Source organism: Mesorhizobium sp. L103C105A0 (assembly GCF_000502215.1).
Taxonomy (GTDB): Bacteria; Pseudomonadota; Alphaproteobacteria; order Rhizobiales; family Rhizobiaceae; genus Mesorhizobium.
In genome coordinates, this window is the sequence record NZ_AYXF01000002.1 from 397861 (window position 1) to 625232 (window position 227372).

The 227372-nt window shown below is 63.3% G+C and carries 217 protein-coding genes, 2 tRNA genes, 1 other RNA gene, 6 pseudogenes and 2 riboswitches (1 of these 228 running past the window's edge); of the genes and pseudogenes, 97 read left to right on the plus strand and 129 right to left on the minus strand.

Going from position 1 to position 227372, the window contains the following annotated elements; genetic code table 11:
• Positions 1-817 carry the 5' portion of a trimethylamine methyltransferase family protein gene (locus tag X727_RS157800; RefSeq protein ID WP_023670403.1) on the minus strand. 758 nt of this gene lie to the left of the window's left edge, so the window shows 817 of its 1575 coding nt (coding positions 1-817); it begins with the start codon at positions 815-817; its stop codon lies beyond the left edge, outside the window.
• Positions 818-1076: 259 nt separating this feature from the next.
• Between X727_RS157800 and X727_RS157795 the strand changes: the two genes are divergently transcribed.
• On the plus strand, positions 1077-1775 hold the full coding sequence (locus X727_RS157795; protein ID WP_023688118.1) for a B12-binding domain-containing protein: 699 nt from the start codon (positions 1077-1079) through the stop codon (positions 1773-1775).
• A gap of 88 nt (positions 1776-1863) precedes the next feature.
• Here X727_RS157795 and X727_RS22720 read toward each other — a convergent pair whose 3' ends face one another.
• Positions 1864-2004 (minus strand): entericidin A/B family lipoprotein, encoded by a 141-nt coding sequence (locus X727_RS22720; RefSeq protein ID WP_023688117.1) that lies wholly within the window; start codon positions 2002-2004, stop codon positions 1864-1866.
• 65 nt (positions 2005-2069) lie between these two features.
• On the opposite strand from X727_RS22720, the gene X727_RS157790 reads away from it, so the two are divergent.
• Positions 2070-2711 carry a DUF1638 domain-containing protein gene (locus X727_RS157790; protein WP_023688116.1) on the plus strand — a complete coding sequence of 214 codons (642 nt, stop codon included), beginning with the start codon at positions 2070-2072 and terminating at the stop codon, positions 2709-2711.
• Between the two features lie 16 nt (positions 2712-2727).
• On the opposite strand, the gene X727_RS157785 is transcribed toward X727_RS157790, so the two are convergent.
• Positions 2728-3258 carry a hypothetical protein gene (locus X727_RS157785; RefSeq protein ID WP_155923533.1) on the minus strand — a complete coding sequence of 177 codons (531 nt, stop codon included), beginning with the start codon at positions 3256-3258 and terminating at the stop codon, positions 2728-2730.
• A gap of 120 nt (positions 3259-3378) precedes the next feature.
• On the opposite strand from X727_RS157785, the gene X727_RS157780 reads away from it, so the two are divergent.
• The 10 genes from X727_RS157780 (at position 3379) to X727_RS157740 (ending at position 12124) form a co-directional block, all read left to right on the plus strand.
• Complete coding sequence (locus X727_RS157780) at positions 3379-3954, plus strand: DUF4893 domain-containing protein (RefSeq protein ID WP_023833837.1); 576 nt, start codon at positions 3379-3381, stop codon at positions 3952-3954.
• Between the two features lie 110 nt (positions 3955-4064).
• Positions 4065-4847 (plus strand): formyl transferase, encoded by a 783-nt coding sequence (locus X727_RS157775; RefSeq protein ID WP_023833838.1) that lies wholly within the window; start codon positions 4065-4067, stop codon positions 4845-4847.
• Between the two features lie 188 nt (positions 4848-5035).
• Positions 5036-5338 carry a virulence factor gene (locus X727_RS157770; protein WP_023670397.1) on the plus strand — a complete coding sequence of 101 codons (303 nt, stop codon included), beginning with the start codon at positions 5036-5038 and terminating at the stop codon, positions 5336-5338.
• Entirely contained in the window at positions 5331-5954 is a 624-nt protein-coding gene (locus tag X727_RS157765) for a methylenetetrahydrofolate reductase C-terminal domain-containing protein (protein ID WP_023823076.1), read from the plus strand. The genes X727_RS157770 and X727_RS157765 overlap by 8 nt, the downstream gene beginning before the upstream one ends.
• Positions 5951-7042: a methylenetetrahydrofolate reductase gene (locus tag X727_RS157760; RefSeq protein WP_023670395.1), complete on the plus strand. Its 1092-nt coding sequence runs from the start codon at positions 5951-5953 to the stop codon at positions 7040-7042. Before X727_RS157765 ends, X727_RS157760 begins: the two co-directional genes overlap by 4 nt.
• 80 nt (positions 7043-7122) lie before the next feature.
• Positions 7123-8103: a methyltetrahydrofolate cobalamin methyltransferase gene (locus X727_RS157755; RefSeq protein WP_023688111.1), complete on the plus strand. Its 981-nt coding sequence runs from the start codon at positions 7123-7125 to the stop codon at positions 8101-8103.
• Between the two features lie 22 nt (positions 8104-8125).
• Positions 8126-8476 (plus strand): hypothetical protein, encoded by a 351-nt coding sequence (locus tag X727_RS157750; protein WP_155923534.1) that lies wholly within the window; start codon positions 8126-8128, stop codon positions 8474-8476.
• 7 nt (positions 8477-8483) lie between these two features.
• Positions 8484-10553 carry an ASKHA domain-containing protein gene (locus tag X727_RS157745; RefSeq protein ID WP_023681782.1) on the plus strand — a complete coding sequence of 690 codons (2070 nt, stop codon included), beginning with the start codon at positions 8484-8486 and terminating at the stop codon, positions 10551-10553.
• Between the two features lie 186 nt (positions 10554-10739).
• Entirely contained in the window at positions 10740-10907 is a 168-nt protein-coding gene (locus X727_RS1000000168455; protein ID WP_196813564.1) for a hypothetical protein, read from the plus strand.
• Between the two features lie 251 nt (positions 10908-11158).
• Positions 11159-12124, plus strand: a complete 966-nt coding sequence (locus tag X727_RS157740; RefSeq protein ID WP_023688109.1) for an alpha/beta hydrolase — start codon at positions 11159-11161, stop codon at positions 12122-12124.
• Between the two features lie 124 nt (positions 12125-12248).
• Here X727_RS157740 and X727_RS157735 read toward each other — a convergent pair whose 3' ends face one another.
• Complete coding sequence (locus X727_RS157735; RefSeq protein WP_023670389.1) at positions 12249-13148, minus strand: LysR substrate-binding domain-containing protein; 900 nt, start codon at positions 13146-13148, stop codon at positions 12249-12251.
• A 202-nt stretch (positions 13149-13350) separates the two neighbouring features.
• On the opposite strand from X727_RS157735, the gene X727_RS157730 reads away from it, so the two are divergent.
• From X727_RS157730 to X727_RS157725, 3 genes are all read left to right on the plus strand, one after another.
• Positions 13351-13536 (plus strand): hypothetical protein, encoded by a 186-nt coding sequence (locus X727_RS157730; RefSeq protein WP_023670388.1) that lies wholly within the window; start codon positions 13351-13353, stop codon positions 13534-13536.
• A gap of 364 nt (positions 13537-13900) precedes the next feature.
• Positions 13901-14035, plus strand: coding sequence for a hypothetical protein (locus tag X727_RS1000000169550; RefSeq protein WP_023681787.1), 135 nt, complete (start codon positions 13901-13903; stop codon positions 14033-14035).
• A gap of 349 nt (positions 14036-14384) precedes the next feature.
• Positions 14385-15323 (plus strand): GlxA family transcriptional regulator, encoded by a 939-nt coding sequence (locus tag X727_RS157725; protein ID WP_348524244.1) that lies wholly within the window; start codon positions 14385-14387, stop codon positions 15321-15323.
• Positions 15324-15336: 13 nt separating this feature from the next.
• On the opposite strand, the gene X727_RS157720 is transcribed toward X727_RS157725, so the two are convergent.
• The 14 genes from X727_RS157720 to X727_RS157655 form a co-directional block, all read right to left on the minus strand.
• Complete coding sequence (locus X727_RS157720) at positions 15337-16134, minus strand: ABC transporter ATP-binding protein (RefSeq protein WP_023696446.1); 798 nt, start codon at positions 16132-16134, stop codon at positions 15337-15339.
• On the minus strand, positions 16131-16904 hold the full coding sequence (locus tag X727_RS157715) for an ABC transporter permease (RefSeq protein WP_023688107.1): 774 nt from the start codon (positions 16902-16904) through the stop codon (positions 16131-16133). Before X727_RS157715 ends, X727_RS157720 begins: the two co-directional genes overlap by 4 nt.
• 91 nt (positions 16905-16995) lie before the next feature.
• A complete protein-coding gene (locus X727_RS157710; protein ID WP_023833840.1) occupies positions 16996-17946 on the minus strand; it encodes an ABC transporter substrate-binding protein in 951 nt (316 codons plus the stop codon).
• A gap of 99 nt (positions 17947-18045) precedes the next feature.
• Complete coding sequence (locus tag X727_RS157705; RefSeq protein ID WP_023725594.1) at positions 18046-18891, minus strand: DUF1194 domain-containing protein; 846 nt, start codon at positions 18889-18891, stop codon at positions 18046-18048.
• 91 nt (positions 18892-18982) lie between these two features.
• A complete protein-coding gene (locus X727_RS157700) occupies positions 18983-21544 on the minus strand; it encodes an FAD-dependent oxidoreductase (RefSeq protein ID WP_023833841.1) in 2562 nt (853 codons plus the stop codon).
• Positions 21545-21699: 155 nt separating this feature from the next.
• Positions 21700-22455: an FkbM family methyltransferase gene (locus tag X727_RS157695; RefSeq protein ID WP_023691006.1), complete on the minus strand. Its 756-nt coding sequence runs from the start codon at positions 22453-22455 to the stop codon at positions 21700-21702.
• On the minus strand, positions 22452-23678 hold the full coding sequence (locus X727_RS157690; RefSeq protein WP_023833842.1) for a glycosyltransferase 87 family protein: 1227 nt from the start codon (positions 23676-23678) through the stop codon (positions 22452-22454). The genes X727_RS157695 and X727_RS157690 overlap by 4 nt, the downstream gene beginning before the upstream one ends.
• Before the next feature lie 33 nt (positions 23679-23711).
• Positions 23712-25142 (minus strand): aspartate aminotransferase family protein, encoded by a 1431-nt coding sequence (locus X727_RS157685; RefSeq protein WP_245274147.1) that lies wholly within the window; start codon positions 25140-25142, stop codon positions 23712-23714.
• Positions 25143-25209: 67 nt separating this feature from the next.
• Positions 25210-26217: an NAD(P)-dependent oxidoreductase gene (locus X727_RS157680; RefSeq protein ID WP_023681794.1), complete on the minus strand. Its 1008-nt coding sequence runs from the start codon at positions 26215-26217 to the stop codon at positions 25210-25212.
• Entirely contained in the window at positions 26214-26663 is a 450-nt protein-coding gene (locus X727_RS157675; RefSeq protein ID WP_023670373.1) for an EamA family transporter, read from the minus strand. The genes X727_RS157680 and X727_RS157675 overlap by 4 nt, the downstream gene beginning before the upstream one ends.
• A 124-nt stretch (positions 26664-26787) precedes the next feature.
• Positions 26788-28140, minus strand: a complete 1353-nt coding sequence (locus X727_RS157670; protein ID WP_023833844.1) for an FAD-binding oxidoreductase — start codon at positions 28138-28140, stop codon at positions 26788-26790.
• Positions 28141-28143: 3 nt separating this feature from the next.
• Positions 28144-29577: a UbiA family prenyltransferase gene (locus X727_RS157665; RefSeq protein WP_023833845.1), complete on the minus strand. Its 1434-nt coding sequence runs from the start codon at positions 29575-29577 to the stop codon at positions 28144-28146.
• Between the two features lie 206 nt (positions 29578-29783).
• Positions 29784-30047: a hypothetical protein gene (locus X727_RS157660; RefSeq protein WP_023670370.1), complete on the minus strand. Its 264-nt coding sequence runs from the start codon at positions 30045-30047 to the stop codon at positions 29784-29786.
• A 145-nt stretch (positions 30048-30192) separates the two neighbouring features.
• Positions 30193-32682, minus strand: coding sequence for a mechanosensitive ion channel family protein (locus tag X727_RS157655; protein WP_023670369.1), 2490 nt, complete (start codon positions 32680-32682; stop codon positions 30193-30195).
• A gap of 319 nt (positions 32683-33001) precedes the next feature.
• Between X727_RS157655 and X727_RS157650 the strand changes: the two genes are divergently transcribed.
• The 5 genes from X727_RS157650 (at position 33002) to X727_RS157635 (ending at position 39783) form a co-directional block, all read left to right on the plus strand.
• Positions 33002-34261, plus strand: coding sequence for a sarcosine oxidase subunit beta family protein (locus X727_RS157650; protein ID WP_023670368.1), 1260 nt, complete (start codon positions 33002-33004; stop codon positions 34259-34261).
• A gap of 11 nt (positions 34262-34272) precedes the next feature.
• Positions 34273-34569: a sarcosine oxidase subunit delta gene (locus tag X727_RS157645; RefSeq protein ID WP_023670367.1), complete on the plus strand. Its 297-nt coding sequence runs from the start codon at positions 34273-34275 to the stop codon at positions 34567-34569.
• On the plus strand, positions 34566-37577 hold the full coding sequence (locus tag X727_RS157640) for a sarcosine oxidase subunit alpha (RefSeq protein ID WP_023833846.1): 3012 nt from the start codon (positions 34566-34568) through the stop codon (positions 37575-37577). Before X727_RS157645 ends, X727_RS157640 begins: the two co-directional genes overlap by 4 nt.
• Positions 37570-38187 carry a sarcosine oxidase subunit gamma gene (locus tag X727_RS0133470; RefSeq protein ID WP_050591273.1) on the plus strand — a complete coding sequence of 206 codons (618 nt, stop codon included), beginning with the start codon at positions 37570-37572 and terminating at the stop codon, positions 38185-38187. The genes X727_RS157640 and X727_RS0133470 overlap by 8 nt, the downstream gene beginning before the upstream one ends.
• Positions 38188-38340: 153 nt before the next feature.
• The gene (locus X727_RS157635; protein ID WP_023833847.1) at positions 38341-39783 is read left to right on the plus strand and encodes an MFS transporter; all 1443 of its coding nucleotides are present in this window, start codon (positions 38341-38343) and stop codon (positions 39781-39783) included.
• 18 nt (positions 39784-39801) lie between these two features.
• Here X727_RS157635 and X727_RS157630 read toward each other — a convergent pair whose 3' ends face one another.
• On the minus strand, positions 39802-40506 hold the full coding sequence (locus X727_RS157630) for a nitroreductase (protein ID WP_023725586.1): 705 nt from the start codon (positions 40504-40506) through the stop codon (positions 39802-39804).
• Between the two features lie 282 nt (positions 40507-40788).
• On the opposite strand from X727_RS157630, the gene X727_RS157625 reads away from it, so the two are divergent.
• From X727_RS157625 to X727_RS157605, 5 genes are all read left to right on the plus strand, one after another.
• Positions 40789-41331 carry an XRE family transcriptional regulator gene (locus X727_RS157625; protein ID WP_023739108.1) on the plus strand — a complete coding sequence of 181 codons (543 nt, stop codon included), beginning with the start codon at positions 40789-40791 and terminating at the stop codon, positions 41329-41331.
• A 94-nt stretch (positions 41332-41425) separates the two neighbouring features.
• Positions 41426-43879, plus strand: a complete 2454-nt coding sequence (locus tag X727_RS157620; RefSeq protein WP_023833848.1) for an FAD-dependent oxidoreductase — start codon at positions 41426-41428, stop codon at positions 43877-43879.
• A complete protein-coding gene (locus tag X727_RS157615) occupies positions 43876-44775 on the plus strand; it encodes a homocysteine S-methyltransferase family protein (RefSeq protein ID WP_023833849.1) in 900 nt (299 codons plus the stop codon). Before X727_RS157620 ends, X727_RS157615 begins: the two co-directional genes overlap by 4 nt.
• Positions 44775-45956, plus strand: a complete 1182-nt coding sequence (locus X727_RS157610; RefSeq protein WP_023833850.1) for a pyridoxal phosphate-dependent aminotransferase — start codon at positions 44775-44777, stop codon at positions 45954-45956. Before X727_RS157615 ends, X727_RS157610 begins: the two co-directional genes overlap by 1 nt.
• The gene (locus X727_RS157605) at positions 45953-48400 is read left to right on the plus strand and encodes an FAD-dependent oxidoreductase (protein WP_023833851.1); all 2448 of its coding nucleotides are present in this window, start codon (positions 45953-45955) and stop codon (positions 48398-48400) included. The genes X727_RS157610 and X727_RS157605 overlap by 4 nt, the downstream gene beginning before the upstream one ends.
• Before the next feature lie 172 nt (positions 48401-48572).
• Here X727_RS157605 and X727_RS157600 read toward each other — a convergent pair whose 3' ends face one another.
• The 7 genes from X727_RS157600 to X727_RS157570 all read right to left on the minus strand — a co-directional run bounded on the left by X727_RS157600 (position 48573) and on the right by X727_RS157570 (position 55594).
• Positions 48573-49154: an NAD(P)H-dependent oxidoreductase gene (locus X727_RS157600; protein WP_023818027.1), complete on the minus strand. Its 582-nt coding sequence runs from the start codon at positions 49152-49154 to the stop codon at positions 48573-48575.
• Positions 49154-49735: an NAD(P)H-dependent oxidoreductase gene (locus X727_RS157595; RefSeq protein ID WP_023833852.1), complete on the minus strand. Its 582-nt coding sequence runs from the start codon at positions 49733-49735 to the stop codon at positions 49154-49156. The genes X727_RS157600 and X727_RS157595 overlap by 1 nt, the downstream gene beginning before the upstream one ends.
• A 286-nt stretch (positions 49736-50021) precedes the next feature.
• A complete protein-coding gene (locus X727_RS157590) occupies positions 50022-51425 on the minus strand; it encodes an FAD-binding oxidoreductase (RefSeq protein WP_031204021.1) in 1404 nt (467 codons plus the stop codon).
• Positions 51425-52726, minus strand: coding sequence for a cytosine deaminase (locus X727_RS157585; protein WP_023833854.1), 1302 nt, complete (start codon positions 52724-52726; stop codon positions 51425-51427). The genes X727_RS157590 and X727_RS157585 overlap by 1 nt, the downstream gene beginning before the upstream one ends.
• A 198-nt stretch (positions 52727-52924) precedes the next feature.
• A complete protein-coding gene (locus tag X727_RS157580) occupies positions 52925-53776 on the minus strand; it encodes an ABC transporter permease (protein WP_023753453.1) in 852 nt (283 codons plus the stop codon).
• Complete coding sequence (locus tag X727_RS157575) at positions 53763-54587, minus strand: ABC transporter ATP-binding protein (RefSeq protein ID WP_023685233.1); 825 nt, start codon at positions 54585-54587, stop codon at positions 53763-53765. The genes X727_RS157580 and X727_RS157575 overlap by 14 nt, the downstream gene beginning before the upstream one ends.
• 2 nt (positions 54588-54589) lie before the next feature.
• The gene (locus X727_RS157570) at positions 54590-55594 is read right to left on the minus strand and encodes an ABC transporter substrate-binding protein (protein ID WP_023670774.1); all 1005 of its coding nucleotides are present in this window, start codon (positions 55592-55594) and stop codon (positions 54590-54592) included.
• Positions 55595-55849: 255 nt separating this feature from the next.
• Between X727_RS157570 and X727_RS157565 the strand changes: the two genes are divergently transcribed.
• Together X727_RS157565 and X727_RS157560 are read left to right on the plus strand one after the other, a co-directional pair.
• The gene (locus X727_RS157565) at positions 55850-56233 is read left to right on the plus strand and encodes a RidA family protein (protein ID WP_023670775.1); all 384 of its coding nucleotides are present in this window, start codon (positions 55850-55852) and stop codon (positions 56231-56233) included.
• A gap of 53 nt (positions 56234-56286) precedes the next feature.
• Positions 56287-57090 (plus strand): creatininase family protein, encoded by an 804-nt coding sequence (locus tag X727_RS157560; protein WP_023744686.1) that lies wholly within the window; start codon positions 56287-56289, stop codon positions 57088-57090.
• Positions 57091-57207: 117 nt separating this feature from the next.
• Here the strand turns inward: X727_RS157560 and X727_RS157555 are convergent, their stop codons facing one another.
• The 3 genes from X727_RS157555 to cobD all read right to left on the minus strand — a co-directional run bounded on the left by X727_RS157555 (position 57208) and on the right by cobD (position 60235).
• The gene (locus X727_RS157555; protein WP_155923536.1) at positions 57208-58269 is read right to left on the minus strand and encodes a hypothetical protein; all 1062 of its coding nucleotides are present in this window, start codon (positions 58267-58269) and stop codon (positions 57208-57210) included.
• Between the two features lie 404 nt (positions 58270-58673).
• Positions 58674-59183, minus strand: a complete 510-nt coding sequence (locus tag X727_RS157550) for a tyrosine phosphatase family protein (protein WP_023744684.1) — start codon at positions 59181-59183, stop codon at positions 58674-58676.
• Complete coding sequence (gene cobD, locus X727_RS157545; protein ID WP_023744683.1) at positions 59180-60235, minus strand: threonine-phosphate decarboxylase CobD; 1056 nt, start codon at positions 60233-60235, stop codon at positions 59180-59182. The genes X727_RS157550 and cobD overlap by 4 nt, the downstream gene beginning before the upstream one ends.
• On the opposite strand from cobD, the gene cbiB reads away from it, so the two are divergent.
• The gene (gene cbiB / locus X727_RS157540; RefSeq protein ID WP_023741615.1) at positions 60234-61211 is read left to right on the plus strand and encodes an adenosylcobinamide-phosphate synthase CbiB; all 978 of its coding nucleotides are present in this window, start codon (positions 60234-60236) and stop codon (positions 61209-61211) included. The genes cobD and cbiB overlap by 2 nt on opposite strands.
• Before the next feature lie 148 nt (positions 61212-61359).
• Here the strand turns inward: cbiB and cobO are convergent, their stop codons facing one another.
• From cobO to X727_RS157515, 5 genes are all read right to left on the minus strand, one after another.
• Positions 61360-61974, minus strand: coding sequence for a cob(I)yrinic acid a,c-diamide adenosyltransferase (cobO, locus tag X727_RS157535; RefSeq protein ID WP_023744682.1), 615 nt, complete (start codon positions 61972-61974; stop codon positions 61360-61362).
• 1 nt (position 61975) lies between these two features.
• Positions 61976-62488: a bifunctional adenosylcobinamide kinase/adenosylcobinamide-phosphate guanylyltransferase gene (gene cobU / locus X727_RS157530; RefSeq protein ID WP_023731213.1), complete on the minus strand. Its 513-nt coding sequence runs from the start codon at positions 62486-62488 to the stop codon at positions 61976-61978.
• Complete coding sequence (locus tag X727_RS157525) at positions 62481-63284, minus strand: CbtA family protein (protein ID WP_023744681.1); 804 nt, start codon at positions 63282-63284, stop codon at positions 62481-62483. The genes cobU and X727_RS157525 overlap by 8 nt, the downstream gene beginning before the upstream one ends.
• Positions 63285-63299: 15 nt before the next feature.
• Positions 63300-63479: a CbtB domain-containing protein gene (locus tag X727_RS157520; protein WP_023670784.1), complete on the minus strand. Its 180-nt coding sequence runs from the start codon at positions 63477-63479 to the stop codon at positions 63300-63302.
• 35 nt (positions 63480-63514) lie between these two features.
• Positions 63515-63711: riboswitch (cobalamin riboswitch) on the minus strand.
• 67 nt (positions 63712-63778) lie between these two features.
• A complete protein-coding gene (locus X727_RS157515) occupies positions 63779-64471 on the minus strand; it encodes a gamma-glutamylcyclotransferase (protein WP_031196360.1) in 693 nt (230 codons plus the stop codon).
• 135 nt (positions 64472-64606) lie between these two features.
• On the opposite strand from X727_RS157515, the gene X727_RS157510 reads away from it, so the two are divergent.
• Entirely contained in the window at positions 64607-65782 is a 1176-nt protein-coding gene (locus tag X727_RS157510) for an aromatic ring-hydroxylating dioxygenase subunit alpha (protein ID WP_023744680.1), read from the plus strand.
• A gap of 7 nt (positions 65783-65789) precedes the next feature.
• Here the strand turns inward: X727_RS157510 and X727_RS157505 are convergent, their stop codons facing one another.
• Positions 65790-66989 (minus strand): MFS transporter, encoded by a 1200-nt coding sequence (locus tag X727_RS157505; protein ID WP_023744679.1) that lies wholly within the window; start codon positions 66987-66989, stop codon positions 65790-65792.
• Positions 66990-67222: 233 nt separating this feature from the next.
• On the opposite strand from X727_RS157505, the gene X727_RS157500 reads away from it, so the two are divergent.
• Both X727_RS157500 and X727_RS157495 read left to right on the plus strand, forming a co-directional pair.
• Entirely contained in the window at positions 67223-68233 is a 1011-nt protein-coding gene (locus X727_RS157500) for a DUF1624 domain-containing protein (protein ID WP_023744678.1), read from the plus strand.
• A gap of 120 nt (positions 68234-68353) precedes the next feature.
• Complete coding sequence (locus tag X727_RS157495) at positions 68354-68812, plus strand: isoprenylcysteine carboxylmethyltransferase family protein (protein WP_050591274.1); 459 nt, start codon at positions 68354-68356, stop codon at positions 68810-68812.
• A gap of 308 nt (positions 68813-69120) precedes the next feature.
• On the opposite strand, the gene X727_RS157490 is transcribed toward X727_RS157495, so the two are convergent.
• Both X727_RS157490 and mgtE read right to left on the minus strand, forming a co-directional pair.
• On the minus strand, positions 69121-69507 hold the full coding sequence (locus X727_RS157490) for a MerR family DNA-binding transcriptional regulator (RefSeq protein ID WP_023685221.1): 387 nt from the start codon (positions 69505-69507) through the stop codon (positions 69121-69123).
• Between the two features lie 158 nt (positions 69508-69665).
• A complete protein-coding gene (mgtE, locus tag X727_RS157485) occupies positions 69666-71084 on the minus strand; it encodes a magnesium transporter (protein ID WP_023741622.1) in 1419 nt (472 codons plus the stop codon).
• A gap of 267 nt (positions 71085-71351) precedes the next feature.
• Here mgtE and X727_RS157480 point away from each other — a divergent pair, with 267 nt between their 5' ends.
• From X727_RS157480 to sucD, 5 genes are all read left to right on the plus strand, one after another.
• The gene (locus X727_RS157480) at positions 71352-72017 is read left to right on the plus strand and encodes a response regulator transcription factor (protein WP_023741623.1); all 666 of its coding nucleotides are present in this window, start codon (positions 71352-71354) and stop codon (positions 72015-72017) included.
• Between the two features lie 145 nt (positions 72018-72162).
• Positions 72163-73353: an aminotransferase class V-fold PLP-dependent enzyme gene (locus X727_RS157475; protein WP_023833857.1), complete on the plus strand. Its 1191-nt coding sequence runs from the start codon at positions 72163-72165 to the stop codon at positions 73351-73353.
• Positions 73354-73363: 10 nt separating this feature from the next.
• Positions 73364-74338 (plus strand): CoA ester lyase, encoded by a 975-nt coding sequence (locus X727_RS157470; protein ID WP_023690973.1) that lies wholly within the window; start codon positions 73364-73366, stop codon positions 74336-74338.
• 18 nt (positions 74339-74356) lie between these two features.
• Positions 74357-75541, plus strand: coding sequence for a malate--CoA ligase subunit beta (locus X727_RS157465; RefSeq protein ID WP_023833858.1), 1185 nt, complete (start codon positions 74357-74359; stop codon positions 75539-75541).
• 128 nt (positions 75542-75669) lie between these two features.
• Complete coding sequence (sucD, locus tag X727_RS157460; RefSeq protein WP_023712719.1) at positions 75670-76569, plus strand: succinate--CoA ligase subunit alpha; 900 nt, start codon at positions 75670-75672, stop codon at positions 76567-76569.
• 27 nt (positions 76570-76596) lie between these two features.
• Here sucD and X727_RS157455 read toward each other — a convergent pair whose 3' ends face one another.
• The gene (locus tag X727_RS157455) at positions 76597-77529 is read right to left on the minus strand and encodes a TauD/TfdA family dioxygenase (RefSeq protein ID WP_023833859.1); all 933 of its coding nucleotides are present in this window, start codon (positions 77527-77529) and stop codon (positions 76597-76599) included.
• A gap of 400 nt (positions 77530-77929) precedes the next feature.
• On the opposite strand from X727_RS157455, the gene X727_RS157450 reads away from it, so the two are divergent.
• Entirely contained in the window at positions 77930-79009 is a 1080-nt protein-coding gene (locus X727_RS157450) for a histidine kinase dimerization/phosphoacceptor domain -containing protein (RefSeq protein WP_023685214.1), read from the plus strand.
• Positions 79010-79678: 669 nt separating this feature from the next.
• On the opposite strand, the gene X727_RS157445 is transcribed toward X727_RS157450, so the two are convergent.
• Positions 79679-79763, minus strand: a tRNA-Leu gene (locus X727_RS157445).
• A 338-nt stretch (positions 79764-80101) separates the two neighbouring features.
• On the opposite strand from X727_RS157445, the gene lipB reads away from it, so the two are divergent.
• Positions 80102-80845 (plus strand): lipoyl(octanoyl) transferase LipB, encoded by a 744-nt coding sequence (gene lipB, locus X727_RS157440; RefSeq protein WP_023670798.1) that lies wholly within the window; start codon positions 80102-80104, stop codon positions 80843-80845.
• A gap of 19 nt (positions 80846-80864) precedes the next feature.
• Here the strand turns inward: lipB and X727_RS157435 are convergent, their stop codons facing one another.
• The 27 genes from X727_RS157435 to X727_RS157305 all read right to left on the minus strand — a co-directional run bounded on the left by X727_RS157435 (position 80865) and on the right by X727_RS157305 (position 107213).
• Positions 80865-82115 (minus strand): peptidase M50, encoded by a 1251-nt coding sequence (locus tag X727_RS157435; protein ID WP_023700369.1) that lies wholly within the window; start codon positions 82113-82115, stop codon positions 80865-80867.
• 461 nt (positions 82116-82576) lie between these two features.
• Positions 82577-83260 (minus strand): ABC transporter ATP-binding protein, encoded by a 684-nt coding sequence (locus X727_RS157430; RefSeq protein WP_023690966.1) that lies wholly within the window; start codon positions 83258-83260, stop codon positions 82577-82579.
• The gene (locus X727_RS157425) at positions 83257-84603 is read right to left on the minus strand and encodes a lipoprotein-releasing ABC transporter permease subunit (protein WP_023670801.1); all 1347 of its coding nucleotides are present in this window, start codon (positions 84601-84603) and stop codon (positions 83257-83259) included. Before X727_RS157425 ends, X727_RS157430 begins: the two co-directional genes overlap by 4 nt.
• On the minus strand, positions 84600-85928 hold the full coding sequence (proS, locus tag X727_RS157420) for a proline--tRNA ligase (RefSeq protein ID WP_023833860.1): 1329 nt from the start codon (positions 85926-85928) through the stop codon (positions 84600-84602). The genes X727_RS157425 and proS overlap by 4 nt, the downstream gene beginning before the upstream one ends.
• 728 nt (positions 85929-86656) lie before the next feature.
• Positions 86657-86941 carry a DUF1467 family protein gene (locus X727_RS157410; protein ID WP_023833861.1) on the minus strand — a complete coding sequence of 95 codons (285 nt, stop codon included), beginning with the start codon at positions 86939-86941 and terminating at the stop codon, positions 86657-86659.
• Positions 86938-87342 carry a methylmalonyl-CoA epimerase gene (gene mce / locus X727_RS157405; protein ID WP_023744673.1) on the minus strand — a complete coding sequence of 135 codons (405 nt, stop codon included), beginning with the start codon at positions 87340-87342 and terminating at the stop codon, positions 86938-86940. Before mce ends, X727_RS157410 begins: the two co-directional genes overlap by 4 nt.
• 97 nt (positions 87343-87439) lie before the next feature.
• Complete coding sequence (locus X727_RS157400) at positions 87440-89113, minus strand: ribonuclease J (protein WP_023744672.1); 1674 nt, start codon at positions 89111-89113, stop codon at positions 87440-87442.
• Between the two features lie 32 nt (positions 89114-89145).
• Entirely contained in the window at positions 89146-89967 is an 822-nt protein-coding gene (locus X727_RS157395) for a biotin--[acetyl-CoA-carboxylase] ligase (protein WP_023670806.1), read from the minus strand.
• A 4-nt stretch (positions 89968-89971) separates the two neighbouring features.
• Positions 89972-91408 carry an NADH-quinone oxidoreductase subunit NuoN gene (gene nuoN / locus X727_RS157390; protein WP_023706136.1) on the minus strand — a complete coding sequence of 479 codons (1437 nt, stop codon included), beginning with the start codon at positions 91406-91408 and terminating at the stop codon, positions 89972-89974.
• Between the two features lie 18 nt (positions 91409-91426).
• The gene (locus tag X727_RS157385) at positions 91427-92932 is read right to left on the minus strand and encodes an NADH-quinone oxidoreductase subunit M (RefSeq protein ID WP_023690959.1); all 1506 of its coding nucleotides are present in this window, start codon (positions 92930-92932) and stop codon (positions 91427-91429) included.
• On the minus strand, positions 92932-94905 hold the full coding sequence (gene nuoL / locus X727_RS157380; RefSeq protein ID WP_023833862.1) for an NADH-quinone oxidoreductase subunit L: 1974 nt from the start codon (positions 94903-94905) through the stop codon (positions 92932-92934). Before nuoL ends, X727_RS157385 begins: the two co-directional genes overlap by 1 nt.
• Before the next feature lie 10 nt (positions 94906-94915).
• Positions 94916-95224 (minus strand): NADH-quinone oxidoreductase subunit NuoK, encoded by a 309-nt coding sequence (gene nuoK / locus X727_RS157375; protein ID WP_023670810.1) that lies wholly within the window; start codon positions 95222-95224, stop codon positions 94916-94918.
• A gap of 1 nt (position 95225) precedes the next feature.
• Positions 95226-95846, minus strand: a complete 621-nt coding sequence (locus tag X727_RS157370; RefSeq protein WP_023690957.1) for an NADH-quinone oxidoreductase subunit J — start codon at positions 95844-95846, stop codon at positions 95226-95228.
• A gap of 123 nt (positions 95847-95969) precedes the next feature.
• Positions 95970-96461 (minus strand): NADH-quinone oxidoreductase subunit NuoI, encoded by a 492-nt coding sequence (gene nuoI / locus X727_RS157365; RefSeq protein ID WP_023685203.1) that lies wholly within the window; start codon positions 96459-96461, stop codon positions 95970-95972.
• On the minus strand, positions 96461-97504 hold the full coding sequence (gene nuoH, locus X727_RS157360) for an NADH-quinone oxidoreductase subunit NuoH (RefSeq protein WP_023735918.1): 1044 nt from the start codon (positions 97502-97504) through the stop codon (positions 96461-96463). The genes nuoI and nuoH overlap by 1 nt, the downstream gene beginning before the upstream one ends.
• A gap of 2 nt (positions 97505-97506) precedes the next feature.
• Positions 97507-99588: an NADH-quinone oxidoreductase subunit NuoG gene (nuoG, locus tag X727_RS157355; protein WP_023735919.1), complete on the minus strand. Its 2082-nt coding sequence runs from the start codon at positions 99586-99588 to the stop codon at positions 97507-97509.
• Positions 99588-99869 carry a pentapeptide repeat-containing protein gene (locus X727_RS157350; RefSeq protein ID WP_023690954.1) on the minus strand — a complete coding sequence of 94 codons (282 nt, stop codon included), beginning with the start codon at positions 99867-99869 and terminating at the stop codon, positions 99588-99590. The genes nuoG and X727_RS157350 overlap by 1 nt, the downstream gene beginning before the upstream one ends.
• 11 nt (positions 99870-99880) lie before the next feature.
• On the minus strand, positions 99881-100573 hold the full coding sequence (locus tag X727_RS157345) for an NADH-ubiquinone dehydrogenase subunit (protein ID WP_023690305.1): 693 nt from the start codon (positions 100571-100573) through the stop codon (positions 99881-99883).
• A gap of 72 nt (positions 100574-100645) precedes the next feature.
• Complete coding sequence (gene nuoF, locus X727_RS157340) at positions 100646-101950, minus strand: NADH-quinone oxidoreductase subunit NuoF (RefSeq protein ID WP_023670819.1); 1305 nt, start codon at positions 101948-101950, stop codon at positions 100646-100648.
• A 3-nt stretch (positions 101951-101953) separates the two neighbouring features.
• Complete coding sequence (locus X727_RS157335) at positions 101954-102157, minus strand: hypothetical protein (protein ID WP_023712707.1); 204 nt, start codon at positions 102155-102157, stop codon at positions 101954-101956.
• Entirely contained in the window at positions 102157-103488 is a 1332-nt protein-coding gene (locus tag X727_RS157330; protein ID WP_023833863.1) for an NADH-quinone oxidoreductase subunit E, read from the minus strand. Before X727_RS157330 ends, X727_RS157335 begins: the two co-directional genes overlap by 1 nt.
• Positions 103489-104001 (minus strand): hypothetical protein, encoded by a 513-nt coding sequence (locus X727_RS1000000165505; protein WP_196814975.1) that lies wholly within the window; start codon positions 103999-104001, stop codon positions 103489-103491.
• Positions 104001-105191 (minus strand): NADH-quinone oxidoreductase subunit D, encoded by a 1191-nt coding sequence (locus tag X727_RS157325; RefSeq protein WP_023833865.1) that lies wholly within the window; start codon positions 105189-105191, stop codon positions 104001-104003. The genes X727_RS1000000165505 and X727_RS157325 overlap by 1 nt, the downstream gene beginning before the upstream one ends.
• A 66-nt stretch (positions 105192-105257) precedes the next feature.
• The gene (locus X727_RS157320; protein WP_031193090.1) at positions 105258-105635 is read right to left on the minus strand and encodes a four helix bundle protein; all 378 of its coding nucleotides are present in this window, start codon (positions 105633-105635) and stop codon (positions 105258-105260) included.
• 33 nt (positions 105636-105668) lie between these two features.
• Positions 105669-106271 carry an NADH-quinone oxidoreductase subunit C gene (locus X727_RS157315; RefSeq protein WP_023670823.1) on the minus strand — a complete coding sequence of 201 codons (603 nt, stop codon included), beginning with the start codon at positions 106269-106271 and terminating at the stop codon, positions 105669-105671.
• Between the two features lie 4 nt (positions 106272-106275).
• On the minus strand, positions 106276-106857 hold the full coding sequence (locus X727_RS157310) for an NADH-quinone oxidoreductase subunit B (protein WP_023670824.1): 582 nt from the start codon (positions 106855-106857) through the stop codon (positions 106276-106278).
• Positions 106848-107213 carry an NADH-quinone oxidoreductase subunit A gene (locus X727_RS157305; protein WP_023670825.1) on the minus strand — a complete coding sequence of 122 codons (366 nt, stop codon included), beginning with the start codon at positions 107211-107213 and terminating at the stop codon, positions 106848-106850. Before X727_RS157305 ends, X727_RS157310 begins: the two co-directional genes overlap by 10 nt.
• Before the next feature lie 327 nt (positions 107214-107540).
• Between X727_RS157305 and X727_RS01000000164455 the strand changes: the two are divergent.
• The 8 genes and pseudogenes from X727_RS01000000164455 (at position 107541) to X727_RS157275 (ending at position 117904) form a co-directional block, all read left to right on the plus strand.
• Positions 107541-108741, plus strand: a pseudogene (locus X727_RS01000000164455) (winged helix-turn-helix domain-containing protein).
• A gap of 29 nt (positions 108742-108770) precedes the next feature.
• A riboswitch (cobalamin riboswitch) is annotated at positions 108771-108978 on the plus strand.
• 37 nt (positions 108979-109015) lie between these two features.
• Positions 109016-109444, plus strand: coding sequence for a DUF1636 family protein (locus X727_RS157300; protein ID WP_023833866.1), 429 nt, complete (start codon positions 109016-109018; stop codon positions 109442-109444).
• A 2-nt stretch (positions 109445-109446) separates the two neighbouring features.
• Positions 109447-110499: a cobalamin biosynthesis protein CobW gene (cobW, locus tag X727_RS157295; protein WP_023833867.1), complete on the plus strand. Its 1053-nt coding sequence runs from the start codon at positions 109447-109449 to the stop codon at positions 110497-110499.
• Positions 110500-110517: 18 nt separating this feature from the next.
• Positions 110518-114251 (plus strand): annotated as a pseudogene (gene cobN, locus X727_RS1000000168890) (cobaltochelatase subunit CobN).
• Entirely contained in the window at positions 114248-115738 is a 1491-nt protein-coding gene (gene cobG, locus X727_RS157290) for a precorrin-3B synthase (RefSeq protein ID WP_023833868.1), read from the plus strand. Before cobN ends, cobG begins: the two are co-directional and overlap by 4 nt.
• 2 nt (positions 115739-115740) lie before the next feature.
• A complete protein-coding gene (locus tag X727_RS157285; protein WP_023746866.1) occupies positions 115741-116373 on the plus strand; it encodes a precorrin-8X methylmutase in 633 nt (210 codons plus the stop codon).
• Complete coding sequence (locus X727_RS157280; protein ID WP_031197313.1) at positions 116370-117143, plus strand: precorrin-2 C(20)-methyltransferase; 774 nt, start codon at positions 116370-116372, stop codon at positions 117141-117143. The genes X727_RS157285 and X727_RS157280 overlap by 4 nt, the downstream gene beginning before the upstream one ends.
• A complete protein-coding gene (locus tag X727_RS157275) occupies positions 117140-117904 on the plus strand; it encodes a precorrin-3B C(17)-methyltransferase (protein ID WP_023685186.1) in 765 nt (254 codons plus the stop codon). Before X727_RS157280 ends, X727_RS157275 begins: the two co-directional genes overlap by 4 nt.
• Here the strand turns inward: X727_RS157275 and X727_RS157270 are convergent.
• Complete coding sequence (locus X727_RS157270; RefSeq protein WP_032885524.1) at positions 117868-118626, minus strand: cobalt-precorrin-6A reductase; 759 nt, start codon at positions 118624-118626, stop codon at positions 117868-117870. The two genes, X727_RS157275 and X727_RS157270, sit on opposite strands and share 37 nt — an antisense overlap.
• A gap of 154 nt (positions 118627-118780) precedes the next feature.
• Between X727_RS157270 and X727_RS157265 the strand changes: the two genes are divergently transcribed.
• From X727_RS157265 to X727_RS1000000167805, 8 genes are all read left to right on the plus strand, one after another.
• Positions 118781-120007: a bifunctional cobalt-precorrin-7 (C(5))-methyltransferase/cobalt-precorrin-6B (C(15))-methyltransferase gene (locus tag X727_RS157265; protein ID WP_023833869.1), complete on the plus strand. Its 1227-nt coding sequence runs from the start codon at positions 118781-118783 to the stop codon at positions 120005-120007.
• The gene (locus X727_RS157260) at positions 120004-120390 is read left to right on the plus strand and encodes a cobalamin biosynthesis protein (RefSeq protein WP_023712695.1); all 387 of its coding nucleotides are present in this window, start codon (positions 120004-120006) and stop codon (positions 120388-120390) included. Before X727_RS157265 ends, X727_RS157260 begins: the two co-directional genes overlap by 4 nt.
• Positions 120387-121151 carry a precorrin-4 C(11)-methyltransferase gene (gene cobM, locus X727_RS157255; protein ID WP_023670837.1) on the plus strand — a complete coding sequence of 255 codons (765 nt, stop codon included), beginning with the start codon at positions 120387-120389 and terminating at the stop codon, positions 121149-121151. Before X727_RS157260 ends, cobM begins: the two co-directional genes overlap by 4 nt.
• Positions 121148-121954 (plus strand): uroporphyrinogen-III C-methyltransferase, encoded by an 807-nt coding sequence (gene cobA, locus X727_RS157250; protein ID WP_023670838.1) that lies wholly within the window; start codon positions 121148-121150, stop codon positions 121952-121954. The genes cobM and cobA overlap by 4 nt, the downstream gene beginning before the upstream one ends.
• A complete protein-coding gene (locus X727_RS157245; RefSeq protein ID WP_023739152.1) occupies positions 121951-123264 on the plus strand; it encodes a cobyrinate a,c-diamide synthase in 1314 nt (437 codons plus the stop codon). Before cobA ends, X727_RS157245 begins: the two co-directional genes overlap by 4 nt.
• Positions 123261-124028, plus strand: coding sequence for an adenosylcobinamide-GDP ribazoletransferase (gene cobS, locus X727_RS157240; RefSeq protein ID WP_031194701.1), 768 nt, complete (start codon positions 123261-123263; stop codon positions 124026-124028). Before X727_RS157245 ends, cobS begins: the two co-directional genes overlap by 4 nt.
• A 24-nt stretch (positions 124029-124052) precedes the next feature.
• Complete coding sequence (gene cobT / locus X727_RS157235) at positions 124053-125063, plus strand: nicotinate-nucleotide--dimethylbenzimidazole phosphoribosyltransferase (protein WP_023744658.1); 1011 nt, start codon at positions 124053-124055, stop codon at positions 125061-125063.
• A 250-nt stretch (positions 125064-125313) separates the two neighbouring features.
• The gene (locus tag X727_RS1000000167805) at positions 125314-125586 is read left to right on the plus strand and encodes a hypothetical protein (RefSeq protein ID WP_155923538.1); all 273 of its coding nucleotides are present in this window, start codon (positions 125314-125316) and stop codon (positions 125584-125586) included.
• Between the two features lie 169 nt (positions 125587-125755).
• Here the strand turns inward: X727_RS1000000167805 and X727_RS157230 are convergent.
• Positions 125756-125831: transfer RNA gene (locus tag X727_RS157230), tRNA-Lys, on the minus strand.
• 106 nt (positions 125832-125937) lie between these two features.
• Entirely contained in the window at positions 125938-126846 is a 909-nt protein-coding gene (locus X727_RS157225; protein WP_023833870.1) for a PhzF family phenazine biosynthesis protein, read from the minus strand.
• Positions 126847-126959: 113 nt separating this feature from the next.
• On the opposite strand from X727_RS157225, the gene X727_RS157220 reads away from it, so the two are divergent.
• From X727_RS157220 to X727_RS157205, 4 genes are all read left to right on the plus strand, one after another.
• Entirely contained in the window at positions 126960-128246 is a 1287-nt protein-coding gene (locus X727_RS157220) for an efflux RND transporter periplasmic adaptor subunit (RefSeq protein ID WP_023833871.1), read from the plus strand.
• Between the two features lie 4 nt (positions 128247-128250).
• Positions 128251-128955, plus strand: coding sequence for an ABC transporter ATP-binding protein (locus X727_RS157215; RefSeq protein WP_023685174.1), 705 nt, complete (start codon positions 128251-128253; stop codon positions 128953-128955).
• A complete protein-coding gene (locus tag X727_RS157210; RefSeq protein ID WP_023833872.1) occupies positions 128952-130169 on the plus strand; it encodes an ABC transporter permease in 1218 nt (405 codons plus the stop codon). Before X727_RS157215 ends, X727_RS157210 begins: the two co-directional genes overlap by 4 nt.
• Before the next feature lie 129 nt (positions 130170-130298).
• The gene (locus X727_RS157205; RefSeq protein WP_023833873.1) at positions 130299-130541 is read left to right on the plus strand and encodes a hypothetical protein; all 243 of its coding nucleotides are present in this window, start codon (positions 130299-130301) and stop codon (positions 130539-130541) included.
• On the opposite strand, the gene X727_RS157200 is transcribed toward X727_RS157205, so the two are convergent.
• Together X727_RS157200 and X727_RS157195 are read right to left on the minus strand one after the other, a co-directional pair.
• Entirely contained in the window at positions 130538-131257 is a 720-nt protein-coding gene (locus X727_RS157200; RefSeq protein WP_023698356.1) for a hypothetical protein, read from the minus strand. The two genes, X727_RS157205 and X727_RS157200, sit on opposite strands and share 4 nt — an antisense overlap.
• A gap of 5 nt (positions 131258-131262) precedes the next feature.
• Positions 131263-132375 (minus strand): endonuclease/exonuclease/phosphatase family protein, encoded by a 1113-nt coding sequence (locus X727_RS157195; protein WP_023833874.1) that lies wholly within the window; start codon positions 132373-132375, stop codon positions 131263-131265.
• A 157-nt stretch (positions 132376-132532) separates the two neighbouring features.
• Here X727_RS157195 and X727_RS157190 point away from each other — a divergent pair, with 157 nt between their 5' ends.
• Together X727_RS157190 and X727_RS157185 are read left to right on the plus strand one after the other, a co-directional pair.
• On the plus strand, positions 132533-133126 hold the full coding sequence (locus X727_RS157190) for a BA14K family protein (protein WP_023830149.1): 594 nt from the start codon (positions 132533-132535) through the stop codon (positions 133124-133126).
• A gap of 169 nt (positions 133127-133295) precedes the next feature.
• The gene (locus X727_RS157185; RefSeq protein ID WP_023685169.1) at positions 133296-133580 is read left to right on the plus strand and encodes a PilZ domain-containing protein; all 285 of its coding nucleotides are present in this window, start codon (positions 133296-133298) and stop codon (positions 133578-133580) included.
• A gap of 81 nt (positions 133581-133661) precedes the next feature.
• Here the strand turns inward: X727_RS157185 and ilvC are convergent, their stop codons facing one another.
• From ilvC to X727_RS157170, 3 genes are all read right to left on the minus strand, one after another.
• Entirely contained in the window at positions 133662-134681 is a 1020-nt protein-coding gene (gene ilvC / locus X727_RS157180) for a ketol-acid reductoisomerase (RefSeq protein WP_023830148.1), read from the minus strand.
• A gap of 23 nt (positions 134682-134704) precedes the next feature.
• A complete protein-coding gene (locus X727_RS157175; protein ID WP_245264573.1) occupies positions 134705-135370 on the minus strand; it encodes a TetR/AcrR family transcriptional regulator in 666 nt (221 codons plus the stop codon).
• Between the two features lie 143 nt (positions 135371-135513).
• Positions 135514-135972 (minus strand): MarR family transcriptional regulator, encoded by a 459-nt coding sequence (locus X727_RS157170; protein WP_023668376.1) that lies wholly within the window; start codon positions 135970-135972, stop codon positions 135514-135516.
• A gap of 122 nt (positions 135973-136094) precedes the next feature.
• Between X727_RS157170 and X727_RS157165 the strand changes: the two genes are divergently transcribed.
• Entirely contained in the window at positions 136095-136400 is a 306-nt protein-coding gene (locus X727_RS157165) for a Rieske (2Fe-2S) protein (RefSeq protein WP_023833875.1), read from the plus strand.
• Between the two features lies 1 nt (position 136401).
• Positions 136402-137160: a glutathione S-transferase family protein gene (locus X727_RS157160; protein WP_023833876.1), complete on the plus strand. Its 759-nt coding sequence runs from the start codon at positions 136402-136404 to the stop codon at positions 137158-137160.
• On the opposite strand, the pseudogene X727_RS157155 reads toward X727_RS157160, so the two are convergent.
• Positions 137126-138358 (minus strand): annotated as a pseudogene (locus tag X727_RS157155) (NAD(P)/FAD-dependent oxidoreductase); the annotation flags it as partial. The gene X727_RS157160 and the pseudogene X727_RS157155 overlap by 35 nt on opposite strands.
• A 75-nt stretch (positions 138359-138433) precedes the next feature.
• Positions 138434-138841: a helix-turn-helix domain-containing protein gene (locus X727_RS157150; RefSeq protein ID WP_023690335.1), complete on the minus strand. Its 408-nt coding sequence runs from the start codon at positions 138839-138841 to the stop codon at positions 138434-138436.
• Positions 138842-138979: 138 nt separating this feature from the next.
• Between X727_RS157150 and X727_RS157145 the strand changes: the two genes are divergently transcribed.
• Complete coding sequence (locus tag X727_RS157145; protein WP_023833878.1) at positions 138980-139870, plus strand: SDR family oxidoreductase; 891 nt, start codon at positions 138980-138982, stop codon at positions 139868-139870.
• Positions 139871-139920: 50 nt separating this feature from the next.
• Here X727_RS157145 and X727_RS157140 read toward each other — a convergent pair whose 3' ends face one another.
• The 3 genes from X727_RS157140 to X727_RS157130 form a co-directional block, all read right to left on the minus strand.
• Positions 139921-140961, minus strand: a complete 1041-nt coding sequence (locus X727_RS157140) for an aldehyde reductase (RefSeq protein ID WP_023833879.1) — start codon at positions 140959-140961, stop codon at positions 139921-139923.
• A 35-nt stretch (positions 140962-140996) separates the two neighbouring features.
• The gene (locus X727_RS157135) at positions 140997-142955 is read right to left on the minus strand and encodes a potassium transporter Kup (RefSeq protein WP_023833880.1); all 1959 of its coding nucleotides are present in this window, start codon (positions 142953-142955) and stop codon (positions 140997-140999) included.
• A 77-nt stretch (positions 142956-143032) separates the two neighbouring features.
• Positions 143033-143773, minus strand: a complete 741-nt coding sequence (locus X727_RS157130) for a pyridoxine 5'-phosphate synthase (RefSeq protein WP_023714735.1) — start codon at positions 143771-143773, stop codon at positions 143033-143035.
• A gap of 112 nt (positions 143774-143885) precedes the next feature.
• On the opposite strand from X727_RS157130, the gene X727_RS157125 reads away from it, so the two are divergent.
• Positions 143886-144305 (plus strand): STAS/SEC14 domain-containing protein, encoded by a 420-nt coding sequence (locus X727_RS157125; protein WP_023668362.1) that lies wholly within the window; start codon positions 143886-143888, stop codon positions 144303-144305.
• Between the two features lie 19 nt (positions 144306-144324).
• On the opposite strand, the gene X727_RS157120 is transcribed toward X727_RS157125, so the two are convergent.
• The gene (locus X727_RS157120) at positions 144325-145452 is read right to left on the minus strand and encodes an ATP-dependent RecD-like DNA helicase (protein WP_023833881.1); all 1128 of its coding nucleotides are present in this window, start codon (positions 145450-145452) and stop codon (positions 144325-144327) included.
• 174 nt (positions 145453-145626) lie between these two features.
• On the minus strand, positions 145627-146607 hold the full coding sequence (locus X727_RS157115; protein ID WP_023833882.1) for an IS481 family transposase: 981 nt from the start codon (positions 146605-146607) through the stop codon (positions 145627-145629).
• A gap of 133 nt (positions 146608-146740) precedes the next feature.
• Here X727_RS157115 and X727_RS157110 point away from each other — a divergent pair, with 133 nt between their 5' ends.
• Positions 146741-147043: a hypothetical protein gene (locus X727_RS157110; RefSeq protein WP_023829268.1), complete on the plus strand. Its 303-nt coding sequence runs from the start codon at positions 146741-146743 to the stop codon at positions 147041-147043.
• 41 nt (positions 147044-147084) lie between these two features.
• On the opposite strand, the gene X727_RS157105 is transcribed toward X727_RS157110, so the two are convergent.
• From X727_RS157105 to X727_RS157075, 7 genes are all read right to left on the minus strand, one after another.
• Positions 147085-147459, minus strand: a complete 375-nt coding sequence (locus X727_RS157105; RefSeq protein ID WP_023725319.1) for a nitrile hydratase accessory protein — start codon at positions 147457-147459, stop codon at positions 147085-147087.
• Complete coding sequence (gene nthB, locus X727_RS157100; protein WP_023833883.1) at positions 147446-148105, minus strand: nitrile hydratase subunit beta; 660 nt, start codon at positions 148103-148105, stop codon at positions 147446-147448. Before nthB ends, X727_RS157105 begins: the two co-directional genes overlap by 14 nt.
• Positions 148102-148725 carry a nitrile hydratase subunit alpha gene (gene nthA, locus X727_RS157095; RefSeq protein WP_023815545.1) on the minus strand — a complete coding sequence of 208 codons (624 nt, stop codon included), beginning with the start codon at positions 148723-148725 and terminating at the stop codon, positions 148102-148104. The genes nthB and nthA overlap by 4 nt, the downstream gene beginning before the upstream one ends.
• Positions 148726-148789: 64 nt before the next feature.
• A complete protein-coding gene (locus tag X727_RS157090; RefSeq protein WP_023833884.1) occupies positions 148790-151951 on the minus strand; it encodes an efflux RND transporter permease subunit in 3162 nt (1053 codons plus the stop codon).
• Positions 151948-153237 (minus strand): efflux RND transporter periplasmic adaptor subunit, encoded by a 1290-nt coding sequence (locus X727_RS157085; RefSeq protein ID WP_023805518.1) that lies wholly within the window; start codon positions 153235-153237, stop codon positions 151948-151950. Before X727_RS157085 ends, X727_RS157090 begins: the two co-directional genes overlap by 4 nt.
• A 225-nt stretch (positions 153238-153462) precedes the next feature.
• The gene (locus X727_RS157080; RefSeq protein ID WP_023688075.1) at positions 153463-154059 is read right to left on the minus strand and encodes a LysE family translocator; all 597 of its coding nucleotides are present in this window, start codon (positions 154057-154059) and stop codon (positions 153463-153465) included.
• Between the two features lie 123 nt (positions 154060-154182).
• A complete protein-coding gene (locus X727_RS157075; protein ID WP_023714739.1) occupies positions 154183-155139 on the minus strand; it encodes an acyl-CoA desaturase in 957 nt (318 codons plus the stop codon).
• A 156-nt stretch (positions 155140-155295) separates the two neighbouring features.
• Between X727_RS157075 and X727_RS0133500 the strand changes: the two genes are divergently transcribed.
• Complete coding sequence (locus tag X727_RS0133500) at positions 155296-155676, plus strand: metalloregulator ArsR/SmtB family transcription factor (RefSeq protein WP_023702997.1); 381 nt, start codon at positions 155296-155298, stop codon at positions 155674-155676.
• Between the two features lie 11 nt (positions 155677-155687).
• Here X727_RS0133500 and ilvN read toward each other — a convergent pair whose 3' ends face one another.
• The 3 genes from ilvN to X727_RS157060 all read right to left on the minus strand — a co-directional run bounded on the left by ilvN (position 155688) and on the right by X727_RS157060 (position 159432).
• The gene (ilvN, locus tag X727_RS157070) at positions 155688-156260 is read right to left on the minus strand and encodes an acetolactate synthase small subunit (RefSeq protein WP_023668352.1); all 573 of its coding nucleotides are present in this window, start codon (positions 156258-156260) and stop codon (positions 155688-155690) included.
• An 81-nt stretch (positions 156261-156341) separates the two neighbouring features.
• The gene (locus tag X727_RS157065; protein WP_023668351.1) at positions 156342-158138 is read right to left on the minus strand and encodes an acetolactate synthase 3 large subunit; all 1797 of its coding nucleotides are present in this window, start codon (positions 158136-158138) and stop codon (positions 156342-156344) included.
• 331 nt (positions 158139-158469) lie between these two features.
• On the minus strand, positions 158470-159432 hold the full coding sequence (locus X727_RS157060) for a DUF1236 domain-containing protein (RefSeq protein ID WP_023668350.1): 963 nt from the start codon (positions 159430-159432) through the stop codon (positions 158470-158472).
• 597 nt (positions 159433-160029) lie between these two features.
• On the opposite strand from X727_RS157060, the gene X727_RS157055 reads away from it, so the two are divergent.
• From X727_RS157055 to X727_RS157045, 3 genes are all read left to right on the plus strand, one after another.
• On the plus strand, positions 160030-160323 hold the full coding sequence (locus tag X727_RS157055; RefSeq protein ID WP_023668349.1) for a DUF1236 domain-containing protein: 294 nt from the start codon (positions 160030-160032) through the stop codon (positions 160321-160323).
• A gap of 163 nt (positions 160324-160486) precedes the next feature.
• Entirely contained in the window at positions 160487-161878 is a 1392-nt protein-coding gene (locus tag X727_RS157050; protein WP_023690914.1) for a sensor histidine kinase, read from the plus strand.
• Positions 161875-162522: a response regulator transcription factor gene (locus tag X727_RS157045; RefSeq protein ID WP_023668347.1), complete on the plus strand. Its 648-nt coding sequence runs from the start codon at positions 161875-161877 to the stop codon at positions 162520-162522. Before X727_RS157050 ends, X727_RS157045 begins: the two co-directional genes overlap by 4 nt.
• 49 nt (positions 162523-162571) lie before the next feature.
• On the opposite strand, the gene X727_RS157040 is transcribed toward X727_RS157045, so the two are convergent.
• The 3 genes from X727_RS157040 to X727_RS157030 all read right to left on the minus strand — a co-directional run bounded on the left by X727_RS157040 (position 162572) and on the right by X727_RS157030 (position 165128).
• On the minus strand, positions 162572-163000 hold the full coding sequence (locus X727_RS157040) for a hypothetical protein (RefSeq protein ID WP_023731683.1): 429 nt from the start codon (positions 162998-163000) through the stop codon (positions 162572-162574).
• Positions 163001-163395: 395 nt separating this feature from the next.
• Positions 163396-163980 (minus strand): HD domain-containing protein, encoded by a 585-nt coding sequence (locus X727_RS157035; protein ID WP_023707197.1) that lies wholly within the window; start codon positions 163978-163980, stop codon positions 163396-163398.
• Entirely contained in the window at positions 163977-165128 is a 1152-nt protein-coding gene (locus tag X727_RS157030) for a gamma-butyrobetaine dioxygenase (protein WP_023744638.1), read from the minus strand. Before X727_RS157030 ends, X727_RS157035 begins: the two co-directional genes overlap by 4 nt.
• 121 nt (positions 165129-165249) lie before the next feature.
• Between X727_RS157030 and X727_RS157025 the strand changes: the two genes are divergently transcribed.
• A complete protein-coding gene (locus X727_RS157025; protein ID WP_023744637.1) occupies positions 165250-166140 on the plus strand; it encodes a LysR family transcriptional regulator in 891 nt (296 codons plus the stop codon).
• A 138-nt stretch (positions 166141-166278) separates the two neighbouring features.
• Positions 166279-168081 carry an NAD(P)/FAD-dependent oxidoreductase gene (locus X727_RS157020; protein ID WP_023744636.1) on the plus strand — a complete coding sequence of 601 codons (1803 nt, stop codon included), beginning with the start codon at positions 166279-166281 and terminating at the stop codon, positions 168079-168081.
• On the opposite strand, the gene X727_RS157015 is transcribed toward X727_RS157020, so the two are convergent.
• From X727_RS157015 to X727_RS157005, 3 genes are read right to left on the minus strand one after another with little or no spacing between them, the layout of a single operon-like run.
• Positions 168078-168599, minus strand: coding sequence for a GNAT family N-acetyltransferase (locus X727_RS157015; RefSeq protein ID WP_023833885.1), 522 nt, complete (start codon positions 168597-168599; stop codon positions 168078-168080). The two genes, X727_RS157020 and X727_RS157015, sit on opposite strands and share 4 nt — an antisense overlap.
• Positions 168600-168616: 17 nt before the next feature.
• A complete protein-coding gene (locus X727_RS157010) occupies positions 168617-168925 on the minus strand; it encodes a hypothetical protein (protein ID WP_023682084.1) in 309 nt (102 codons plus the stop codon).
• A 4-nt stretch (positions 168926-168929) separates the two neighbouring features.
• Positions 168930-169496, minus strand: a complete 567-nt coding sequence (locus tag X727_RS157005) for an XRE family transcriptional regulator (protein ID WP_023705521.1) — start codon at positions 169494-169496, stop codon at positions 168930-168932.
• 152 nt (positions 169497-169648) lie between these two features.
• Here X727_RS157005 and X727_RS157000 point away from each other — a divergent pair, with 152 nt between their 5' ends.
• Positions 169649-171481 (plus strand): ATP-binding protein, encoded by a 1833-nt coding sequence (locus X727_RS157000; protein ID WP_023833886.1) that lies wholly within the window; start codon positions 169649-169651, stop codon positions 171479-171481.
• Between the two features lie 277 nt (positions 171482-171758).
• Here the strand turns inward: X727_RS157000 and X727_RS156995 are convergent, their stop codons facing one another.
• Together X727_RS156995 and miaA are read right to left on the minus strand one after the other, a co-directional pair.
• Entirely contained in the window at positions 171759-172550 is a 792-nt protein-coding gene (locus tag X727_RS156995) for a GGDEF domain-containing protein (protein WP_023744633.1), read from the minus strand.
• A gap of 131 nt (positions 172551-172681) precedes the next feature.
• Positions 172682-173665 carry a tRNA (adenosine(37)-N6)-dimethylallyltransferase MiaA gene (gene miaA, locus X727_RS156990; protein ID WP_023833887.1) on the minus strand — a complete coding sequence of 328 codons (984 nt, stop codon included), beginning with the start codon at positions 173663-173665 and terminating at the stop codon, positions 172682-172684.
• On the opposite strand from miaA, the gene serB reads away from it, so the two are divergent.
• Positions 173655-174542: a phosphoserine phosphatase SerB gene (gene serB, locus X727_RS156985; RefSeq protein WP_023725332.1), complete on the plus strand. Its 888-nt coding sequence runs from the start codon at positions 173655-173657 to the stop codon at positions 174540-174542. The genes miaA and serB overlap by 11 nt on opposite strands.
• Positions 174539-175111, plus strand: a complete 573-nt coding sequence (locus X727_RS156980) for a GNAT family N-acetyltransferase (RefSeq protein WP_023744631.1) — start codon at positions 174539-174541, stop codon at positions 175109-175111. Before serB ends, X727_RS156980 begins: the two co-directional genes overlap by 4 nt.
• A 43-nt stretch (positions 175112-175154) precedes the next feature.
• Here X727_RS156980 and X727_RS156975 read toward each other — a convergent pair whose 3' ends face one another.
• The 6 genes from X727_RS156975 to X727_RS156950 all read right to left on the minus strand — a co-directional run bounded on the left by X727_RS156975 (position 175155) and on the right by X727_RS156950 (position 180873).
• Positions 175155-176672, minus strand: a complete 1518-nt coding sequence (locus tag X727_RS156975; protein ID WP_023682088.1) for a DegQ family serine endoprotease — start codon at positions 176670-176672, stop codon at positions 175155-175157.
• A gap of 238 nt (positions 176673-176910) precedes the next feature.
• A complete protein-coding gene (locus X727_RS156970; RefSeq protein WP_023668333.1) occupies positions 176911-177096 on the minus strand; it encodes a DUF2065 family protein in 186 nt (61 codons plus the stop codon).
• Positions 177097-177100: 4 nt separating this feature from the next.
• Positions 177101-178078, minus strand: coding sequence for a protease modulator HflC (locus X727_RS156965; protein ID WP_023668332.1), 978 nt, complete (start codon positions 178076-178078; stop codon positions 177101-177103).
• Complete coding sequence (hflK, locus tag X727_RS156960; RefSeq protein ID WP_023833888.1) at positions 178078-179193, minus strand: FtsH protease activity modulator HflK; 1116 nt, start codon at positions 179191-179193, stop codon at positions 178078-178080. The genes X727_RS156965 and hflK overlap by 1 nt, the downstream gene beginning before the upstream one ends.
• 145 nt (positions 179194-179338) lie before the next feature.
• The gene (locus X727_RS156955; RefSeq protein WP_023667408.1) at positions 179339-179857 is read right to left on the minus strand and encodes a dihydrofolate reductase; all 519 of its coding nucleotides are present in this window, start codon (positions 179855-179857) and stop codon (positions 179339-179341) included.
• Positions 179857-180873 (minus strand): DUF4424 domain-containing protein, encoded by a 1017-nt coding sequence (locus tag X727_RS156950; protein WP_023833889.1) that lies wholly within the window; start codon positions 180871-180873, stop codon positions 179857-179859. Before X727_RS156950 ends, X727_RS156955 begins: the two co-directional genes overlap by 1 nt.
• A gap of 147 nt (positions 180874-181020) precedes the next feature.
• Here X727_RS156950 and cobF point away from each other — a divergent pair, with 147 nt between their 5' ends.
• Positions 181021-181794, plus strand: coding sequence for a precorrin-6A synthase (deacetylating) (cobF, locus tag X727_RS156945; protein ID WP_023682093.1), 774 nt, complete (start codon positions 181021-181023; stop codon positions 181792-181794).
• A 202-nt stretch (positions 181795-181996) separates the two neighbouring features.
• On the opposite strand, the gene X727_RS156940 is transcribed toward cobF, so the two are convergent.
• The 4 genes from X727_RS156940 to modA all read right to left on the minus strand — a co-directional run bounded on the left by X727_RS156940 (position 181997) and on the right by modA (position 185031).
• Positions 181997-182338 carry a winged helix-turn-helix domain-containing protein gene (locus X727_RS156940; protein ID WP_023667411.1) on the minus strand — a complete coding sequence of 114 codons (342 nt, stop codon included), beginning with the start codon at positions 182336-182338 and terminating at the stop codon, positions 181997-181999.
• A 69-nt stretch (positions 182339-182407) separates the two neighbouring features.
• A complete protein-coding gene (modC, locus tag X727_RS156935) occupies positions 182408-183520 on the minus strand; it encodes a molybdenum ABC transporter ATP-binding protein (RefSeq protein ID WP_023833890.1) in 1113 nt (370 codons plus the stop codon).
• The gene (gene modB / locus X727_RS156930; protein WP_023667413.1) at positions 183517-184221 is read right to left on the minus strand and encodes a molybdate ABC transporter permease subunit; all 705 of its coding nucleotides are present in this window, start codon (positions 184219-184221) and stop codon (positions 183517-183519) included. The genes modC and modB overlap by 4 nt, the downstream gene beginning before the upstream one ends.
• 15 nt (positions 184222-184236) lie before the next feature.
• Entirely contained in the window at positions 184237-185031 is a 795-nt protein-coding gene (gene modA / locus X727_RS156925) for a molybdate ABC transporter substrate-binding protein (RefSeq protein ID WP_155923552.1), read from the minus strand.
• A gap of 159 nt (positions 185032-185190) precedes the next feature.
• On the opposite strand from modA, the pseudogene X727_RS0133505 reads away from it, so the two are divergent.
• Positions 185191-185388: pseudogene (locus X727_RS0133505) on the plus strand (TOBE domain-containing protein).
• A gap of 28 nt (positions 185389-185416) precedes the next feature.
• Here the strand turns inward: X727_RS0133505 and X727_RS156920 are convergent.
• Both X727_RS156920 and X727_RS156915 read right to left on the minus strand, forming a co-directional pair.
• Positions 185417-186211 (minus strand): thymidylate synthase, encoded by a 795-nt coding sequence (locus X727_RS156920; protein ID WP_023714748.1) that lies wholly within the window; start codon positions 186209-186211, stop codon positions 185417-185419.
• 361 nt (positions 186212-186572) lie between these two features.
• Positions 186573-186884 carry a DUF2853 family protein gene (locus tag X727_RS156915; RefSeq protein ID WP_023668323.1) on the minus strand — a complete coding sequence of 104 codons (312 nt, stop codon included), beginning with the start codon at positions 186882-186884 and terminating at the stop codon, positions 186573-186575.
• Between the two features lie 168 nt (positions 186885-187052).
• On the opposite strand from X727_RS156915, the gene ssrA reads away from it, so the two are divergent.
• Positions 187053-187411, plus strand: a transfer-messenger RNA (tmRNA) gene (gene ssrA / locus X727_RS1000000166160).
• Between the two features lie 212 nt (positions 187412-187623).
• On the opposite strand, the gene X727_RS156910 is transcribed toward ssrA, so the two are convergent.
• Positions 187624-188829, minus strand: a complete 1206-nt coding sequence (locus X727_RS156910; protein WP_023667417.1) for a multidrug effflux MFS transporter — start codon at positions 188827-188829, stop codon at positions 187624-187626.
• A 187-nt stretch (positions 188830-189016) separates the two neighbouring features.
• Between X727_RS156910 and X727_RS156905 the strand changes: the two genes are divergently transcribed.
• The 4 genes from X727_RS156905 to X727_RS156890 all read left to right on the plus strand — a co-directional run bounded on the left by X727_RS156905 (position 189017) and on the right by X727_RS156890 (position 190824).
• Positions 189017-189700 (plus strand): TetR/AcrR family transcriptional regulator, encoded by a 684-nt coding sequence (locus tag X727_RS156905; RefSeq protein WP_023735951.1) that lies wholly within the window; start codon positions 189017-189019, stop codon positions 189698-189700.
• Between the two features lie 130 nt (positions 189701-189830).
• On the plus strand, positions 189831-190376 hold the full coding sequence (locus X727_RS156900; protein WP_023667419.1) for an SspB family protein: 546 nt from the start codon (positions 189831-189833) through the stop codon (positions 190374-190376).
• 18 nt (positions 190377-190394) lie between these two features.
• The gene (locus tag X727_RS156895) at positions 190395-190589 is read left to right on the plus strand and encodes a DUF4169 family protein (RefSeq protein ID WP_023667420.1); all 195 of its coding nucleotides are present in this window, start codon (positions 190395-190397) and stop codon (positions 190587-190589) included.
• 13 nt (positions 190590-190602) lie between these two features.
• Positions 190603-190824: a ribbon-helix-helix domain-containing protein gene (locus tag X727_RS156890; RefSeq protein ID WP_023668319.1), complete on the plus strand. Its 222-nt coding sequence runs from the start codon at positions 190603-190605 to the stop codon at positions 190822-190824.
• A gap of 7 nt (positions 190825-190831) precedes the next feature.
• Here the strand turns inward: X727_RS156890 and X727_RS156885 are convergent, their stop codons facing one another.
• The 3 genes from X727_RS156885 to X727_RS156880 form a co-directional block, all read right to left on the minus strand.
• Positions 190832-194770, minus strand: coding sequence for an AsmA family protein (locus X727_RS156885; protein WP_023833891.1), 3939 nt, complete (start codon positions 194768-194770; stop codon positions 190832-190834).
• A gap of 157 nt (positions 194771-194927) precedes the next feature.
• The gene (locus tag X727_RS21805; RefSeq protein ID WP_023833892.1) at positions 194928-195407 is read right to left on the minus strand and encodes a hypothetical protein; all 480 of its coding nucleotides are present in this window, start codon (positions 195405-195407) and stop codon (positions 194928-194930) included.
• A 20-nt stretch (positions 195408-195427) separates the two neighbouring features.
• On the minus strand, positions 195428-196837 hold the full coding sequence (locus X727_RS156880; protein WP_023729328.1) for an FAD-linked oxidase C-terminal domain-containing protein: 1410 nt from the start codon (positions 196835-196837) through the stop codon (positions 195428-195430).
• A 223-nt stretch (positions 196838-197060) separates the two neighbouring features.
• Here X727_RS156880 and X727_RS156875 point away from each other — a divergent pair, with 223 nt between their 5' ends.
• The 4 genes from X727_RS156875 (at position 197061) to X727_RS156860 (ending at position 199745) form a co-directional block, all read left to right on the plus strand.
• Positions 197061-197546 (plus strand): thioesterase family protein, encoded by a 486-nt coding sequence (locus X727_RS156875; protein WP_023712460.1) that lies wholly within the window; start codon positions 197061-197063, stop codon positions 197544-197546.
• A gap of 146 nt (positions 197547-197692) precedes the next feature.
• Positions 197693-197890 carry a hypothetical protein gene (locus X727_RS156870; protein WP_013531006.1) on the plus strand — a complete coding sequence of 66 codons (198 nt, stop codon included), beginning with the start codon at positions 197693-197695 and terminating at the stop codon, positions 197888-197890.
• Positions 197891-198150: 260 nt separating this feature from the next.
• The gene (locus X727_RS156865) at positions 198151-199299 is read left to right on the plus strand and encodes a histidine kinase dimerization/phosphoacceptor domain -containing protein (RefSeq protein WP_023668314.1); all 1149 of its coding nucleotides are present in this window, start codon (positions 198151-198153) and stop codon (positions 199297-199299) included.
• A complete protein-coding gene (locus X727_RS156860) occupies positions 199296-199745 on the plus strand; it encodes a response regulator (RefSeq protein WP_023668313.1) in 450 nt (149 codons plus the stop codon). Before X727_RS156865 ends, X727_RS156860 begins: the two co-directional genes overlap by 4 nt.
• 3 nt (positions 199746-199748) lie before the next feature.
• On the opposite strand, the gene X727_RS156855 is transcribed toward X727_RS156860, so the two are convergent.
• Positions 199749-200654, minus strand: coding sequence for a dienelactone hydrolase family protein (locus X727_RS156855; RefSeq protein ID WP_023833893.1), 906 nt, complete (start codon positions 200652-200654; stop codon positions 199749-199751).
• A 135-nt stretch (positions 200655-200789) separates the two neighbouring features.
• On the opposite strand from X727_RS156855, the gene X727_RS1000000167810 reads away from it, so the two are divergent.
• Positions 200790-201302, plus strand: coding sequence for a hypothetical protein (locus X727_RS1000000167810; protein WP_155922556.1), 513 nt, complete (start codon positions 200790-200792; stop codon positions 201300-201302).
• A 116-nt stretch (positions 201303-201418) separates the two neighbouring features.
• On the opposite strand, the gene X727_RS156850 is transcribed toward X727_RS1000000167810, so the two are convergent.
• The gene (locus tag X727_RS156850; protein WP_023833894.1) at positions 201419-203731 is read right to left on the minus strand and encodes a glucose/quinate/shikimate family membrane-bound PQQ-dependent dehydrogenase; all 2313 of its coding nucleotides are present in this window, start codon (positions 203729-203731) and stop codon (positions 201419-201421) included.
• A 272-nt stretch (positions 203732-204003) separates the two neighbouring features.
• Here X727_RS156850 and X727_RS156845 point away from each other — a divergent pair, with 272 nt between their 5' ends.
• The 3 genes and pseudogenes from X727_RS156845 to X727_RS1000000169775 all read left to right on the plus strand — a co-directional run.
• Positions 204004-204837 carry a DUF2059 domain-containing protein gene (locus X727_RS156845; protein WP_023833895.1) on the plus strand — a complete coding sequence of 278 codons (834 nt, stop codon included), beginning with the start codon at positions 204004-204006 and terminating at the stop codon, positions 204835-204837.
• Between the two features lie 80 nt (positions 204838-204917).
• Positions 204918-205751: pseudogene (locus X727_RS1000000169770) on the plus strand (UvrD-helicase domain-containing protein); the annotation flags it as partial.
• A 226-nt stretch (positions 205752-205977) separates the two neighbouring features.
• A pseudogene (locus tag X727_RS1000000169775) lies at positions 205978-207684 on the plus strand (3'-5' exonuclease); the annotation flags it as partial.
• Positions 207685-208002: 318 nt separating this feature from the next.
• Here the strand turns inward: X727_RS1000000169775 and X727_RS156840 are convergent.
• The 5 genes from X727_RS156840 to X727_RS156820 form a co-directional block, all read right to left on the minus strand.
• Positions 208003-209043 carry an ABC transporter permease gene (locus X727_RS156840; RefSeq protein ID WP_023833896.1) on the minus strand — a complete coding sequence of 347 codons (1041 nt, stop codon included), beginning with the start codon at positions 209041-209043 and terminating at the stop codon, positions 208003-208005.
• Entirely contained in the window at positions 209040-209837 is a 798-nt protein-coding gene (locus X727_RS156835) for an ATP-binding cassette domain-containing protein (RefSeq protein ID WP_023668308.1), read from the minus strand. Before X727_RS156835 ends, X727_RS156840 begins: the two co-directional genes overlap by 4 nt.
• Positions 209838-209923: 86 nt before the next feature.
• Positions 209924-210937: a substrate-binding domain-containing protein gene (locus X727_RS156830; RefSeq protein ID WP_023833897.1), complete on the minus strand. Its 1014-nt coding sequence runs from the start codon at positions 210935-210937 to the stop codon at positions 209924-209926.
• Positions 210938-211053: 116 nt separating this feature from the next.
• The gene (locus X727_RS156825; RefSeq protein WP_023832879.1) at positions 211054-211962 is read right to left on the minus strand and encodes a sugar phosphate isomerase/epimerase; all 909 of its coding nucleotides are present in this window, start codon (positions 211960-211962) and stop codon (positions 211054-211056) included.
• A complete protein-coding gene (locus X727_RS156820; protein WP_023833898.1) occupies positions 211959-212990 on the minus strand; it encodes a Gfo/Idh/MocA family oxidoreductase in 1032 nt (343 codons plus the stop codon). The genes X727_RS156825 and X727_RS156820 overlap by 4 nt, the downstream gene beginning before the upstream one ends.
• Before the next feature lie 193 nt (positions 212991-213183).
• On the opposite strand from X727_RS156820, the gene X727_RS156815 reads away from it, so the two are divergent.
• Positions 213184-214209, plus strand: coding sequence for a LacI family DNA-binding transcriptional regulator (locus X727_RS156815; protein WP_023705534.1), 1026 nt, complete (start codon positions 213184-213186; stop codon positions 214207-214209).
• 161 nt (positions 214210-214370) lie between these two features.
• The gene (locus tag X727_RS156810) at positions 214371-215846 is read left to right on the plus strand and encodes an esterase-like activity of phytase family protein (protein ID WP_023833899.1); all 1476 of its coding nucleotides are present in this window, start codon (positions 214371-214373) and stop codon (positions 215844-215846) included.
• Positions 215847-215924: 78 nt separating this feature from the next.
• Here the strand turns inward: X727_RS156810 and X727_RS156805 are convergent, their stop codons facing one another.
• On the minus strand, positions 215925-216713 hold the full coding sequence (locus tag X727_RS156805) for a L,D-transpeptidase (RefSeq protein WP_023668302.1): 789 nt from the start codon (positions 216711-216713) through the stop codon (positions 215925-215927).
• A gap of 198 nt (positions 216714-216911) precedes the next feature.
• On the opposite strand from X727_RS156805, the gene X727_RS156800 reads away from it, so the two are divergent.
• Positions 216912-218384, plus strand: coding sequence for an MATE family efflux transporter (locus X727_RS156800; RefSeq protein WP_023833900.1), 1473 nt, complete (start codon positions 216912-216914; stop codon positions 218382-218384).
• 3 nt (positions 218385-218387) lie between these two features.
• Here the strand turns inward: X727_RS156800 and X727_RS1000000168895 are convergent, their stop codons facing one another.
• Complete coding sequence (locus tag X727_RS1000000168895; protein WP_245274131.1) at positions 218388-219065, minus strand: hypothetical protein; 678 nt, start codon at positions 219063-219065, stop codon at positions 218388-218390.
• The gene (locus tag X727_RS1000000168900) at positions 219035-219592 is read right to left on the minus strand and encodes an MFS transporter (RefSeq protein ID WP_245274132.1); all 558 of its coding nucleotides are present in this window, start codon (positions 219590-219592) and stop codon (positions 219035-219037) included. The genes X727_RS1000000168895 and X727_RS1000000168900 overlap by 31 nt, the downstream gene beginning before the upstream one ends.
• A gap of 152 nt (positions 219593-219744) precedes the next feature.
• On the opposite strand from X727_RS1000000168900, the gene X727_RS156795 reads away from it, so the two are divergent.
• Positions 219745-220320, plus strand: a complete 576-nt coding sequence (locus tag X727_RS156795) for a TMEM175 family protein (protein ID WP_023682120.1) — start codon at positions 219745-219747, stop codon at positions 220318-220320.
• Between the two features lie 12 nt (positions 220321-220332).
• Here the strand turns inward: X727_RS156795 and X727_RS156790 are convergent, their stop codons facing one another.
• Entirely contained in the window at positions 220333-220614 is a 282-nt protein-coding gene (locus tag X727_RS156790) for a hypothetical protein (RefSeq protein WP_023705540.1), read from the minus strand.
• A gap of 131 nt (positions 220615-220745) precedes the next feature.
• Here X727_RS156790 and X727_RS156785 point away from each other — a divergent pair, with 131 nt between their 5' ends.
• Positions 220746-221612 (plus strand): SDR family NAD(P)-dependent oxidoreductase, encoded by an 867-nt coding sequence (locus tag X727_RS156785; protein WP_023744614.1) that lies wholly within the window; start codon positions 220746-220748, stop codon positions 221610-221612.
• Positions 221613-221638: 26 nt separating this feature from the next.
• Here X727_RS156785 and X727_RS156780 read toward each other — a convergent pair whose 3' ends face one another.
• The 3 genes from X727_RS156780 to X727_RS156775 all read right to left on the minus strand — a co-directional run bounded on the left by X727_RS156780 (position 221639) and on the right by X727_RS156775 (position 223671).
• On the minus strand, positions 221639-222070 hold the full coding sequence (locus X727_RS156780) for a low affinity iron permease family protein (protein WP_023750938.1): 432 nt from the start codon (positions 222068-222070) through the stop codon (positions 221639-221641).
• Between the two features lie 391 nt (positions 222071-222461).
• On the minus strand, positions 222462-223091 hold the full coding sequence (locus X727_RS0133535; RefSeq protein WP_031204046.1) for a DapH/DapD/GlmU-related protein: 630 nt from the start codon (positions 223089-223091) through the stop codon (positions 222462-222464).
• Between the two features lie 61 nt (positions 223092-223152).
• Positions 223153-223671 carry a CreA family protein gene (locus X727_RS156775; protein ID WP_031204048.1) on the minus strand — a complete coding sequence of 173 codons (519 nt, stop codon included), beginning with the start codon at positions 223669-223671 and terminating at the stop codon, positions 223153-223155.
• Between the two features lie 182 nt (positions 223672-223853).
• Between X727_RS156775 and X727_RS156770 the strand changes: the two genes are divergently transcribed.
• From X727_RS156770 to X727_RS156760, 3 genes are all read left to right on the plus strand, one after another.
• On the plus strand, positions 223854-224429 hold the full coding sequence (locus tag X727_RS156770) for an SCO family protein (protein ID WP_023712445.1): 576 nt from the start codon (positions 223854-223856) through the stop codon (positions 224427-224429).
• An 82-nt stretch (positions 224430-224511) separates the two neighbouring features.
• Positions 224512-225384 carry a 50S ribosomal protein L11 methyltransferase gene (locus X727_RS156765; protein ID WP_023744612.1) on the plus strand — a complete coding sequence of 291 codons (873 nt, stop codon included), beginning with the start codon at positions 224512-224514 and terminating at the stop codon, positions 225382-225384.
• 105 nt (positions 225385-225489) lie between these two features.
• Positions 225490-227334, plus strand: a complete 1845-nt coding sequence (locus X727_RS156760) for an aminopeptidase P family protein (RefSeq protein ID WP_023744611.1) — start codon at positions 225490-225492, stop codon at positions 227332-227334.
• Positions 227335-227372: the final 38 nt, after the last annotated feature.

Consider the following 227372-nt stretch of genomic DNA (forward strand, 5'->3'; position numbering starts at 1 on the left):
GCGTGACGATGCAAGCCTGGTTGTGACGCGAATAAACCTTCAGCGCGCCCAGCATGGTTTCGTCGAACACCATCGGCGAATTGGCGTTGATCAGGCTGGTCAGCACGGTGTTGTTTTCGACGAAATCGTCGCCGAACACGATCTTGGCCATGGCGACGGTGTCTTCGGCCCGCTCTGGCGCCGTCACCGAACCCATGAACGGTTTGTCCGAATATTTGATGTGGCTGTAGATCATGTCGAGATGGCGTTTGTTGACCGGCACGTCGACCGGCTCGCAAACCGTGCCGCCCGAATGGTGAATCGACGGCGCCATATAGGCGAGCTTCACGAAATTCCGGAAATCCTCGATCGTCGCGTAGCGCCTGACACCGTCGAGATCGCGCACGAAGGGCGGACCATAGACCGGCGCGAAGACCGTGGCGTTGCCGCCGATCTGCACCGAACGTTCGGCGTTGCGCGCATGCTGGGTGTAGATGGGCGGCGCGGTCTTCAGCAGCGAGCGGCAGAGGCCCTTGGGAAAATGCACGCGCTCGCCCTTGACGTCGGCGCCCGCCTCTTTCCAAAGCTGCAGCGCCTCGGCGTCGTCGCGAAAGATGATGCCGATCTCTTCCAGCACCGTATCGGTGTTGTTTTCGATAATCGCCAGGCCTTCCTCGTTGAGGACCTCATAGATGTTGATCTTGCGCTTGATATAGGTGAGCTGGGTGCCCGGTCCGCCGCCCGAGCGCGCCGCCCGCCTTGCAGCCGCGCCGCCGCTGGCAGCACGTCCACGTCGCGCATTGGACGCTTCCTGGTCGACTGACGCGTTTTCACTCATGATCGTTTTTCCCTAAAAACCGTTTGCGGCCGCGTAGGCGGCTTCTCGCCCGGATCGTAGCCATGCACCCTATTCGAAACGGCCCGCCAGCGCCAACGCCTGTCGCAAAATCGACAAGAATTCCAATAGATTTGCGGTCGCTTTCCTTTTGCGGGAAGTCGCAAATCAGCTATGGATACCTGCCCCCGCCGGGTTAGGTATTGACGCGATTATTTTAAGCCGCCGTGATCGCATCCGCGCGGCAAGGAGCCCGAGAAAAATGGCCGACGACGAGATCATCCTCTCCGAGCTTTCCGACGACGAGTTGGTGCAGCAGATGCACGACGATCTCTATGACGGACTGAAGGAAGAGATCGAGGAAGGCACCAACATCCTGCTCGAGCGCGGCTGGGTGCCCTACAAGGTGCTGACCGAAGCTCTGGTCGAAGGCATGCGCATCGTCGGCGAGGACTTTCGCGACGGCATCCTGTTCGTTCCCGAGGTGCTGCTGTCGGCCAACGCGATGAAAGCCGGCATGTTCATCCTGCGCCCGCTGCTGGCCGCCACCGGCGCGCCGAAGCAGGGCAAGATGGTGATCGGCACCGTCAAGGGCGACATCCACGACATCGGCAAGAACCTCGTCGGCATGATGATGGAAGGTGCCGGCTTCGACGTCATCGATCTCGGCATCAACAATGCGGTGGAAAAATACCTCGACGCCATCGAGCAGCACCAGCCCGACATTATCGGCATGTCGGCGCTTTTGACCACGACCATGCCTTACATGAAGGTCGTCATCGACACGATGAAGGAAAAGGGCATCCGCGACGACTATGTCGTCCTGGTCGGCGGCGCGCCGCTAAACGAGGAATTCGGCAAGGCCGTCGGCGCCGATGCCTATTGCCGCGACGCGGCTGTGGCAGTCGAGACCGCCAAGGACTTCATGAAGCGCAAGCATAACGTGCGCGCTTCAGCCTGATCTGTTACGCAAGGCGTCTGGGCCACAATCGAAAGCCGCGCCTTGCAGCGCGGCTTTTTTGTTCCAGCTATTGGAACGGATGGCTGCGTCAGGGTTTGGTGACGGTGTCGTCGACGGCTTTCGCAGTCGATTTGATATCCCGGCCGACACCACGGACGGTGTTGGCACAGGCCGTAAGCGCCAGGATGCAGGCAAGGATTGCAATCGGCGCAACGCGTAACAGTTTCATGGACGGTTTATCCCTCTCTCGATAGATTCGCCCCACAGCAACGAAGGCCGCTTCGACCGGGTTCCATGGCCAGAATGCAAAAAACGAAACCGAATCAGGACGACAGGCTGCTAGTCATCGCCTGCGGAATGATTGCGCGCGAAGTTTTGGCCGTCAAGGAGCAGCTCAAGCTCGACCATCTCGACCTGACCTGCCTGCCGGCGGAGTTCCATTTCTACCCCGACCGCATCGCACCGGCGATGGACAAGGCGATCGAAAAGGCCAAGGCGGAAGGCTATAGCAACATCTTCGTTGGCTATGCCGATTGCGGTACCGGCGGCATGCTCGACCGGGTCCTGGAGAAGCACGGCGTCGAGCGCATGGCCGGGCCGCACTGCTTTGCCTTCTACCAGGGCATGGACGCCTATGCGAAGGTCGCCGACGACGACATGATGTCGTTCTACATGACCGATTTCCTGTGCCGCCAGTTCGACGCCTTCTTCATGAAGCCGCTCGGCCTCGACAAGCACCCGGAGCTGATCAAGGACTATTTCGGCAACTACCAAAAGCTGATCTACATCGCCCAGACCGACGATCCGGAACTCGACAAGGTCGCCGAGAAGGCCGCGAAGATGCTTGGCCTCGCCTATGAGCGCCGCTCGACCGGCTATGGCGACCTGACGACTGAATTGGCGCGGGTGGCGGCACATCCAGAAGAAGTGCGTTAGGCGCCCGACTTTCGGATTATTTGCTCTCCGGTTGCGGATCCGACACGAAATCGACAACGCGGCCGTTGTCTAACCGGATCGGCCCTCTTGCAGTTGGATCCTTGCGCAAAGCCTCTGCAAGCAGAGCGTCGACTGTGTCGAGATTGACCTGCAGAATTGTGCGGTCGCCCAGTTCCCAGTACTCGCCTTCATCGAAGACGTCGAACTTGTCGAAAAAAGGAGCAACTTTGCGAAGCAACTCGATGATCTCGATATGCGCCTCCGACCCCGCAAACTGGGTCTTGCAATATTGCTGCATGAAGAGGTCCCTGTCGAACTCGAACCTTAGGCGATCCGACTTGGGATGCGGCAGGCATTCTATCCCCAAGACCGGGCCGATATAGTCAACGCTGCGTTCGTCGATGACCCGGTTGAGAACCATTTCGGCCTCGTCTATCGGCCGAAATCGCCAGTCTCGAGCGATGGCAAGCGCTTCAACTTCCTGCAACAGCGCAAGATATTGTTCCTCTCCGCGCAGTTGTCCCTCAAAATGGATTGTAACCCCCACGCGCACCTCCCGCGGAACATACCGCTGTTTAAGCACGGATGACAGGCCGCCGCGAATGGGTAAGTTGTGCGCTGGAAGATAGAATCGGCTGCTCCAGCCGCGCCAACATGGATACCACCGATGACCGCTCGCGTCCTGCTCGCCGCCGTTTGCCTGCTCTGTTTCGCCTTGCCCGCTCGCGCCGACGGCGAGGTGCAGAAGATCATCACGCCTGCCGACAAGGTTCGCCTCGACAAATATGGCGAGACCCGCAAGGCGGCGCTGGCCGAGGCAAAAGCGGGAGACCCGGCTGAGGTCAGCCAACTCGACGCGCTGCTGGCAAAGCCGATAGTGGCCTTTTCCGACAAGGACCTGAGCGGCAACTGGCAATGCCGAACCATCAAGGTGGGCCTGACCGGCCCGCTGGTCATCTATGGCTGGTTCAAGTGCAAGGTCACGGACGATGGCTCCGGCTGGCAGCTGGAAAAGGTCAGCGGCTCGCAACGCACCAAGGGCCGTTTCTTCGACGATAGCGAAAAACGCGCGATCTATCTCGGCTCCGGCTATGTCAATGACAACAAGCCAAAACCCTATGGCAGCGGCCCGGAAAGCGACCAGGTCGGCTATGCCTTCCGCACCAGCGCCAATGAATGGCGCATCGAATTCCCGGCGCCCTACTACGAATCGAAACTTGACATCATCGAGTTCAAGCGCTGATCCGTTGGTCTCTCGCTGGCCGGGCGGTCATCAAGATTTAACCTCGCCCGGCACAGAATTGAGCCGGGCAGCGCACGGCAAATGGTTGCGCGCCGGCAAGAAAGCGCGCCATGGCATCAGCGGTTGAAAAAAGTGCTGCGATCGTCATCGTCACCGAAGGCGGGCCGCACATCTGGGCCATCGTCAACGCCATCGCCGACCAGTTCGGTCCTGTCAGCGTCATCCTCGAAAGCCCTGAATCCAAAAAACAATTGCTGCTCGGCCGGGCGCGCCGCCAAGGCTTGTTTTCGGCCATCGGCCAGCTTGGCACGATGGTGCTGACCAGGCTCGGCAAACGCTTCTTCGCCGGGCACGCGGAGCGGCTGATCGCAGCGCAAAAACTGCAGACAGAGCCGAGGCCGGGACAAAAGATCATCCACGTCTCCTCCGCCGACGGGCCCGATTGCCTGCAGGCGATCGCCGACATCCGCCCGGGCGTGGTGCTGCTCGCCGGCTGCCGGCTCTTGACCCGGCAGACGCTGGCGCAAATGCCCTGCCCGGTGCTCAACTACCACGCCGGCATCGCGCCCAAATACCGCGGCATGAATGGCGGCTACTGGGCGCTGGCCTCCGGCGATCTCCAGAATTTCGGCACCACCGTGCATCTGGTCGACGCCGGCGTCGATACCGGCGGCGTGTTGAAACAGGCGCGCGGCAAGCCGGAGCCCGGCGACACTATTTCGAGCTATGCGTTGCGCCAGGCGGCGTTCTCGCGTGACATCTGCGTCGAGGCGGTCCGCGGTGCCTTGGACGGCAAGCTTGTCACGATCGACCCCGGCCTGCCGTCGAAACAATGGTACCATCCGACGATCTGGTTCTATCTCTGGACCGGCCTGACCAAGCGGGTTTGGTAGCCAGCCTTCCCTCGGAATCTCGCCTTTCTTTTTGCGACGTCCAATAGCGTCGCTTTTGAATGCGCGCGCGTCGTCCCATAACAAGCAGCCCCACTGCGCATCCGGCAATGCTCGCACCTGCTGGACAAAGTGGTGGAGCGTCGTTTCCCTCATGGACGCACGGCGCTCTACAGGGAGTGAGAGAATTCATGGCCGATCTGATCGTCGTCTATTGGCGCGACATCCCCGCCCAGGTCATCGTCAAGAAGGGCCGGCAGAACGCCAAGCGCGAACTGCCGCTGCGCTTCACCGAGGCGATCGATATGTGCGCCATGCGCACCGGCGCCGGCGGCACCGACGATTACCTCGCCGAATGGCGCAAGGCCGATCCGATCCCGGTCGGCGACGACCTCGAAGCCGAGGTCGAGAAGGCATTCAGCGACATCGACGCGAAATACGACCGCGAGCGGCTGGTCGCTCTGGTCAAGGCGGGCGGGAAAGAAAATGTCTGAAACCACTCCTGCCAAAGAGGGGCCAAGGGTTACCCAGGCGGTGACCCAGGCCACGCAGGTCAAGAAGGCAGCGCCGAAATCCGACTACAAGCCGGCCGACGTATCGCCGCAGCGGCGCGTGCAGCGCTCGTTTGCGATCAGGCTGTGGTCGATCCGCCATTCGCGATTGCTCGAATGGTTCTACTCCAGATTCGCAGACATGTTCCTGCTGCTCCATCCGCTGTGGAAAGGCCTTGGCTACGGCCGCGTCGAAGCGCCGATCAAGTTCGTTGAAAAACGCGTAAAAGGCTTCATGTTCGACTGCCGCATGTGCGGTCAGTGCATATTGTCCTCGACCGGCATGTCGTGCCCGATGAACTGCCCCAAGCAGCTGCGCAACGGCCCGTGTGGCGGCGTGCGCGCCAACGGCAATTGCGAGGTCGAGCCCGACATGCCTTGCGTCTGGGTCAAGGCCTGGGAAGGTTCGCGGAACATGGAGCATGGCGACAAGATCCTGACCGTTCAGAAGCCCGTAGACCAGTCGCTGCGCGAAACCTCGGCCTGGCTGCGGGTGACGGCCCAGTCGGCAGCGGCCCGTGAAGCAGCGGCCAAAGCCAACACTGGAGCGGCCGCGTGATCGGCCGCCAGCGCGATGAAAACCCGGCCGGCATCCATCTGCCGCTCGATCCGCTGCCCGGCCACTCCTCGCGTGGCCGGCTGGAGCGTGTGCTGCGGCGCGGCGAATTCGCGGTCACCACCGAGCTCAACCCGCCCGACAGCGCCGATCCCGAAGACGTCTATAACCGCGCGAAAATCTTCGACGGCTGGGTCGACGCCATCAATGCCGTCGATGCCTCCGGCGCCAACTGCCACATGTCGTCGGTCGGCATTTGCGCGCTGCTCACCCGCATGGGCTACGCGCCGATCATGCAGATCGCCTGCCGCGACAGGAACCGCATCGCCATCCAGGGCGACGTGCTGGGCGGTGCCGCCATGGGGGTCGCCAACATGCTGTGCCTCACCGGCGACGGCGTCCAGGCCGGCGACCAGCCCGGCGCCAAGCCTGTCTTCGACCTCGATTCCATGTCGTTGCTGGAAACCTGCCGCATCATGCGCGACAACGGCAAGTTCCTGTCCGGCCGCAAGTTGACGACGCCGCCGCAAATTTTCCTCGGCGCCGCCGTCAACCCCTTCGCGCCACCCTTCGATTTCCGCCCGATCCATCTCGGCAAAAAGATCGCCGCCGGCGCGCAGTTCGTGCAGACGCAATACTGCTTCGACGTGCCGATGTTCAGAACCTTCATGCAGAGGGCGCGGGACTTGGGGCATACGGAAAAAGTTTTCATCCTGTGCGGCGTCGGCCCGCTGGCTTCGGCCAAGACGGCCAAATGGATCCGCTCCAACGTGCCCGGCATCCATATTCCGGACGAGATCATCAAGCGGCTGGAAGGTGCGCAGGACCAGAAGAAGGAAGGCAAGCAGCTCTGCACCGACATCATCAACGAGGTGAAGGAAATTCCTGGTGTCTCCGGCATCCATGTGATGGCCTACCGCCAGGAGGAATATGTCGCCGAGATCGTCGATGAATCGGGCGTGCTGAAAGGCCGCCAGCCATGGAAACGCGAGATCCGCCACGACGATCAGATGGTCGCCGACCGGCTCGAGAGCATACTGCACGACGACATTACCGAAACGCAGGTGGATATGGTGAAGACCGCGCACTGACGGCGCGGACGGCCAGCCATTTGCTTGAATGAAACCAGACAACGATATAAAGAAATCTTTATATCAGGCGGAGAGACTTCATGACCCGGACCATCGTCGCCTCGGCGACACGAGAGATCATCATCGGCTTCGACCAGCCTTTCTGCGTCATCGGCGAGCGCATCAACCCGACCGGCCGCAAGAAGCTGGCCGCCGAGATGATCGCCGGCAATTTCGAGACCGTCATCAAGGATGCGCTGGAACAGGCCGCCTGCGGCGCCACCATGCTCGACGTCAATGCCGGCGTCACCTCCGTTAATCCGAACGAAACCGAACCCGGCCTGCTCGTGCAGACGCTGGAGATCGTCCAGGGCCTGGTCGACCTGCCGCTGTCGATCGACTCGTCGGTGACCGCCGCCATCGAGGCAGCGCTCAAGGTCGCCAAGGGCCGGCCGCTGGTCAACTCCGTGACCGGCGAAGAGGAAAAGCTCGAAGCCATCCTGCCGCTGGTCAAGAAGTACAACGTTCCAGTCGTCGCCATCTCCAACGACGAGACCGGCATTTCGATGGATCCGGATGTGCGCTTTGCCGTCGCCAAAAAGATCGTGCAGCGCTGCGCCGATTTCGGCATTCCCGCGCATGACGTCGTCGTCGACCCACTGGTGATGCCGATCGGCGCGCTGGGCGATGCCGGCCGCCAGGTCTTCGCGCTGTTGCGCCGCCTGCGTGAAGAGCTCAAGGTCAACACCACCTGCGGCCTGTCCAACATCTCGTTCGGCCTGCCGCACCGCCACGGCATCAACGCCGCCTTCATCCCGATGGTGATCGGCGCCGGCATGACCTCGGCGATCATGAACCCGGTGCGCCCGCAGGAAATGGAAGCCGTGCGCGGCGCCAATGTGCTCAACGGCACCGACGAGAACTGCACCAACTGGATCAGGACCTACAAGGACTACAAGCCGGCCGAAGGCGGTCAGGCGGTCGCAGCGCCCACCGCGGTTAACGCTCCGGGCGAAGGCGGCGGCAATGGCAATGGCGGTCGCCGTCGCGGCGGCCGTGAAGCCCGCATGGCCAGGGGATAGAGCGAGACAGGACACGGTTTTCTTGACAGATCAAGACCGCACAAGGCCTGAAATGCCGAACTGGCAGGTAATTCTGCGAGTGGCTTTTTGCAGCGTATTTATGCTTTTGGCCGGGTCCTATGCCTTCGGCTATCTGAGTCATGGATACCTCCGGTATTTTGTTCTGTGTATCTACGCCACTGCCTTGCTAATGTTTGTCCTGATCGCATTTCCACTTCTGCTCGGGGCAATTCCCGCAAGGACATTGGACCGGCAAAGACTGGACAATTTCTCCATGTTTTGGCTGCGATGGTATCCGCTGCCGCTCATCGCTTCCTATCTGGCAAGCCTCGCATATGTGAAATCTTTTCCCAGTGCCGGCTTAGTCGAGTAATGAAAATATGAACTCGCCTGCAAACATTACCGATCCGCTCGTGCTGTTCATGCCGTCAGGCAAGCGCGGGCGCTTTCCCGTCGGCACACCGGTGCTCGATGCCGCGCGTCAGCTCGGCGTCTATGTCGAGAGCGTCTGCGGTGGCCGCGCCACCTGCGGTCGCTGCCAGATCGAAGTGCAGGAAGGCAATTTCGCCAAGCACAAGATCGTCTCGTCCAACGACCACATCTCGCCCAAGGGCGCCAAGGAAGAGCGATATGAGCGCGTCCGCGGCCTGCCCGAGCGGCGGCGCCTGTCCTGCTCGGCGCAGATCCTCGGCGACCTCGTTATCGACGTGCCGCAGGACACGGTCATCAACGCCCAGACCATCCGCAAGGATGCCGACACGCGCGTCATCGCCCGCGATGCGGCAATCCGCATGTGCTATGTCGAGATCGAAGAGCCCGACATGCACAAGCCGCTGGGCGATCTCGACCGCCTCAAGATCGCCTTGATGAAGGATTGGGGCTTTAAAAACCTCGAATTCGACTTCTACCTGATGCCGCAGGTGCAAGGCATACTGCGCAAGGGTAACTGGACCGCGACCGCGGCCATCCACAAGGATGCCGAAAGCGACATCGCCCGCGTCATAGCACTCTGGCCCGGCCTCAAGAACGAGGCCTATGGACTGGCCTGCGACATCGGCTCGACCACCATCGCCATGCATCTGGTGTCGTTGCTGTCGGGCCGCGTCGCCGCTTCGTCGGGCACCTCCAACCCGCAGATCCGCTTCGGCGAGGATCTGATGAGCCGCGTCTCCTATGTGATGATGAACCCGGACGGCCGCGAAGGCATGACGGTCGCCGTACGCGAGGCGATCTCGGGCCTGGTCGACAAGGTCTGCGCGGAAGGCAATGTCCAGCGCAACGACATCCTGGATTCCGTCTTTGTCGGCAATCCGATCATGCACCATCTGTTCCTCGGCATCGATCCGACCGAACTCGGCGGCGCGCCCTTCGCACTCGCCGTCTCGGGCGCGGTGCGCATCAAGGCCTCCGATATCGGCCTGAAGCTCAACCAGGGCGCCCGCCTCTATATGCTGCCTTGCATTGCCGGCCATGTCGGCGCCGACGCCGCAGCCGTGACGCTGTCGGAAGGCCCGCATCGCCAGGACGAGATGATGCTGATCGTCGACGTCGGCACCAATGCCGAGATCGTGCTTGGCAACCGCAAGCGGGTGGTCGCAGCCTCCTCGCCCACCGGTCCCGCCTTCGAGGGCGCGGAAATCTCCGGCGGCCAGCGCGCTGCCCCCGGCGCAATCGAGCGCGTGCGCATCGACCCCGATACGCTGGAGCCGAAATACCGCGTCATCGGCTCTGAACTCTGGTCCGACGACCCCGGCTTCCTGGATAGCGTGCAGGCGACCGGCGTCACCGGCATTTGCGGCTCCGGCATCATCGAGATCGTGGCCGAAATGTACCTCGCCGGCATCATCTCCGAGGATGGCGTCATCGACGGGTCGCTGGCCGAGCGGTCGCCGCGCGTCACGGTCAACGGCCGCACCTTCTCTTATGTCTTGAAGGAAGGCGAACCCAAGATCACCATCACGCAGACCGACGTGCGCGCCATCCAGCTTGCCAAGGCGGCGCTCTATGCCGGCACCAAGCTTCTGATGGAAAAGCAGAACACCGAACACGTCGACCGCATCCATTTCGCCGGCGCCTTCGGCTCGTTCATCGATCCGAAATACGCCATGGTGCTCGGCCTGATCCCGGACTGCGACCTCGACAAGGTCTCGGCCGTCGGCAACGCCGCCGGCGCCGGTGCGCGGATGGCGCTGCTCAACCGCGGCTATCGCCGCGAGATCGAGGACACGGTCAGCCACATCGAGAAGATCGAGACCGCACTGGAGCCGAAATTCCAGGAGCATTTCGTCTACGCCATGGCGCTTCCCAACAAGGTCGATCCGTTCCCGAAACTGTCGGCGGCGGTGAAATTGCCGCCACGCAAGACCGTCAGCGAGGATGGCGTCGCCGGCGACGCCGCCCCGCGCCGGCGTTCGCGCGAAGGCCATGCCGCCAGGCGCAGCCGGGAATAAGCCGCCTTACGAAGGCCGCCAATTCGCCCAATTTCATTTGTATGCAAATGTTTCCAGATCGCACCGATCTGGAAACCGAAACGCTGTTTTGGCGCAATCCGTCCGATACAGACGTGAAGCATTTAACGGACATCGAATGGCGGACCGGACTATTCCGCCGCCACAACGCTCCAAAGGAGAATAGAGATGTTCGAGACCCTGGGCCGTTTTCGTGCGGCCATGAAGAATGCACAGGCCGTGCGCGCCATGAACAACCTGCCACCCGAAATCCAGAAGGACATCGGCTGGCCCGTGTCGCCGCGCATCGACGCCCAGACCAACCTGTCGCGTCTGATCCTGGGCTCGGGCCGCTGATGACCTTCGCCGACAAGTGCAAATTGCTGACCAAGCGCCGGGGCCGCCGCATGGTCCCGGCTGCGACCGACGTCAAGCTGCGCGCCGCGCTGCTGCCCCGGCGCTGAGCCGCGCTGCGCAAAACAGCGGACCTGGCTGATCAAACAACCGTGTTGGCTTGGGCCAGAATCTTGACATTTCGGCTGGAGGTACGATCTTCGAGACAGTGGGGGAATTCTCTTAGTCGGCTGCGGCCGAGCTTGTGTACGCGAATGCCCAGTTTCAAAAGCCACCTCGTTTCCTTCATCCTCCGGCACAGCCGCAAGAAGGCATTTGCCAGCCCGGAAAACCTGCAGCGCTGGATCGCCTATGCCCGCAAGACCGAGGATCATCATCCCCCGGCATTGCTGCGGGAGCAGCTCGATATCACCGAGCGCAGCGTCGATGGCTTCCCTGTCTATGAAATCGCGCCGAAGGCCGGCGAACGCAGGCGCATCCTCTACATGCATGGCGGCGCCTATGTCTTCCAGATCACATCCTATCATTGGGGGTTGATCGCCGAGGTGGCCGAGCGCTTGGGTTTCGGCATCACCGTGCCGATCTATCCCATCGCGCCGGAGCATGATTTCCACGCCATGTTCGGCATGGTCGGCGACGTCTACCGGCAGATGCTGGATGAGACCGACGCTGAAGACATCGTCTTCATGGGCGATTCCGCGGGCGGCAACATGGCCGTCGTGCTGACCATGATGGCGGCTGAGGAAGGCCTGCCCTTGCCGTCGCGCCACGTGCTGATTTCACCCGGCCTCGACATGTCGCTGTCCAACCCCGAAGTGTTCGAGGCGGAACGCAACGATCCGTGGCTCGGCATTTCCGGCGGGCTGGAAGCGATCCGCATGTACAGTGCCGGCATCGATCGCAGGGACTGGCATATCAGTCCGCTCTATGGCGACCTCTCGGTGCTGCCGCAGACCCTGCTTCTGACCGGCTCGCACGACCTGCTCAGCCCCGACAATCTGATCTTCGCCAAAAAGGCACGCGCTGCCGGCGTCGATATCGACGTCGTCTATGAGGAAGGCATGTTCCACGTCTGGCCGCTGATCGAGATGCCGGAGGCGCGTCGCGCCAGGGACAGCATCGTCGCCTTCCTTGAAGGTGAGCCCACCAAGCGGCGCGCAACTGCGCGGCGCACGGCGCGACCCGCTCTCGCGGCGCGCCCCGCCCAAGCAGCGGAATAGCAGAGCAATTCCAGGAAAAGTGTAAAACGGTTTTCCCGGGAAAGCGTGTAGCGCTTTCCCTTGGGAATTGAGTCAAAACAAGGAGTTAGAGCGGCTCGCCGTTTCCGTGAAACGGTGAACCGCTCTAGAACTTGCCGGTTTCGCGGAAAAGCTCGAACGTCGCACGGATATGGTCGGCGACGGCCTTGACCGGCGCGCTGGCGTCCGGCGACACCACCATCGCCAGATTGTAGGTGCCGATATCGGGCATGCCGTCCTTCGGGCAAAGCTCGACCATGTCGTTGCCCAGGAACGACTTCGGCAACGGTGCAACCGCGAGATCCGACATGATGGCGGCGCGCTGGCCTGCCGTGTGGGCGCTCATATAGGCGATGCGGTAATTGCGGCCTTCACGGCTCAGCGCATCGAGCGCGCCGGCCCGCCAGGCGCAGCCCTCTTCCCACAGCGACACCGGCAAAGGCTCGCGCAGATGCGCGCTGCCGCCCTTGGCGCCGGCCCAGACGATCGGCTCGGTGAGCAGCACCTCGGCGCCGAGTGCGCTGGTCTTGTAGGAATTGGTCAGCAGCGTGATGTCGAGCGCCCGGTCGTCCATGCGGCGGCGCAGATTGCTGCTCTGGTCGATGGTGACGTCGACGGCAATCGACGGATGCGACTGCGCGAAACGCTTCAGCACATGCGGCAACACGCGCTCGCCATAGTCGTCCGGCGAGCCGAGCCGCACCACGCCGACGATCTCAGGGATGATGAACTTCGACACCACCTCGCGGTTGATCGACAACAGCCGGCGGGCATAACCGAGCAGCATCTCGCCATCCGTGGTCAGCGTCACCGAGCGCGCATCCCGCGCGAAGACAGAGCGCCCGAGAATGTCCTCGAGCTTTTTGATCTGCATGGAGACCGCCGACGGGGTGCGGAACACCGCATTGGCCGCCGTGGTGAAACTGCCGGTCTCGGCAATGGCCACGAAGGTGCGCAAAACGTCGAGATCGAGCAGCGGCAGCGGATGATTGAGTGGGGCATTCATCGGGATCGACCTTCAATTTTTCTGATGTGAAGCATCATTCCATTTCGTTTGATTGAACATCAGATTGGGAGGATAGTCAACTCCATCGAAGGCAGGACGTGCCATGGCCCCAACGCTCCTGACACGGAATTGCACTCGATGCGGAATATCCAGGCGACGGAACGCGTTCATGCGGGACGTGCCACAACCAAAGGAGAATGAAATGTCTATCCTGTCATCCATCGGTCGGCTTGCGATCGAATTCAGCGCGGCCCGCGCTCGCTTCCAGACCGAACGTGCGATCCGCTCGCTGCCGATCGAACTGCAGAAGGATATCGGCTGGCCTGAAGCTGCCGACACCAAGACCGGTGCACGCCGCGGCGTCGGATCCTGGGCTGGAGCAAAGTAAACCATTGTGTACCATGCGCTGAAGGCCTGCCGCGCAGACCAGCCCGGCAGGCCTTCTCTATTTTGCCCCGCAGGCTTTCTCCAACTTATTTGCATTCAAATGATTTTCAGAGCCATGTCGCCGCTGCATGGCGTATATGCGTCACTTGCATGGCGCCTCAATGTCGCCGGTAACACGCTGTAAGTAATCGTAAATTTTGGGCACCATGCCCAATAATGTCGCAAACGATGTCGCATTTCCATTCAAGCGCTTCGCATTTGCGATTTAGTTTCTGCTCACGCAGGCCTATATCGACGCCAGCAAACGAGCTGCCCCACTCCATCAAGCGAAGGCGACCCGTCTGAGCAACCGATAGGAGATGATGATGAAGCTTTTTGCCCGCCTCTTTGCCCGCCGCGAAATGAACCTGACGACCGCTCTCGAGCGCCAGCGCCTTGCCAATACCATGCCCGGCCAGACCGGTGCCATGAATGCGGTGCGCCTCGGTTTCGTTGCCTGAGATAACGGCTAGCGCTCAGCGCTTCCCTGCCGCTGCCGATAGTCGATAACAGCGCCGCTTCGGCTTGACCGAAGCGGCGTTTCTCATTTTTGGCACCTATGCCGCCGCCACCATGCCCAATCCGTCGGCAGCCCGTGCCTGTCATCCCGGACGATTGCTCATTTGCGACCCATGTCGCAAATATAGTTTCCGCTTAGCCCCCTAGCCGATTGACAGGAATGGTTTTTCCTGATGTCGCTGTGCTGTTCGCGACATCCTGTTCGCGCCATGGCCGCGTGAGGTTCCCTTGAACGCCGTAAAGCATCCGATCAAGCGATCGTTTGTATTCTTCCTTGTCCCGGACTTCACCATGATCGCCTTTGCGACGGCGCTCGACCCGCTGCGCTCGGCCAACCGCATGCTCGGCTATGAGGCCTATCGCTGGCGCCTCGCCAGCATCGACGGCAAGCCGGTGCGCGCCTCCAACGGCGTCGAATGCGCCGTCAACACCTCGCTCGAGGAAGAGCGCAAGAAAATGGCCGGGCCGGATCGGCCGAACATGGCCATCGTCTGCAGCGGCATGAATGTCGAGCGCTACCAGAATAGGTCGGCCTTCGCCTGGCTGCGCGAGGAATACAACAGAGGCGTCGCCGTCGGCGGCCTGTGCACCGGCGCGCATATCCTTGCCGCCGCCGGCCTGCTCTCCAACAAGCGCTGCGCCATCCATTGGGAAAACCTGCCGGGCTTTTCCGAGGCCTTTCCCAAGGCCAACGTCTTTGCCGACCTCTTCGAGATCGACCAGAACATCTACACCTGCGCCGGCGGCACCGCCGCCCTCGACATGATGCTCAAGCTGATCGGCGACGATTTCGACGACAATCTGGTCAACCGCGTGTGCGAGCAGGTGCTGACCGACCGCGTGCGCAGCCCCACCGACCGCCAGCGCCTGCCGCTGCGCGCCCGCCTCGGCGTGCAGAATTCCAAGGTGCTGACCATCATCGAACTGATGGAAGGCAATCTCTCCGAACCGCTGTCGCTGATCGAGATCGCCGACCATGTCGACCTGTCGCGCCGCCAGATCGAGCGCCTGTTCCGCACCGAGATGGGCAGATCCCCTGCCCGCTACTACTTGGAAATCCGCCTCGACCGCGCCCGGCACCTGCTGATCCAGTCCTCGATGCCGGTGGTCGAGGTAGCGGTCGCCTGCGGCTTCGTCTCGGCGTCGCATTTCTCCAAATGCTACCGCGAACTCTATGCCCGCTCGCCGCAGCAGGAGCGCGTCGACCGCAAGCAATTGCTGGCGGCCTGATCCGAAAACGCACTCAGGCTTCGGCGGGCTGCGCCTGTACTGTGCGCATCGCCTCGACGCGGATATCCTCGGTCAGCCGCGCCTTGAGCGCCGAGAACTCCCGGCTGGTCTTCAGCGTATAGTGACGCGGATGCGGCAGGTCGATGGCGACATCCGACTTGATGCGGCCTGGCCGCGCGCTCATCACGATCACCCGCGAAGCCATGAAGATCGCCTCCTCGATGTCGTGGGTGACGAACAGCACTGTCTTCTTGCGCCGCTCCCAGATGCCGAGCAGCAGTTCCTGCATCAGTCCGCGCGTCTGGTTGTCGAGCGCACCGAACGGCTCGTCCAGCAACAGGATTTCGGGGTCGTTGGCCAGCGCCCGGGCGATCGCCGTGCGCTGCTGCATGCCGCCGGACAGCTGCTTTGGCCAATGGTTCTCGAAGCCCTTGAGCCCGACGAGGTCGACATAGGAAGCGACGATCCCGTCTCGCTCCTTTTCGGCCATGCCACGTTCGCGCAGGCCGAAGGCGATATTCTGCGCCACCGTTAGCCACGGAAACAGCGTGTAGGACTGGAACACCATGCCGCGATCCGGTCCCGGCCGCGTCACCGCCTTGCCGTCGAGCAGCACACGGCCTTCGCTCGGCGCTTCCAGGCCGGCAACGATCCTGAGCAGCGTCGACTTCCCGCAGCCGGACGGCCCCAGAATGGTGATGAAGTCGTTGGCCGCGACCGCAAGGTCGACCGGCATCAGCGCCTTGACCGGCTGCCCGCCGCGCACGCCGGCGAAGGTTCGCGAGACGCCTTCGATAAGCAACTTGCTCATGCCAGGCTCCAGGGAAAGAGCCAGCGATTGAACGCCTTGAAGGCGAAGTCGGACAACAGTCCGATCAGCCCGATGACGATGATGCCGAAGATGATCTGCCCTGTCGCCAGCCGCGACTGGCTGTTGATGATCATGTAGCCGATGCCTGAGGACGAACCGATCAGCTCGGCGACGATGACATAGGTCCAAGCCCAGCCGAGCACCAGCCGCAGCGTCTCGGCAATCTCGGGCGCATTGGCCGGCATGATGACCCGTTTGACGATACCGCTGTTGGTCGAGCCCAGCGTATAGGCCGCCTCGACCAGGTCGCGCCGCGTCGAGCCCACCTTGACCGCGACGATCAGGATGATCTGGAACACCGAGCCGACGAAGATGACCAGCAGCTTTTCCAGCTCGCCAATGCCGGCCCACAGGATGAGCAGCGGAATGAAGGCCGAAGCCGGGAGGTAGCGGGCGAAGGAGACGAACGGCTCCAGAAACGCCTCTATTGGTTTCCAGGCGCCCATGGCGATGCCGATCGGCACGGCGACGATCGACGCCAGCAGGAACCCGCCGAAGACCCGCCAGATGGTGATCAATATGTCGAGCCAGAAGCGGTCCTCGACCAGCAGCCGCCAACCATCCCGCAGCATCGACAGCGGGTCGGCGAGGAAGATGCGGTTGACGTGGCCGCCAAGCGTGATCCACGCCCAGAAGGCGACGAACAGCACGAAGAAGGAAATGCCAAGCACGGTTCGAATGCCCGGCGACACCGGATGCAAGGGGCGCATCTTCAGATCGTCCGCATCGTCAAATCATCACTTGTCCAGGAGAGAGCGGCGGCCCTAGGCGCCGCCGCACAATGGTCAAAGGCGAGGCCTGTCAGTTCGCCACCGCGCTGGTATCGGCAAGCGCTGCAACATCTGGCGCTTCCTTGATCAACCCCATCTGCAGCAGAAGCTCGCCGGCGGTCTTGGAAAAGTCCTGGAATTCCTTGGTGAAAAACTGCTTGTTCTCCGCCTTGTCGGCCCATTTCAGGTATTTCGCCGAATCCTCGAATTCTTTAGCAGACTGCTTCACGTCGGCGCCCATGATCTCGTAGGATCTCTGCGGATCGCTCTTGATCAGGTCGAGCGCTTCGAAATAGCTGTCGGCCAGCGCCTTGGCAGCGTCTGGATTGGCGGTGAGGAATTCAGGCGTGCAGCCGACCGTGTCGAGCACCATCGGATAGTCGAGCGTGGTCGCTAATATGTGGCCCTGATCGGACTTGTCGCGCACCGCCGAGATGAATGGCTCATAGGTGACCGCCGCATCGTTCTGGCCGGCGAGGAAGGCTTGCGCCGCCGCATCCGGTTCCAGGTTGACGACGGTCACATCCTTGGTCGACAGGCCGTTCTTGTTCAGCACCCAGGCCAGCATGAAATAAGGCGACGTGCCCGGCGCCGAGGACGCGACATTCTTGCCCTTGAGGTCGGCGACGGTCTTGATGTCGTTGCGCACGACAATGCCGTCGGCGCCATAGGATTTGTCGAGCTGGAAGATCTGCTTGGTGGTCACCCCTGAGGCGTTCCACACCAGCCAGGTCTCGACCGTGGTGGCGCCGCATTGCAGGTCGCCGCTGGCGATGGCGAGCGGCCGGCTGGCCTGCGGCACCTTCTTCAGGGTCACGTCGAGGCCATGCTTCTCGAAGATGCCGGCCTGCTTGGCGAGCGTCAGCGGCGCAAAGCCGGTCCATCCGCTGATGCCGATGGTGACCGATGTGGCAGCCTCGGCCGGCACGGATATTGCAGCCGCAAGCGCCAATGCCGCGGCAGCGACGATGGTCTTGTTCATGTCGGTTCCCCTTGTTTTTTCGGATGTCGAATTGTGTCACAGACGCCCATGGGCTTGTCAATGAAGCCGGCCCTTCACGGCAGCGTGATGATGCGCACGCTAACGCGCATCGAACATCCAGCTGCGGTCGCGCCACATCTTTTCGCCGACCTGGCAGTCGGTCGGCCGGTCCTGCGCCAGCACCACCAGCGGATGCCCGGCCTCCTCGCTCGCCCGTTGCGGCGAAGCGGCGCCGGCCAGCTCCAGCACCAGCTTGCGGCGGATCGCTTCGGGAAACTGCGTCCAGTCATTGACCGGGATCATGAAGGATCCGGGACCGCCGATGACGCAGTCGCTGTAGTAGCGGTCGAGATTGTTGACGTCATAGGCGCCGCCGAACCCGCCGCGCGTCATCAGCGGCAGGCCGTTGATGATGATGCCTTGCTTGACCACCGCGTCGCGGGTGATGTCGACGGGCGCGCCCTGGTTGTTGGGGCCGTCGCCGGAAATATCGATGACGCGCTTTGTCCCCTGAAAACCGCTTTCGGCGAACAGATCGCTGCCGAATTCCAGCGCGCCGGAAATCGAGGTGCGCCGGGCGCTGGCCGGCGGATGGGCGGAAAGCTGCGCGGCCACCCGCTCGGCATCGGCCCGGCTGGCGATCACCGTCCACGGCACGACGACCTGCTGCGTGGTCGCTCCCGCCCATTCGACATAGGTGACGGCGACCTTGCCGTAGGCGCCATCGGCGATGGCTTGCAGAACATTGTCGTGCGTCAGCGCAGCAGCATAGCCGTGACGCTGGATTTCAAGTTCGCCCGGCGACATCGACAGCGACACGTCGACGGCCAGCACCAGCTCGACGTCGACCGGCTCGGCGGCTTGAACCGGCGGCACAAGCCAGAGCACCAGCGCCAGTGCGGCGCTGCCTGAAAACAAATGTCGTGCGCAAGAAAATGCAGACATGCCCGAAGGTAAGCGAAAATCGGCTGCTGACAAAGCGAAAAGCCCGGCGAGGTGCCGGGCTCTTCGATGTGTTGGTTGGAACCTATGACGCTCAACTCCGCGGTTTCAAATTCTCCGGATCGTAGAGCGGCTTGTAGCCGACGGCAGCCACCTCGACCGGGTAGGTCTCGCCGAAATATTCGATGGCAAACTTGCGGCCCTCCTGGGCGTGGGCCCAGGGCAGATAGGCGAGGCCGATGTTCTTGCCGATGGTCGGGCCATAGGCCATCGACGTGGTGAAGGAGCGGCGGCCGAGTTCGTCGACAAGGGTTTCGCCGGTCTTCGGATCCATCACCGGCATGGTGCCGACGGGATAGCGGGCAACACCCTTCGAATCGACGTTTTCCGTCATCACCAGCGTGCACAGGATCGCCGGCTGGTGTTCGCGGGCGCGGTATTCGACATGTTTGGCCTTGCCGCAGAAGTCGTTCTCCTTGACCTTCGGTCGGGCAAGGTCGGCCTCGAGCAGATTATACTCGGTCAGAAGGTCGGCGTTCTGCAGGCGCAGGCTCTTTTCCATGCGCCGGGTGTTGGCATAGGTCTCGACGCCGAACGGCATCACGCCGGTCGAGCGCAGCGCGTCCCAAACGGCCAGGCCGTCCTCGTAGCGCATGTGCAGTTCCCAACCCTGCTCGCCGACATAAGAGATGCGGAAGGCGGTGACGTCCTTGCCGCCGATCCTGACCGGCTTGATCGCCGCGAACGGGAAGTTCTCGAGCGAGAGACCATCCGGATTTTCGACCACTTTCCGCAGTGTCGTGCGGGCGTTCGGTCCCCAGATGCCGATGGTGACATATTTTTCCGTCACGTCGGTGATGGTGACGTCAAAGCCTTTGTCCTGCGCGGTGCGCTGCATGTAGCGGAAGTCGCGCGGACCGGCGTCGGCGCCGTCGATCAGACGGCAGCGGTCGGCCATGCGGATGACGGTGAAGTCGGCGCGCACCATGCCTTCCTCGTCGAGGAAGTGGGTGTAGATACCCTTGCCGATATTGTTGTCGCCACCGATCTTGGCCGCGCACAGCCACTCCAGCAGCGCGACATGGTCCGGCCCTTCGATGTCGTACATCGAGAAATGCGAGAGGTTGACGATGCCGCAATCCTCGCTCATCGCCAGGTGCTCGGCATTGGACACCCGCCAGAAATGGCGGTTGTCCCATTCGTTCTCACGTACGGGAACCCGGTTGCCATACTTCTCCAGCAGATGCTCGTTGGCGGCATAGCCATGCGCGCGCTCCCAACCGCCCAGCTCCATGAAGTAACCGCCAAGCTCCTTCTCGCGCTCCCAGAACGGCGAGCGGCGGATGTTGCGACCTTTGGAGAACGGCTCGCGCGGATGCACCGCCGGATTGTAGACCTTCATCGCCGTCTCGGTGCAACGATCCCAGATGAACTGCTCTTTCGTCTGGTGCGGATAGAAGCGCGCATAGTCGATGGCGTGATGGTCGATTTCCGTGCGGCCGTCCGTCATCCAGTCGGCGATCAGCTTGCCCATGCCGGGGCCGTCCTTGACCCAGATGGCGACGGCGTACCAGAGGCCCCTCACCTTCTGGCTCTCGCCCATGGACGGGCCGCCATCGGGGGTCACCTGCAACAGGCCGTTGAAGGAATGGCTTTCATTGTAGCCGAGTTCGCCCAGAATCGGCGTCAGTTCCATGGCGCGCTCCAGCGGCGCCAGGATCTGCTCCATGTCGAGATCGCGCTGCGACGGCGACAGCCGCGCCTGATCCTTTTCCAGCAAATCGCGCGGATGGCAAAGACGCGGATTGGTCTCTTCGTAGTAACCCCATTCGATCTGGCCGCCTTCGGCGGTCCTGGGGTCGCCGGTGTCGCGCATATAGGCCGAATTACCCTGGTCGCGCAACAGCGGCCAGCCGATCTCCTTGCCGGTGCCGGCGAATTGATTGTAAGGCCCGAAGAAGGTCAGCGGATGGTCGATCGGCATGACCGGCAGGTCTTCGCCGACCATCTCGGCGATCAGCCGGCCCCAGATGCCGGCGCAGACGATGACATAATCGGCCATGATCGTGCCGCGGTCGGTGACGACGCCCTTGATGCGGCCTTCCTCGACGATGAGAGATTTGGCGGGCGTGTTCGCGAAGGATTTGAGTTTCCCCGTAGCTTCCGCCTGGTCGACCAGCTTGCCGGCGACGGTCTGCGAGCGCGGGATGACCAGGCCGGCGTCCGGATCCCACAGGCCGCCCTGCACCATGGACTCTTCGATCAGCGGGAATTTTTCCTTGATCTCGGCCGGTTCGATCAGCCGGGCGCGAGTGCCGAAGGATTTGGCCGAGGCGATCTTGCGCTTGATCTCGTCCATGCGGCTGTCGTCGCCGACGCGCGCCACTTCGAGACCGCCGATGCGGGCGTAATGGCCCATCTTTTCGTAGAAATCGATCGAGTAGAGCGTCGTCCAGCACGACAGGAAATCATGGCTCGTGGTGTAGCAGAAGTCCGAGGCATGCGCGGTCGAGCCGATATCGGTCGGGATGCCCGACTTGTCGATGCCGACAATGTCGGTCCAGCCGCGCTCGATCAGATGATGCGCGATCGACGCGCCGACAATGCCACCCAGGCCGACGATGACGACCTTCGCCTGTTTCGGAAACTCTGCCATTGCCCGCGACTCCAAGGGGATAAAGCGGGCGCGTCCGCGCCCGTTCGAATGGCGCACAATATGCAGAGGACGTGGATGCAGCTACCGCCTGTTTGCGACACGTCGCGGATGCGACGCGACCCGGCGCGCCGGCGTGCCGCCAGTGGCGATCTATCTCAGGCGAAGGCCCAGATGTCCTCGGCCTGGAAGCCGACCTGATAGCCTGATGTCTTCAGCTTGACCACGACCTGGCCGATTTCGGCGGCCGGCAGCGCGCCGACCTCGACCTTGATCATGCCGGGGCGGTAGCGCTTGAGGTCGAGCTGTTCGAAGACGATCCAGTCGGCGCCCTCGCAATCGACCAGGAAGGCGTCGATATGCGTGATGCCGTTGCGGTCGAGCAGCGTCTGCAGCGTTTCCGACGTCACCTCGATATCCCTCACGTGCGGCGCGAACTTGTTGAAATTGGCGTCGTCCTCGCCCCAGGCATTCTTGCCCGACATCAGATTGGTGTCGGTGACCGACGAGCAGCCGATGAACTCGATCGGCAGCGTGCCGGCCTCGAGTGCCGCGGCATCGAAAGTGTGGACGGTGATCGTGCCCTTGGTCTTCGTCACCGCGACCGGTTCGATGACGAAGCGTTCCGTGTCGGGATAGTTGGCGCGCAACCGCTTCTGATTGTACGGGATCGGCTCGACCAGCACGGCCCGCGCCCGCGGAATGCGGTGCAGCCACGGCGTGACGTCGTCGAACAGCGCGCCGTCGCAAGCGCCGACATTGACCATCTGGAAGGCTTGCCCACCGCCAAACCGCGCCTTCAGCGCCGCCTTGGCCAGGAATTTCGTGCCACGCAACGCCGGCCCGCGATCGAGCAGGCCGGCGGGCAGGCCGAGCGAAAGGGCGATGCGCGCCAGCCCGGAAATGGAACTCATGGCTTACCTCCAGGTATGGCGATGGGCCGCCTTCCATTCAGGCTTGCCGACGCCCACAGCGCCATGATCGGGCCGACAAGCAAAAGGTAGGGCGGCAGAAGGTTCGGGAAGTAGATGCGGGTGTCGTGGATCGGAAAGACGGTGAATTTCGCCAGCACGCCGAGCACCAGTGCTGCAAGCAGGATGCCGGCGCGGCGATCGAGCCGGAAGCCGGCGCGGCCGAGCGCAAACCACGCGGCCAGCGCCAGAACCGAGACCCCGACCCAGCTGTTGATGCTGATAGCGCGAATGAAGGATGCGGCAAACGCCTTGAGATAGGCGCCAACCGAGAACGGCGGCTCGAAGCCATCCATATTGTAGTGCTGCTCGATGCTGGAGAACCACAGATGCGGCCACCAGCCGGGATGCTGGGCCCAGTGCGAAATCGCGAAATAGGCGACGAAGGACGCGGCAAAGCCGGCCAGCGCGCCCCACGCCCGCTGCCGGAAGACCAGCAGCAGCACGGCGAAAACGGCCAGGAACACGATGTTGTCCGGCCGCGCCATGAAGGCCAGGAAAAGCAGGACAGCGGTCGCTGCCTCGCGGCCGCGCACATAGGCAAGCAGCCCGCCGAGGAACAGCGCCGAGCACAACAGATCCGGGGTCGAGGCGCGTGCCGCGTCGCCGAAATCGGCCATGATCAGCACCGCGCCGGCCACCGGCGCCAGCGCCAACGCGCCTTCGGTTCGCAACCAGAGCAGCGTGATCATCCCGAACAGCAGCACCGAGACCACCTGCAGCACCCGCATCGCCTCGACCGGCGACATCACCGAACTCATCGTCGACAGCATCTCGGCGTAGAGGAACTTGATCCGGTACATGCCAAGCAGCGAGTGAAAGTCGGCGGCATTTTGCGCCATATGGCTGCGGAAGCCGCCGCCATCGTCTGTCAGCGCCTTGTAGTCGGCGGCCGAAACGCCGGCCTGGACCGTCCTGTAGGCATAGTCATGCAATGCCTGCGCATCGGGGTAAGCGCCCTCCTCGGCGATTGCGAGATAAGGCAGCATGTCCCAATTGGCATCGGGCATCGTCCAGGCGGTAAACGCCGTAAGCAGGATATAGAGCGAAAACGCGATCGCGCCGATTGGCGCGGCCCATCGCGCATAAATCCCCTCGCCCCACGCCAGAGCGGCCGCGGTCAGCCGGTCGAGTGTGTTTTGCGGGGCGGGAGACTTGCTCAGCATTGTCGGACTCGGGACTTCGCTCAACGGACTTCTTTAACGGACCTGGCTTTTGACGAAATCCTTCACGATCCCCACGATGCCGCGCGACAGCAGGCTATCGAAGGCATCGACGAAATGGTCGACATGCTCGCGCTGGCAGATCAGCGGCGGCTCGAGACGGATGACGTTGCGGTTGTATTCGGTGAAGGCGACGAGCACGTCATAGTCGCGCAGCAACAGCGCGCCGACGAAGCCCGACAGCGAGCCCTTCAGCTTGTCGTCGAGGACGCTGACGATCGGACGCAGCACCATCGGCAAGGTCTGCGAGAAGTCGTGGAACTCGAGCCCGACCATAAAGCCTTTGCCGCGCACATCCTTCATGATCTTCGGGTACTTCTGCTTCAGCGCCTGCAGGCGCTGAAGCAGATAGTCGCCGGTAGTGGCGGCGTTGTCGATCAGCCCCTCATCATAGAGCACGTTGATGCCCTCGATCGCGGTGACGCAGGCCTCGCCCATGCCGCCAAAGGTGGCCATGGCATGGATCATCGCCGTCTTCGGCGTGCCATAGGCCTTCATATAGACCTCGCGCCGGGCGATCATCGCGCCGACCGCCGCCTTGCCGGCGCCGAGCGATTTCGCCAGCGCCGTCACATCGGGCACGACGCCATAATGCTCGAAGGCATAGAAGCGTCCCGAACGGCCATAGCCGCACTGCACTTCGTCCGCCACCCACAGCACGCCATACTGGTCGCAGAGCACGCGCAATTTCTGCCAGTATTGCGCCTCTGCCTGGATGATGCCGCCGCCGCCCTGGATTGTCTCAAGCACTATGACGCCGACCTCCGGGTCGGAGCGGAACAGCCGCTCGACCGCTTCGATATCGGCGAACGGAATGCGAACGGTGTTCTCAGCCATCTTGAAGTCCGCGCGGTAGAGCTGGCCATCGGTAATGCCGAGCACGCCCTTGGTCTTGCCGTGGAAGGAATTCTCGGCATAGACGATTTTTGGCCTCTTCGGCCCGGCGGCGCGCTCGGCGAGCTTCACCGCCGCTTCCATCGCTTCCGAACCCGACGAGCCCAGAAACACCATGTCGAGATCGCCGGGCGAGCATTTGGCGATGTTGTGCGCCAGCGCCGATGCATATTGCGACATGAAGGCGATGGCGATTTCCTGGCGCTTCTCCTCCTGGAATTTGCGCCGGGCCTCCAGGATGCGCGGATGGTTGTGGCCGAAGGCCAGCGAACCGAAGCCGCCGAAGAAGTCGAGAATCTTGCGGCCGTTCTGGTCGATGTAGAACATGCCTTCGGCACGCTCGATCTTGATCTTGTGGAAGCCGAGCAGCTTCATGAAATGCAGCTGGCCCGGATTGAGATGCGCCTTGAACAGGTCGGTCATGCGCGCGACATCCATCGCCTTCGCCTGCTCGACGCTGATCAGGTCGGGCTTGGCGATGGCGGTAGGCGACAACGCCGGCGCGCCGACCATGGTGCGCGCGTTCGTCTGCTCAGGCTTGGCCATGACGGTCATTTCGGAGTTCTCCTGGTCGTCCCACCTATTCGGCGGGGACATGATTTGCGGTGACGGCAAGCCCGTCTTTCTTGGCGCGGTATTCGCTGTAGGCGGCGATCAGCATGTCCTCGTCGCGATATTGCGGCACCCAGCCGAGCTGGCGCTCGGCCTTGGATACGTCGAGCACGCACTCCTCATCGGCGATCAGATATTGTTCGGGATCCATGATCGGCATGTTCATGAGATCGAGCAGGTCGAGGGTGCGCTTGACCGCCCAGCCCGGCGTCGGGATCAGCAGCGACTTCGAGCCGGCATGCTTGATCAGGTCGCCCAGCAATTTCTTCACCGGCGGCGGATTGAGGGAGCCCAGATTATAGGCCTGGTTGGGCACGCCTGCCTTCCAGGCCGCGCGGGCAGCTTCCGCGCAATCGAACACCGAGATGAACTGATAGGGGTTCTTGCCCGAGCCGATCATCGGCACAGGAAAATTCCAGTCGATCAGTTTGAACAGCTTTTCCAGGATCCCGAGCCGGCCGGGACCGATGATCAGACGCGGGCGAAACAGCGAGATCGACATGCCGCGCTTGCGCCATTGAGCGGCGAGCTCCTCGGTCTTCTGCTTCGACCAGCCATATTCGCCGAGCGGTGCGACCGGGTGCTCCTCGGTCATCGGCTGGGTGACCGTGTGGCCGTAGATCATGTCGGTGGTGTAGTGGACGAGCTTGGACGCGCCGGCCTTGTCCATCGCCTGCATGATGTGTTCGGTGCCATGGAAATTCACCGGAAAAAAGAAGTCGTGACGCTTGGCCCGCACCTGGATCGGCGACAGCATTTTGGCCGACAGGTTGTAGATCATGTCGTCGGCCTTCAATCCGATGTTAGCCACCGAGGCCGTATCCGTGACATCGCAGGTGACGAAGCGAACGTTGCGATAGTGCGTCAGGTCGCTCTTGACGATGTCGGCAACGACAACCTCTTCACCATCGGCCACAAGCTTCGGGGCAAGATGACGGCCGACGAAGCCGTCGCCGCCGAAAATAACATGTCTCATCGAACGATCTCGTTTGTCTGGATCTTGTCGGGGATGATGGAAGCGGTTTGGTCGTCATGCCCGCGCCCGCCCAAGTCTCGACCGCTTTGCGCGATCAGCACGGTGCCAACGCAGATGAAGGCGATGCCGGCAATGCGCCAGGCATTGAGGTCCTCGCGGAAGATGAAATAGGCGAAGATCGCAACCGCGACATAGGCAAGGCTGAGGAACGGATACGCAAAGCTGAGCTCGACCTTGGACAGCACGTAGAGATGCGAAGCCATCGAGATGACGAAGGTGCACAGGCCGAGAAACACCCATGGGCTGAAAACGACCTGCAACAGCCTCAACAGCGGATTGGTGCCTTCGAACGAAATGGGACCGAGCGACATCATGCCTTGCTTCAGCATCAGCTGCGCGGCGGCATTGGTCATGACCGTGAACAGAATGAAGACGATGTATTTCATATTTTGCACCCGCCACTCGCAACGGTCCTATTACTAACCTGCAAACATTTCGTGAAGTCACGACAATGCTTTGAGTAAACTACGGAACTTACGATCTATTCACCATGACTTATTCGGATTGTACCTATTCAGCTGCCTCGACACGCCTTGGCCGGACGTTGAGCATTTTCGCCGTCCGCAGCCAGAAACTGGACACGAAAGCCGGGTCGCGCAGCGCTTCAAGCCGCTGCCAATTCGGGAAGGAGGCCGCGAAAGTATCAGCGCCCATGCGCGCATCCTTGTACGGGTTGACCGCGCCGCCGGCCGCGACCGTGATGCGGTCGAGTTCGCTGAGCAGGGCCAGCGTCCTGTCGCCGCGATTGGGGAAATCCAGCGTCAACGTGAAGCCTGGCCGCGGAAAGGACAGCAGCCCCGGCGAGCGGATCGAGCCGAAGCGCTTCAACACGGTGAGGAAAGAGCCCTGCCCGGCCCGTCGCGCCGCCTCGAGCAGCGCCGGCACGGTCTGACGCGCGACATTTTCCGGCACCAAGCTCTGGTGCTGGTAGAGACCTTTCGGGCCATACAGCCGATTCCAGTCGCCGACACCATCAAGCGGAAAGAAAAAGCCCTGGTAGCCGGTTTGGCTCGGCCCCGGCGAGCGCCCCTTCTTCCACCGATAGGCGGCGTTGAAGGCGGTGAGGAACGGCCGGTTGAGCACATTGAACGGCGGCTGGAACGGCACTGAAAAACGGGAGCCGGCGCGAGACGCCGCATGCGAGCCATACTCGGCATGATTGCCTGTCAACAACAGGCCGCGCCCGCGGCCATGGCCGCCGGCAAGCTGGTCGATCCAGGCGACGGCATATTCATTGGCCTGGTCGGCGGCCTCGGCCAGTTCGAAGAATTCGCCGAGATCGGCAAACCGCGTTACCTTCTCGGCGATGTCGAGCGAATGCACCCGCATCAGCCGGATCGAGGCCGACAGGATCAGGCCGGTCAGCCCCATGCCGCCGATCGTCGCCGCAAACAGCCTTGCATTGTCGGTTGCCGAGCAGGTGTAGGTCCGCCCGTCCGAGCGCAGCAGCGTGAACGACTCGACATGGCAGCCAAAGGTGCCGCGCCGGTGATGGTTCTTGCCATGGACGTCATTGGCGATCGCGCCGCCAAGGGTGACGAACTGGGTGCCTGGGACGACAGTCGGAAAGAAACCGTAAGGTGCAGTGTGCGCAATGATATCGGAGAGGAACACGCCGGCCTCCGCCTCGAGCAGGCCGGTCTCGGCATTGAAGGCGCCGATGCGGTTCAGCGGCCGCATGTCCACGACCGCACCTGGCCCGTTCTGGCAGGAATCACCGTAGGAGCGGCCATTGCCATAGGCGAGCAGAGCGTTCTTTGTCGCCTTGCCGCTTCGCATCAGCGCGATGGCATCGTCGGCCGCGATGGCTCGCTTTGCGGCCGGCGTGGCGAGGCCAAAACTCCGGTACCGTTCGCCGGCCATCCCCTACCAGCCTCCCGCGACCAGAAGGGCGGCGCCGATCACCACGACGATCTGGCTTCGCCAGTCGCGAATGATGAAGATGACCGGATCGTCATTCATCTCGTTGCGGCGCGCCAGGATCCAGACCCGCATGGTCAAATACAGCACGATCGGCGCCAGCGGCCAGACCAGCCAGGGATGCGGATAGAGTTCGCGTACCGCGACGCTGTCCATGTACAGCGCCAGCACCAGCGCCGAGGAGAAGGCCGACGCCATTCCTGCCTGGGCGACGATCTCCTGGTCTTCGATGCGGTAGCCGCGGCCGGCAATGCGCTCGCCCACCGGAATGGCTGTGGTGCGCAGTTCGACATAGCGCTTCACCAGCGCCAGCGACAGGAAGAAGAAAATCGAGAAGGCGAGCAGCCAGAACGAGACTTCGACCCCGGTCGCCGCAGCACCTGCCAGCACACGCACAGTGTATAGCCCCGCCAGCGTCAGTACGTCGGCCAGGAGCATGCGCTTGAACGACAGCGAATAGGCTGTGGTCACCACCAGATAGCCGGCGAGCACGCCCAGGAACTCGATCGGCAACAGAAGCCCGGCGGCAATGCCGATCGCCAGCAGCACCGCCATCGCGCCGAGACCGAACGGGATCGACAAAGCGCCGCTGGCGAAAGGTCGGTTGCGTTTGGTCGGATGCTTGCGGTCGAGCGCAAGGTCGAAGAAATCGTTGAGAATGTAGATGGCGGAAGCCACGGCGCTGAAGGAGACGAACGCCAGCAGGCATTGCCAGATCATGTTGACGTTGAAGTATTCATGCGACAGCACCATCGGCACCGCGATCAGCGAATTCTTCAGCCACTGATGCACGCGCAGCATCTTGACGAATGTCTTCAATGTCCTTTTCGGCGCCGGCATCCTTTCGGCGCTATGCGCGGCCTGCCAGCGCTTCGCATGGCGGTCGGGCGCCACGACGATGGCCTTGCGTGCGGCTCCGAAAACCTTGACGTCGTGCCGGCTGTTGCCGGCATAGTCGAAACCGCCGTCGCCATAGGCGGCGATGAGCGCGTCGCGCTTGCGGCCCGAGGTCATGTTGTGGGGACCGTCGGTCGCCAGCACATAGTCGAAGACGCCCAGATGCGCCGCGATCGCCTCGGCGAACTTGCGTGGCGTACCGGTCGCCAGCACGATCTTGCGTCCGTCGCTATGGTCGGCGAGCAGCCGCTGCAGCAGCGCTTCGCGATAGGGCAGCGAGGCCGGATCGATATCGATGCGGTCGGCGATGGCTTGTTTCAGCCGCGCCGGGCCGGCGGCCAGCCAGTACGGGACCAGGAAAACATAGAGCGGATTCTTCTTGAGCAGGATGAACAGGCCTTCCCAAAGAAGATCGGTCGCAATCAGCGTGCCGTCGAGGTCGACCGCAAGCGGGATTGCGTTCTTGTCCGACCGCGCATCCATGTCCGTTCTGCCCTATTCATAACCGGTTGCGCCGTGTTTCGGCGTCTTCGCACCGGTATAGCGGCGGAACGGCGTATTGAACGTTAAAACGCACGGTTGCAGCCGGTAGGCGCCACGATATTTCCCGCGTCATTGTTAAGCAATCGCTACCGCGAACAATAAAAGGCCGGGCATTGCCCGGCCTTTACTACATCTGCTTGCCGACTTTACTTGATGCGGGCAACGCCACCTGAGATTTCGACCGTTTCCGAGCCGGTCAGGGCCTCGAGGTCACCATTGGGCAAGGTGACGAAACAGCCGTTCGGGCAGAATTCCACGGTTTCGCCGGCGGCCAGCGCCAGCTCCGTCTTGCCGCCGCCTTCCGTCACGATCAGCGTACGGGTCTCAGCATCCTTGTTGACCGCGCTGGCGGCAAAGGCCGAGCCACTCGCTGCGGTAAGAGCGATGGCGACGACGAGCGACTTCCACATTTTGCAATATCGGTGTTTCCACACCGCCTCTGTTGCATTTCGCAAGGCATTCTCGCCTTTGCATGTGAGCTTATAGGAGATGCAAGCTGAACCGCAACTGAATGCCGCATTCATGCCGCAATTGGTTTGGGAGGAGCTTGGGGCCTTAGCTGGGATCGGGTTTGCGGGCCTTGCGACCAGTTTTGGCCAGCCGCTTCGCCTCGGCGGCGGCTCTGGCCTCCGCCTGCTCCTTCTCGGCGAACTCGACCTCGATCTTGTCGTCGTCGATCGGCCATGCGTCGGTCTGCTTGACCTTGACCTCGGCGCGCGGCGTCGAGGGGATTTCTATGTGCTCGGCGTCAAAAGCATCGAGAACGGCAAAGCGGATATCGTTCTGAACGATGGCGCCGTTCAGCACATCGGCCAGGAACACGCGGATCTCGAACTCGAGTGCTGCCGGCCCGAAATTGGTGAACAGGACGAAGGGTTCCGGGTTCTTCAGCACCAGCGCATGGCCGCGCGCAATCTCAAGCAGGACCGCGTGTACCCGCTTGACGTCGCTGCCATATGCGACCCCGACCTTGATCTCCACACGTCCGAGCTTGTTGCGGTGCGTCCAGTTGCCGACGGCGTTGTTGATGAGGTTCGAATTGGGCAGGATCACCGATTGCCGCTGGAAGGTCTCGATTTCGGTGGCGCGCACGCTGATCTTCTTGACCGTGCCTGATGTGTCGCCGGCGACGATCCAGTCGCCGACCTTGAACGGCCGCTCGGCGAGCAGGATCAGGCCGGACACGAAGTTGGACACGACATTCTGCAGGCCAAAGCCGATACCCAGCGAAAGTGCGCCGGCAACAAGCGCCAGGTTGGAGAGATCGATGCCCGCCGCCGAGATGCCGACGAGCCCAGCGAGCGCGACGCCGGCATAGCCGACCGCCAGCCGGATCGAGTTGCGCACGCCGGTATCGACCTTGCCGCGCGCCATTACCGAGCCGTCGAGCCAGCCCTGGAACCAGCGGGTCAGGAAATAGCCGATGATGAAAACGACGATGCCGGTGAGGATGCCGGTGACCGAAATCGTCACCGAACCGACGGTGACGCCTGTCGCCAATTTATAGCCCCAGGCCTGGATATCGCCGGGCTGGAAGCCCCACATCAACAGGATCAGCGGCAGGAACACCAGCACGATCATCAGGTTGATGGCGACGCTGACGACGAGGCCGAGTTGGTCGAGCGCGGTGTCCTCATAGCTGGAATTGGTCTTCAGCCAGCGCCCGATGGACGTGCCGGCGAAACCACCCTCCTCGCCGATCTCGCGCGCCGACAGGAAGCCGATATAGGCGGTGAGCAGGATGGTGCCGGTGACCACGACCTGCAACGAGACGAAGATGGCAAGACCGATATAGCCGAACAGTGCCGCCGCAATCGTGAACAGGCCGAGCGCGACACAGGTGTAGCGCAGCCAGGCCGGCCAGGGGCGCCAGCGCCCGTCGGCGTCCTTGTAAGGCTTCAGCAGCGCCATAAGGATCAGGATGACGCCCACGATGACGGTGGCGACAAAACTCCTGGCCACCGTCAGCGACAGGGGCGAGCCCATCTTGTCGTTGACGATCGACAGGAAATTGTTGATGCCGATGACGACTGCCATGGCCGTCGTCAGCCGCACCAGCCAACGCGCCGGGCCGGTCTCGACCTGGATCAGGCGCCAGTTCGGCATGCTGGGCGACAGAGCCGCATTGGTCAGGCGGTTGACACAGAACACTATGGCGATGACGGCTGCCAGCGCGTTGAGGAAAACGCCTATGTCGCCGCGCAGCACATTGTAGTAGTTGTACAGGAACACCGTCGAGGCGAGGAAGGCGCTGACCGCCAGCGTCGGCAGCAAAGTCGACCAGAACGCCACCGACAGGCGACTGAGATATGTCGGATCTTCAACCGACGCGTCGGGCTCGAAGATGCGCCCAAACAGGCGGCGCCCACCGACCAGAAGCACCACCGCCAAAGCAAGCGCCATGAGGGTCGCCGCGAGCATCGCCTGGAACTTGAACTTGAAGGCAAAGCTCAGCCACGATGACACCGCCCTGTAGAAGTTGGCGTATTCGTCCCTTGCGTCGGAAAACACCTGGGGGCTCAGTGCATCGGACAGCACATAGCGCTTGGTTAGGCCGCTGCGAAACAGCTCGCTGCGCATATTACCGATCTTCTCGATCAGCGAATTGATGCGAATCGACAGGTTCTGCGCCCCGGCGATGACGGCGTTGATCTCCGCCTTTTCCGACGCCAGCGCCTGGCGCTCGCCGGTCACGATGTCCGGTTCAGGGGGCTGTCCGGCAGCCGGCGGGGCGCCAAGCTGCTCGAGCCTCGAATTGATCTCTCCCAGCCGCGAACGAAACGCCAGCGCGCTGTTCAGCGCAGCGCGCGACAGCTCTTCCAACTGCAGGCGGATCTCGACAAGGGTGGTGTCGTCGACGCCGTCCTCCTGGACCTTCTTCTCCAGAGCGTCGGTTTTCGTCGTCAAACCCTGCAGGATTTTCTGCTGGTCGGCGACCAGCCCGGCAGGCGCCTGGCCAAGCCCCTGCGCCATCGCGCCGAACGAATGCGGCGCCAAGGCAACGAGCGCGAGGACCAGGATCAGGCGAAAGAAGCGAAAAGACATAATGGTGGCGACTCAAAGGGCGGCAAAGGCCGCTTCTAAAGCGGTCCTTGATAGAGACGCTCATCCCGTGGGGCAAGTCGTGGCGAAGTCATGACAGTTGGGCGCCTTGCGGGAGTCGGCCAGTCGAAAAGCCATGGCGCAATCTTGGCTTTGCGCACGCCGCCTGCTCTATAGTCTGCCGCATCGCACCCGAGCCGGATGGCTTCAGGTCTGTTGGACATGAAATCATCCGGCTCTAAAAATCAAAGATATAGAGCATGATGTCGTCCGAAAACCGCTTCACACTTTTCGGCATCATGCTCTAGGGATGACATGAAGAATGGCGGAATATTCAGCCCTTTCGCTTCTCACGAACGCGCTCAAGGGAAACAAGGACTGGAAGCCGGCCTGGCGCAAGCCCGACCCCAAGGCTTCCTATGACGTCATCATCATCGGTGGCGGCGGCCACGGCCTGTCGACGGCCTACTATCTGGCCAAGGAGCACGGCATCACCAATGTCGCGGTGCTGGAAAAGGGCTGGCTGGGTTCCGGCAATGTCGGCCGTAACACCACGGCGGTGCGCTCCAACTACCTTTTGCCGTCCAACACCCGCTTCTACGAACATTCGATGAAGATGTGGGAGAACCTTTCGCACGACCTCAACTACAACGTCATGTTCTCGCAGCGCGGCTGCCTGAATCTGGCTCACACGCCGGGCCAGTTCGACGACCTGGCAAGGCGCGGCAACGCCATGCGCCATCTCGGCGTCGATGCCGAGCTGATGAGCACCGCCGAGATCGCGCGCCTGGTCCCGGCGCTGGACATGTCGGCCTCCGCGCGCTTTCCCATCGTCGGCGGCCTGATGCAGCCGCGCGCCGGCACCGCCCGTCACGATGCGGTTGCCTGGGGCTATGCCCGCGGCGCCGACCGACGCGGCGTCGACATCGTCGAGAATTGCGAGGTCACCGGCTTCCTGCGCGACGGCGACCGCATCACCGGCGTGCAGACGACGCGCGGAGAGATCCGCGGCAAGAAAGTCGCCGTGGCCGTTGCCGGCAGCACCGGACGGGTGATGCAGCTTGCCGGCATCGACAGGATGCCGATCGAGAGCCATGTGCTGCAGGCCTTCGTCACCGAATCGCTGAAACCTTTCGTCGACACGGTGCTGACCTTCGGCATGGGTCATTTCTACATGTCGCAGTCCGACAAGGGCGGCCTCGTCTACGGCGGTGACATCGACGGCTACAACAGCTACGCTCAGCGCGGCAACCTGCCCATCGTCGATGAGGTGATGAGCGAGATGCTGGCGCTGTTTCCCGGCCTTGCGCGTGTACGCATGCTGCGCTCCTGGGGCGGCGTCTGCGACATGTCAATGGACGGTTCGCCGATCATCACCACCGGCCCGCTGCCCGGCATGTATCTCAACTGCGGCTGGTGCTATGGCGGCTTCAAGGCGACGCCGGCCTCGGGCTGGTGCTTCGCATACACCATCGCCAAGGACGAACCGCACGCGTTCAACGCGCCGTTCACGCTCGACCGTTTTTATCGCGGCCTAGTGATTGACGACAAGGGCCAGGGCGCAACGCCCCGGCTGCATTAGGGTTCAAACAAATGCTTATCACTTGTCCCTATTGCGGCCCGCGCGACGTCATCGAGTTCACCTATCAGGGCGACGGCAACCGCGAGCGCCCGCAGCCCAACTCGCAGGACCTCGACGCCTGGAACGCCTATGTCTACGATCGGCTGAACCCGGCCGGCGACCACAATGAGATCTGGCAGCATTCGGGCGGCTGCCGCACCCATCTGAGGATGGTGCGCAACACGGTCACGCATGAGATTTCCAGCACCGGTTTCGCCCGCGGCGACCACAATGCCGCCGCCCGGCACAAAGCCGGAGGCAAGTCGTGAGCCCGCGCCGCACCGAGACTGGCGGCCGCGTCGACCGGCTGCGCACCATCCGCTTCACCTTCGACGGCACGCCCTACACCGGCCATGCCGGCGACACGCTGGCCTCGGCGCTGCTTGCTAACGGCGTCACGCTTTTCGGCCGCTCATTCAAATACCACCGCCCGCGCGGCCTGCTCTCGGCCGGCGTCGAGGAACCGAACGCGCTGGTGACGGTGCTGCGCGGCGAAGTGCGCGAGCCCAACATCGCCGCAACCATGGTCGAGATCTATGACGGGCTGGTGGCCGTCAGCCAGAACCGCTTTCCCTCGCTCGCCTGGGACGTCAACGCCATCAACCAGCTCGGCGGCAAGCTCCTGGCCGCCGGCTTCTACTACAAGACCTTCATGGGTCCGGTCTTCGGCCCGCTGAAGGGCACCAGATTCTGGATGTTCTGCGAGCATTTCATCCGCCGCGCCGCCGGCCTGGGCCGCGCCGGTATTGCCGCCGACACCTCGCGCTACGAGCGCATGAACGCGTTTTGCGACGTGCTGGTGGTCGGCTCCGGCCCGGCCGGCCTGTCAGCCGCCAAGGCCGCTGCCGACCAGGGCGCGCGCGTCATCCTGGCCGAACTCGAGCCGCGTTTCGGCGGCTCGGCCAACTGGTCCGGCGAGGCCATCGACGGCGCGCCGGCCGCCGACTGGGCGGCGCGCGCCGTCAGCCAGCTCGAAGGACATGACACGGTCCGCCTGCTGCCGCGCACCACGGTGTGGGGCTATTACGACGGCAACACGCTAGCCGCGCTCGAGCGCGTCACCGACCACAAGGAAACGCCCGGCAAGGGCGAGCCGCGCCATCGCTACTGGGCGATCCGCGCCAAGACGGTGGTGCTGGCCACCGGCTCTTTCGAGCGGCCGCTTGTGTTCCCCGGCAATGACCGGCCGGGCGTCATGCTGGCGCATGCCGCCGAGCGCTATGCTAACGATTATGGCGTGCTGCCCGGCGACAGGATCGCGCTGTTCACCAACAATGACAGCGCCTATCGCTCGGCGCTGGCGCTGAGGAAGGCCGGGGCGGCTATTGTCGCCATCGTCGATGTGCGCCCCGAGCTTTCGGCCGAAATGCGCAGCCTCGCCACCGAGGCCGAAGCCGAAATCCTCTCCGGCCATGCCGTGGTCGCCACCGAAGGCGGCAAGGCGCTCTCCGGCCTCAAGGTGCAGCGCTTCGACATGACCTCGGGCGCGCTCAGCGGTGACGCCCGCAGCATCCACGCCGATAGCCTGCTGATGTCGGGCGGCTGGTCGCCGACCATCCACCTCGCCAGCCAGGCTGGCGCGAGAGCCGAGTGGAATCCTGCGCGCCAGGCCTTCCTGCCGCCAAAGCAAACGCAACAGCGCTGGCCAAATCAGCAATGGATTGGTGCGGGTGCTTTCAACGGAAGCTTCTCGACCATCGAAGCAATCACTGAGGGCCGCGCAGCCGGCTTGTCCGCAGCGGGCGGAGCGGCTGCGCCGGCAGCCTTGCCGGATGTCGAAGCAGCCCCGGGAAACCCAGATCCGGCTCCGGTGTTCGAGATCAAGGTGAAAGGCAAAAGCTTCGTCGACTTCCAGCATGATGTCACCGCCGAAGACGTGCGGCTGGCGCATCGCGAAGGCTTCGTCTCGGTCGAGCACCTGAAGCGCTACACCACGCTCGGCATGGCGACCGACCAGGGCAAGAACTCCAACGTTCCGGGTCTCGCCATCATGGCCGAGGCGTTGGGCAAGCCGATCCCCGAAGTCGGCACGACCCGCTTCCGCCCGCCCTACTCCGCGGTGTCGATTGGCTCGCTCGCTGCCGAGCGTTTCGGCGATCTGAAGCCGGAGCGGCTGACGCCGATGCATGACTGGCACCTCGCCAATGGCGCGACGATGTATTCCGCTGGCCTCTGGTATCGACCAATGATCTACGGCCTTGCCGGGGAGACGGTCGAGCAGGCTTATGTCCGTGAAGCCAGGGCGACGCGCGAAAGCGCCGGCATCGTCGACGTCTCGACGCTGGGCAAGATCGCCGTTCAGGGGCCGGATGCGGGCGAATTCCTCGACCGCGTCTACACCAACATGTTTTCCACCCTCCCCGTCGGCAAGGCCCGCTACGGCCTGATGCTGCGTGAGGACGGGCTGGCCTTCGACGACGGCACCACCTGGCGGCTTGGCGAACAGGATTTCCTGATGACGACCACCACGGCCAACGCCAGCAAGGTGATGCAGCATCTGGAATATTTCCTCGACGTCATCTGGCCGGAACTCAAAGTGCATGTCACCTCGGTAACCGACGAATGGGCGGGCGCGGCCATCGGCGGGCCGAAGGCGCGGGCCATCCTCGCCGCCTGCGTCACCGGCACCGCCGTCGACAACACAGCCCTGCCCTTCATGGGCATCGTGCGCGGCGAGATATCAGGCGTGCCGGTGATGATTTGCCGGCTGTCCTTCTCCGGAGAAATGGCCTTCGAGGTCTATTGCGGCGCCGGCTACGGCACCCATGTCTGGGAAACGCTTGTCGAAGCCGGCAAGCCGTTCGGCCTGGTCACCTACGGGCTGGAGGCGTTGGGCACGATGCGCATCGAAAAGGGCCATGTCACCGGCGCGGAGATCGACGGGCGCACTACGGCGCGCGACCTGCATCTCGACTGGATGCTGTCGAAGAAGAAGCCGTTCATCGGCTCGGCGATGATGGACCGCGAAGGCCTGATCGCGCCCGAGCGGCTGCAGCTGGTCGGCCTAGTCTCGCTCGACAATCGGCCGTTCAATGGCGGAGCCCACCTCGTCGAGGAACTGGACGAAGCCAATCCGCACGACTCCATCGGCCATATCACCGCCTGCTGCTACTCGCCGGCGCTGGGCAAGCACATCGCGCTGGCTTTGGTCGAGGGCGGCAAGGCGCGCCATGGCACCCGGGCATTCGTCTCCGATCCGCTGCGCAAGCGGTTCGGGCCGGTCGAGATCGTCTCCAACCATTTCTACGACCCGGACGGGAGCCGCATGCATGGCTGAGCGCCAATCACCCGAACGCCAATCACCCGAGCGCCTCTCGCCGCTCGAGCCGGTGTCCCATCCGGGTTCGCACGGCAATTTCGAGCATGGCGTCGATGTCATCCTGACCGAGACCCGGCCGGGCTCGATCCTGCAGCTGGCCGCGTGGCCGGGCGCGGAAAAGCAACTGATCGACGTGATCGGCAAGGTCACCGGCCTCGATTTGCCCGATGGCGCCGGCGGCGGTCTCGCCAAGGACGGCAAGGCCGTGTTCGGTTTCGCGCCTGGAAAATTCACAGTCGTCGACGAGGCCGAGGGCCTGGCGGCGAGTTTTGCCGGGGACGTAACCCCGGCAATCGGCACGATCACCGACCTGTCGCATGGCCGCACCGCTATCCGCATCGCCGGCCCTAAGGCCGAATGGGTGCTGGCGAAATTCTTCGCCATCGACTTCGCCCTGCCCGCCTTCCCCATAGGCTCCGGCCGTTCGACCACCCATCACGACGTCTTTGCGCAGATCCAGCGCACCGGCGCCGACCAGTTCGACATCTATGTCTTCCGCTCCTTCGCCCGATCGTTCTGGAAGGCGCTCTGCCATGCCAGCGAGGAGGTCGGCTACGAGGTTCAGTAGGGCCAAAAGCCGTTCTGGCCTCAAGGCCAGCCGGTTCTGCCGCTAGAGAATGCTCCAATGGAAGCCCATGGTGGGGAACGTGGCCCAACCGGCCCAGGGGATTAAAAAGATCCCGTCTCAGAGTCGGCATCGTCGTTTGGTTCGAACATCCCCATGACCGCAGAACTATCCGCCGGCGCCACGGATTGCGCCGATGTGTCGGCCAGAGCCTTGCTCCTGCTGCCGCTCACGGTCGCCTGCGGCGTGTTCATGACCAGCCTCGACCAGAATGTCGTGGTCACCGCCCTGCCCGGCATCAGCGACAGCCTCGGCCGGCCGCCGAGCCAGCTCGGCCTGTTGATCACCGTCTATGTCGCCAGCCTGATCATCTCGATGCCGCTCGGCGGCTGGGCCGCCGACCGCTTCGGCCTGCGCAACGTTTACTGCTTCGCCTTGCTGGTGTTCGCCGCGTCATCGGCGCTGTGCGGATTGTCCAACGACATCTGGACGCTGGTCGGCGCCCGCGCGCTGCAAGGCTTCGGCGGCGCCTTGATGGGGACGCTCGGCCAGGTCGTCATCCTGTCGACCTTCCCGCGCAGCCGCACGCTGAAGATCAACATGTATATTTCGCTGGCCGGCCAGTCCGGACCGCTGGTCGGCCCGCTGGTCGGCGGCGCGCTGACGACTTATATCTCCTGGCGCTGGATCTTCTTCATCAACGTGCCGTTCGCGCTGGCGGCGGCCGTTCTTGCCGCCTCGCTGTTTCCGACTGTTACCAAACCGGTGCGCACGCCGTTCGATTTCCCGGGCTTCCTGCTGGTCGGCGGCGGCATGGTCCTGCTGGTCTTCGGCATGGATTCGCTTGCGGCGAAAGACGCCGCCGGCAGCATGATCGCGGCCGAGCTGGCGCTGGCGATCGTCATCCTGACGCTTGCTTCCTTCTACTGCCTGCGCGCCCGCAACCCCTTGCTGGACCTGAAACTCCTGCGCATCCGCACCTTTCGCATCTCCTTCCTCACCGGTGGTGGGCTGGACACGATCGGCCTGAGCTCGGTCGTTTTTCTTTTGCCGCTGATGTTCCAGCTCGGCTTCGGCATGAGCGCGGTGCAGGCGGGATCGCTGACTTTCGTTGCCGCAATCGGCTCGCTGATCATGCGTGTCTTCATGCCGCGCCTGCTCAACCGCTTCGGCTTTCGCCGCGTGCTGGTCGTCAACACGCCGATCGTTGCTGCCATGGTAGCGGGCTTCGCCTTGATAGAGGCAACAACGCCCGTCTGGATCGTGCTTGCCTATATCTTCGCCTTCGGTGTCCTGCGCTCGGCGCAATGGGCTTCGACCGGCAATCTCGCCTATTCCGACATCGCGCCCGACCAGCTCGCCCGCTTCAGCGCGCTCTACTACATACTGTGGCAGTTGGGGGTGGCGATCAGCGTCGGCCTGGCGGCGGCGCTGTTGTCGTTCCTGGCTGGCGGCAGGCCGGCGGTGACCAACGATTTCCGCATCCTGTTCGTGGTCGAGGGCGTCATCACTTTGTGCGCGCTGATCGCCTATCTCAGACTGACACCGCAGGACGGCGCCCATGTCAGCGGCCATGGCGCGCAGATGAACGTGGAATAAGGCCCCGGTAGCCGAGGCCTAGCCGCTGAACGTCACCCACTCTTCCAGCGGCACGCGGTCGGTGCGGAAGTCGTTTTCGGGTTTCGACGTATCCTCGAGGCCGAGCGCCATGCCGCAGACGACGATCTCCTCGTCGGGGATGTTGAGCACCGGCCGGATCTGCCGGTGATAGGGCGCGAAGGCGGCCTGCGGGCAGGTGTGCAGGCCCCTGCCTCGCGCCGCCACCATGATGTTCTGCAGGAACATTCCGTAGTCGATCCACGAGCCCTGGTTCAGCCGCCGGTCGATGGTGAAGATCATGCCGACCGGCGCGTCGAAGAAGACGAAGTTGCGGTCGTGCTGGGCGCGCATCTTGTCGACCTCGCGGCGGCCGATGCCGAGTGCCCCATAGAGCCCGAAACCGTTGGCGCGGCGGCGGGTGAGATACGGCTCGAAGAACTGGGTGGGGTAATAGCGATACTCGTCCCAATCGGCCTTTTCGGCGCGGATACCGGAATTCAGGATGGCATTGGTGATCTGCTGCTTGACCTCGCCCTTGACGACATAGACCCGCCAGGGCTGCATATTGGTGCCCGAAGGCGCGCGCGCGGCGACGCCAAGAATGGCTCGGATCGTCTCGTCATCGACCATGTCGGGCAGGAAGGCGCGCACTGAACGGCGCGAGATGATCGCCTCGTCGACAACAGCCGCGTTATGCGCTGCCAGGCCGTTTTTTTCCAGCATGGGCCGTCCCTTTGCGCACACTTCGAAAGCCGAACCGGCTATCGGAAAAGACCTTGCGCAGATTTCAATCCTTGGTCGCCGACCCGCATTCCCACACCCGCCGCTCGTGCCAGAGCCTTTGCATGAACCGCCAAAATCGCGCAAGCAAATCTTGTGTGTCCATGAAAATTCGCTTGATTTTTTCACGGACATGAGCTCTCATGAAATTCATTTCCAGTTTTTCATCAAGTGAGCGTTTTGGCCCCAGCTATCCCCAAAACATTGCAGGGACCTGACGAGCGCCTGCTGGCGAGCGACATCCGTGCGCTGCGCAAGGCGCGCGGGCTGACGCTGGCTGAGATCGCGCTGAAGCTTGGTCGCTCCGTCGGCTGGGTCAGCCAGGTCGAGCGCGGCCTGTCTATCCCTTCGCTTGGCGACCTCAGGGCTTTCGCAGACCTGTTCGGCGTGCCGCTCAGCCTGTTCTTCAGCCACGACGTGCCGATCGAAAAGGAGCGCGGCTTTGTCGTGCGCGCCGGCAGCCGGCGCACGCTTGGCACAAGCGAATCCGGCCTCGTGGAAGAGCTTCTGTCGCCCGATCTCGGCGGTAGTTTCGAGATGGTGCGTTCGATCTTTGCGCCGGGCGCCGAGATGAAGAGCGAGCAGCTGCGGCCGACCGAGGAAGCCGGCTACATCGCCTCTGGCATTTTCGAGATCGAGATAGCCGGCGTCTGGCACCGGCTCGGCGAAGGCGATTCCTTCCGCTTCGAGCGCAAGCCGTACCGCTGGCGCAATCCCGGCAGCGAGCCGGCCGTGGTCATCTGGGTGGTTTCGCCGCCTGTTTATTGAATGCATGTCGCCCAAAGTGTGCAGCGGTTTGGGAAACGACATGCATCAAGCAAAAAGATAGAAGCGCAGCGCGCTTCAGGTTTGGGAGAAGAATATGGCCGGTTTGCCGACCACGGCACGCGTGGTGATCATCGGAGGCGGTGTCGTCGGCACCTCCTCGCTCTACCATCTGTGCAAGGCGGGTTGGACCGATTGCGTGCTGCTTGAAAAGAACGAGCTGACATCGGGCTCGACCTGGCATGCCGCCGGAAACGTGCCGACCTTCTCGTCGTCCTGGTCGCTGATGAACATGCAGCGCTATTCGACCGAGCTTTATCGCGGCTTGGCTGATGCCGTCGACTATCCCATGAACTACCACATTACCGGCTCGCTGCGGCTCGCCCACACCAAGGAGCGCATGCAGGAGTTCCAGCGCGCCAAGGGCATGGGCCGCTACCAGGGCATGGACATCGACATTGTCGGCCCTGATGAGATCAAGCGCCGCTATCCCTTCATCGAGACGCATGAATTGAAAGGCGCGCTCTATGATCCAAACGACGGCGACATCGACCCCGCGCAGCTGACGCAGGCACTTGCCAAGGGTGCGCGCGACATGGGGGCAAAGATCATCCGCTTCTGCCCGACCACGGGCGTGCGCCGTGAGAACGACGAATGGGTGGTTGTCACCCCGCAAGGCGAAATCCGCTGCGAGATCGTCGTCAATGCCGCCGGCTACCGTGCCGCCGAAGTCGGCAAAATGTTCGGCCGCGACGTCCCGATGATGGTGATGAGCCATCAGTACATCTTGTTCGAGGAGATACCCGAACTGGTGGCGTGGTCGAAGGAGCAGGGCAAGAAGCTGCCGCTGCTGCGCGACGTCGACACCTCCTACTATCTGCGCCAGGAAAAGAACGGCATGAATCTCGGCCCCTATGAGCGCAATTGCCGCGCGCATTGGGCGACCCACAACGACCCGGTGCCGGAGGATTTTTCCTTCCAGCTCTTCCCCGACGATCTCGACCGTCTCGAGCACTACCTTGCCGATGCCGTAGCCCGCGTGCCGATTCTCGGCACTGCCGGCCTGTCCAAGGTGATCAACGGGCCGATCCCTTACGCGCCGGACGGCAATCCGCTGATCGGTCCGATGCCCGGCGTTCCCAACGCGTTCGAGGCCTGTGTCTTCACCTTCGGCATCGCCCAGGGTGGCGGCGCCGGCAAGGTGCTGGCCGAATGGGTTACGCAGGGCCAGACCGAATGGGACATGTGGTCTTGCGATCCGCGCCGTTTCACCAGCTTTGCGGCCGCCCCCGACTATAGCGTCGCCAAGGGCATGGAGATCTACGGCAACGAATACGCCATCCAGTTCCCGCGCCATGCCTGGCCGGCCGGGCGCGACCGCAAGCTGTCGCCGATCCACGATCGCATCAAGGCGCTCGGCGCCCAGTTCGACGCCTATAATGGCTGGGAGCGTGCCACCTGGTATGCGCAACCCGGTGACGACACGTCGGAAGAAGCAACACTCACCTTCCGCCGCGACGGGCCGTGGCAGCACCGCGTGCGCGAAGAATGCCTGGCGGTGCGCGACGCCGCCGGCATTCTGGACCTGCCCGGCTTCTCGCGCTTCAACCTCGAAGGTCCTGGCGCAGCCGAATGGCTGGCGCTGCAGGTCACCGGCCTGGTGCCCAAGCCCGGCCGCATCGGCCTCGCCTATTTCGCCGACGACAAGGGCCGCATCGTCACCGAGATGTCGGTGGTGCGCCATGGCGAAGAGCAGATGACGCTGATCACCGCGGCGGTAGCGCAGTGGCACGATTTCGAATGGCTGAAGTCGCGCCTGCCGAAGGACGCAGCTTTCACCCTCACTGACAGAACCGAAGACTATTCGACGCAAATCCTCGCCGGCCCCAGTTCGCGCAAGATCCTGGCCGAGGTCTGTGGCGCGGATCTCTCGCTGCCCTGGCTGACGCATCAGGAAACCACCATCGCCGGCCGCTGGGCGAAGCTGGTGCGGGTATCCTTCGCCGGCGAACTCGGCTGGGAAATCCACACCAAGGTGGGAGACACCGCCGCCATCTTCGACGCCGTCTGGACGGCGGGACAAAAACACGGTCTGAAACCGTTCGGCATGTACGCGCTGGATTCGCTGCGCCTCGAAAAGGGCTACCGGACCTGGAAGGGCGACCTGTCGACCGACTATACGGTCCTGCAGGGCGGGCTCGAGCGCTTCGTCAAATGGGACAAGCCCGACTTCCGCGGCAAGGCAGCCCTGCAGAACGAAAAGCAGCAAGGCGTGAAGAAGCGCTTCGTCACGCTGGTGGTCGAAAACCCAGGCGATTGCGACGCGCCGTCCGTGTCGACGCTCTGGCATGACGGCAAGATCGTCGGCGAGACGACGTCCGGCGGCTGGGGGCATCGCATCGACAAATCGATCGCGCTCGGCATGCTGCGCGCCGACCTGGCTGAACCCGATACCGCGATCGAGATTGAAATTTTTGGCGATCGTTTCAGGGCGGTCGTGCAGAAAGACGAGCCGCTGTGGGATCCGAAAAACGAAAGACTGAGAGCATGAAGAAAGTCATTCTCACCGATGGCGGCATGGGCCAGGAACTGGTCCGCCGCAGCAGCTCCGAGCCGACGCCGCTCTGGTCGGCCAGGGTGCTGATCGACGAGCCGGATCTGGTGCGTGACCTGCATGCCGAATTCATCCGGGCCGGCGCTCGCGTCATCACCATCAACACCTATTCGGCAACGCCGGAGCGGCTCGCGCGGGAAGGAGCAGAAGATCTCTTCAAGCCCTTGCAGAAGCGCGGCATCGAATTGGCAAGACAGGCACGCGACGAGGCAGGCGATGCAGCGATCGCCGGCTGCCTGTCACCGCTGTTCGGCAGCTATGCGCCGGCGCTGGCCATATCGTTCCAGGAGACGCTGGACATCTATCGCCGCATCGTCGCCGAGCAGGCCGATGGCGTCGACCTGTTCCTGTGCGAGACCATGGCCTCAGCCGAGGAAGGCCGTGCGGCCGTTACCGCTGCGTCGGAAAGCGGCAAACCTGTCTGGGTGTCTTGGACTCTCGCCGATCACGGCGCGCCGCGGCTGCGCAGCGGCGAAACAATAGCGGCAGCGGCGGACGCCCTCGACGGCCTGACGGTTGCAGCGCGCCTGGTGAATTGCTGCCGGCCAGAAGCTATCGCCGCGGCACTGCCCGAATTGATTGCTCTCGGCGGCCCGGTCGGCGCCTATGCCAATGGCTTCACCTCTGTCGAAGCGCTCAAGCATGGCGGAACGGTGGAAGTGCTGCACGCACGCCACGACCTTGATCCGGATGCCTATGCCGACCAGGCGCTAGGCTGGGTCGCCGCTGGCGCCACCATCGTCGGCGGCTGCTGCGAAGTCGGCCCTGCCCACATCGCCGCGTTGCGCGACCAGCTGGAACAGGCCGGCTACGAAATCTCGGGAGTATCCTGATGCCCAGACCGTCATCGCGCATTTCCGGCATCGTGCCTTCGGGCAAGGATGGCTGGGAGGTCCACACCGAGGCCTGGGCCCGCAACGAGGCCGGCCAGGACATCATCATGCTGTCGGTCGGCGACCATGATTTCGATACGCCGAGCCAGACGATCGAAGCCTGCGTGACGGCGGTTCGCGGCAGCAACCATCACTACACCCCGCTGTCCGGCGTTCCGCGCCTTCGCAGGGCGATGGCGGCGGCCTCGACCGCTTGCACCGGGGTCGAGACGGCACCTGACCAAGTCATCGCCACGCCCGGCGGCCAGGCTGCCCTTTACGCGGCCGTGCAGGCCGTTCTCGACCAGGGCGACCACGCCATCGTGGTGGCGCCCTACTACGCGACTTATCCCAACACGTTCAGCGCCGCCGGCGCCAGCTTCACCGTCGTCGAGACGCCGGCCGAAGACGGTTTCCAGCCGCACGCCGAGATGATCCGCGCGGCGCTCAAGCCCAACACGCGCGCCATTTTGATCAACACGCCGAACAACCCGACCGGCGCCGTCTATTCGCGCGAGCGGCTGGAAGAGCTGGCCGAGATCTGCCGCGAGCACGATCTCTGGCTGCTGTCCGACGAGGTCTATTGGACGCTCGGCGGCGGCGAGCACATCTCGCCGCGCGGCCTGCCCGGCATGGCCGAGCGCACGCTGGTCATCAATTCGATGTCCAAGAGCCATGGCATGACCGGCTGGCGCATGGGCTGGCTGACTGGCCCGGCGCAGATGATCACGCTGTTGACCAATCTCAATCTGGTGACGACCTACGGCCTGCCGGCCTTCATCTCGATCGCCTGCGCCGAGGCGCTGGAGAACCGCTATGGCGTGAAAGAGATCGCCGAACGCTATGCGGCGCGCCGCACCGTCCTGCTCGACGCCGTGCGCGGCATGAACAATATCAGCGTGCACGGCTCGGAGGGCGGCATGTATGTCATGCTCGACATCTCCGCCGTCGAGCCCGACGACGAGAAATTCGCCTGGGCCTTTCTCGACCAGGAGAGTGTCGGCGTCATGCCGGGTTCCAGCTTCGGCAAGGCCGCTGCCGGCCACATCCGCATCAGCCTCTGCCAACCGGAACCGGTGCTTCAGGAAGCCGCAAAACGCCTGCGCCGCTTCGCATCCGGCTATCGCCGCGAGGCCGCATGACCAGAAGCATTCCCACCAAGGCCCGCGCGGTTATTATCGGCGGCGGTGTCTCCGGCTGTTCGGTCGCCTACCACCTGGCCAAGCTCGGCTGGACCGACATCGTGCTGCTGGAACGCAAGCAGCTGACCTCGGGCACGACCTGGCACGCCGCCGGCCTGATCGGCCAGCTGCGCGGCTCGCAGAACATGACGCGGCTGGCGAAATATTCGGCCGACCTCTACGTCAAGCTGGAGGCCGAAACCGAAGTCGGCACCGGCATGCGCCAGGTCGGCTCGATCACCGTGGCGCTGACTGAGGAGCGCAAGCACGAGATTTACCGGCAGGCCTCGCTCGCCCGCGCCTTCGATGTCGATGTGCGCGAGATTTCGCCTGGTGAAGTCAAGGAGATGTACCCGCATCTCAACGTGTCCGATGTGGTCGGCGCCGTGCATCTGCCGCTCGACGGCCAGTGCGATCCCGCCAACATCGCCATGGCGCTGGCCAAGGGCGCCCGCCAGCGTGGCGCCGCCATCGTCGAGAATGTGAAGGTCACCAAGGTCCACACCAAGGCCGGTCGCGTCACCGGTGTGTCGTGGGCGCAAGGCGAGGATCAGGGAACGATCGAGGCCGACATCGTCGTCAACTGCGCCGGCATGTGGGCGCGCGAGCTCGGCGCCCAGAACGGCGTCACCATCCCGCTGCATGCCTGCGAACATTTTTATCTCGTCACCGAGCCGATCCCCGGGCTCGGTCGTCTACCGGTGCTGCGCGTTCCCGATGAATGCGCCTACTACAAGGAAGACGCCGGCAAGATGATGCTCGGCGCCTTCGAGCCGGTGGCCAAGCCCTGGGGCATGGACGGCATAAGCGAGGATTTCTGCTTCGACCAGTTGCCTGAGGACATGGAGCATTTCGAGCCGATCCTCGAAATGGGCGTCAACCGCATGCCGATGCTGGCAACCGCCGGCATTCACACCTTCTTCAACGGCCCCGAAAGCTTTACCCCCGACGACCGCTACTATCTCGGCGAGGCCCCGGAACTCCGTGGCTACTGGATGGCGACCGGCTACAATTCCATCGGCATCGTCTCGTCCGGCGGCGCCGGCATGGCACTGGCGCAATGGATCAACGATGGCGAAGCGCCCTTCGACCTCTGGGAAGTCGACATCCGCCGCGCCCAGCCGTTCCAGAAGAACCGCCGCTATCTCAAGGAGCGGGTCTCCGAGACGCTCGGCCTGCTCTATGCCGACCATTTCCCCTACCGGCAGATGGCAACGTCCAGGAATGTCAGGCGCTCGCCCCTGCACGAACAGCTGAAGGCGCGCGGCGCAGTGTTCGGCGAAGTCGCCGGCTGGGAGCGCGCCAACTGGTTCGCCCGCGAGGGACAGGAGCGCGAATATCGCTATTCCTGGAAGCGGCAGAACTGGTTCGACAACCAGCGCGAGGAACATCTGGCGGTCCGCAACAAGGTCGCCCTGTTCGACATGACCTCGTTCGGCAAGATCCGTGTCGAAGGCCGCGACGCCTGCGCCTTCCTGCAAAGGCTCTGCGCCAACGACATGGATGGGGCGCCCGGCAAGATCGTCTACACCCAGATGCTCAACCAGCGCGGCGGCATCGAGAGCGATCTGACGGTATCGCGGCTATCTGAGACCGCCTACTTCCTCGTCGTGCCGGGCGCGACGCTGCAACGCGACCTCGCCTGGCTGCGCCGGCATGTCGGCGATGAATTCGTAGTCATCACCGATGTCACGGCAGCTGAGGCCGTGCTCTGCCTGATGGGTCCGGATGCGCGAAAGCTGATCCAGAAAGTCAGCCCCAACGATTTCTCCAACGACAACAATCCATTCGGCACCTTCCAGGAGATCGAGATCGGCATGGGCCTCGCCCGTGCCCACCGCGTCACCTATGTCGGCGAACTCGGCTGGGAACTTTATGTCTCGACCGACCAGGCGGCCCATGTCTTCGAGGCGATCGATGAGGCGGGGGCGGACGTCGGCCTGCAACTTTGCGGCCTGCATACGCTCGATTCCTGTCGCATCGAAAAGGCGTTTCGGCATTTCGGCCACGACATCACCGACGAGGACAATGTGCTGGAGGCCGGCCTCGGCTTTGCGGTCAAAACCGCCAAGGGCGAGTTCATCGGCCGCGATGCCGTGCTGAAGAAAAAAGAAGCCGGCCTGTCACGCCGGCTGTTGCAGTTTCGGCTGAAGGACCCGCAGCCTCTGCTCTTCCACAACGAGGCGATCCTGCGCGACGGCAAGATCGTCGGCCCGATCACATCAGGGAATTACGGCCACCATCTCGGCGGCGCGATCGGACTGGGCTATGTGCCCTGCCAGGGCGAGAGCGAGGCGGATGTGCTGGCCTCGTCCTACGAGATCGAGATCGCCGGCGAGCGTTTTGCGGCGGAAGCATCGCTGAAGCCGATGTACGATTCCAAGGCGGAACGGACGAGGATGTAGCACCTTTTTACCCTCCCCTTGTGGGGAGGGTCGGCTCGCAGTCGGAGCGAAGCGGCGATTGCGAGACGGGGTGGGGGGGTGCGCCCTACGAGACCCCCCACCCCGCTTCGGAAAAGCCGCCTTGCGGCATTTGCTGCGCGACCCTCCCCACAAGGGGGGAGGGTGAAGAAGCTCAAAACCGCTCCAGCTTCGCCCGCACCTTCACCAGAAACGCCGCCCTCGTCCTTGGCGTGGAGGCGTCCATCAGGTAGTGCGCCAGGAAAAACGTCCGGCAGCGGCGGGCGCACAGCGCGCGCATACCGCGCAGCAAGGTCTTGCGGCCGGGCTGGCCGACGACGACGCTCCACCAGGTCGGCGCGCCGCAGGTGGTGATGACGCCGACCCTGGTGACATGTGTCATCAGCGACGTGATGCGCCCCTTGCCCAGCTTGAAGGCGACACCGGTCGCCCAGACCCGGTCGAGCCAGCCCTTCAGCATGGCCGGCAGCCCGTACCACCAGGTCGGATAGATGAACAGGATCGCCTCAGCCCAGGCGAGATGCTCGAAATGCGGTTTTAGGGCCGGATCCTCCGGCGCCCGCTCATTGTAGGCGCGCCGCTCCTCGCTACCCATCACCGGGTCGAATTTTTCGGCATAGAGGTCGAGCAGCCGTACCTCCCAACCCCGCGCCTTCAGCACGTCGACGGCGGTATCTCTGATCGCGGCGCAAAAACTTTCGGGCACCGGATGGCAATAGACCACCAGCACGCGCATCAGAATTCATCCATCCCGGCCGCGACCTTGGCGATGAAGGCTGCCCGCGTCTCGTCGGTCGACAGGTTCATCGAATAATGAGCGAGGTAGGACACCGAGGCGCCGGGCCTGATCGTCGCGCGCAGCATCCGCTTGACCAATCTGCGTGGCGGATCGCCCATCAGCATGGCGCGGAAGCGGCTGCCGCCATAGGTGGTGACGGCGGTCAGCTTGCGGATGTTGTGGAGCGACGGCTGCGCCTTGCCGTCGGCCAATTTGAACGACACGCCGGGCAGAAACACGCGATCGAAATAACCCTTCAGGATGGCCGGAAAACCGTAGTTCCAGACGGGATATGACAGCACCAGCGCCTCAGCCCGCAGCAAACGCTCGACATGGGGCGCGGCCGGGTCCGCAGGGCTGCGTTGGTTATGATAATCCAGCCTCTCCCCGCGCGTCAGCCTGGGGTCGAAATCCTCGGCATAGAGATCGCAATCGTCGACCTCATGGCCGGCGGTCGTCAGCCGCTCGACGATCGTGCGGTGCAGGCTGGCATTGAAGCTGGTCTCCACCGGGTGTGCGTAAAGGACGAGGACTTTCATGGGAAGGCATTGCCGGGGTCGGCGCGAGGCACCCCCCTCTGCCCTGCCGGGCATCTCCCCCTCAAGGGGGGAGATCGGACTGCCGCATCGCTTTCACTAATTGTCAGCGTGTCAGATTGGCTGCGGCGTTCAGGCTGCCAATCTCCCCCCTTGCGGGGGGTGAGAAGTGGTCGGCGAAGCCGATGGGAAGCCAATTGCTTGGCTTTCCAAACGACGAACGCCCGAAGCGGCAGCGTAGGGCCTGTGCCGGCAGGACAGAGGGGGGTGCTCAAGCTCAAACCTCTGCTCATTCTGCTTTCTGCAACCCCTTGAACAAAAAAGTCCGGCCTAAGCGATAGTCGTAATCCGGATTTTCCCAGGCGATCATCTTGCCGGGATTGAGCAGGCCTTGCGGATCGGTCTCGCGCTTGAAGGCGAGCTGGATTTCATCCGTCTGCTTCATGCCGCCCTCTTCCAGCGTGTAGCGGTGCGGGTTGAAGATCGGGCAGCCGTTCTCCTCATGCAGCCGGATGATTTCGTTGAGCCGCGCCTCGGTGGTGAATTTCACCAGCGGCAGGCCGAAGCAGGTGATGTTGCCGTCGAGGCGCACGAATTCGAGATGCGAAAAGACTTCGCCCGGAAACATCGCGTCCATCTTCTCCACCAGCGCCAGCTGGTTGGGAAACGGATAGAGCGATTGCAGATAGGTGATCGCGGGATCGACCCGCAGTGCCCTGAGCGTGGTGTGGTTCCACGCCAGTTCGAAGCCCGGCGGCAGGCCCTTTTTCTCTTCGTCCGTGGCCGTCGCGGCATTGAAGATGACCTCGCCGCCGGCGCGGCGGGTGAAGGCGAGGAACGCGTCTAGCCCATGCCGGGCAACCATGACGACGCAGATGCTTTGCCCGTCCCGGAAGAACTTCTGGTGGCGCTTGAAATAGAGCTGCGGCACGGGCGCGGCGATCGGCGTGATCAGCTTGGTCAGGATGCCGTCCTGGCGTGCCAGCGCGTTGCCGTAGCGGGCTGCCGGCATGAAAGCGTCGAAGCCGACGATCACGTCGATCCATTCATAGGCTGCAGTCAGCGGCATCTCGACCTCGGTGATGATGCCGTTGGTGCCATAGGCGTGGGTGACCTTGTGCAGGTCCTCGCCGGCGAGTTCGAGCGCCTTCGGCTCCGCCTCCATGGTGACGACGCGCAGGCGCAGCACATTGCCGAAATCACGCAGACCGCCGAAATTGATCGAACCGACGCCGCCCGAGCCGCCGGCGATGAAGCCGCCGATCGAGGCGGTGTTGTAGGTCGACGGCGACAGCCGCAGTTCCTGCCCGGAATGCGCGCGCGTCGCTCTGTCGATGTCGGCGAGGATCGCGCCCGGCCCGGTGACGACGCGGCCCGGCGCTATGGCCTTGATCTCGTTCATCTCGGCAAGGTTCAAAACCACGCCGCCCGACAGCGGCATCGCCTGGCCGTAATTGCCGGTGCCGCTGCCGCGCGGCGTCACCGGAACGCCATGACGGTGGCAAGCGGCAAGCACGCGGATCAGTTCGGCCTCGTTCCTGGGCGTCACGATCAGGTCGCCGGTGACGTGGTCGAGCTGCTGCTTCAGCACCGGGCTGTACCAGTAGAAGTCGCGGCTCTTCTGCTGGACGATGGCCGGATTGTCGTCGAGCTTTATCCCGTCGAGATCGCGTTTGAGCGCCGAAACATCCATCATTCCACCATCAGTTCGTCGAGCTCGGCATAGTCGGGCAATTGCCTGTCGATCGCTCGGCCGTTGCGCACGACGATGCGATCCGATTCGGGCCGCGACAGCAATTCCGTCCAGCTCCGCCCTTTGAAGACGATGAAATCGGCGCTGCCACCTGCTGCCAGTGTCCCGACACCGTCGAGCCGCATCACCTTGGCCGGCGTCGCCGCCACCGTCTGCGGCCAGTCGCCGACCGGATGATCGAAATGCAGGATGCGCGTCGCCATGCGGTAGACCTCCAGCATGTCGAGATCGCCATAGGCATAGAACGGATCGCGGGTGTTGTCGGAGGCGACCGCGACCGGGATGCCCCTCGCCTTCATCTCGTGCAGCAGCGTCACGCCGCGCCAGCGAGGCGTGGTCTGGTCGGCGCGCCGGTCCTGCAGATAGAGATTGCACATCGGCAGCGACACCACGGCAAGCTTGGCCTTGGCGACCTTGTCCAGCGTGTCGAGCACGTCGAGATCCGGCTGGCGCGCCAGCGAGCAGCAATGTCCCACCAGCATGTTGCCCTCAAAACCGTTCCACAGTGCCGCCTCGGCGATCTTCTTCAGCGATATCGCCGCGATGTCGTCGGTCTCGTCGGCGTGGAAATCGAGATCGAGCCCGTGCCTGTTCGCCTCGGCGAACACCTTGTCGAGAAGCTCTTCGAGATCCGGCACCACATAGGTGACGACGCCGAGCACGCCCTTGGCCGCAGCCACGCGCTTGGCCAGCCTCTCGAACCACTTTCTGTCGCGCACGCCTTCGATGCCGAGCAGGCAGGCTGCCTGCAATTCGATGCGGCCGCGCCATTTCTCCCGCATCGCCTCGAACACCGGCCAGGAGATTTCCTCCTGTGGCGGCACGCTGTCGAGATGCGTGCGCAGCGCCTTGGTGCCGTGCGCGTAGGCCGAGCGCAGCGAGAAATCCATGCGCCGCGCCACGTCCTCGGCGCTCCAGCGCGCTGCACGGTCGGCGCCGGTGGCATTGAGCGCGCCCATGAAACTGCCGTCGGGATTGGGTTTGCGCGGCCAGATATGGCCCTTGTCGATGTGGGTGTGGCAGTCGACGAAGCACGGCAGCACGATGCGGCCGGCAAGGTCGATGGCGGTGGCTGGCGCTTTTGATTTCTTGTGCGCGGCGATGGCTGAGGTCTTGCCATCGGCGACCGTTATGTCGGCCAGGGCGAAGCCGTCGCTGTCGTAAGTGGCGGCAAGACCTGATGTCAGCGACCGGTGAAGGCGGACGTTTGTGAGATGGTACGAGCCAGAGGTCGGTATCAAGGACCGCCCCCCTCTGCCCTGCCGGGCATCTCCCCCTCAAGGGGGGAGATTGGCAGCTTTTCCGACAGCACCCGTCTTCCAACGTCGATAATTGGCGAAATCCCGGATGACGTCCAATCTCCCCCCTTGAGGGGGAGATGGCCGGCAGGCCAGAGGGGGGTGTTTCGCGCCAGCATCTCAATCACGTCACCCAACCCCCTACCGCTCCTGCTTCAGCGCGCTCTCGTGCCAGCGGCGCAGGATGAGATGCGATATCAGCGACAGCACCAGGAAGATCAATATGCCGGTGAGCGAGATCAGGATCAGCGCCGCGAACAGCCTTGGCGCGTTGAGGCGGTAGCCGGCCTCGATGATGCGCGACGCCAGCCCCGACGACTGCCCCTGCGCGCCCGCGACGAACTCGGCCACCACGGCGCCGATCAGCGACAGGCCGCCGGCTATCTTCAAGCCTCCTAGAAAATACGGCATGGCCGCCGGCAGTCTGAGATAGCGCAATTGCTGCCAGCGCGTCGCGCCGTTGAGCTTGAACATGTCGCGCAGATTGCGGTCGACCGAATTGAGGCCGAGCGTGGTGTTGGACAGGATCGGGAAGAACGCGACGATCCAGGCGCAAAGCAAAAGCTTCACCGTCTGGTTGTCCACATAGATGTTGATGAGCGGGAAGACCGCCACGATCGGTGTTACCTGCAGCACGATGGCGAAGGGAAAGAACGACATCTCCACCCATTTCGATTGCGCAAACAGCACCGCCAGTCCGACGCCGCCGACGACCGCGAGCAGCAGGCTGAGAAAGGTTATGCGCAACGTGACCAGCAGCGCGGAGAACAGGAGCCCCGCATCGCTATAGAGCGTCCACAGCACCACGCCGGGGCGCGGCAGGATATATTGCGGGATCGCGTTCCACACGCAAATGCGGTCCCACAGCCAGATCGCCAGGATCATGATCGCCAAAGGCAAGACCCACCGGCCGATCCGCTCCAGCCGCTCCTGGCGTACGCGGCCCGCCTCTTCCGCGTCGAGCGTTGCGGCATTCTGGTCAATGGCCGTCATGGTGCGGTCCGGCTGATGTGTTGATGGCGTTGACCAGGATGTCCGAGGCCTGGCGGCAGAGCGCGGCATAGTCGGGCGAAGTGCGGAAAACCTCGTCTCGCGGATAGGAGGCGTCGATGGCAAGCTCGGCATGGACGCGGCCCGGCCGCGCCGCCATGACGACGACGCGGTTGGACAGGAACACGCTTTCGAAGACGCTGTGGGTGACGAAGACGACGGTGAAGCGCTCGTCCTGCCACAGCTCCAGAAGGTCGTTGTTGAGCTTGAAGCGGGTGATCTCGTCGAGTGCGGCGAACGGCTCGTCCATCAGCAGAATGCGCGGCTTCGTCACCATCGCGCGTGCGATCGAGACGCGCATCTTCATCCCGCCGGAAAGCTCGCGCGGCACGGCGTTCTCGAAGCCGGTCAGGTGCACCCGCTCCAGCATCTCCGTCACCGCCGGCGCCGCCTTGGCGCGCGACACGCCTTTCAGCCTGAGCGGCAGCCAGACATTGTCGAATACATTGGCCCAGGGCAGCAGCGTCGGTTCTTGGAAGACGAAGCCGATATTGGCGCGGTCGATCGAACCGCCCCAGTCGAGCTGACCGGATGTCGGCGTCGACAGGCCCGCGATCAGCCTCAACGCCGTTGACTTGCCGCAGCCGGACGGCCCGAGAAGGCTGACAAAATCGCCCTCGCGGATGGCGAGATCGACGTCGCTCAATGCAGTCACGCCATTGGAAAACACCTTGCCGACATGGCGCAGCGTCAGCAGCATCGGGCCTTCACCCGATGCCGTCATGGGCGCCTGCGCCATCTTTTCCAGCTTCACGACTACTTCTTCAGCTCGATCCCGACACCTTTGTTGATGAAGGCCAGCGTGTAGGCCTTCTTGATATCGATGCCCTCGGGCGTGACCTTGGCCTTGACCATCTTGTCATAGAAGCTCTTGATCCGGTCTTCGTTCATGGCGCCGATGCCGAGCTTTTCGGTGTCGCCGGAATCGGCCAGGCCGAACTTCTTCATCTGCTCGATCGAGAAGGCAATCTGCTCGTCGCTCATGTCGGGGTTGTCTTTCTTGATCATCTCGTTGGCGGCCTTGTTGTCGCCGTAGAGGTAGTTGTACCAGCCCTTGGCCGAGCCATCGACGAAGCACTGGACCACCTCCGGCCGCTTGTCGATCGTGTCCTGCATCACCTCGATCGTCGTCGAATAGGTGTCCCAGCCATAGTCGGCGAGCAGGAACTGGTTGGGCACGAAGCCGCCTTCCTTCTTGACCGCAAAAGGCTCCGAGGTGACGTAACCCTGCTGGATCGACTTCTTGTTGGCCAGGAATGGAGCGGTGTTGTAGGTGTAGGGCACGCGCTTGGCGGCATCGAAACCGAGTTCGATGACCATCCACTGGAAGAAGGTCTGGACGCCCTCGTCGCCGAGAATGTACTGGTCGGCGTTCTTCAAATCCTCCCACTTGTCCAGCCCCTGCCCCGGGTGGGACATGATGACTTGAGGGTCCTTCTGGAAATCGGCGGCGACGACGCGCATCGGGATGCCCTGCTGGACGGCGTCGAAGGCCGACAGCAGATTGCCGCCCATGTAGAAATCGAGCTTGCCGGCCAGCAGCAGCGGCCGCCCGCTGACCTGCGGACCTCCCTGCGAAATCGTCACGTCGAGGCCACATGCAGCGTAGGTGCCGTCGGCGACGGCCTGGTAGTAGCCGCCATGCTCGGGCTCGGCCAGCCAGTTGGTGCCGAAGGTGACCTTCTCGTTTGCTGCCGCGCCGAACGTGCCGGCTCCAAGCAGCGCGACCGCAAGCGCTGAAATCTTCTGTTTTCCGTACATCGACACCACCCTTTGTTGGCTCCGGAGCGTCACGCGCCGGGCTCGACACCATTGATCCAAGAAGCAAGACACATGCCACCGCCCGGGCCGCCTGCTTGCGCGGCAGTCACTGCCAACACCGGACGGGTCATGCTGTGCGGGAGGCATCGTGCCTATTTTTTGGACGCCTGTCCACAATCGCCCTTGTGCCATGCACCACATCTTGAACGTACTATCGGTCACGTCTTAGGCTGGTCTCGCAGACAGGAGATTGCCATGTTCAGATACCTCGCGCCGAAGTCGATCAAGCCGCCTTTCGCCCGCTATAGCCACGGCGTCGAGGTGCCTCCAGGCAAGCGGCTGGTTCTGTGCTCCGGTCAGGTCGCCATCACGGCGGACGACCAGATCCCCGAGGATGCCGGCGCGCAGGCCGAGCTCTGCTTTCAAAACATAGCGGCGATTCTGGCTGAAGCCGGGCTGGGGCTAGGCGACATCGTGCGCATAAACGCCTACGTCACCGACCGCGCCTTTCTGCGGCCCTATATGGACGTCCGCGACCGCTTGTTTGCCAGCCCCGCGCCCGCCTCGACGCTGATGATCGTGTCAGGCTTTGCGCGGCCGGAGTTCAAGGTCGAGGTCGAGGCGATTGCGGCTGGGTGATCGACAGGCGACGTTTGGCGCGCTAGGTCTCCCTCACAGTCAAGAGGCATCACATGACCGTTGCAAACAGACGCGTTTGGTGGGGCGACTACCGGACCACCGAATACGCCGCGATCGATCCGGAGGCGACGGTTGCCGTGCTGCCGGTGGCGGCGATCGAGCAGCACGGCCCGCATCTGCCTGTATCAACCGATACCTCGATCATGAACGGCATGCTGGAGACGGTCATCGCCCGCCTGCCCGGCGATCTCGACATCCGCATCCTGCCGGTCCAAACGGTCGGCAAGTCGAACGAGCATCTGCAGGCGCCGGGCACGCTCACCCTGCCGGCGGCCACCCTGGTCGATGCCTGGACCGAGCTTGGCCTGTCCGTTGCCCGCGCAGGCGTAAGGAAACTGATCGTCGTCAACTCGCATGGCGGCAATGAAGAGATCATGGGCATCGTCACGCGCGAGCTGCGCGTGCGTGAGAGGATGCTGGCGGTGAAGACCAGCTGGCAGCGCTTCGGCCGCCCCGCCGGCATGTACACCGAGCTGGAAGACCGCCATGGCATCCATGGCGGCGACGTCGAGACCTCGTTGATGCTGCATTTTCGCCCGGAGTTAGTCGACATGGCCAAGGCCGACAATTTCGCCTCCAAGGTCGCCCGCGCCGAAACCGAATTTGCGCTGCTGCGCCACACAGGCACGCACGCCTTCGCCTGGATCGCCAGCGACCTCAACCCCAATGGCGTCGTCGGCGATGCCTCGATTGCAACGGCCGAAAAAGGCCGGCTGACGGCAGAGCATCAGGCCGAAGGGTTCATCACCCTGCTGAGGGATGTGCGCAAGGCGAAATTGGCCGAGTGGCTGGCGTAGAGCAATTTCGGGAAAAGTGCGTGGCGGTTTTCCGTCTGAAATTGTGTCAAAACAAATAATGATTGCAAGAGTGCTTCTCCACCTCCTGAAGGCGGACGGAGAAGTCATCTAGGAAAGTCAATGCGCCAGACATGTCGCCATTTGATGCAATTTTTCGGGGGTAAATCCGGCTTTGGTGACCCATTCACGTAGCCGTTCTAGCGTCACCTCTTCGGTCACAGTTGTGCCTGACATAGGTGGCTTAATGGATGCCAAAATGATCGAGGTGACACCGCTGCCGATGCCTTGGTAGGCGCGAATGTCGGAGGAGGTCTTTGCCTTGTGTCCGGCTTTGCAAAGATCATTAGCTCCTCCGTCCGGTCTCGAGACGAAGGGCGGCTTGAGGCCGGTCTCCACCGACGAGCAGCGCAGGTCGATGGGTATAGGCCCAATGGGTTGGATCGATCCTACTTGCCCATTTCGCAATTGCTGATGAAGCGCCACTGAGCCTTCGCCAAAAGCAGGTCCGCTATCATTGACGATCGCGAAGACTTCATGATCCCCATAGCGCACCCACGCCAGTGCACCAACGAGATTGGACTGCGGGGTGACAAGGCCGGGTATGGCTGCAGAATCTATATAAGCAACTTGGCCATGCACTGTATGCGTCAAGTGAGTCATTGATAGATACGACGCCACCATATCTCCCGAGGCTGTCGGCACCTGCTCCCCGGCCTTCGGTCGCCCTTTCCCGTTGCCCACGAAGTACCGGCCTTTTCTTGGCAGCTCACACGCCGTTTTTGTGCCACCGGCAGGCGGTTCGACCTCCATCGCATACACACAAAACTCCGCCGTGCCCGGACCGAAGTTGCCTGCCTCTGCTTTGGTCCATTCGGTATGGCATAATGACTGGTTGCCCTGAGCGGAACAGCCCAGCTTCTTGCCGTGGATATGCAGATTTACGCCATTGTTGATGTAGGTGTAGCCGTGATCACCTGGAGTATAGGACGCAGCAGCCCCGTCAGGATTCACCTCAAGCCCAGTCTTCATCAAGATGGAGCCGTCGCCGAACGTCACACGTCCGTTGGCGTCTGGCGCAGGACATGCGGGCTGCTTCCCCGCTGCAGAGGTCGCCAGCATCGCCGATCCAGTAACAATACCCGCACAAGCTGCTAATCGCAATGTACTCGTCATGCTCATTTTCAATCCCCCCGAACAATCGAATTTCCGGCGGCTATCTAGTTTTGTTTTGATACCGCAAGCAATACGTATCATATTGCAGATTTAAATATATACGACGTAGTGGATTTTCCCTCGAATTTTTACAAGCCTACGTCGTCAGCAGCGGATACGAACTTATAACTATGCGCACAAAGGTTGGCGTGAACAGTAAGGCGTTTGTTGGGGGCTATCCGTAGTTTCACTGGTGCTCATTCCTTCTAAAAATGGCATGAGTTGATCCAACGGCACAAGATTTAAGACTGAACATTGAGTTTGGCGGCGCTGATTGCAAGGCCGATTCAAGCATTCACAGCCAGGCAGCTTGACCTAGTTTTGGGCGGGAAAGGCATCGGCCCAACCGATCTCGCCATTGGCCAAGCTAGTTAGCCGTCGATCTTCAAAACGAAAGGCGTGCCCTCAAAAGCATCGGCGCCGCGACCGATCGCCTCGATCGCTTCAATCATCCGGCCCTCGCGCCCCAGCAGCGCATCGGCGACGGCAATCAATCGTGGATTGGGCGTTGCCGACAGCGAAAGCTTTCGCAAAGTCCGAGCCAGTTCCGCCTCGTCGCGCTTGGGCGCCAGTGCCGCGGCTATGATGTAGGCCGACGCCGTCGAGCGGCTGATGCCGGCATAGCAATGCACGACCATCGGCTTCGCGCGGTCCCAGCGGCGCGCAAAATCGAGCAGATTGCGCACATGCTCCTCGCCCGGCATGGTCATGCCGTCCTGCGCCACCGCAATGTCGTGCATCACCAGGTGCAGATGGTTTTCCCTCGATATCGAGGCCGGGCGCGTCACCTCGGTGCCGGCGGCAAGCAGCGACAGCACGCGCTCGGCGCGGCTTCTGGCCACAGTCTCCTCGAGCTTTGCCAGCGAACAGACATGGATCATGGCGCAATCTCCCTGGCGCTATCGTCGCGCCGTGCGTGCCAGTCGGCAAGCGCCGATTCGAGCCGCTGCCATTCCTCCTGACTTCCAGGCAGCCCCGCGCGGAGCACCTGAGGACGCTCGGAAAAATGCCTGAGCAATATGCCGCGCTCACCGAGCGTCGAAAACAGCCCCGGTGCATCGGCAAGCCGGAGATAGCGAAACAGCGTCGTGCCGCCGGCGACAGCAACGCCAAAGCGCGAAAGCAGCGCATCGAGCCGCGCCGCATCCTGCGCCAGCCGCCGCCGCATGTCGGCCTGCCAGCCGCTGTCGGCAAGCGCGCGGATGCCGTATTCGAGCGCTGGGCCGGCGACCGCCCAAGGGCCGAATTGCGTTTCAAGCCTTTCGACCGTCGCTGCATCGGAAAGTGCGAAGCCGAGCCGCAGGCCGGCGAGACCGAAGAACTTGCCAAACGAGCGCAGCACGACGATGCCGCCCCGCCCGACATCGCCGGCCAGGCTTTCCGCGTGCGGGCCGACATCCATGAAGGCTTCGTCGACGACCAGCAGACCGCGTATGGCGCGCAATGTCTCGGCAAGCCGAAGCAGCCTTTCCCGCGACACGACTCGCCCGTCGGGATTGTTGGGATTGACGACGATGGCAATTTCGGCTCCGGCAAGCGCCTCGAAATCGTCGACCTCCGCCACCGCATGGCCGGCAATCGCGGCGGCCCTGGCATGCTCGGCATAGGTCGGCCCGAGCACGAGCGCCTTGCCGGGGCTGACCAGCGAGGCGACGCGCGGCAGCAGGATCTGCGTGCCCGGGGCGACCACCACATTCTCGGCCGAAGGCGCGCCATAGGCGCCGGCCGCGACTCTGGCCAGCTCACGCAGGCGCGCGGCCTCCGGCAATCGTGACAGGGCGGTGGCGGGCAGCTCGAAAAGCGGGTAGGAGTGCGGATTGATACCTGTCGAGAGATCGACGAAAGGTTGTGGCGCGTGAGGGAAGAGCGCCCTCGCCCGGCCAAGGGATCCACCGTGATCCACCACAGTAATCGCTCCATCAGAAAGCTTCATGTCGATCCTGATCGCTTTCCTGTCGCTGGCCATCGAACGCATCCTGGGTTACCCGGACTGGCTGTTCCGTGCCGTCGGCCATCCCGTCACCTGGTTCGGCAGGCTGATAGCCTTTCTCGACCTCAGGCTCAACCGCGACACTGATTCCGACGCGCTGCGTCGCCGCCGCGGCGCGCAGGCGCTGCTGGTGATCGTGCTGGTGCCGGCGGCAATCGCCTTCATCGTGCAAATCCTGCTCTGGCAGCTCTTTCCTGCCGGCATGATCATCACGGCAATCCTGGCCTCGTCGCTGCTGTCGCAAAAGAGCCTTACCGAACATGTCGAGGCGGTGGCCGATTCGCTGGATACCGGCGGGCTGGCGCTCGGCCGCATTGCGGTTGCGCGCATCGTCGGCCGCGATCCAGAGAAGCTCGACCATGCCGGCGTCAGCCGCGCCGCCATCGAAAGCCTGGCCGAGAATTTCTCCGACGGCATCGTTGCGCCCGCCTTCTGGACAGGTGTCTGCGGTCTGGCCGGCGGCGTCGCCTACAAGGCCGCCAACACCGCCGATTCGATGATCGGCCACCGCACCCCGCACCACGAGGCCTTCGGCCGCGCGGCGGCACTCTTCGACGACTGGATCAACCTGCCGGCGTCCCGGCTGACCGCGTTGCTGATCGTTGCCGCCGCCTTTCTCGTTGACGGCGCCGATCCCCGCAACGCTTGGCAAGCAATGCGGCGCGACGCCAAAAAGCACCGCTCACCCAATGCCGGTTGGCCGGAAGCAGCAATGGCCGGCGCACTCGGCCTGGCGCTCGCCGGCCCGCGCAGCTATGGCGGCGTCATCGTCGAGGACGCCTATATGGGCGAAGGCGGTAGGCGCGCGGCGGAAAGCCAGGACATCAGGCAGGCGCTGAAATTGTACCAGGTGGCGGACTATCTGCTGATTGGGCTGTTCGGGTTGCTGTCGGCGGTGCTTATCGCGGTGACGTTCTGAGAGCTTACCGTCGCCCTTCCTTTACCCTCCCCCTTGTGGGGAGGGTCGGCGCGAAGCGCCGGGGTGGGGGACTGCGACCCTACGAGAACCCCACCCCGATCCGCTTCGCGGATCGACCCTCCCCGCAAGGGGGAGGGTACGAAACCCCTCAAAACTCGATCCCCTGCTGCGCCTTCACGCCGGCCGAAAAATGATGCTTCGTCACGCCCATCTCCGTCACCAGATCCGCCGCCTCGACCAGCGCCGGCTTGGCGTTGCGGCCGGTGACGACGACATGCAGACCTTCGCGCCGCGCTTTCAGCGCCGCCACCACTCTGTAGAGATCGAGATAGTCGTAACGCAGCGCGATGTTCAGTTCGTCCAGCACGACGAGGCTGATCGAGGGATCGGCGATCAGCTCCAGCGCCTTGGCCCAGGCGGCTTCGGCCGCCTTAATGTCGCGCTTCAGATCCTGCGTCTCCCAGGTGAAACCCTCGCCCATCGTGTGCCAGACGACGCGGTCGCCAAACGCCGCGAAGGCATCCTTCTCGCCGGTGTGCCATTTGCCCTTGATGAACTGGACGATTCCGACGCGCTTGCCATAGCCGAGCATGCGTAGCGCCAGCCCGAAGGCAGCCGTGGTCTTGCCCTTGCCGGGTCCGGTGTTGACGATCAGCAGCCCCTTCTCGACCGTCTTTTCCGCGACCTCGGCGTCCTGCACCGCCTTGCGCTTGGCCATCTTGGCGCGATGGCGCTCTTCATCTTTTGCGTCAATATCGGTCATCTCATTTCACCTTGAGCGGCAGCCCCGCCACCATCAGAAGCACCATATCAGCTACCACCGCGATCTGCTGGTTGAGCCTGCCGGCGGCATCGCGGAACCGGCGTGCCAGCGCATTGTCGGGCACAATGCCTTGTCCGACTTCGTTGGAGACCACGAACCACGGCCCGCGCGGCCGCGAAAGCACATCGGCCAGCCGCCGGCACTCCCCCTCTAGATCATGATCGGCCAGCATATGATTGGTCAGCCAAAGCGTCAGGCAGTCGACAAGCACCGGCTGGTTGTCCGGCAATGCCTCGAGCGCACCTGCAAGATCAAGCGGGGCATCGATGGTCGCCCATCCCTCGCCGCGGCGCGAGCGGTGTTGCGCGATGCGCTCGCGCATTTCGCCGTCATAGGCTTGCGCGGTGGCGATATAGGCCCATGGCGGCGGCAACGCCGTCGCCAAAGTTTCGGCATGCGCGCTCTTGCCGGAGCGCGCACCGCCGATGATGAAGGTCAAACTGCGATCAGGCAAAGCTGTCGCGCAGGCTGGTCGCGGTGCCGGTGAAGCGCGAGTGCACTATGCCGACAACTGCGCCGAGCACCAGCCAGAACACCAGATTGGTCACCGTCACCGCCACCACGAACTGATGATGCAGGCTCTCCGGGATCGGCGTTACGAAACTGTCAGGCTGCGGCGCGCCGACAATATGCGGGGCGACGATCAGGACGACGGCGAGCACGGTCAGGGGCGCCGACGTGCGGAAGGTAATAAGGGCAAGGCCGATCGCGGTTGCCATCACCGTTGCCCACCACCAGATCTGGCGCTGTATGAGATCGGCCGCCGGCATTGCCGGCAGTTCCGGCGGCAGGCCGAGTCCCGGCGCCAGCGTGAACACGGCAAAGCCCGCCAGACCCCAGAACACGCCCTGGCGCCAGCTGCCGATGCCGCCGGCGAACTCGGAAACCGCCACCAGGACCAGCGCGAAGCCGATGCCGGTGACGATATTGGCGACGACACTGAAGGCGAAACGCTCGAAGCCGTCGGCCGGCGCCCAGCCTTCGTCCTCCGCCGGCGCGGCTGCTTCAGCCGGTGCTGCGCTGCTCACCGCATTTTCCGCCGGCGCGGCGGTGCTCATGGCATCGGTGTCCGCAGCGTTGGCGGCGGGCGCCGCGGCATGCTGATGCTCATGGCCGCCACCAGCCTTTTCGTAGACCTCCGCCTTGAGGATCAGCGGCACGGTGGCATAGGCCTGCATGCAGGCGAGAGCGACACCGGCCACGAGCCCTGCGATCGCCGCGATGAACACGACGTTGCGAAACAGGTTCATGATGTCAGATCCTCGTCAGTGGCAGGGAAACGCCATCGAATGGCGATAGTCGTGCGCCGCATTGTGGACCGCATCGATGTGCGAGAAACCGACAACGCCGACGACGAAAATGCCCAGAAACGCGCTAAGCACGAGCTGCATGAAGCGCGACTGCGAGGAGACGGAAGCGCCGAGGGAGACGGAAGCGGTATTCATATCTTGTCCTTTCGCCCTCCACCCGAGGGCATCGAAGTCAGTTCCCTGTCGCCGGCAGGTCTCCTGGCTCGCGGATCAGCGCCCTTCCCCACCTTCCCGAAGAAAAAATCCCCAGTGGCTTGGAGAGGACTACCGCACACAGTTGCGGGGGCAGCCACGGCATTGGGCAACAAGTCAGCCCTCACCGCATTCCCTCTTGGTCCCTAACGGAACCGACGACATGCATGACTATAGGCTGAAACGGTCGCATCCGGCAAACCAAATTCCGCCGGCCAACAGCGCGAATGCGCCATGCGGCGTTACGGGTTCAACGCGGTGATCCGCTCGGCAACCAGCCGCTGCAGCCGCCACAGATGGCGATCGTGAATGCCGCGCTCTTCAAGGTTTTTCACCGTGTTGTAGAGATAGTCGGCGCCCGACCCCCAGTGCCCGCAGGACGTTGCCAGCCTTTCGACGACCTTGCCCTCGTCGAGCGGTCCTGAATAGGTCAGGCCGTTGCGGTTGATGACGAAGGCCAATGCCCTGAGCGGTCCGGCCTCGCTTGCAAGCTTGAGCATGCGCGGCCGGTAGCTTGTCGGCTTCAGCGTGACTTCGCGCCGGAAAAGCCGGCCCAACTGCTCGCGCCGGTTATTGTCGGTCAGCCGAAAGGCGACGCCCTTGCATTGTCCGCCACGGTCCAGCGCCATCATCAGGCCGGGGCTGTCCTTGGTGCCGCGCCAGCGCGTCATGTTCATGCAAAAGGACCGATGCCAGCCGCGCGCCAGCGCAACGCGGTCCTCGACATAATCTATTTCCGGTTTCCAGATCAGCGATCCATAGCCGAACAGCCATAGCGGTTCGCTGTCCGGGAGTTCGACCTGCAATTCATCCAGCAGCGCGTCATAGTCGGCTTCATCGAGATGCATCGCGTCCGGATCCGGCCCGGGGTCCCTGATCTCGCGCCAGCAGCGCGCGACCAGCTCCGGCGTAAGCGACATCTGTCGTGCGGCCACTTCCGAATCCCCCCAATTTCCGAATGTCCCGTGTCCAGGACATGATTATGCGCCGCGCCTGCAACCGGCAATGCGGCACTCTGATTGACAAACGATTTGCCGGGGTGTCGGCTGACGCTTCATAGGAAGCCAGCCATGCATCCCAGCCCGAGCGAGCGCGACCCCTATAACGGCCTGAGCCGGGCCGAACCGACGCTACCGTCGTCGGCCTATTGGGATAGCGAGGCTTACCAGCGCGATCTCGACGCCATCTGGCACAAAAGCTGGCTGCTCGTCTGCCGCGAGGCCGACCTCGCCCAGCCGCTGGCGTTCAGGACATTCCGCGTCGGCACGCAGGAAATCGTCATTCTGCGGGACGAGACCGGCGAACTGCGCGCCTTCCACAACACTTGCCGGCATCGCGGCTCGCAGCTTTGCCAGGAAAGCGAGGGCCGGCTGAAAGCGCGGCTCATCACGTGCCCCTACCACGCCTGGTCCTACTCGCTGCGCGGCGATCTCGTGCGCGTTCCCTCGAAATCGCTGCCAGATGGTTTCGACAAGGCAGATCATCCGCTCTACCGGGTGGCGCTGTCGGTATGGCGCGGCTTTGTCTTTGTGAACCTTCAGCAGGCTGCGGCCGGCTCCGCCGGGACCTCCTTCGATCCCGCATCCGGCGACCTCGCCAACTGGCCGCTGGAAACTCTGGTATCAGGCCATGTCCTGCGCAAGGTGATGAACTGCAACTGGAAGATCTTCTGGGAGAACTTCAACGAGTGCCTGCATTGCCCAGGCGTCCACAAGGACCTGTCTCGGCTGGTGCCGATATACGGCCGCGGCCTGATGAGCCGGCACGACGACCCCGACTGGGTCCGCCATGCCGACAATGACGCACCGGAGTTTTCGGGTGGCCTGCGCGCCGGCGCCGAGACCTGGTCGCGCGACGGACATGCCCATGGCCCGGTCTTCCCGGGCCTGACGCCGGCCGAGCGTGCGGCCGGACAGACCTATGCCACCAGCCTGCCCTCGATGTTCATCGTCGGCCATGTCGATTATGTCAGGACGGTGCGACTGATGCCGCTCGGTCCCGAACAGACCGAACTCACCGCCGAGTGGCTGTTCGCGCCCGAGGCGCTGGCTGAGACGGACATCGACAATGTCGTCGCCTTCGGCACCCAGGTGCTGGAGGAGGATGCCGCGATCTGCGAGATCAATCAGAAAGGCCTGCGCTCGATGCGCCACCAGGCCGGCGTGCTAATGCCGGAGGAGTACGATCTGCACCGCTTCCACAACTGGGTGCGCGAGCGGCATGCAGCGCTTGAGGCAACCGCCTGATCGGCGACTAAAGCGACTTCGGCAGATAGCGCCAGGAGATAAAGCCGCAAACCGCGGCCAGAATGCCCAGCGTCACGAACACCGAGCCGAGGCCGAAAAACGCCAGCACCACCGAATAGACCAGCGGCGGCGTCAGCTCGGAAAAGTCGAGATAGGTGCGGTAGACCGCGGCCATCTGCGCCCGCTCATAGGACCGCACCGAGCGCATGAAGGCGGTCGAGCCCAGTGCCTCGAGCGCGATGGTGAAGAAGGCGCCGCAGAGCAGGAAAAAGCCCGTAAGCAGCGGCGCGGTAGTGCCGACCGCGCCCGCCGCAAGCAGCGTCGCCGACATCGCGAAATAGGCGAAGGTCATGGTGCGCCGGCCGCCGAAGCGTTTTCCCGCTTTGCCCCAGAAGATCGCCATGAACAACAGCGCATTGCCGGCCGAAACCAGCAGGCCGCCGGCAAGCTTGCCCTCGCCGGTAATCACCATGAACAGCGGCCCGTAGACGAAGAACGTCGTCCAGAAGCAGGAGCGGCCGAAGGCGATCAGCCAGGCCAGCCTGAGCCTGGGTTGTGCTACGAAGCGGCCGATATTGGCCAGCGGATTGGCCGGCCGTGTGTTGCCCGGCCGGATCGACCGGTTGTCGCCCAGCCTGTAGGTCCAGAACAGCGCCAGCAAGGCCAACGCAAACACCGCGACCGCGCCATGCGCGGCATAGATGCCGTAGCGTGTGTAGAGGAAGATGCCGAGTGTCGGCCCGCCGGTCCAGGCCAGCATCGACCACGCCATGCGCAGCGATTCGGCCTGCATGAAATCGGTCTTGCGGATGTGGTCCATGATGTAGAGGTTGAGCGTGATCGACAGGGCGCTCGCCCCCATGACGCGGCACAGCATGCCTGCCAGTTGCCCGGCAAGCGTGTGGGTGACGAAGAACAGCGAGCCTATCGCCAGCAGGCAGGCGCCGGCGGTATAGACCCAGCGCCGGGCAAACCTGCGGATCAAGATCGGCATGAACAAGGTCACCGACAGGCCGAGCAGCGCCACGATGGTGTAGAGGATCGAGACGATCTGCTCGTTGTGCAGAATCTCATAGGCCTGGATCGGGATGACGCTCGACACCGTGGCACGGGCGAAGGATTCGACCGCATAGAGCGAGGCAAAGGTGCGCGCATCCGCCGGACGCAGGGCCGGAAGCCAGATCGGATGGCGCACATGGGTGGACATTTGATCCCCAAATCAGACTCGCGGCGTCAAATCTGCGCTGGCGCTTCCTCCGCCGGTAACAGGAAACCGACCCCTTCCCGGCAAAAAGCGAATTCGGCCAAAGGCTTTCCGGCTCTGGCCTAAAGCGCCGCCCGATGCAGCCGCACGGCGCGACCCGGACCGTAGAGGGCGGCCTTCTTTTGTCCGGTGCAACCGTGATAGTCGTCTTTGGGGCTGAATCAGATCGCGAGACCATGAGCATCCATACCGCACCCCCTGGAGATCAACTGAAGCGAGATCAACCGAAGCGCATCGTCGCCATCGATCTCGTACGCGGCATCGCGCTGATCGCCATGGCGAGCTACCACTTCACCTGGGATCTCGAAAATTTCCACTACACCGACCCCGGCCTCACCGCCGTCGGCTGGTGGAAGATCTATGCGCGCTGCATCGCCTCGACCTTCCTGTTCCTGGTCGGCGTCAGCCTGTTTCTCGCTCATGGCAGGCAGATCCGCTGGACCGGCTTCTGGAAACGTTTTGCCATGGTCGCCGTCGCGGCCGCCGCTATATCGGCGGTCACGTACTTCATCACGCCGGACAGCTTCATCTTCTTCGGCATCCTGCATCAGATCGCGCTGGCCAGCCTGCTCGGCCTTTTGTTCTTGCGGCTGCCGTCCTTGCTGACGCTTGTCGTGGCGGCGGTGGTGATCGCCGGGCCGATCTATTTCCGATCCGAAGCCTTCGATCATCCGGCGCTGTGGTGGGTCGGCCTGTCGGCGATCAACCCGCGCTCCAACGATTACGTGCCGCTGTTTCCCTGGTTCGGCGCCGTGCTTCTCGGCATCGCCGCGGCAAAGTTTGCGTCCACCACCGGCCTGCTGGCGCGGCTGGCCACGCTGGGATCGGGAAGCTGGACCAGGCCGCTCACCTTCATCGGCCGCCACAGCCTGGCTTTCTACCTGATTCACCAGCCGCTGCTGTTCGGCTGCGTCTGGCTGTTCTCGCAGATCGCGCCGGCGCCGGTCGAGACACGGGAAGTGGTCTTCCTCAAGGAATGCCAGGTATCCTGCGAACAGCAGCGCGACACGGAGTTCTGCACCAGCTATTGTGTGTGCATGCTGGACACGCTGCAAAGCGAAGCGGCATTCGACCGGCTCTACAATGGTGACCAGACCCCGGAGTTCAAAGCGCATCTCGGTGAACTCGCCGGCATCTGCACCGCAAGGACGGAGGAGAGTCCGATGACGCAGGGAGGGCAACAATGACCGACAAGCTAGCAAAACCCGGGCTGGCAAAACCCGATCTACCGAGACCACGGCTGATCCCGTGGCCGCCGCTGATCTACATCGCCGCCATCGCCATCAGCATCGTGCTCGGCCTGTTCTATCCCCTGCCCTGGATCGGCGACCTCTTGGGCGACCTTTTGNGCCATCGCCATCAGCATCGTGCTCGGCCTGTTCTATCCCCTGCCCTGGATCGGCGACCTCTTGGGCGACCTTTTGTTTGCCGCCGGCTTTGTGGTGCTGTTTGCCGTCGCAGCCCTCTGGTTCACCGCTATCCGCACCATGATCCGGGCCAAAACGACGATGAACCCCAATGGCGTGCCGGAGCATCTGGTGACGTCTGGCCCGTTCGGCATCACGCGCAACCCGATGTATCTGGCCAACACGCTGCTTTTGATCGGCGTCGCCTTCGTCTCGGGGATCGTATGGTTCCTGCCGCTGGCCCTGATCGCGGCTTTTGCAACGCAGAAGGTCGCCATCGAGAGCGAGGAGAAGGTGCTGTTCGCCAAATTCGGCAAGAAGTACCGCGACTATGCGAAGCGGGTCAGGCGCTGGATCTGAGGCGGGTGTGATCGCTGGCAGGGTTCGCATGCCTTGGCGACTAGCCGAAACGCCCATCTCTTCGTCATCCACGGGCGAAGCAAGGAGCGTAGCGGCGCAGCGCAGACCCGAGGATCCATGCCGCGACGTACAGGCGTTGCCACGTCCAGAATTCTGCACCGCTGCACTCCACGGCCAATGTCACGGAATGGATTCTAGGGTCTCCGCGACGGAGCCTCGCTCCTGCTTCGCCCTAGAATGACGAAGTGTGGAAGGGCTCCGCTAATCGCGAACGTTTGCGACGGGCGCGCAAACGCTCGACGATCCGCTCAGGTATTTACCCCCAACTCCACCAGCCGCTCGACGCAAGACTCCTCCGCCTGGTCGAGCTCCGCCAGCGTCTCCTCGAGATCGCGGCGCTTCTGGCGCAAATCCTCGCGCTTTTCCTCGATGCGCTTGATCATCAGGTTGAGTTGACCGACCTCGCCGGGCGGTTCCTTGTACATCTGGATGATTTCGCGGATCTCGTTGATCGAGAAGCCGAGCCGTTTTCCGCGCATGATCTGACGGATCAGATGCCGGTCAGATGGGCGAAACAGCCTTGTGCGGCCCCGCCGGACCGGTTGCACCAGCCCCTCGTCCTCATAGAAGCGCAGCGTCCGCGTCGACACGTCGAATTCGCGGGTCAGTTCGGTGATCGAATAATATTCCCGCATCTTTGCTCCAAATGTCGGAACATCGGAAAACGCCCGGTCGCCCGGGATTTCCAACGCATTCCGATCAACCCCGTTCCAAGCCGGACTCGGCATGAAACCCCGCGCAAGCCTCGCACCACATTTACGTAAAAGTCAATTGAACCCGCAACGCCTCTTTCTCAAGGGATAGCGAACCACCAGGTGGCCAGCCCGAGGAAGGCAAAGAAGCCAACGACGTCGGTGACCGTAGTGACGAAAACCGCCGACGCCACCGCCGGGTCGATCTTGAACCGGTCGAGCAATAGCGGGATCAGGATACCGGCAAGGGCTGCCACGAACATATTGATGATCATCGCCGCCGCTATGATGCCGCCCAGATTGGGATCGCGGAACCAGACGGCCGCGACGATGCCGATCAGCACGGCGAAGATGATGCCGTTGATGGAACCCACGCCCATTTCGCGGCGGATGATGCGGCCGGCATTGTAGATGTCGAGATCCCTGGTCGCCAGCGCGCGTACCGTGACGGTCATGGTCTGCGAACCCGCATTGCCGCCCATGCCGGCCACGATCGGCATCAGCACGGCCAGTGCCACAATGTGCTCGATGGTGCGGTCGAACAGGCCGATCACCGATGCCGCCAGGAACGCCGTCAACAGGTTGACCAGCAGCCAGGGCACGCGCGAGCGCGAGGTCGAAAGAATGCTGTCGGACAACTCTTCGTCGCCGACGCCGCCCATGCGCAGCAGATCTTCCTCGGCCTCCTGCTGGATGACGTCGACGACGTCGTCGATGGTCAGCACGCCGACCAGCCGCTCGTTCTCGTCGACGACGGCGGCGGACAGAAGATCGTATTGCTCGAAGTCCCGCGCCGCCTCTTCCTGGTCCATGGTGGCCGGAATGGCGTGCCTCGTCTCGTGCATCACGTCTCCGACCTTGGTCGTGCGCTTGGTGCGCAGGATCTGGTCGAGGTCGATGGCGCCGAGCAACTTGAAGCTTGGATCGATGACGAAGATCTGGCTGAAGCGCTCGGGCAGGTTCTTGTCTTCGCGCATGTAGTCGATGGTCTGTCCTATGGTCCAGAACGGCGGCACGGCGACAAACTCGGTCTGCATGCGGCGACCGGCGGTCTCTTCCGGGTAGTCGAGCGAGCGGCGCAGCCTGATCCGCTCGGTGAACGGCAGCTGCGACAGGATCTCGTCCTGGTCTTCCTTTTCAAGGTCTTCGAGAATGTAGACCGCGTCGTCGGAATCGAGGTCCTGCATGCCCTGGGCAATTTGCTCATTGGGCATATTGTCGACGATATCGCGGCGGATCGCCTCGTCGACCTCGGTCAGCGACGAGAAGTCGAAGTCGGCGCCGAGCAGTTCGACTAGGGCGCGACGCTGTTCGGGGTGCAGGGCCTCGAGCAGATCGCCAAGTTCCGACTGGTGCAGGTCGTCGACTTCGCGCTTCAGCGTCAGCGTATCGCGATCGGCGATCGCCGCCCCGATCTGGGCCAGGAATGATGACAGGACGGCGCCGTCCTCGCCATAGATGTCGGCGTGGGCGTCGTCAGCGGCTTTGGCGCCGGTCGTCTGGTCGTCCTGGCGTTCCACCAGCGGCTCCCGCCATGGGAATTTCGGAAAAGGTGCCTGTCAGGTCTAGCGCGCAACGCACGGGAATATCAAACGAAATGCGCCCCGCCCTGCATATGGGCCGGGAGCGATTTCATCAGGATATGACGCCGCCCAGGATTCAGGCGGCGCGACAGCGCATGTCGCTGGGGAAAGAGCACCCCAGCACGGTTGGGGCAGAATTGTCATGATGCAGGTCCAGGCAAAGGCCGGACCCGCCCAGGCGACAACCAGAACAGCCGGAAGCCCTTGAAGATCAGGTCGCAGACGCAGAAGGCAATCGAGGAACGGCGCGTGCGCGTGGTCGTCGCCGAACGCAATCCGCTCGTGATATCGGCGCTGCGCGACATGCTGGACTGCGACGGGCGCTTCGAGCTCCTGGCCTGCGTGCAAAGCGGCAGGCATTTTCTTGAGTTGGCAGCGGAAGGCGAATTCGACGTCGCAATCATCGGGTGGAAGCTTGCCGACATGGACGGCGCCGATGTGCTGGCCGAGGTTCACAGCCGCAAGCTCGGCGTGCGCATCGCGGTGTTTTCCAACGACCACGACATCGGCATCCTGAAGCAGTGCGTGCGGCTCGGCGCCCAGGGCTACTGCTTCCAGTTCGACGATCCGGCGATCATCTTCGAGACCATCCTGGCCGTCGCGCATGGCCGCATATGCATCCCCTACATCGACATCAACAAGGTCAACGACACACCCTTGTCGCTGCTCACGGTGCGCGAGCGCGAACTGCTGGCCGTGCTGTCCGACGGCTGGACCAATTTGCAGATCGCGACGCGCACCGGGATTTCGGAGAACACGGTGAAATACCACCTCAAGAATCTCTACGACAAGCTCGACGTCCGCAACCGGGCGATGGCCGTCGCGCTCTATGCGCGCGAGCGGCGTACCCAGAACCAGCCGTTCGGGTAGGAAAGCGATGAGCCGCGGGTAGGTCACCCGGGTGGGCAACCCCCACCCGCGCGCGGCAAGATGTTACCCCTTGAGGTGTTGTTGCCATTAGCCGTCGAGACGAAACTCCCCTCACCGCTTTGCTGGATCAGGAGGAGTTCGCGACATGGCCGGTTTCATCCATCTTTTCATTCCCGGACCGACCAACATCCCCGAACAGGTCCGGCAGGCGATGAACCTGCCGATGGAGGACATGCGTGCAGCATCCTTCCCCGATCTCACGCTGCCGCTGTTCGAAGACATCAAGACGGTGTTCAAGAACGAGACCGGCCGCGTCTTCATCTATCCCTCCTCCGGCACCGGCGCCTGGGAAGCGGCGATGACCAATGTGCTCAGCCCCGGTGACCGCGTGCTGATGTCGCGCTTCGGCCAGTTCTCGCATCTGTGGGTCGACATGGCCGAACGGCTCGGCTTCGAGGTCGATGTCATCGACTGCGAATGGGGAACCGGCGTGCCGCTCGAGCTCTATGCGGAGCGGCTCAGGGCCGACAAGGCGCACCGCATCAAGGCAGTCTTCTGCACGCAGAACGAGACCGCGACCGGCGTGACCAGCCACGTCGCCGGCTGCCGCGCCGCGCTCGATGACGCCAACCACCCTGCTTTGCTCTTCGTCGACGGCGTCTCGTCGATCGGCTCGATCGACTTTCGCCAGGAGGAATGGGGCGTCGATTGCGCGGTCAGCGGCTCGCAGAAGGGTTTCATGCTGCCCGCCGGCCTCGGTTTCCTCTCCGTCAGCAAGAAGGCGCTGGTGGCCTCGCGGAGCGCCACCCACCGCCGCTGTTTCTTCTCCTTCGAAGATATGATCCGCGCCAACGACGCCGGCTATTTCCCCTATACGCCGGCTACGCAGCTGCTGCGCGGCCTGCGCGCCTCGCTCGACCTGATCGCCGAGGAAGGGCTGGAAAACATCTTCGCCCGCCACCATCGCCTCGCCGAAGGCGTGCGCAAGGCGGTCGACGCCTGGGGCCTGAAGCTCTGCGCCAAGGCGCCGAAATGGCACTCCGCCACCGTCAGCGCCATCCTGGTGCCGGACGGCGTCGACAGCGGCGATGTGGTCAAGCGCGCCTACCAGAAATACCAGACCGCGCTCGGCGGCGGCCTCAACAAGGTGATCGGCAAGGTCTTCCGCATCGGCCATCTCGGCTGGCTGAACGAGGTGATGGTGCTGGCCTCGCTCTCGGCCGCCGAAATGGCGCTGCTCGACTGCGGCGTACGGCTGGCGCCCGGCTCCGGCGTCGGCGCCGCCATCCAGCACTTCCGCGCCTCGGCCGCCGTGCCGGTCGCCGAAGCCGCCTGAGGAGCCGACAATGAGCCACACCATCAACCACCTCAAGAAATTACGGCTGCAGCGCAGCGAGCTGGCGGTTCCAGGCTCCAGCCCGGAAATGATCGACAAGGCGGCCAACAGCGCCGCCGACTTCATCTTCCTCGACATCGAGGATGCGGTCGCCCCGCCCGACAAGGAACGCGCCCGCAAGAACATCATCCAGGCGCTCAACGACATCGACTGGCGCGCCAAGGGCAAGACCGTCTCGGTGCGCATCAACGGCCTCGACACGCACTACATGTACCGCGACGTGGTTGACGTCATGGAGCAGGCCGGTGACCGGCTGGACACCATTTTGGTGCCGAAGGTCGGCGTGCCGGCCGACCTCTACATGGTCGAGGCCATGGTCAACCAGATCGAGATGGCAAAGGGTTTCAGGACCCGCGTCGGCCTCGAAGCGCTGATCGAGACCGCGCTCGGCATGGCCAATGTCGAGGCGATTGCCGCGACACCCGGCCGGCTGGAAGCAATGCATTTCGGCGTCGCCGACTATGCGGCAAGCTGCAAGGCGCGCACGGTCAACATTGGCGGCCTCAACCCCGACTATCCCGGCGATCAGTGGCATTTCGCTCTGTCGCGCATGACCGTCGCCTGCCGCGCCTATGGCTTGCGCGCCATTGACGGGCCGTTCGGCGACTTCTCCGATCCGGAGGGCTACATCGCTGGCGCCAGGCGCGCGGCGGCGCTGGGCATCGAAGGCAAGTGGGCGATCCACCCCTCGCAGATCGCGCTTGCCAACGACGTCTTCTCTCCACCGGAAAAAGAGGTCACCCGCGCCCGGCGCATCCTCGAAGTGCTGAAGGAGGCGGAGGCGCAGGGCAAGGGCGCGGCCGCCCTCGACGGCAAGATGATCGACGCCGCGTCGGAACGCATGGCGCGCAATGTTCTGGTGGTCAACGAGGCAATCGAACGCGCCGGTCAATTCTCTAGTGAGCCGCGCGTCGCCACGCATTGACCGTTCAGGGAGGACAAAATGGACATCCACGAATATCAGGCCAAGGAACTGCTGGCACGCCACGGCGTGCATGTGCCGCGCGGCGGGCTGGCCTACAGCCCCGAGCAGGCAACCTACAGGGCGCGCGAGATCGGCGGCAGCAAATGGGTGCTGAAGGCGCAGGTGCATTCCGGCGCCCGCGGCAAGGCCGGCGGCATCAAGCTATGCGCCAATGACGAGGAAATCTCCGACGCCGCCGAAGCCATGCTCGGCCGCAAGCTGGTGACACAGCAGACCGGCCCGCGCGGCAAGCTGATTTCGCGCCTCTATCTCGAGGAAGCCGTCGACATAGCGCAGGAGCTCTATGTCGGCTTCGTCCTCGACCGCAAGGAAGAGCGCGTCATGATCGTGGCTTCGGCTGCCGGCGGCATGGAGATCGAGGACATCGTCGAGAAGGCACCGAACTCCATCCTGCGCACATCGGTCGATCCCGGCGTCGGCATGCAGCGTTTCCAGGCGCGCGAGATCGCCTTCGGGCTCGGCCTCGACCACAATCTGATCGGCAAGGCGACCGAAACCATCTTCGCCTGCTATCAGGTGTTCCGCGACTACGACGCCTCGATGCTGGAGATCAATCCGCTGGTGGTGACCCGCGACGGCAATCTGATCGCGCTCGACGCCAAAATGTCGTTCGACGAGAACGCGTTGTTCCGCCGGCCGGAAATCTCCGAGCTGCGCGACAAAAGCCAGGAAGATCCGCGCGAAACTTTTGCCAGCGACCGTGGCCTCTCCTATGTCGGCCTCGACGGCAACATCGGCTGCATCATCAATGGCGCAGGGCTCGCCATGGCGACCATGGACATGATCAAGATCGCCGGCGGCGAACCGGCCAACTTCCTCGACATCGGTGGCGGCGCCTCGCCCGAGCGGGTGGCGAAATCCTTCCGCGCCGTGCTCGGCGACAAGAATGTCGAGACCATCCTGGTCAACATCTTCGCCGGCATCAACCGCTGCGACTGGGTCGCCGAAGGCATCATCAAGGCAATACGCGAGGTCGGCGTCAACGTGCCGCTGGTGGTCCGTCTCTCCGGCACCAGGGCCGAGGAAGGCCGCCGCATCCTGGCTGATTCCGGCGAGGCGGTGATCGTCGCCGACACGTTGGCCGAAGCCGCCGAAAAGGCCGTCGCCGCATGGCGCGCGGCCATCAAGAAAAAAGCAGCCTAGAGCCGGATGATTTCAGGTCGAATCGACCTGAAATCTGAATCCGTCTCTAAAATCAAACAGATGGAGCATGATGTCGTCCGAAAACCGCTTCACACTTTTCGGCATCATGCTCTAGGGAGGTCGAGAAAATGGCAATCCTGCTCAACCGCAGCACCCGCGTCATCGTCCAGGGGTTCACCGGCAAGATCGGCAGCTTCCATGCCGAGGACATGAAGCGCTACGGCACCAAGCTGGTCGGCGGCGTCACCCCCGGCAAAGGCGGCCAGAAGCATCTCGGCCTGCCTGTCTTCAACACGGTCAAGGGCGCGGTGCGCGAGACCCGCGCGGAGGCCAGCATCGTCTTCGTGCCGCCGCCATTTGCCGCCGATTCCATCATGGAAGCGGCCGACGCCGGCATAAAACTCTGCGTCTGCATCACCGACGGCATCCCGTCGCAGGACATGATGCAGGTCAAGCGCTACATGCTGCGCTACCGCTACGAGGACCGCATGCGGCTGATCGGCCCGAACTGCGCCGGCGTCATCACGCCCGGACAGGCGCTGATGGGCATCATGCCCGGCAGCATCTATCTGCCTGGCCGCGTCGGCATTGTCGGCCGCTCCGGAACGCTCGGCTACGAGGCGGCGTCGCAGATGAAGTCGCTCGGCATCGGCGTCTCGACCAGCGTCGGCATTGGCGGCGACCCGATCAACGGCTCGTCCTTCAAGGACATGCTGAAACTGTTCGAACAGGATGACGACACCGACGCGGTGGTGATGATCGGCGAGATCGGCGGACCGCAGGAAGCCGAAGCCGCGATCTGGGCGCGCGATAATATGCGCAAGCCCCTGATCGCCTACATCGCCGGCCTCTCCGCCCCCAAAGGCCGCCGCATGGGCCACGCCGGCGCCATCATCTCGGCCTTCGGCGAGTCGGCGCAGGAGAAGGTCGAGATTCTAAAGGACGCCGGGGTGATCATCGTGCCGACGCCGTCGTCGTTTGGCGAGGTGGTTGCAGAGACACTATCACGTATGAAGAAGGCCGCCTGAACAGCGGCCTTCGCGTTCGACCGCGCCTCATGCCGCCTTGTCGGCTGCCGGCTTCGCGACCTTGGTGCGGGTGGCGCTGCGGCGGCCGTCGACGCTGACCGGAATGTCGCCGTCGACCGTGGCGCGACGCACCACCCGGTGCTGGTCGCCGTAATCGTTGACGGCGTAGTGCTGCGTCGCGCGGTTATCCCAGATCGCCACATCGCCGGCCTTCCAGCGCCAGCGCACGGTGTTCTCCGGCGCCGTGACATAGGACTGGAACACCTCGTAGAGCTTCGCCGAATCGCTTTTGGAAAGACCGATCAGCCGTTGCACGAAATTGCCGAGCAGCAGCGAGCGCTCGCCTGTTTCGGGATGGACGCGGACGACGGGATGCTCGGTCTCGTAGATCGTCGAGGTGAAGATTTCCTCGAAGTGCTTCTTTTCCGCAGCACTCGCACGCGGCCGCACCGCGGCGTAATCGTAGGCGTTGCTGTGCACCGCCCAGAGATTGTCGGCCAGCAGCTTCAACGGCTCGGGCAGGTCCTGATAGGCGGCCGCGGTGTTCGACCAGATGGTGTCGCCGCCGGCCGGCGGTATGACGACGCCGCGAAGAACGGAGAATTTCGGATAGGCGTCGACGAAGGTGACATCGGTATGCCATTGGTCGGCGCGACCGCCGCCACGGCTGGAATCGAGTTCGAGAATGGACGCCGTTCCCTTGACGGGACCTTGGGTCGGATGCGGGACGAGGTCGCCGAGACGCTGGGCAAAGCGCTCCTGCCCGGCATCGTCGAGATGCGCCTGGTCGCGGAAGAACACCACCTTGTGCCGCAACAGGATCTGGTTGATCGCCGCGACCGTCTGCTGCGGCAGGTCGCCGGAGAGCCGAATGTTCCTGATCTCTGCGCCGACGCGTCCGGTAAGCGGGACAATATCGGCATCCGGGATGATCTGCTCTACGGGGGTAAGTCCGGTCATGGGAACCTCTTCCTCTAAAGCCGCGGGGCTGGTGGCAATGCTCCGCCGTCTGCCGGCCGCATAGCGATCGGCGGAGCAACTCCCTCATCGGGAGCCGACTTGCTTGGCAACGAGAGCACTGATCTCAACTCAGGAGGCGAAGGCCGCCAAGGCTTGCGAGCAGTACCGAGATCCCATTCAAAGCGTAATTCTACAAATTCCATAGACATTTCTTTTCAAAGTTCGGCGGCCCTGAGAAAAATGCCTTCTGTCCAATTCGTTCGTGAGCGGCAGGCGGTGGAGCGCTGCGCGACGCGGCCCGCACCAGTAGTGACGCTGTCGTATCCCCTTCGATATTGGAGATGGCGGGTGAATTGCATGCCTGATATTGATGGCTTCCACGCATCACGCAGGCGCCGAGATGACAGACTCCGATAAGGCTGACGCTGTCGAGCAATTGCTCGATACGCCTGACCTCGCCACCGCGCTGGAAAGCGACCAGTTCAAGAAATTTCTCGACCAGATGCCGATCGCGATCGCCGTCTCGGAATTGATCGCGAAGGAACGTGTCGTCTACGCCAATCCCGAATTCGAGAAGCTCTCGGACCTCAAGGCGCCGAAGCTTGCGCGGGAAAACTGGGCGGCCCTTTCCGGCAGGGGGCTTCATCGGCAGAAGGACAGGCCGCTCGCCGAGGCTGTCGTTGAAGACACCGATTTCGTCGGCACGTTTCGCCTCGAGCGCGGCGAGGACAAGCCGGCAATCGTCGACGTTTATTCCAACGTTATCGAGGACGACAACGGCAAGCTCTGCTTCCGGCTGGTGGCGCTTGTCGACGTCACGGCACACGGTGAGACCGAGGACGCGCGACCCGCGGAGGAGCTCATCCGGGAGAAGGACACCCTGTTGCGCGAACTGCAGCATCGGGTGAAAAACAATCTGCAGATGATCACCGCTTTGATCCGGATGGAAACCCGCAACGCCACCGAACCGGACCAGAAGCGTTTCGAAAGGCTTGCCGGCCGGGTAGACGCATTGGCAATCCTCTACCAGACCTTGTCGGCTGACCAGCAGAAGGATGAGGTGGATCTTGGCGTGTACCTTAGCCAGATCGCGTCCGCCGTCATGGCGTCGCACGCAGTCGAAGGTATCCGCCTCGACCTTAAGGTGGATACCTATCCGGTATCCATCAACGTTGCCATGCCGACAGGCCTGGTCGTCAATGAGTTGCTGACCAACGCTCTCAAACATGCATTCGTCGGGCGCGATGGCGGCACGATCACGCTGCACAGCGTCGTCAGCGGCGATGGTTGCCGGGTGACTGTCGCCGATGATGGGATCGGTCTGCCGACGGGTGAGACCTGGCCCAGGCCCGGCAAGCTCGGCTCCTTGATCGCGCGGTCGCTGACCGAAAATGCCAAGGCGCAATTCGACGTCAAGTCGAGTGCCGGCGAGGGAACCAGGGTCACCATCGTCTTCAAGCGATCGGCGGCGACGGACTGAGGCTATGCAACGGCGCGCCGGCAAATCCCGGCCGGACAGGTGCTTCGGGCGCTCGCGGGTGTGGCCTTAAGTCGCAAACGATTTGGCTGCAGAAGCGGGGCGCCGGGCTTCTTTGACGGTGCTATCAGCACCATATGTGGTCCACAGCCCTCCAAAACGAGAGAAGCTCGCTCCGACCGGTCGCATCGCGGCCGTCAGCCGGCAATGGCTATGAACCAGGAAACTGAAAACCATCATGCGTGAAAATATCAGACCAGCGTCGAGAGACGTCCCCCTCATTCAGCTAGGCCTGCACCAGTGCCGCTTCCCGGTGAGCGAAGACCGGTCGGTACCCGGTGGTTACCGGTTTTGTGCCGGGCCGACGTCGCCGGATCGCGTCTACTGCGATCACCACCACACCGTCGTGACGGCCGTTGACCCTCGTCGAGCCCGTCCGGGTCTCCATTTCCCGCAACGACGCGCCGCTTAGGTCAACCACATCCCCTGCCCCGCCACCGGCAAAGCCGGGGACTCAGGTGCAGGAGGCTGGCCGGTGCGAGCCAAGCGGCGTTCGCGTGCGGCTCTGCGACCTCTTGTTGCAACTCTGCTGCGGCCGGTTCAAGCGCCAAAGGCGATGATTTGGCGTCGACGGCCTGAGAAGCCGCAATGATTTCAATGGCCGAAAAATTATGGTGCGGTCGAGAAGACTCGAACTTCCACGGGTTGCCCCACAGCGACCTCAACGCTGCGCGTCTACCAATTCCGCCACGACCGCCCGTGGTAGGAGCCGGAACGAACCGGCTCGCGGCGTGTAGCAAATCGTTTCCTGCGAAACAAGGGCGCGGCGCGCAATAATCGCCGCGAATTGGCATATCGGCCTCTACAGCGCCGCGCGTCCTGTGGGACGCGCAAAGGACGCTGCAGCACTTTGATTTGGCGCATGATCCTTTCCGAAGATCGTTCCTATCTTCGGGGTCGTGCGCGAAGGCCGAAATGCGTGGCGAACTGGACGTTTCAGCCGGATACCGCCATATGAAGGGCAAATGCATTTGGCCCCAGAGCGCAAGCCGGTTTCGCCAAGCCGGCGTGCGTCACGCGAAAAACGAAAAAGCCATGACCGAACGCAGCCAGATCGCCACGTCGTTCCTGCCCTTGCCGGGTTCGGCGCCGGTCGAATGGCGCATCGAGCCCGGCCTGACCGGCTACACCGATGCGCTGGCCCTGATGGAAGCGCGCGCCGAGGCGATCCGCACGGGTGCGGCCGCCGAGATGGTCTGGCTGGTCGAGCATCCGCCGCTTTACACCGCCGGCACCAGCGCCCGCATCGAGGACTTGATCGACCCCGACCGTTTCCCGGTCTTTGCCGCGGGGCGAGGCGGCGAATACACCTATCACGGGCCGGGGCAGCGGGTTGCCTATGTCATGCTTGACCTGAAGCGCCGGCGCGAGGATGTGCGCGCCTTCGTCGCCGCGCTCGAGCAGTGGATCATCGGCACGCTTGCCGCCTTCAATGTGCGCGGCGAACGCCGCGAGGACCGCGTCGGAGTCTGGGTGGTGCGGCCCGAGCGCCCGTCCCTGCCCGACGGCTCGCCGGCTGAAGACAAGATCGCGGCCATCGGCATCCGGCTGCGGCGCTGGGTGAGCTTTCATGGCATTGCCGTCAATGTCGAGCCGGATCTCAGCCATTTCAGCGGCATCGTGCCATGCGGCGTGCCGGATCACGGCGTCACCAGCCTCGTCGACCTCGGCCTGCCCGTGACCATGGGCGATTTCGACCTGGCGCTGAAATCCGCCTTCGAGGATGTTTTCGGGGCAGCGGAGTCAACTTCTGCAGAACCGGCTCGCAAGGCCGGCTGAGTCTCGCCTTGACCAACGCTCAAAGCAACCGCGCCGAGGCCCACAACAGCCCGAAACCGTGAATGGCGAAGACGGCCAGCAGCGCGCCGGCCATGGCGAAACGGTCGAAGATGCGGATCGGCTTCAATTCGTGGCGCGGTTTTACCCCGCTACCCACTGTCATCAGGCTGAGGATGGCAAAGACGGCGCCCGCCACCAGCAGAAAGCTTTGGGAAAAGCCGGCCAGCCAGCCAAGCCATAGCAAGGCCGAGAGCAGGGAAAACGAGGCGAGCGCCAGGGCGACCGGCCCCGGGCAGATCTGGCGCAGCACCTGACCGCCGTCGAATTTCCACACCGGCACCAGATTGGCGATGTTGAACAGCGCGGCAAAGCCGGCAAGCGTCGCCAGAAGGGCCGCGGCGAGCCGATGTCCCTCGCCGGATGCGAGCCCGCTGGCGACGATCAGCAGCGGTACCAGGAACGCGGAAAAACCAGCGCCCATCAGCGCCACGAAGGCGACCTCGAAGCGGCTGTCATAAGGCCGGCCGCCAATGGCGATGCCGCCGAGCAGCGGGATAAAGATCATCCGCGCCTTGCGATGACCGGTTAGCCGAAAGGCCGCCATGTGGCCGAGCTCATGCAGGGCAACCACCGAGGTCAGGATCGCGGCCAGCGCCAGGCCGCCGAGATTGAGCCCGAAGAACGGCCAAAGGATGAAAGCCGACAGAACGGCGAAACCGACCTGGCTCAGCGGATGCTCGAACCAGCCGCCCTTGCGATACTGTCCGGTCCTCGCCCAGATCTCCAGCTTGCCGAGCTCGCGGCGCATGGCGAAGTAGCGGAACACCAGGAAGGCGACGCCGCGATAGCGATCGGTCTGACTGAGCGTCACCCGCGTGCCGGCACCTTCCGAGGTGAGTTCGGTGGTCTCATAAAAATCCTTCCAGAACGACGCGTCGAGCGCGGTATCCTCGATGACCCGCATCGAAAAACGACTGCCTTCGACGACGTCCTCGAAGCGCGACCTTCGCTCGATCGGCTGGCCGTCCCGGCCCTCCCAGGACAGCAGGATGCGGGCCGTGCCCTGCCCGTCCAGCGGCTGGGCCGAGAGTATCTCGCCGGACCAGCCGGCATCGCTGCCGAGCGGCCACAGCGCCTGCCAGAGGCGCTGCCGGTCCACCGCAACCACGCGGCTCAGCCGCACCGTGCGCAAACCGAGCGGCGCGGTCATCAGAAGGAAAATCAGTCCGAGATTACCGGCCACGAGAAGGGCCGTCACGATCGGCGACACCTGAGGTTTTTTGCTCCCTGTCTTGGCGGGGCAGCCTAGCGTCATGGCGGCAAGAAAGGCTTAACGGCACAGCGCCTTCCTGCCCGCCTAAAACAGTGCGGCGAACCGCAGTTGCATCACATGGCGCCGATCCAGACAGCCATGGAAACCAGAAACGCACTCATGCACACCAACGAAACGACGTCCTGAACAAGATCGCTCATAACTCTCTCCTGTTGTTGATATGTTCGTATTTTGTTCTAACTTTGTTCGAAAGTCAATGAGCGGAAAGCGGCATGCCGACGAATCCTGACAGCCGGTTTGGGCAGGGTTAAGGAAAGGTTGACGGGGTGACGGCAGTGCTGACGCAGGGCGCATCCCATGCCTTTGCGATCGGGACACGCACCAATCACTTCGTGATCCTAGGGCGGAGCAAGGAGCGCAGCGACGCGGCGCAGACCCTAGGATGAGGAAGTTGGGGCCTACAACGGAACGACCTTGCCATCCGCCAACGTCACCCGGCGGTCCATGCGCGAGGCGAGTTCGTGATTGTGGGTCGCGATCAGCGCGGCAAGGCCGGACTGCTTGACCAGCGCGCCAAGCGCCTCGAAGACATAGGACGCGGTGACCGGGTCGAGATTGCCGGTCGGCTCGTCGGCCAAAAGCAGCAAGGGCGCATTGGCGACGGCACGGGCGATGGCGACGCGCTGCTGTTCGCCGCCGGACAGCTCCGACGGACGGTGCGACGCGCGCTTGCCGATCTGCATATAGTCGAGCAGCTGTGCTGCGCGCTCCGACGACTCCTTGCGCGAAAGCCCTTTGATCAGCTGCGGCATCATGATGTTTTCGAGCGCCGAAAACTCCGGCAGCAGATGATGGAACTGATAGACGAAGCCGACATCGTTGCGGCGGATTGCCGTGCGTTCGTCGTCGGAGAGCCGTCCGCAGGCGCGGCCGGCCAGAATGACGTCGCCGGCGTCGGGGCGCTCGAGCAGGCCCGCCGTGTGCAGCAGCGTCGACTTGCCGGTGCCCGACGGCGCCACCAGCGCCACCATCTCGCCGCGTTTCAGCGAAAAGTCGGCGCCGTTCAAAATGGTGAGCTTGCGCGGCCCCTGGACATAGTGCCGCTCGACGCTCTTCAGCTCGATAATGATCTCGGACTTCATTCGTATCTCAAGGCCTCGACCGGATCGAGCCGTGCGGCGCGCCATGCCGGAAACACTGTTGCCAGGAAGGACAGGCCGAGCGCCATCAGGATGACATAGGTGGTCTCGCGCGGGTCCATCTTTGCCGGCAGCTGGCTGAGGAAATAGAGTTCCGGATTGAACAGCACCTTGCCGGTCATCCAGGAGAAGAACTGGCGGATGGATTCGATGTTGGTGCAGATGAGCACCCCGAGCAGCACGCCGGCCAGCGTGCCGGTGACGCCGATCGCAGCACCCGTCATCAGGAAGATGCGCAGGATGGCGCCGCGCGAGGCGCCCATTGTGCGCAGGATGGCGATATCGTGGCCCTTGTCCTTCACCAGCATGATCAGGCCGGAGATGATGTTGAGCGCCGCCACCAGCACGATCAGCGTCAGGATCATGAACATGACGTTGCGCTCGACCTGCAGTGCTGAAAAGAACGTCTCGTTGCGCTGGCGCCAGTCGACCATGTCGATCGGCCGTTGCGCCGCCGCATCCACCAGCGGTTTCAGCGCGTCGACATTATCGGGATTGTCGACATAGATCTCGATCGTCTGCGCCCTGCCGTCCATGTTGAAATAGAGCTGCGCTTCGGAAAACGGCATGTAGACGATGGAGCTGTCATACTCCGACATGCCGACCTCGAAGATCGCCGCCACCTTGTAGCCCTTCAGCCGCGGCGTCGTGCCCATCGGCGTCACATCGCCGTCCGGCGAGATCAGCGTGATGGTGTCGCCGAGCACAAGGCCGAGATTCTCCGCCATGCGCTTGCCGATGGCGACGCCATCGCCGGAGTCGAAGCCGTCAAGCGTGCCTTGCTTGACGTTTTGGGCGACGATGGCGATCTTGCCGAGGTCTTCGGCCCTGATACCGCGCACCAGCGCGCCCATGCCGCCGCCGACATTGCCTTGCGCCAGGACCTGGCCGTCGATCAGCGGTATCGCGTATTTGACGCCGGCCACGCCGTTGATGCGGGCTGCGACCTGCGCATAGTCCTCAAGCGGCGAATCCAGCGGCTGCACGATCAGATGGCCGTTGACGCCGAGGATGCGGGTCAGAAGTTCGGCTCGAAACCCGTTCATGACAGCCATGACGACGATCAGCGTGGCGACGCCTAGCATGATGCCGAGGAAGGAGATCGAGGCGATGACCGAGATCACCGTCTCCTTGCGGCGCGACCGCAAATAACGCCAGGCGACCATGCGTTCGAACATGGAGAACGGGCCGGCGACCGGAGACTTGGTGACCGGAGACTTGGCGACCGGAGACTTGCCAACCGGAGACTGGGCTACCGAAGACTTCGCTGCCGCGGCTTCGCTCATGCGGTTGCACCGAAGCGTTTCCTGGCCTCCGCGACCGGCAGCGTATCGCGCTCGCCGGTCCGGCGGTTCTTGATCTCGATCTCGCCGGCGGCCACGCCGCGCGGCCCGACGATCACCTGCCAGGGCAGGCCGATCAGGTCTGCGGTGGCGAACTTGCCGCCCGGCCGCTGGTCGGTGTCGTCGTAAAGCACATCCTTGCCGGCGCTGGTGAAGGCGGCGTAGAGCTCGCCGCAGACGCGGTCGCACTCGGCGTCGCCGGCCTTCATGTTTATCAGGCCGATGTCGAACGGCGTCACCGCTTCCGGCCAGATGATGCCGTTATCGTCATGGCTGGCCTCGATGATCGCTGCCACCAGCCGCGACGGACCGATACCGTAGGAGCCGCCGGAAACGAAATGATCCTTGCCGTCGGGCCCGGTCACCTTGGCGCCCATGGGCTTGGAATATTTGTGGCCGAAATGAAAGATGTGGCCGACCTCGATGCCGCGCGCCGAGACCCGGTCGGCCTCGCCAAGCTTGTCCCAGGCCGCCTCGTCATGCATCTCGTCGGTGGCGGCGTAAGGCATCGTCCACGTCTTGACGATGTCGGCGATCTCGCCGTCATTGCCGAAGTCGGTTTTCTCGCCGGGCACCTGCAGCGACAGATATTCGCGGTCGCAATAGACCTGGCTCTCGCCGGTGTCGGCCAGGATGATGAATTCATGGCTGAGATCGCCGCCGATCGGCCCGGTGTCGGCCCGCATCGGAATGGCCTGCAGCCCCATGCGCGTGAACGTTCGGAGATAGGATACGAACATGCGGTTATAGGCGGCCTTCGCGCCCTCGAAATCGAGGTCGAAGGAATAGGCATCCTTCATCAGGAATTCGCGCGAGCGCATGACGCCGAAGCGCGGCCGCACCTCGTCGCGGAACTTCCACTGGATGTGGTAGAGGTTGAGCGGCAAGTCCTTGTACGACTTGACGTAGGCGCGCACGATCTCGGTGACCACTTCCTCATTGGTCGGACCGTAGAGCATGTCGCGGTCCTGCCGGTCCTTGATGCGCAGCATCTCCTTGCCATAGTCGTCATAGCGGCCGCTTTCGCGCCACAGATCGGCCGACTGGATGGTCGGCATCAGGATTTCCAGCGCGCCGGCGCGGTTCTGCTCCTCGCGGATGATGCGGCAGACCTTGTCGAGCACCAGCTTGCCCAGCGGCAGCCAGGAAAAGCTGCCCTGCCCCTGCTGGCGGATCATGCCGGCACGCAGCATCAGCCGGTGCGAGACGATCTCGGCCTCGCGCGGATTTTCTTTCAGGATGGGCAGGAAAAACTGCGACAAACGCATGGACAGGTCCGTGAGAGAGGAGGCTGCGCCGGAATCGGCGCGGCTGGCTTGCTTGCCCCGGCTTCATAGCTATTTCGTGACGGAATGGAAACCCGACCGGCCGCATCGGTCCGAAATCGCAAAAATCGATTCTTCTTCCAAAGACCTTCGCACCGAAAACGATAATGCTTTTGATGCAAAATGATGACCCTGACTCCGAAGTGCTCACACACGCTTTGCGCGTCCGGGCGACGCGGCACACCTGACCAGATTAAGGCGGCAGCCCCGGTGTTGTTCGTTTCGCAAGCAAAGCCTGCCGCACTATTGTGCACTGCAGCACAGATTGCCCGATTGCGGGCAAAATTCTGCGTGACAATTTCATCAGGGTTAGGCTAGTGTGCCCCGATAACCGAGAGGGTGGAGAAAAATCTGCTCTCCTACGCGGTCAAAGTCTTGGGAGGATGCGATCTAGGCGCGGTTACCCGCTGCCGCCGGAAACCGGAAAACAGATCGGAACGCGTTTAAATTGCAAGGCCTTGTGCCTTGCATTTTTTTTGCCCGATCATCTGGTTAGATCAACCTGTTCCCAAATCACGTGAGCTTGCGTCAGCCTGATACCCAGCCGTGATTCTAATGCGGGTGGGCTATGCCTGGCCGCCGATTGCGCATCGCAAGCTGGTGAGCCAAAACCCGAGTTTGGCGCTCCGAAACAGGCACAAACCCACCCGATCCATCGGCAGAAACAGGTTTTAGTTAGCCGGCGCCTGGGTGGCTTCGGGGATGATGTGCGGGACTTCGTCGAGGCTGTAGCCCAGCCCGTGCGTCAGGCCGTAGAAAACCCCCATGACGACAGCCGTGACGATGGTGGTGCGGATCACGGCGCGCAGCATATGCGGTCCGCGCGGCGCGCTCGCAACCGTGCCCAGCGTCACGTCCTGGTCTTCATCCTGCGTCTTGACGCTGAACGGCAGCACGATGAACAACATCAGCCACCAGGTGATGAAGAACAGCGCGGCAAATGAAATCCAGCTCATGCCTGTTCCAGTTCGACCAACGTGCCGAAGAAATCCTTGGGATGCAGGAACAGCACCGGCTTGCCGTGAGCGCCGGTTTTGGGATTGCCGTCGCCCAGCACGCGGGCGCCGCTCGCTGTGAGGTGATCGCGCGCGGCAAGGATGTCGTCGACCTCGTAGCAGACATGATGCATGCCGCCCGAGGGGTTCTTGTCCAGAAAGGCCGCGATCGGCGACCCCTCGCCCAGCGGCTCCAGGAGTTCGATCTTGGTGTTGCCGACATCGACGAACACCACCGTCACGCCATGCTCGGGCAAAGCCCGCGGCGCGGTGACCTTCGCGCCAAGCGTATCGCGATAGGCCGCGATCGCCGCGGCCAGGTCCGGCACGGCAAGCGCTACATGGTTCAGGCGTCCCAGCATGAAGTGCTCCACAAGTTAAGGGAGTAGGGAATGGGCAGTAGGCAGTAGTGATACATCTGCATTTTTCTCCACTGCCTACTGCCTACTGCCTATTCCCTCACCTCGTCACAAACACCGTCACCAGCGGCTTCTTGCCCCAGGCTTCGTTGGCGGCGCCGCGCACGGCGCGGCGCACCGCTTCCTGCACCAGGTCGAGGTCCTTGCGGCGCTGGCGAGGGATCGAGTCCACCGCGCCGACGGCCGCGTCGAGCATCAGATCTTCCATGTTGTCGCCGCGGGCATCGGCCTCGGCGACGCCGATGGCGACCAGGTCTGGATCGCCGGCGAGCTCATATTTGTCGTCGAGCACGACATTGACCGCGACATGGCCGGCGAAGGATAACTTGCGCCGGTCGCGTATGCCCATCGCCTGGTCGGTGCCGATCAGCCTGCCGTCCTTGTAGATGCGGCCGAACGGCACCTGGTCGATGATCGTGGCCGGACCCGGCGCCAGCCGCAGCATGTCGCCGTCGCGCACTTGCGCCACCTGGCCGATGCCGGAGGTCGACATCAGCGACCCCTGCGCCACCAGATGCGCGGCTTCGCCATGCACGGGAACGCCGATCTGCGGCCGCACCCACTCATACATCCTGCGCAATTCGCTGCGGCGGGGATGGCCGGAGACATGCACCAGCGCGTCGCCATCCTCGATGATCTTGATGCCGAGGTCGATTAGGCGGTTCTTGATCTCGAGGATCGCCTTCTCGTTGCCGGGAATGGTGCGTGAGGAAAACACCACCGTGTCGCCCGCCGTCAGCGACACCGATTTCATCTCGTCGCGCGAAAGTTTTGCCAGCGCCGCCAGAGACTCGCCCTGGCTGCCGGTGCAGATGATGACCAGGTTCTCGCGCGGGATGAAGCCGAAATCCTCTTCGGCGATGAACTCCGGCAGCCCGTCCATGTAGCCGAGTTCGCCGGCGACATCGATGACCCGCTTCAGCGAGCGGCCGAGCACCAGGCACTGGCGGCCGGCATCGCGCGCCGCCTTGGCGATGGAGACGATGCGTCCGACATTGGAGGAGAAGGTGGTGACGGCGACACGGCCGACAGCGCTCTGAATGACGCCCCTGAGGCCTTCGCCGACCGCCACTTCCGACGGCGATTCGCCTTCCCTGAGCGCATTGGTCGAATCGCAGACCAGCGCCAGCACACCCTTGTCGCCATAGGCGCGAAACCGCGCCTCGTCGGTTTTCGGACCGATCGTCGGTTCCGGATCGATCTTCCAGTCGCCGGTATGGATGACGGTGCCGGCCGGCGAGGTGATCGCCAGCGACATCGGCTCGGGGATCGAGTGCGCCACCGGAATGGCCTCGATCGAGAACGGGCCGACAGTGAATGTTTCGCCTGCCCGGTAGATCGTCACCGGAATTTTCTTCGGCGCGCCCTGCTCGCCCTGGCGCTTGGCGTCCAGCAGGCCGGCGCTGAACGGTGTCATCCACACCGGCGCCTTCAGCTTCGGCCAGATGTCGAGCAGCGCCCCGTAATGGTCTTCATGCGCATGGGTGATGATGATGCCGCGCAGGCCGGCGAGGTTCTCCTCGATGAAGCGGGTATCGGGCAGGATCAGGTCGACGCCCGGGTGCGCTGCGTCGGGAAAGGTCACGCCGACATCGACGACGATCCACTCGCGCGCGCTAGGCGGCCCATAGCCGTAAAGGGCGAAGTTCATGCCGATCTCGCCGACGCCGCCGAGCGGCACGAAGACGAGTTCGGCGTTTTGCGCTTTCGCCATCAAATTTCCCTTCCCGGCCCTTGCGACCAGCCCTAAATCTTTGCCGACGCGACGGCGCCGAAATGCACGTCGCCGGCGGCTACCGTCACGACCGACCCCTCATCATCGCGGATCACGAAACGGCAGTCCGCGTCAATGGTCTCGAAGGTACCGCGCACCACATTCCCGTCAATCCTGACAGCAACCTCGCCGCCAAGCCCCGCCGCGCGCGCCAGCCAGCGACGCCGGATGGCGTCGAGCCCGCGTCCGTCGTCCCACAGCCGGGCATTGTCGGTCCAGGCATCGGACAGCGCCAAGAACAGCGTTTCGGCGTCGCATGTCGCGCCCAGTGCCTGAAGCGATGTCGCCGGATACGGCAAATCCGGCGGATGCGCCACCACATTGACGCCGATGCCCACCGCCACCGCGAAACGGCCGCCATCGAGAATGGCCGATTCCAGCAGGATGCCGGCCAGCTTGGCGCCGGAGGCCAGCACATCGTTCGGCCATTTCAGCTCGAAGCGGTTCTGCCCCTGGCTGGCGCCGTCGAGGCCGATGGCGATCCTGCCCTTCGGCACCACGGCGTCGAGCGCATCGGCCAGCGACAGGCCGGCGACGAAGCCCAGCGTCGCCGCCAGACGCAACTCACCGCCGGTGATGACCAGCAATGTCGCCGCCAGATTGCCCTCGGGCGATACCCAGGCCCTGCCGCGGCGGCCACGGCCGCTTTCCTGCTTCTTGGAAACGACCCACAATTTGCCGGGATCGCCTGCCCTTGCATGGTCCAGCGCCAGCGTGTTGGTGGAACCCACACTGTCATGCGCCTCGAGCCGGAACCCTTCCGTCTCAGAGGTTGGAGCCAGCCGAAATGCCATCCGGTCAGAAAAATGTCTTGGCGGCGGCTTCGGCGTAGGTCGCGATCGGACCGCCGATCAGCACATAGAACAGCACGAAAGCGCCGGAGACACCAAGCACGAGGCGCAGCTCAACCGCCATCGGCACGAAGCCGCCGGCCGGTTCGTCGAACCACATGATCTTGATGATGCGCAGATAGTAGAAAGCGCCCACCACAGAGGCCAGCACGCCGATGATCGCCAGCGCATAGAGGTTGGCGTTGATGGCGGCGAGGAACACGTACCATTTCCCCCAGAAACCGGCGAGCGGCGGGATGCCGGCCAGCGAGAACATCAGGATGGTCAGGATCGTCGCCATGATCGGGTTGGTCGACGACAGACCGGCGAGATCGCTGATCTGCTCGACATTGCCTTCCTTGCGCCGCATGGCGAGGATGAAGGCGAAGGTGCCGAGCGTCATGACCAGATAGATCAGCATGTAGATGGCGACGCCGCGCACGCCGGCCTGGCTGTTGGCGGCAAGGCCGACCAGCGCGTAGCCCATATGGCCGATCGAGGAGTACGCCATCAGCCGCTTGATGTTGGTCTGGCCGATGGCGGCAAAGGAGCCGAGCGCCATCGAGGCGATCGAGATGAAGACGATGATCTGCTGCCAGTCGGAAGCGATCGGCTTGAAGGCGCCCATGGTGACGCGCACGATCAGCGCCATCGCCGCCATTTTGGGGGCAGCCGCCAGGAAAGCGGTGACCGGCGTCGGTGCGCCCTCGTAGACATCGGGCGTCCACATATGGAACGGCACCGCCGAAATCTTGAAGGCGAGGCCGGCCAAAACGAAGACCAGGCCGACGACGAGGCCGAGCTGGCGCTCACCGCTGCCAAGCGCCGAGGCGATTTCCTGGAAGCCGACATTGCCGGTGTAGCCGTAAATGAGGCTGATGCCGTAAAGCAGCATGCCCGACGACAGCGCGCCCAGCACAAAATACTTCAAACCGGCCTCGGTCGAACGCAGATTGTCGCGGTTGATCGCGGCCAGCACGTAGATCGCCAGCGACTGCAGCTCGAGGCCGAGATAGAGCCCGATCATGCCGTTGGCCGAGATCATCAGCATCATACCGAGCGTGCAGAGCAGGATCAGCACCGGGTATTCGAACTTGTCGAAATGCTCCTGCCTGGCGAAGCGCATCGACATCACCAGCGTCACCGCCGAACCGATCAGCGACAGCACCTTCATGAAGCGGGAGAACGGATCCTGGATGAAGGCGTTGCCGTAGGCTGCGCCCTGTCCCGTGGGAAAGATCAGCCATAGGCCTGCGATCACCAGCACGGCGACGGCAAGGACAGTCACCAGAATGGCAGTGTTGGCGCGCGAATAGGCGCCCACCATCAACAGCGCCAGCGCGCCGATGGCGAGGATCAGCTCCGGCGTCGAGAGCGAAAGGCTGGAATAAAGGTCCGGCGTCATGGTTCGCAAAACCTCTGGTCAGTTCGCCGCCGCGGTCTGCGCGGCGCCGATGGATGCGGTGACATTGGTGACGAGCGCCTTGACCGACTGGGCCGTGGCATCGAAGACGGGAGCGGGATAGACGCCGAAGAAGATGACCAGCACGACCAGCGGGTAGATGATCGCCTTCTCGCGCGTCGACAGATCGAGCAGGCCCTTCAGGCTTTCCTTGGTCAGCGCGCCGAAGATCACCCGGCGGTAGAGCCAGAGCGCGTAGGCCGCCGACAGGATGACGCCGGTGGCGGCGAAGAAAGCCACCCAGGTGTTGACCCGGAACACGCCGAGCATGGTCAGGAACTCGCCGACGAAACCTGACGTGCCCGGCAAGCCGACATTGGCCATGGTGAAGATCAGGAACACCGTGGCGTATTTCGGCATGTTGTTGACCAAGCCGCCATAGGCGTCGATCTCGCGCGTGTGCATGCGGTCGTAAATGACGCCGACGCACAGGAACAGCGCGCCCGAGACGAGGCCGTGGCTCAGCATCTGGAAGATCGCGCCCTGCACGCCTTCCTGGTTCATGGCGAAGATGCCCATGGTGACGAAGCCCATATGGGCGACGGAGGAATAGGCGATCAGCTTCTTCATGTCCTCCTGCATCAGCGCCACCAGGGAGGTGTAGATGATGGCGACGACCGACAGCGTAAACACCAGCGGCGCGAACATTTCCGAGGCCAGCGGGAACATCGGCAGGGAAAAGCGCAGGAAGCCGTACCCGCCCATTTTCAACAGGATGCCGGCCAGGATCACCGAGCCCGCCGTCGGCGCTTCGACGTGGGCGTCGGGCAGCCAGGTGTGCACCGGCCACATCGGCATCTTCACCGCGAAGGAGGCGAAGAAGGCCAGAAATAGCCATGTCTGCATGTGGGCCGGGAAGTTGTGGGTCAGCAGCGTCGGGATGTCGGTGGTGCCCGCCTGGAAGAACATCGCCATGATGGCGAGCAGCATCAGCACCGAGCCGGCCAACGTGTAGAGGAAGAACTTGAACGAGGCATAGACGCGGCGCTTGCCGCCCCAGACGCCGATGATGATGAACATCGGGATCAGGCCGGCCTCGAAGAAGACGTAGAACAGCACGATGTCGAGCGCGCAGAACACGCCGATCATCAGCGTTTCCAAGAGCAGGAAGGCAATCATGTAGGCCTTGACGCGCTTGTCGATCGCTTCCCACGACGCCAGGATGCAGAGCGGCATCAGGAACGTCGTCAGGATGACGAACAGCATCGAAATGCCGTCGACGCCCATATGGTAGGAGATGCCGGAATCCAGCCAGGCAAACTTCTCGACGAACTGGAAGCCGGCCTGCGAATTGTCGAATCCGGTCCAGATGAACAGCGAGATGATGAAGGTGGCCGCCGTCGTCGTGAACGCGATGGCGCGGATGTTGCGACGCGCATTCGGGCTGTCATCCCTGATGAACAGGATCATCAGCACACCTACGAGCGGCAGGAAGGTGACCAGCGAGAGGATTGGCCAGGCGGTCATCAGAGCATCATCCAGGTGACGAGTGCGGCCACGCCGATCAGCATGGCGAAGGCATAGTGATAGAGATAGCCGGTCTGCAGCTTGACGACGCGGTCGGTGACGTCGACGACACGCGCCGAAATGCCGTCAGGGCCGAGCCCGTCGATGATGGTGCCGTCGCCGGTCTTCCACAAGAACCTGCCCAGCGCCTTTGCCGGCCGCACGAACAGGACGTCGTAGAGCTCGTCAAAGTACCATTTGTTGAGCAGGAAGGCATAGAGCAGCCGATGGTTGGCGGCGACGCTCCGGGGCAGTTCCGGCGAGCGGATGTAGAACTTCCAGGCGACGGCAAAGCCGATGATCATGGCGACGAACGGTGCCAGCTCGACCCACAGCGGCAATTCATGGATCTCGTGCAGGATGTGGTTGTCCGGCAGCGTGAACAGCGAGGCCTTCCAGAATTCGGCATAGGCTTCGCCGATGAAGGCACCATGGAAGATAACGCCGGCAAACAGCGCGCCCGCGGCCAGGATGAACAGCGGCACCAGCATCACCGGCGGCGATTCATGGACATGGTGCATGACGTCGTGGCTCGCCCGCGGCTCGCCGTGGAAGGTCATGAAGATCAGCCGCCAGGAGTAGAAGGAGGTGAAGCAGGCGGCGATGACCAGCAGGACAAAAGCGAGGCCGGCGACCGAATTGTGGCCGGCAAAGGCAGCCTCGATGATGGCATCCTTGGAGAAGAAGCCGGCGGTGCCGATGACGGTCACCGGAATGCCGACGCCGGTCAGCGCCAGCGTGCCGATCACCATCATCCAGTAGGTCTTCGGAATGAGCTTCCGCAGGCCGCCCATCTTGCGCATGTCCTGCTCGTCGGAGACGGCATGGATGACCGAGCCGGAGCCCAGGAACAGCAGCGCCTTGAAGAAGGCATGCGTGAACAAATGGAAGATCGCCGCGCCATAGGCGCCGACGCCGAGCGCGACGAACATGTAGCCGAGCTGCGAGCAGGTCGAATAGGCGATGACGCGCTTGATGTCGTTCTGAACCAGGCCGACGGTCGCCGCGAAGAAGGCGGTGAAGGCGCCGATGAAGGTCACCACCGTGAGCGCCGAATGCGACAGTTCGAAGAGCGGCGACAGCCGCGCCAGCATGAACACGCCGGCCGTCACCATGGTGGCGGCATGGATCAGCGCGGAAACCGGCGTCGGGCCTTCCATCGCGTCCGGCAGCCAGGTGTGCAGCGGCACCTGCGCCGACTTGCCCATGGCGCCCATGAACAGCAGCAGGCAGACGATGGTCATGGCCGCCTGCTTGTCCAGCGCATAGCCGAGGAAGGTCAGCACGGCGGCCCCTTGCGGCGCGCCTTCAGCCGGAATGAACGTCGCGGCATTGGCGAAGATGGTGCCGAGATTGACCGAGCCGAACAAAACGAAGACGCCGAAAATGCCGAGCGCGAAGCCGAAATCGCCGACGCGGTTGACGACGAAGGCCTTGATGGCAGCGGCATTGGCCGACGGCTTCTTGTACCAGAAGCCGATCAGCAAATAGGACGCGAGACCCACCCCTTCCCAGCCGAAGAACATCTGCACCAGATTGTCCGCCGTCACCAGCATCAGCATGGCGAAGGTGAACAGCGACAGATAGGCGAAGAAGCGCGGCCGGTTCGGATCGTGGTGCATGTAGCCGATCGAATAGATGTGGACCAGCGCCGACACCGTGTTGACCACCACCAGCATGACCACCGTCAGCGTATCGATCCTGAGCGCCCAGGACGCGTCCAAGCCGCCGGATTGGATCCAGCGCAGTACCGGCACGGTGAACACCTCGCCTTCGCCGAAGCCGACGGAGAAGAAGGCGACCCAGGACAGCACGGCCGAGATCACCAGGAAGCCCGAGGTGATATATTCCGATGCCTTGGCGCCGAGCGCATTGCCGAACAGGCCGACAATCAGGAAGCCGAGCAGCGGAAGGAAGACGATCGCTTGATACATGTTAGCCCCGTCAACCCTTCATCTGGTTCACGTCTTCGACCGCGATCGAGCCGCGGTTGCGGAAGAAGACGACGAGAATGGCAAGACCGATGGCCGCTTCGGCGGCCGCGACCGTCAGCACGAACAGGGCAAACACCTGGCCGACGAGATCGCCCAATGCCGCCGAGAAGGCGACGAAATTGATGTTGACCGCCAAAAGGATCAGCTCGATCGACATCAGGATGACGATGATGTTCCTGCGGTTCAGGAAGATGCCGAACACGCCGAGCGTGAACAGGATCGCCGATACGGTCAGGTAATGTGCGATGCCGACGACCATCTCAGAGCCCCTCGCCCGACTTGACCTTGCGGATTTCCATGCCTGTCGCCGGCGTGCGGCCGACCTGGGCGGCGATCGACTGCCGCTTGACCCCTTCCTTGTGGCGCAGCGTCAGGACGATGGCGCCGATCATGGCGACCAGCAGGATGAGGCCCGAAATCTGGAAGTAGTAGAGGTAGTCCGTATAGAGGATGTCGCCGAGTGCTGCGGTGTTTGTCCGCGCGGCAAGATCCGGGATGGGTTTGGAGACCGTCGAGGCCAGTTGCGGCGCGAAGGTGTAGCCGCCGAGCACCACGATCAGCTCGGCCGCCAGGATCAGCCCGACCAGCGCGCCGATCGGCGCATATTGCAGGGCGCCTTCCTTCATCTCGGCGAAGTCGACATCGAGCATCATGACGACGAACAGGAACAGCACCATGACCGCGCCGACATAGACGACAAGCAGGATCATCGCCAGGAACTCGGCGCCGGTCAGCATGAACAGGCCGGCGGCGTTGAAGAAGGTCAGGATCAGGAACAGCACGGAATGCACGGGGTTGCGCGACGAAATGACCATGAAGGCCGACGCCACCGCGACAAAGGCGAAGAGGTAGAAAAAGGCCGCCTCTAGTCCACTCAGCATTGGGGATCCCCCGGGTTCCTGTCCAAACAGGACATCCGTCCTGTTTGATTTCTGCGACCGCCTCCGGCCGGCAAGTTGCGTTGTCCTTAGACGAGGCCCCTCGCCCCGTCCATGCGTCAAATGTCAGCGGTAGGGCGAGTCCAGCGAGATGTTGCGCGCCAGTTCGCGCTCCCAGCGGTCGCCATTCGCCAGCAGCCTGTCCTTGTCGTAGTAAAGCTCTTCGCGCGTCTCCGTCGCGAACTCGAAATTCGGCCCCTCGACGATGGCGTCGACCGGGCAGGCTTCCTGGCAGAAGCCGCAATAGATGCACTTCACCATGTCGATGTCGTAGCGCACGGTGCGGCGAGTGCCGTCATTGCGGCGCGGGCCGGCCTCGATGGTGATCGCCTGCGCCGGACAGATCGCTTCGCACAATTTGCAGGCGATGCAGCGTTCCTCGCCATTGGGATAGCGGCGCAGCGCATGCTCGCCACGGAAGCGCGGGCTGGTCGGCCCTTTCTCGTGCGGATAGTTGATCGTTTCCTTCGGCGCGAAGAACTGGCGCATCGACAGGAAGAAGGCGCTGACGAAATCCTGCAGCAGCAGCGATTTTGCGGCCTGGCCAAAAGCGGACATCACGCAAACCCCGTGATTTTGAGGAAGGCCGCGGTGGCAACGACCATGAACAGGGAGATCGGCAGGAACACTTTCCAGCCCAGCCGCATCAGCTGGTCGTATCGGTAGCGCGGCACGAAGGCCTTCACCATGGAGAACATGAAGAACATCAGGCAGATCTTGAGCACGAACCAGATCACGCCGGGCACCCAGGTGAAGGGGGCGAAGTCGAAGGGCGGCAGCCAGCCGCCGAGGAACAGGATGGTGGCCAGCGCGCACATCATCACCACGGCGACATATTCGCCGAGGAAGAACAACAGGAACGGCGTCGAGGAGTATTCGACCATATGGCCGGCGACGAGTTCCGACTCGGCTTCCACCAGGTCGAAGGGCGGGCGGTTGGTCTCGGCCAGCGCCGAGATGAAGAAAATGACGAACATCGGGAACAGCGCCAGCCAGTGCCAGTCGAGGAAGCTGTTGGGCAGGCCAAGCTTGGTGCCCAGCCCATCCTGCTGCGACAGCACGATGTCCGACAGGTTGAGCGAGCCGACGCAGAGCAGCACGGTGACGATGACGAAGCCGATCGAGACTTCGTAGGACACCATCTGCGCCGCCGAGCGCAGCGCGCCGAGGAACGGGTATTTCGAGTTGGACGCCCAGCCGCCCATGATCACGCCGTAGACCTCGAGCGAGGAGATGGCGAAGACGTAGAGGATGCCGACATTGACGTTGGCGATCCCCCAGCCCGCATTGACGGGAATGACCGCCCAGGCCGAGATTGCCAGCACGGCCGACACCAGCGGCGCCAGCAGGAACACGCCCTTGTTGGCGCCGGACGGAATGACCGGTTCCTTGAAGACGAATTTCAGCAGATCGGCGAAAGCCTGCAGCGTGCCCCACGGGCCGACGACGTTCGGGCCGCGGCGCAATTGCACCGCCGCCCAGATCTTGCGGTCGGCGTAAAGCAGGTAGGCAACCCCGATCAGCAAAACGACGATCAGCACGACCGACTTTAAAAGGATGATCAGCGTCGGCACCACATAGAAGGAGAAGAAAGTGTCCATGTCTACTCTGCCGCCTGCCTGAAGCCGTTTTTCGCCAGCGCCGAGCATTCCGCCATGACGGCGGAGGCCCGCGCGATCGGGTTCGTCAGATAGAAATCCGTGACCGGCGAGGTGAAAGTGCCCTTGTTCAGCCGCCCGCCGAGCTTCGCCACCCTGGCGATGTCGTCGGGGTTGCCTGAGACAACATGATCGATGCGGGCGAGATGCGGGTATTCGCCATAGAGTTTGGCGCGCAACTGCTGCAGCGAATCGAAGGGTAGTTTCTTGCCCAGCACATCGGACAATGCCCTCAGGATCGCCCAGTCCTCGCGCGCATCGCCCGGCGCGAAGCCGGCGCGGTTGGTCTGCTGCACGCGTCCCTCGGTGTTGACATAGGTGCCGGACTTTTCGGTGTAGGCGGCTCCCGGCAGGATGACATTGGCGCGGTGCGCACCGGCGTCGCCATGCGTTCCGACATAGACAACGAAGGCGCCGCCGGTCTTGGACATGTCGATCTCGTCGGCGCCGAGCAGGAACAGAACCTCGCTCTCCCCCAGCATGCCGGCAACGTTCTTGCCGCCCTTGCCAGGCACGAAGCCGACATCGAGACCGCCGACGCGCGCGGCCGCAGTGTGCAGCACGGCAAAGCCGTTCCAGTCGGCGCGGGCAGCGTTCACGGCCGTGGCGAGTTTCGCCGCCTGGCCGAGCACCGCCGCGCCGTCGGCACGCGATAGTGCGCCCTGGCCGACGATGATCAGCGGATGCGTCGCCTTCTTCAGCACCTGGAAGAACTTGCCGTTGCCATCGGCCAAGTCTTTCAGCGACTCCGGACCGGCGCCGAGCTGTTCATAGTCGTAACGCGTGTCGCCGACCTCGCCGATGACGCCGACCGGCAGATTGCCGATCCGCCAGCGCTTGCGGATGCGGGCATTGAGCACCGAGGCCTCGAAGCGCGGATTGCCGCCGATGATCAGCACCGCGTCGGCCTGCTCGATGCCCTCGATGGTGGGGTTGAAGATGTAGCTGGCGCGGCCGAGCGCGGGATCGAGTGCGGCGCCGTCCTGGCGGCAATCGGTGTTCTTCGAGCCCAACGCAGCCATAAGCTGCTTAAGCGCGTAGATTTCCTCGACGGCGGCAAGATCGCCCGCAATCGCGCCGATTTTCTCGGGCGCCGCATTCGACACCGCATCCCTGATCGCAACGAACGCTTCGGCCCAGCTGGCCGGCGCCAGCTTTCCGTCCTTGCGGACATAGGGGCGGTCGAGGCGCTGCGTGCGCAATCCGTCCCAGATGAAGCGGGTCTTGTCGGAAATCCACTCCTCGTTCACCGCTTCATTGACGCGCGGCAGGATGCGCATCACCTCGCGGCCACGGCTGTCGACGCGGATTGCCGAGCCGACGGCGTCCATGACGTCGATGGATTCTGTCTTGGTCAGCTCCCACGGCCGCGCCTGGAAGGCGAACGGCTTCGACGTCAGCGCGCCGACCGGGCAGAGGTCGATGACATTGCCCTGCAGCTCCGAGGTCATGGCGCTTTCGAGATAGGTGGTGATCTCGGCATCCTCGCCGCGGCCGATCAGGCCAAGCTCGGAAATGCCCGCAACTTCCGTGGTGAAGCGAACGCAGCGCGTGCAGTGGATGCAGCGGTTCATAACCGTCTTGACCAGTGGGCCGATATACTTGTCTTCGACCGCGCGCTTGTTCTCGTGATAGCGCGAGGAATCGACGCCGAAGGCCATCGCCTGGTCTTGCAGGTCGCATTCGCCGCCCTGGTCGCAGATCGGGCAATCCAGCGGATGGTTGATCAAAAGGAATTCCATCACGCCTTCGCGGGCCTTCTTGACCATCGGCGTGTTGGTGAAGATTTCAGGCGCCTCGCCATTCGGACCCGGACGCAGGTCGCGCACATTCATGGCGCAGGAGGCCTGCGGCTTCGGCGGCCCGCCCTTCACCTCGATCAGGCACATGCGGCAATTGCCGGCGATCGACAGCCGCTCATGGAAGCAGAAGCGCGGCACTTCCGCGCCGGCGTCCTCGGCCGCCTGCAGCAGCGTGTAGTGGTCGGGTACAGTGATCTCTTTCCCGTCGACCTTGAGCTTTGCCATCAATTGCCCCCGGCGGTCTGCGCCGTCTCATATGCCTGAAACAGATCGCTCAGCCTGATGCCATTGATCATCATGCCGGCGACTTCAGCGTTTTCTATCTTCAAATTGCTCATATTCACATTGCTGAAAAACGCGTCCGAGAGGTTCGCGTCGTCCACAACGGCCGCCGACAGGTCGACGTTGTGAAACTGCGTGTTCGACAAGTTCACATCGTCAAATCTGGAGTTGCTGACGATGGCATTGCGCACATCGAGAACATCGCTCCTGTCGTGGATCTCCATGCCTGCCACCCCTACTTCTTCGCCTTGGCGGCCAGCGTCAGCGCCGCGGCCTGGCGGGTCCACTCGTCGCGGCCGATTCGGCCGGTGAGCGACAGGTAGTCCTCGACCCAGGCGATCTCTTCCGGCGTCCACGCCGCGATCTGGGCAAAGGTCCAGATGCCGAGGCCGTTCAGCACTTTTTCCAGCTTCGGTCCAACGCCGGTGATCGCCTTGAGATCCGACGGCTTGGCCGGACGAGCCACGGCCTTGGGCTGTCTGAAATCCTCCGGCATCAATCCGATCGTCGCGCCTTCGGCGACGGCATCGGTCTTCTCCGGCTCGGCATCGACGGTGCGAGCGGCAATATCGGTCACATCCTGGGCAAAACTCTGCGCCTCGGCGATCAGGGTTCTGGTCGCCGCGCGCGCCTTGGTGGCCGGCGCGGTCTCGGAGAACTCTTGGGTGCGCTGCTCGAAATCGTCGATGATCGGCTGGAAAATCCGCTGCGATGCCTCGGCAGCACCCGACAAGGCGCCTAGCCACACGCCAAAGGCATGGTTGGCAAGGCCGAAGCCCAGCGCCGACATGGCGGCGGCACCCGCGACAGGATGCGCGAGAAGGTTGACGGCGCTGGCCATCTCCTTCGGCATCATCCTTGTCAAATCCTGGTTCATCTTCTCAAGCTGGTCCAAATTGGGCATCAAAGGGTTCGAATAGGGCGCCATAGACATCTCCTGGTCGTTTCTTCGTCAGCCCCGCCCCTATATTTCCGTCCGGGGCTTGCGCCCGATTTCAATCTACTCAGCAGCCACCATCACCGGTTCGGCCCGGTGCGCGTTGCGCGAAAACTCGTCGATGCGCCGCTCCACCTCGCCGCGGAAATGCCGCATCAGGCCCTGGATCGGCCATGCCGCGGCATCGCCCAGCGCGCAGATCGTATGACCCTCCACCTGTTTGGTGACGTCGAGCAGCATGTCGATCTCGCGCTTCTGCGCCTCGCCGCGCACCAGCCGCTCCATCACCCGCCACATCCAGCCGGTGCCTTCGCGGCATGGCGTGCACTGGCCGCAGCTCTCATGCTTGTAGAAATAGGAAAGCCTGGCGATCGCCTTCACGATATCGGTCGATTTGTCCATGACGATGACAGCCGCCGTGCCAAGGCCGGATTTCAGGTCGCGCAAAGCATCGAAATCCATCGGCGCATCGATGATCTGCTCGGCCGGCACCAGCGGCACCGAAGCGCCGCCCGGAATGACCGCCAGGAGATTGTCCCAGCCGCCGCGAATGCCGCCGCAATGGGTTTCGATCAGCTCGCGGAACGGGATCGACATCGCCTCCTCGACGGTGCACGGATTGTTGACGTGGCCGGAGATGCAAAACAGCTTGGTGCCGACATTGTTGGGCCGGCCGAAGGACGAGAACCAGGCGGCGCCACGGCGCAAAATGGTCGGCGCGACCGCGATTGACTCGACATTGTTCACGGTAGTCGGACAACCGTACAAGCCGACATTGGCCGGGAATGGCGGCTTCAGCCGGGGCTGGCCCTTCTTGCCTTCGAGGCTTTCCAGAAGTGCTGTTTCCTCGCCGCATATATAGGCGCCGGCGCCGTGATGCATGTAGATGTCGAAATCGTATCCGGACGTGTTGTTCTTGCCGATCAGCCTGGCCTCGTAGGCCTCGTCGATGGCGCGCTGCAGCGCTTCGCGCTCGCGGATGAACTCGCCGCGCACATAGATGTAGGCGGCGACCGCGCCCATGGCGAAGCCGGCGATGAACGAGCCCTCGACCAGCGTGTGCGGATCGTTGCGCAGGATATCGCGGTCCTTGCACGTGCCGGGCTCGGATTCGTCGGCGTTGACAACGAGATAGCTCGGCCTTCCGTCGCTCTGCTTGGGCATGAACGACCATTTCAGCCCGGTCGGGAAGCCGGCGCCGCCGCGGCCGCGCAGGCCTGACGCCTTCATCTCGTTGACGATCCACTCGCGCCCCTTGGCGATGATGCCGGGCGTGTTGTCCCAGGCGCCGCGCGCCATCGCGCCGGCCAGCGACTTATCGAACAGGCCGTAGATGTTGTTGAAGATGCGGTCTTTGTCAGCCAGCATGACTTACCTCTTTCCCCGCAAGACGATCGAGAACCACACCAGCACGCCCATGCCGGTCGCGGCCATCGATTCCAGGGTATCCGAAAACGGCAATTCGACGAGGCGCCGAAGCCCCTCCAGAAGGATGTTGGCAGCAGCGATGCAGACAACGCCGATGACAATGCTGCGCAGCGACAGCAAAGATCCGGTGCTTTGCGCTTCAGCCATCAACGTGGCTCCTTGCCGAAGACGCGGATGTATTCGGCGACGCCGCCCTTGGCGAGCGCCTTGGCCTGCTTGCCCCAGTCGTCGCGCTCGATGCGACCCTGGAAAGCGAGATATCCATCCACCCAGTCGCGCTCGGCCTTATTCCAGGATGCGACCTGTGTGAAGGTGAAGATGCCAAGCGAATGAAGGATGCCCTCGATCTTCGGGCCGATGCCCGAGATCAGCTTGAGATCGTCGGCCGCAGCCGGCCTGTCGATTCCGGCTGGACGGTTCTTGTCCTCGAGCGACGGCTTTGCGGGCCTGGCTGCCGGCGCCTTGACGGCCGGGGCCACCGCGGCCTTGGCCGCTGGCGCCTTGAATTCCGGAGCGATGAAGGCAGCTGCCGGCGTGGCGGTGGTCTTCGGGCCATTACGCTGCTTGGCGACCTTCTCGACTTCAGGCGCCGCGGTGTTGGCGTTGGCGGCCGAATGCAGGGGCGCCGGGACGCTCGCCGCTTTTTCCGCCGCCGGTGCAACCTTGGCCCTGGAGGGCGACTTCAACGCCGAGCTGGTTTCCGGCGCATCGGTTTTCGGTTTGCCGGCGTTGGATGGCGCGACCGGGGCGGCCGCTGCAGGAGCGGCAGGAGCCGGAACAGGCGCCGCAATGATTGCGTCGGGCGCCGCGTGGGCAGCCTTGCTCGCCGCCCTGGCTTCCTTGTCGCGCGTCGCTTTGAGGATCGCCTTTTCGCTCTTCAGCGTCGTCAGGCCAGGCGCCGGCTCCGAGCCGGTTCTGCCATTTTGCGGTCCCGTGGGAACCGAGGCGCCCTTGCCTGCATCATAAAGATCGATGATTTCGGCCAGCCGCTCAGGCGTCAGATCCTCGAACGTGTCCTTGAAGACCATCACCATCGGCGCGTTGACGCAGGCGCCGAGGCATTCGACCTCCTCCCACGACAGCGTGCCCTTGTCGTTGGTGTGGAACTGGTCGTGATGGATTTTCGAGCGGCACACATCCATCAGCGCTTCCGAGCCGCGCAGCATGCACGGCGTGGTGCCGCAGACCTGGATATGCGCGCGCGTGCCGACCGGATTGAGCTGGTACTGCGTGTAGAAGGTCGCGACTTCGAGGCCGCGAATGCGCGGCATGCCGAGCATGTCCGAAATCGTCTCAATCGCCGACTTGGTGACCCAGCCTTCCTGCTCCTGCGCAATCATCAGCAAGGGAATGATCGCCGACTGCTCCCGGCCCTTCGGATATTTCTTGATCCATTGCTTCGCAACCGCCGCATTCGCCCGGTTGAAGGCGAAGGTGGCTGGCTGGACGCTTGCTTCTGCGAGACGGCGGACTGACATTTAGCGATCGGGCCCCTGCTCTGCTACGAGAGCTATTGCGGTTTCACATTCTTTCTGATGAGAAAACGGAATGCGTTCGGCAGATCGAGCAACACTCGCAAATCGCTCTGCGGGCAACATGTATTGCCACAGCCCCAGAACAGTTTGCCTTACTTGAGGCGAGATCCATGCCATGACCGCATCAGCGTCGATGTCATCGTCGAACAAGTGCTCGTAAAAAGCGACACCAGCCGCATTCCAAATCTGTTTGTTCGGGTGAACGGCAGCCCATTGGGCGAACCCATGCATTCTACCCAGCTTGTCGACGTCATTGTCGCGGTGGGCAAGGCGCGTCTTGGGTAGCAGGGTAAAAAAGAAGTCATAGATCGAACAGTGCTGAGTCGAGTTGTAAGAAGCCTCGGCGAGCTCGACCGGCAGCATGGCTTTTGCCAATTCGCGCCACCGCGGTAGGGCAGCGTCGGCATTCCCTCGAACACCGACCTGAGAGCGCACTGTAGGATTGGCTGCCGCCATCACCGATCAACCTCCCCGAAGACGATATCGAGGGAACCCAGGACGGCAGTGACGTCGGCCAGCATGTGGCCGCGGCAGAGGAAATCCATGGCTTGCAGATGCGCGAAGCCGGGCGCGCGCAGCTTGCAGCGGTAGGGCTTGTTGGTGCCGTCGGAGACGAGATAGACGCCGAACTCGCCTTTCGGCGCCTCGACCGCTGCATAGACCTCGCCGGCCGGCACGCGGTAACCCTCAGTATAGAGCTTGAAATGATGGATCAGCGCTTCCATCGAGCGCTTCATCGCCTGGCGCTTGGGCGGCACCACCTTGCCGTCGAGGTTCGACACCGGCCCGGTGCTCTCCTTGCCGAGCAGAAGGTCGACGCACTGACGCATGATCTTGGCCGACTGGCGCATTTCTTCCATGCGCACGAGATAACGGTCGTAGCAGTCGCCGTTCTTGCCGATCGGGATGTCGAAATCCATCTCGGGATAGCATTCATAGGGCTGCGACTTGCGCAAATCCCAGGCAGCACCCGAGCCGCGCACCATGACGCCCGAAAAACCCCAGGCCCAGGCGTCGGCAAGCGACACGATACCGATATCGACATTGCGTTGCTTGAAGATGCGGTTGCCGGTAAGCAGCCTGTCGAGGTCGTCAAGCGACTTCAGGAACGGGTCGATCCACTTGCCGATGTCCTCGACCAGCTTCGCCGGCAGATCCTGGTGCACGCCGCCGGGACGGAAATAGGCCGCATGCATGCGCGAACCGGAAGCGCGCTCATAAAACACCATCAGCTTTTCGCGTTCGACGAAACCCCACAGCGGCGGCGTCAGCGCGCCGATATCCAGCGCCTGCGTCGTCACATTGAGGATGTGCGACATGATGCGGCTGAGCTCGGAATAGAGCACGCGGATCAACTGGCCGCGCTTCGGCACTTCGATGCCGAGCAACCGCTCGGTGGCGAGCGCGAAGGCATGCTCCTGGTTCATCGGTGCGCAATAATCGAGCCGGTCGAGATAGGGCACCGCCTGCAGATAGGTCTTGTGCTCGATCAGCTTTTCAGTGCCGCGATGCAGCAAGCCGATATGCGGATCGACGCGGTCGACCACCTCGCCGTCAAGCTCCAGCACAAGACGCAAAACACCGTGTGCCGCAGGGTGCTGCGGTCCGAAGTTGATGTTGAAGTTGCGGACGGAGGTTTCAGCCATTCTGGCGCCTCTGGCGAAGAGTCAGTAGTGAGTAGTGAGTAGTGATCATCAATCTCAATGCCTGCTTCATTCCGCCTGCTTGGCCTGCACCGTTCGGATAAGAGATCTCATCATTTTTCCAATCTCTTCGCATCGCAGCAGCAGCTCAATCTCATTGTCTTTTCGCAGCAGGCCAACCCGACATGCCAGCAGTATGTGTGTCTCCAGTTCCTTCAACGAGCCTTGCGCCATGCGCAAAAATTGAACGAACGACCCTCTGTTCTCCCGACCGTATCCCTCCGCGACGTTCGCTGCGACCGAAACCGCCGATCGGCGCATCTGAGAGGTCATGCCGTAAATCTCATCCCTCGGAAACTCTTTGGTGAAACGGTAGCAATCCTCAGCAAGCGTCATCGCCGATTGCCACACCTTCAAGTCGCGATAAGATTCGATCCGTTGCTCCAAATCTTTTCCTACTGACTACTCACTACTTCCTACTCACTGTTTCGCCTTCTCATCGCCCGGCAGGACGTAGTCCGTCCCTTCCCATGGCGAGAGAAAATCGAAGTTCCTGAATTCCTGCTTCAATTCCACCGGCTCGTAGATCACGCGCTTGGCTTCGTCGTCGTAGCGCACCTCGACGAAACCTGTCAGCGGGAAGTCCTTGCGCAGGGGATGGCCCTCGAAGCCGTAATCCGTGAGGATGCGGCGCAGGTCCGGATGGCCGGAGAACAGCACGCCATAGAGATCGTAGGCTTCGCGCTCATACCAGTCGGCGCCGGGATAGACAGCGGTGAGCGACGGCACCAGCGTCTCTTCGTCGGCCTGCACCTTGATGCGGATGCGCAAATTCTGCTTCGGCGACAGCAGATGATAGACGACATCGAAACGCTTGACGCGCGACGGGTAGTCGGCACCGCAGATATCGATGATCGAAATGAACTGGCAGCCCGAATCGTCACGCAGGAAGCTTGTCACCTCGATCAGATTGTCTGTAGCAACCGAGATCGTCAGTTCGCCATAGGCAAGCACTGCATCGGTGACGCGGCCCGGCAGCTTTTCGCCGAGATAGGTCGACAGTTCGCTCAGGGATGCGGCCATGGGTCTACCGTTCGATCGTGCCGGTGCGGCGGATCTTCTTCTGCAGGAGAAGAATGCCGTAGAGCAGCGCTTCGGCGCTTGGCGGGCAGCCGGGCACATAGATGTCGACCGGCACGATGCGGTCGCAGCCGCGCACCACCGAATAGGAATAGTGATAATAGCCGCCGCCATTGGCGCAGGAGCCCATCGAGATGACGTAGCGCGGCTCCGGCATCTGGTCGTAGACCTTGCGCAAAGCCGGGGCCATCTTGTTGGTCAGCGTTCCCGCCACGATCATGATGTCGGACTGGCGCGGCGACGCGCGAGGAGCCACGCCAAACCTTTCAGAATCATAGCGCGGCATCGAGGTGTGGATCATCTCGACGGCACAGCAGGCGAGACCGAAGGTCATGAACATCAGCGAGCCGCTGCGTGCCCAGGTGATCAGCGCCTCGGTCGAGGTGACCAGAAAACCCTTGTCGGCCAGTTCATTGTTGATCTCGAGGAAGAACGGATCGTCGGAACCGACCGGACGTCCGGTATTGGGGTCGATCAGGCCTTTGGGCTTCGGCGCGACGAGCGTTCCGGAACTGTCGTTCAATCCCATTCCAGCGCTCCTTTTTTCCACTCATAGGCAAAGCCGATGGTCAGCACCGCCAAAAACACCATCATCGACCAGAAACCGAGCATGCCGATCTTCGAGAACGACACCGCCCACGGAAACAGGAAGGCCACTTCCAGATCGAAGATGATGAACAGGATCGACACTAGGTAGAAGCGGATGTCGAATTTCATCCGGGCATCGTCGAACGAGTTGAACCCGCACTCGTAGGCGGAAAGCTTCTCCGGATCGGGATTGCGATAAGCCACCAGAAACGGCGCGATGATAAGCGCCAGGCCTACAACCGCGGCCACGGCGATGAAGAGGACGATGGGCAGGTATGAACTGAGGAGTACGTTCATGCTCGGCTTTCCGTTGGCGGCCAATCCACTTTGATTACAGCAACCAACCCTAATGCGGAAGCGCGACAGTTTAACCGCTGAACCGTTTTAGGTGCCTTTGCTGCAACGCGGCGAGGGTTAGCGCAGGGCTTTCAGCGAAGCAAGTCAAACCTTGTTCAAAAGACAGTGCTGGACGGCAGGCCGGGAAAAACTGGTCCGATCTCCTCCTGTTTGATTTCCTTCATCTTTCACTCCACTTTTGTCTCCTGACACATCTCCCGCCATTTGCCTGCTAGCATGACCGGAATCGCCGGCTAAAGTCGGGAAAATGGTTCGAGGCAAGACACTTTGACGAAGGCCAAAATCTCACTCCCCGCGGCCAGGCGCATCGCGCTCGCCGCGCAAGGATTTCTCGATCCCCGCCCGGTCGGCACGCCCGATCGCCGCCACCTCGCCCGCGTGCTGTCGCGCACCGGCCTGCTGCAGATCGATTCCGTCAGCGCCGTGGTGCGCGCCCACTATATGCCGCTCTATTCGCGCCTCGGCCCCTACCCGCTGGCTTTGCTCGACAACGCCGCAGTCACCCGCAAGCGCACCGTGTTCGAGTACTGGGCGCATGAGGCCTCTTTCCTGCCGGTCGAGACATACCCGTTGATGCGCTGGCGCATGCAGCGCGCTGAAAGCGGCGACGAAATGTATCTGGGCCTCGCCAAATGGGGCCGCGAGCACGCCGCCTATATCGAAGAGATCTACCGCGCGGTCGCCGAGCGCGGCCCGATTGCCGCTTCGGCACTGGAGGGCCAGAAAGGTTCGGGCGGCTGGTGGGGCTGGAGCCACGCCAAGCACGCCTTCGAATGGCTGTTCTGGGCCGGACGCATCACCACGGCGCACCGCCGTGGCTTCGAGCGTTTCTACGACCTGCCCGAGCGCGTGCTGCCGCAGGCGATCCTCGACCTGCCGGTGCCGGCGGCCGAGGACGCGCACCGCGAATTGCTGCGCATTTCCGCCCGCGCCCACGGCATCGCGACGTCGGGTGACCTGCGCGATTATTTCCGCTTGTCGCCGGCCGACATGAAGGGCCGGTTGGAGGAACTGGTCGAGATGGGCGAGTTGCTGCCGGTAAACGTCGAAGGCTGGGACAAGCCGGCTTACCTCTATAGGGACGCCCGCCTGCCGCGAAAGATCGAGGCCCGCGCCTTGCTGGCCCCCTTCGATCCGGTGGTCTTCGAGCGCGCGCGCACCGAGCGTCTCTTCGNTCCGCTACCGCATCGAGATCTACACCCCGGCCGACAAGCGGCAATATGGCTATTACGTGCTGCCTTTCTTGCTCGGCGACCGCATCGTGGGGCGCGTCGACCTCAAGGCCGACCGCCCGGCCAGCGTGCTTCGCGTCCACGCCGCCTACGCCGAGCCCGGCGCACCGCCGGAGACAGCTGCCCAGCTGCTCGAGGAATTGAAGCAGATGCAGGGCTGGCTTGGCCTTGAGCGCATCGAAGTGACGCCGGCCGGCAATTTGGGGAAGCCTTTGGCCGACATTGCCATGTCGTAGCCGTGCGTTGACACCGCTGCCTGCAAAAGCCTAAATCCGCTCCAGACGGTCCCCTGCCCGCAACGGCAAGGGCCAAGAGGGAATGCGGTGCGGGACGAAAAAATCCCAAATCCGCGGCTGTCCCCGCAACTGTAAGCGAAGAGCCAAGGCCGAAAGCCACTGGGTAACACCGGGAAGGCGGCTAACCAAGGCGATGACCCGCGAGCCAGGAGACCTGCCGTCTGAGACAAAGTATCCGATCGCCTGGCGGGTTTCCGGGCAAGGAGCCCGGTTTTTGGACCAGAACAGCACTTTTTCGGCTGGCACAGCGGATGTTTCGTCCGCCGATAGCGACGCGTTGACTGGCGTGACCGTCATCGTGTGCGCTTCGTGCCGCGATGAAACCGGCTCCGACGCACATCCTCGCGCCGGCGAACTTCTGGCCGACGACACGCGCCTCGCCGCAGCGGATGACAACATCCGCGTCCGCACCGTCGAATGCCTCGGCAATTGCAAGCGCAGGCTCAGCGCCGCCATCCTGCGCGACGGCTGCTGGAGCTATGTCTTCGGCGATCTGACCGCAACCAGCGGCGCCGACCTCGTTACCGGCGCAAAGCTCTTCGCGACTTCGGCCGACGGCCTCATCCCGTGGCGCGGCCGGCCCGATAGCCTCAAGCGCGGCCTCGTTGCCCGCATCCCACCCCTCGACATGCTGAAGGACTGACGATGAACGCTTCAAACCCGGCCGCCAACCTCTCCCGTGTTCCCTGCACTGTCGTTACAGGCTTCCTCGGCGCCGGCAAGACGACGCTGGTCCGCCATCTCCTGGAAAATGCCGGCGGCAAGCGCATCGCCATCATCGTCAACGAGTTCGGCGACATCGGCATCGACGGGGAAATCCTGAAAGGCTGCGGCATCGACACCTGCCCCGAGGAAAACATCGTCGAACTGGCCAATGGCTGCATCTGCTGTACAGTCGCCGACGATTTCGTGCCCGCCCTCGACAAGATCCTCGCGCTGACACCGAGGGTCGACCACATCCTGATCGAGACCTCGGGCCTCGCTCTGCCCAAGCCGCTGGTCCAGGCGTTCCAGTGGCCAAGCGTGAAGAGCCGGGTGACCGTCGATGGCGTCATCGCCGTGGTCGACGGCCCGGCGCTGGCCGAAGGCCGCGTCGCCAACGACATGGACGCGTTGCAGGCACAGCGCGCTCAGGACGAAACGCTCGACCACGACGATCCGGTCGAAGAAGTCTTCGAGGACCAGATCGCCTGCGCCGATTTGATCATCCTGTCGAAAAGCGATTTGATGGATTCAGCCGGTTCGGCCCGCGCCAACGCCATCATCAATGAGCATTCCGCTCGCGCGGTAAAAATCGTGCCGACTGCGTATGGCAAGGTCGACCCGTCGGTGCTGCTTGGCCTCGGTCTCGCCGTCGAAGACGACATCGAGAACCGCAAGTCGCATCACGACGGCGCTTTCGATCATGAGCATGACGATTTCGACACCTTCATCGTCGACATCCCCTCGATCACCAATCCGGACGAACTGGCCAGGCGCGTCGCTACGGTGGCCGAGGAAGAGAATGTTCTGCGCGTGAAAGGCTTCGTCGATGTCGGCGGCAAGCCGATGCGGCTTTTGCTGCAGGCCGTCGGCCGACGCGTCAACCATTATTATGACCGCGCCTGGACGACCGAAGACGATCGCCGCTCGCGTCTCGTCGTCATTGGCCTGAAGGGGCTGAACCGCCCGGCGATCGAGCGTATACTCGCCGGCTGATCTCAGGCACGAGCCGCGATGCACATACTCACCACGACCTCCGCCTCGCTCGACGATCTCGCCGAGCCCGTCGATCTCGGGCAGACGCCGGCGGATATCGTGGCGCTGTCCTTCACCGACAGCGACCTCGCCGGCCTCGCGGCGGCCTGGAAGGCCGATGCCGTCCGCCTGCCGTCAATGCGGCTGGCGGCGCTGCGCGACCTGCGCCATCCCATGTCCGTGGACCTCTGGATCGACAGCGTCGCCCGCCACGCCAAGGTGATTTTGGTGCGCATCCTCGGCGGCTATGACTGGTGGCGCTACGGCTGCGACCAGCTTGCCGCGACTGCCCGCGCGCACGGCATCAAGCTGGGGCTGCTGCCGGGCGAGAGCCACGACGAGGATCTCAGGCTGATCGAAGCCTCGACGCTGCCCCGCGCGGAGCTGGACGGCCTGCTGGGCTATTTCCGCGAGGGCGGGCCGGAGAATATGACAGCGCTGATGCAAAGATTGGCGGGGCTGGCGGGACGGGATGCGGCTTCGGCTGACCCGGTTAGCGTGCCGAAAGCTGGTTACTACGAGCCAGGTGGCGGCGTGGTGGGCAAGTTGGATTTGGCCAATGTCGGCGTTCCTTCACACCCCCCTCTGTCCTGCCGGACATCTCCCCCGCAAGGGGGGAGATCAGCCGTCACCAAAGGCGGCTCCTCTCCTGCTCCTTTGGAGATCTCCGCAAGGTCTGCGATTGGCGAAAACATTTATGAGAGCACAATCCCCCCCCTTGCGGGGGAGATGTCCGGCAGGACAGAGGGGGGTGGGCGGGAACTCGGCGCAGACAACATCAACTCTCCCATCATCCCCATCCTCTTCTACCGCTCGATGCTGCTGGCCGCCGATGTCGCGCCAATCGATGCCCTCTTTGATGCACTCCGCCAGCGCGGCATGAGACCGATCCCGATCTTCGTCTCCAGCCTCAAAGACCCGACCTCCCTGGCCTTCGTCGGAACCGCGCTGGCCACGCTCAAGCCCACCGCCATCATCACCGCAACCGCCTTCGCTTCCGGCGCCGAACCCGGCGTCGAAACGCTCTTCGACCGCGCCGGCGTGCCTGTCTTCCAGGTCATCGTCGCCACCACCCGCCGCGACGTCTGGGACAACAACCAGCGCGGCCTGGTGCCCGCCGACCTCGCAATGCATGTCGTGCTGCCCGAACTCGACGGCCGCATCCTCGCCGGCGCGATTTCCTTCAAGGGCGAGAGCGAGACCGACCCGGCGCTCGGCCACCGCGCCTTCGCCAACCGGCCGGAACCGGATCGCGCGGCGCAAGTGGCGGACAGGCTAGCGGCGTTCACACGGTTGCAGCAGACGCCCCGCGCGACGCGTAAGTTGGCGATCCTCATTCCGGACTATCCGAGCGCGCCCGGCCGCACCGGTTACGCCGTGGGTCTGGACGTGCCGTCCAGCGTGCTGGCCATGCTGCATGACCTGAAGGAGCAGGGCTATCGGGTTGAAGGGATTCCGCAAACGCCGCGTGAGTTGCTGGACGCGTTGGAGCGGAGAGGCGATGGGCTGGGGTTGGAGGAGTATCTGGACTTCTCAAAGGATTTGCCGGCTGACGCACTGGCTGCAGTCGAGGCGGCATGGGGCGCCCCTTCACCCTCCCCCTTGTGGGGAGGGTCGGTTCGCGACATTCGCGAAGCGGATGGCGCGAAACGGGGTGGGGGTAGCGGTGCACCACCCCCCCCCCCCCCCCNGGGGGGGGGGGGGGGGGGGGGGGGGGGGGTAGCGGTGCACCACCCCCACCCGGCCCTGCGGGCCACCCTCCCCACAAGGGGGAGGGTAAGAGCGGCTTCCCCTTCCGCGCCGCCACCTTCGGCAACATCACTGTCGCTCTCGCCCCCGACCGTGGCCGCTCGGCCGACCGGCGCGCCGATTACCACGACCCGACGCTGCCGCCGCGCCACGATCTGCTGGCCTTCGGCCTGTGGCTGCGCAAATCGCTCCGCATCCATGCTCTCATCCATGTCGGCGCCCATGGCACGCTGGAATGGCTGCCCGGCAAGACGGTAGCGCTCTCACAAAACTGCTTCCCCGAGATCGTCACCGGCTCGCTGCCCGTCATCTATCCCTTCATCGTCTCCAATCCCGGCGAGGCCGCGCAAGCCAAGCGGCGCATAGCGGCCGTGACGCTTGGCCATCTGCCGCCGCCGCTGACCGGTGCCGGCCTTGACGAAGGGCAGCACAAGCTCGAACGCCTCGTCGACGAATATGCCCAGGCCGACGGCCTCGACCGCCGTCGCCGCGACCGCCTGGCAAAACTGATCGTCGACACGGCGCAAAAGACCGGCTTCGCCTCCGAAGCCGGCGTCGCCGGAACCGATGCGCCCGACGAGGCGCTGCGCCGCATCGACGCCTGGCTCTGCGACCTCAAGGATTTCGCCATCAAGGACGGCCTGCACATTTACGGCCGCGCGCCCGACGACGAACCCGACGCCGTGCGCCGGCAAAGTGCCGAAGCCGAGAAGGCAGCACTTCTTGCCGCGCTCGACGGCCGTCACATCAAGGCGGGTCCGGCGGGCGCACCGGCGCGTGGCCGCTCCGACGTGCTGCCCACCGGCCGCAACCTGTTCACCTCCGACCCGCGCACCATGCCGACGCCGACCGCCTACGATCTGGGAAAGGCGGCGGCAGAAGAAGTCGTGCGCGGCTATATGCAGTCGCATGGCGACTGGCCGCGCTCGCTGGTCATCGACCTCTGGGGCTCGGCCTCGCTGCGCACCGGCGGCGAGGAGATCGCGCAAGGCCTGGCGCTGATGGGCTGCCGGCCGCAATGGGATTCGGCCACCGGCCGCATCACCGGCATCGAAGTGCTGCCGCCGGCCACGCTCGGTCGCCCGCGCGTCGATGTCACCTGGCGGATTTCGGGTCTGTTCCGCGACATGTTCCCGACCCAGATCGCGCTGATCGACGCCGCCGCCAACGCCGTTGCCGCGCGCGACGAGGACGATTCGGAAAACCCGCTCGCCGCCAGAACCCGTGCCGATGGCAAGATCGGCCCGCGCATCTTCGGCACCTCGCCCGGCACCTACGGCGCCGGCGTCGAGGACCTGCTGTCCAGCGGCGACTGGGTCGGGCGCGAAGAAATCGGCCGCGCCTATCTCGATGCGACATCGCATGCCTATGGCGGCGCCGAGGGCGAAGGCATTGCCTCCCCCGGCGCTTTCGAGACCCGCATCGCCGAGGCCGATCTGCTCGTCCACACCGGCGACGATCCCGGCCGCGACATTCTCGAGGGCTCCGCCGACGTCGCCTTCATCGGCGGCTTTTCGGCTGCACTTGCGACGCTCGGCCGAAATGCCGACGTCATCGTGCTCGACACCACCGACCCGCACAAGCCGAAGCCGCGCTCGGTCGGCGAGGCTGTGTCGCGGGTTGTGCGGGCGCGAGCCGTCAATGCGCGTTTCATCGCCGGCCAGATGCGGCACGGCCCGCGCGGCGCCTCCGAATTCGCCGAAACGGTCGACCGCCTCATCGGCTTCGCTGAAACCACGCACGCCATTTCAGGCGCGCTGATCGAGGCCGTGCATGATGCCTATGTCGGTGATCCCGATGTCCGCGCCTTCATCCTGCGCGAAAACCCGGCCGCAGCCAAAGTCATCGCCGAACGCTTCCTGTCGGCGCGCCGGCGCGGTCTCTGGCATCCCTTGCGCAACGCGATCGACGACGATCTCGCGGCGTTGATCGCCGAGGCCGAGGCGCTCGGGGTCGCGGCATGAACGCCTTCTCGCGCCGCGGCGCCTGTCCGGCTCTCTCGGCGCCGATGCAGACCGGCGATGGCCTGCTGGTGCGGCTTAATCCTGTAGCTGGAGGTCTTTCGCCCAAGCTTTTGATCCGACTCGCCGAATCCGCCCTGCGGCACGGCAACGGCATCATGGAAGTGACCGCACGAGGCAACCTGCAGATACGCGGCCTGACAGCGGAAAGTGCTGGGCTGCTGGCGGCGGAGGTGGATGCGCTGGGCATCGCCGTGCGCACCGGCGTGCCGGTCGAGACCGGGCCGCTGGCCGGCATCGATCCGCGGGAGATTGCCGATCCGCGAGCTTTGGCTGAGCGGGTCAGGGCTGCGGTCGAGGAAGCTGAGCTGACGCCAAGGCTAGGGCCGAAGGTTTCGGTGGTTGTCGATGGCGGCGGGCAGCTGACGATGGATGGGGTGACGGCCGATGTCAGGCTGAAGGCGGTGCGGGACGGCGCTAGCGTTCTGTGGACTGTATCTGTCGCTGTTGACGGCCAAAGCGCGAGACTGCTTGCGACGGTTGGGGACGATGCAGCGCGCGATATCACTGTCGCTGCTCTTCGAATGGTTGCAGAGAAGGGCCGCGACGCCCATGCAAAGGATTTGTCTGAGAGGCAATTGGCATCTCTTGCCGATTGGCTATGTTTGACAAGTTTGCGCGAGGCGCCCCCCTCTGTCCTGCCGGACATCTCCCCCTCAAGGGGGGAGATTACGCTTTCACCGATGATTTCACTAATCTCCGGTGTTGTTAAGGAAAAGCCGGCGTCGAAGCTGCCGATCTCCCCCCTTGAGGGGGAGATGTCCGGCAGGACGGAGGGGGGTGTGCAGGATCGCCGGCCTATCGGTCTTTTCCCCTTATCCAACGACACCACCGCTCTCGGCATAGCCCTCCCTTATGGCAGCATGCCGGCCGAAAAACTCATCGCCCTCGCCCAAAGCGCCCTGTCCCTCGGCGTCGCCGAAATCCGCCTCGCCCCCGGCCGCGCCTTGCTTTTCCTCGGCCAACCATCGTCCGCAAACCACCTCCTGCAAGCCACCGCCACCGCGCTCGGCTTCGTCACCACCGCCGCCGACCCGCGCACCCGCATCGCCGCCTGCCCCGGCACCCCTGCGTGTGCCTCCGGCCGCATCGCCACGCGCGACATCGCCGAGACAATCGCCGCCGAAAACGCTGATATCCTCGACTTCACACTGCACATTTCCGGCTGCGCCAAGGGCTGCGCTCACCCCGGCTCTGCCGCGCTAACAATCGTCGGCGGCGAAAACGGAGCCGGACTTGTCGTGAACGCGACGGCAAAGGCCCTTCCTGCGGGCTACAGGCCGGGCTATGACGCCGCGCGCGGCATCGGTCGCGTCGCAGCGATGGTCCGCAGCGCTCAATATCCAGGTGAAACCGCCGCCGCCTGCCTGACAAGGCTCGGGCCGGCGGCAATCGCCAAGGCTTACCGACAAATTGAACAACGGAAATGAGCATGGCCGCCTACGACTACATCCATGACGGCAACGCGATCTATGAACGTTCCTTCGCCATCATCCGCGCCGAGGCCGACCTGTCCCGGTTCTCCGAGGCGGAAGCCGACGTCGCCATCCGCATGATCCATGCCTGCGGCCAGGTCGAAGCATCAAGTCATTTTGTCTTCTCCAGCGATTTCGTCGCCGCCGCCCGCAGCGCTTTGGCGGCCGGCGCACCGATCTTCTGCGATGCCGAAATGGTCTCGCATGGCGTCACCCGCGCCAGGCTGCCGGCCGGCAATGAGGTGATCTGCACCTTGCGCGACCCGCGCACGCACGACATCGCCAAGCAGATCGGCAACACCCGCTCGGCCGCCGCGATCGACCTCTGGGGCGAACGCATGGCCGGTTCGGTCGTGGCCATCGGCAATGCGCCGACAGCGCTCTTCTATCTCCTGGAAAAGCTGCGCGATGGCGCGCCGAAACCGGCCGCCATCATCGGCATGCCGGTCGGCTTCGTCGGTGCCGCCGAATCCAAGGATGCGCTGGCTGAAAACTCCTACGGCGTGCCCTACGCCATCGTGCGCGGCAGGCTTGGCGGCAGCGCCATGACTGCAGCCGCGCTCAATTCGCTGGCGAGGCCCGGCCTGTGAACGCAGCTGTCAAAGAAGATCTGGCAAAAGGCCGCCTCGTCGGCGTCGGCACCGGTCCCGGCGATCCCGAACTCTTGACGCTGAAAGCCGCGCGCGTCCTGGCCGAGGCCGATGTCGTTGCCTATTTCGCCAAGCGCGGCAACAACAGCAACGCGCGCGCCATCGTCGAGGCGCGTTTCCGGCCGGATATGCTGGAACTGCCGCTTCTCTATCCCGTCACCACCGAGATCGACAAGGATCACGACGACTACCGTTCGCAGATCACCGATTTCTACGAGGAGTCGGCCGAGAAGGTCGCCGAACACCTCGAAGCCGGCCGCATGGTCGCCGTGCTCTCCGAAGGCGACCCGCTGTTCTACGGCTCCTACATGCACCTGCATGTCCGCCTCGCCCATCGCTTCCCGACCGAAGTCATCCCCGGCGTCACCGCCATGTCGGGCTGCTGGTCGCAGACCGGCGTGCCGATCGTCCAGGGCGACGATGTGCTGACGGTTTTGCCCGGCACGATGAGCGAATTCGAACTGACACGCCGTCTCGCCGACACCGATGCCGCCGTCATCATGAAGGTCGGCCGCAACCTGCCCAAGATCAGGCGGGCGCTGGAGGCCACCGGCAAGCTCGCCCGCGCCGTCTATGTCGAGCGCGGCACCATGGCCGGCAGCATCACGATGAGGCTTGCCGACAAGCCGGACGACAAGGCGCCCTATTTCGCCATCGTGCTGGTTGCCGGCTGGTCCGGCCGGCCTGGCGTCATGGGAGCCAAGCCATGAGCGGCCGCCTCACCGTCATCGGCCTTGGGCCCGGCAATGCCGATCAAGTGACGCCGCAAGCCAGCCGCGCCGTCGCCGAGGCAAAGTTCTTCTATGGCTACAAGCCTTATCTCGACCGGCTGGAGCTGCGCCCGGACCAGACCCGCGTCGCCTCGGATAATCGCGAGGAACTCGCCCGCTCCAAGGACGCGCTGGTCAAGGCCGCCGAGGGCCATGACGTCGCCGTCGTTTCCGGCGGCGATCCCGGCGTCTTTGCCATGGCCGCCGCGGTCTGTGAGGCGATCGAGGCCGGTCCGGCCGAGTGGCGCGCGGTCGATGTCGCCGTCGTGCCGGGCATCACTGCGATGCTGGCTGTCGCCGCCCGCATCGGCGCCCCGCTCGGCCATGATTTCTGCGCCATCTCGCTATCCGACAATCTCAAACCGTGGGAGCTGATCGAACTGCGCCTGCTCGCTGCCGCCGGCGCCGGCTTCGTCATCGCGCTCTACAATCCGATCAGCAAGGCGCGCCCTTGGCAGCTCGGCCGTGCCTTCGAATGCCTGCGCGCCATCCTGCCCGGCACCACGCCGGTCATCTTCGGCCGCGCCGCCGGCCGCCCGGACGAGCGCATCGAGGTTTTTCTGTTGGCCGATGTCGAGGCGGAAAGGGCCGACATGGCGACCTGCATCATCATCGGCTCGCCGGAGACAAGAATCATCAAGCGCGGTGACAAACCGGCGCTGGTCTACACACCGCGTTCCGCGACGGGGTCGAGACCATGATCGATCATCGCGGCCAATGCTTCGACAGTTTCGGCCGACGGCACCTCCGGCAGGATGGGCCTGCGCACCATCACCACCTCGATACCGAGCGCCCGCGCCGCCGCGATCTTGCCGTAGGTGGCCTCGCCGCCGCTGTTCTTGGATACGACGACATCGATGCGGTGCTCCTCGAGCAGCGCGCGTTCATCCGCCTCGCGAAACGGCCCACGCGCCAGCAGGTAGGTCGCATCAGGCACCGCCAGTTTCGGCTCGACCGGATCGACGCTGCGGACAAGGTAATGATGCTGCGGCGCCGCCTCGAAAGCCGCGACCTCCTGCCGGCCGAGCGCCAGGAAGGCACGGCGCGGCGGCGATCCAAGCGCGTGCACCGCATCGCCTGTCGTATCGACCTGCGTCCAGCGGTCGCCATCTATTGGCTCCCAGCCAGGGCGGCGCAAAGCAAGGATCGGCACGCCGGTCATTTGCGCGGCTTGCGCCGCATTGGCGGAAATTCGCGCGGCATAGGGATGCGTCGCGTCGATCAGCAGATCGGTTCGCGTCTCCTTGAGATAGGCCGCCAGCCCGTCGGCGCCGCCAAAGCCGCCGCTGCGCACCGGCACGCCTTGCGCGACCGGGCTTTCGGTACGGCCGGCCAGCGACAGAGTGACGAGGAAATCTTCCACCAGTTTTCCGGCCAATTGGCGCGCTTCTGTCGTGCCGCCAAGGATCAGAATCTTCTTCATGAGCACCATGTTGAACAGCGTCGGCGCTGCCCCTCACCCCTACCCTCTCCCCCTGAAGAACGGGGAGAGGGAGGCGTCAGCGCCGGAGCGTCTCCCTTCTCCCCGTCACTACACGGGGAGAAGGTGCCGGCAGGCGAATGAGGGGCGGCGCGACATGTCAAAAAAACAGCCCACGCCAAAATGGCTTACAATCGTCGGCATCGGCGAGGACGGTTTAGCGAGTCTCGGCGACGAGGCCAAGCGGCAGATCGCTGACGCCGAGACCGTCTTCGGCGGCAAGCGGCATCTGGCGCTGGTGGCTTCGCTCATCAAGGGTGAGCAGCGCCCATGGCCGGTGCCATTCGATGCCGGCATGGCAGACGTGCTGGCGCTGGCCGGCCGGCGCGTCTGCGTGCTCGCCTCCGGTGATCCATTCTTCCACGGGGTCGGCGCCACCCTTGCCCGCAAGGTCAAGCCTGAAGAGATGCATGTCATCCCCGCGCCATCGGCGATTTCGCTGGCTGCCGCCCGGCTCGGCTGGGCGTTGCAGGACATCGAGACGATCTCGCTGCATGGAAGGCCGCTCGACCTGATCCGGCCGCTGCTGCATCCCAGGGCGCGCATCCTGGCGCTGACATCGGACGGCGACGCACCAGCGACAATAGCGCGCCTGCTCGTAGAGCTCGACTTCGGCGGTTCGCGGCTGACCGTTCTGGAAGCGCTGGGCGGACCGAACGAGAAGCTTCGCTCGGCACGTGCCGACGCTTTCGATCTCAGAGACATCAATCCGCTCAACGTGCTGGCGCTTGAGCTTGAATCGACACAAGAGGCCCGCATCCTGCCGCTGACCGTTGGCCGCGCCGACCATCTGTTCGAGCACGACGGCCAGATCACCAAGCACGACATCCGCGCCATGACGCTTGCGGTGCTGGCGCCGAGGCGTGGCGAATCGCTGTGGGACATCGGCGCCGGTTCCGGCTCCATCGGCATCGAATGGATGCTCGCTCACCCCTCGATGCGCGCTATCGCCATCGAGGCCAACAGCGACCGCGCCGCCCGCATCATCCGCAACGCCGCGCATTGCGGCGTGCCCGGTCTTGTCGTGGTGGAAGGGTCGGCGCCCAAGGCACTGGCCGGGCTGGACACGCCGGATGCGATCTTCATCGGCGGGGGTGGCAGCGACGCCGGCGTACTGAACGCCGCCATCAAGGTGCTGCCATCCCGTGGCCGTCTCGTTGCTAATGCGGTGACGCTGGAGATGGAGGCGCTGCTTCTCGCGGAGCACATCAAGCGCGGCGGCGACCTTACCCGCATCACGATTTCCCGCGCTTCTCCTGTCGGTTCGATGCAGGCCTGGCGCCCGGCCATGCCGGTCACCCAGTGGAGCTGGGTGAAGCCATGATGGTGGCGGGCATCGGCAGCCGGAAGGGCGTGAGCGTCGAAGACGTGCTCGCGGCGATCGAAACCGCCCTCGAAGCGCACGGGCTGGCGATAACGGCGCTGTCGGCCTTGGCGACCGCGGCGCTCAAGAAAGACGAAGAAGCGATCTCTGCCGCTGGCCGCACGCTTCACCTTCCCGTCATCATCGTTGATGACGCAGCACTTCAGGCCGTCTCGTCGGAGGCACTCAGCAAATCCGATCTCTCGCAGGACCTCGCCGGCACACCCTCCGTCTCAGAAGCCTCCGCCCTTGCCGTTGCCGGCCCCGGTGCAAAGCTGCTTGGTCCACGCACCGTGCTCGGCCCGGTCACCTGCGCCATCGCCATCAGCGGAGACGCGCCATGACCGTGCATTTCATCGGCGCCGGTCCCGGTGCCGCCGACCTCATCACACTGCGCGGCGCCAAGCTGCTGGCAAGCTGCCCGGTCTGTCTGCATGCCGGCTCGATCGTCGCGCCGGAATTGCTGCAACACTGCGCACCGGGGACCAAACTGATCGATACGGCGCCGATGTCACTCGACGAAATCGAGGTCGAATATGTGACAGCCCACCAGGCCGGCCACGATGTCGCCCGCCTGCATTCCGGCGACCTCTCGGTGTGGAGCGCCGTGGCCGAGCAGATCCGCCGGCTGGAAAAACACGGCATTCCTTACACGCTGACGCCGGGCGTTCCCTCTTTCGCCGCCGCAGCCGCAGCCCTTCGCCGCGAACTGACCATTCCCGAGGTGGCGCAAAGCCTGGTGTTGACCCGCGTCTCCGGCCGCGCCTCGAAAATGCCGCCGGGCGAAACGCTGGCCGGCTTCGGCCGCACCGGCGCGACGCTGGCCATTCATCTCGCCATCCACGCCATCGACCGAGTCGTCGCCGAATTGTCGCCGCATTATGGCGGCGATTGCCCGGTGGCGATCGTCTTTCGCGCTTCATGGCCGGACGAGCGCGTGCTGACCGGCACGCTCGCCACGATCGAGGCACTGCTCGCCGCCGACCCGATGGAGCGCACGGCGATCATCTTCGTCGGCCGCTCGCTGGCAGCGGAAGGTTTTGACGAGAGTTCATTGTACGACGCCCACTATCAGCGGCGTTTCCGGGGACGGGACGGATTGTGAGCGGTAAAAGCGAAAACACCACGCTCGAACAGGCCCTTGCCCGGCTGAACTTCAAGCCGCGCCGGCTTGAGCCGGGCCATGTCTGGCTGGCCGGCGCCGGCCCCGGCGATCCCGGCTGCCTGACGCTGGAAGTGCTGGCGGCTTTAGCCGAGGCAGATGCGCTGGTCTACGACGCGCTGGTCTCGCCCGACGTCGTCGCTGTCGCGGAAAAGGCCGAACTGTTCTTTGCGGGAAAGCGCGGCGGCAAGCCGTCGATGAAGCAGGACGACATCACCGCTCTGCTGGTGCGGCTGGCGCGCGATGGCCGCCGCGTCATCAGGCTGAAGGGTGGCGATCCCTATATTTTCGGCCGTGGCGGCGAAGAGGCGCTGGCGCTGGCGCGCGAAAAAATCCCGTTCCGCGTCCTGCCCGGCCTGACATCGGGGCTGAGCGCGCTGGCCGCCACCGGCATTCCCGCAACCATGCGCGGCATCAACAAGGCGATCATCCTGGCGACAGGTCATGCCGCCGGCACAGATGACGATCTCGACTGGGGCGCGATCGCCCGCACCGGCCAGCCGGTGGTCATCTATATGGGCATGGCCAATCTGCCTGTTATCGCCGCGTCGCTGCTCGAAGGCGGGCTGGCGCCGTCGACGCCGGCGGCTGTCATCGTTTCGGCGACGACACCGCAGGAGCGGACCGTCGTCGCGACACTCGCCACCATTTCCGAAGCGGCCGCCGCGGCGGAATTGGCCTCGCCGGCCCTCATTGTCGTCGGCGGCATCGTCGCCATGCGCGCAGCACTGGCGGGTAACGCATGACCCGCGCCATCATCATCGGCGCGCCGCGTTCCGGCTCCGGCAAGACCAGCGTCACCATCGGCATTTTGCGCGCGCTCGCCCGGCGCGGCATCAAGGTGCGCGGCGCCAAGTCCGGCCCCGACTATATCGATCCGGGTTTTCATACCGCCGCCACTGGCCTGTCCGGCGTCAACCTGGACAGCTGGGCGATGTCGCCTGACCTGCTCAACGCGTTGGCCGGCAATGCCACCGAGGACGCCGATTTTATCTTCCTCGAAAGCGCCATGGGCCTGTTCGACGGCATCCCGGCCGGACAAGGCCGCACCGGCTCGGCCGCCGATCTGGCGCGGCTCTACCACCTGCCGGTGCTTTTGGTGCTCGACGTCTCGGGACAGTCGACGACGGCGGCCGCCGTCGCCAAGGGCTTTGCCACCTATGATCCCGATGTGCGCATGGCCGGAATCGTGCTCAACCGCCTCGGCAGCGAGCGCCACCGCAAGCTGTGCAGCGAGGCTATCGAAGCGCTCGGCCTGCCGGTCGTCGGCGCCATCCTGCGCGATCCCACGCTCAATTTGCCGGAGCGCCATCTCGGCCTCGTCCAAGCCGGCGAATATGCCGACCTGATGACGCATCTCGACCGCCTCGCCGACATGGTCGAGAAATCCCTCGACCTTGACGCCATCATGGCGCTGGCCGCGCCGTTTTCGCCGTCACCGGGCAGTTTCGAAAATGCCTTGCAGCCGCCCGGCCAGCGCATCGCACTCGCCGAAGATGCCGCTTTCACCTTCCTCTATCCGCACGTCGCCGCCCACTGGCGTCAGGCCGGCGCCGAGATCGTGCCGTTCTCGCCGCTCGCCGACGAAGCACCGGCGCAGGATTGCGATGTCTGCTGGCTGCCCGGCGGCTATCCCGAGCTTCACGCCGGCCGCCTCGCGGCGGCGACCAATTTCCGAGCTGGCATGGCAAGGTTTGCCGAGACCAAACCCATCCATGGCGAGTGCGGCGGCTTCATGGTGCTGGGCGAAGCGCTGGAGGACGCGGCCGGCGAGACGCACGCCATGCTTGGCCTGCTCGGCCATTCTACCAGCTTTGCCAAGCGCAAGATGAACCTCGGCTACCGCGAGGCACGCCTGCGCGCCGCCTGTCCGCTGGGGCCGCAAGGCGCGCTGATCCGTGGCCATGAATTCCACTATGCGCAGATGATCGCCACCGGCAATGACGAGCCGCTGGCCGACCTAGCCGATGGCCAGGGCAATCCGCTCGGCGCCTCCGGCTATCGCCGCGGCCTTGTCAGCGGCACCTTCTTCCACGCCATTGCGAGGAGTGCATGACCGCCGTGCCCTCACCCCGGCAAGCGCTCGACGACGTCGCGCTTTGCCTCGTCTTCTTCACCCGGCTGCCGCTGCCGGTCTTCGACTTTCGTGGCCGCAGCCTGGCCGATGCGATCTGGGCGGCGCCTGCCGCCGGCCTCGCGGTCGCTTTGGTCGGCGCCGTCGTCTACGCCATCGGGGTAAAGCTCGGTCTCGCCGCTGGGCCGGCGGCCGCACTTGCGCTTGCAGCAACCCTGCTCGCCACCGGCTGCCTGCATGAGGATGGGCTGTCGGATGTCGCAGATGGCTTTGGCGGCGGCAAGACGCGCGATAAAAAACTCGAGATCATGCGCGACAGCCGTATCGGCGCCTATGGCGCTTCGGCGCTTGGCCTGTCGATGCTCATTCGCTGGAGCGCGCTGTCGCAACTGGCCGATCCGACAAGCGTTCTCTTCGCGCTGATCGCCGCCCATGCCGCCTCGCGAGGCCTGCTCGGCGCGTTCATGCATCTGGCGCCGGCGGCGCGCAGTGACGGCCTGTCTGCCGGCGCCGGGACCGTCTCGACCCAGACAGCTGTTCTCGGCGCCGTGCTCGGGGCCATCCCGCTTCTGACTCTGGGGCTCGGCGGCGCCTTTGCCGCACTGATCCTGCTCGCTCTCGTGTTCAGCGCCTTGCGCGCGCTCTGCCTCAACCAGATTGGCGGCCACACCGGTGACACGATCGGCGCCCTGCAGCAGCTGGGCGAGATCACTGTCCTGCTCGTCGCTTCCGTTTCCCTGTCCTGATTCTTCCCCGGAGATTCCTTCCCCATGCCATTCAAATCATTCGACGAACTGCGCGCCGCCTGTCTCGATCTGCCTGCCGGCAGCGATACCGCCGCCAACGCCGTCGCCCGCCGCCAGGACACGCTGACCAAGCCTCAAGGCAGCCTGGGCCGGCTGGAAACTCTCGCCGCCTGGCTGGCGCGCTGGCAGGGTCGCGACATGCCGAAACTCGACCGCGTCAAAGTCTTCGTGTTCGCCGGCAACCACGGTGTGACGGCGCAAGGCGTTTCAGCCTTTCCCTCGGAAGTGACGGTGCAGATGGTGGCGAATTTCGCCGGCGGCGGCGCCGCCATCAACCAGCTTGCCCGCATCGCCGGCGCGGAACTCGACGTCATCCCGCTCGATCTCGATCATCCGACCGGCGACTTCACTGACGTGCCGGCAATGGACGAAAAAAACTTCCTCGCCGCCGTCTCGGCTGGCTATGACGCGGTGACGAAAGACCTCGACCTCGTCTGTTTCGGCGAGATGGGCATCGGCAACACCACGCCGGCGGCCGCCATCTCGACCGCCCTGTTCGGCGGCGGCGCTGAAAAATGGACCGGGCGCGGCACCGGCGTCGACGATGCCGGGCTGAAGCGCAAGGTCATCGCCATTGAATCCGGCCTCAAGCGCCATGCCGACGCGCTGTCCGACCCGCTGAAGATCGCCGCCGCCCTTGGCGGACGAGAACTCGCCGCCACCTTCGGCGCCACGCTCGCCGCCCGCCGCAACAATGTCCCGGTGCTGCTCGATGGCTTCGTCTGCACGGCCGCGGCAGCGCCCTTGGCGCGGCTGCACCCGTCTGGCCTCGCCCACACCATCGCCGCCCATGTCTCGGCCGAATCCGGCCACCGCCGCCTGCTCGAAGTGCTCGGCCTGCCGCCGCTGCTCGACCTCGGCATGCGGCTCGGCGAAGGCTCCGGCGCCTGCCTAGCCGTCAACATCGTCCGCTCGGCGCTGGAGTGCCACACGGGCATGGCGAGCTTTGCCGAGGCTGGTGTTTCGGAGAAGTAGCTAGAGCGATTTGACGGGAGGGCGCCGGCCCGAACCTTCACTGACCATCGTCGGGCCGATCACTGGCATTCCGGGCTGGTGGCTCGAACAGCACGGCCGCTGAAAGATTCCCCACCTGGGGGTTGGCCCGCTGCTTCTGTGGTGGGCTCTTTTTACTGGCACTATTCGCCGCCGTTGCCGACAAAATGTGATTGACGTAACGGTGACCAGGCGCAATCATTACGGATTGGGCAGGGTGAGGGCGTTTTCAATGAAACTCGTTGTCTTTGGCGTAGCAATAGTATTGGCCGCTACCGGAGCAGCTGCTGCGAAAGAGAAGAAAAAGGTGGCCACCGCTCAGGCTACAACCTCGTGTTCTACAGCTCATAAGAAGGCTGGCAGCAAGCCGACCGCGAAACCGGATTGCAAATCGACGGGCACCGTGGTTGCGCGACCGTCAAATAGGGCCGAAAACTTCCTGGATCATTATAATCCGCGCTTAGGGTATGACACCAGTCCGTGGTTTCAAACTGGCTTTAATTGATGGCGGCTTCGGCTTCCGGGCTTTTCTTAATCCAGCGCGGCCTTCACTCCTTCGCCAAATAGCGCACCGGCTTACCGGCCGCCGAGTTTAAGGCAAACCTGCCCCAGCATGTCGAGGCGCGTCAACGCGTCCGGCATTCCAAGGTCTTCCACCAACTCTTCTAGAAATTTGGTGGGTGCGCACAGGATTGAACTGTGGACCCGCTGATTAAGAGTCAGCTGCTCTACCAACTGAGCTACGCACCCACTCGACCGGTAAAACCGGCGTTGGCGGGCATATAGCCGCCGATACCGGTCCTGTCCAGCCCTGCCGGAATCATTTCCCGACAAATCGCTGAACTGCCGCAGGCGGTCACACGAACAGCCTGCCTTCCGCCACCTTGATGGCATGGCCGCCGATGCGCGCGGAGGCCAGTTTTCCGCCTTCGACAGTGAGTTCCAAGCGGATACGTGACGGGCGGCCCATCTCCAGCCCCTGCTCGATCCACAGCTGCGAAATGCCGTCGGTGGGCGCATCGAAATGCATGATGGCGCCGGCAAAGGCCGCCGCCGCCGACCCGGTCGCCGGGTCTTCATAGGACGGCGTGCCCGGCACGATCATGCGGACATGGAAGGCGCTGTCATGGTTCACCGTCTGGCGGCAATAGACATACGGGCTGGCGAAGGCCCATTCGCTCTTGCGCGGCGCCAGTTCCGACCAGACCTGGTTGTCGAGCTTGATCCGGCCGGCAGCCTCCAGATTGGCAACCGGAATGGTGACGTAAGGCACGCCTGCCGACCAGAACGACACCAGGTGATTCTCGAAGCCGATCTCGTGCGGCGCCAGCCCGAGGGCGGCGCCGATCGCCTCCGGGTCGGCATCGAGCTTCAGCGGCTCCGGCAGCTTCGCCAGGTCGAACTCGGCAAAGGTGGCGCCATCGTGCCGGCTGACGGCGCAGCGCACCGGGCCGATATTCTCCTCCAGCACGAAGATGCCGGCTTCGCCCTCGCCTGTCAATTCGGCCAGCGCGATCGCGGCGCCGACGGTCGGGTGGCCGGCAAACGGCATTTCATAGTCGGGCGTGAAGATGCGGATGCGGTTGCGATGTTTTGGATTGTCCGCTGGCAGCACGAAGACCGATTCGGACAGGTTAAACTCGCGCGCAATGGCCTGCATGGCGGCTGTGTCCAGCCCCTGGCTGTCGAGCACGACGGCCAGCGGATTGCCGGCCAGCCGCTCCGTCGTAAACACATCGTAGAGCAAGTAATTGCGGGTCTGCATCTTGAAAAACCTTCCGCCTCAATCCGAACATGGCCGAAATTTAATTTGATATTCGAACCACCAAGCCTGATCTGTGCACATATAGGGACATTACGCTTTCATAGGGGTCCGGCGTGGACCAGCTTGTCAATCTGCCAAAGACGGAATCGGATTCCGCCATCGAGGCGGCGCTTGGACTTGACCAGAGTGGTGTGCGCAAGACGCGCCGTCGTGGCTGGCTTTACGCGCTGCTGGCGCTGATCGCCCTTGCCGGCGGCCTCGCCGGCTACCAATGGTATGCCGGCTCCCCGGCCAAGATCGACTACACCACAACGCCGGCCACCATTGCCGACCTCACCGTGGCGGTATCGGCGACCGGCACGCTGCAGCCCCTCACCCAGGTCGACATTTCAAGCGAGCTGTCCGGCATCATCCGCTCGGTCTCGGCCGAAGAGAACCAGCAGGTCAAGAAGGGCGACGTGCTGGCGACGCTCGACACGGTGAAACTCGAGGTCCAGATCGAACGCGCCGAAGCCTCGGCCAAGGCCGCTGCCGCCAATGTCGAGGACGCCACGGTAACCCTCAAGGAGAACGAAAGCGCCCTCACCCGCGCGGCCGAACTGACCAGGCGTGGCATGGCGACCGACCAGTCGCTCGAGGCGGCGACTGCCACGCGCGACCGCTCCAAGGCGGCGCTCGATAGTGCGCAGGCCAATCTCGCCATCGCCCAGGCTGATCTCAAGGCGCAGCAGACCGACCTTGCCAAGAGCACCATCTATGCGCCGATTGACGGCATCGTCTTGACGCGTTCCGTCGACCCCGGCCAGACGGTCGCCTCCTCGCTGCAGGCGCCGGTTCTGTTCATCATCGCCGCCGATTTGAGGAACATGGAATTGGTGGCGGCGGTCGACGAGGCCGATATCGGCGCGGTCAAACCAGGCCAGCATGCACGCTTCACCGTCGATGCCTTTCCGGAGCGGCCGTTCGACGCCGAGATCCGCGACATCTCCTACGCCTCGGTCACCACTGACGGCGTCGTCACCTACAATGCGCGGTTGGAAGTCGACAATAACGAGCTTTTGCTGCGGCCCGGCATGACCGCCACGGTTTCGGTCGTCACCAGGCAGGCCAAGAGCGTGCTCACCGTGCCTTCAACAGCGTTTCGCTATCGGCCATCGGCACCTGCTGCCCGCGCGTGGAGCCTCAGCGATCTGTTCACCGGCCGCATGGGCCGTGGCGGCAACCGCCGCCAGCCGGTGAAGGCGCCCACCGACGGCTCACGCACGCTCCATGTGCTGGAGAACGGCCGGCCGCACCCGGTCAACGTGAAGATCGGCTCCACCGACGGCGAACTGACCGAGATCACCTCCGGGCTGGATGAAGGTGCAGAGGTTATCACGACCTCGCAGCTGCGGAGCTGACGCCATGGCCGCGGGCCTCATCGGTTTCGACACGGTCTGGAAGAGCTATGGCCAGGGCGAAGCCAAGGTCCATGCGCTGGCCGGCGTCGACCTCGCCATCCAGCGTGGCGAATTCGTCGCCATCATGGGCCCGTCCGGTTCGGGCAAATCGACCGCGATGAACATCATCGGTTGCCTCGACACGCCGACGGCCGGAACCTACTCCTTCATGGGCATCGACGCCGGGCGGCTCGACCGCAACCGCCGGGCGCTGCTGCGCAATCTCTATATCGGCTTCGTCTTCCAGGGCTACAATCTGTTGCCGCGCACCACGGCGGCGGAAAATGTCGAGCTGCCGCTGATCTATCGCGGCGCGCCGGCCCGCGAGCGCCGCGATCTTGCCATGCAGGCGCTGGCGGAGGTCGGCCTGGTCGGGCGCGAACACCACACGCCGGCCGAACTCTCCGGCGGCCAGCAGCAGCGCGTGGCGATCGCGCGCGCCATCGTCACCAGGCCGACGCTGCTCGTCGCCGACGAGCCGACCGGCAATCTCGACACCGCCCGCACGCATGAGATCATGGAGCTGTTGACGCGGCTGAACCGGGAGCTCGGACTGACCATCGCGATGGTCACCCACGAGGCCGATGTCGCCGATTATGCCGAGCGCACCATCCGCTTCCTCGACGGCCACGTCGCGTCCGACACGGCCAAGTCGGAGTTGGCGTCATGATCTGGGAAACCGTCCGCCTCTCTCTGCGCTCCATCCGCCGCAATGTGCTGCGCTCGTTCCTGACGCTGCTCGGCATCGTCATCGGTGTCGCCGCCGTCATCGCCATGCTGACCATCGGCTCCGGCACCACAGCCAAGGTCAAGTCGGACATCGCCAAGCTCGGCTCGAACCTGCTCGTCGTCCGTTCCGGCCGCCCGGCAGGCACCGGCGGACCAGGCGGGCTCGACCAGGCGGTACGGCCTCTGGCCGACAAGGATGTAGCCGCCCTCGTCGCCCATCTGACCGGCGCGCGCGCCATTGCGCCGGCGTCGCAGAAACAAGTCCGCGTCATCTTCGGCACCGAGAGCCTGACCTCGGGTGTCACCGGCACCGACAGCGCCTATCTCGACGCCCGCGACTGGAAGCTGGTGTCGGGCCGCCCATTCAGCGACTCGGAGACACGCTCGGGCACCGGCGTCTGCCTGATCGGCGAGACGGTGCGCCAGCAATTCTTCGGCGCCGGCGAACCCGAGGGCGAGATCATCCGCGTCAACCGCACCTCGTGCAAGATCATCGGCCTGCTCGAACCCAAGGGCTATACCGGCTTCGGCCAGGATCAGGACAATGTCGTCTTGATGCCGCTTGCCGCCTATCAGCGCCGCATCGCTGGCAACCGCGACATCGACAACATCTACGTCGCCGCCGACGACCGCACCGCGACCACCGAATTGCAGCCGCGAGTCGAGGACATTTTGCGCGACACCCGCCGCATCACGCCGGACCGCGAAGACGATTTCTCGATCCGCGACATGACCCAGATCGCCGACGCCATGGCCAGCGCCACGAACACCATGACCGGCATGCTAGGCGCCGTCGCGGGCGTCAGCCTGCTGGTCGGCGGCATCGGCATCATGAACATCATGCTGGTCTCGGTCACTGAGCGCACCCGCGAGATCGGCATCAGGCTCGCCATCGGCGCGCATGAAAAGCACATCCTCATCCAGTTCCTGGTCGAGGCGACTGTGCTGTCGCTGCTCGGCGGCATTATCGGCATCCTGATCGGCCTGGCGCTGGCCGGCCTCGCCTCGGCAACGCTGGCCATACCGTTTGCGCCGAGCCCGGCGGTCATCCTGCTCGCCGTCGGTTTTTCGGCGCTGATCGGCATGGTGTTCGGCTTCTTCCCGGCGCTGCGCGGCGCCAGGCTCGACCCGATCGACGCGCTGCGCCACGAATAAGCGCCAGATCAGCTCCACCGCAACCAACCGCTATCCACAAGCATGGGTGCTTGTCGACGTCGGCAATACTTGTTGTCGTCCGGTCTGCGATGCTAATTTTAGAGCAAAGCATCTGGTCAAGGAGTGGCAATGAGCAAGAAGGCGCGGCTGATTCTGACGATGGTGATCATCGAAGGCGCCCTTGCGGGACTTTGGTGGTATCTCGCCCGCTACGGCATGACCAATCCCGATCGTGTCACCGCCGATTTTCAGGCAGTCGTCGGCCAGACGATGGGCATGGTCATGGGTGGATTGCTGGGCATCGGCGTCATCCTGTTCCTCGTCGCCGCCCGCAACGACCGCAAGGCTGCGCAGAACAATCCGCGCCGTTAGCCCCCGCCACCGCCAAAATGCCACTCGACCAGCGGCTTCATATGCGGCGCCAGCCCTTCCGGCAGGTCGGCGGCGTGGCGGATGATCACCGGCCCCTCGATCTCCGGCTCGGTCTCGGTCGCGATGAAGGCGCTGATGCGCCGCGCAATCTCGTCGGCCGGCACGTCGACGTGGTAGCGGCGGAAGAGGACCGTGCCGGTCGAAGTCGACAGCGCATGGTAGCGCTTGCCGCGCGCAGCGCCTGTCAGGTCAAGCCCGGTCTCCTCGCGCACTTCACGGATCATGTTGAAATCGACATCGACGCGGCCATCGCGAAAATCGATCGGCTCGAACGAGCCGGCAGCGAAGTAGACACTACCGGCCGGGACCGTGTGCGCGCCCATGCGGATCGCCACCAGGGCGTTGTCGCCGGCGACCAGCATGGCGTGACCATAGGCATGCTCGGCGCCCGTCCCCTGCCGGTTCTTTCGCCACAGCAGGAAGGTCGAGTACTTCACAGCGTGACAACGCCCGACGATCCGGTTGTCGCGCCAGGCGAGCGCCGAGAGCAGCACCACCGTGCCGTCGAACAGCGCCGGATTGGCCGTAACCTCACGCCGCCAGTTGTCAGTTATCGCCTGCGCGTTGTCGCGCTCGAACGGATGCGGGCCGGGGTCGAGCCGGACGTCGATTTCGTCGACGGGCAGGATGACGTTGCGCGGCAGGTCGAAGCTCACCGCGCTCAAGCCATGTCCAGGCTAATTGCGACGGGACAATGGTCCGACGCCTTCGGCCGGTCCCAGCCGGCGCGCGGAAAGCGCTCCACCGCCTGTCCGGCCGGAAAGATGGTGCGCCAGGGCTGGCCGTTGCGGATGATGTCGGGAACCGCCGTCGCATTCTTCGCCGCCAGCCCTTTCGACAGCAGGATGTAGTCGAGCTGGCACAGATGCCGCTCCTTCGGCCCGCGCGTGTGGTAGAAACTCCAGCGGTCTATCTCCGGCCGCCGCTCGACGACATTCTCGCAAAACCCGCCGGCGGTGAGCACATCGATACAGGACTGGCTCTCGTCGATCACCTGGAAGCGGTAGCCGTCGATAGCGTCGCCCTCGATCTTCACCCGCTGGCGGTAGTCGTTCATGTCGCCGCAGATCGCCCAGTTTTTGTCGGCTGCGTGCTCTTTGCCGAAGCGCTCCTCGATGATGCGGCGCACGGCTTGCGCCTCGGCGATGCGCACCGGCATCGTCGCCTCGCGGCCGTCGAGCCCATTGCGCGGCGAGCCCATCGATTTGAAATGGACGAGGTAAAGCGTCAGCGGCACGCCGCCGACCTTGATGTCGACCTCCAGGCAATCGCGCCGGAAGATGCGTTCATTGGCCAGGTTGCCGAGCGCCTCGAGTTCAGGCGTGTGCAATCCGAACTGCTCGAACGTGACATAGGCATGGCTGGTCATGCGCACGAATTCGATCGGCTGACCTTGCGCTGTCTCGTTGCGCATCATCAGGGCAACGTCGATGCCGCGCGAATCATTGCCGGCGGTGGTGTATTTCTGCCGGTAACCCTCGCCCACCATCTTGAAGAGATAGCCATACTCGAACGCCTTCAGCGCCTCGATGTTGTCAACCTCCTGCATGCAGATGATGTCGGCGCGGGTGGCGGCGATGGCGAGCGCGGTCAACTGGCGCGTATCGTCGGACTGTGCGATGGCGCGCGCCTGCTCCAGCATCCGGTATTCGGCTTCGCTCTGGATGTCGAAAAGCGCCAGCGTGCGGTCTTCGTTGAGCTGGTTGCGAAAGCCCGAGAAATCGAACCTGTTCATCAGGTTTTCGACATTGAAAGTGGCGAGGCGCAGCGACATGGGCTGACCTTTGCCTGCAAGCGCCCATGAAAACAAGGGCTGCTCGTCATGGCTGATGGAACCTTTCCGTTCATCCTCCGTTCAGACGCCAAGGTCCATCAATAGGCCACTTCCCTGGGGTATCCGGGCGTGGGGCCTGTATCACTTGGAGAGTGCAATGAGCTCGCTCTTTTCGTCCACAGTCAAATCCGGGCTGTTAGCGCTCGGTCTTTTCTCGGGTCTCACGGCGCCATCCGCCGCGGGCCCGATCCTGCAGCCGGACTTGTCGGTGCCGGCAAGCACCGCATTGTCTGACATCACACCGGTTCGCGACAGCTGGGCGGGCGGCAATGACCGCCGCTCCTTCAACGATTGGCAGTGGCGCCGCCACGACGGCCGTCGCTTTGCCCGGTCAGGCAACTGGAACAACGGCAACTGGAATGGCGGCAACTGGAACGGCGGCGACAACTGGCGCTGGCGCCATCACCGCCACCATCGCGGCCGTGATTTTGACACCGGCGCCGCAGCAGTTCTCGGCCTCGGCCTGGGTCTCGGCCTCGGCAGCATCTACAACAACGGCTACTACAACAACGGCTATTACAATGACGGCTATTACGTGCAGCCGGCGCCCCGCCGCTATTACCGCACGCAGCGTCTGTCCAGCGCCCATGTACAGTGGTGCTACGACCGCTATCGGTCCTACCGGGCCTGGGACAACACGTTCCAGCCCTATGATGGCCCGCGCCAGCAATGCTGGTCGCCCTACAGCTGAACTATAAACGACAATACACGACGGCGCCGCCCCATCGCGGCGCCGTTTTCATTTGGGAAAGACGGCTGGTCTCGGTCACCGCTAACCATATGTTTATCGGCTCAGCCTATCCGTGATATCGTGCCCCATCTGACGATCGCGCCGATCCGGTCGCGAAGGACGTGCCGTCATGGCCGACAACGAATTGCGAAACAAACACCGGCAGCGCGTGCTGAAAGGCGCGACGATTCTGACCGGCCTCACCAATTCCGAGGTCAAGTGCACGGTGCGCAACATGCATGCCGGCGGCGCCGAGCTGAAAGTGTCTATAGACGCGCGCGTGCCGGACGAGTTCCTGCTCTATGTGCCGGTCGACGGCATCGGCTACAAGGCCATCGTGCGCTGGCGCCGCGACGACCGCATCGGCGTCGAGTTCACCGGCACCGAGCCGAAGCCGCATTGGCACTATGGCTGAGCGTCCTGATCGATAAACCGGCATGAAAGAGCCGGCGGATCGCTCCGCCGGCTCTTTGCTCCCAATCCCGACGACTGCGGGTTAGTTCTTGGCCTTGTCGACCAGCTTGTTCTTGGAAATCCAGGGCATCATGGCGCGCAGCTTGGCGCCGATTTCCTCGATCTGGTGGCTGTCATTGTTGCGGCGGATGCCCTTGAAGCGCGACATGCCGGCGCGGTATTCCTGCATCCACTCCGAGGTGAATTTCCCGGTCTGGATGTCCTTCAGCACGCGCTTCATCTCGGCCTTGGTCTCGGCGGTGATAATGCGCGGGCCAGAGACATATTCGCCCCATTCGGCCGTGTTCGAGATCGAGTAGTTCATGTTGGCGATGCCCCCTTCATAGATCAGGTCGACGATCAGCTTGACCTCGTGCAGGCACTCGAAATAGGCCATTTCGGGCGCATAGCCGGCTTCCACCAGCGTCTCGAAACCGGCGCGGATCAGTTCGACCAGGCCGCCGCAGAGCACGACCTGCTCGCCGAACAGATCGGTCTCGCATTCCTCGCGGAAATTGGTCTCGATGATGCCCGAACGGCCGCCGCCGACGCCGCAGGCGTAGGACAGAGCGAGATCGAGCGCGTTGCCGGAAGCATCCTGGTTGACGGCGACCAGGCAAGGCACGCCACCGCCCTTCTGGTATTCGCCGCGCACCGTGTGTCCGGGCCCTTTCGGCGCGATCATAACGACGTCGACGGTCGACTTCGGCTCGATCAGGCCGAAATGCACGTTGAGGCCATGCGCGAAGGCGATCGCGGCGCCGTCACGAATGTTCGGCGCGATTTCGTTTTTGTAGATGTCGGCCTGCAATTCGTCAGGCGTCGCCATCATCATCAAATCGGCCCATTTGGCAGCGTCCGCCACGCTCATCACCTTGAGCCCGTCGGCCTCGACCTTCTTGGCCGTCGCCGATCCCGCCTTGAGGCCGATGGCGATTTCCTTGGCGCCCGAATCCTTGAGGTTGAGCGCATGCGCCCGGCCTTGGCTGCCATAGCCGATGATGGCGACCTTCTTGCCCTTGATCAGATTGAGATCGGCGTCGCGATCGTAATAGACACGCATCTTTTGCTTCCTTCCCGTAGAGATTAGAGGCCTTGCGGCCCGGTTTTTGCTCCATAAAGAGCGAGAAACTGCTGCGTTGCCCGGACGGCATCGCCGCCGATCGCCGCTTCAGTCAATTCCAGCCTGTCGCCGAGCAGGAGACGGATCTGCACGTCGCGGGCGACCAGCCCGAAAAAGGTCCGGAACGCCATTTCGGCATCCGTAAAGTCGAGCAGCCCGGCCTGCTTGCCGGCAAGCAGCACCGGCTTCAGCCGTCTGGCCAGCGCGAAACGGCCATTCTCCAGCACGATGGCGCCGAGATCGTCCTTTCCGGATCCGGCATGGCCGACCGCGACGCGGTTCAGCGCGATCGAGGTATCGCTCGAAATCACCTTCAGCCAGTCCGAGGCGAAGCCTTCCAGGCTTGCCGTCAGCGAGGCAAGATCGAGCCGCTCACCGTCGACCGGCACCACGCGCACTTTCGATGCCTGCCACTGCACGGTCGCCGTCAGCAGTCCGTCGCGGTCGCCGAACCATTTGTAGAGCGTTTCCTTCGAGCAGCTGGCGCGGCGCGCCACCGCCGTCATGGTCAGATTGTCGCCCTCCTCGACCAGCAGCCGCAAAGCCGCGTCCAGGACGGCCTTTTGCCGCTCTGTGAGCACTTCGCTGGTATCGATCTCGGCCCTTGCCTGCAACAATTTCCTGCCCATTCGATGAGGTCGCCGGGTCGCCTCAAACGGCGTACCGTACGTTACGGTTCGGCATATTGCGCAATCCTGTGCTCGACGCAAGGGGTTCGGTAGAAAAATCGTCGACGTGAGAGCCGCCGAGCAAACCACGAGATTCTTACGGATCAATCATCGGCGGGCGGATGGCGCAGCTCTCCAAGCAGGCTCGCCAGTATCTTCAGCTCCTCGGCGGAGAGTTTTGCGCCGACCAATTCCGCAATAGACCGTCCATAGACAGCCCACATCCGTCGCCGCGTCTGACGGCCCTTGGCCGAGATGCGGATGGTCTGGCCGCGGCCGTCATCGGCAGCCCTGAGCTTCTCGACCAGTCCGTCTGCCTCGAGGCGCGCCAGAAGCCGCGAGATGTTATACTGCGCAAACAGTGTGCGCTCGGTCAGCTGGAATGGCCGCAACCCGCCCTCACCCGCCTCGGCGAGTTCATGCAGCACGTCATACCAGTCGAGCGGCGGCAAGCCGCTAGTCTTCAAAGCCTCTTCCGCCTTTTCGATGAGCTGGCGCGAAACCCGCATCAGGCGGGCCCAGGCCTTGACGGCTTCGGGCGAAGGCGTGGTTGTTTTGGTCATGACCCACCCTAGGCGGTAGATGCAGTTGCATCAAGCTTGACGATCGATGCACTAGCATCAAGCTTGACGATCGATGCACATGCATCTATATGCATGCAGCTGCATCGATCCGGGAAAGATCCATGAAACACGAAATCTGCAAAGTCGCCGACGTCCCGCAGACGGGCAGCCTGATCGCACCGTTCTTCGGCCGCGAGGTCCATATCTGGCGCAGCGGCGAGCGTGTCCGTGCCGCGGCCAATGTCTGCCTGCATTTCGGCGGGCCGCTCGACTGCAAGGACGGCAAGCTGGTCTGCCAATGGCACGGTGCCGCCTTCGATATGGAAAGCGGCGATCGGCTTGAAGGTCCGGCGCCAAAAGCGTCGCGACTGATGTTCCTGTCGACGCGCGTGGAGGACGGCGCGTTGAACTATGTCTGGGGAGAGTGACATGCCTGAGAAGAATGAAATGCCTGAGAAGAATGAAATGACTGGCAAGCTCATTCTCGTCAGCCATCATCTATGCCCCTATGTGCAGCGCGCGGCGATCTCGCTGGCCGAGAAAGGCGTGCCGTTTGAGCGTGTCACCATCGACCTCGCCAACAAGCCGGACTGGTTCAAGGCGATTTCGCCGCTGGGCAAGGTGCCGCTGCTGATCGTCCAGGCAAATGGCGAGGAGACGGTGATCTTCGAATCCGCCGTCATTCTCGAATTCCTCGAGGAGACGCAAGCCAATCCTCTGCATCCGGCCGACGCCTACGCCCGTGCCCGGCATCGCGCCTGGATCGAGTTCGGCTCGGCGACATTGAACGCCATCGGCCGGTTCTACACGGCTTCGACGGAGGCCGCCTTCCTGGCAGAGTCCACGGCACTTTCGGCCATGTTCGATCGTCTGGAGGACGAACTGGCCGACCAGGCCGGACCGTGGTTCAATGGCGAGCGCTTTTGCCTCGTCGATGCCGTCTACGGCCCGGTCTTCCGCTATCTCGACGCCTTCGACCGGATCGGCAATTTCGGCATTCTGGACGGCAAGCCATTGGTCCAGGCCTGGCGCAAGGCGTTGAGCGAACGCGCCTCGATCAAGGGTGCCGTGGCGCCGGGCTATCCGCAGCGGCTGCGTCTATTCCTGCGTGCGAGAAATTCGTTTCTCTCGACCCTGATCCCGCCGGATGATCTGGCCAGTGCACCTCCTCTAGCCCGATCCGCCTGAACGGATCGATCAGCGTGCCGGCCACCATCGAGGCAAGCACGCTTGGCACTGGCGGGATTTTGGCGATGGTTGCCACCAGCCTGTCGCGGAAGAAGGGCAGCATCGTGCCGTCCGACTGGTAGAACGGCGTCAGCGCCAGCGACAGCAGCTGGAAGATCCGGACATGCCATCGCCGCGCCCGGGCGTAGCTTTCCAGCGCTGCCTCGACGTTGCCCGTCTGTGCCAAGGCATGGCTGAGCGCTGCCGCGTCGAGCAGCGCCATGTTGGCGCCTTGCCCGAGCTGCGGGCTGGTCGAATGCGCGGCGTCGCCGATCACCGCCAGCCGGCGGCCGGTCGGCAGCTTCATCGTGTGATGGCCGTAGCGCGCCAGCGACAGCTGGTCGAAGCTGTCGATCTGGCTGGTGAACGCCTCGCACTGTGGCCACAGCGAGACCAGTCTCGCCTTCCAGGCGTCGAGCCCTGCCGCGCGCACGTTTTCGGCATCCGCCGGCTTCAGGCTCCAGAAGAACGCCGCCATCTTTTCCCCGCCCGGTTCCGGTCGGCCGATCGGCAGGACGCCGATCATCACGCTGGCCTTGTCGTAGCGCTGCAGCAGCGCATTTTCGTCGAAGCCTTGGCGCCAGCCGAGCGAGGCCCAGAACGCGCCGTAAGTGAGCTGCCGCGGCTGGGCCGGATCGTTGAGGCACCGGCGCAGCTTCGAACGCGAGCCGCTGGCGTCGACCACGAGGTCGAACGGCCCTGCCCTGCGGCCCCCCACCGTTCGGCTCTTGTCGAAGATCAGGATCGCCCGCTCACCGACGTCCAGCGTCTCGATCTCGACACCGGTTTCGATGGCGATGCCTTGGCGCTGCGCGGCGCGAAACAACATGTTGAACAACGCCGCCCGGTGCACCGCCAGCCCGAAACGGCCGCCAGGCTGCGCATCGTAGCGCACGGCGAGCACGGTGCGGCCGCTCGAGGCATCGGCGCCATGCAGACGCTCGATGCGGCTCCCCAGCGCCAGAATGTCGTCGAGCAGGCCGAGATCGGCGAGCACGCTCAGCCCGGTCGGCTGCAGGATCAGTCCGGAACCGACGGGCTTGGGTTCCTCGAAACGTTCGAAGATGGTGACGTTGTGGCCCGCGCGCTTGAGATAGAGCGCGGTGGCGAGCCCCGCCGGGCCGGCGCCCGCAATCGCGATGTCGAGAGATTTTTCCATTGCCCGCCCAACTACTGGCCGGACAATCCTTCAGCGCCATTGTCAAATCAAGCCTTTGCTGCATGGACCAAAATATCAGCCACCGGCGTCGAAGGCAGCGCGCGCCTTGCGCACCGCACCATGGTTGAGTTCGGCCCACAGGATCAGTTGATGCAAGGCGCCGAACATCGAACGGCCGAGATCGGTCAGGCTGTATTCGACGCTTGGCGGCTTGGTCGGGAACACTTCGCGATGAACAAAGCCGTCGCGCTGCAGATCGTGGAGCGTCTGGGTGAGCATGCGCTGCGAGATGTCGGGCACCAGGCGCCGCAACTCGCCGAAACGATAGGGCTGCTCTGCGAGCGCCGCCATCAGCAGCGAACTCCATTTGCCGTTCACGCCCTGCATCACGTCGCGAACCGGGCAATCGGCAATGTTTGCGCCATCGCTGGTGGCTTTGAATATATTGAGCTTGGTTCTCAGATTGACGACCTTGCCGTCCATGGCTGCTGGTTCCCTGGCGGTGCCTACCTCCCTAAAAACTGCCTTCTTTACGGTGGCCGGTCAATTCTTATTTTAGTGCTGGTCTCTTTTTGAGACTGTCAGAAGCACCCGCCACCCGGCGCAATTTCAGGATCCCCCATGACCGCAACCCTTCTCGTCACCGGCGCTTCCGGCCAGCTTGGCCGCGGCGTCATCAACCACCTGCTGGACACATTAAAGATCCCCGCAAACCGCATCATCGCCACCACCCGTACACCCGCCAACCTTGCCGATCTGGCGGCGCGCGGCGTCGTCGTCAGAGCCGCTGACTTCAACGACCCGCAATCGCTTGCCGAGGCCTTCGCGGGAGCCGACCGGGCACTCGTCATCTCGACCAACGAACTTGAGGTACAGGGGAAGCGGCGCGAGCAGCAGCTTGCGGCGGTGACGGCGGCCAAACAGGCTGGCGTCAGCCACCTGCTGTACACCTCGATGCCCAACCCCGAGCCTGGTTCGCCGGTTGTTTTCGCGCCCGACCACTACGACACCGAACAGGCGATCAAGGCGAGCGGGATCCCCTACACGATATTCCGCAATGGCTGGTATAACGAGAACCTGTTCATGGCGTTGCCGCAGGTTCTGGCGTCGGGTCAGTGGTACACCTCCGCCGGCGACGGCGCCATTTCCTACGGCACGCGTGACGATTTCGCGGCGGCGATCGCAGCGGGGCTCGCCTCGGACAGCAGCGAAAGCGCGACTTACACGCTCACCGGCCCCAGTGCGTATACGGCTGCCGAAGTGGCGGCGTTGGTCACCGAGGTCACCAGCAAGCCGATCAAGGTCATCCAGCTTTCCGACGAAGCCCTGACCGAGGGAATGAAGTCGGCCGGCCTGCCTGAACCCTTCGCCAAGGTGCTGGTGTCGTTCGACGCTGCCGCACGCGCAGGTGACCTCGGCATGGTGACAGACGCGGTCGAAAAACTCTCCGGCCGAAAGTCGGTGCCGCTGAAGCAGTTTCTGGAGACGAACAAGGCTGCACTGGCCGGCTGAAAGCTGCCGTTGCGGGACGCCGAGCCCTTAAGGTTCGGCCTCCCGCACAATTACTTACGTCGCTTGACCAGTCCCAGCCGGATCAGGCTTTCGCCCGTGGCAATCAAAGCATCTTCGCGCGAGCGTGGCGCCCAGCCGAGCACGCGCACCGCCTTGGCGTTGGTGGCGTTCTTGATCTTGCCCAGTTCCGTTGCGAGTTGGGCCGCTTCCGGATTGAACAGCCCGATGATGCGCACCAGCCAATCGGGAAACTCCCGCGTCGAGACGCGCGACGCCGCCGGCCCGAGCCGCGTCTTCAGGGTCTGCGCGATCTCGCGGACCATCATGAAATCGCCGGCGACAGCGAGGAACCGTTCGCCCTTGGCGGCGGGGTGGGTCATGGCGCGAACATGCAGATCCGCCACGTCGCGCGCGTCGACGACGCCGAAGGACAGGCGCGGCAGCCCAGGCACGGCGCCGTTCAGCATGCGCTGGACAAATTCGGTCGAGGTCGAATGGTCCGCGCCGAGCACCGGTCCAAAGATGCCAACGGGATTGACGACCGCAAGCTCCAGCGCGCCGCCCTGCTCGGCGATGAAATCCCAGGCCGCGCGCTCGGCGAGCGTCTTGGACTTCACATAGGCGCTGACCTTGCCTGCCGGATCGGTCCAGTTTTCCTCGTTGAAAGGCTGCCCATCCGCGCGCATCTTGCCATAGCCGACGGCCGCGAAGGATGAGGTGAGCACGACGCGCCTGACCCCGGTATCCCGCGCCGCCCGCAGCACGCGCAACGCGCCCTCGCGCGCCGGAAGGATCAGGTCATCCTCATGCGTGGGCACGCCGGGCGGAAAAGGCGATGCGACATGCAGCACGTAATCGCAGCCGGCCACCGCCGCCGGCCAGCCTGCGTCGGCCATCAGATCGGCATGGGCGAATGAAAGGGCGTCACCGGGCTCCGTGCCACCTGCCTTGAGCATGGCGAGCACATCGGCTTCGCGCCTGGCCGATCGCACGGAGGTGCGGACGCGGTAGCCGGCCTTCAACAGTTCGAGGATGCAGTGAGCGCCGAGGAAGCCGGACCCGCCGGTGACCAGCACCAATTCGCCGCTCATATTAGCCTCCTCGACGATTTATCCGTTCGAGACCCTCAGATCGCCACCTGCGTGCCGATCTCGACCACACGTCCGGTCGGGATCTGGAAATACTCCGTCGCATCGGCCGCCGAGCGGGCGAGCCCGATGAACAGCTTGTCCTGCCACACCGGCATGCCGGAATTGGGCGATGCNGTCGTCATGATGTCGAACTTCCAGCCCTGCTTGCGGCAGATCGCCAGCGCGCGCGGAATGTTGGGCTGCTCCATATAGCCGAAGGTCAGCGTCACCCGCATGAACAACTCGTTGACTGTCTCCATCTTGACCCGCTCGCTGTCGGGCACCAGCGGCTGCGGTGCGGTGACCACCGACAGAATGACGTTCTGCTCGTGCAGCACCTTGTAGTGCTTCAGGCTGTGCATCAGCGCTGTCGGCGCGCTTTGCGGATCGCTGGTCAGGAACACGGCGGTGCCGGACACCAGCTGCGGCTTCTTCTTCANCGCTGTCGGCGCGCTTTGCGGATCGCTGGTCAGGAACACGGCGGTGCCGGACACCAGCTGCGGCTTCTTCTTCAGCAGATTGCCGGCGAGGAAATCGAGCGGGATTTCGTTGCGCCGGGTCTTGTCGAAGAGATAGCGGCTGCCGCGTATCCAGGTGGTCATGATCAGCCCCATGAGGCAGGCAACGGATATTGACACCCATCCGCCTTCCACGATCTTGACGACATTCGCCAGGAAGAAACCCATGTCGATGGTGCCGAACAGCAGCGCCAATGCCAGGGCGAGCCCAAGCTGCCATTTCCACAAATTGCGCATGACAACGAACAGCAGAATGGTTGTCATCAGCATCTCGCCGGTCACCGAAATTCCGTAAGCGGAAGCCAGCGAACTCGAGCTGCCGAAGCCGACAACCAGCAGCATCACTCCCATGGCGATGAGCAGGTTGACGCGCGGCATATAAATCTGGCCGCTCTGCATTTCGGACGTGTGCTGCACCTCGATGCGGGGCAGCAGGTTGAGTTGCACTGCCTGACGTGCCAGCGAAAAAGCACCCGAGATCACCGCCTGACTGGCGATCACGGTGGCGGCCGTTGCCAAGCCGACCATTGGCATCAGCGCCCAATCCGGCAACATCTCGAAGAATGGATTGGTCGGCCTGCCGCCATTCGCCAATACAAAGGCGCCCTGGCCGAAGTAGTTGAGCAGCAGGCAAGGAAACACCACGGAAAACCACGCGAGCACGATCGGCTTGCGCCCGAAATGTCCAAGGTCGACATAAAGCGCCTCGGCCCCCGTTACCGCCAGGAACACTGCACCAACGGTCACGAAAGCGGCGGTCGGGGTGCCGGCTAAGTAGGCGATCGCATAATACGGGTTGATCGCCAACAGCACCGAAGGATCATCCATCAGGTGGTAGAGCCCGGAAACGCCGATGGCCAGGAACCATAGCGCCGTCACCGGCCCGAATACTGCCGCCACCTTCCCCGTGCCGAAGCGCTGCACGGAGAACAGAAATGCCAGGATGACCAAGGTGATCGGAACGACATAGGCCTCCAGCGTCGGTGTCACCACTTCCAGGCCCTCAACTGCCGACAGCACGGAAATGGCCGGAGTTATGATAGCGTCTCCGAAAAAAAGCGACGCCCCGCAAAGTCCGATGCCGAGGATAAGCTTGGCGCCTTTTGGATAGGCGCTGCGCGCCAGCGCCATCAGGGACAGCGTGCCGCCCTCGCCCTTGTTGTCGGCGCGAAGCACGAAAGCGACGTATTTTATGGTGACGATAATCGTCAGCGCCCAGACGATCAGCGACAGCACGCCCAGGACATCTATACGCGTGTCGGTACCAGGCGAAGCGTGAAGCGCCTCGCGGAAGGCATAGATCGGGCTGGTGCCGATATCGCCATAGACGACGCCAAGCGCGCCCAGCATCAGAACTTTGGTGCTGTGCTGTTCAGTGTGGGAGTGGTTCGGTTGTTCGACGGGTTCAGCCTCGCTACCGATGCTGGAAAGAGCCATCGACTACTCCCCGATCACCGCGCGGTGCGCCTTGCTTGCTGTCATGCGATATCACCTTCGACACGAGCCTTCCACCGCTACCAACCGCAAGCCTTCAGAAACCGCCCCACCGTGCCGGCCATGCCATACTCCAACGCATCGGCTGTCAACCCGTGTCCGATAGACACTTCGGCCAATGCCGGAATGCGCTTTGCCAATGCCGGAAGGTTGTTCACCACCAGATCGTGCCCGGCATTGACCTGGAGCCCGGCGGCGACTGCGGCATCCGCGGTTTTTCCCAATCTTTCCAGCTCCTTCCGCGCCTTGGCGGAATCGGAATGGTAGCTGCCGTAGGGCCCGGTATAGAGCTCGATGCGGTCGGCGCCGGTGTCGCGCGCGGCATTGACGCCGGTGGGATCCGGATCGGAAAACAGCGACACGCGGAAGCCCCCTTTTTTCAGACGCTTGACGATCGGGTTAAGGAACGCCGCCTCGGCGGCAAAGTTCCAGCCATGGTCCGATGTCGCCTGCGCCGGATCGTCGGGCACCAGCGTCACCTGCTCCGGCTGGTGCCTTTCCACAAGCGCCAGAAAATCCTCGGTCGGGTAGCCCTCGATGTTGAATTCCGCCTTGGGAAACTCGTCGTCGATAAGCGCCCGGATCTCCGGCAGGTCGGAATGCCTGGTGTGGCGCTCGTCGGGCCGCGGATGAACCGTCAGCCCGTGCGCGCCGGCCGCCAACGCCAGGCGGCCGAGCCCGGTGACGCTGGGCCATGGCAGGTTGCGGCGGTTGCGCAGCATGGCGATGGCGTTGAGATTGACCGAGAGTTTCGCGGGCATGGCGTGAGGTCCGGCTGTTTGTGCAGCGCATCTATACTGCCTTTGATGGGAACAGACAGGGGCTTTCGGGTGTTCCAGTGATGACATCTGCTCGCAAGGGGGAACCCAGCCAATGAATTTTCTCCAGTCCGTGCCCGCAATCCGCCGCCTCGAAACCGACCGTGAGGACCTTTTCGCCATCGACGTCGTCGGCCATGTCTCTGCCGCCGACGGCGAAAATCTGTTTGGATTGCTGGAGGCTGCCTACGCGCTGCACCCGAGGATTGACGTCTTGGTGCGGCTGGTCGATCATGAGGGCGTCGACTGGATCGATATGGACGACGAGACGCTGAAACAAGGTACGGTGCATGCGCTAGAGCATATCGCCCGGTGCGCGACGATCGGTGAGCCCGACTGGATAGCGGATGCGCGGAACTTCCTTCCGGCTTCGCCACCGATCGAGTTCAGGCATTTCAATGCCGAGGACGAAGCAGACGCCTGGGCATGGCTGGGCGCGACGCCACTCAGCCCTGCTGCGCCGGCTGCTACCTGACGACGCTATCTAACGCCAGCTATCTAACGATCGTCAGCCGCTCTGCCGCCCGCGTGATGGCGGTATAAAGCCAGCGCTGGCGGGTTTCCTTGAATGCCCAGCTCTCGTCGAACAGCACGACGTCGTTCCACTGCGAACCCTGCGCCTTGTGCACGGTCAGCGCGTAGCCATAGTCGAAATCGTCAAAGCGCTTCTTCTGCTGCCAGGGGATATCGGCGTCCGGATCCTCGAAAGCCGACTTGAGCAGCTTGATCTTGGCGACGCCGCGGTCGGGATCGTCCTCCTCGGGCGAGACCAGAAGGTTGATGCCCGGCTTCACCGTCTCGCGCGACGAGGTCATCACCTTCCACAGCGAACCGTTGAGCAGGCCCTTGGCGGGGTCGTTGCGCAGGCAGACCAGCTTGTCGCCGGCCTGCGGATAATCGGCATTGAAACCCTTCAGCTCGCGCAGGCGCTGATTGTAGCGGCGGCGTGTGCGGTTGGTGCCGACCAACACCTGGTCCGCCTTCAGCACCAGCTCCTGGGTGACGTCCTCCTTGCCGATGACCTGCGCGCTGCCGTAGTCGCCGCGCATGAACTCGCGGCCCTCGCGCACGTCGAGCGCCAGCTGGATGATCGGATTGTCGCGCGCCTGGCGGTGGATTTCGGTCAAGAGCACATCCGGCTCATGCTCGGTGAAAAAGCCGCCGCCCGAGATCGGCGGCAGCTGCGCCGGATCGCCAAGCACCAGGATCGGCGTGCCGAAACTCAGGAGGTCGCGGCCAAGCTGTTCGTCGACCATCGAGCATTCGTCGATGACGACCAGCTTGGCGCGCGAGATCGGGCTTTGCCGGTTGAGCGAGAAGGTCGGCGACATCGAGGTCTTGCCGGTCACCTCGTCGGCGACCGATTCCTCGCCCTTGGGCCGGTAGATCAGCGAATGGATAGTGCGTGCATTGACCGCGCCCTTGGAGCGCAGAACCTGCGCCGCCTTGCCGGTGAAGGCGGCGAACTGCACCTGCCCGTCGACATGTTCGGCAAAATAGCGCGCCAGCGTCGTCTTGCCGGTGCCGGCATAGCCGAACAGCCGGAAGATCTGCGGCCGGCCCTCCTTGAGCCAGCGCGCAACCGCTTTCAGAGCCTCATCCTGTTGGGGGGAGAATTCCATCGGTTCGACAGACCGGATTCGCAAGGGAAAGACAAGCTTGGTGCCAACCACCGCTTAAAACGATGGGATTGCCTCACCTTCAACGGGACAAACTAGCAGGCGCAAATGCGAACGTAAAGTGAACATGCAAGCGGATAACGAACGATTTGAATTCAGGCATTTGAACCTAGATGTTTAGTCCCAAGGTTTGATGGGTTGGAGCCTGAATCGTTCGGGCTCTTTTGTCCAGATTTTGCAGATGTATTCAAAGGGCGTGAGGCCCTTGAGGGTCTTCAGTCGACGGCCGAAATTATAGGCTAAGACGAAATCGGCGAGATGCTGGCGCAGTTGGTCATGGCTCTCGTAGTAGAAGCGTTTGACGGTCGCATCCTTGATCGTGCGGTTCATGCGTTCGACCTGGCCGTTGGTCCATGGGTGCCTTGGCTTTGTCGTTCGGTGGTCGATATCGGCCTTGGCGCAAGTATGTTCGAAGGCGTGCGCCCATATGATTTCTCCCGCCGCCATGGCTTCCTTGATCAGCGGAACGGCCGAGCCGCCGGCACCTGGGGTCGTGAACTGAATGCCGTTGTCGGTAAGCACTGTGTGGATCTTGTAAGGGACAGCATCAAGAAGATGGCGCAGGAAATCGGCGGAGACCGCTGTCGTTGCCTTCTCGTGCAGCTCGACGAAAGCGAACTTCGAGGTCCGATCTATGGCCACGAACATATGCAGCTTGCCCTGCTCGGTTCGGACCTCGGCGACGTCGATATGGAAGTAGCCGATTGGATAGGCCTTGAACTTCTTCCTTGCCGGCTTGTCGCCCTCGACATCCGGCAACCTGCCTATCCCGTGACGCTGCAGGCAGCGATGCAAGGATGACCGCGACAGATGCGGGATCGTCGGTTGGAGAGCATAGAGGCAATCGTCCAGTGGCAGCAGCGTATAACGCCGAAAGGCGACGATGACCGCCTCTTCCTCAGTCGATAGCACTGTCGACTTCGGATCTCTGGGGCCAGTCGGAAGATCGGCGGCCGACGTCCGGTTCCTCCACTTCCTAACCGTCTTCTGATTGATGCCGTAGCGCTTCGCCAGCGCCCTCAGGCTCTCTTGACTATGCTGTATCGCTCGACGGATCGCCTCTGTCGTCGTGGCGCTCCCATGAAGAACCTGGCCCATAGCGCATCCTTTGATTCGGACGAAAAGTATGCGCCATCAAAGCCTGGGATCAAACACCTAGATCGGGCAATGCCACTATCACGGACATGATCGAGATGCAGATCGGCGCAGACACCTATAAGCGAGGATATTGATGAGGTCGTTCGCAGACAGGCTGATCGGAAAGTCGATAAAGAAGATCGAAATCGGCGAACCTGGTTATGGCATCGTTGTCTCCTTGTCGGATGACGCAGGGTTCGCGATATATACCGAGGTCACGGCCTGTCTGGGTGACGAAAATGCCAGAACCATAGAACGTGTTACCATCAGCGACGAGCAAGTGATCCTCCACTTGGGTGACAACGACTTCGTCGCCATTTCCAAAAACCGTGGCCGCTTCGCCGTCGTTGAGGCGTTTGTCTATGGGGACGACGAAGGCATGGTCGTCGAAAATTAGTTGCATCGGCCGCCAGATTTCAAACACCAACCACAGGCGGACTATATGTTCGCGCCGCCGCCGCTACCTCTGGTCGGCCCGGGATCGTTCTCCAACAAAATCGGCTTGCCGTGCGGGGTTGCATGCGCGGCGCGTTCCCAGGCGGCGGCGAGCGTGTCGACGTCACTTTTTCCCGCGACGCCCTTGGCCGCCAGCAGCGTCTCCAGCGCAGCCAGCCAATGCTCGTAATAATCGTGGCCGTCGCTTGCGGCGCCCGGCTTCTTCACTTGCGCCGACAGCGCATCGGCCCATTCGCTCCACGAAAACAGGCCCTTGTCATGCAGCGCCACCGTCATGGCGAAGGCTTCGGCCTGCCAGGGTTCGGCGAATACCGGTTCGTCCAGACCCGCCGGCAATGCACCTTCAGGCCGGCTCAAGATAGCTCTCCCAGGCATCGATCGAGACGGTCAGCGTCGGGTCGGCGCCCTCGCCCCAGATTTCCGAGCCATCGAAGACCACGGTATAGACCCATTGCGGGTTTTCACCGTTGCCATGTGCGTTGCTGTCGGGGAACACAAAACCGTCACGCACGGCCTCGATAACTCCGTGCTTGCCGCGCGCATAACGCGGTAGCCTTGTGTGGCCGGTGGGATTGAAATTCTTTGTCCGCACCGGGTCGCCGGCCTTGAAGCGCGGCGCCGTCTCAACCGGCCGGTCGCAGGGACTGCCCTTGGCCAGTACCGCCGGCACGTTTTCGGCCTTCAACACCCTTTTGGGCGTCGCCGCCGGATCGACCGCCCGACCTTCCGTCAGATCGCGCTCGCTGACGAAGCCATGGCGCTTCAGCAGCACCTCGAGCGCTTTGATCCATATCTGGTAGTAGCTTGAGGAATAATAGACGGCCGGATGCAGCGATTCCCTGGCGTGCCGGCTCTCGTCGATGTTCCACGCGCCCATGGCGCCGGCAGTCAGCGTCACGCCGAGCGCCCGCCTCTCCCAATCCGCATGAAAATACGGTTCGTCCTTTTCGGGCGCGACCGGCCCGAAACCCATCTGCCCACCGAGATCCTGCGGCCCGTTCATGCCGGTACCTTCTTTGTCCCGGGTTCCTTGGCCACCGCCGTGCCGATCATCGCATCGCGGCTGACCAGTTCGGCGAGTTGGTCCTCACTCCAGCCTTCGGTACCGCCAGGCCGCATCGGCACCACGAGATAGCGCAGTTCGGCAGTCGAATCCCAGACGCGGATGTTTTTCTCCGCCGGCAAGGTCAGCCCGAACTCTTCGAGCACGCCGCGGGGATCGATCACCGCCCGCGAGCGATAGGGCGGCGCCTTGTACCAGACCGGCGGCAGCCCAAGCACCGACCACGGATAGCAGGAGCACAGCGTGCAGACGACGAGGTTGTGCGTCTCGTCCGTATTGAACACCGCCTGCATGTGCTCGCCCTGGCGGCCGCTATAGCTCAGCGACGCGATCGCTTCCGTCGCGTCGCGCTTCAGCCACTCGGCAAAGGCCGGATCGCTCCAGGCTTTCGCCACCACCCTGGCGCCGTTGCGCGGCCCGATCTTGGTCTCATAGGTGTCGACGATGACGTCGATTGCGGCCGGATCGATCAGGCCTTTTTCGGTGAGGATGGTCTCCAGCGCGCGCACGCGCGCCGCAAACGGGTCGAGCTCATTGTCGTGGTCATGATCATGGGACATGACCTCAGATTAGGATCGGCGGCACGCGGCCGCAAGCATGACAGCTTGGGCCACGGGCTATCGCCTATTCGGCGGCGGCCCTTTGCGGCTGGAGCCGATCCTCGGGACCGAACAGCGAGGCCTGCTCGCCGCTCTCGACCGCATGCAGCTCCGGCCTGTTCTTTTTCGAAGAGAAGAAGCTCACCAGCCAGCCGGAGAAATTCTCGAAATAGACATAGATGACAGGGGTGACGAACAGCGTCAGCGCCTGGGAAGCGAGCAGCCCGCCGACGACCGCGACACCGAGCGGCTGGCGCAGCTCAGCACTGGCGCCGGTGCCGAGCGCGATCGGGAACGTGCCCATCAGCGCCGCCAACGTCGTCATCATGATCGGCCTGAAACGCATCAGGCACGCCTTGTGTATGGACTCCTTGGCCGACATGCCTTCTCGTCGCAGCTCCAGCGCGACGTCGACCATCATGATGCCGTTCTTCTTGACGATGCCGATCAGCATCAGGATGCCGATCACCGCGATCACCGACAGGTCCATGCCGGCAAAGCGCAGCGCGACCACCGCGCCCAGCACCGCCGAAGGCAGGCCGGTCAGAATGGTCAGCGGATGGATAAAGCTCTCATAGAGGATGCCGAGTACGATATAGATGGTCAGAACGGCGCCGCCGATCAGCAGGCCCTGATTGGCCAGCGAATCCTGGAAGGTCTTGGCGGTGCCGGCAAAGCTGGTCGAAATCGCCGGCGGCATGCCGATCTGCTCCTTCAGCGCGGCGATGCGGGCCGTGCTGTCGCCCAGCGCCACGCCTTGCGGCAGGTTGTAGGAGATGGTCACCGCCGGCAGCTGGCCGAGCTGGTTGACCGTCAGCGCGCCGGCGGTGCGGTCGACGCGGGCAAAGGCGCCGAGCGGCACCAGGCTGCCGCTTGCCGTCCTGACCTGGATGGCCAGCATGCGCTCGGGCGACCATTCGATGTTGGGATCGAGCTCCATGATGACTTCGTAGCTGTCGGCCGAGCCGAAGATCGTCGAGACCTGCTCCGTGCCGAAGCCGCCATAGAGACTGGAGCGCAGCGTGTCGGTGTCGATGCCGAGCGAGGCCGCCTTGTCGCGATCGACCACCAGCGTCGCCTGCAATGAATTGTTCTGCAAATCGCTGGTGACGTCGGTGAAATTCGCATGATCGGCCGCCATCGCATCGTCGAGCTTTTGCGCCCATGTGTCGGTCAAGCCGGTATCGAGGCCCTGAACGACGAGCTGGTAGGCGCTGGCGGAAGAACGCGCGCCAAGCCGCAGGTTCTGCACCGGCTGCATATAGGCATCGATCCCCGGCACAGTGGCCAGTTGCCGCCGCAGATCCGACAGCACCTTGTCGATGTCGGGGCGCTGGCTCTTGTCCTTCAGCTGCACATAGAGCTGGCCCTGGTTCAGCGCATTGTTGCCGCCGCCGGCTGACCAGGCGACATGCGAGACATAGGGCGAATGCGAGAAGACACTTGCCGCCTGGTTCTGCAGCTTGACCATGGCGTCGTAGGAGATGTCCTGCCTGGCGATCGTCGTAACCGAGATCTGGCCGATATCCTCTTGCGGGAAAAAGCCTTTCGGCGAGACCTCGATCAGCCAGACCGACCCTGCCGCCGTGCCGGCGAAGACGAGGAACACCAGAAAAGTGTGGCGCAGGCAGAAGGTCAAAAGCCGGTCATAGCCGCGGGTGACGATATCCTGCTTGTGGCCGGGGGCATGCTTGTCGCGATCGGCCTTGGTCACCGACAGCAAGCGCGAACACAGCATTGGCGTCAGTGTCAGCGACACGAACATCGAAGCCAGGATGGCGACCGTCACCACGACGGCGAATTCGTTGAAGATGCGGCCGATGACGCCGCCCATTAGAAGCACGGGGATGAACACCGCCACCAGCGAGATCGAGATCGAGATGATGGTGAAGCCGATTTCGCGCGCGCCCTTCAGCGAGGCATCGAAGGCCGAGAGACCGTCCTCCTCCATGTGGCGAAAGATGTTTTCCAGCATGACGATGGCGTCGTCGACGACGAGGCCGACTGCGAGCGTCAGGCCCATCAGCGAGATGTTGTCGGTGGAGAAGCCGAACAGGAACATGGCGCCGAGCGTCGCGATCAACGAGATCGGCACCGCCACGGCCGGAATGATGGTTGCAGTCACCCGGCGCAGGAAGACGAAGATCACCATCACCACCAAAGCGATGGTCAGAAGCAGCGTGAACTGGACGTCGTCGACGGCCTGGCGGATCGAGGTCGAGCGGTCGTTGAGCAGCTTTATGTCGGCTGCGGCCGGCATCTGATCCCTGAACGACGGCAGCATCGCCTTGACCTTGTCGACGACGTCGACGGTGTTGGCGTCGGGCTGGCGCTGCACCGCCAGGATGATGGCGCGCGTGCCGTCATACCAGCTTGCAGTCGTCGTGGTCTCGACCGAGTCGATGACGCGGGTCACCTCGCCCAGCCGCACCGGATGGCCGTTCTTGGTGGCGATGATGAGGTTGGAGAACCCGGCGGCATCGGTGAGCTGCGTATTGGCCGTGATGGTCAGCTGCTGCTTGTCGTTCTGCAACACGCCAAGCGGCGTGTTTGAGTTGGCCGAGGCGATCGCCGTCTGCAGCTGATCGATCGAAATGCCGCGCGCGGCAAGTGCGGTCGGATCGATCTGCACGCGCACCGCATATTTCTGCTGGCCGAAGATCGACACCTGCGCCACGCCGTCGATGGTCGACAGCGAGGGCGAGATGACGTTTTCGGCGAAGGCGTCGAGGTCGGTGAGCGGAACCGTGTCGCTGACCAGCGACATCAAAAGGATCGGCGCGTCGGCCGGATTGACCTTGCGATAGCTCGGCGGCGCCGTCATCTCGGGCGGCAGCTGGCGCTGCGTGCGCGCGATCGCTGCCTGCACATCGGCGGCGGCAGCGTCGATATCCCTGTTGAGCACGAACTGGATGGCGATCGAGGTGCGTCCCAGCGAATTGCTGGTCGAGATCGAATCGATGCCGGCAATGGTGGCGAACTGCTTGATCAGCGGCGTCGCCACCGAAGTGGCCATGGTTTCGGGCGAAGCGCCGGCCAGGGTGGCCGAGACGTTGACGACCGGGAATTCGGCGCTCGGCAGCGCCGCCACCGGCAGGAACTTGTAGGCGAACAGCCCGCCCAGCACGAGGGCGAACGACATCAGCAGCGTGGCGACAGGCCTGCGTATGCAGAATTCGGAAATCATTGGGCAGCCGCCTTGCCGGCCTCGGCGACCTTGGGAGCAGCTTGATCACCGCCGGCCGCCTTGCCTTCGTGAATGGCGGCGCCGTCCTTCAGCCTGGTCTGGCCCTCGACCACCACCTTCTCGCCTGATTTGACGCCCTCGCTGATGGCGCTGTTTTCGCCTTCGGTCAGCGCCACCTGCACCGGTCGCATCTCGACCGTGTTGTCGGGCTTGACGACATAGACGAACGGTCCCTTTTGGCTGGGCTGCACGGCAACGGTCGGGATGGATGTCATCTGCGGCATGATGCCAGCGTCGAGCACGACATTCACATATTGGCCGGGCCACAGTGAAAGATCGGCGTTGGGAATGCTCGCCCGTGTCGCGATGGTGCCGGACGCGGTGTCGACGCTGGAATCGACGAAGTCGAGCGTGCCGTTGCCGATCGGCGTCGGATCGCCATCCTTGGTCAGCGTCACCGCGCCTTGCTGCGGGTTGGCCAGCGCCTTGTGCAGCAGCGCCAGGTTGCTCTCCGGCAGGTTGAAGTTGACTTGCAGCGGATCCATCTCGGTGATCGTCACCAGCGGCGTGGCCGTGCTCGAGTTGCCGTTGCTCAAGGTGACGAGGTCACCGACCGAAACGTTGACCGCGCCCAGCCGGCCGGCAATCGGCGCCTTGATGCTGGCAAAGCCGAGCTGGACATTGTCGGCGTCGATCGTCGCCTTGTCGGCATCGACCGTCGCCGCGGCAGCCTTTTGCGCCGCCACCGCCTGATCGTAAGTCTGCTGCGTGCCGGCCTGCTTGGCGACGAGATCCTTGGCGCGCTGAAGGTCGGAGCCCGAACTGGTTAGCAGCGCCTGGTCCTTGGCGAGCGTCGCCTGATCCTTGGCAAGCTGCGCCTTGAGCGCCCTGTCGTCGAGCGAGAACAGCAGGTCGCCGGCCTTCACCATCTGGCCGTCCCTGACGTCGATCGATACGATCTGGCTGGACACGCGGGCGTTGATGTTGACCACGGCCGGCGACGACACGAAGCCGATGGCGTAACGGCGGATCGGAAAATCGGCCGTTGTCGCGGTGGCCGAGACGATCGAGGCCGAACGGGCGGCATTGCCGCCGGCGCCGGATTTGCCCCCTGCCTTGTCGGCCGAAGCCTTGTCCGATCCAGCCGGCTTGTCCGCCGCTGCCGTCTGCCTGGCGCCCGGCAGCATCTGCTGCAGACTGCTCATCGCCGCCGGCGAAAAATAGACCCATGCCGCGGCGACACAGGCCGCTGCCACCACCACCGCCAGAACGACTTTACCGCGCATCGACTAAAAGCCCTATGATCCGACACGCCGAACCCGGTGGTCTCATTCTACGCAATCACGGCGCCTTGCCGCGATCTCGCCGAAGTAGATAGGACGCACATTTGTCGGAAAAGGGCCAAAACACGGCATTACGAAGATTTAATGTGCACTGCACAATGACTATGCAGCCGGCTCAGCAGTCGGAAAACCAGCCAGGATGCGGTTGAGATCTCAGGCGGGATGCGTCTATTTCAGCATCGGCCAGAGCGTCGCCGCCAAGAGCACGCCCATGGCGATGTTGAACCATTTCAGCCGCACCGGATCCGACAGGAACCCGCGCAGCGCTGTGCCGAAACCGGCCCACATCGAGACGCTCGGCAGGTTGACGACGGTGAAGGCGATCGCGATCAGCGCCACCGACAGGAACGGGTGGTCCGGATTGGAGTAGACGGCCATGGCGGTGATCGCCATCACCCAGGCTTTCGCATTGACCCACTGGAATGCGGCTGCCTCGATGAACCGCATCGGCCGTGCCTCCGTCTCACCCTTGCTGGACAGCGAGCGCGACATGGCGATCTTCCAGGCGAGATAGAGCAGATAGGCAGCGCCGGCGATCTTCAATCCGGTGTGCAAGGCCGGAAACGCCGTAAGCACCGCGCCCAGGCCAAAGCCGACAGCAAGCAACAGCACCAGGAAACCCATGCTGATGCCCAGCATATGCGGGATGGTTCTGACCAGGCCGAAATTCACGCCCGACGCCAAGAGCATGAGGTTGTTCGGCCCCGGCGTGATCGAGGTCACGAAGGCGTAGACCAAAAGGGCAAGGAAAGCGTCGAGGGTCATGACGGCTCACAAAGGTCAGCAATGCTGACTTAAATCGACAGAGCGCTGGACGCAACCTCATTCCATTGGTCCAAAGCGCTCCGCCGTGATCCGCCTATCCCGAGCCAGCCAGGCCGGCACAGTCTACCTGCCGTGGGCCCGCGCCGACAACAGGCTGGGAGCGGCGGCGGCCTCCTGACGGCCAGCCACACGCCGCAGGCCTTTGCGCCTCGGCGTGTTCCCGGGAAGCTTCACGCCATGCGCGAGGCCGAGGGCAGCCAGGATGCGGATGAAGAGCCAGCCGAGATCGATCTGCCCGCGTTCCAGGCCGAGCTTTGCGGATTCGGGAAACGCATGGTGATTGCCGTGGAAACTCTCGCCAAAGGTCACCAGGCCGAAACGCGGCAGGTTGTAGCCCTGCACGGCAACGCCATCGACGCGCCAGCCCTGCTGCCCGCTGCGATGTGCGAAATGCCCGACCAGCCAATGCCCGGTCAGCGACACGGAGATACGCACCGCAATGCCCCAGACCACCCAGCTCCACCCGCCGAGGAGCAAGAAAAGGATCGCCCACGGCAGTTGCTGCAGCATCCAGGTCCGCTCGACGAATTTGTAGAAGCGGTCGTTTCTGATCGACGGCTCGATGACGAAGTCAGGCGGATTGCGCAACGCTACGGCGCAATGCATTTGCCAGAAAGCGTCGGTGAAGAAAGGCCGGCGGTGGGCGTGCAGGTCGTGACAAGCCGTCTGGCGCTGCGCCCAGTCTCGTATGTCATGCGCATAGATCATGCCGAACGGACCGGCCATGCCGACGAGCGTGCCGAGATAGACCAGCGCGTGTTTGAGCCAGATGTGAACCTTGAACGAGCGATGGATGAGCAGGCGATGCATGCCGACCGAGTGTCCGGCGCAGATCGTCACCGCCGTCGTCGCTACGAACAGGGCGAAAGCGCTCCAGCTGAAGGTCAGCGGCCCGAACACCAACGCAATCAGCGTCATCGCACCGACCCAGATCGACTTGGCCGGCATCCAGACGACCTCGCCATCTTCGGCATCGCTCAAGGGCTGCGAGATCATTCTGCCTGTGGATATGGTCTTCATCGGTACCCCTCCTCTGCAGGAAACATTTCCGGACCAAAGAGCCTTGCCTTCCGGCGCGCCGGCGCTTATTTAGGCAATAAGCTAACTATCTACTATTCCGATTTAGGTATTTAGGCAATAGACTAAATACCGGAAGCGAAACGACAGAGGCAGGCGGTGATCGAAGACAATGCAGCGGATGGCGACACGGCTATCGGGGCAAGCAGCGCCATACAGCGCGTGTTCGAGGCGCTGTCATCGCAGCCGAGGCGCAAGATCCTCGCCTATCTCGCCCACTCCTCGCTGACCGCGGGCGAGATCGCGGCGCGCTTCGACATGTCGAAGCCGTCGATCTCGCAGCATCTGAGCATCCTGGAGACGGCCGGCCTCATCGCCAGGGAGCGGCAGGGACAATTCATCCGCTACTCGCTGGTCCAGAACAATCTGGTTAACACGCTGAACGGCTTCGTCCAGGACGTCTGTCCGGTATCGCGCCCGATCAAAAGGGAGAGTAAGAATCTGGCGAGCGGCAAGGTCGATCCCAAGCCGGTAAAATAGTTGGACTGAGACTACATCCCTTGCGGGCCGCGGTTCATCGCCGCCACGCCGGTGCGGCAGATCTCGACCAGGCCGAGCGGCTTCATGATGGCGATGAACTGGTCGAGCTTCGAACCCTTGCCGGTAATCTCGAAGATGAAGTGCTCGGTGTTGGCGTCGATGACCGAAGCGCGAAAAGCGTCCGCCAGACGCAGCGCCTCGACGCGGGCTTCGCCGGTGCCGGCGACCTTGACCAGCGCCAACTCGCGTTCCAGCGGCCGCTCCTGGCCGAACTCGTGCGAGCGCACGGTGAGATCGACGACGCGATGCACCGGTACGATGCGTTCGAGCTGGTGCTTGATCTGCTCCAGCACATGCGGCGTGCCGCGCGTCACGATGGTGATGCGCGACAGGTGCTTCTCGTGTTCGGTCTCGGAGACGGTGAGGCTCTCGATGTTATAACCGCGGCCGGAAAAGAGGCCGATGACCCGGGCAAGCACACCGGGCTCATTGTCGACCAGCACGGAGAGCGTGTGGTTCTCCGGCTTTTCCGTTTCCTTGGCGATGAAATAGGCGGAGCCGGTCGGTTGAAGCTGTGCGTTCATGACATGAATCTCGATTTCAGACTTTGAGCTAATTCTCTGTTTGCGCACGGCTTCTCGCGACAGCCCTGCCCCGGCTTGGACCTAGACCAGTTCCCTGCCCTTGGCGTCGATGGCGTTGGCCACGGCTTCGTCGGTCGCCTCGTCGGGCAGGAGCATTTCATTATGCGCCTTGCCCGACGGGATCATCGGGAAGCAGTTGGCGAGCGTCGCCACCCGGCAATCGAACAGCACCGGCTTCTTCACCGCGATCATCTCCTTGATCGCATCGTCCAGCTCGTCCGGCTTCTCGCAGCGAATGCCATGGCCGCCATATGCGTCGGCCAGCTTGACGAAGTCGGGCATCGCTTCGGTGTAGGAATGCGACAGACGGTTGCCGTGCAGCAGCTGCTGCCACTGGCGCACCATGCCCATATACTGGTTGTTGAGGATGAAGATCTTGATCGGCGCATTGTGCTGCACCGCCGCGCTCATCTCCTGCATCGTCATCTGCACCGAGGCATCGCCTGCGATGTCGATGACCAGCGCATCCGGGTGCGCGATCTGCACGCCGAGCGCAGCCGGCAGACCGTAGCCCATCGTGCCCAACCCGCCCGACGTCATCCAGCGGTTCGGCTTCTCGAAATGATAGTGCTGCGCCGCCCACATCTGGTGCTGGCCGACCTCGGTGGTGATGTAGGTGTCCATGTCCTTGGTCAGTTCGTAGAGCCGCTGGATGGCATATTGCGGCATGATCACATCGTGGTTCATCTTGAACGCGAGCGAGTCACGCGCGCGCCATTTGGCGATCTGCTCCCACCAGGGATGGAGCGCCTTCTTGTCGGCCTTGGCGCTCGCCCGCCACAGCCGCACCATGTCCTCCAGCACCCGGCCGACATCGCCGATGATGGGCACTTCCGTGTGCACGTTCTTGTTGATCGACGATGGATCGATGTCGATGTGGATCTTCTTCGAGTTGGGCGAGAAGGCGGTCAGCCGTCCGGTGATGCGGTCGTCGAAGCGCGCGCCGATGCAGATCATCACGTCGCAATCATGCATCGCCATATTGGCTTCATAAGTGCCGTGCATGCCCAGCATGCCCATCCAGTTCTTGCCCGATGCCGGATACGCGCCGAGGCCCATCAGCGTCGAGGTGATCGGGAAGCCGGTGAGGTCGACCAGTTCGCGCAGAAGATGGCTGGCCTCCGGACCGGAGTTGATGACGCCGCCGCCCGAATAGATGATCGGCTTCTTGGCGCTGGCCATCAGTTCGACGGCGGCCTTGATCTTTTCCAGGTCGCCCTGGACCTTCGGCTGGTAGCTGGTGCGCGGCGCCGCCTGCGGCGGCACATAGATGCCTTTGGCGAACTGCACATCCTTCGGAATGTCGACCACCACCGGGCCGGGGCGGCCGGTCGTCGCGACATGGAAGGCCTCATGGATGGTGGCGGCCAATTCGTTGACGTCCTTCACCAGCCAGTTGTGCTTGGTGCAGGGGCGCGTGATGCCGACCGTGTCGCACTCCTGGAACGCGTCGGAGCCGATCAGCGAAGTCGGCACCTGCCCGGTCAGGCAGACCAGCGGGATCGAATCCATCAGCGCATCCTGCAGCGGCGTCACCGCATTGGTGGCGCCCGGGCCGGAGGTCACCAGCATGACGCCGGCCTTGCCGGTCGAGCGGGCATAGCCTTCGGCCGCATGCCCTGCGCCTTGCTCGTGGCGGACGAGGATGTGCTCGACCTCGTCCTGCTGGAAGATTTCGTCATAGATCGGAAGCACCGCGCCGCCGGGATAGCCGAAGACATGCTTGACGCCATTGTCCTTCAGCGCCTGCACCACCATTTCGGCGCCAGTCATTTCCCTGTTTGGCATTTCGCGCCGTTCGTTCTGTCCGTTGCTCATCGGTCTGGTCCCGTACTTCTAGCCATGAGGCGATTGCTGGTCGTTTAGTCGTGTTTCGGGCAATAAAAAAGGCCCCCGATGGGAGCCTGTGTGTTGCGCATGGGAGGTTTTCGCCCGGCGGTTACACCGCCTTGCCCACGCGCTTTCCTACGAGAATGAGTGCCTTTTTCATCGTGGCGGACACTACGAGGGTGAAAGGCAAGGTGTCAACGGGAAAAACGCGCGATGCGAAAGACAAAGCAAGTGGCCCGCCGCCTCTGGTCGGCGGGCCACCGCGGCGCATACGATACCCCTCAATCGCACCGCGCCGGGAACAAGAGCCACTGCCGTGTCACGTCAGGATCAGCACGATCTTGTACGTATCCGGGTCGACGATGACGATGCGCCCGTCGGCCAGCACGAAGTACTCATAGGATTCGTAAGCCGGGACGATCTTGACAATGCGCGCCGGCAGACGGTGCAGGCGCACTTTGTGCCGCGGCACCTCGATGCCGACCGAAATGTCGAAGTCGACGTTCTTCACCGGCTCAACCCTGGTCTCGTGGATGATCTGCGTGACCTGCGTCTTCTGCTCGACTGTCACGTTGTTGATCGAGGCCGTATTGCCCTGGTCGGTCTGGACGTTTGTGTTGCCCTGAGCGTTCTGCTCGGTGGTGGTCCCGGCCTTGCCCTGGGCCTGCTGGTCCGTGCTGGTGCCGGTCTGGCCCTGAGCGTTCTGCTCGGTGCTGGTCCCGGCTTTGCCCTGAGCCTGCTTCTCGGTGCTGGTGCCGGTCTGGCCCTGAGCGTTCTGCTCGGTGCTGGTCCCGGCCTTGCCTTGGGCCTGTTCATCCGTCTTGAGCTTGGCCTTGCCCTGAGCCTGCTTCTCGGTGCTGGTGCCGGTCTGGCCCTGAGCATTCTGCTCGGTGCTGGTCCCGGCCTTGCCCTGGGCCTGTTCATCCGTCTTGAGCTTGGCCTTGCCCTGAGCCTGCTGATCGGTCGTGGCGCCGGCCTGACCCTGAGCATTCTGCTCGGTACTGGTCCCGGCCTTGCCCTGTGCCTGTTCATCCGTCTTGAGCTTGGCTTTGCCCTGAGCCTGCTGATCGGTCGTGGCGCCAGCCTGGCCCTGTGCATTCTGATCGGTCTGTGACTTCATCTTGCCTTGCGCCTGTTCGCCGGCCTTGCCGCCCTTCTGGCAATCGGCCGCGCCAGCGGCGCAGTTGTCGCCGCCGCTCGGCTGCACAGCCTGGGTCTGGGCGATCGCGGCGCCGCACCCGACGCCAAGCGCAATCATGCTCGTGATCAACACATGTTTCATCTGCTTTCTCCTTAAAGAGTCGGTCCCTCAGCCTAGCCAACTCTGTCAAAAATACTTTGTTCCGCATTTTGCGAATAAAATCGGGCTTCTAAGAAGACCAATAAATGTAGGCAGTAGTTTTGCCAACAATCAGCTACAAATTGCATCAAAAAATTAATGCAACGCAAGATTTTTGCTTTTTTCTGAGCTTGTGATCCCATAGCGATGACACCAGCCTCACAAGCTTAGAAGTACTCCCGTCGTCATGACCAGGATGGCTACCCCGAAAACAGGCAAGAGCAACCATCGTGCCTGATGGACGCTGTTGTCCATTAACGCCTCCNACGCCTCCCACAAGTGCTGATCTCAACGATGCCGAGAACCCTGTGTTCCGCCCTGAGGAGGCTCTAGGACCTCTACAGCCTGGCACCAGACTTTGGTCCCTCTCCCTATAGTCCATTGGCCCGATGACGCCCGGACCGAAGCCCCACGCGGGAACGCAGCCGCGAAAAGCCCGTTCGGCTTGCGGTGTGCATCAACCTCACCAACAACCACCGTATCGGAATCGAGCTCGCGCAAGATGCATGAGCGTTGATGAAGGAGAGAATCATGACGACCATGTACCAGTCGACCGCAATTGCCGGATTCTTGCTGCTCGCGAGCGCGGGCGTAGTTGCCGCTCAAGACGTCATCATCGCGCCGGAGCAGGAAACGGTTGTGCGCGAATACGTGAAAAAGCAGCCCCTTGCGTCGGTGAAGATTCCAGGTGTCGAATTGAACGTGGGGACCGCCATTCCCGACACGGTGGAACTGCATGAAGTGCCGAGCGTCAAGTATCGCTACGTTGTGGTCGACGGGCGAACCGTGCTGGTCGACCCCGGCACGCGGAAGATCGTCAAGATCATACAGTAACGCTGATCCCACCGCCGTTCCCCGCGGGTGGCGGTGGGATCATGCCCTGAAATTGCGGTTTCCCCGGCAATTCAACCTAGCGCTTGCTCGCACCATCGACCGTTCTAGATGTAGGATGGCTTAGGCATTTTGGCGCGGCCAAAGTCGCGGGGTCGGTCGAGACGTGCGCTACATTGATAGTCTCTATCAAAACTGGAACAGGCTATCGTTGGCTTGGCAGTTCATCATAGTCGGAAGCATTGGGCTGCTGTCGCTGATGCTGGTCGTCGGCCTATGGGTCACCTCGCAAATACGAGATGGAGTGATCCGCAACTCTGCAAGCACGACCGCGCTTTACGTCGACAGTGTCATCGCGCCAATCCTGCCGGATATGCGCAAAAGCCAGCAGCTCAGCGACACCGTTAAACGGGCGCTCGATGAAACCCTGGACCAGGGTGCTCTCGGCAAAAAACTGGCGTCGTTCGTGCTTTGGCGGCGTGATGGCAAGGTGCTGTACGCCAAAGACGCGGCTCTTATCGGCCAGACCTTCGAGCCAAATGCGAACTTGCTGCATGCGTTCGGTGGAAACGTGGTGGCGCAATTCAATGATCTGGACGAAAATGAAAGGAAGGAACGGAAGAGCCCCACCGCCTCGCTGCTCGAGATCTACAATCCGGTTCGAGAGCCGTGGTCGGGCGATGTTGTGGCCGTTTCCGAGTTCTACGAGATAGCCGACGATCTTCAGGGCACTTTAAACTCGGCACTATGGTCGAGCTGGCTGCTCGTGGCTGGCGCGACCGCGGTCGCCTTGGCGATGCTCTCGGGAATCGTGCTTCGCGGCAGCAGCACTATCGAAACGCAGCGTTCAGCGCTTGAGACACAAGTGGCCGAACTTCAGTTGCTTTTGGAGCAGAATTCCGCTTTGCGGGAGCGCGTCCAGCAGGCGTCGCGCCGCGCAACGGCAATCAACGAGCGTTACTTGCGTCGCATCGGGTCTGATTTGCATGACGGTCCAGCTCAGCTGGTCGCACTGGCTGCGCTGCGCATGGACAGCCCTCTGCTGCTCGATCCCGCCGCATCCCCAAGCCACCGGAAGACCGAGATCGCCGATATCCATCATACGTTGGACGAGGCGATGCGGGAGATCCGCGCCATCTGCACCGGCCTCGTGCTGCCACAGATCGAAGCTTCGACAGTCGCGGAGATATTGCGGCTTGCGGTTGCCGAACATGAACGCCGGACGGCCTCCTCCGTATCGCTTTCACTGCCATCTCGCCTGCCCGACCTGGGGACGTCCGAGAAAATAAGCATCTTTCGCTTCGCGCAGGAGGGGCTGAACAATGCCTGGCGACACGGTCTGGGCAAGGGGCAGGCTGTCAAGGCGAGAGTGACGCAGGGCAAGCTCCTCATTCAAGTGCTTGATCACGGCCCTGGATTCCAGTCGGGATCGTGTGAAGGACTTGGACTCGCCGGTATGAGGGAACGTATCGAAAGTATCGGAGGTCACTTCGAGACCTTTTCGAGCCCCAGGGGGACCCGGCTGACCATAACGCTCAACATCGAGGACCAGAAATGACCGCTCCCATAAGGATTGCCATTGTTGATGATCATCCGCTGTTTCGCGAGGGTGTGGCTCGCAGCCTCGCCGAAATCGGCGGCTTCGAAGTCGTTGGTGCGGGCGAAACCGCGACGGATGCCGAACAGCTTGCGGCCTTGGCAAATCCCGACATATTGCTGCTAGACATCAGTTTGCCGGGAGGGGGTCTGGCGGCAGCGGAAAATATTCTTGCAACTCAGCCTGACTGCAAGATCGTCATGCTCACCGTCTCGGAGGCGAACGCCGATTTGGCAACGGCGCTCAGGCTGGGCGTACGCGGATATGTGCTGAAAGGGATTGGGGCGGCATCGCTGGCCGAGGTGCTGACTTATATAGCCGCAGGAAAAAAATATGTTTCGCCGACCCTGTCAGCGCAGCTTTTGAATGAACTGATCCGGCCGGAAAAGCGCACTACCGATCTCGTTGCCAATCTCTCGGGACGCGAGCTTGGGATAATCTCCTTGGTAGGCGAAGGACTGAGCAATAAAGAAGTCGCCAAACGTCTCAACCTGCAGGAGAAAACGGTAAAACACCACATGACTCGGATATTTCAAAAGCTAAAGGTGCGAAACCGCACCGAAGCAGCCATTCTTATGCACGCGCCCAAAACGGGTCTTGTATAGGGAGATCGGGGCTTGTCTGAAGGTCGGATGCTGGTTGGCGAACCAACAGTTACAGCCCTTTCAGACGAGCAATGTCGGAGGCCCTTACGGCGCGTTCGACAATTGTCCTTCCAAGCGGATCCTTCATAGTGAAGCGGCCGGCCTCGATGCTTTCGCTGAATCCATCGCGATGCACGACCTGGATTTTGGCGCCCTGTACCGTCACCGTGTCGCCAGCGGCATTGACTTGGCTACTGGGAGCTTGGCTACCGGCGGCGTTGTCGCCGGCACCATTTTTTCCCTTTCCGTTGGCGTTGCCATTCCCGGCGTTGCCGCCTGAGCCATTACCGTTACCACTACCGTTGCCACCACCGTTACCATTGCCATTGTTTCCGCTCTTGGCGCTGGCAGCGGCGAATTCGATCTTGTAACCGTCGACATGGCTCAACCGCAGACCAAGCACCGGCATCGTCACCGCAACCGCCGCGAATACGCGCAAGCTAAAGTACGCCCGGCGACGCACGGATGAAAACAGGGGCTGCCTTTCTCCATTCATGCCACCATCACATCATGATGTGTCACGGTATTCAAGAATGAACAGCCCAAAATTGCGGCTCACAAACGCTGAGGAAACTCTCCTTTCGTGCTTGCAGCTCGATTCTCAGACCTTCGTCTGAGTCAAATATACACCGAAGTCTGACCTACTGATCTTGGGCCGCGCCGACGGATGTCGCAATAAAATCCGCGGTGACAAGGCTCGTCACCGGTAGGGATCGGCAGCGAGGCGCGAGCGCCTGCGCACGCAGACGCTCGCGGCAAGTCTGCGGCGGCATACGGTTTGCGCATGCTCGCCGTCGAAGCGGTAGCACATGCCGTTCCTTCCCCGGATTATGATCAGGCGCGATTGGCGAAGTCGCGGACAACCCGTTGCAGCAGCGGCATGTAGTCGCGAAATGCCCGGGTCTTCATGTTGGCGATCTTGCCGGCCTCGTCCCAGATGCGGACCCGAACCGCTTCCTCGTGGAACGGGTTCTTGCGGAACTCGGCCACCTCTTCGGCATTCATCGGCCCGCCTTGCAGCGACAGCGTGTGGACCGAGGCCTGCGACAGCCTGCCGAAATAGGTCGGGTCGGTAGCGCAGAGGTAGCGCTTGGCCGCGACATGCAGCCTGACGCATTCGACGATCACCGGTGGAAAGAACGGCGCCAGCACCTCGCCGCCGGCTTCGTCATGATGCTTGTCCTCGACATCGTCGGGCGAATAGGTGCCGAACTCGCTGGTGTAGTGGCCGATATCGTGCAGCAGTGCTGCCGCCACCAGCACATCGGGCGCGCCGTCCTTTTCGGCGAACCAGGCGCCCTGCAACATGTGCTCCGACATGGTGACGGGTTCGCCGAGATAGGATTCCGCCCCTCGGCGTTCGAAAATATCGGCGATGAATTCGACGATGTTGCCCGCGTTCAAATCCTGGCCGCTCATTCCGCAGCCTCCTTGAAGCTGTGTTCGATCGCCGACAGCGTCGACAAAAGGCCATCCTTGTCGGCGTAGCAGCCCTGCAGCCAGCGCTTGCCGGCGCCGGAGAATTGCTTGCGGGCATGCATGACGCGGGTGTTGTCGACGATGAAGGCCTGGCCTGCCTCGAGCCTGAAGGTGACTTCGAAGGAAGGATCCTCGATCAGTTCGGCAATCCGGCGATAGGCGGCGTAGTAGGCCTCCATCTCCGCGAACGGCACATCGACGGTCGGCGCCAGCGAGCGGTTGTTGAAACGGATGGCGATGAGTTCGCCATCCGGCCCGAGCTCGATCATCGGCCGTTTGGCCTGCAATCGCACGCCCGACGACCCCGCATATTCGAAACGCGCCGGGTATGAACTCAACAGCCGGAAGCCTTCGGGGTTTTCGGCCTGCAGCGCGGCCGCCACGGCAAAACCATCGACGACGCTGGATTCGCCGCCCTCCACGGTGTTTTCGATGCAGGACAGGATCTGCAAGGTCGGCACCGGATCGCGATAGGGATTGTCGGTATGCGCCTGCAGGCCAAGATTGGTGTAGGCCAGATTGGTTGGATTGACCTCGGCGCGCACCTCGAACCATCGGCCGTAATTGGTCTCCCTGATATAGCCGAACAGATCGGACACTTTGCACAGCGCCCCGGATTCGGGCGGCAAATCGTCCATCACCGCGAAGCCGTAGGTCTTCACCGCCGACAGCCATTGCCGCAAGACGGCGCGGTCGCGGCTGGCAGCGAGATAGCCGGCGCGCGGCACCGAATTCTGCATAGAGGCCCTGGTCCATCGCACGGTGCCCTCGCCTGTCCAGCCGGGCTGTCGGGCGGCATCGCGGTCATAGGCATTGGCGCTCAGCCATGCCGCAGGAAAGCGCACCGTCTTTCCCTCCGGTTCGAAACTGACTTCAAGCGCATCGCCCTTGATCGCGGCTGCGCCGATCCATGTCTGCGCGGGAATGTCGAGAATGGTGATCAGCCGCTGGCCGTTGCCGGCGCTGCGCGTCTTGTCGTCGAGCGCATTGTCGCGCAACCACACTGCGTGAAAGCGAGTGCGCGCGCCGTCCTTCCACCCGAGGTCGATCGTTCTTCCTTCGTCGCCGATCAGCGCCTGGCTAAGCATGGGGATCCGTTCCTGTCCGCTGCGCCCCGCAGCCAACTCCGCAGGGTTTGCGGTTGCATCGTGATGATGTCGAAGGCATAACTCAAATTATCATTTTGCAGCCAAAGGCCCTAAACGGTTTATGACTGAAACAACCCTGCCCTTGCCCCCGCTCGACTGGCTGCGCAGTTTCGAGGCCGCCGCTCGGCTGTCGAATTTCACCGCCGCCGCGGCCGAGCTTGGCCTGACCCAGGCTGCGGTCAGCCAGCACATCCGTTCTCTCGAAGAGCGGTTGAAGCAGCCGCTGTTCATCCGCCTGGCGCGCGGCGTCGAACTGACGCCGGAGGGTGCCGCCTACCTGCCGCATCTGCAATCGGCCTTCGCCGTGATCGCCAACAGCACGCGCGAGCTGTTTGAACCCAAGACCGTCCAGAGCGTGACGATACGCTCGCCGATCTCGTTTGCCGTGCTGATGATCGCGCCGAAGCTGCCGCAAATGGCCAAGGACCTGCCCTTCGTCCAGCTGCAGATCGAGACCATCCACACACCGGCCGATTATGGCGAGCGCTTTGTGGGTCTCGACATCCGATTCGGCATTGGCTCCGGCTCTTTTGCCGGACGGCAGGCCGACCGCCTGACCCGCGAAACCTTGACGCCGATGGCGTCGCCGCATCTCGCCAAGGCCAAGGATTGGACAGGATTGCCGAGACTTACAGTGGTCGGCGCGCGGGAAATGTGGGGCGAGTGGTTCGCCGTCGCCCGGATGAAGCCGGCGCTGGGGCCGACGCACAAATTCGACAGTTTCGTTACCGCACTGGAGGCGGCGAAGCACGGCGCCGGCATGGTGCTGGGATCGCGACCGTTGGCCGACGCGGCACTGCGCGAAGGATCTCTCGTCACCCTGTCCGGCTTTACGCTGTCGAGCGGTGCCGGCCACTATCTGACCGCACCTTCGGGCGCGCATCTGAGCCCGGCCGAGGAAGCGGTCCGCCGCTGGTTCGCAACGGTCTTCGGCGTCCCGATTTCCCGATAAGCCCCTGAATACGCGGCAAACTATTGGACGACGTGACGCGGCGCATAATTTGCCGCGATACTGCGCCAGGCCGGACGTCAAGCTTCGGCAGGGTTCCGCTCGCTACGGGCGGCCAGGAAAAATCGCGGAGGAAATTCAATGCTCGACAAGGCCCCCAACAAGAAGCTTTCCGACCTGCTCGATCGCTTCGGCGCGGCACTCGCCGCCGGCGACATCGACAAGGCGGTCGCCTGCTTCCAGGAGGATTGTTACTGGCGCGATCTCGTCACCTTCACCTGGAACATCAAGACGATGGAAGGCCGCGATCAGGTGCGCGACATGCTGGTCAGCCAGTTGGCCAGGACCAAACCGTCGAACTGGGCGATCGCCAGGGGCGAGGATGCCACGGAAAGCGACGGCGTGCTCGACGGCTGGATCAGTTTCGAAACGTCTGTCGCGCGCGGCTTGGGCCACATCCGGCTGAAGGACGGCAAGATCTGGACGCTGCTCACCACCATGGTCGAGCTCAAGGGCCATGAGGAGCCGGCCGGTTTCGACCGCCCGCTCGGCGCCAAGCACGGCCATGGCAAGAACCGCCCGACCTGGAAGGAGGAGCGCGAGAAGGAAGCCGCCGAGCTCGGCTTCAAGACGCAGCCCTATACGCTCATCATTGGCGGCGGCCAGGGCGGCATCGCGCTCGGCGCGCGGCTGCGGCAGCTCGGCGTGCCGACCGTCATCGTCGAGAAGAACGAACGGGCCGGCGACAGCTGGCGCAAGCGCTACAAATCGCTCTGCCTGCACGATCCGGTCTGGTACGACCATCTGCCCTATATCGACTTTCCCAGGAACTGGCCGGTCTTCGCGCCCAAGGACAAGATCGGCGACTGGCTGGAAATGTACGCCAAGGTAATGGAGCTGAACTACTGGTCGTCGACCGAGGCCATGAGCGCTGTCTATGACGAAGGGAAGAAGGAATGGACGGTGGTGGTGCGCCGCGACGGCAAGGACATCACGCTGAAGCCGAAACAATTGGTGCTGGCCACGGGGCAATCCGGCAAGGCCAACATGCCGAACTTCAAGGGCATGGACACATTCAAGGGCGACCAGCATCACTCCTCGAAGCATCCGGGACCCGATGCCTATGTCGGCAGACAAGCCGTCGTCATCGGCTCGAACAACTCCGCCCACGACATCGCCGCAGCCCTTTGGGAAGCCGGCGCTGATGTCACCATGGTGCAGCGCTCGACCACGCATATCGTCAAGTCCGACACGCTGATGGAGATCGGGCTGGGCTCGCTCTATTCGGAAAAGGCGGTCGCGAGCGGCATGACCACCGCCAAGGCTGACCTCGTCTTCGCCTCCCTGCCCTACAAGATCCTGCACGAATTCCAGATCCCGGCCTATGCCGAGATGAAGAAGCGCGACGACAAATTCTACAAGGGCCTGGAAAAGGCCGGCTTCATGCTTGACTGGGGCGATGACGGCTCCGGCCTGTTCATGAAATATCTGCGGCGCGGCTCGGGCTATTACATCGATGTCGGCGCATCCGACCTGATCATCGACGGGTCGATCAAGCTGAAAAGCGGTGTCGACGTGAAGGAGATCAAGGAGCATTCGGTCCTGCTCAGCGATGGATCGGAACTGCCGGCCGATCTCATCGTCTACGCCACCGGCTATGGCTCGATGAATGGCTGGGCGGCCGATTTGATCTCACGGGAGGTCGCAGACAAGGTCGGCAAATGCTGGGGCCTCGGCTCCAACACCACCAAGGACCCAGGCCCCTGGGAAGGCGAGCTGCGCAACATGTGGAAGCCGACGCAGCAGGAGGCGCTGTGGTTCCATGGCGGCAATTTGCACCAGTCACGCCACTATTCCCAGTTCCTGGCGCTGCAGCTGAAGGCGCGCATGGAAGGCATCGCGACGCCGGTCTACGCGCTGCAAGAGGTTCATCACAAGGGTTAGGTAGCGCCGCCGATGCGCTTCCAGTAGATGAGCGTGCCGGTCAGCCCGCCATGGGGTTTCAAGGCAAAGTCCGGTATTTCGCCAGTGAGCGTGAAGCCGAGTTTTTCGTAAAGGCCGGAAGCGCCCTCCTCGGTTGCGGTGTCCAGCACCAGAAGCGTGCGGCCTTTCTCGACGGCGAGCGTTTCGGCCGCCCGCATCAGCCGGCTCGCTATGCGTTTGCCGCGGTGTTCGACGCGGGTCATCAGCTTGGCGATCTCGGCCCGGTGCGGCTGATTATCAGGAAAGTCGAGCAGCACGGTCACGGTGCCGACCAGAACCTCGCCCTTCCATGCACCCAGCACCGCTCTTTCACCTCTCTCTGCTGCCACCAACGAGTTGCCCCAGAAGGCCTCCGCCGATTGCCTGGATAAGGGATGCATGAAGCTGACGGAGCCGCCGGCCGCCACCGTCTCGATCAGGAGGTCGGCCAGCATGCCGCGCGTTTCAGCAGTCAGCGACCTGATTTCGATGGAACTCATGCCGGCACCTTCCCTTGCTAATCCAGACGCGCGACGCGGCGCCGTTTTCGTCTCGCCTTGATCGCGGCGATGCGATCGGTGTCTTTCGGCTGCAGATGCAGCCCGCGTTCGAGGATTTCGAGCGTGTATTCCTCATAGGTCAGGCCAAGCCGCTCGGCCTTTTCCATGCGCATCAGCATCACGTCACGGCTTGGCGCCTTCCACGCCTTGGCATGCGCTGCCTGCCAGGCCAGGAAGATGTAGGGATCGCCCTTGCCCCATGGCGGCCCCTTGTAATCATCGAGCGGCGGTCCGCCATTGTCGGAGCGCTTGGGACGTCTTGCCACGATTTCAGCCCCTGACCAGCGCGACCAGATAGTCGGCGGGCAGCTGCCCGACGGCATGGAACGTGCAGTCCGACGGCGCGCCGAGCGCCAGGCAGTCGCCGGGCTCGAGACTATGCACCATATCACCCTCGGTGAATTCGAGCCGCCCGGAGATCAGCCACATCTGCTGCTTGATGAAGGCATAGGACGCCGCCGGGAAACTCACACTGGCGCCAGCCGGCAGTTGCACCCGGATCAATTCGAGCGGCGTGTCTGAAACCGGCGACAGATGCCGACGGACATAGCCCGTACCGGGGTCGCGCCAAACCGGCTGCTCACTCTCGCGCAGCAGGCCGCCACCTTGCTGCTCGGCGCGTGCTATCAGCGTCGACAGCGTCATGCCGAAAGCAGCGGCGATGCGCACCAGCAGCGCGGCCGTCGGGCTGGTCATGCCGCGCTCGATAGTGCTGAGCATGGCTTTGGAGACGCCGGAGCGGTTCGCCAGGTCGGCCAACGACCAGTCCCGCAAGGCTCTTTCGGCGTGGATTCGTCTGCCTATCGTGGCCGACATGTCATTCGCTATATCAGTCATTCGTCCAATATATCGAATATTTGGATTCGGAAAAGAGGTCGGCCGGTTGAATTTTCGCTGACGGGTTAACCGCTGCTACACCATCCCGCATCACGCCACCTTAACCCCGTCTGTGTAGGATCCAGGCTCCACGGGAATGGGGATCGGATCGTATGTTTGTCGAGCGCGAAGCCTCCGTCGGCGAACCGACCTCGCAGGAGCGCCGCCGCGCAGAGCAGAGCGACAAGCGCATTCTCGGCAACGTCGTGCAGTGCGACGGTGCGCGCGCCACCATCAGCGCCTATGCCGACGACATCGAAGGCGCGGTCACCGGCCTGTGGACCGTCGGCAAGATGATCTCCATCAATCTCGGGACATCGCGCACCGTTGGTCTGGTCTACGAAATCGGCAAGTCGGATCGCGCCTGGAGCAATGAGGGACAAAACCCCATCGAGGTCAGCGTCGAGCTGATCGGCGAAGTGCGCGACGGCGCCGAACCGGGGGCCAAACCGGTGTTCGACCGCGGCATCACCACCTATCCTCATATCGGCGCCATAGCGCACCGCATCCGTACCCGTGATCTGCAGGCGATCTACGATCTCGCCGGGCGTCATTCGATCACCATCGGTACGCTGTCGCAGGATGAGTCGATCGACGCCAACATCGCTATCGACGACACGCTGGCGCGCCATTTTGCCGTTGTCGGCACAACCGGCGTCGGCAAATCCACCGCCATCTCGCTGCTGCTGCGCAAATCGATCGCCGCCCGGCCCGATCTGCGAATCCTCATTCTCGATCCGCACAATGAATTCGCGGCGTCCCTGCCTGAGTTCTGCGTCCGGGTCGATTCCAAGACGCTTGACCTGCCGTTCTGGATGTTCAGGCTTGAAGAATTCGCCGAAGTGCTGTTTCGCGGCCGAGAGGTCGTGCCGGAAGAAGTCGATGTCCTGCGCGACCTGATCCCCGCCGCCAAGAACCTCTATCGCAATCCGAGTTCAGGCTCTTACGTGCGCCGCGGCAGCGATGCGCTGACCGCCGACACGCCGGTGCCCTACCGCATGGTCGATCTCATCAAGCAGATCGACGAGCGCATGGGCCTCTTGGAAAGCAAGAACGACCGCCCGACGCTGAAATCGCTGAAGACGCGCATCGAGTCCGCCGCGTCCGACCCGCGCTATCGCTTCATGTTCAATTCGCGGCTGATCGAGGACACGATCCACGAGACGATCGGCAATATTTTCCGTGTGCCGCATCATGGCCGCCCGGTGACCTGCTTCGAGATGGCCGGCATGCCGTCCGAAGTGGTCAACTCCGTCTGTTCTGTGCTGGCTCGGCTCGCCTTCGACCTTGCGCTGTGGAGCGAGGGCCGGCTGAAGCTCTTGCTGCTGTGCGAGGAAGCACACCGCTATATGCCGGCCGATCCACGCCTTGGCTTCGCCCCGACAAGGCATGCACTGTCGCGCATCGCCAAGGAAGGCCGCAAATATGGCTGCTATCTCGGCGTCGTCACCCAGCGCCCGGGTGAACTCGATCCGACCATCCTGTCGCAATGCTCGACCTTCTTCGCAATGCGGCTGGCCAATGAGCAGGACCAGGCGATCATCCGCTCGGCGATCGCCGATTCCTCCGCCTCGACGCTGGCCTTCCTGTCCTCCATGGGCCAGCGCGAAGCCATCGCCTTCGGTGAAGGCGTGGCGACGACCATGCGGCTGAAGTTCGAAAAACTGGCGGAGAACCTGATCCCCGGCACCGCCAAGCGAGAGCAGGACGAGTTCTCGCAGGACGGCAACGACGTCGATCTCGCCGCCATCGTCGAGCGGCTGCGCAACGTCCCGAAACCGCAGCAGCAGATGGCCTTCGCCGAAGCAGTGGATTCCGGCCGCCAGGCCGGCGATCCCGATTACCGCAAGCCGGCGACCGCCCAGCGCGTCCAGCCGGACGACGATTTCGACCTGCGCTACGGCCTCAAGCCCACAACCTTCGGCATGCGCCCGCAGAACGATTAGCCTGCACACCCTTCTGGCCACCGGCAAGCCGCGTCAACTTCCGAGATCAGCTTCGTCAGCCAGCTTGGGTAAATCACGCCAGAAAATTCGTCAGGCTGAGTCGGTCGGTGTCGACCTCGAGAACCGGAGCGGAGCGGACATTGAGTCCGTGAGCACCGGCCTACGCCGGCCGTAGCCATAGCTGCCGCCACCACCTCATGAGTGCTTCGGCCGGCGAAGGCCGGAAGCGCAGAAGACGGCATCAAACGGCCAGCCTCACGAATTTAATGCCGGGATTTCAGGCGCAGACGCGGTTGCGGCCTTGCCTCTTCGCCTCGTAGAGCTGGCGGTCGGCGCGGCGGTAGAATTCCTCGGCGGTTTCCTTCCGATCCCAGACGGCTAGTCCGACGCTGGTGGTGATCTTGAGGCGGACATTGCCCGACAGCACCGACATGTTGGCAATCGCTTTGCGGATGCGTTCGGCGAACTTCCCCAACAACTCCGCATCCATGTTGGGCGTAACGACGGCGAACTCCTCGCCCCCAAGCCGCGCCACCACATCGTGGTAGCGCGTCATGCCTTTGAGGCAATTGGCGACTGCCCTAAGCACCTCGTCGCCGACATCGTGGCCATGCGTGTCGTTGACCTGCTTGAAATGATCGAGGTCGAGGATCATGAGCCCGACGGGCTTTTCGATGCGGCGGAATTCCTCGAGATATTCCTTCAGCGCATCATCGAAATAGCGCCGGTTCTGCATGCCGGTAAGGCCGTCGGTCAATGCCGCATGTTGCAGCGTTTCCGAGCGGGCGCTGAGCGAAACCGTCATGGCGCGCAGCTTGCCCTCTTCCGTGGCCTGCCTACGAATCAGCGGGTAGATGAAGAACACGCCGAAGAACAGCGCTGTCGCCAGCAGCACCCCGGTGACAAACAGCAGCGTGTTGAGATAGGCGATCCTCTCGACCCGGGACGTCGCATCGTGACCGACCGCGATGGACTGCAATTGACCATAGGCATAAAGCGTCACCAGGCCTGCGGCCAGGATCACGAAAATAAAGACGAAAAATGCGGATTCCGCCTTGTGGAAACGCATCTGCTCCCCGTTGGAAAAGTACCCCCCGGATCTATGGCATGCCGGCGCCTTACGGACGGTTAATCCAGACAACCGGAGCGGGAATGTTCATTCCTACTTCTGTTTCTTTAATTGTATCAGCAGCACGAAAATCAAATCACGGCTTGCAGGCCGTCGCCGGGCTGCAATCTCAGCCATTCCGGTCCCAGCTGATGGCGAAACCACGTCGTTTGCCGTTTGGCATATTGCCGCGTCGCTGCCTTGCAGCGCGCGATGGCCTGAGGAAAGCTGATGTCACCCGCCATGGCAGCCGAAAGTTCGCGAACGCCGATCGCCTTCATCGCCGGCAGGTCGGGATCGAGGCCAAGCGCCGCAAGCCGTTTGACCTCATCGAGCGCGCCGAGATCGAGCATGCGGTCGAACCTTGTTTCGATCCGCTCGACAAGGGGGGCGCGGTCCGGCTCGATAACGAAGAACCGAGCGCTGTCGCGGTCGATCAGCGGCCGGCCGCGCGCTGCCTGCCATTCTAGGATGGAGCGGCCGGATGCGTCGAGCACCTCCAGCGCCCGCACGATGCGCTGGCCGTCGGTCGGCTTCAGCTGCATGGCGACCGCCGAATCTTCATGCATCAGGATGCGGTGCAGCTTGGCTGCGCCTTGCTCCTTTAACTCGTAGCGCCAGCGGTCGCGTACCTGCTGCGGAATGTCGGGCATTTCCGAAATGCCCTCGGCAAGTGCGCGAAAATAGAGCCCGGTGCCCCCGACGAAAATCACCGGACGTTCGAAGCCGGCGCCATCGGGTCGCCGGGCAAGCGTGCCGTCATCGATCAGCTTCATCACGTCGCGCAGCCAGGCGCCGGTGGAATAGGCGGTCGAGGGATGCACGTGGCCATAGAGAAAGTGCGGCGCGCGGGCGAGATCGGCGGCATTCGGCCGCGCCGTCAGCACGTCGAGCACCGAGTAGCCTTGCATGGAATCGGTGTTGACGATGACACCGCCCTTGCGTTCGGCGAGATCGAGCGCCAGCGCCGACTTGCCGCTGGCGGTCGGCCCGGCTATCAGGATCGCGTTCTTCACGCGGCCCTCGCCCGCCTGCCCGCCCTCGCCTAGCTGCTTGGAAGTCTCGATGCCGCTCATTGCCACGCTTGTGTCTCACCCCGTCCGCCGCGCGATGTCGGCCTCGCTTGCGAATATGGCCTCACGGTCGGTCGGCGCAAGCGCTGTTCGCTGGCTGGGCGAAGGCGTCGCCTGCGATCTGGTGTTGCCCGAGGGGGCAGAAGCCGCTGAGGCAAGTGCGGCCTTGCGCACAGCACTTGGTTCAGAGCCGGTCGACGTGATCGTTCAGCAGGCCGAAAGCCGCCGCAAGACAATCCTGCTTGCCGATATGGATTCAACCATGATCGACCAGGAATGCATCGACGAACTCGCCGACGAGATCGGCGTCAAGGACCGCGTCGCCGCCATCACCGCACGCTCGATGAACGGCGAGATCGCTTTCGAGCCGGCGCTGCGTGAACGCGTGGCGCTGCTGAAAGGCCTCGATGCCGCCGTCGTCGACCGCATCATCGCGAACCGCCTGACGCTGGCGTCGGGCGGCCGCGCTCTGGTGCAGACGATGCGCGCCAATGGCGCCTGGACGGCGCTTGTCTCCGGCGGCTTCGACGTCTTCACCAGCCGTGTCGCCGCCATGCTCGGCTTCGAGGAAAACCGTGCCAACCGCCTGATCGAGGAGAACGGGCGCTTTGCCGGCCTGGTCGCCGAGCCGATCCTCGGCCGCGCCGCCAAGGCCGATGCGCTGAACGATATCTCGGCCCGCCTCGGCCTGACGCCATTCGATGCGATTGCGGTCGGCGACGGCGCCAACGACCTCGACATGATCCGCCTGGCCGGCACCGGTGTCGCGCTCCACGCCAAGCCGGCCGTTGCTGCCGAAGCCAAGGTCCGCATCGACCATGGCGATCTCACCGCGCTGCTTTATCTCCAGGGCTACCGCCAGGAAGAGTTCGCCCAATGAAACCGATGCGCACCGAGCGCCTCATCCTGCGCAACTGGGAAGACCGCGATCGCGAACTCTTCCACCGCATCAATTCGGACGAGCGGGTGATGGAATTCTTTCCGTTCCGCCGCGACCGCGCCGAGACGGATGCCAAGATGGACGAGTTTCGGGGCTGGATCGCCGAGGACGGCTTTGGTTTTGCCGCCGCCGAGATCGCCGCGACTGGGGAATGCATCGGCTTCGTCGGTCTCTTAAAGACCGATCACGTGCCGTCCCTGCCTTCCGATACGATCGAGATCGGCTGGCGGTTGGCGCCGGAATTCTGGCGCAAGGGCTATGTCACGGAGGCCTCCGAAGCCTGGCTCGCCTTTGGCTTCGAAACGCTTGACCGCGACGAGATCGTCTCCTTCGCCGTCGCGGCCAACCGCCGCTCGACGGCCGTCATGGAGCGTCTTGGCATGAGCCCTGACCCGGCTCGCGATTTCGATCACCCATCCATCCCTGACAGCCACCCGCACCTCAAGCGGCATGTCCTCTACAAACTGTCGCGCACGGACTGGCAGGCACGAAAAAGGGCGGCTCGCTAGCCGCCCTTTCCCTGAAGACAATCGGTTATGGGGCTTTCCGGACTCAATCCATCCGGATCGTCACGAAGCGCAACTCGCCTGTCTTGGACGCCAGCATCAAGAGCGCATTCTTGCGGCCCTGCTCCTTCAGCGCGCCGATCCGGTCCATCACGTCCTTCGGGGTCGCGACCGATTCCTGGGCGATTTCGGTGATCACCTCGCCGGCCTGGATGCCGCGCTCGGCGGCGGCCGAATCCTTGGTGACGTCGGTGATGACGACGCCGGAGACGTCGGCCGCGATGCCGAATTTTTTCCGTGTGTCGTCATTGAGCTCGCCGACGGTCATGCCGAGCACCGAGGCCGTGGAGACCGCGGGCGCCTTGTCGCCGCCCTTGTCCTCATCGGTAGTGCCGTCCTCACCGGCAGCGACCTTCTCGCCGTCCTCAAGCCGGCCGAGCGTCACCTTCACCGTCTGCTCGACGCCCTTGCGCACGATGATCACGTCGACCGCCTTGCCGACCGGGCTTTCCGCCACGACGCGCGGCAGGTCGCGCATTTCATGGATGTCCTTGCCATCGAACTTGATGATGACGTCGCCGGCGAGAATTGTGCCGTTGTCGACCGGTCCGCCCTTGATGACGCCGGCCACCAGCGCGCCCTTGGCGGTCGCCATGCCGAGGCTCTCGGCGATGTCGTCGGTCACCGGCTGGATGCGCACGCCGAGCCAGCCGCGACGGGTCTCGCCGAACTGGCGCAGCTGGTCGACGACGCCCGAGGCAAGCTGCGAGGGGATGGAGAAACCGATGCCGATCGAGCCGCCCGACGGCGAGATGATCGCCGTGTTGATACCGATGACCTCGCCCAGGCTGTTGAACAGCGGCCCGCCGGAATTGCCGCGGTTGATGGCGGCGTCGGTCTGGATGAAGTCGTCGTAGGGGCCGGAATTGATGTCGCGGTTGCGGGCCGAGACGATGCCGACCGTCACCGTGCCGCCAAGGCCGAACGGATTGCCGATCGCCATCACCCAGTCGCCGACGCGCATCTTGTTGGAATCGCCGAATTTCACCGCCGTCAGCTTGTGGCCCTTCGGGTCGACCTTGAGCACCGCCACGTCGGTCTTGGTGTCGGTGCCGACCAGCGTCGCCTTCAGCGTCACGCCGTCGGAGAAATTCACCTCGATATCGTCTGCATCGGCGATGACGTGGTTGTTGGTGACGACAATGCCTTGCTCGGCGTCGACTACGAAGCCGGAGCCCAGCGACTGCACCTTTTGCGCGCCGCCATCCTTGTCGCCGCCACGGTTCTTGAAGAAGTCGTCGAAGAAATCCTGGAACGGCGAACCCTCCGGCAGCTGCGGCATCGGCACCGCGCCCGGACCTTCCGTGCCCTTCACGGTCTGCGAGGTCGAGATGTTGACCACCGCACCGAGCAGGCCTTCGGCGAGGTCGGCAACCGAAGCCGGTCCGTCCGCGGCCACCGTCGGCGTCACGAAAGCCGGAACGGCAAGCGCGCCGACCATAAGTGCCGCAGCACCTGCGATGAACGTCCGCCGCGCCGCGCGCAGAAGGGTGTTGGATGTCATCGAAAGCCTCCCGGAATCTGAAAAGAAAAAGCGCTTCGGCAAAACGCCGCGTCGCGTCATGTTGGCAAGAAATACGGCACGTTTGCGGCTATGGCCACATCAGGAGGATAAATCCTCCGTTACACCTTAGAGCGGTTCGCCGTTTCGCGGAAACGGCGAACCGTTCAATCCCTTTGCTTTTACGCAATTCCGGACGGAAAACCGCTCACACTTTCCTGGAATTGCAGATCAGCGGTCCTCAGCCACGCACCAACCAGACGATGCCGACGCCGATGGCGATCGCCACCAGCCCGACGATGCGCAGCGCAATTTCCGGCGTCGACAGCACTTCGCCGGCAAGACGTTTGGCAAGGCCGGGAAAGCCGCCATAGACCAGGCCCTCGACAACGAGGACCAGGCCTATGGCCGCAAGGAAATCCTGCACCGCCCTACTGGGCGGGTGCGGGTTGTGCAGCCGGCGCGGCAGGTGCCGTCGCCGGCGCGGCAGGTGCCGTCGCCGGAGCCGCAGGTGTCGCCGGCTTCGCGTCCGTACCGTCCGGATTGCGGAAGAAGCGGAAGAACTCCGAGTTCGGCGAAAGCACCATCGTCGTCCCGGAGTTGTCCAGCGCCGTGCCATAGGCATTCATCGACCGGTAGAAGTCGAAGAACGCCGGATCGCGTTTGTAGGCGTCGGCAAAGGTCGCACTGCGCTGGGCTTCACCTTCACCACGCAGGATTTCCGATTCCTTGCGCGCCTCGGCGACGATTTCCACCACTTCGCGGTCGGCGCGGGCGGTAATGCGCTGCGCGGCCTCTTTGCCGCGCGCTCTCAGCCGTTCGGCCTCGGCCAAACGTTCGGCCTTCATGCGGTCGAAGGTCTGCTGCGAAACCTCAGCCGTCAGATCGGTTCGGCGGATGCGCACATCCTCGATCTGCAGGCCGAGCGAGGTGGCGTCGGGCCGAAGCTGATCGCGCACTTCTCGCATCATCACGGCCCGCTCTTCCGAGAGCGCCGCCTCGAAGTCGCGCAGACCGTAGACACGGCGCAGCGCCGCATCGAGACGCGTCCTCAGTCGTGCTTCGGCCAGTGTGATCTGGCCGGACACGGCTGAGCGGAACACCCGCGGATCCGAGATGCGGTACGCGATGAAAGCGTCGACCTCATAGAACTTGCCGCCCGAAACCTGGACGCGGATGTTATCGAGATCGAAGCGCAGCACCCTGTTTTCGATCAACTGCACGCTGTCGGCGTCGAAGAAGGCGAAAGGCGCCTTGAAATAGATGCCGGGTTCATTCTTCACGTCGACGATCTCGCCGAACCGCAGCACGAGCGCCTGCTGGCGCGCGTTGACCACGAAGACCGAGGAGTAGAGCAGGAACAGAAGCACGGCCGCGATGACCGCGATGATGGGAAGACGATTGGCCATCACTGGGCTCCTCCCGTGGTCGCAGGCGGCGGCGCCTTCGGCTGCAGTGCCGGCAGCGGCAGATAGGGAACGACCCCTTGTCCATTGCCCTGTTCGACGATGACCTTGTTGGATTCCTTCAGCACCTTTTCCATCGTTTCCAGATAAAGCCGCCGGCGCGTCACATCGGGCGCCTTGGCGTATTCGTCATAGACCGAGATGAAGCGCTGCGCCTCACCTTCGGCTTCCTGGACGACACGGTTCTTGTAGGCTGCCGCGTCCTCGCGGATCTGCGCCGCGGCGCCACGCGCCTGGCCGAGCTTCTGGTTGGAATACTGGTTGGCCTGCTCGACGAACTTGTCTTCGTCCTGCTCGGCGCGCTGCACTTCGTCGAACGCGTCGGCCACTTCACGCGGCGGCGCCGCGTCCTCGATCGAAACTGCGTTGACGTTCAGGCCGGCCTTGTAGCCGTCCAGCGTCGTCTGGATGATTTCACGCACCGACGCCGCAATGCCCTGACGGTCGTCGCGGAAGATGTCCTGGGCCGGTCGCCGGCCGACCGCTTCGCGCATGGCGCTCTCTGCGACCTGCTGCAGCATGCCTTCTGGGTCGGAGACGTCGAACAGATAGGCCCGGGGATCGGAGACCTGATAGGCCACCGAAAACTGGACGTTGACGATGTTCTGGTCGCCGGTAAGCATCAGCCCCGACGAGTTGCCGCTCGTCGCGCCGCCACCACCGATATCGACGAGCTGTTCGGCGATGTTGGCCGTCTCGACGGTTTCGACGGGCCACCAATGGAAATGCAGACCTGGCTGCGACAGCTCCGCCTTCGGCTTGCCGAAGCGCAGCTCGACCGCAACCTCGTCCGGCTGCACGGTGTAGACCGCCTTGAACGCCCACAGCACGATCAGAGCCGCTGCGATCAGCGCAAACACGGCCGGGCTGGCGCCGCCGCCACCGGGCAGCGCGCGCCGCAGCCGGTCCTGGCCGCGGCGGATGATGTCTTCGAGATCGGGAGGTGACCCCGGCGGGCCGCTAGGCCCCTTCGGTCCCTGCCCCCAAGGTCCCTGATTGTTGCCGCCGCCGCCACCCCATGGGCCGCCGCCACCGCCGCTCTTGTCGTTCCAGGGCATGAATGTCCTTTCGCTTGGAATTCCCTCGGCGCCGGCGTTGCGGCGCAAAATCCAGTTGTTCTTCTATAGGGATGCCGCGATGCGCTTTCAACGCGATCCGCTGCCGAGCATGTCCGTTTTGGACGTTCGCGACCCTTTTATCGTCTCAATGCACGCCGCGGCGTCGCTCGTAAACCGAATAGCGCGTCGCATGGCTGTCCTTTTCACCGGCCGGAACGTCCTGAGCGCTGACAAGGCGCCACAAATCCGGATCGATGTCGGGAAAATGCGCGTCGCCATCGACCGCCGCCAGCACATGGGTGACGTGCAGCCGGTCTGCCAGCGGCAGCGCCTGCGCATAGATCTCGCCGCCGCCGATGATGCAGATTTCGTCGACGCCGGCCATGCAACGCCCGCGCACCGTGGCCAGCTGGATCGCGGCCTCCAGGGAGTGCGCTACCTCGATGCCCTCGGCGCGCCAGGCCTTGTCGCGGGTCACCACGATGTTCAACCTGCCCGGCAGCGGCCGGCCGATGCCTTCATAAGTCTTGCGGCCCATGATGACGGGCTTGCCCATCGTATCGGCCTTGAAGCGCTTGAGATCGGTGGACAGCCGCCACGGTAAGCCGCCGTCGCGCCCGATGACGCCGTTCTGCGCAATGGCGACATAGATCGCGACGTCCATCAGTTGGCTCCCCCGGCGCCGTCATCCGACGGCTCCAAAAGCAATATGTCGATGTTGTGCTCGGGATAGAGATCCTGCGCCGCCGTCTCGAAGGTCGTCGGCCCGACCTTCTTGACATTGTCGCCGCAAAACGAGATCAGCGCTTTCGGATTGCCCTTGTCGACGGTTAGCTTGAACTTGCCGATGCTGCCATTGGCCCAGTTGCCGCCGGTGGTCAGGATATAGGCAATGCGGTTCTCGTAAAAATGCGGATAACCGTCGGCCTTGGCGGCCTGCCGCACCGCATTCTCGAAGCTGTCGTCCATGCAGTAGCGGGTCTTGTAGTTCGTGTACTGGCTGCCCTCGGTGAACTTGCCGTCATAGAAGAAACTCACCGATGACGTGCCGCCGACGCTCGGTTTGTAGCGGTGCGAGACGTGGACATCCTTGTTGGCCGGAAATATCGCGCGCCACCAATAGGTCGAGCGCAACTGCCACCACGGCGTATAGACCTTGTTCGCCTTGGTACCGTCGCTGCCCGTATCCTCGATGATGATGCCGCGGTTTTCCCAATCCTCGGCGACCGTTTTCGGCAGCTTCGCCAGGGCCGCCTTGGCCGCATCGCCGAACGGATTGAACGGCACGTTCTGCGCCTTCAGATCGGCGCCGATATCGATGCCGACAGCAAACACTTTCTGCTCGAGCTGCGGCTTTGCCGGCGCTCCGTCGATCGTCACCTCGAAGCCAAGGAAATTGTCGCTCTGGTTTTCCGGGATGGCCGGCATTTCCTCCGGATTGCCTTCGATGTCCGGCAGCGGAAAAGCGACGATGGCATTTACATCCTTGTCGGTGTTGTTGTGGAAGACGTAGTCGACCGTGATCTTTTCCGGCGAGATATAGAGGTCCTCGCTTTGCATCGACACCGCGTCGCTACGCGACAGGATCAGGCCACCTGTGCCGAGTTCGGCGGTCGTGTCATTGGCCAGCGCGGGCACAGCTAAAAGCGCCAGCGCTACGGACAGAACATATTGCAACATCGAAGCCCCTCGCCAAGAATGCCGCGACCCTAGCCGTTTCAATGTGGCGTTTCAAAGCCTTCCGTCTCCCAGCAGGACGCCACAGTGTCTGGACACGCCAATCGGCGGTCTGGACTAACAGGTTTCGATCGGGCAGGAGTTCGCGTCATGCGCAAGCTTCTCGTCATCGGCATCGGCGCCGGCAATCCCGACCATATGACCGTGCAGGCCATATCAGGCCTAAACCGGGCGGACGTCCTGTTTATCCCCGACAAGGGGGCGAAGAAGAACGACCTTGCCGAATTGCGCCGCCATATCTGCGACCGTTTCGTCAGCAATCCGAAATCGCGCCGCGTCGAGTTCGACGTGCCGGTGCGCGCCGAGCCGGCGCCTTCCTATCGCTCGACCGTCGATGACTGGCACGAGGCCATCGCCCAGATTTATGAGAGCCTGGTCCGCGACGACCTTGCCGAGGACGGCTGCGGCGCCTTCCTGATCTGGGGCGACCCCTCGCTCTATGACAGCGCGCTGCGCATCCTCGCGCGCGTACGACTGAGGGGCAATGTCGCATTCGAACTGGAGGTCATTCCCGGCATCACCGCCGTCCAGGCGCTAGCCGCCGGCCACAAGATGGCGCTGAACCGCATCGGCGACCCCGTGCTGATCACCACCGGCCGCCGCCTCGCCGAACAAGGCATGCCGCACAATGCCGGCAGCGCCGTGGTCATGCTCGACGGCAAATGCGCCTTCAACACGCTGGCAGACAAGGATCTGATCATCCATTGGGGCGCCTATCTCGGCACACCGGACGAGATCATCGTTTCCGGTCGCCTGGGTGATGTCGGCGAGGAGATTGAGAGGACGAGAGAAGAAGCCCGGAAAAGAAAGGGCTGGATCATGGACACCTATCTGCTGCGTAAAGCAGGAGAGCCCGAGGAATAGCGCGCTCAAAGGTCGAGTTCCTTCGCGCCCCCCTCTGTCCTGCCGGACATCTCCCCCTCTAGTGGGGAGATTGGCCGTCACGGAGGATTTCGCCAATCGCCTAACAGATTAGCGCCCGTCTACGGGCTAGCTGATCTCCCCCCTTGCGGGGGAGATGTCCGGCAGGACAGAGGGGGGTGTGACGGATCGCAAGCTTCAACCCTCACCCAGCATCAATCTCCGCCTGCAAGGCGTCCATATGCGTGGCCGCCGCTGCCGCCGCAGCGCGCTCGATAGCGCGAAAACGGCTGACAACTGCAAGGCCAACTGAGGTCAGCTGTGCGCCGCCGCCCTTTTTGCCGCCGGTCTGCGCCGCGACCAGTGGCTTGCCGAACACACGGTTCATATCTTCCACCAGATCCCAGGCGTGCTTGTAGGACATCTCCATGCCGCGTGCCGCAGCCGAGATCGAGCCGAAAGTGGCGATCTGCTCCAGCAATTCGATCTTGCCCGGACCTATGCGCCCGTCCGGATCGAGATTTATCCGCAGGCTCAGCGACGGCATCTCTTGTCCTCCACAGTCACACTAGCCCCTCTCGACCCATAGCGCTATTCCAAAACGATATAGCGGCTATCAGCCATCCGCTTCGGCCGGCAGGCCGGCGCCGGTGTTGGCACGGTCGAAACTGACCGTCTTGATCACCGCGAACACCTTGCCGCCGAGTTGAAGGTTCAGTACCTGCCTGGATTGTTCGGTAATGCGCGCAAGCACGGTTGCGCCATTGCAGTCGATGCCGATTTCGACCGTCGGCCCCTCGCCCGAGCCGATTGCGACGATGGCGCCCGGCAGGATGTTGAGCGCACTGAGACCTTTCGGCTGTTCGGTGGCTATCATCACGTCGCGGGCGCGGATTCGGATGCGCACAGGCGCGCCGACCGAGACCGCCAATTGCGGCACCCGGATTTCGCCCGCCGCCGAGCCGAGCACGGTCATCCCGAAGATCTCATCATGGCGCAGCACCTTGGTGTCGAGAACCGCGCCGCCCTCGCCGCGTTCCTCCGCCGGCAGCAATTCGAGCCGTTGCATGATCGCGCCGGTCGGGCCTGAGGCAGCGACCTTGCCTTGCGCCATCACCACCACGTCGCTGGCCAGCCGCGCCACCTCGGCGACGGAGTGGCTGACATATACGATGGGCAGCTTGGTCTCGTCGCGCAGCCGCTCGATATAGGGCAGGATCTCGGCTTTGCGCGCATCGTCGAGCGAGGCCAGCGGCTCGTCCATCAACAGCAGTTTCGGGCTGGCAAGCAGCGCCCGGCCGATCGCCACGCGCTGCTTCTCGCCGCCCGAGAGCTTTGCCGGTCGCCGGTCGAGCAGAGGACCGATGCCGAGCAGTTCGACGACCGCGTCGATATCCGCATAGCGCTCCGCCGATGGCGTGAACCAGCGGCCATAGCGCAGATTGCCGGCCACGCTCATATGCGGAAACAGCCGCGCGTCCTGGAACACCATGCCGATCCGGCGCTTGTGCTTCGGCACGAAAATGCCGGCATCGGTGTCGACCAGCACACAGCCGTCGACCGCGATACGGCCCTTGGTCGGCCGGATCAGGCCGGCGATCACGTTGATCAGCGTCGTCTTGCCGGAGCCCGATGGCCCGAACAGCGCCGTCAGCCGCCCGGCGCTTTCGAAACGCGCGTCGACGGCGAAACCGCCGAGCCGATGGCTGATGTCCACCAGCACGCTCATTCGATGTCCATCCGCCGGCCGACGCGCCGCGCCAGCACTTCCGAGGCGACCAATGCGGCCATCGAGATGACGATGGAGATCAGCGTCAGCCTGAGCGCCCCGTCATCGCCGCCAGGCACCTGCGTGAAGGTGTAGATCGCCGAAGGCAGCGTCTGCGTCTCGTTGGGAATGTTGGAGACGAAGGTGATGGTGGCGCCGAACTCGCCCATCGCCTTGGCGAAGGACAGGATCGAGCCGGCGATCAGCCCGGGCAGGATCAGCGGCAGCGTGATGGTGGCGAAGACCCAAATCGGGTTGGCGCCGAGCGTTCCCGCCGCTGCCTCCATTTTGCGGTCGACCGCCTCGATCGACAGCCGGATCGCCCGCACCATCAGGGGAAAGCCCATGATACCGCAGGCCAGTGCGGCGCCGGTCCAGCGAAACGAGAAGACGATGCCGAAATGCTCGGCCAGGAACGCTCCCGCCGGCCCGCGCCGGCCGAAGGTAAGCAGCAAGAGATAACCTGTCACCACCGGCGGCAGGATCAATGGCAGGTGAACCACACCGTTGAGCAGCGTCTTGCCCCAGAATTTTCCGCGGGCCAGCAAAAGCGCCATCAAGATGCCCGGCGGCAGGCTGAACAGCATCGCCACCGTCGCCACCTTGATCGACAGCCGGACCGCATTCCATTCGTCGGGAGTGAGGTCCAGCAGCCAGTTCATGCGTCAGCCGCTACCTTAATTGCTCGGCGTGAGCACGGTGAAACCCTGATCCCTAAACAGCTCCACCGCCTTGGCGGACTGCAGGCACTTCAGGAAAGCCGGGGTATCCTTGTCCTTCGAATCGGTGGTCTGGGCAACCGGATAGATGATCGGCGGGTGCGAATCCTCCGGGAAGGTGCCGACCACCTTGACTCCCTTGTCGGCATGCGCGTCGGTGGCATAGACGATGCCGAGCGCGGCCTCGCCCGTTGAAACCAGCTTCAGCGCGGCGCGCACATTCTCGGCCTGCGCCACCTTGCCTTCGACCGACGACCAGACGCCGAGCGATTCAAGTGCCGCCTTGCCATACTTGCCGGCCGGCACCGCCTTGACGTCGCCCATGGCGAGCTTGCCGTCGCTGATCAGCTTGGCGAGGTCGAAGCCTTTCTCGATCCTGGTCTCGACCTTGGAATCCTGTGGCGCCACCAGCACGATCTGGTTGCCGAGCAGTTTCACCTCGGTTTCCGGCTTGGTCAGTCTCTTGTCGGAGAGGTACTTCATCCAGTCGAGATCGGCCGAAATGAACACATCGGCGGGCGCCCCGCTTTCGATCTGCTTGGCCAGCGCCGAGCTCGCGGCGTAGGAGACGGTCGCCGCTTCACCGACATCGGCTTCGCAGGCCTTGGTGACGGCGTCGAGCCCGTCCTTGAGGCTGGCTGCGGCAAACACGATCACCTTGTCTCCCGCGTGAGCCGCCGGCATCGCGGCCATCAGAGCTACGGCAAAGCCGCCAATCGCGATTGCCCTCATACCAAAACCTTTGTGCCCCAACATGAAAACTCTCCCTGGGCTTGAAATCTGCTGGCTCGACTCCTGCCGACCGATATATCTGGATGAATATAACAAGGGAAGGCCGCCTCCTGCGAAAGCGTATGTTCGGCATCGATTGTTCTGGTTTGGACGTGCACCGAAACCCGGAAAGGAACTCCGATGAAGATCAGCGCCCGCAACATCCTCAAGGGAACGATCGTCGAGATCGTCAAAGCACCTCGCCTGTCCGCGGTGATGTCGCCGGCTCCGTCGTCACGCTTCGATCACCAACGAGGCCGTTGCCGATCTCAAGCTCGAAAAAGGCAAGCAGCCTATGCCATGATCAAGGCAACCGACGTCATGGTCGACATCGATTGAGGGTCGGAATTGATTGACGGTGGACGGATCAGACCGCGATCGGCGCCTTGATCGACGCGTCGGCAAAATAGTTTTCCAGCCGGAAATCCTCGAAGCGGAAGGCGAACAGGTCCTTCACCTCCGGATTGATCCACAGCGTAGGCAGCGCCTTGGGCGTGCGACGCAATTGCTCGCGCGCCTGCTCGAAATGGTTGGAATAGAGATGCGCATCGCCCAGCGTATGGACGAACTCGCCGGGCTTTAGCCCGGTCACCTGCGCCACCATCAGGGTCAGCAGCGCGTAGGAAGCGATGTTGAAGGGTACCCCGAGAAAAATGTCGGCCGAGCGCTGGTAGAGCTGGCAGGACAGCTTGCCGTCCGAGACGTAGAACTGGAACAGGCAGTGGCAGGGCGGCAGCGCCATCGCCTCCACTTCGGCCGGGTTCCACGCCGAAACGATCAGCCGGCGTGAATTCGGATTCCTGCGTATCTCCTTCAGAACATTGGCAATCTGGTCGATCGACCCGCCATGGCCATCCGGCCAAGAGCGCCACTGCTTGCCATAGACCGGGCCGAGATCGCCATTCTCGTCGGCCCATTCGTTCCAGATCGAAACGCCATGATCTCTAAGGTATTTGATGTTGGTGTCGCCGGCCAGGAACCACAGGAGTTCATGGATGATCGACTTCAGATGCAGCTTCTTGGTGGTGGTGACGGGAAAGCCGCGCGACAGGTCGAAGCGCATCTGGTACCCGAATACCCCACGCGTGCCGGTGCCCGTGCGGTCGCCACGGTCGGCGCCATTGTCCAGCACATGCTGCAAAAGGTCGAGATACTGGCGCATCGGCTTCGCCTCGATTCGGGATTACCGCCATCATAACCGACTGGCCGCCGGCCGAACACAGCAAAAGGACCAGAACGCGGCTTGCCCCATCACTCTTCAAGGGTTAGCGCTGCCCCTCACCTGCCTGCCGGCATCCTCTCCCCGTATAGGGACGGGGAGAGGGGCGCTGTGATCAGCGGTTTCGCCAATCACAAGCGTTCGAGAGAGAGAGAGAGAGAGAGAGAGAGAGAGCCAAGGCTGCGGTCAGCCCTATCTCCCCGTCACTATACGGGGAGAAATGCCCGGCAGGGCAATGAGGGGCGGTGCTGATCTCCGGTGAGGAGCAAAATCAAACGCGCGCTCTGCCTATCGGCAATAATCTCTACAAAGAGCCGAGCTTGCCCAGATCCTTGGCGACCAGATAGTAGAAAGTCACGCGGCTCTTGGAGCTGTCGGCGGCCAACGCCTTGCAGGTCTTCTCGATCGCAGAGTCGGCTTTCGCCCCGTCGGTCACGCCGAGTTTCTTGGCAACCCAGTTGGTCTTGACGCGCTCCAATTCCTTGGGGTCGGTGCAGGATACCAGCGAGGAATCGCGGTTGCGCAGCGCGATGCCCAGATGTTTCACAATCTTGGCAACCACATCGGCATTTGCGGCGGCGTCGTATTTCTTCACGTCTGCGAGATAATCGGCCATCAAATTTCCCCATGTCGGCGCCACGGGATCCGATCGATGAGGGCTGTGGCGCGCTGCCGCAACTTGTGCGCTATGTCGATGCTCCTCACCATCGCAAAGCTTCGGTTGAGACCGCGCGCGAGTCAACCCTCGGCGCCGCAGTTTGGTGCGGCCAAGAAGTGTCATTGCGGCCTTTCATTTTGTGCGCCGCCCCCCTATATTCGTTTTGTCGGCTTGACCGACTATGGCGATAAATGGGCGATGTAATAAGCCGTTCGGACCCGGGGGCGGTACCCGGCGCCTCCACCAAGAACCGCTCTGTGATCAGAGCGGCTGTTGCTGGGGGCGAAATAGGATCGACGAAGGTGTAAAGATCGTACTTTTGCCCGGCATGGTACCACCGTCATCGGGCTAAACCTGTAGTTGCAAATGACAACTATGCGGAAGCACGTCTCGCCGCGTAAGCGGTGCGATAGCTTCAAATCAAGCCCTAGAGGTTCGCACTTCTAGGCGGGGTTCGGAGGTACCTGGCAACAGAAACCTCCACTTCTCCCCTCCTCGATATCGTAGGCGCAATGCCGGCTGCCGCTGGCCGGATTTCGCATGACGATGGGACGCGAAGCCTACACCAAATTGAGCCATGAGCTGGTGCAATTTGCCGCTGGCGTCGGTCGAAGGCCGTGGTTCTGGCCGGGGCCGGATTACCCCAGACGTGAAAAAGGCCGGGATGACCCGGCCTTTCCGGTCGATTGCGGTCAGCTTACTCGGCCGGCGCTTCAACGGCTTCGCGCGAGCGGCCGAGCGTCAGTTTGGCCAGCGTGAACGAGATTACGGCGCAGAGCGTGATGCCGGCCACCATGGGCAGCGGGGTGCCGTCGAAGAAGATGCCGGCGACGCCCATCGCCAGCGCACCGATGGCGAAGTGCAGCGTGCCCATCAGCGCCGAGGCCGTGCCGGCGATCTCGCCATGCTCTTCCATGGCCAGCACCGACGTCGTCGGGATGACCAGGCCGAGGAAGCCGTAGCCGACGAACAGCAGTGCCGCCATCACATCGAGCCGGTCGACGCCGGTCGCCATGACTGCGAACAGCACCACCATCGTCGTGGCATAGCCGGTCACCGCCACCCAGACGACGCGCTTCAGCCCGAAGCGCTCCGACAGCAGTCCCGTCAGCTGCGACATGCCGATGAAGGCGACCGCATTGATCGAGAAGAACACGCTGTAGACGGAAGGCGACAGCCCGTAATGGTCGATCAGAATGAAGGACGAACTCGAGAGGTAGACGAAGAAGCTGGCGATGCCGAAGCCGGCGATCGCCACCAGGCCGAGGAAATTGCGGTCACCCATGAGGAAGCGATAGCCGGCGAGTGCGGTTCCGAAGGAGGAACCGACGCGTTCTTCCGCCGGCCGCGTCTCCTTCAGCGAGGTCGCCAACAGAATGGTGGCCAGCAGGGCCGCGCCCGTCACCGTCCAGAATACGGCGCGCCAGCCGAAATTCTCGATGATCTGGCTGCCGGTCAGCGGCGCCAGGATCGGCGACACCGAAAACACCAGCATCAGCAGCGACATCAGCTTGGCGGCTTCGGTGCCGGTGTGCAGGTCGCGCACGATGGCGCGCGGCACCGCCATGCCGGCGCTGGCGCCCAGTCCCTGCAGAAAGCGGAAGGCGATCAGCCATTCGATGGTCGGGCTCATGGCCGAACCGATACCGCCGACCATGAACAGCGCAAGGCCGCCGTAAAGCGGCAGCTTGCGGCCGACCATGTCGGAGATCGGTCCGACGACGATCTGGCCGAAGCCCATCGACAGGAAGAAGATCAAAAGGCTCATCTGAACGGCGGCGGTGCCGGCATGCAGATCCTCGCCGATCGAAGGCAACGCCGGCAGATACATGTCGATGGCGAAGGGGCCGATAGCGGACAACAGGCCGAGCACGACCGCGATGCGGAGGAATTTGGGACTCATGATAAAGGCTTCTTTCAAGTCTGGTTGGCGCCGCCAACGCGACGACTAACCCTAGGACGTTCCATCCCGTTGAAATCCGACGGCTCAGAGCGAGATTATTCGTCTCTACGGAGCGAATTCCCATTTATTGTGTCCACAAATTTAGACAGCCTTGTCTAATTCGTCAATCACCTCTATATAGATTTCTATGAAGCTTGCCGTTTCTCCTGACATTTTCCCGCCACGCGGCCACGAGGCCAAGCGTATGTCGATCATCGATGCGGCGGCTTCGGTCTTCTGCCGGGAAGGCTTTGCCGGCGCCAATATCGACCTGATCGCGGTGGAGGCCGGCGTGTCGCGCCAGACCATCTACAATCACCACCGCGACAAGGAAAAGCTCTTCATGGCTGTGGTGCGCGATCTGACGGAGCGCTGCAATGCCGGCATCTTCGCCACCTTCGCCTCTTTCCCAGACCAGCCGAAGGATCTGGAAGCCGACCTGATCGGCTTTGCCGTGCGCATGAATCAGAACTGCATCTGCAACCGCGACGGACGCTTCCTGCGCAAGCTGATCCAGACCGAAGGCGAGCGCTATCCCGAGCTCTTTGCCGAATGGCGCGACCAGGGGCCGGGCCGGACCTGGCCCGCACTTGCCGCCCGTTTTGCCCGCCTCGCCCATGCCGGCCATCTCGCGGTCGACGATCCCGATGTCGCCGCACGCCAGTTCCTGGCGCTAGCCAACGCCGAACTGCAGACCACCTTCATGCTAGGCAGCATGCCGTCGGAAGACGAAGTGTTGCAATCCGCCACCCACGGCGTGCGCACATTCCTGCGCGCCTTCGGCAAGCGCAGATCAGCGGCAGCGGTGGAAAAACAGCTGGCCAGCGCCTGAACGCCAAAGCAGGCGATCAAATCGTCCGTTACGGGCTTCGCTTCGGCGCATCAGCGATCTATATCCGGTTTACGCCGCGCTCAAGCTTGATTACAGCTATGCGGACGATTCAACGGAACCCGACCAGCACATGGCCGACGACCACATCCGCTACGACATTCTGGCCCAGGAGGCATTGCGCGGCGTCATGCGCAAGGTCCTGGCCGAAGTCGCGCGCACCGGCCTTCCCGGCAATCATCATTTCTTCATCACATTCCTGACCGGCGCGCCGGGCGTGCGGGTGTCCTCCAGGCTGCGCGAGCGCTATCCCGAACAGATGACCATCGTCATCCAGTTCCAGTATTGGGACCTCAAGGTGACCGATACCGGCTTCGAGGTCGGGCTGTCCTTCTCCGACGTGCCGGAGAAGCTGGAAATTCCGTTCTCGGCCGTACGCGGCTTCTACGACCCATCGGTCAATTTCGAACTCGAATTCGACGTCAAGACCGACGTCCCGGCGGAAGACGATGCAGCCGCCCAGCCGGCTGCCGAGCCTTTGGCTATCGTCTCCGAGAAAAAGCCGAAGGCCGAGAAGAAGGCAGCTGCCACTGAGGCGGAGAAAAAGCCCGCCGTGGCCGATGCCGCCGCCGGCAAGGGCGCCGACGTCGTGTCGCTCGACGCCTTCCGCAAGAAGTAGCGGGACGGTCGGCGCGACATGGGCGAAATCGTCAACCTTCGCCAGGTCCGCAAGCAGAAGGCGCGCACCGAAAAGGAAAAGCTCGCCGGCGAGAACCGCGCTCTGCACGGCCGTTCCAAAGCCGAAAGAACTCGTGACCGTCTGACATCGGACAAGGCCGAAAAATTCGTCGCCGGCCACCGCCGCGAACGCCCGGAAGACCAGGGCGATTGATGGACCGCCTGCGGTGAGCCCGGTCGAAAAACGCTCCGTGACCATCCGCGGCCATCGCACCAGCTATTCCCTCGAAAAACCCTTTTATGATGATCTCGTCGCCATCGCCGCCGCGCGCAAGCTGACCCTTGCTGCCCTGGTCGCGGAGATCGACGAGACAAGACCGCGAGATGCGAACCTGTCCTCGGCGCTCAGGCTTCATGTGCTGGACTGGGCCAAGCGCGGCGCGGTCTGAATGGTTCTTAATTGCCCAGCGACTTCAGCAGATTGTCGACGGAGAACGGATTTGTCCTGGGCTTCGGCGGCGCCGGGGCCGAACCGTCATTGACGCCGGGAAGTGAGCGGTCGACCTTCGGCGCCTGCTCCTGAGCCTTGCGCTCGGCCTCCAGCCTGGCTTTTTCCTGCGAAGCGATCCGAGCCTGTTCGGCCTTCTTCCGTTCGTCCTCGGCCTTGGCGGCGTCTTCGGCAGCCTGCTCTTCGGCCTGGGCTTTCGCGTCCGCATCTGCCTTGGCCTTTGCGTCAGCCTCTGCCTGCGCTTTCGCATCGGCATTGGCCTTTGCTTCGGCATCCGCCTTGGCCTTCGCATCCGCTTCGGCCTGTGCCTTCGCATCGGCCTGTGCCTTCGCCTTGGCGTCGGCCTCGGCTTTGAGCCGTGCCGCTTCCTCCTGCTTGCGCAATTCCTCGGCGGCCTTGTCGCGCTCGGTCTGCAGGGCGGCGTAGTAGCGCACCTCGCGCCGCAGCCGCTGCTTCTCGAGCAGTGCGGCCTGCATCGCCTCGACCCGCTGCTGCTCCTTTTCCAGCGCGCGCTGGGTCAAAAATTGCGCCAGCGGCTCGCTGTCGAACTGCTTCTTCAGCGCCCCGAACGGCCCATCGACGCTGAAATTGACCGTCGGATCGGAGCCGATCAGCGCCTCGTCGCCAGGCTTGTAGGTGACAGCGCCCTTGGTGGCGACGGTGCCGTTGTTGAGGTCGGCCGTGATGTCGGCAGAAAGCGTCGCCGCCTGGTTTTCGAATTTGATCGGTGGTGCCCGCAACGTGCCGCCGGCGACCGTGAAGGCGATGTCGGCATCGCCGGCAGCAAAGCTGCCGTCGCCAGCGATCTCAGGTGCAAAGCCCGCGGTCTTGGCCACGTCGATGTCGCGCCCGATCGCATCGGCCTTGGCAATCAACGCGCCGAAGGCATCGGGATTGACGCCGGCAATGGTGAGGCCTTTCAGCGCCGCCGTGCCCGAGCCGGAGAGTGCGGCAATCATCGCGTCGACCGATTTGCCGCTGGTCGACAGCCCTGTCGAGAAATCGCCGTTGCCACTCAATCCGGCAGCCGGCAGCACAGTCGCCAGGTCAGCGCCGGCAAGCCTCATCTGGCCGGAGAACAGCCCCGTGCCGTCTGTGTTCTTCAACTCGAACAATCCGGTGAGCGCGCCGCCGAGCAGTTTTGCCTTCAGGTCCGAAACGCGGATGCCTTCCTGGTCCAGTTTCAACGACAGCGACGCATCATAGGCTGTCGCCAGCGGTCCGGCGGCAAGCGTCGCCGTCGTCAGGTCGAGATCGGCGCTGAACGGCAGGCTGGATTTCTGGCTGAATGGCGCCGTCGGCCAGTTCGCGTTGCTGCTGAGGAACGACTGGTCACCGAACAGCGCAACCGCAATCGGGTCGAGGTCCAGTTCGTCGAGCGCCAGCGCACCGGCAAAATGCGGCAGCCCCTGCTTCGCATCGATGTTGACGTCGCCCGAAATCTCCGACTCGTTGATGGATCCGCTGAGACCGCTCAACACCAGCAGGCCATTGCCGAAATCGGCATCCGCGCTGAGCGAGGTCGAGGTGCCCGTTCCCATGCCCGGCAGGCCGGCGCCGGTCGTCATCAGCCAGGGCTCGATGTCGGAGGCGTCGAGGCCGATCTTGCCCTTGGCGGTGGCGCCTTGCGGTGTCTGAGCAACGGTGCCGTCGAACGTCGCCCTGAAGTCGTCGGCGGCGAAATTGAAGCTCGTCGCCAGGCCGCCGCCAAACGTGCCTTTGGCCGAAATATCGGTGCTTGCCTGGCCGAGCATGCCGAGCGGCAGCGCCGGCAGGCCGTAGAGCGCCAGCAGCACGGTGGCGTCGGGATTTTTGGCGTTGAAGGTCAGCGTCACCGGCGCGTCGAGCAACTGGCCGACGGCACCCTTGCCCGACAGCGACGCCGAAAAGGCCGAACCGCCGGCCTTGCCTTGTCCGCTCACCGCCAGCCCGGTCGTGCCGTCGCCATTGTCGGCGGCGCTCGCCACCAGATCGACGCGCGCGTCCTGGAACAGTTCAGGATAGGCGGCCGTGCGGCCAGCCAGCCCCTTCAGCACCTGATTGTCGGGATAATGTTGCGCGGCAATGTCGATCAGCGGCTTCAGATCGACGGCGACCACCGAGGCATCGAGCTTGCCGGTCGGGCTTGCCGGAAAATCCTTGATCCGGCCGGTGGCGCTGATCGAGGCGCCGGCAAGGCCGCCAATCGACAGCCGGTCGATTTCGAGCAGCCCGTCGCGGAGCCGGAGCGCTGTGTCGACCGTGTCGGCGGTGAGCCCGCCGGCATTGACCGGCCCTGCCTTGATCTGAAAATCGAGGTCACGGTCGGAAAAGCGGTTGGCGCCCTTGTCGCTGACGAAGATCGAGGCGAAGGCCGTCAGCCCGTCGACATCGAGTTCGCCGCCCGCGAGCCGCATCAGCACCGAGGACTTGGCGGCGTCGGGCTGGTTGGAATCGATGCGGCCGGTGAACTTCGACTTGCCGAGGATCAGTTCGAGATCGCTGAACGCCTGGCGCTTCTCCGACAGGTCCACCTTGGCCTTGAAGCCGGCGGCCGGCAGCCGGCGGATCGCCTCGTCGACATCTTTCGACAACCAGGCAGCAAAGCCGGAAGGCTGCGCCACCGCCAGCAGCATGGAGCCGCTGAAACGGAAATGATCTTCGACGCTGAGCATGCCGCTGGCTTCCAGCGTCGTGCGCCCGGGCAAGGTCGCGGCCAGCGATTTCACCGACCAGCCGCCCTCGACCGGCTCGGCCGAGAGATGCACGTCGCGCACCGTGGTGTCGCCGGCCACCACCGCCGGCAGCTTGACCTCGACAGTGCCGGGGATGCTCGGCTTCGGCAGTTCGAGCAGCGCCTGCTCGATCCCGGCAATGCGCTGGTCCAGCGTCAGGCCGGCGCCCTTCTCAGCGCCCACCGCCTCGTCCAGTTGCACCTGCGCGCCATTGGCCTCGATGGCGAAGTTCGGCCTAAGGCCGAGATCGACCGAAGCCTTGCCGTCGGCTGTGTAGGGATTGTCGAGCGGCCCGGTCTCGAAGCGGAATTCGTCGACGCCAAGCTTCTGGTGGTCGAGCGAGAACTTGCCGTTCAGCCTGAACCCCGGATCGGGTTTGCCGGCGCTGATTTTGACGCTCTCGCCATCGCCGCCGCGCAGTTCGGCGCTGTTTTTGTCGTTGCCGGAAATCTTGAACTGGCCGGAATAGACGGCAGCCCCATTGACGATGCCGGCATTGCCGTCGGTTTCGATGACCAGTGGATAGGCATCGGGATCGACCTTGAGCCTCAGCCGCATCTGGCCGCTGCCTTCGGCCTTGCCGGTCGAAGCCGCAACCGTCGAACGCAGTCCGTCGAGCAGCAACGTTCCGTCCATGCGCCACGGCCCGGCCAGCGACTTGGCAGAGATGGTCGAATTGATCTCGGAAATCAGATGGCTGCGCCCGCCTGCGGCATGGCGGAGCGCAATTTCTCCCTCCGTCACCGTGAGCTTCTCGATCGAGATCTGGTTGAGATCGAAGGGCGAGGACGGCCGTATCGCCCAGTCGACCGTGCCGTTATCGGCGATGTCGATCGTCGCCTTCGGATGCACCAGCCGCATGTCGAAAATCAGCACTTCGCCACGCAGGAACGGCGCCAGTTCCGCGTCCATCGAAAAGGTCTCGACGGTCATTGCCGGCTGGCCGCCGGGGCCGCCGGCGACCGTGACGTTTGAGAAGGTCACCGAGGGGAACGGCAACAGCCGCGCCGTGGCGTCGCCTTGCACCGTCACCTTGCGGCCGAGAATGGCGCTCGCCTCGCGCTCGAATTGGGCGCGGTACCCGGTCCAATCGACAAAATACGGCACCACCAGCGCCGCTACCAGCACCAGCACAAACAAGCCACCGAAGATCACGAACAGGCGTGCGAGCATCAGCTCCGAACGGGTTGATTGAAAGTCAGCCGCACTCTACCCGCATCAGCGTGTCGATAAAGAGGCAATTCATCCAGAGTTGCTTGATCTCTGATGTATCTGGAAGAGCAGAGATTTTTGGACGCCTTTGACCGCGGTCCGGCCTGTGCGTAAGAGACTATCCTGCCATGGCCCGTCGGTGATATTCGTTCAGCAGCACCACCATCTCCTCGGGGGACAATGTCCAGCCCTGGGGTAATGCGGCTTCGGCGCCCAGGCTTTTGGTCACGCTGCCCATGACGGAGCTTTTCTTGACCCCCGGTGCGAAATTGTACCCGATCATATCGCCTATCCTGCGCCGGCGATGGACGACGAAGAAGCTTTCGATATCCTTCCAGGGGACCAGCTTGGGCGATCGAACAAGGCCTCCGCCGAGACTGAAACCTTGTCCGTTCAGCACCAGAATCTGCGGCCGCACAAGCTGCCAGGCAAACACCAACGCGACCAGCCCGAAAAAGGCCACGCACCACCAAAGGCCGGCGGTGTCGCCGTCCTCGGAGACATAAATCAGGAAAGCGCAGGCCAGGACAAAGAAGAGGCTGGCCGACAGCAGTAACAGTGTCTTGCCAAGCGATGCCCTTATAATCAGAGTATCCATTGCCGCTCCTCACATTTCGGCTATGCAGGTAATATCTTGCCTGGGTTCATGATGTCTTGCGGGTCGAGCGCTTTTTTTATGGAGCGCATGATGTCGACAGCATGGCCGAGCTCATGGCGCAGGAAGCCGATCTTGCCTTGGCCGATGCCGTGTTCGCCGGTGCAGGTGCCGTCCATGGCGATCGCCCGCATGTTCAGCCGCGAGACGAATTTCTCCGCTAGCGCGATCTCTTTGGGGTCGTTGACATCCATCAGCACCAGCACATGGAAATTGCCGTCGCCGGCATGGCCGACGATCGGCGCAACCAGGCCCATCTCGGCAATGTCGGCCTCGGTTTCGGCAACGCATTCGGCCAGCCGCGAGATCGGCACGCAGACATCGGTCGACAGGCCCTTGGTGCCCGGCCGCAGCGTCAGCGACGCCCAATAAGCATCGTGCCTGGCCTTCCAGAGTTTCGTGCGCTCCTCGGCGACGCTCGTCCACAGGAATGGCCCGCCGCCATTGTCTTCAGCAATGGCACCGAAGGTTTCGGCCTGTTCGGCGACACCGGCATCGCTGCCGTGGAACTCGACGAACAGGCACGGGCTCTCGGGGTAATCGAGCTTCGAGTAATTCTTCATCGCCCGCATCTGCAGTCCATTCACCAGTTCGATGCGCGCCACCGGAATGCCCATCTGGATGGTCGCGATGACCGCGTTGCAGGCCGCCTCGAGGTTTGGAAACGGGCAGACGCCGCCGGAGATCGCCTGCGGAATGCCTTGCAGCTTCAAGGTCAGCGAGGTGATGATGCCGAGCGTGCCTTCCGAGCCGACCAGAAGCCGCGTCAGATCGTAGCCGGCCGAACTCTTTTTCGCCCGCTTGCCGGTCGTCACCGTCTCGCCATCGGCCATGACGGCCGTCAGCGACAGCACGTTTTCACGCATCGTGCCGTAGCGCACCGCATTGGTGCCGGAGGCCCGCGTTGCCGCCATGCCGCCGAGCGAAGCATTGGCGCCGGGATCGATGGGGAAGAACAGGCCGGTATCGCGCAGGTGCCGATTCAAATCCTCGCGCGTTACGCCAGGCTCGACCGTGCAGTCGAGATCCTCGGGGTTGACCGACAGGATGCGGTTCATGCGCGAGGTGTCGACCGAGATGCCGCCACCCGGCGCGTTGGTGTGGCCCTCCAGCGAGGAACCGACGCCGAAGGCGATGACCGGCACGCGGTGCGCGGCGCAGGCACGTACGATCTCTTGCACCTCTTCTGTCGTCTCCGGGAGCGCGACACCGTCAGGCGCCTGCGTCGGAATATAGGTGGTGGTGTGCGCATGCTGCGAGCGGATCGCCGCGCCGGTCTGGAAGCGTTCGCCGAACTGCTGCTTGAGGATGCCGAGCACCGCCGCAATGCCTTCCTCGTTGCGTTCGACCGGATTGAGGTCGCTCAGAGCCATGAATTCCTCCGCGAATGGACCAGCGTCCATGCTTGTTATGCGATTATGGATGCACATGACGCAATTCCAGGAAAAGTGTGAAGCGGTTTTCCGTCCGGGATTGCGTCAAAACAAAAACTAAAGCGGTTCACCGTTTCCGCGAGACGGTGAACCGCTCTAGTCTCAGCGGCCACGCCCTGTCCAGCACCTGAACTCGGTCCAGCACCAGAACAAGGAAGTTTCCATGCCCATCCCTGCCCCCTTCGTTTCCAAACCGATGGACATCGAGAAGGACTGGATCGACTACAACGGCCATCTCAACATGGCCTATTACAACGTGTTGTTCGACCGCTGCTCGGATGAGGCGTTCGAGGCGATGGGCATGGGGCTGGACTATGTCAAAGAGCGGCGCCTGACCATCTACACGGCCGAAGTCCATGTTTGCTATGTCCAGGAACTGCACCTCGAACACAAGGTCGTCGTATCCTTCCAGCTGATCGATCACGACGACAAGCGGCTGCGGGCCTACCAGGAAATCCGCCATGTCGATGGCTGGCTCGCCGCCACTTCCGAAACCCTGTCGCTGCATGTCGACATGTCCGGGCCGAAAGTCGCGCCCTTCCCCGCCGACGTGCAGGCCAAGGTGGAAGCGATGCGCGCCGCCCACTCTGCACTGCCGATGCCCGAACGCGCCGGCCGTTCGATCGGTATTCGCCGCAGGACCGCTTGAAGCGCTGCTGCGCCCGCGTTAACCTTACCAAGGTTTTAACGTGAACAAGCCATTTGAGCCATTGAACGACTCAGCGGACCGTTTGAGAACGGTGCCATGCGAGTTGCGATGCGGGCGGCGGGCAACAGGCGGTTCGAGGAACGTGCATGAAAACCGACATCAAGGTCGAGGTGGACAGGCTGGCTGCCGATCCGCGCATCACCGACTATGATTTCTGGCGCTCGTTGAAGAACGTCAACAACGAGATCTTCCACATCGCCAACAACAACGAGCCTATCCCCTTCGACATGATCCGCTGGCGCGCCATCCTGAAGCAGGCGCGCATGAAGCGTGGCCACGCCTGACGTTTCCCCTGCTCTGAGAAAGCCGCCACCGGCGAGCGCCGCCACGGACCATTGCGACCTGATCATTTCTATAGGTCGGCGCCAGCCCTGCTTTCAGCGAATCGACTACATCCGACAACCTTCAAAAACCGTTCATTTCGACAGTTTGCGCAACCGGCGATTCGGTTTCGCAAACGGCTGCCTGCGACAAGAAGATCAAGATTGAACCAATTCCACGTCTAAGCCGTTGTGACCCCTGAAAAACGGCTTGGAGTGAAAGCATGGACTGGAAAAGGACCAGGGAACCGGCCGACGCATGGCACATGACGGACAATCTGCATGCCGAGCACGGCAAGGGCGATCCGTTCGCGGCCGCCATCCGCGCCACCCGCATGTCGATGGTCATCACCGATCCCCGTCAGGCGGACAATCCGATCGTCTTTGCCAATGACGCGTTCCTGCGCCTGACCGGCTACGAGCGCGACGAGGTCATGGGCAAGAACTGCCGCTTCCTGCAGGGGCCAGAGACAGACAAGGCAGCTGTGGCTAGCGTGCGCGACGCGATAGCAGCGGGAACCGATATCGCCATCGATCTGTTGAACTACCGTAAGGACGGCTCGACATTCTGGAATGCGCTCTACATCAGCCCGGTTTCCAACGACAAAGGCGAACTCCTGTTCTTCTTTGCCTCACAGCTCGATGTCTCCGATCGCAAGCGCTCCGAGGATCGCATCACCGCCGACAAGAACCGCTTTGAAAAGGCTGTCAAGGAACGCACGCGCGAGCTTGAGGCCGCCCTTGAGGCGCAGACCACGCTGCTGCACGAGGTCGACCATCGGGTGAAAAACAACCTGCAGATGATCTCCTCGCTGATCATCATGCAAAGCCGGGCAATCAAGGATGAAGCGACAAAGCGATCGCTGACCACCATGCTGGAGCGCATCGAGGCGCTGAGCACGGTGCATCGCCGTCTCTACCAGTCAAAGGATGTCAGCCGCTTCGATGTCTCAGATTTCGCCAGGGATCTGGTCACCGACCTGCTGACCGCATCCGGACGCGCCGAGATCAAGCCGACGCTGGACCTCGAACCCATCGTCATTCCGGCCGAAAAAGCCACGCCTGTTGCCTTGATGGTCAATGAGCTTGTCACCAACGCGCTGAAGCATGCCTTCAAGGAAAAGCCGGACGGCACCACCGCGGGGCGCATCGGCATCAAGATGAGCCAGCCCGACGGCCACTTCAACATCGAGGTTTCCGATGACGGCGTCGGCATGGCCGAGGCCAGTGGCGATGCTTCTTTCGGCATGCGGCTGATCAAGTCGCTTGCCCGTCAGTTGCATGCCGACATCGAATGGCGCGACGCCGGCCCGGGCACAAAGGTCGTCATCTCGATGCCGAACGAACCGCAGCAGAAAGGGAAGCTGTCATGAACGAACCGCTCAAGGTCCTGATCGTCGAGGATGAGGCGTTGCTGGCGATGGAACTGGAAAGCCTCGTCGAGGAAGCCGGCCACAGCGTTGTGGGTTGGGCGACATCGTTGGCCGAAGCAAGAGGTATGATTGATACCGCCGATGCCGATATTGCCTTTGTCGATATCCACCTCGCCGACGGACCAACCGGGGTCGAGGTTGCCGAGCATATCCGCGAGGGTAACCGTTCCATGGTGGTGTTCATGACCGCCAATCCAAAACGCATCCCCGACCATTTCGCCGGCGCGATCGGCGTCATCGCCAAGCCCTACACGATGAACGGACTGGTGTCGGCGTTGCGCTATCTGCAGGAGGGCGTGCGGCGCCCGCCCCCGGTCTCGGTGCTGCCGGCCGGTTTTACGCTGTCGCCGGCCTATGAAAGCGTATGGGCGTCGTCGGCGGCCTGAAGCTTACACCAGCTTCTCCTTGAGGAAAGCGATCGTCCGTCCCCAGGCGAGATCGGCTGCCTTCTTGTCATAGCGCGCGGCCGAGGTGTCGTTGTTGAAGGCATGGTTGACGCCGTCATAGACATAGACGGTGTATTCGACATGGGCGGCGTCGAGCGCCTTCTTGTAGGCATCGATGCCGGCGTCGATGCGCTCGTCTAGGCCGGCATAGTGCAGCAACAGCGCCGCCCTGATCTTCGCCACATACTCGGCCTTCGGCTGCATGCCGTAGTAGGCGACGCCGGCGGCGAGATCGGGCGCGTTGACCGCCAGATTGTTGACCGTGCCGCCGCCCCAGCAGAAGCCGACAGCACCGACCTTGCCGTTGCCGTCCTTCTCGCCCTTGAGATAGGCGATGGTCGCCACACCATCGGCGGTGACCTGGCTGGCGTCGAGCTTGGTGAACATGTCGCGCGCCTTGTCCTCGTCGGCGGGCGTGCCGCCGAGCGGCGACAGGAAATCCGGCGCCAGCGCCACGAACCCCTCCAGCGCAACGCGCCGCGCCACATCCTTGATATGCGGGTTGAGCCCCCTGTTCTCATGCACCACGATGACGGTGCCGAGCTTGCCGGACTGGTCCGCCGGCCTGACCAGATAGCCCTGCATCTCACCGCTGCTGCCGGAATAGGTGATATCTTCAGCCTTCACGCGCGGATCGTTGTCGGCGACGATTGCCGCCTGCGCCGAATTCGCCGCAAGCAGCGGCGCGATCGCGGCCGCCGCCGCGCCCGATCCGGCAAGCCTGGTCAGCTGTTCCATGAAGCGGCGGCGGTCGAGCGTCAGATGCGTGTATTCGTCATAGGCATCGATCATCGCCTGGGTGATGGCAGGTTTGGCAGGTTTGACGGCTTCGGCGGTGGGTTTCGTCATGGCGTGCTCCTCGTTAGGAGATGATCTCACGGTCACTCCGGGATGACCTCATGGTCACTCCGGGATGACCTCGCGGTCACTCCGGGATGACTCGCGGATCAAGATAGGGTGCAAGCTCGCACGGTCCAGTCTCGGATGGGTGACGCTTGCGCCATCGAACGATGCGGCGGCCCCGCGGAACGCGCCCATCACATTTTGGTCATTTCAGAGAATGTCGATGGTGCCGCCACAATATGGAAGGAAGCTGATGATGGTCTCGCTCGTAGCGGCGAGCCCGACGAGAAGGAACAACGCCATGACCTTGTCTACTCCGATCCTTGCAAGCGCGCTCGTGCTTGCTGTTGCTGCCTTGCTGGCAATGCGCTCCGCTGCTGCCGCAGCCGCCGCTCGGATGGTGAATGTCCGCGTCGACCGGCGTCGGCCGTCACCACGCTGATCCAGCAGGCCGAAACAGGGCCGCAGCTAACCAATGAAGTACTGGGCTCCGTGCCCAGCCTCAAAGGCCATCTCTTACGCAAGCTGACCAAGGCTGCTGCTGCCCCTCATCGCCCTGCCGGGCACTTCTCCCCGTATAGTGACGGGGAGAAGGATGCCGTCATCGATGATTTCGCCAATCGCCAGCGTTGCAGGAAAGGGCGCCAACGCTGAAGCTGCCCCTTCTCCCCGTCACTATACGGGGAGAAGATGCCGGCAGGCAGATGAGGGGCGGCGCGACATTGCCAGAATATCTGCCGGGCCGATCACCTACCTAAGTCGCATCGCTGCTACTTCGGCAGCGTATAGGCCATCACATAGTCGCCCGGCTTGGTGCCGACCGAGCCGTGGCCGCCGGCGACGATGACCAAGAACTGGCGGCCGTCGGCGACGGTGTAGGTCATCGGCGTCGACTGCCCACCGGCCGGCAGCCTGGCCTGCCAGAGCTGCTTGCCCGATGTCAGGTCATAGGCGCGCAGATAGTCGTCGACCGCCGCGCCCAGGAAGACGACGCCGCCGGCGGTGATCATCGGCCCGCCAATGCCGGGAACACCGACCTTCAGCGGCAAGGGCAACGGCGTCATGTCATAGACGGTGCCGTTGCGGTGCTTGTAGGCGATCTTGCCGGTTCTGAGGTCCGCTCCCGCCACATAGCCCCATGGCGGCGCCTGGCAGGGCACGCCGAGCGGCGACAGGAACGGCCCCATCACCACCGCATAGGGTGCGCCCTCATTGCGGTTCAGCCCCTGCTCGCTGCCGCGCCCCTCATCCGGGGGCGGCACCTGGTCGCGCGGAATGAGCTGCGATTTGAACGCCAGATAGGTCGGCATGCCGAACATCACCTGCCGCACCGGATCGACGGCGACGCCGCCCCAGTTGAAGGTGCCGAAATTACCGGGATAGACCAGCGAGCCCTGCACCGATGGCGGGGTATAGCGGCCCTCGTAGCGCAGACCCTGGAATTCGATCCGGCAGGCCAGCTGGTCGAACATGGTGATGCCCCACATGTCGGCGCCGGTCAGCGGCCTCGGATTGAAGGAGAGATCCGAGACCGGCTGCGTCGGCGACGTGTGATCGCCCTCGACAGCGCCGCCCGGCGCCGGCACTTCCTTGATCGGGATGATCGGCTCGCCGCTGCGCCGGTCGAGCACGTAGAGGTCGCCCTGCTTGGTCGGTCCAACCAGGCCCGGAACGACGCCGGCAGCGGTGGTGATGTCGACCAGGGTCGGCTGTGCCGGCACATCCATGTCCCAGAGGTCGTGATGCACGGTCTGCCGCACCCAGCGCACTTGTCCGGTGGCCAGATCGAGCGCGGTGATCGAGGAGGAAAACTTCTCGACATTGGCGCTGCGGCCCATCCCGAGCTGGTCCGGCGTCTGGTTGCCGAGCGGCACATAGAGCAGGCCGAGCTTCTCGTCGGCGCTTGCCGTCGACCACATGTTGGGCGAGTTGTGGGTGTAGGTCTGGCCTGCCGCCAGCGGCGTTGTCTGGTCCGGATTGCCGGAATCCCAGTTCCACACCAGGGCGCCGGTGTCGACGTCGAAGGCCCGGATGACGCCGGACGGCTCTTGCGTCGAATAATTGTCGTTGACCGCGCCGCCGATGATGATCTTGCCGCCGGCAATCAGCGGCGCCGAGGTCGAGTAATAATAGCCCGACTTCGGATACGGCATGTTGGTCAACAGATTGAGCGTGCCGGCCTCTGCGAAGGACGGGCAGACCTGGCCGTTGGCGGCGTCGAGCGCGATCAGCCGCGCATCCGAGGTCGGCAGATAGACGCGCGTCGCGCAAGGCTGGCCGGCGGCGATCTTGGCATCGGCATAATAGGACACGCCGCGGCAGGTCTGGTGCTGGCGGTCCTTGTCGAGCTTGATCTTGGGATCGAAACGCCATTTCTCCTTGCCGGTGGCGGCATCGATGGCGATGGCGAAATTGTGCGGCGTGCAGATATAGAGCGAGTCGCCCACCTTCAGCGGCGTCACCTGGTAGGTGGTTTCGCCGACATCGTCCGGCCCTTTCACGTCGCCGGTCTGGTAGGTCCAGGCCGGCTGCAATTTGGCGACATTGTCGGGCGTGATCTGGTCGAGCGGCGAATAGCGCTGGCCAAATTGCGTACGGCCGTAGAAATGCCATTCGCCCGGAGGCACATTGCCGCCGAGATCGGCAGTCGGCGTCACCTTGTCGGCGCTGAGGTCGCCGGCGATGTCCTTGGGATCGGCCGTCATCGAATAACCGGCGACGGCGAGCGAAGCCAGCACGGCCAGAATGAGCGGCGCGCGCGCGTCGGGGCCGGTCAGGCCCCGTCTTGCCCATGGCGTCAGCAGCCACAGCGCCAGAAGCACGATGATGCCGCCGCGCGGTCCGAGTTCCCACCAGTCGAAGCCGATTTCCCACACCGCCCAGGCCAGCGTGCCGAGCACGATCGCCGCGTAGAGCCAGAGCGCCGTCGATTTGCGCCGGAAGAGCAGCCATGCGGCGATCAGGAAGGCGAGACCGGTGATGACATAGTACCAGCTGCCGCCCAGCATCACGAGCCAGACGCCGCCGCCGCCAAGTGCGAGGCCGATGAGGAACAGGATGAGGGAGGTGATGACGACAGCCAAGACGATACTCCTTCGACTGATGCGCATTCCGCGACGCGGCCGTGGGCAAAGGTATGCCAATCCTGCCCCCGGCGGTACAACCTTCTCCCGACCGCCGTGCCTGTCAAGCCGCCGGGGAGCGATCCATGGCGAAACCAAAAGGCCATGCCGCAGGCTCTCTTGCGTAACAGCGCGTTTTTCGAGGCCACACGCCAAGGTGGCAATCCCGCCTTGCCGGCATCCGGGTTTTCCAGCAGTCTGCTTTCGACCAATCATCAGGAGCAACCAGAGTGATGTCATTCGCCTCGCCTCTGACGCGAGTAGTCCTTGTCCTCTGTAGCTTCGTCGCGCTCACGGCCGGCACAGTGGCCGCGCCGGCACAGACGCTTAGCGAGATCAATAAGGCAAACGGCTTTCACGAGATGCTGATGGGCATCGGTCCCGGCATCGCCGCAGCCACGAAATCCATACCCGAACCGTTACCGGCAAATTTCCAGGACGCCTTGTCGGTCGCGCTGGAAGGCGCCTTCGACGCAGTCAAAATGGAGACTGCCATCGAATCGCGGATGGCGGACAGGCTGTCGGCCACCGATCTGTCCGACCTCGCAGCGTTTTACGCTTCCCCGTTGGGCAAGCACGTCACCGCTTTGGAAATCCAGTCGTCTGGCCCGGAAGGCAGGCAAAGCAAGAAGACAGAGGGCAAGCAAATCCTCGCCGAGCTTCCGACCAAGGATCCAGCCCGGCTCGAATTGTACCGCAAGATCATCGACGATATCAGCGCTGTCGACACCGGCGAGGCGATAGCGCTGAACATGAGCTACGCGATGGTTACGGGGATGCTGGGCGCAGCCGGAAAGCCTCTGTCGGACGAACAGATCATGGTGCTGGTGCGTCAGCAATCCGTGAAAATTCGCCAGAACATCGAACAGAATGCCATGCAGGGTAGCGCTTATACGTACCGGGATCTCCCGCTCGGCGATCTCAGACTGTACTCGACATTCCTGGCGTCACCCGCGGGCAGCCGCTATTACGACCAGATGCTGACGGCCTTTGGCATGGTGATGACAGAGGAAGCGCGCTCGTTCGGACATCGATTGTTCGTCGCGCTCGGTTACCGAAAGGCCTGAGCCGCAGTATCGGGCACTTTAGCAGAACAAAACGTAGACACTTCTGGTCTTTCGCTCCCGAATCACTACATTCGGGGGAGATGTCCGGCTTTGCGGAAGACATGCCCTTTTTTGACGAACCCAATGCGCGGCCCGCGGCCCCGTCGGGCATAGCCGCGCGCGCCATGGCGGCCCGCAGCGGCCCCAACAGCGCGCCCGATTATCTCAACGGCCTCAACCCCGAGCAGCGGCTGGCGGTGGAAACCACCGAAGGCCCGGTCCTGGTGCTGGCCGGCGCCGGCACCGGCAAGACCCGCGTGCTGACCACCCGCATCGCCCATATCCTGGCCACCGGCAGGGCTTTCCCCTCGCAGATCCTGGCGGTGACCTTCACCAACAAGGCCGCGCGCGAGATGAAGCAGCGCATCGGCCATCTCGTCGGCGAAGCCGTCGAGGGCATGCCGTGGCTCGGCACCTTCCACTCCATCGGCGTCAAGCTCTTGCGCCGCCACGCCGAGCTGGCCGGGCTCAAATCCGATTTCACCATCCTCGACACCGACGACGTCGTACGGCTGATCAAGCAGCTGATCCAGGCCGAAGGCCTCGACGACAAGCGCTGGCCGGCCAAGCAGTTCGCGCAGATGATCGACGGCTGGAAGAACAAGGGCCAAGGCCCCGCCGACATTGCCGAGGGCGACGCGCGCAGCTTCGCCAACGGCAAGGGCCGGGAACTCTACAAGGCCTATCAGGAGCGGCTGAAGACGCTGAACGCCTGCGACTTCGGCGATCTGCTCTGCCACCCGATCCGCATCTTCCGCGCCAATCCGGACGTGCTGAAGGACTACCACAAGCGCTTCAAATACATCCTCGTCGACGAGTACCAGGACACCAACACCGCGCAATACATGTGGCTGCGGCTGCTGGCGCAAAGACCTACCTCCCCCTCGATGGGGGAGGTCGCGCCGNGGCAGCGCCGGCGCCAGTCACCCCTCCCCCCCGCTTCGCGGCGACCCTCCCCATCCAGGGGAGGGTAAAGTGCGATCGGCCGAAGGCCGCAAGCCCGACCAGGCGTCCGAGCCGTTGCGAGGCGACTCCCGCGACGCCGAAGGCGCGCAAAAAAGAGGGGGCGGAGGGCCTGAGCCGGCAGGCGCGGAACGGCCCGTGAGCGAAAACAAAGTCAACATTTGCTGCGTCGGCGACGACGACCAATCGATCTATGGCTGGCGTGGCGCCGAGGTCGACAACATCCTGCGCTTCGACAAGGATTTCCCGGGCGCCACCATCATCCGGCTGGAACGCAACTACCGCTCGACGGCGCACATCCTCGGCACCGCCTCGCACCTCATCGCCCACAATGAGGGTCGCTTCGGCAAGACGCTGTTCACCGAGAAGGTCGCCGAGGACGACGAGAAGGTGCATGTTCACGCCGCTTGGGATTCCGAGGAGGAAGCCCGCGCCGTCGGCGAAACCATCGAGACCTACCAGCGTGCCAAGCACAAGCTGAACGACATGGCCATCCTGGTCCGCGCCTCCTTCCAGATGCGCGAATTCGAAGACCGCTTCGTCACGCTCGGCCTCAATTACCGCGTCATCGGCGGCCCGCGTTTTTATGAGCGCATGGAAATCCGCGATGCGCTGGCCTTCTTCCGCGTCGTCGCGCAGGGCGCCGACGACCTCGCCTTCGAGCGCATCGTCAATGTCCCCAAGCGCGGCCTGGGTGAAGCCACCATCCGCCAGATCCACGACACGGCGCGGAGCTTGCGCATCCCGATGCTGGAGGCAGCCGCCAAGCTTGCGGAAAGCGACGAGCTGAAGCCGAAACCGCGCGCGGCCTTGCGCGAAGTGGCGGCCAATTTCGAGCGCTGGCAGAAGGCGCTGGAAACCACGCCGCACACCGAGCTCGCCGAGACCATTCTGGAGGAGAGCGGCTACACCGACATGTGGAAGAACGACCGTTCGGTCGAGGCGCCGGGCCGGCTGGAAAACTTGAAAGAGCTGATCCGCTCGATGGAGGAGTACGAATCGCTGCGCTCCTTCCTCGAGCATGTCGCGCTGGTCATGGACGCCGAGCAGAATGCCGAGTTGGATGCCGTCAACATCATGACCCTGCATTCGGCCAAGGGCCTCGAATTCGAGACGGTTTTTCTCCCCGGCTGGGAGGAAGGCCTGTTCCCGCATCAGCGCGCGCTGGACGAAGGCGGCCGCTCCGGCCTGGAGGAAGAGCGCCGTCTCGCCTATGTCGGCCTGACCCGGGCCAAGAAGAACCTGCATCTGTGGTTCGTCTCCAACCGCCGCATCCACGGCCTGTGGCAGTCGACCATCCCGTCGCGCTTTCTGGACGAACTGCCGGAAGCCCATGTCGAGGTCGCCGAAAGCGGCAACTCCTATGGCGGCTACGGCAATTCCTATGGCGGCGGTTCGTTCGCGTCGGGCCGTGGCGGCCAGGGCGCAGGGCGGCAGAACCCCTACGGCGCCTCGCGCTTCGACAATGTCGGCGCGGAAAAATCCGGCGCCTTCTCCAACACCTATGCGACGCCCGGCTGGCAGCGCGCGCAGGCCAACCGCACCGAGGCGACCGACCGCAACTGGGGCTCGCGCTCCGGCCACCAGGTCGAGCGCATCGGCTATGGCGAGACCGACTCCGGCTACGGCGCCGGCCGAACCAGCGTCAAAGGCCGCACCATTGACGGCGAACTGGTCGCCAAATCCGTCGCCGACACGCCGTCGCCCTTCAGCGTCGGCGACCGCGTCTTCCACCAGAAATTCGGCAACGGCAACATCTCCAACATCGAAGGCAACAAGCTGACCATCGACTTCGACAAGGCCGGCCAGAAACGCGTGCTGGACGGGTTTGTGGCGGCGGTGTGAGCGCCCGCTTGTCCTGTTGTCCTACAAGCGACCACATTGTTGTAGTCTGGCGGAGCCCTCCCCGCCTCGTCATCCACGGGCGGAGCAAGGAGCGTAGCGACGCAGCGTAGACCCGAGGATCCATCCCGCGTCTTCAACGCGTTGCCACGGTGCGGAATCCTGCGCAGCTGCACGCCAAGGTCGCGGAATGGATTCCAGGGTCTACGCGACGGAGCTTCGCTCCTGCTCCGCCTTAGAATGACGAAGCGACGGGCGTCTGCCCAGTCGTCGGGGCATGCGGTCCGCAACATGAGCGTCCCCGTCAATTTAGCCCGCCCCTCACCTGTACCGCGCCTGGTTCCACTTGTGCCCCAGCAGCGACAGGATGATGATCAGCCCGTTGAAGAACTGGACGTAGAAGCCGCTCAGGCCCGCCGCCACGACGCCGGTCTGGATGAACGACACGGTGACCGCGCCGATCGCTCCACCGGCAACCGTACCGATGCCGCCCCAGGTCGGCGTGCCGCCGACGAACACCGAAGCCAGCACCGGCAAGAGATAGCCGTCGCCCGCGGTCGGCCACCAGGTGAAGTTGATCATCACCGAAAACGTGCCGGCGATCGCGGCCCCGATGCCGGTGAAGATGAACACTTTCACCCGCACACGCTTGACGTCGATGCCCATTTGCCGGGCGCTGTCGGGGTTGTCGCCGACGACCCTCACCTGCGCGCCGAAGCGGTGCCGGTTGTAGAGCATTGCCGAAAAAATGACGAAGGCGAGTGCCCATAAGACCTGTACCGGAAAACCCCACACCTGACCGGAGAAGATGGTGTACGCCCAGCTGTCGCTGAGACCGGTCAATGCCGTCGATCTGCCCTCGTTGATGATCTGGATCAGTCCCCGCAGCAGGAAATTCATGCCGAGGGTGGCGATCAGCGACGACAGCCCCCCATAAACGACCAGGGATCCGACGAGAAAGCCGAGCAGCGTGCCGGTGAGAATCGCCGCTGCGATGCCGAGAAACGGATCGTAGCCGGCCTGCACCACCAGCGCGAACACCCAGGAGGCAAAGCCCATGGTTGCGGGAAACGACAGGTCGATCTCGCCGCAGGTGACGACGAAGACCAGCGGCACCACCACGAACAGGGCAACCGGCAGCGTGGTCAGCACGGATCTGTAGAGATACCAGGTGGTGAACACGGTCGGGTTGGCGATCAGGAACGCCGCCATCATGATGATGAACACGGCGAGCGTGCCGAGCGCTGCGCGGTTGTCGATGACGAAACCGCGCAGCCAATGGTCGGACGGGTGCTTCCACTCAGGCCGGGCCGCCTTGCCGCCGAGCGGGCTCTGCAGATCGGGTTCCATGGTCTTGCTCATCGTGCTGCCCTCTCCGCGTCGCCGGCCTCGTGCAGCCCCGGCAATCCTCCGGGATGCGCAACGTCTTCCATGAAATTGATCAGCTCTTCGGCCGACTTGACCTCGGTGCGATCGGCGGTCAGCGCCACCTTGCCGCGGTCAATCACCACGAAGCGGTCGGCGATGTCGAAGACATGGTGGATGTTGTGGCCGATGAACAGGATCGAACGGCCGCTCGCCCGCACCTGGCGCACGAAATGGAAGACCTTGGCGGTCTCGGTCAGCGACAGCGCCGTCGTCGGCTCGTCAAGGATGATCAGCTCGGCCTGCTTGTAGATGGCGCGCGCGATCGCCACGCCCTGGCGCTCGCCGCCCGAGAGCTGGCCGACGATCGAGTGCGGCGTGAACACCTTCGAGGTGAAGCCGATCTCGCGCATCAGCCGGCTCGCCTCCTCTATCTCTTTATTGACCTTCAGAAAGCCCATGAAGCCGGTGAGTTCGCGGCCCATGAAGATGTTGCGCACAATGGTCTGCTGCACGGCCAGCGCCCGATCCTGGAAGACCGTCTCGATGCCGGCGTCGCGCGAGCGTGCCGCACTCCAGCCGGTCACCGGCTTGCCGCGCACCAGGATCTCGCCGCTGGTCGGCTTGACGACGCCGGACAGGATCTTGATCAGCGTCGATTTGCCGGCGCCATTGTCGCCGATCAGGCCAACCACCTCGCCGCGGTCGACCGAGAGATTGACCCCGCCCAGCGCATAGACCTGGCCATAGGATTTGCTGATGTCGCGCAGTTCGATGATGCGTTCGGCCATGGCGATCCTCGCTCCTGTGGTATCATCCCGGCCTGGTGCCGGCGGTCCTGCCGGCCGGGCTTGCGCCCAGCCGGCAGTTTGGGAGGTCAGCGCAGCGCCTGCTTGGCGAGCTCGGCGACGATCTCGTAATTCTGCGGCGTGACGAAGCCCGCCCCGGTGTCGACATTCATCGGCGCCAGGCCCAGCACCACCTGCTGGCAAAGGCTGAGGATCGGCAGATAGCCTTGCAGAAACGGCTGCTGATCAGCCGTCAGCTGCACCCAGCCGCCCTTGAACGCCTCGACGATCTGCGGGCTGGTATCGAAGCCGAAGTTGAAGATGTCGCCGGGCTTGCGTCCTGCCGCCTGCATGTAGGTGGCGACGTTGCCCAGCATCTGGCCGCCGGGATAGCCGACCGCCTTGACGTCGGGATTGTTGAGCAGGGCCGCGGTGATCACCGGTATCGCCAGATTGGGGTCGGACGCCCATTCGCCGCTCGGCGGCGACGACAGCTGGATGACCTCGACGCCGGCTTCCTTGAGTGCTGCCACCGTGCCGCGCTCGCGCGCGCCGCGGGCCTCGTTCTCGAACGGACCGATCATGATTGCCTTGTCGCCGGACTTGAGCTTCCCGAGCTTGAACGCCTCAGTGCCGAGCGCGCGGCCCTGCTGCTCCTGCTGGGCGCCGACATAGCCGCCGCCGAACGCGTCCACCACCTTCGGCACCGGCACGTTCTGGTACATCATCTTGATGCCGTCCTTATGCGCCTGTTCGGCCAGCGGCATGATCGCGGCGTCGCCCGGATGGCCCATCATGGCAATGCCGTTTGGCTTCACGGCGACGGCCTCACGCAATTGCTGCACCATCTTCTCGACGTCCCACTGCGAGAAGATGTAGTCGACTTTCGGCCCGAGATCGGACGTCGCCTGCTTGGCGCCATTGTAGACGATGGTGCCGAAAGCGTCGCCCTCGGCGCCGCCGACGAAAAAGCGGATGTGGACATCCTTGCACCACTGGGCGTCGAGCGCCTGCGCCGGCAGAGTGGAGATGGCAGCGCACAGCGCCGTGGCGGCGGCCACGACGGTCGAGCGCAGAAGTGTCGTTCTCATTGCGATGCTCATGCACGTTCCTCCCTTTTGTCCTCGGTGAGCCGAGGGGTTTCGTCGTTCGCCTGTCGGCAGTGCTTGTCGGCAGTGCTTGGCAATCTGTCAGGCCGGCTCCTCCCACCGGCCCTCGGTCACGCCGGGTTCGGCAGGTAGGTCGCTCCTCCCCGGCATTGCTTGAGGTATTCCAGCCCGCGCACCTGGCCTGTGATTTCGAGGTCGCCGCGATAGACCGGGTCGTGCCAGCCCTCGATGTCGATGGCGCCCTTGTAACCGGCCAGCCGCAATTCGCTGATCACCCGCGTCCAGTCGCTGTCGCCAAACCCGGGCGTGCGCATCTGCACGAAGGGCAGCTTGCCGAACACGCCGTGCTCGCGGATCACATCCCAGCGCACCGTCGCGTCCTTGCCGTGGACATGGAAAATGCGCGGCGCCCATTTGCGGATCTGCGGCATCGGGTCGATGAGGTAGACAAGCTGGTGGCAGGGCTCCCATTCGAGGCCGAGATTGTCGTCGGGCAATTCGTTGAACATCAACTCCCAGGCATCGGGATTGTGGGCGATGTTCCAGTCGCCGGCCGCCCAGTTGCCATCCATGGCGCAATTTTCGAAGGCAATGCGCACGCCCTTGTCTGCGGCGCGCCTGGCCAGCGGACCCCAAACCTCACGGAAGCGCGGCAGGCTGTCTGTCAGCTTCTTGCCACGCAGACGTCCGGTGAAGCCGCTGACGATCGAAGCGCCGAACAGATGCGCATTGTCGATGACGGTTTCCCAGGCCGCGAGCACGCCGCGATCGACCTCGCCATCCTCCAGCGGATTGCCGAACACGCCGATCGACGACACGGCGACATCGGCATCGCCGATCGCCTCGCCAATCTCACCGGCGAGCCGCGCCAAATCCTTGCCGCCCAGCGTCTGCCAGAAGAAGGGCTGGATGCTCTCGAAGCCGAGCGGCAGAATCTCTTTGATGTAGGCGGCCGGGTCTTCGAGATTGGCCCGCACCATGGTGCCGATCCGGATGTCGAGAAGCGGGTTTGGCATCATGATGCTTCCTGTGTGATTGCGACGCGCCGTCCGGTCTCGGCGCTTTCGATGGCGCCAAAAACCATGGCCAGGCTTTTGATGTTGTCGCTGCCACGCGTTTCCGGCTCGCTGCCGGTCTCGATGGCGTGGATGAAATCCTTGATGATGCCGAGATGACCGCCGACGCGGTCGGCGGAATCGAGCGGCGGTACTGTGATGGGCTGGGTCAGGTCGAACAGGCCGTCGCGGACCGACAACACAACCTCGGCCTTCAGTCCGTCCTCGCCGTCCCAGACCAGGCTGCCGTGCTCGGCGACGATGCGCCACGTGCTCTCCCAGCTGGTGCGGAAGCCCGCCGCGCACCAAGAGCCTGCATAGGTGAACACCTTGCCGCCGCCGAGATCGAAGATAGCGCTGGCCGACGATCCCTGCCGGTACCAGGAATTCGCCGGCTCCCATTCCTGGCAAAAGACGCCGGCGGGATCGCCGCCGACCATGTAGCGGGCGGCGTCGAAAGTATGGATCGCCATGTCGAGCAAGAGCACATGCGCCATCTCCTCGCGGAAGCCGCCGAAATGCGGCGCGACGAAGAAATCGGCATGGATGCTGGTTGGCTTGCCGATGGCGCCGGAGTCGAGAAAGCGCCTGATGCGCCGGACATTGGCGACGTAGCGGCGGTTCTGCACGACCGCATGGATACGCCCCGCGTTACGTGCCGCATCGACGATGGCGCGGGCATTTTCCGGAGTATCGGCCAGCGGCTTTTCCGTCAGCAGATGGCAATTATGGGCAAAGGCGGCAAAGGCGACGTCGCGCCGGGCGGCGGGAACCACGACATCGAACACCGCGTCCGGCCTGGTCTGGTCGAGCACCGCATCCAAGCTGGTGCCGATGACGGCGCCGTCAAGCCCGTATTCGCGCGCCCTCGCCTTCGCCCGTTCGGCGTCGAGATCGACCAAGCCGACAATGGCCAGCCCGTCGATCTGCCTCGCGGCATCGAGCCAGGCCTTGCTCATCGCACCACAGCCGACGAGGACGGCATTCATCATCCAGCATTCCTCCCGTCCGGTCCTCCAGACCGAATGTCACGGCATTTCCGGCATCACCGTAAACGTTTCTCCGTAAACGTTTACGAGAACACACCCGATGGCGTAGAATGTCAATCGGCTGCCAGCGAAAATCATCCCGAAGCCTTGGCCTGGGCGGCAGCCGGTGCTAGCCAAGACAGGGGGAGAACTGTCCTTGGCGTCCAGCATCCATGACCTTGCGCGTCACCTGAACATTTCGATCGGCACCGTGTCGCGGGCGCTGAACGGCCGCGCCGACGTCAATGCCGACACCCGCCAGCGCGTGCTCGCCGCCGCCAAGCAATTGAACTATTCGCCCAACCAGTCCGGCCGCAGTCTGCGGCAAGGCACCACCCATTCGATCGCCTTCATGCTGCAGCCGCATCCGGGCGACCAGCAATATGGCGAACCGTTCTTCATCCCGTTCCTGATCGGTCTGCAGGGCCGACTTGCCGAGGATGACCTGGATCTGATGGTCGTCATGGGCGAGCCCGGCCAATATCAGCAGGAGAGGCTGCGCCGCGTGGTTGAGACGCGCCGGGCCGACGCGGTCGTGTTGGCCAATACACGGCGGGAAGACGATCGAATCGACTATCTCAGCAAGGCCGGCTTTCCCTTCGCCACGCTTGGCCGAAGTCAATCCGGCGACGACACCTATCCTTCGCTCGATATAGATTTCGAGAGGGCGGGTGATGAAGCCGTCGACCGGCTGGTCGCGCGCGGCCACCGCCGCATTGCCGCCATCCGCCCTTCGCTTGATCTGAACTTCGGCTACCTGTTCCTCGACGGCTACCGCAAGGCGCTGAAGCGGCATGGTATCGAAGTCGACCCCGGCCTGATCGCCGACGGCTTCATCAACGAGGCCGGAGGCTACCAGGTGACGCCGCGCGTGATGCTCTCCAAGGACCGGCCCACAGCCATCATCTTCAACAATGACGCAATGGCGCTCGGCGGCTGCAAGGCACTGGCCGAGATGGGCATCAGGCCCGGCCACGACATCGCGGTGATCGTCATCGTCGACACGCCGCTCTGCCGCTATTTTTCACCGGCGCTGACCGCCTTCCGTCCGTCGCTGGAGCCGATGGGCCGGCGACTGGCCGAAATGCTGCTGGCCTCGCTTCCCGCCTTTGCCGGCCCGGAAGGTCCGCGCATCATCCGCGAAGTCTGGCCGCTGGAGCTGATCGCCCGCGACAGCGATTGATAGTGCGTCTCTCCCTTCTCCCACAAGGGAGAAGGAAGAGGCCCGCTCTGTCACGCAAGTATCATGTTCGCGTCCTAGACCGCTTTGCGAGAGGGCGACATCGTCGATGCGATGCGGTGGCCCCTTTGCGCCGCTCAAGGCTTGTCACAAAGAGGATCTCCATGAAAAATCTGCACCGAACCGTGTCGCTCGGCGCCGTGCTGGCGCTGTTTACCGCCCTGACCCCTGCCCTTGCCGGCAGCACCGCCACCGTTGGCGGCTTCGTCAACAAGGGCCTGGTCGGCGTCGGCCGCATTCCGGCCGATCAGAAGGACAAGTTCGGCGAGACCTTCGGCTCCGGCTCCGGCATGTCCATCGACGCCGCAAGCTGGACCCGTGGCGCGGACGGCTACAAGGGCTCGCTCTGGTTGCTGCCCGACCGCGGCTACAATGTCGTCGGCACCACCGACTACCGGCCGCGCCTCAACACTATTCGCATCGAGTTCACGCCGGTAGCACTAGGCGCCACGCCCACCTCCGGCCAGGAACAGACAGGCGTCAAGGCGACGCTTGCCGATTCCCTGCTCCTCACCGACGACAAGGGCGCTGACGCCACCGGCCTCGATCCGCTCAACGGCGTGCGCGCGGCCAATGGCGACCTGCCGATCCTGCCCGAGGCCAATGGCAAGCTGGCGCTCGACAATGAGGCGATCGCGCGGCTGCCCGACGGCACCATGTTCATCTCTGACGAATACGGCCCCAACATCTACCGCTTCTCGGCCGACGGCCATCTGTTGTCGGCAACGCAGCCGCCCGCCGCTTTGGTGCCGATGCGCAAGGGCGCGCCGAACTTCGCCTCCGACAATCCGGGCCCCGGTGCAGCCGAACCCGATCCGAAGGATCCCGAAACCGGCCGCCAGAACAATCAAGGCCTCGAAGGCATGGCGCTGACGCCGGACGGCAAGTCGCTGATCACTGTGCTGCAGTCGGCGCCCCGCCAGGATGGCGGCGATTCGCCCGCGACGCGCCAGAACACCCGCGCGCTGGTCTACGACGCCTCCGACCCGGCCCATCTCAAGCTGGTGCATGAATATGCCGTGCCGCTGCCGGTGTTCAAGGACGCCAAGGACAAGACCAAGGTCGCCGCGCAGAGCGAAATCGTGGCGCTGTCTGACAAGACCTTCCTGATGCTGGCGCGCGACAGCGGAAACGGCCAGGGGGTGAAGGGCGATACTTCGCTGCTGCGCCAGATTTTCGTCGTCGACGTCTCTGGCGCCACCGACATTGCCGGCGGCGCCTTCGATGCCGCCGACAAGCCGCTGGCGCCCAAGGGCGTGCTCGACCCCTCGGTGACCCCGGCCAAGCTGACGCCGTTCATTGACATCAACGACAACAAGGAACTCGGCCGTTTCGGCCTGCATGACGGCAAGCCGAACGACAAGAACAATCTCTCGGAGAAGTGGGAAGCAATGTCTGTGGTCAGCCTGCTCGATCCGGCGCTGCCCGACGACTATTTCCTGTTCGTCGGCAACGATAACGACTTTCTCACCCAAGACGGTTTTCAGGTCGGCGCGCCCTACAAGGCCGACGACGGCGCCGATGTCGACACCATGTTCCTGGTCTATCAGGTCACGCTTCCGGGCCTCGCCAAGAAGTAGCCGTTTACGGAAAGGCGGACGCGCCCGGCGCGTCCGCCTCTAAACGTTTGTCGGCGATCAGCGATGCCGTGAAGGCACCTATTTCAAAATCTCCGCATCCCTTGGCACGCCGGCATCGATCGGCTCGGCGGTCCGGCTCGACACGGCCATGATCTTGCCTGCGGCCGACAGGTTCGGGCGCACATAGACCTGGGCTACGCCGTTGACCCGGCTGTAGAGGTCGATAATGTCCTGGTTCATGAAGCGCACGCAGCCCGACGACGCGTTCTTGCCGATGGAATCCCATTCCGGCGTGCCGTGCAGCCGGTACATCGTGTCCTTGCCGTCGCGGAACAGATAGAGCGCACGCGCGCCGAGCGGGCTCTGCGGTCCCGGCGGCATGCCGTCCTTATATTTCGCCAGTTCCGGCCGGCGCTGGATCATTTCGGGCGGCGGCGTCCACACCGGCCATTTCTTGCGCGCCTGGATCACGGCGCTGCCGGTCCAGCCAAACCCGGCCTTGCCGAGGCTGACGCCATAGCGCATTGCCTTGCCGCCGTCGCGCACCAGATAGAGAAAATGCTCGGATGTATCGACGACGATCGTGCCGGGTTTTTCGCCGGTCGGATCGTCCACGATCTGGCGCACGAACTTCGGATCGAGCTTGGCCACGGGGATTGCCGGCAATGAAAAGCCCTCATCGACGCGCGCCGAATACATGGTGGCGGCATCGCCCAGAGCCGGTTCGGGCGCCGGAGCGGGCGTTGGCGGCACCACGACGTCGGTCGTGGTGCAGGCTGAAAGCGCCATGGAAGCGGCACCCAAAGCGGATATTCCAAGAAACGCGCGCCGGTTCAGGCGCTCGGAAAAAAGCGGATTGTCGGACATGATCCCCCCAGCCTATTCATCATATCCAACAGGATATGCGACCCCACGCGGCGACGACCCATATCCCATTCCGAATGTTTTGAGAACTGATTAGCTTGAAGCCGCCAGGTGGCATGTTCCAATGCCGCATCGACCTTGTCCGTCAAATCGGCGATCATTGCCGGGCGGACTTTGAGATGAACCTTCGCCGAACAGCCCATGGACGAAAAAATACCACCGCGCCGGCGCACCGGCGACCTGACCAGCGGCCCGATTCCGCGCACGCTGCTTTTGTTCGCTCTGCCGGTGCTCGGCTCCAATGTGCTGCAGTCGCTCAACGGTTCGATCAACGCTGTCTGGGTCGGCCGCTTCCTCGGTGAATCGGCGCTGACCGCCACCTCCAACGCCAATCTGGTTCTGTTCCTGATTCTTGGCACCGTATTCGGCATCGGCATGGCCGCCACCATCCTGGTGGCGCAATCGGTCGGCGCCCGCGACCTGCCCGAGGCGCGGCGCATCGTCGGCACCAGCGCCAGCTTCTTCTTCCTCGTCTCGGCTATCTTCGCCGTCTGCGGCTGGATCTGGGTCGACGCCATCCTCAACACACTGGGCACCCCGCCCGATGCGCTGCCGCTGGCGCGCTCCTATCTGCGTATCATCTTCGTCGCCGTGCCGATGATGAACCTTCTGTCCTTCGTCATGACGGTGCTGCGCGGTGCGGGTGATTCGCGCACGCCATTCTTCTTCATGGCGCTCGCGGTCGTGCTCGACATCATCCTCAATCCGCTGCTCATTCGCGGCATCGGCCCCTTCCCCGAACTCGGCATCGCCGGCTCCGCCACCTCGACGCTGATCGGCCAGACGGTGAGCGTGATCGCCATCCTCGTCGTGCTTTATGCCAAAAAGCATCCGTTGCGGCTCGCCGGCGCGAACCTCGCTCTGCTGCGGCCGGATCCGGCGCTGCTCAGGATCGTCGTCTTCAAGGGCGTGCCGATGGGCCTGCAGATGATCGTCATTTCGGCGGCGGCGCTGACCGTGATGGGCATCGTCAACTCCTACGGCTCGCAGGTCGCCGCCGCCTACGGCATCGCGGCGCAGCTGTGGACCTATATCCAGATGCCTGCACTGGCGATCGGAGCCGCAGTCTCGTCGATGGCGGCCCAGAATGTCGGCGCCGGGCGCTGGGACCGCATCGGTCGCATCGCGGCGTCCGGCGTCGGCTTCAACCTAGTGCTCACCGGCGCCCTGGTGGCGCTGCTGTTCCTCTTCGACAGGCCGGTGCTCGGCCTGTTCCTTAGCCGCGACAGCACCGCAATCGACATTGCAGCCCACATCAACAAGGTGGCGTCCTGGTCGTTCATCCTGTTCGGCGTCACCATCGTGCTGTTCGCCACCGTGCGCGCCACCGGTGCCGTGATGCCGCCGCTGATCATTCTGGTGATTTCCGTGCTGGTCGTGCGTACCGGCTTTGCCTACTTCTTCAGGAGCTACATCGGCGAGGAAGCGCTGTGGTGGAGTTTTCCGGCGGGATCGATCACCTCGCTGGTGCTGGCCGCCGCCTATTATCGCTTCGGCCGCTGGCGCACCATGCACATGATCGAGGACCGGCCGGCCGCCGGCGAGCCGCCCGACACCGGCCTCGGCATCCCGCGCGGACGGGCAAACATGGCGCCCGGGACGCCAAACGGGTGAGGCTCAGCGCGCGTATTTGACGCCGAACCCCAGCGCTACGACAGAGAACAGCGTGATCATGCCGGCGAAGGCCAGGCTTGCCGTCGTCGGAGTGGCCCAACTCGACAGCAGCCCAATGCCGATCACCGGCAGCGCATTGCCGCAGAAGCAGCAGATGAAGAACGCCGACACCAATTCGGCGCGACGCTCGGCAGGTGCGATCTGGTTCACCACCTGCAGGCCGCCGCGATAGCCGAGCGCCGCCGCCACGCCGCACACAGCGGTGGCGGCAACCATCAGGGACATTGACGCGAAAAACTGAGCAGCAACCATCAGCCCTACGGCCGGGATCATCAGCGCCAGCGCGGCTAGCATGCCGGCGCGGCTGGACAGTCGGACCGTGGCCAGAATGGTCGCGGCCGCAACGATCGACAGTTCAAAGAACAGCCCGCCGGCCTCGGCATGGTTGGCCACATGCAGCTGCTGCGCCAGGATGCTCGGCGCCAGGGCTGCATAGAAGCCGACCAGCGCCATGGCGCCGAAGCCGGTGACGGCCGGCGCCACGAAAGCGGCGCGGATATCAGCGGGCACCGACAGCCGCGGCCGCAGCGAAACGTCGGCCAGCCTTCCCGGCCGCGAAACGGTTTCCCTGGTGCGCCAGATCAACAGCGTCACCACCACGAGCAAGGCAAGATAGACCACGTTAGTCTCAACGGCCAGGGCGCATATTCGGCGAGCAGGCCCGATGCCAGCGCGCCGAGGCCAAGGCCAACGAAGTTGGTGCTGGTGGCGATGATTGCCGCGCGCGATTTGTCCTTACCCTCGATCAATTCGGCAAGCCAGGCCGTGCCGGTTCCCGCGCCGACGCCGATGCCAAGGCCGCTCAATATGCGGGCGACATCGAGCCATGCGACGTTCTCGGCCAACAGGAACACCAGCGCGCTGACCACCGCTATGGCCATCGACGCCAGCGCCGCAGGACGGCGGCCAATGCCGTCGGACAAGCGCCCGAACATCAGCAATGCGCCGAGATTGCCGACGACATAGACGGCGTAGACCAGCGTCAGCGTGATCTGCGAGAAACCGAAGGCCTGCTTGTAGATGACGTAAAGCGGCGTCAGCACCGTGCTGCCGGCGAACAGCGCGGCGATCATGGCGGCAACCGCGGCCATCGCGGGCCGGCCATCGAGTCCGTTGTCGCGCGTTATGGTCTCGGCATAGCTGGTCATGGCAACCTCCGGCCAATCGCCCAACGCCCAATTGCGCCCCAACGTCCATGTAAGGATGGCCGTTCCACGCGCCGAACTTCATCCTGACAACCTTGTCAGGATGGTCTTGCCCGAAATCCTCGCTTAACGTCTTCCATCGAGAGGGAGAATCCATGGGAAAAGGTAGAGTCGAGGCATTCACCGATGGGGTGGTCGCCATCATCATCACCATCATGGTGCTGGAGCTGAAAGTGCCCCATGGGGAGGATTTTTCAGCGCTTCTGCCGCTGTGGCCGATCTTTTTCAGCTATGTCTTGTCGTTCATCAATGTCGGTATCTACTGGAACAATCTGCACAACATGTTCCACACCGTCCAAAGGGTCGACGGCCGCGTGCTGTGGGCCAACCTCAACCTTCTGTTCTGGTTGTCGCTGATGCCGGCGACGACGGCCTTCATGGGCGAGAACCATTTCGCGCCGGTCCCCGTCGCCGTCTATGGCATCGACCTGGTGCTGTGCGCGGTCGCCTACACCTTTCTCGCCACCAAGCTGCACCATTTGCACGGCAACGACACCGCCTTCGCCAAGGCGCTGGGCAATGACCGCAAGGGCAAGATCTCGGTGGCCCTCTACGCCGCCGCCGTCCCGCTTGCCTTCGTCAACCAATGGATCGGCGTTGCGATCTTTGTGCTGGTGGCCGCCGTCTGGTTCGTGCCGGACACGCGTTTTTCGCGGGTGCTGGAAAAGTAGCGTAGGACGTCTCTACTTGCGCATCGCCTTCAGCTTTTCGGCAACCGACGCCGCAAGGTCGGCATAGCGCTCCTCCAGCCGCTCGGCCGCCTTGACGATCGAAAAATCATGGCCGAATTTTTCCAGCGCCATGCGCAATTTCTCGACGAACTCGGCCTGTTTTTCGAGTGCCGAAAACAAGGTCTTCACCTGCGCTTCGCTTATGTCCGGATTGGCAAGCATCTGTGGCACCTCGCGGCCCATCTGGTCGCCGGTGGCGGTCTGCTCCTTCAGGATCGCAACCCAGTCGGTCAATCGGCAGTCTCCTGTTCAGCCGCAGCATGCACGGCCGCCGTTGATGCGGTCAACCCGAACACGCGGGACGGCCTTGCACGATGCGCGTCCCGCGCTAAGTTCGGCGCCACCCGAACCCTAGGAAAAAGAACATGACCTCCGACGCCGAAATCCAATCCGCTTTGCCCGCCCTCAGCCGAGGCAACGTCGCCGTCGTCACCGGGGGCGCCAGCGGCATCGGGCTTGCCGCCGCCAAAAGGCTGGCGGCTATGGGCATGAGACTGGTGCTGGCCGACATTGGCGGCGCGCGCCTCGATGCGGCCCGCCAGGCAGTCGCCGCGATCACCGGCGAGAATGCCGTGCTTGCCGTCGCCACAGACGTGTCGAAGGCCGACGAACTCGGCCGGCTGGCGGAAAAGACGCATGCCGCTTTCGGCGCCGTATCGCTGCTGATGAACAATGCCGGCGTCGGCAACAATCCGGGAAAACCGTGGGAGAACGGCGACGCCTGGAAGCGGCTGATCGACATCAATTTCTGGGGTGTCGTACATGGCGTCGAGGCCTTCGCTCCGGCCATGCTGGCCTCCGGAGAGCTTGGCCTGATCATCAACACCGGCTCCAAGCAAGGCATCACCACGCCACCCGGCAATCTCGCCTACAACGTCTCCAAATCGGCATTGAAGACGTTCACCGAAGGCCTGGCGCACGCATTGCGCAACGAGCCGGGCGCGAAGGTCGCGGCGCATCTTCTCATTCCCGGCTTCACCTTCACCGGCCTCACCGAAGGAGCGGTCGAAAAACCGGCTGGCGCCTGGACCGGCGAGCAGGTGGTCGACTTCATGCTGGCTTCGCTGGCGCGTGGGGACTTCTACATCCTGTGCCCCGATAATGAGGTGATGCGGCCGACCGATGAAAAGCGCATGGCCTGGGCGATCGGCGACATCATCGAGAACCGGCCTGCTCTCTCGCGCTGGCACCCCGACCATAAGGACGCTTTCGCGGCCTTTATGGGAAACTGATCGTCGAACTCAGCCAAAGCCGAGACTCAGGCGGGCGCGCGTTTTTTCGCGGTGCGCTTTTGCGCGACGGCCTTCTTGCCCGCCAGTTCGGCGAGCTCGTGGTCATGGCGTTTTGCCGCCCGCTCGCATTTGTCTCTGATCTCCTCGACCTCGGATTCGGTCAGGTGCTCGATGCCGATGAAATGATTGTGGCCCTCGCTGACGCGGATCAGTTCGTCGAGCTTGGCCTGAACCGCGGCACCGTCGCGGTTCTGGGTGTTCTGGATCAGGAACACCATCAGGAAGGTGATGATCGTCGTTCCCGTGTTGATGACGAGCTGCCACGTATCGGAAAAGCCGAAGAATGGCCCGCTTACCGCCCAGACGATAACGATGGCGCAGCAGGCGATGAAAGTCGGTGGCAGGCCCGCCAAGTGCGAAACGGTGTTGGCGATTCTGGTAAACAGCTTTTCGATCATTCACATCCTCAACGGGTCAAAGCGCGATGAGCTGACCAAGGCCGCATTCATCGCTCCAACAATAAACAACCGGCAGCCGCTTCCGGTTCCCTGTCGCAGATGGCATCCCTGATGCAATTGTATGCACGCCAAAGGCGCAGCGCCGTGAAAAGCCGCCTTATCGGTTTGTTGCCATAGTCGCCATGCAGGCCAAAACCTGTTCCTTCCGCTTCACGCGGATTTGTCTCCAAGCCCCTTCCGCTGCGCCACCCCCGCATGGCGGAAGGGGTTCGTTGCGTTGCCGCAGCCGGCGGAACTCTTCCCGACACGTGCCGTTCAGAATTTTGGCGCCAGGATTTCGGCCAGCCAGTCGATGAAACCGCGCACGCGCGGCGAGCTCTCAGGAATGCTCTTACTCCCAGCGATGGAGGAAATCCTCAATCGGCAAGGCCTGCATGTCGGGAACCGCTTTGGCGAGTTTCTCCGGCGGCCAGTCCCACCAGGCGAGGCTTTCGATCCGCGCCGCGATCTCGGAGGGAAAGCGCATGCGCAACGGCTTTGCCGGTACGCCGGCGACGATTGTGTAGGCCGGTACATTCCGCGTCACCACCGCATTGGCGCCGACGATGGCGCCATTGCCGATGCTGATGCCGGGCATGATGACGGCGCCATGGCCGATCCAGACATCGTTGCCGATGCTGACCGCCTTGGCCTGCCGCCGCGCGCGGAACGCCGCGTCGACGCCCAGCCAGCGGAAATACTCGTTCGGCCGGTAGCTGAGCTTGTGCTGCGTGATCCGCTCGATCGGATGCTCTAGCGCATTGATGCGGCTGTTGGCGGCGATCGAGCAGAATTTTCCGATCGTCGTGTAGATCGCCTCGGCGTGGCGCTCGAAATAGGAGAAATCGCCGACATTGACCTCGCGCAGCACCACCCGTTCGCCGATCGAGGCATAGCGGCCAAGCTTGCACGCTTTCAGCTCCGCGGTCGGATGGATGCGCGGCTCCGGATCTTTCAGGACGAGGTTTTCGGTACGGTCCATCTGGCGGATTTACCCCCGCACAATTGCGGAAGCAATTGTCGCGTTGCGCCCGGAGAATCCGCTATTTCGGCTTGCCGCCGGTCCACACCACGTTCTGGCTGAACAGCGGCACGGTCGTCACCGACATTTTCGCCGAGCCGTCCTGCACCTGCCGCGAATGCGAGAGATAGATCAGCGTCTCGTTCTTCTTGTCGTAGATGCGGTTCACCACCTGCTTCTTCCAGATCAGGCTGATGCCTTGCTTGAACACCTCTTCGCCGCCCTCGCTCATGTCGATGTCGCCGATGGTGATCGGCCCGGTCTGGCGGCAGGAGATCGAGGAATCAGACGGATCCTCGAACCAGTTGCCCTTGTGCAGCCGGTCGATGACGCTGCGGTCGAAATAGGAGACATGGCAGGTCACGCCGTCGATCTTGGGATCCTTGATCGCCTCGACGATGATGTCGTTGCCGACCCAATCGACGCCGACCTTGCCGACTTCCTCTGCCGCTGCGGCACCGGCACCAAGGGCAATGCATGCGGCCAGCGCGCCGCCGATCAGTTTCTGCCCAATCCGTCTCTGCCCAGTCCGTCTTTGCAAGGGAGCCTCCTCAGGTTCAGTTTGCCGGTCTCAGGTGGGATAAGGGCCAGCTGTTTGCAAGGTAGCGCCCAGCCCGGTTGCGGCAACGCGGCATCTTTGCCTTGCCCCCTGCGACCGGCTAAGACTGCCGGCAGAGAGGCGCCGATCCGGCGCTCGATGATTTCTGCTACGGACAATTCCTGATGATGCGTTCAATTCTGGTCGGCATTCTCGTTCTGATGGCGGCGGGCATCGGCTGGCTCACCTTTGACTTCTATCGCGGCCACTATGGTGGCGAACCGTATGGCGCGCCATTCACGCTGGTCGACCAGAAAGGCGCGCCAATCACCGAAGCCGCCTTCCGGGGAAAACCCAGCATCGTCTTCTTCGGCTTCACCCATTGCCCGGAAGTCTGCCCGACCACTTTGTTCGAAATGGCCGGCTGGCTGAAGACGCTGGGCAACGACGGCAAGAACCTCAACGCCTACTTCGTTACCGTCGATCCAGAGCGCGACACGCCGCCGGTGATGAACACTTACGTCAGCAATTTCTCCGACCGCATCGTCGGCATATCGGGCGATCCCGACAAGGTGCACGCCATGGCGAAGTCCTTCAACATCTACTGGAAGAAGGTCGACACCGGCGACGGCGATTACACGATGGACCACACGGCCTCGGCGCTGCTGCTCAATGCCAAGGGCGAGTTTTCGGGCACCATAGCCTATGGCGAAAGCGCCGATACCGCGATCGCCAAGCTGAAGCGGCTGGCGGCAGGCTAGGCATGATCCCTAAATGTGGAATCCGGTTTTCTCGGACAGAAAAGTGTTGTCCAGAGATCATGCTCAAGCAAGAGACCAGCTGATGGGTCAGACCAGGCTCCACTTCATCGCCGGGAAGGTCGAGGCCGACCGCATCTTTGCCGCGCTCGAACCGGCTTTCGAGGATGAAGGCCTGCCGATCGCCGTGCTCGAAGTCGATGAAGACCGCGACATCTATGAGGTTTCGCTCTACACCGACGGCAATGTCGACGCGGTTGAGGCGCGGCTAAGGGACAGCCTTGCCGGACTGTCCCTGTCGAAGCCGATCGAGCGCGAGGTTTTGCCCGACATCGACTGGGTGGCGCGCTCGCTGGAGGGACTGAAGCCGGTGCGCGCTGGACGTTTCTTCGTCCATGGCGCGCATGACCGCAGGAAGCGCCACAGCGGCGAACTGGCCATCGAGATCGAGGCCGGCCTTGCCTTCGGCACCGGCCATCACGGGACCACGGCCGGCTGCCTCGAAATGCTGGAGCGGGTCGTGCGCCGCGAACGTCCCAGGAATGCCCTCGACCTCGGCACCGGCAGCGCGGTGCTGGCGATCGCCGTCGCCAAACTGGCGCATATTCCGGTGCTGGCGACCGACATCGATCCGATCGCCGTCAGGGTCGCCGCCTCCAACGCCCGCCTCAACCACGTCAAGGCGCTGGTCGAAACGGTGACGGCGCCCGGCTTCCACCACCCGATCTTCGGCAAGCGCGCGCCTTTCGACCTCATCGTCGCCAACATATTGGCGCGGCCGCTGATGCGGCTGGCGCCTGAGATGGCCAGGCATATCAGCCTCGGCGGCTCGATCGTGCTGTCCGGCATCCTCGAGCGCCAGTGCAATGCGGTGATCTCGGCCTATGTCGGCCAGACTTTTCGGCATGTCAGGACCTTGCACCGCGAAGGCTGGGTGACGATCCACCTCAAGCACTGAGACGCAACGCGCTTTGGACCAATCCGAGCCTGTTGCGATTGGCGAAAATCGATTCCGGTTTTCCGGGTCATGCGCTACGGTCGCGCCCGATACAGGAGGCATACCATGTTCCAGACCTTCGATTCCGCAGGCGACCCCAGCGTCGGCAAGCCGCGCGTGACGTTGCTGCGGCGATGGCTGGCGGATAATGGCCTCGACGGTTTCCTGGTGCCGCGCGCCGACGAGCACCAGGGCGAATATGTCGCCGATCGCTCGGCGCGGCTGAAATGGTTGACCGGCTTCAGCGGCTCGGCCGGCGTAGCACTTGTGCAGCGTGACCGCGCCTTCATGTTCGTCGATGGCCGCTATACCTTGCAAGTGCGCCACGAAGTCGATCTCGACATTTTTTCAATCGAGAGTCTCGTCGACAACCCGCCGGCCTCCTGGATCAAGGACAATCTCGGCAAGGGCGCCAGGCTTGGCTTCGACCCCTGGCTGCACACGATCGCTGAGGTCAAGGCGCTGAAAACCTCGGCCGAGCAATCCGGCGCGACGCTGGTGCCGCTCGACAGGAACCCGATCGACATCATCTGGAAGGATCAGCCGGCGCCGCCCGTGGCGCCGGTCGAAATCCACCCGATCGGCTTTGCCGGGGAACTCGCCAAGGACAAGCTGGCGCGGCTGGCGGCGGTAATCGGCAAGGAGGGCGCGTCGCACGCCGTGCTCACCGACCCCTCCTCGATCGCCTGGGCCTTCAACATCCGTGGCGGCGACGTGCCGCACACGCCGCTGGCGCTCGGCTTTGCGATCCTTGCAGCAGATGGCAAGCACCAGCTGTTCATGGACCAGCGCAAGTTTTCGCGCACGGTCGCCGCCTATCTCACCCAACTCGCCGATCTGCACGAGCCCGGGGAATTCGAGGCGGCGGTCGCAGCCCTTGCCGAGGGCGGCGCCAAGATCGCGCTCGATCCGGTGCTGGCGGCGGAAAAGCTGAGAATGCTGGTCGAGGACAATGGCGGCACATTTGTTTCAGCAGCCGATCCCGCCCGCATCCCGCGCGCCACCAAGAACCAGGCGGAAATCGCCGGCAGCCGCGCGGCGCACCGCCGAGACGGGGCGGCGGTGGCGAAACTGCTGTGCTGGCTGGAACGGCAGAAGCCGGGCACGCTCGACGAAATAACCGTTGTCACCAAGTTGGAGGAAACGCGCCGGCAGACCGGCGAGGAAACGCAGATGCCGCTGCGCGACGTCTCCTTCGACACCATTTCCGGCGCCGGGCCGAACGGCGCCATCATGCACTACCGTGTGTCGCGCGCCACCAATCGCAAGCTGACAAAGGGCGAGCTGTTCCTGCTCGATTCCGGCGCCCAGTATCAGGACGGCACCACCGACATCACCCGCACGGTGCCGATCGGCCAGCCGACCGAGGAGATGCGCGAGCGCTTCACACTGGTGCTGAAAGGTATGATCGGCATTTCCACGCTGCGCTTTCCCGCCGGCACGCGCGGCTCGGAAATCGACGCGGTGGCGCGCATGGCGCTGTGGAAGCATGGCTGCGACTTTGCCCACGGCACCGGCCACGGCGTCGGCTCGTATCTGGCCGTGCATGAAGGGCCGCAGCGAATCGCCCGCACCGGCACCGAAAAGCTGCTGGCCGGCATGATGCTGTCCAACGAGCCCGGCTATTACAAGGAAGGCTCCTACGGCATCCGCATCGAGAACCTGATCCTGGTGACGCCGGCTGAACAGGTGGAGGGCGGCGACATCGCCATGCACGGTTTCGAGACGCTGACGCTGGCGCCGATCGATATCAGGCTGATCCGCACCGACCTGCTGACGCGCGAGGAGTTGCACTGGCTGGATACTTACCATGCCTGGGTGCTGGCCGAGATCGGCCCGATGCTCGACGGCGAGACGCTGGCTTGGCTGGAGAAGGCAACAGCGCCGCTGCCGCACGACGCCAAGATCTGAAATGAGCTTCTTTCTCCCCGCCACTATACGGGGAGGTG

What these genes read in the sequence shown, in the direction of transcription:
- X727_RS157795 (WP_023688118.1), top strand. Translation starts at nt 1,077, where the DNA reads ATGGCCGACGACGAGATCATCCTCTCCGAGCTTTCCGACGACGAGTTG.
- X727_RS156805 (WP_023668302.1), bottom strand. Translation starts at nt 216,713, where the DNA reads ATGTCCGACAATCCGCTTTTTTCCGAGCGCCTGAACCGGCGCGCGTTT.
- X727_RS157655 (WP_023670369.1), bottom strand. Translation starts at nt 32,682, where the DNA reads ATGTCTTTTCGCTTCTTTCGCCTGATCCTGGTCCTCGCGCTCGTTGCC.
- X727_RS156760 (WP_023744611.1), top strand. Translation starts at nt 225,490, where the DNA reads ATGTTCCAGACCTTCGATTCCGCAGGCGACCCCAGCGTCGGCAAGCCG.
- ilvC (WP_023830148.1), bottom strand. Translation starts at nt 134,681, where the DNA reads ATGCGTGTCTATTACGATCGCGACGCCGATCTCAATCTGATCAAGGGC.
- X727_RS1000000168455 (WP_196813564.1), top strand. Translation starts at nt 10,740, where the DNA reads ATGTTCGAGACCCTGGGCCGTTTTCGTGCGGCCATGAAGAATGCACAG.
- X727_RS157755 (WP_023688111.1), top strand. Translation starts at nt 7,123, where the DNA reads ATGACCCGGACCATCGTCGCCTCGGCGACACGAGAGATCATCATCGGC.
- proS (WP_023833860.1), bottom strand. Translation starts at nt 85,928, where the DNA reads ATGCGTTTGTCGCAGTTTTTCCTGCCCATCCTGAAAGAAAATCCGCGC.
- X727_RS157060 (WP_023668350.1), bottom strand. Translation starts at nt 159,432, where the DNA reads ATGAAACATGTGTTGATCACGAGCATGATTGCGCTTGGCGTCGGGTGC.
- X727_RS156920 (WP_023714748.1), bottom strand. Translation starts at nt 186,211, where the DNA reads ATGCGCCAGTATCTCGACCTTTTGCAGCATGTGCTGGACAATGGCGCC.
- X727_RS156865 (WP_023668314.1), top strand. Translation starts at nt 198,151, where the DNA reads ATGGACTGGAAAAGGACCAGGGAACCGGCCGACGCATGGCACATGACG.
- X727_RS21805 (WP_023833892.1), bottom strand. Translation starts at nt 195,407, where the DNA reads ATGGATACTCTGATTATAAGGGCATCGCTTGGCAAGACACTGTTACTG.
- X727_RS157205 (WP_023833873.1), top strand. Translation starts at nt 130,299, where the DNA reads ATGAGCAAGAAGGCGCGGCTGATTCTGACGATGGTGATCATCGAAGGC.
- X727_RS157775 (WP_023833838.1), top strand. Translation starts at nt 4,065, where the DNA reads ATGGCATCAGCGGTTGAAAAAAGTGCTGCGATCGTCATCGTCACCGAA.
- X727_RS157275 (WP_023685186.1), top strand. Translation starts at nt 117,140, where the DNA reads ATGAGCGGCCGCCTCACCGTCATCGGCCTTGGGCCCGGCAATGCCGAT.
- X727_RS157700 (WP_023833841.1), bottom strand. Translation starts at nt 21,544, where the DNA reads ATGGCAGAGTTTCCGAAACAGGCGAAGGTCGTCATCGTCGGCCTGGGT.
- X727_RS157310 (WP_023670824.1), bottom strand. Translation starts at nt 106,857, where the DNA reads ATGGGATTGAACGACAGTTCCGGAACGCTCGTCGCGCCGAAGCCCAAA.
- X727_RS157685 (WP_245274147.1), bottom strand. Translation starts at nt 25,142, where the DNA reads ATGGTCGGCGCGCCGGCGTTGTCGCCTACCGCCATCGCCAAGCCCGAC.
- cobT (WP_023744658.1), top strand. Translation starts at nt 124,053, where the DNA reads ATGCCATTCAAATCATTCGACGAACTGCGCGCCGCCTGTCTCGATCTG.
- X727_RS156895 (WP_023667420.1), top strand. Translation starts at nt 190,395, where the DNA reads ATGGGCGAAATCGTCAACCTTCGCCAGGTCCGCAAGCAGAAGGCGCGC.
- X727_RS157110 (WP_023829268.1), top strand. Translation starts at nt 146,741, where the DNA reads ATGAGGTCGTTCGCAGACAGGCTGATCGGAAAGTCGATAAAGAAGATC.
- X727_RS157130 (WP_023714735.1), bottom strand. Translation starts at nt 143,773, where the DNA reads ATGCCCGCGAAACTCTCGGTCAATCTCAACGCCATCGCCATGCTGCGC.
- nthB (WP_023833883.1), bottom strand. Translation starts at nt 148,105, where the DNA reads ATGAACGGGCCGCAGGATCTCGGTGGGCAGATGGGTTTCGGGCCGGTC.
- X727_RS156800 (WP_023833900.1), top strand. Translation starts at nt 216,912, where the DNA reads ATGGACGAAAAAATACCACCGCGCCGGCGCACCGGCGACCTGACCAGC.
- X727_RS157600 (WP_023818027.1), bottom strand. Translation starts at nt 49,154, where the DNA reads ATGCGCGTGCTGGTGGTCTATTGCCATCCGGTGCCCGAAAGTTTTTGC.
- X727_RS157605 (WP_023833851.1), top strand. Translation starts at nt 45,953, where the DNA reads ATGACCAGAAGCATTCCCACCAAGGCCCGCGCGGTTATTATCGGCGGC.
- X727_RS157305 (WP_023670825.1), bottom strand. Translation starts at nt 107,213, where the DNA reads ATGAACGTACTCCTCAGTTCATACCTGCCCATCGTCCTCTTCATCGCC.
- X727_RS157770 (WP_023670397.1), top strand. Translation starts at nt 5,036, where the DNA reads ATGGCCGATCTGATCGTCGTCTATTGGCGCGACATCCCCGCCCAGGTC.
- X727_RS1000000167810 (WP_155922556.1), top strand. Translation starts at nt 200,790, where the DNA reads ATGGGTGACGCTTGCGCCATCGAACGATGCGGCGGCCCCGCGGAACGC.
- X727_RS156770 (WP_023712445.1), top strand. Translation starts at nt 223,854, where the DNA reads ATGATGCGTTCAATTCTGGTCGGCATTCTCGTTCTGATGGCGGCGGGC.
- X727_RS157645 (WP_023670367.1), top strand. Translation starts at nt 34,273, where the DNA reads ATGCTTATCACTTGTCCCTATTGCGGCCCGCGCGACGTCATCGAGTTC.
- X727_RS156870 (WP_013531006.1), top strand. Translation starts at nt 197,693, where the DNA reads ATGAAAACCGACATCAAGGTCGAGGTGGACAGGCTGGCTGCCGATCCG.
- X727_RS0133470 (WP_050591273.1), top strand. Translation starts at nt 37,570, where the DNA reads ATGGCTGAGCGCCAATCACCCGAACGCCAATCACCCGAGCGCCTCTCG.
- X727_RS157005 (WP_023705521.1), bottom strand. Translation starts at nt 169,496, where the DNA reads ATGACTGATATAGCGAATGACATGTCGGCCACGATAGGCAGACGAATC.
- X727_RS157030 (WP_023744638.1), bottom strand. Translation starts at nt 165,128, where the DNA reads ATGCTTAGCCAGGCGCTGATCGGCGACGAAGGAAGAACGATCGACCTC.
- X727_RS157150 (WP_023690335.1), bottom strand. Translation starts at nt 138,841, where the DNA reads ATGGACGGCAAGGTCGTCAATCTGAGAACCAAGCTCAATATATTCAAA.
- X727_RS156885 (WP_023833891.1), bottom strand. Translation starts at nt 194,770, where the DNA reads ATGCTCGCACGCCTGTTCGTGATCTTCGGTGGCTTGTTTGTGCTGGTG.
- X727_RS157145 (WP_023833878.1), top strand. Translation starts at nt 138,980, where the DNA reads ATGACCGCAACCCTTCTCGTCACCGGCGCTTCCGGCCAGCTTGGCCGC.
- cobF (WP_023682093.1), top strand. Translation starts at nt 181,021, where the DNA reads ATGCGCAAGCTTCTCGTCATCGGCATCGGCGCCGGCAATCCCGACCAT.
- X727_RS157665 (WP_023833845.1), bottom strand. Translation starts at nt 29,577, where the DNA reads ATGGATGCGCGGTCGGACAAGAACGCAATCCCGCTTGCGGTCGACCTC.
- nthA (WP_023815545.1), bottom strand. Translation starts at nt 148,725, where the DNA reads ATGTCCCATGATCATGACCACGACAATGAGCTCGACCCGTTTGCGGCG.
- X727_RS157670 (WP_023833844.1), bottom strand. Translation starts at nt 28,140, where the DNA reads ATGGCCGGCGAACGGTACCGGAGTTTTGGCCTCGCCACGCCGGCCGCA.
- X727_RS157245 (WP_023739152.1), top strand. Translation starts at nt 121,951, where the DNA reads ATGACCCGCGCCATCATCATCGGCGCGCCGCGTTCCGGCTCCGGCAAG.
- X727_RS157505 (WP_023744679.1), bottom strand. Translation starts at nt 66,989, where the DNA reads ATGTCCACCCATGTGCGCCATCCGATCTGGCTTCCGGCCCTGCGTCCG.
- X727_RS157570 (WP_023670774.1), bottom strand. Translation starts at nt 55,594, where the DNA reads ATGTACGGAAAACAGAAGATTTCAGCGCTTGCGGTCGCGCTGCTTGGA.
- X727_RS157395 (WP_023670806.1), bottom strand. Translation starts at nt 89,967, where the DNA reads ATGGCATTTCGGCTGGCTCCAACCTCTGAGACGGAAGGGTTCCGGCTC.
- modB (WP_023667413.1), bottom strand. Translation starts at nt 184,221, where the DNA reads ATGAACTGGCTGCTGGACCTCACTCCCGACGAATGGAATGCGGTCCGG.
- X727_RS22720 (WP_023688117.1), bottom strand. Translation starts at nt 2,004, where the DNA reads ATGAAACTGTTACGCGTTGCGCCGATTGCAATCCTTGCCTGCATCCTG.
- X727_RS156900 (WP_023667419.1), top strand. Translation starts at nt 189,831, where the DNA reads ATGGCCGACGACCACATCCGCTACGACATTCTGGCCCAGGAGGCATTG.
- X727_RS156955 (WP_023667408.1), bottom strand. Translation starts at nt 179,857, where the DNA reads ATGGACGTCGCGATCTATGTCGCCATTGCGCAGAACGGCGTCATCGGG.
- X727_RS157765 (WP_023823076.1), top strand. Translation starts at nt 5,331, where the DNA reads ATGTCTGAAACCACTCCTGCCAAAGAGGGGCCAAGGGTTACCCAGGCG.
- ilvN (WP_023668352.1), bottom strand. Translation starts at nt 156,260, where the DNA reads ATGAACGCACAGCTTCAACCGACCGGCTCCGCCTATTTCATCGCCAAG.
- X727_RS156795 (WP_023682120.1), top strand. Translation starts at nt 219,745, where the DNA reads ATGGGAAAAGGTAGAGTCGAGGCATTCACCGATGGGGTGGTCGCCATC.
- X727_RS157690 (WP_023833842.1), bottom strand. Translation starts at nt 23,678, where the DNA reads ATGCTGAGCAAGTCTCCCGCCCCGCAAAACACACTCGACCGGCTGACC.
- X727_RS157590 (WP_031204021.1), bottom strand. Translation starts at nt 51,425, where the DNA reads ATGGATGTTTCGGCGCTCAAACGCGATCTCGACGGGATAAAGCTCGAC.
- X727_RS157790 (WP_023688116.1), top strand. Translation starts at nt 2,070, where the DNA reads ATGGCCAGAATGCAAAAAACGAAACCGAATCAGGACGACAGGCTGCTA.
- nuoH (WP_023735918.1), bottom strand. Translation starts at nt 97,504, where the DNA reads ATGGACACTTTCTTCTCCTTCTATGTGGTGCCGACGCTGATCATCCTT.
- X727_RS156825 (WP_023832879.1), bottom strand. Translation starts at nt 211,962, where the DNA reads ATGATGCCAAACCCGCTTCTCGACATCCGGATCGGCACCATGGTGCGG.
- X727_RS157510 (WP_023744680.1), top strand. Translation starts at nt 64,607, where the DNA reads ATGCATCCCAGCCCGAGCGAGCGCGACCCCTATAACGGCCTGAGCCGG.
- X727_RS157650 (WP_023670368.1), top strand. Translation starts at nt 33,002, where the DNA reads ATGGCGGAATATTCAGCCCTTTCGCTTCTCACGAACGCGCTCAAGGGA.
- X727_RS156940 (WP_023667411.1), bottom strand. Translation starts at nt 182,338, where the DNA reads ATGCCGTCGCTGAGCCTGCGGATAAATCTCGATCCGGACGGGCGCATA.
- X727_RS156830 (WP_023833897.1), bottom strand. Translation starts at nt 210,937, where the DNA reads ATGAGCATCGCAATGAGAACGACACTTCTGCGCTCGACCGTCGTGGCC.
- X727_RS0133535 (WP_031204046.1), bottom strand. Translation starts at nt 223,091, where the DNA reads ATGGACCGTACCGAAAACCTCGTCCTGAAAGATCCGGAGCCGCGCATC.
- X727_RS156980 (WP_023744631.1), top strand. Translation starts at nt 174,539, where the DNA reads ATGAAACCGATGCGCACCGAGCGCCTCATCCTGCGCAACTGGGAAGAC.
- X727_RS157565 (WP_023670775.1), top strand. Translation starts at nt 55,850, where the DNA reads ATGTTCAGATACCTCGCGCCGAAGTCGATCAAGCCGCCTTTCGCCCGC.
- X727_RS157160 (WP_023833876.1), top strand. Translation starts at nt 136,402, where the DNA reads ATGCCTGAGAAGAATGAAATGCCTGAGAAGAATGAAATGACTGGCAAG.
- X727_RS156840 (WP_023833896.1), bottom strand. Translation starts at nt 209,043, where the DNA reads ATGAGCAAGACCATGGAACCCGATCTGCAGAGCCCGCTCGGCGGCAAG.
- X727_RS157045 (WP_023668347.1), top strand. Translation starts at nt 161,875, where the DNA reads ATGACCGCTCCCATAAGGATTGCCATTGTTGATGATCATCCGCTGTTT.
- X727_RS157115 (WP_023833882.1), bottom strand. Translation starts at nt 146,607, where the DNA reads ATGGGCCAGGTTCTTCATGGGAGCGCCACGACGACAGAGGCGATCCGT.
- X727_RS156835 (WP_023668308.1), bottom strand. Translation starts at nt 209,837, where the DNA reads ATGGCCGAACGCATCATCGAACTGCGCGACATCAGCAAATCCTATGGC.
- X727_RS156915 (WP_023668323.1), bottom strand. Translation starts at nt 186,884, where the DNA reads ATGGCCGATTATCTCGCAGACGTGAAGAAATACGACGCCGCCGCAAAT.
- X727_RS156905 (WP_023735951.1), top strand. Translation starts at nt 189,017, where the DNA reads ATGAAGCTTGCCGTTTCTCCTGACATTTTCCCGCCACGCGGCCACGAG.
- X727_RS157285 (WP_023746866.1), top strand. Translation starts at nt 115,741, where the DNA reads ATGGCCGCCTACGACTACATCCATGACGGCAACGCGATCTATGAACGT.
- X727_RS157000 (WP_023833886.1), top strand. Translation starts at nt 169,649, where the DNA reads ATGTTTGTCGAGCGCGAAGCCTCCGTCGGCGAACCGACCTCGCAGGAG.
- X727_RS157335 (WP_023712707.1), bottom strand. Translation starts at nt 102,157, where the DNA reads ATGGCTGAAGCGCAAAGCACCGGATCTTTGCTGTCGCTGCGCAGCATT.
- cbiB (WP_023741615.1), top strand. Translation starts at nt 60,234, where the DNA reads ATGTCGATCCTGATCGCTTTCCTGTCGCTGGCCATCGAACGCATCCTG.
- X727_RS157225 (WP_023833870.1), bottom strand. Translation starts at nt 126,846, where the DNA reads ATGCAGACCCGCAATTACTTGCTCTACGATGTGTTTACGACGGAGCGG.
- X727_RS157195 (WP_023833874.1), bottom strand. Translation starts at nt 132,375, where the DNA reads ATGTCGCTGCGCCTCGCCACTTTCAATGTCGAAAACCTGATGAACAGG.
- mce (WP_023744673.1), bottom strand. Translation starts at nt 87,342, where the DNA reads ATGCTGGGACGCCTGAACCATGTAGCGCTTGCCGTGCCGGACCTGGCC.
- X727_RS156880 (WP_023729328.1), bottom strand. Translation starts at nt 196,837, where the DNA reads ATGGCTCTGAGCGACCTCAATCCGGTCGAACGCAACGAGGAAGGCATT.
- X727_RS157330 (WP_023833863.1), bottom strand. Translation starts at nt 103,488, where the DNA reads ATGTCAGTCCGCCGTCTCGCAGAAGCAAGCGTCCAGCCAGCCACCTTC.
- X727_RS157710 (WP_023833840.1), bottom strand. Translation starts at nt 17,946, where the DNA reads ATGAACAAGACCATCGTCGCTGCCGCGGCATTGGCGCTTGCGGCTGCA.
- X727_RS157615 (WP_023833849.1), top strand. Translation starts at nt 43,876, where the DNA reads ATGAAGAAAGTCATTCTCACCGATGGCGGCATGGGCCAGGAACTGGTC.
- X727_RS157455 (WP_023833859.1), bottom strand. Translation starts at nt 77,529, where the DNA reads ATGACCGGACTTACCCCCGTAGAGCAGATCATCCCGGATGCCGATATT.
- X727_RS157595 (WP_023833852.1), bottom strand. Translation starts at nt 49,735, where the DNA reads ATGAAAGTCCTCGTCCTTTACGCACACCCGGTGGAGACCAGCTTCAAT.
- X727_RS157410 (WP_023833861.1), bottom strand. Translation starts at nt 86,941, where the DNA reads ATGAGCTGGATTTCATTTGCCGCGCTGTTCTTCATCACCTGGTGGCTG.
- X727_RS157120 (WP_023833881.1), bottom strand. Translation starts at nt 145,452, where the DNA reads ATGGAATTCTCCCCCCAACAGGATGAGGCTCTGAAAGCGGTTGCGCGC.
- X727_RS157630 (WP_023725586.1), bottom strand. Translation starts at nt 40,506, where the DNA reads ATGCTGGAAAAAAACGGCCTGGCAGCGCATAACGCGGCTGTTGTCGAC.
- X727_RS156820 (WP_023833898.1), bottom strand. Translation starts at nt 212,990, where the DNA reads ATGATGAATGCCGTCCTCGTCGGCTGTGGTGCGATGAGCAAGGCCTGG.
- X727_RS1000000167805 (WP_155923538.1), top strand. Translation starts at nt 125,314, where the DNA reads ATGAAACTCGTTGTCTTTGGCGTAGCAATAGTATTGGCCGCTACCGGA.
- cobM (WP_023670837.1), top strand. Translation starts at nt 120,387, where the DNA reads ATGACCGTGCATTTCATCGGCGCCGGTCCCGGTGCCGCCGACCTCATC.
- cobW (WP_023833867.1), top strand. Translation starts at nt 109,447, where the DNA reads ATGAACGCTTCAAACCCGGCCGCCAACCTCTCCCGTGTTCCCTGCACT.
- miaA (WP_023833887.1), bottom strand. Translation starts at nt 173,665, where the DNA reads ATGAGCGGCATCGAGACTTCCAAGCAGCTAGGCGAGGGCGGGCAGGCG.
- X727_RS157270 (WP_032885524.1), bottom strand. Translation starts at nt 118,626, where the DNA reads ATGAAGAAGATTCTGATCCTTGGCGGCACGACAGAAGCGCGCCAATTG.
- cobO (WP_023744682.1), bottom strand. Translation starts at nt 61,974, where the DNA reads ATGACCGATATTGACGCAAAAGATGAAGAGCGCCATCGCGCCAAGATG.
- X727_RS156845 (WP_023833895.1), top strand. Translation starts at nt 204,004, where the DNA reads ATGTCATTCGCCTCGCCTCTGACGCGAGTAGTCCTTGTCCTCTGTAGC.
- nuoI (WP_023685203.1), bottom strand. Translation starts at nt 96,461, where the DNA reads ATGTCCGCTTTTGGCCAGGCCGCAAAATCGCTGCTGCTGCAGGATTTC.
- modC (WP_023833890.1), bottom strand. Translation starts at nt 183,520, where the DNA reads ATGAGCGTGCTGGTGGACATCAGCCATCGGCTCGGCGGTTTCGCCGTC.
- serB (WP_023725332.1), top strand. Translation starts at nt 173,655, where the DNA reads ATGCCGCTCATTGCCACGCTTGTGTCTCACCCCGTCCGCCGCGCGATG.
- X727_RS157350 (WP_023690954.1), bottom strand. Translation starts at nt 99,869, where the DNA reads ATGGAGATCCACGACAGGAGCGATGTTCTCGATGTGCGCAATGCCATC.
- X727_RS157265 (WP_023833869.1), top strand. Translation starts at nt 118,781, where the DNA reads ATGTCAAAAAAACAGCCCACGCCAAAATGGCTTACAATCGTCGGCATC.
- X727_RS157675 (WP_023670373.1), bottom strand. Translation starts at nt 26,663, where the DNA reads ATGAAATACATCGTCTTCATTCTGTTCACGGTCATGACCAATGCCGCC.
- X727_RS157525 (WP_023744681.1), bottom strand. Translation starts at nt 63,284, where the DNA reads ATGAACCTGTTTCGCAACGTCGTGTTCATCGCGGCGATCGCAGGGCTC.
- X727_RS157015 (WP_023833885.1), bottom strand. Translation starts at nt 168,599, where the DNA reads ATGAGTTCCATCGAAATCAGGTCGCTGACTGCTGAAACGCGCGGCATG.
- X727_RS157210 (WP_023833872.1), top strand. Translation starts at nt 128,952, where the DNA reads ATGATCTGGGAAACCGTCCGCCTCTCTCTGCGCTCCATCCGCCGCAAT.
- X727_RS157620 (WP_023833848.1), top strand. Translation starts at nt 41,426, where the DNA reads ATGGCCGGTTTGCCGACCACGGCACGCGTGGTGATCATCGGAGGCGGT.
- X727_RS157500 (WP_023744678.1), top strand. Translation starts at nt 67,223, where the DNA reads ATGAGCATCCATACCGCACCCCCTGGAGATCAACTGAAGCGAGATCAA.
- X727_RS157385 (WP_023690959.1), bottom strand. Translation starts at nt 92,932, where the DNA reads ATGACCGCCTGGCCAATCCTCTCGCTGGTCACCTTCCTGCCGCTCGTA.
- X727_RS156810 (WP_023833899.1), top strand. Translation starts at nt 214,371, where the DNA reads ATGAAAAATCTGCACCGAACCGTGTCGCTCGGCGCCGTGCTGGCGCTG.
- X727_RS157695 (WP_023691006.1), bottom strand. Translation starts at nt 22,455, where the DNA reads ATGAGTTCCATTTCCGGGCTGGCGCGCATCGCCCTTTCGCTCGGCCTG.
- nuoN (WP_023706136.1), bottom strand. Translation starts at nt 91,408, where the DNA reads ATGACGCCGGACCTTTATTCCAGCCTTTCGCTCTCGACGCCGGAGCTG.
- X727_RS156785 (WP_023744614.1), top strand. Translation starts at nt 220,746, where the DNA reads ATGACCTCCGACGCCGAAATCCAATCCGCTTTGCCCGCCCTCAGCCGA.
- X727_RS157745 (WP_023681782.1), top strand. Translation starts at nt 8,484, where the DNA reads ATGAACTCGCCTGCAAACATTACCGATCCGCTCGTGCTGTTCATGCCG.
- X727_RS157560 (WP_023744686.1), top strand. Translation starts at nt 56,287, where the DNA reads ATGACCGTTGCAAACAGACGCGTTTGGTGGGGCGACTACCGGACCACC.
- nuoK (WP_023670810.1), bottom strand. Translation starts at nt 95,224, where the DNA reads ATGGTCGTCGGCATCGCACATTACCTGACCGTATCGGCGATCCTGTTC.
- X727_RS157635 (WP_023833847.1), top strand. Translation starts at nt 38,341, where the DNA reads ATGACCGCAGAACTATCCGCCGGCGCCACGGATTGCGCCGATGTGTCG.
- X727_RS157055 (WP_023668349.1), top strand. Translation starts at nt 160,030, where the DNA reads ATGTACCAGTCGACCGCAATTGCCGGATTCTTGCTGCTCGCGAGCGCG.
- X727_RS157550 (WP_023744684.1), bottom strand. Translation starts at nt 59,183, where the DNA reads ATGATCCATGTCTGTTCGCTGGCAAAGCTCGAGGAGACTGTGGCCAGA.
- X727_RS157660 (WP_023670370.1), bottom strand. Translation starts at nt 30,047, where the DNA reads ATGTGGAAGTCGCTCGTCGTCGCCATCGCTCTTACCGCAGCGAGTGGC.
- X727_RS157490 (WP_023685221.1), bottom strand. Translation starts at nt 69,507, where the DNA reads ATGCGGGAATATTATTCGATCACCGAACTGACCCGCGAATTCGACGTG.
- X727_RS157080 (WP_023688075.1), bottom strand. Translation starts at nt 154,059, where the DNA reads ATGACCCTCGACGCTTTCCTTGCCCTTTTGGTCTACGCCTTCGTGACC.
- X727_RS157025 (WP_023744637.1), top strand. Translation starts at nt 165,250, where the DNA reads ATGACTGAAACAACCCTGCCCTTGCCCCCGCTCGACTGGCTGCGCAGT.
- X727_RS157185 (WP_023685169.1), top strand. Translation starts at nt 133,296, where the DNA reads ATGGCCGACAACGAATTGCGAAACAAACACCGGCAGCGCGTGCTGAAA.
- X727_RS156975 (WP_023682088.1), bottom strand. Translation starts at nt 176,672, where the DNA reads ATGACATCCAACACCCTTCTGCGCGCGGCGCGGCGGACGTTCATCGCA.
- X727_RS157085 (WP_023805518.1), bottom strand. Translation starts at nt 153,237, where the DNA reads ATGCGCGGTAAAGTCGTTCTGGCGGTGGTGGTGGCAGCGGCCTGTGTC.
- X727_RS157165 (WP_023833875.1), top strand. Translation starts at nt 136,095, where the DNA reads ATGAAACACGAAATCTGCAAAGTCGCCGACGTCCCGCAGACGGGCAGC.
- X727_RS157725 (WP_348524244.1), top strand. Translation starts at nt 14,385, where the DNA reads ATGATCGCCTTTGCGACGGCGCTCGACCCGCTGCGCTCGGCCAACCGC.
- X727_RS157035 (WP_023707197.1), bottom strand. Translation starts at nt 163,980, where the DNA reads ATGAGCGGCCAGGATTTGAACGCGGGCAACATCGTCGAATTCATCGCC.
- X727_RS157190 (WP_023830149.1), top strand. Translation starts at nt 132,533, where the DNA reads ATGAGCTCGCTCTTTTCGTCCACAGTCAAATCCGGGCTGTTAGCGCTC.
- cobS (WP_031194701.1), top strand. Translation starts at nt 123,261, where the DNA reads ATGACCGCCGTGCCCTCACCCCGGCAAGCGCTCGACGACGTCGCGCTT.
- X727_RS157215 (WP_023685174.1), top strand. Translation starts at nt 128,251, where the DNA reads ATGGCCGCGGGCCTCATCGGTTTCGACACGGTCTGGAAGAGCTATGGC.
- X727_RS157475 (WP_023833857.1), top strand. Translation starts at nt 72,163, where the DNA reads ATGGCCGGTTTCATCCATCTTTTCATTCCCGGACCGACCAACATCCCC.
- X727_RS157020 (WP_023744636.1), top strand. Translation starts at nt 166,279, where the DNA reads ATGCTCGACAAGGCCCCCAACAAGAAGCTTTCCGACCTGCTCGATCGC.
- X727_RS157610 (WP_023833850.1), top strand. Translation starts at nt 44,775, where the DNA reads ATGCCCAGACCGTCATCGCGCATTTCCGGCATCGTGCCTTCGGGCAAG.
- X727_RS157065 (WP_023668351.1), bottom strand. Translation starts at nt 158,138, where the DNA reads ATGAGCAACGGACAGAACGAACGGCGCGAAATGCCAAACAGGGAAATG.
- X727_RS157425 (WP_023670801.1), bottom strand. Translation starts at nt 84,603, where the DNA reads ATGAGCGAAGCCGCGGCAGCGAAGTCTTCGGTAGCCCAGTCTCCGGTT.
- sucD (WP_023712719.1), top strand. Translation starts at nt 75,670, where the DNA reads ATGGCAATCCTGCTCAACCGCAGCACCCGCGTCATCGTCCAGGGGTTC.
- X727_RS156965 (WP_023668332.1), bottom strand. Translation starts at nt 178,078, where the DNA reads ATGGCCAATCGTCTTCCCATCATCGCGGTCATCGCGGCCGTGCTTCTG.
- X727_RS156995 (WP_023744633.1), bottom strand. Translation starts at nt 172,550, where the DNA reads ATGCGTTTCCACAAGGCGGAATCCGCATTTTTCGTCTTTATTTTCGTG.
- X727_RS157740 (WP_023688109.1), top strand. Translation starts at nt 11,159, where the DNA reads ATGCCCAGTTTCAAAAGCCACCTCGTTTCCTTCATCCTCCGGCACAGC.
- hflK (WP_023833888.1), bottom strand. Translation starts at nt 179,193, where the DNA reads ATGCCCTGGAACGACAAGAGCGGCGGTGGCGGCGGCCCATGGGGTGGC.
- X727_RS157555 (WP_155923536.1), bottom strand. Translation starts at nt 58,269, where the DNA reads ATGAGCATGACGAGTACATTGCGATTAGCAGCTTGTGCGGGTATTGTT.
- X727_RS157370 (WP_023690957.1), bottom strand. Translation starts at nt 95,846, where the DNA reads ATGCTGAGTGGACTAGAGGCGGCCTTTTTCTACCTCTTCGCCTTTGTC.
- X727_RS157430 (WP_023690966.1), bottom strand. Translation starts at nt 83,260, where the DNA reads ATGAAGTCCGAGATCATTATCGAGCTGAAGAGCGTCGAGCGGCACTAT.
- X727_RS156950 (WP_023833889.1), bottom strand. Translation starts at nt 180,873, where the DNA reads ATGTTGCAATATGTTCTGTCCGTAGCGCTGGCGCTTTTAGCTGTGCCC.
- nuoG (WP_023735919.1), bottom strand. Translation starts at nt 99,588, where the DNA reads ATGGCAAAGCTCAAGGTCGACGGGAAAGAGATCACTGTACCCGACCAC.
- X727_RS157705 (WP_023725594.1), bottom strand. Translation starts at nt 18,891, where the DNA reads ATGTCTGCATTTTCTTGCGCACGACATTTGTTTTCAGGCAGCGCCGCA.
- X727_RS157450 (WP_023685214.1), top strand. Translation starts at nt 77,930, where the DNA reads ATGACAGACTCCGATAAGGCTGACGCTGTCGAGCAATTGCTCGATACG.
- X727_RS1000000165505 (WP_196814975.1), bottom strand. Translation starts at nt 104,001, where the DNA reads ATGGCGGCAGCCAATCCTACAGTGCGCTCTCAGGTCGGTGTTCGAGGG.
- X727_RS157580 (WP_023753453.1), bottom strand. Translation starts at nt 53,776, where the DNA reads ATGACGGCCATTGACCAGAATGCCGCAACGCTCGACGCGGAAGAGGCG.
- X727_RS157090 (WP_023833884.1), bottom strand. Translation starts at nt 151,951, where the DNA reads ATGATTTCCGAATTCTGCATACGCAGGCCTGTCGCCACGCTGCTGATG.
- nuoF (WP_023670819.1), bottom strand. Translation starts at nt 101,950, where the DNA reads ATGCTGGCTGACAAAGACCGCATCTTCAACAACATCTACGGCCTGTTC.
- X727_RS157325 (WP_023833865.1), bottom strand. Translation starts at nt 105,191, where the DNA reads ATGGCTGAAACCTCCGTCCGCAACTTCAACATCAACTTCGGACCGCAG.
- X727_RS1000000169550 (WP_023681787.1), top strand. Translation starts at nt 13,901, where the DNA reads ATGAAGCTTTTTGCCCGCCTCTTTGCCCGCCGCGAAATGAACCTGACG.
- X727_RS156910 (WP_023667417.1), bottom strand. Translation starts at nt 188,829, where the DNA reads ATGAGTCCCAAATTCCTCCGCATCGCGGTCGTGCTCGGCCTGTTGTCC.
- X727_RS156860 (WP_023668313.1), top strand. Translation starts at nt 199,296, where the DNA reads ATGAACGAACCGCTCAAGGTCCTGATCGTCGAGGATGAGGCGTTGCTG.
- X727_RS157075 (WP_023714739.1), bottom strand. Translation starts at nt 155,139, where the DNA reads ATGAAGACCATATCCACAGGCAGAATGATCTCGCAGCCCTTGAGCGAT.
- X727_RS157260 (WP_023712695.1), top strand. Translation starts at nt 120,004, where the DNA reads ATGATGGTGGCGGGCATCGGCAGCCGGAAGGGCGTGAGCGTCGAAGAC.
- X727_RS157125 (WP_023668362.1), top strand. Translation starts at nt 143,886, where the DNA reads ATGAATTTTCTCCAGTCCGTGCCCGCAATCCGCCGCCTCGAAACCGAC.
- X727_RS157780 (WP_023833837.1), top strand. Translation starts at nt 3,379, where the DNA reads ATGACCGCTCGCGTCCTGCTCGCCGCCGTTTGCCTGCTCTGTTTCGCC.
- X727_RS157175 (WP_245264573.1), bottom strand. Translation starts at nt 135,370, where the DNA reads ATGGGCAGGAAATTGTTGCAGGCAAGGGCCGAGATCGATACCAGCGAA.
- X727_RS1000000168900 (WP_245274132.1), bottom strand. Translation starts at nt 219,592, where the DNA reads ATGACCAGCTATGCCGAGACCATAACGCGCGACAACGGACTCGATGGC.
- cobD (WP_023744683.1), bottom strand. Translation starts at nt 60,235, where the DNA reads ATGAAGCTTTCTGATGGAGCGATTACTGTGGTGGATCACGGTGGATCC.
- X727_RS157315 (WP_023670823.1), bottom strand. Translation starts at nt 106,271, where the DNA reads ATGGCCGCATCCCTGAGCGAACTGTCGACCTATCTCGGCGAAAAGCTG.
- X727_RS157345 (WP_023690305.1), bottom strand. Translation starts at nt 100,573, where the DNA reads ATGGCGCCCTATTCGAACCCTTTGATGCCCAATTTGGACCAGCTTGAG.
- X727_RS157730 (WP_023670388.1), top strand. Translation starts at nt 13,351, where the DNA reads ATGTCTATCCTGTCATCCATCGGTCGGCTTGCGATCGAATTCAGCGCG.
- X727_RS157680 (WP_023681794.1), bottom strand. Translation starts at nt 26,217, where the DNA reads ATGAGACATGTTATTTTCGGCGGCGACGGCTTCGTCGGCCGTCATCTT.
- X727_RS157140 (WP_023833879.1), bottom strand. Translation starts at nt 140,961, where the DNA reads ATGAGCGGCGAATTGGTGCTGGTCACCGGCGGGTCCGGCTTCCTCGGC.
- X727_RS156765 (WP_023744612.1), top strand. Translation starts at nt 224,512, where the DNA reads ATGGGTCAGACCAGGCTCCACTTCATCGCCGGGAAGGTCGAGGCCGAC.
- nuoL (WP_023833862.1), bottom strand. Translation starts at nt 94,905, where the DNA reads ATGTATCAAGCGATCGTCTTCCTTCCGCTGCTCGGCTTCCTGATTGTC.
- X727_RS156780 (WP_023750938.1), bottom strand. Translation starts at nt 222,070, where the DNA reads ATGATCGAAAAGCTGTTTACCAGAATCGCCAACACCGTTTCGCACTTG.
- X727_RS157720 (WP_023696446.1), bottom strand. Translation starts at nt 16,134, where the DNA reads ATGAGCAAGTTGCTTATCGAAGGCGTCTCGCGAACCTTCGCCGGCGTG.
- X727_RS156875 (WP_023712460.1), top strand. Translation starts at nt 197,061, where the DNA reads ATGCCCATCCCTGCCCCCTTCGTTTCCAAACCGATGGACATCGAGAAG.
- lipB (WP_023670798.1), top strand. Translation starts at nt 80,102, where the DNA reads ATGACCGAACGCAGCCAGATCGCCACGTCGTTCCTGCCCTTGCCGGGT.
- cobG (WP_023833868.1), top strand. Translation starts at nt 114,248, where the DNA reads ATGAACGCCTTCTCGCGCCGCGGCGCCTGTCCGGCTCTCTCGGCGCCG.
- X727_RS156855 (WP_023833893.1), bottom strand. Translation starts at nt 200,654, where the DNA reads ATGACGAAACCCACCGCCGAAGCCGTCAAACCTGCCAAACCTGCCATC.
- X727_RS157735 (WP_023670389.1), bottom strand. Translation starts at nt 13,148, where the DNA reads ATGAATGCCCCACTCAATCATCCGCTGCCGCTGCTCGATCTCGACGTT.
- X727_RS157400 (WP_023744672.1), bottom strand. Translation starts at nt 89,113, where the DNA reads ATGGCGAAAGCGCAAAACGCCGAACTCGTCTTCGTGCCGCTCGGCGGC.
- X727_RS157170 (WP_023668376.1), bottom strand. Translation starts at nt 135,972, where the DNA reads ATGACCAAAACAACCACGCCTTCGCCCGAAGCCGTCAAGGCCTGGGCC.
- X727_RS157715 (WP_023688107.1), bottom strand. Translation starts at nt 16,904, where the DNA reads ATGCGCCCCTTGCATCCGGTGTCGCCGGGCATTCGAACCGTGCTTGGC.
- X727_RS157520 (WP_023670784.1), bottom strand. Translation starts at nt 63,479, where the DNA reads ATGAATACCGCTTCCGTCTCCCTCGGCGCTTCCGTCTCCTCGCAGTCG.
- X727_RS157470 (WP_023690973.1), top strand. Translation starts at nt 73,364, where the DNA reads ATGAGCCACACCATCAACCACCTCAAGAAATTACGGCTGCAGCGCAGC.
- X727_RS157465 (WP_023833858.1), top strand. Translation starts at nt 74,357, where the DNA reads ATGGACATCCACGAATATCAGGCCAAGGAACTGCTGGCACGCCACGGC.